Consider the following 162,875-nt stretch of genomic DNA (forward strand, 5'->3'; position numbering starts at 1 on the left):
CCTGCGACGAACAAGGCCGTGGCTTTTGGGATCTTTTCCATGATTTCTCCTTTGCCGCGAATGAGCGGCGCCATGAGGAACGAACATGTCCCCCCGCGCCCGTCGAACTGATGTGGCGGCCGGCATTCAGGTAGCGCGGAGCATGGATGAGTGTAGGCTTGTTTCAAGTGGCCGAGAGGCATNCCCACGCGGCAGCGAACGGCGATCGGGTTGGTTCTAGTGTGTTGCATCGACCGGTTGAATCCACAAGCTGGAACGGCCATTCGCGCGGTCTCCCCGCTGGCAAGTTGTCGGCCATAGCTGACTTTCAGGCGTTGCGGTTGTTAAGGCAGCTATGAGTTGCGTTTCTGTCGTTCGCACCAATCCCAGCGATTCCAAATCGAGTTCGTCTACGTATGCGTCGACTATCCTGACCGGAGGCACTCAGGCCATCGCGGTCTATACCTTCGACGAATCGCCCCATCTTTGCCTCGCACACCAACGGGCTGATCCAGTCTAAGCGACCGGGACGTAGGTAACCAGGGCGTTTTTACACAGCCTAGGCCGAAAATCGCCCGATGCTCACCGCGCGCTTGTCGTAGCCAGCGATCATCATCCTTATTCCGCTCCATAATAAATCTCTGGTCGTGGATCTGATGCAAGGTCTTTTCTCGACTATTTTCCATCTTCATCTGTGAGCGGCTTTTTTGAGCGTGACAGGCCGGGAGATATAGTCTGCGGCCCACGCCTGGTTCTCGCCAAGCAAAATATTTTCAACATCGTTAATGAAAGCCTTATCCAACGTGATGTCTTGACTTGATTGCATCGCGCTGCGCCATGCGGCGAGACGCATCTGCAATCGGTCTGCAACGAGCCGATAGGTAGCAGCAAGCCGCTGATAGCGCTTCGCAAGTGCATGCGCACCGACGGCAGCAGAGACGGTGCTTAACGTTGCGACCCATGCCCCAACGCTAATGCCCGGAAAATATGCACCCAATGCAGCGAGGATTGCGGCGCATCCACTGAGCAATTGAACCAGCCGTGTGCAGCGCAGCGCGCTGCGTTCGTTGATTGCCGATTTCGGTTCAAAAAAACTTGTCAGTTGCTTCTCGACACGAATCGCAATGTATTCTTGAACTAAGAGCGGGTGGGATGGTTGGTCAAGACCAGGCTTTACGTCCTGGATGCTTAGAGCTGGCACGTCCTCGCCTTCGGCGGTCAACTCATTGAGTTTATCGAGCAGCTTCTGTTCTGGTTTGTCGTCATCGTATGGGGTAGTGCGTGTAGCATAGCGATAACCTTCAGATTTGGCGCGCTCTGCTAGCGCGCGAGCGCGGATCCAATTTTTCTCGCGCGTCGGATCGATCATCGTATTCGCACTCCATGAGGCAAGTGCCATCGACACAGCACTTATGGCACTGAGTATTCGGGCGATCGACCCCGTGTTCGCCATCCATCCGGGGAGTTGTGAGGCTAGCGTCGCAAGCACCGCGCCGGCTACAGTCAGCAAGAGAGTGATGAATCGCCAGCGGTCGAGTTCGGCACGTAACGTCGATGCGCACATCGCCCAGCTTCGATATTTCTCCCACATCAGGTCAAGAGCGGAATCCATCGCCGGTCCTCCTATTGCTCTGCAAACGCAGCCAGCGTTTGGCGAAACATCGATGTTAGATATCGCTTGTAAAGGGCCGGTATGATCAAGGAAGGTATCTGTGGCGTTCGTCGTCTGTAAGCGTTCGACCCAGTTCTGTCATACGTTTCCTTGAGGTTACTATGAGATCTGATGGCGCGATGCATGCCCCACAGTGATAGTTTCTGATTGTGCCTTCGCTTCCAACCGAGATGATGGAGTGTGGATCCTTTCCAAAGGCGACGGCAATTACGGGCTCGGTGTGACCATAGAACTCGCTGACAGCTCGGCCGGTCATTGCGTCCCAAACACGAACCGAATCGTCGTTACTCCCGGTTACGATCCATCTACCGTCGGGACTGAAGGCAATGGCGGAAATCTGATCAGTGTGACCGCGCATCTCCGTCAGCGAAATCTGTTTTCCTGTATCTGCAGCGAACAGCCGGACGGTATTTGAACTGTCGATTGTGGCCACGCGCTTGTCATCGGCACTCATCATTGCAGCCTTAACCGTTGAGTCGTGTCCTTTGAGTCGGGACACTTCCCGCCAGGTTCCGACCTCCCAAACGATGGCTGTTTTATCGAAGCCCGCAGATATTGCATATTTTCCGTCGCGACTGAAAAACACATCCACGACATTACCTGCGTGGCCGACTAGGCGCCGAGGCGACTCGTCGGGCGCTAGCAGGTCAAACACATCGACGGCGGGACTGACACCTCTTTGGACCTGGGCTTCCGGCACGCTATCCTGACAGATTGCGAGCCAACGCCCATCGGGACTTGCCGTGGCACACCGCGCCGTTTCATGAAGCTTGATCTTCACCGGGAGATTCGCATCCGGCTGACCGGAGTCCAAATTCCACACGCTTACCGTTCTCTTAGGTAAGTCCCACAAAAACACATGATTGTTGTCAGCGAAGTCTGCCATGGTGGCTTCACTTTCGTTTGCACCGACCTGCGCAATCTCGGTCCCGGTCTGGCTATCCCAGACTCTGCCTTTTCGATCGTCGTCGAATGTAATAACGCGCTTTCCATCAAGGCTAAACGATGCGCGGCCCGTCTTATGTGCGCCGTTACCGAGCCATACCTTCAGTCTTCCCGTTGAAATATCCCAGATCCGTGGTGTTTTATCTGCGCCAATTGCGAGTACGGTTTTGCCGTCGGGGGAAATGGCGGATTCGTAGTCGGTGTTGGGGAGGGTGATCCGTGCATCCCCCGAATCTCTCCCTTCAGGCAATCCCGAAAGAGCAATTTCTTGCCCCATATCGAAGGTATCCCAGATCCGCACAACACTATCGCTGCTCCATGTCAGGAACTGCCGTGAGTCTTCGCTGATCACGGATAACCAGACGGTTGACTCAGAGGCGAAACTTGCGACCGGTTGGAACGTGGAGGCATTCCATAGTCGAGCTCGGCCATCCTGTCCGATCGTTGCTATCCACCGACCATCCTTGCTGAACCATGCGCTGCGAACTGGCACTTCATCGCCAGTGAGTTTTCTAGATTCCTTGATTGCATCTTCCGACGGATGCTCGAGCGGGTTCTTCCAGATACGTGCGACTCCCGCCTCAATCGTCAGAATCTCTCTACTATCAGGACTGAAAATGGCGGAGCACAGTGGTGTCTCATCTGCAGGAAGATTTAATTGAATGACATGTTTCGGGTCGTCTACTAACAGAACCTGGGCGCTATTGAGTTGAGGCGCCTTATCCGGCTGCTTCTTGCCGAGAGAGCAATATAGAATTTTTGCAACACCAGCCGCACCAATGCCTACGATCTGTTTGCTATCCGGGCTGAATTCAACTTCTTGGACGGGGTGCTTATGATCGCCAATTTCGGCAAGCGGTGTTTCTGATGGGAGATAACGAAGCGCGGCCATGTCCGAACCGTGGGTCGTGACGATATATCGACCATCGGGGCTGAATCGGGCGACCGAGTTTTTTCCCCCTTCATCTTTGAATGACACGATCTCCTCACCCGTTAAGGTATCCCAGACATGCCAACGTGCGTCTCGATCCTCTGCAGCCAGCTTGCTAGAGTCAGGCGCGTATGCTGGACCGGGTACGTTTTGATCGATGGTTTCGTGAATTTCGAGAGGATTCCACAGGGCTGTCTGCCAGACGCGTAAATCTCCGTTTTTAGCGACGGCCATGAGAGTTTTTCCGTCGGGACTGAACGAAGCGTAAGCGGCCGATGCATCCAGTGTTTGAACGACTTTCCCGCTTGTATCCACGATGCGTAGAGTCCCGACGTCGTCAGTGAAGACAAAAAGCGTTGCGTCAGGATTCGAGAACGGATCGCGCTCGTCTGTCCTATGCGTATCGAAGATAGTGGGCTTGACCGCGGGATCAATGCTGCGAATTTCCACGATCCAATCGTTCGGACCGTTTGTTCCAGTCGGGGCCGATCGCTCATAGAGCACCAGTTTCCCGTTCGGTAGCGGCGTTATGCTGTGCACCGACTTCGGAGCAGTCTGCAAACGCAGCTTACTTCGATGCGCTGCCTCTTCAAGTGCGCCATCTGCCTGATGCGTTGGGGAAATGCGCTCGGCCTCCATTGCGAGCAGGAGTCCAAGCTCCGGGTCAACTCCTTGTGCGGCGACAATTGCGTTGGTCGCGACCTCACGTGATCGGGCTTCTTTTCCTAGCGATTCCGCACGAGCGCGCTGGGTGTCGGCTTCCCCTTTTGCGCTCAGCGCGAGTCGCGCCTGATAGTGTGCCTCAGACGCCGCTGCTTGTGCTGCATCTCTTGCTCGCTGAGCCTTCCGTCGCTCCTGTTCGGCAACGTGCTTAGCATCGGTCGCGGTCCGCTCGTTTCGCTGAGCAACAAGCTTTTGGCGTTCGGACTCGGCTTTGGCCAGATCGGCCACCCGTCGACTGTGTTCGGCTTTTGCACTTTGTCGCTCCGCTTCAGCCTGCTGTGCCCTTGCCCAGAAGGCGAGGCTAGTCGTCCCGATTGCCACAACGAGCGCCAAGAGACTTCCAAACTTGATCCACTTATATAGCCGGCGCTGCGTCTCGGCTCGCCTTTCCCGCTCTTCTTCCTCAAACTGCTTCTCGCGCAACCGAATCGCATGCTGTTCGCTTGCTTCGATGAATTCCATCGCAGTACGGAAATCCTCACCGCTGCCATAGCGAGAAGCCCACGCCTCGTCAGGCTCACGGTCGTTCCGCCACTTCAACGCTTCGTCGAGATCGGGACTGCCCCACAAGGCGGACTGGCCTTTTTTCCACGCGGCACTCGTTATCAGTATCCGGCGATACATCGCCGCCGACGCGGCTTCCTCGTCTGCCCATTGGTAAAGCTTGCCCCATCGTCGGATAAGGCTCTCGTGTCCGATATCCAGGACCGTATCTGGCTCAAGCGGCGCGGGTGGCGGTGGCGTGAGGAAACTCCGGTCCGGTTGGCGCAATTGTTCTGCGACAGTGATGACCTCTTGTAGAGTCGCGCCAGCAACTTTCGCGATGTTACACACGCGGGCGGGATGACGTATGTCGCGCTTGCCAATGCCACGCTCCGTTAATCTTGACATCATTACCCGGGCGATTTCCTGTTGCCGAGGGGTCATGCTATCGACGACCTGATCAGCGTGGCTGGATAACGCATTCGATAACGTGCCAACTGCTTCATAGTCGTGCATCGTCACGAGCCGGGGAACGCGCGACGTAGCAGATTTTTTCTGTTGAAGCTCCGCGTCGGTGACTTGTGCCCACATCCTCATCAACACGTGTTGGAGGAGCGGCAACTGGTCCGGATCCGGTCCGACCTCATTTACGAGGTGATTGACGAGTACGGGATCAATTTCGCCTGAGAGCACTCTTGCCGGCCCGGCAATGGCGGCCCGGATCTGCTCCCTCGTCAGACGTGGTGTCAGGTACTGACTTTCGTTAATGACTTCCGGTAAGCCGAGGAAAAGCGCACACTCGCCAAGGAAATCAGACCGCATTGTGATAATCACATATATTGGCACGTCCCTCTGGGCGGCACTTTCGAGAAGAAGCGCGACGAATGCGTCCGCATCGTCCTCATAGCCATTGTCCCGGAAGCGGAAAATCTCCTCGAACTGGTCGACGACAATAAGCAGGTTCTCGGATTCAGGAGTGCGCGCTTCTTGAACGATTTCGACGAGGCCCAATGGTCCTCTGCGCAGCATCGCCCGTATCAGAGCAGTCTCGCTTGCATCAGCTTCGCCACCACTTCCGAGCGCGGACGGGGTTAGAAGGGCTTCTGCGAGCCGCTCGAACGGTCTGTCGCCCGGTCTCATTTCGGCAAATCGCCAGCGTGCTCCGGCATCCGCGAGAAAGCCGGCTTCAAGTGCTGCGACTAGTCCTGCTCGGACCAGTGAAGATTTGCCGCATCCCGATGGTCCAACGACGGCAATGAAACGGGAACGCTGAAGCTTTTCAAGCAACTGATCTGTCTGTTTCTCCCGACCAAAGAAAATTTCGGCTTCATCGTGCCGGAACGGTCGCAGCCCGGGATAAGGTACCGAAACCTGAACCACGCTGCGGCAGACAATCGTTTCCATGGTGGTGCTAGCCTTGAAGCGTGGCCACAAGTTCGCTTACGATTTCCCGTCGAACACCCTCGTGACAGTTGAGGCTGCGCATGTTTGGCAAGAGAAAATCGGGAGGTTGTTTGTCGGGTGGAGGCCCCTCGACGAGCCAAACAGCAGGACGTGGTTCATTGCGTTGGCTCAATATCTTGTGACCTTCAGCAAGCTGACGTCGCACCCAGGTGACGGGCGTGCTGCCGTACACGACGATTAATCCGTCGCACGTCGACAGATTAAGTTCCAAATCTTCGCGGTATTCGGTTGGCTTCATTGATGCATTCATTAGTGGCATCGAATAGCCAATGCCTTCGTCCGCTAAGAGCTGACACACCTGTGCAGCGAACGGACGGTCTTGCAAATCAGAGTTCACAAAAACGAGGATTCCTTGGGAAGCAGGTCGCTTGGGTTCCGGCTGTCGCGTTGCGCCTTCGACTACTGCCCGCTTGAATTCTTCGATAGCACATGCTTGTACATCTTCACCAATCAGAAGATTGAAGTGTTCGGGTGCCGAGGATTTCACCTTTTCAAGGTCCACACCGCGACTGCGCCATTGAAGAATGGGGCATTTTGCCTTACGCGCCAGTTCGAGTTGAACGGCCGCCAAACGTGACGGCCAGCCTAGTGGCTTCTTGCCCGGCCATTCGCTGAGCAGTTGGACGAAGCTTTTACTTTGCGCCAGATCGACTGCCATTCGTCGTGCGTACTCGGCAGGATCGTCACGTGGATAGCATTTCTCGGGCAGAACTCTCAGGTTGTACTGCTTAGCGTAGGTGTCGATTTCCTCCCGGTACTCTTCCAAGTCGTCGGTAACCTCGGCGAGGAAGATCGCCGGTTGTGAGCGCGCGGATGTTCTGCTTTCCGATTGCGTTTGCCGCAATCGCTTTAACTCTGAGCCAAGCTCTGTTCGTAGCTTGTTTAGCGCCGTAAAGTACTCCGGCTCTCCTTTGGGATCCACTATCGGATGTCCCAGGGTTCTCGGATTGCCTCCTGCGTCAAGCGCCCAGAACGTGTACCCAAGCAGCTCGCCGAATTCGGTCGGTAGCTCAGCATATTTTAACTTGTCGATGTCCACTCGGAATATGCGCGAGCCGGCCCGAGATTTCTCGCGGACTGAGTCGAGAAATGCATTGCGTTCACGCGCACACCACTTGGAACTCACGTAGCTCGGCGAAGCTATGACCAGTAGAGTGGCACTTTCGCGCAGTGCTTCTTCGATCTTCGTGGAAAACACTTCATTTCCGGTGAGCTCATGATCCATCCAAATGGATGCATCCTTGCAACCCAAGCCTTTATCGAGAAATTTTTTCAGATGACTTGCGAATATCGAAATCCATCCGTCTCCCGCACCGATCGGTTCATTGTCGATGTGGGCATAGCTGATGAACACGTCATGGTTGTATCCGGTCACGTATGCCATGATTTTTGCAATCCTCGAAATTTCGCGAACCACTGTCGTAAAGAAAAACGTGAAAATGTCTTGAGCGTGTTAGGCACTTCCGGCCAGACCTGGTATCCATCGCTGGATGGCAAAACGCAAACCCTACCCGACCGGTGTGTCGGAGAAGAATGGAGCTTCGCAGTGCCATATCCGACTTGGATGAGCAAAGATGCACCGCAACGCCGATATGAGCTGCGCGAGATGTTCGACGCGTTGCGCTGGGTCGTGCGCGCGGGTGCGCCGTGGCGAATGTTGCCAAATGACTTTCCGCCTTGGGAACTGGTTTATCAACAGGCGCAGCGCTGGATTCAGGCGGGTTGTTTCGAGGCGATGGTGAGCGACTTGCGTTCGATCATCCGCGTCGCGCAGGGCCGCAAGGGCCAACCCAGCGCAGCCATCTTCGATGGACGCACGCTGCAATCGACGTGCGAGAGCACGCCTCGCGCCGGTTACGACGGATACAAACGTAAGCGCGGCAGCAAGGTCCATATAGCCGTCGACACCCTGGGGCAGTTGCTTGCGGTGCATGTGACGCCGGCCAATGAACAGGAGCGCGCACAGGTCAGTGAACTTGCGCGACGTGTGCAGCAGGCTACGGGCCAGATGGTCAAGGTGGCGTTTGCGGAGCAGGAATATACAGGTGAAGAGCCGGCGCAGACGGCGCTCGACGAAGGGATGGAGCTTCAGGTGATCAAGCTTGCAGAGGCGAAAAAGGGGTTTGTGCTGCTGCCACGCCGCTGGGTGGTCGAGCGTAGCTTCGGGTGGCTCAACCGCTTCCGGCGACTGGCCACAGACTACGAGCGATTGCCCGAAACCTTGGCCGGGCTGCACTTCGTCATTTTCGCCGTGCTTATGCTTGTCCACTTTGCAGCCCTTAACAATAGTTCCTAACACGCTCTAGTTTCGTCTCGGATCATCTGTTTCTCTCAGGAGAACGGCTGATCCTTTCTCCGCTTTAATATTCCTCGACGAGAGTCCCATCTGTGCGCTTTCGCGCAGAAGAAGGCGCTTTGTTCGGTTGTTGCGAGTTGCGTGAAAGGGGGCGATCCGTTCGCGAACGGGCGTATGGACGAGCGCGAGATGGAACGTGGTCAGTTTTTTGAGCGAAGATTCATTGCCCGATCTAGTCAGGAATGTACGGACTACTTCTTGAATGTCTGAAGTAATTGACGAAAAATCGGCATCTTCTCGCCAAGTCTGTGGGCGATGAATTTTTAACTTAACGCATGAATCACGTCATTCATCAAGCATAGACGCTTTTTTTTGTGATTAAAGAAGAATAATGGCGGCGATATTTGAACCAGCAGAATCTTGCGAGGATTGCTTACACTCTGGAAAGAAAGTCATGAGGAAGAGTCGGTTGACGGAGGAACAGATGATGACGATCCTGCGCAAGGCAGACAAGACTTCGGTCGTGGAGGTAGCGAAAAGGATTGGGTAAGCGAGCAGACGATCTACCGTTGATTCCTCTGCATTAGGATGATCGTTTCAAGGTGGCGCGCCCCAGGAAGATCAGTGAATCTGGCGGTTCGCGTGAGGGAGGTTTCCGATCGTCGGAAATATTGTCATGTCTCTCACGTCGATGATTTACTCGGGCGTGCCGAAACCAAGGGACTCTTGATGTTCGAGGGCGAACGAACAATCGTGAGGCACGTGCCGTGCACGAGCACTACAAGTCCAGTATGACAGATCCCACCACCGTGGGACGACGCAAAGTCGGCCGATGGGCGTCTGTGGACCTCGCGTCACAAACGCCCTCTCCACTTCAGGACGAGTCATTGATGTTTCCAGACGTCGACAGTCCGCCCGGGATCGAGACCGTGCATCCGCGAGAAGTGATAGCTGACATTCGTGACTATCAACGATCGAATGTCGGGAAAGATACCCTCAGGCGTCCTATTGACATCGAAATCAAAATGTCGGCAATGGCAGAGATGTACCCGTAGGTCATCAGGCAGCAATCGGATGCGGACCAGCCAGTTGCGCTGGCAGTTTTCGCAGGTTCGGTGAACAGCAAGAATCGGCCGATTTCGCTCGAACGAAGTTGTGACAGAGCCGAGCCACACGAAAACAAACGTCGCATCATTTTCGCGCGAAGCGGAGATGAACTCGCCCGACTGTTGGTATCCACGCAGAATTGACCACCTGAGGCCGTACCAACATGGCAGCTTTCGTACGCGGTTTCTCCTATCCGTCTGTATGGTCGCGACCACCCGAAAGTCTGAGCGTCGCGCCAGCAAGTCAGACGCTGTAAAGCTGGCAGAAGGAAACGACCGTATCGTCGCAATAGGTCGGCACGTTAAACGTGGACCCTCCCGTCGTTTATCTGTCGGAAAGGATCGAAATGGCGGTTTGGACCATCAAGCTGTACTCGTAGTTGACACTCGTATGGCCCGGCTCTGATGATTCAAGATGCAGCATCGAGCCCCAGTATGCCTTTTGCATAAAACTCACTGTTGGCGAGATGGCGGCATCAGATCGTGAAGCATCGCGTAGCCGAAAGGCGCCCCGTCCGTTCTTCGCCAAGGACACTCCGAGAGTTGGCTTTCGTACGTGATTCCAACGCCTTTGATCAACCGCCCGATATAGAAAGCAAATTCTCGAGAACGATGGTTCTCGTGATCCCTAGCGTAGAACCGTCGACGCCAGAGGGGAACCTGCTTTGTTATGCGTCCACCCTGGACGCGTTGGAGCGGTTCTTCAACCGTGTGCTGGCTCATTTGGAGCAGGAGGGCGCGTTCGAGGCGAACATGCCGCGCTTTACGCCCGCGAAGCTCGACATCCTGTGCCACCCTGCACTGGAAGGTTTCGAGGTGACACGGGTGGATTGCCTCATCCTCTATGACCAATCGGCTCGCGGCTAAGCTAAAGCTTTGTGAAAAATGTCCGAAAATAAGGATGTATGCACCCAATGACGACGCCTATGGACATTGATCTCTTCTATAAACCCGCAACCGTACTAATAGGCGCTTACGGCGCTGGCAAAGTCTATTTCGACATGTCATCAGGCAAGCTTTCGCGCATGCGTGAGCAGTATCGGTTTGCAAAAGAGTACTTCACCGACAAAGCCAGCGGAGAGGCCGACCACCCATTTCTGAGGGAGAAGGGACTGCAGGGGATCATCGGCGACGATAGCCTCGTTGCTGACGACATTGAGTATTTGCTTCGACTTAAAGAGCCAGCGAAGGCAATCAAATACTACGGGTTAGGGCGACAATATCTTCAACTGTCCTTGACGAACTCGGGGGGCGCCATTGAGTTTCGTCCACGCTATAAGAATGCATGGCCTCGCTTTTGGCGAAAATGGACCTATTTCGGTCTGTATGGTCTTTGTGCATTTTTGGGATATGCGCCAATTGCATTTTCGAAGCAATTGTTCCCTAGCCCACATGGCGTCCTGGCCGCGAGCGCATTAACAATCCCTGTCGGTTCGATCTACGCTTGGATGGCGTTGAAGGCCGCTACCCGAGTGAGTCGCGCTGAAGCCCTGTGTCGATCACAGGCTCTTGCTGAGCCCGTTTCCACTGTCCAGACGCTGATCACTGACCTTTAATGGCAAAGTCGACGCAGAAGAACCGCCGAACTGGGGACCTGCTGGAGCGATATTGAGCAACCGGCTGGGGCGGAGCGCGGTCAGGTAGCCGAGTCCGAGACCTCACACGTATACTGTACCGGCAATAGACAAAGACACGTACGCTAATTGAAAATCATCTAGCGGGCCTCCTGCCGCCAACCGCTGGAAGCCATTCGCGTTCGGTTGTGTCGGTTAGGCCGCGTCCTCGTTGAGCCGCGCTACGATCACGGCGGTTGCATCATCCATGCTTTCCCGAGCAGATGCCCATAGTCCCCATTTCTAAGGGAACGTCAAAATGAACAGAAAAAGCAGCAGGCACCGAGCTTTCAAATTCATTTCCCACACATCGAGTGGAAGTCCCGGACAATGCAATATCACCAATGTGCATGTAGTTCGTGCTGCGGGCTTGGCGATTTTCGGTATGTTCCTTCTGAGTCTCGGGCCTTTATGCGCATTGGCTCGCATTACGTCCGATACGCGCCACACGTCTACGTATGCGCAGCACGTGGTTTCTGCGAACGTCGAAGGTGCAAGTCAGGTGGGAACCGAGGCTGACCCGCTCGAGCCCACGATAAAGTCTCCGGCCGAGGTAGTTAACGATGCCAAGGACCGGGCAGACAAGCTAGCGAAGGATCAACAAAACGTTGACATAAATCGGCAGCTCGTGTGGGTTGGTATCTTGCAGTTCGTAGTCTTTGTTCTTCAATTGGCAGTGTTTGGCTTCCAAGCGTACAAGCTACAGCAAACAGTCAAAGCGTCCGCGGAACAAGCCAGCGATATGAAGGCCTCCGTCCGCGAGTCGGCGAGAGCAGCAGACGCTATGGAGAAGGTCGCAACAAATTCCATGCGGGCCGCACAACACGCGTCGGAAAGCGTAACGGCGTTGAGAGAGCGAACCGCCCAGCAAATGCGTGCCTACCTATCGATTGACATAGGGTCAGCCGTTTATCAGGAGCAAGGCAAGAATCTTCGTTTTGAAGGGAAAGTGCTATTGCGTAACGCAGGACATACGCCTGCCTACCGCGTTTCGCACGCCTGCCGTGCGGGGATCCTACCTATGCCACTTCCCGACAATTTCGATCTTCCTCAACCGACTCAGCCCGCGCGTGGTGGGGGTGTAATCGGCCCCGGTCAAAGTCGCATACTGAGCGCGATGATCGAAGAATTCCTTCCCGATGACGAAGTAGATGCCATCAAAGTCGGAACGGGCCGAGCCTTGTATATTTGGGGTCATGTTACGTATGAGGATGCGTTCGGCGAACCGCGGTACACGAATTTTTGCCAGGCCCTCACCTGGCAACCAAACAACGCTGTTATGGGCTACTTCATTGACAGACACGACGAAGCAAACTGATACCGAAACCCTCCCTCGTCCGCTGCGAGCGGGCACGCGATGACAGTGCTATGCGCGGTTACGGATTAGACGATCTGTTTGCGATGTTGGTACGTCGAAATCCGACATGTATCAGCGTTGAACACTTATCGAAACGTGGCGAACGAAACAAATATCAAAAGAGTTGACCTCGAGTGATCGTTGTCCCGCGCTGATTGGCGAGTACTCGAACGACCGCTTACAAGCGCCGCACGGCTGAGCGTATGGGCAGACATCGAATAACCCATTCTTAACGGGAGTGTGAGTTCGCGATACAGGAAGCTGTCGACCTGCTGCTCGACGCCACCACCGTCGGCAATCCGCCACATTGCTGACGTAGAACTCAGCACGCTGCTATGTCGGTTAAGGCCGACAAGCGCGCGTCGCGCATCGGGCGGGTTTCGAAGTGGACCGGCCGTTCGAGTGACGACTGCATGGCTCAGGCGAGCGGCAGGTCCTGGCCGACCAGACCCGGACGATCGAGCGCAAGGATGATCTCCCGTGCGCGTTTGATGCAAAAGGCACAACCCGTTACCGTCATTCGAGCCTGCGCGACAGTAACGACGGTTTTCGGACGTTCACCGGCCACTCGCACCTCCCTGGCTCGCGAAACCATGAATCGAGTCGAAAAGCCGTGCTTGCCCGCTATCGCGTCATGCGACCGGGTGGCTAGCGGAATTTTTTGCGTCGAGCGGGAATATTTGAAGTGCAGCGGTCGTTTAGCCTGCGGCGATTTCTCGCCAGTCAGACGTGGAGGGAAGTTATGTCTCAGATCTCGTGGGGTCTCAAAGCGGCGGCGGTGATCGTCCTCGCCGCCGGTTTCACAATCGGACATGCTGCTGCCGATGAAGCTTACGTCGTCACACCACTTGTATCCAACCTGGCAGGCTCTGCTCCGAAGGTCGACGGGGTACTGCAGAACGCCTGGGGTATTGCCTTTAGTCCGGCAGGAAGTCCATTCTGGATCAACGACAACGCCACAGGCTGCTCCACGCTTTATGACGGCGCGGGCGCCAAGGTAGCACTGCAGGTTTCCATCCCGCTTCCAGGCAACGTGATACCGGCCAGCGACTGTCATCCCGTCTTTGCCAGCAGGCCACCGAATCCCGCACCTGCGGCGCCGACCGGCATCGTTTGGAATCCTTCGGCGGCATTTCTCGTGCCAGCTACCCAGATCCCGGCCGTATTCATCTTCGCGACCGAAGACGGGACGATTTCCGCTTGGGCCGGTGGGTTGAATCCGGCCAACAACGCCGTGATCGCGGTCGATAACTCGTCCAATCCCACCGCTGCCAACGGGGCCGTCTACAAGGGTCTCGTCTTCGGTGTGAACGCGCGAGGCGCATTCCTGTTTGCGACAAACTTCCGATCGGGCCGGATCGACGTATTCGGGCCGAACGGCACGAATGGTTTGTTTACGCCCGCGATGACGGACGGAGGCTTCGCCGACCCGAACATCCCAGCCGGCTACGCCCCATTTGGTATTGCGAACATCGATGGTGACCTTTTCGTCACCTATGCGCAGCAGAACGGTCAGAAGCATGACGACGTTGCAGGCCGCGGTCATGGATTCGTCGATGTATTCGATACCGACGGCCACCTGCTGCGCCGCTTTGCGAGCCAGGGACCGCTCGACTCGCCGTGGGGCATTACGCGCGCATCGTTTGCGTTCGGCCGCTTCAGCGGCAAGATCCTCATCGGCAACTTCGGCAATGGCCGTATCAATGTCTTCGACAATGACGGCACGTTCGTCGATCAGCTGGAGAACGAGTTCGGCAATCCACTGGCGATTGACGGCCTGTGGACTCTGACACTCGGAGGCGGGCGCAATTCAAGCCCGGACACGCTGTACTTCTCGGCAGGTCCTAACAAGGAGTCAAATGGACTCTTCGGTATCATTGCTCCAGCAAATGGCTCCCAAACACGAACGTCCGCTCAGAACGGGCAATAGCCCGCAGCATGGCTCCCCGGCCAACTCCTGAAGCGCGACAGCGCTAACCATTGACGACGTTGATTCGAGTCGAGCCGGAGGACCCCACCTCAGCCGGTCGCGGAACTCGCCAGACGCGACCGGCTCTTCCCGGCAAGACCGGGAACTGCGTGTTCTCGCGTAGGCAAACTGGCGGCCAGGACGCCCGATCCAGTCGCTCCCGAGTGCGACGATAGTCTTCACTGCACCTTTCACGCAAAAGGCATAAGACGAACCCTTCTGAGACATACGCCGGAATTCGGCAGAGCGACAGCTTCCAGGAGCGTGCCGGACATGGGCGACGGGGGGCACCAGCCCGGCCTCGGCGTGCCGTCACACGAACGGAAGAGGCGCACCGGAAGTGCGCTCCTTTTTTGTCTCTGGACTCAGCGCCCGGCTTGCTGCTGCGTGAGGTACTTGTCGAGCGCGTCCATTGTTCCGCCCCAACCTTGAGACATGCTGGCGTGCGACGCGTCGAAGATGGCTTCCTCGGCCTCACTGGCGTCCAGAGCGCGCCACTCAAGGTGCATTAACGCGCCACCCTCGACTTCGCTGAGTGTCGTCGTCGACAGCGTATAAAGCGGCCATTGCGCGGACATCGGATGTCGCGTCACTCCGCCTCCGGCATCGCTAAACTGCACGACGACGACAATGCGCGCAGGGGGCGTCAATTCGCGGAACGTCCACTTGCCCCACATCGCGGGAGCGTCGGGCACGCCGCGCGGCTTCATCGCGTAGTGAAAGACGCCACCGACACGCGCATCCACTGTGCAGTGGGACATTTCCATCCCGGGTGGGCTCATCCACGTACTCAAATGCTCAGCTTTAGTCAACGCGGCGTATACGAGTTCGCGCGGCGCTGCGAAGCGGCGCTCGATGACGAAGGGAGCGGAAAGTTTGTCAGTCATTGCGGCGAGTCTTCCTGGTTCGGGTTGAGGAAACTTTGGACGTGGTTTTCGGCGCAGCCTTTCCGTGGGAGTCCTTCACAGGCTTCTGTTGCAGTTGCTGCAGGTAGCTGTCGAGCTGGTCGAGACGCTGTTCCCACAGGTCACGATACTGCAGTGCCCAGTCAGCGGCCTGCTTGAGCGGCGCAGGCGCGATGCGGCACGGGCGAAACTGGCGGTCGCGCCCCTGAGTGATGAGGCCGGCCCTTGCGAGAACACGTAGGTGCTTGCTGATGGCAGGCGCACTCATATCGAAAGGGCCCGCCAAATCGCCAACCGTCGCTTCGCCGTGCGCCAGCCTGGCGAGGATGGCGCGCCGCGTCGGCTCAGCCAGCGCGGCAAATGTGACGCTGAGATGGTCCGCTTCCAATGATGCACCGCGAACTGCCTGGACGTGAAGTCGAGCAGCAGCGCACGCCCTAATTGGAGAGGCGAAGACGATGATCGATGGGCTAAGGGCACGCGAGCGTAACACGCAATTGCCGGGGGATGAATCAAGCAAACACGACATTCCAGTCTTGCTTCATGCTCACGATCGTAATGCCATATTCGGCCGCCTTTTCGAGTGCCTCGGAAAGCGGGCTCAACTTGAACTCGCGGTCATAAGCGTATTCACGCTCACCGTCGTCGTGGCGAAGCAGAAGCGCGAGGCGAGGCCCCGCACCTGCCTTCGTGTAGCGCATCATCGCCAGATCGCCGTCGGAATTGCCGAAGGCGAGAAGGGGGCGCCGACCGATGTGCAGGCCGATGTTGGCGGGCTTTGCCTCGCGATCATCGAAGCTGTTGAGTTCGCCAACCTTCATGAGATCCGCTCGTCCCTCGTTGATCTCGAACCGCAGTTTCATGCTCGACCCAATGACATTCTCGCGAGCAATCCCATAGGCCTCTTCAGCGTACGCGCGCATCATGTCGACACCGCCGCCCGAGACGATGTAGGTCTTGAACCCGTGATCGCGCAGGTAACTGAGTAATTCCACCTGGGGCCAGTATGTGCAGTGCTTGAACAGACGCCCGAATTTCGGATGCTCTGCGGATGCGAACCATGAGCATGCCATGGCATCGAACTCTTCATCGCTCATCCCGGCGTGTGTCGCGGCAAACAGCTCGATGGCGGCCTGCTTGCCCAGCCCGAGCAATTCCGAAAAATTTTGTTCGAGAAGCGCTTTGAAGGGCTGACGTTCCTTCATCGCTGGATCTTTCTCCGCAAGCTCCTTCACGCGGTCGATCAAGAAAAAGATTTGCACCTGGATCGGTTGCTCGCACCACAGCGTGCCGTCGTTATCGAACACCGCGACCCGTTCGGCCGCCGGGACATAATCTGCCCCGCCTTCGTTCGTGACACGCGAAACGAAGTCGAGGATCGAAGACTTCGCCACCGAGTCGTTCCAGCTTTCGAGCGCCATCAGGTTGCCTCCATCAGGGATCGTATGGACAGCTTCGCCATGTCATCGCGTCAAGCCGCAAGCTCCCAACTCCTGAGCCTCGTGCGCGCCGTTCCCATATTGCCAAGGTGATAGACAGCGGCCTCGACCGCTGAAAAGGTGAATGCCTCGAATCTCTCGTCGAGCATTTTCTCGAGATAGTCCTGGGTAGCGATACCAATGCTTACGTGCGGATTGAACTTGCTCCCGGTGCTGTTTGGCACGTAGGTCGCCACGTAGTCGATGGTCGGCTGGTTGATGTCGGGCTCCCCGGTCGTGGTGACGAACGCCGCGGATGTTCCCGTGCTCTCAGTGAAAGGGGCGACGGCGTCGATCAGCTTCCGCTGGAACCCGACAAGGACATCGCTCGGCTCGATGACGATCCCGGCGAGGCCGATTTCCTGCCAGGGCAAATAGTAGTATTTGTGAGCCTTCAGTTTCCAGAGGGCCGCCTTCTCTCCCGCGAGGACTCTCCCTACGGCCTCGTAGACCTTGTCGAGGTCCGCCGTCCTCGCGTACCGCTGTAAGCAGGAGATGTGCGGTTGATGGGTCTCGTCCAGGGCAAAGCCGTTGGGAAAGTTCTCGCGCAACCGCGCGTTGCCAACTTGCGCCTGACGGACCATCGTTTCGTCAGGTTCGAGCAGAATATCGATGGCCGTGACCGCGTTTATTTGGGAATCCAATATTTGATTCATGGTCTTCAAATGTTCGAAGGCATGAGCGCGGTTTGCGCGTGCCCCCGGTTGCGTTATCTAACTCGCAATGTAGTCGTGGACTACCGTACCGAGACCCAGCGTCAAATCTGTGAGGATGTGCACGCCCGAAATCACCTCGAGCACCGGCAAAGCAGCGACCGGCGCGAGCGCGTGATGAAACAACTCAAGTCCGGCAGGGCCTTCCCACGCTCCCTTTATCGTGATGTCCTCGCAGAAGTAGCGGACCAGTTCGCAGATTCGTGCGGTCCCGTCCACATGCGGGATGATCTTGAGCAGGTAGTTCGGCGAGGACAGGGACTCGAGCATCCTGTCATGCGGCAGTGAACGATGCTTGTATCCCATCGTGGCGACTGCCACCGGAATCTGTCCGTAACGCAACACCCCGTGGATCGTGTCCTTTTCGATACAAAGTTGCGGCGATGCAAGCTTTTTCGGGAATCCCCAGATTTCCCGGCCGCCGGCAATGGGCGACATGTCGTCCAGATACATCGCATGAACGTAGCTTCCAGGTTTGCCCTGGAACCGGACAGGAATCACCTGCCCGCTTTCCGTATAATCGCCGAAGCCGGTCGAGTCGGGCATCCGGATGAATTCGAACTTGACGATCGGTTCGGTCATTTCGAGTGGCGCAGGAATGACTTTATCGAGCATCTCCGGATCCGTTCGGTAGGTGATCACGAGGAACTCGCGATCGACAAACCGATAGGGGCCGCGGGGGAACGCAGGACTGGTGAGCGGCATTGCGAAGGCACGCTCCTTCACATCGGATTCGGTCATGGTGTGGGCTCCTGATACGGGGAAGCGACCGGGGTGAGATCAACAACGTTGATGTCGTGGGCAAATTCTTCAGCCTGAAGCCATGCCTCACGCTCGATCGCGTGGCGCACATCACCGAGGCCTCCTTCCCAGAGTTCCGTCACGGTGGAGCGCGAAAAGTCATAGTCCTTGAAGTCAGAGGACTGGGTATCGTGGTGATTGGTCAGGTGAGCGAGGACGACCTTTCCCCGCGTACTGATCGCAGTGAGGCGCTGCACATCGGGATCAGTCCGCACTCCCTCTGGAAGCATGGCCAGCACGCGGCGCAAGCTCTCACGCAACTCCTCCTGTTCGCGCAAGCGGCCTCGGCCAAAACGCATCTTGCTTGCGTACTGAAGGTCCTTCATGCGCTGCTGGACCTGATGCAAGTTTCCCGGCAGCGCGCCAGTCCCGCTGAATACGTCGACCTGGACGACGATCCCGCCCTCCAGGTAAGCCTCGTCCACCACATACCAAAGCGGCGTATTGGATGAGATGCCGCCGTCCCAGTACCATTGGCCGTCGACGCTCACCGGCGGGAAACCCGGCGGGAGCGCACCGCTCGCCATGACGTGCTCGGGACCGATCCGCGTTTTTGTGTTGTCGAAATACACGGACTCGCTGGTGCACACGTTGACCGCACCCAATGAAAGGCGTACGGCCTTGCTGTTGATCAGATCGAAGTCGGCCAGTTCTTCAAGGGTGGCTTTCAGCGGTTGGGTGTCGTAAAAGCTCAATGCGCCCAGGCTCCCGTCGGGTGCCATGAAGGGCGGTGGTACGCGCGGCACGAAAAATCCCGCAACTCCGACCATGACTGCTGATGCCGCACCCATGGCATTGAAATATGACCGCATCGGATCGGGTGGCGCCAAAGGAACGAACGACGCGAGCGCGGATACACGTTCCCAGAATTCCCGAAGCCGTTGAACCCTGCGTTCCGGCCGATTGCCTGCAATCAGGGTTGCGTTGATCGCGCCGATCGATACGCCCGAGATCCAGTCGGGTTTGAATCCGGCTTGCACCAGGCCCTCGTAAACACCGGCCTGATACGCCCCGAGCGCGCCTCCGCCCTGCAATACGAGGATGTTGTGATCGAATTTTCCCCAGTCGACTGGAGCCTTCGTGGAAGGCGCCCTCGCCCGGCTCTTCATGATGGTTCACCTGTTGTGCGTGGGGCTGACGGGAACATCCGCGCAACGAGCGTCACGGAAATCGCTCCTTCTGGTGGTCCGCACTGGCGCCAGTTCCACGCAGTAGGCGACTCGCAATTCGGTTCACGAGTCCGCGCAAGACAAGGTAGGGCAAAATGGCAAGGACGAATGCCACAAAGACTACGCCGCCCGGGTAGACCTTGTGGATGACGATGATCTGGAATACCACATCGAGAATCATTGCCAGGACGAAGACCCTCCAGACACTTCTCCATCCGTCGCGGGCGAGCGCTACCCTATGCGCTGGATCCGCCATGAGCGCCCAGAAGTACGGTGGCTTGCCGAGCTTTGCGTCCCTCAATCCTGAAAGGACTGCAAGCACCGTCGCCATGAGCGGCTGCACGACAAGCCGGAACCTGAACGGCCCATCTACCCTCAGGGTCATGTCGACGAGTGTGCGCGTCCAGAAGTCATGCATGTCATCCTCCATTCCTCGTCACATTCAACTGATCCGGGATTGAGTGGTACATCCGCCCGTTTGGTTCCGCGTTCTAGTTGAAAAAAACAGCAACTCGATCGCAAATATTCAGTGCTTGTCGCGAGTTGTTTTCTGGGGAAATTTTCATGCCCTATTTTCAGGACATCAATTAATCTGAATTAAACGTTTCAGAGAAATCGGTTGACGATGCTGACGAAAGCAACCAGTCCGGTCGCAGCTATGATGATGGAGATGACAAATGTAGGACGCCAGATACTAAATGTTTGATATCGGTTTAACTCAACCAGTGTTCGCCAGTATTCGATCGTCCCCATGACCATCGACGCTGTTCCCATACCCGTGAGAAACAGTCCCACGCGTGCGGGGGTGTTTGGATGGGCCAGATGAACGCCAGCATCCTTGAAGCTCTCGAGAACCTTGTAGATCGTAAAGCCGAAGCTCGTCATGGACAGCGAGGTTCGAATCCACGCCATCAACGAACGATCGGCGGCCATCAGCGTGCGCCTTGCGGCGAGATCGGTGCGGTCTAGCGCGAGTTCATTTGCCGTGCGAGCATGCTCCGTTTCCACGTTGCCCCCTGCTGGCTGCGTCAAACTGACTTGCGTTAGTGGAAGGTCGCGACTTCCGTATCGGCCTGCACTTCGAGTCATTGAGCATGTTCGCAGACCTTTCGCGAGACGCGTTTACCGCCTCGTCATATCTTTCATTTTCGGCATGAATTGCGACTTGACCGTTGTTCAGTCTAGTGCAGCCAACTCACTATTGCGAGGCGGAACACGAAGCGAAATCGTGGGAAATCAGGTAAATTAAATCTGGAAAACTGATGGGCCAATAGATTGCGGATTCATCCCCGAATATTTGATTGAATCGGGTTTCAGGAATTGAAAAATGGGAAGGCGTAAGACTGAATAAGTTACAGATGTGTTGTCGCGATGTGCTATAACAGGCAGCAGGGCGAACGTTGGTTATGCTAGGTTCTGCCAATGCCCCGATCGCTGTCGTCGAATTTGATGAAGCAAGTTTTTGTGCTGACGTAAGATTCAACGCCTGCGGAGGGAGATCGCTGTGATCGAACCCATGCTGTCGTCCAAAGCGGAGTCGTCAGGGGCTCGCGATCGGGCATCCGGCGCTTTCCCGTCGAACGAAGCACCACCGTGCTTTCACCTGTTGGCCAAGCCGAGCGGCTCCACCTGCAACATCGACTGCCAATACTGTTTTTTTCTTTCCAAAGATGCGCTATATCCGGATGAACAACACCGGATGTCCGAATCGACACTTGAAGCGTATATCCACCAGTTGCTCAGCGCACATCGAACGCCTGACGTGACGGTCGCATGGCAAGGCGGCGAGCCCACGCTGATGAGGCTCGACTTCTTTCGCAAGGCTGTCGGGTTCGTTGAAAAATACCGCAAGCCCGGGCAGCGCGTGAAGCACACGTTCCAGACCAATGGCATCCTCCTCGACGACGAATGGTGCAGCTTCTTCCACGAGCACGATTTTCTCGTCGGGTTGAGCGTTGACGGTCCACGCGATCTGCACGATACCTACCGCGTCGACCGGCACGGAAAAGGCACGTTCGACCTGGTCATGCGTGGCTGGGAGAAGCTTCGGCGCCATCAGGTCGAGTTCAATATCCTGTGCACGGTGAACGCTGCGAACGAGCATCACGGGCGTTCGGTTTATCGCTTCTTTCGTGACGATCTGGGAGCAAGGTGGGTGCAGTTCATCCCGATCCTGGAGCGCGCGACCGAGCAGACGATCGACCTGGCGAACCTGGGCTGGAGAGCGCAGCCCGGTCGCCAACGCGTGCTTTACACGCAAACCGGCGACCGGGTGACCAATCGTTCAGTCGGAGCGCGACAGTACGGCCAGTTCCTTGTGGATATTTTCGAGGAATGGATTCGTCACGATGTGGGGCAGGTCTATGTCCAGCTATTCGATGTGACGCTGGAGGCCCTTTTGGGCCGTCATTTGTTGTGCATTCATGCGCCGACCTGCGGCTTCGGCCCCGCGCTTGAATACAACGGCGATCTGTATTCCTGCGATCACTTCGTCGAGCCCGGATACCGGCTGGGTAATATTCACGATACCCCGATGCTCGAAATGCTCGCGTCTCCCGAACAGCGCAGGTTCGGGCTCAACAAGCGCGAGTCCCTTACGGCGCAGTGCCGCCAATGTGACGTCAGGGATGTTTGCAATGGCGGCTGCCCGAAGGACCGCTTCGCGCTTTCGCGTGACGGGGAGCCGGGCCAGAACTATCTTTGCCCCGGACTCGAACGGTTCTTCAAGCACACGCGCCCCGCCATGCGGACGATGGCGAGGCTCCTTCAGCATGGACATGCGCCCGCGGAGGTGATGGCGCTGACCATCGCGGAGGACAAACGTCGCGGGGTCTATGCGCCGTGTCCGTGCGGAAGTGGCCGGAAGTTCCGATTTTGCCATGGCGAGAAGGAATCCCGCGATCATGTCGACACTGGGGTGACGCCAGGCCATCGGCCCCGTAACGGGCCAAGTCGCACCTGTGCAAGTTGACTGCAATCGCACGTAGCCCGCGCCGCATACCAATGCGTGCAGATGGGCGAATGGGTGAATGATCTCCGCAGTCGATGCCGTCTCCCGGCCAGGGTTGTGCATGGGTGACCTGGCTACACCTGAATGGAAGGAAGCGTTATGGCCACAAAGCAACCCAACATCCTTATCCTCTGGGGCGATGACATCGGCTGGTGGAACATCAGCTTCAATAGCCGTGGACAGATGGGCTATCGAACGCCGAATATCGACCGGATTGCCAACGAGGGTGCGGCCTTCACTGACTACTACGGCCAGCAGAGCTGCACCGCGGGACGGGCCGCCTTCATTACCGGCCAGAATCCGATCCGCACCGGCCTGACCAAAGTCGGCATGCCGGGTGCGGACATCGGTCTTTCGGAAGAAGATCCCACGATTGCAGAATTACTGAAACCGCTGGGCTATGCGACCGGGCAGTTTGGCAAGAACCACTTGGGCGACAAAGACAAATTCCTGCCGACGATGCATGGTTTCGACGAGTTCTTCGGCAATCTCTATCACCTGAATGCGGAGGAAGAGCCTGAGGATCCGGACTATCCAAAGATGCCGGAGTTCAAGCAGCGCTTTGGTCCCAGAGGCGTGCTCCACTGTTTCGCCGACGGCAAGGGGGGGCAGACGATCGAGGACACCGGTGCGCTCACGAAAAAGCGCATGGAGACCATAGACGACGAGACCACCGACCACGCCCTGGCGTTCATCGACAAGGTGCACAAGGAAGGCAAGCCGTTCTTTCTCTGGTACAACACCACCGCCATGCATTTCAGGACTCACTGCGCGGAGAAGCACAAGGGTAAGAGCGGACAGGGCGACTACAACGACGTCATGGTTGCCCACGACGAAAACATCGGCAGGATGCTCGACAAGCTCGACGAACTGGGCATAGCGGACGACACCATCGTCATGTACTCCACCGACAATGGCCCGCACTACAACAGTTGGCCGGATGCCGGCATCACGCCCTTCCGGTCGGAGAAAAACACCAATTGGGAAGGCGGCTGGCGCGTTCCGGCTTTCGTGCGATGGCCCGGGAAGATTCCTGCGGGCACGGTGCTCAACGGGATCGTCGCGCACCAGGACTGGATGGTCACGCTGCTGGCCGCGGCGGGTGCGCCAGACATCAAGGAGAAGCTGCTCAAGGGGCACGAGGCGGGAGACAAGACCTACAAGGTGCACCTGGATGGCTACAACATGCTGCCGTATCTGCTCGGCGACGCGAAGGAATGCCCTCGCCAGTTCTTTTTCTACATCAGCGACGACGGGGATATCCTTGCTGTTCGCATGAAGGACTGGAAGATGGTGCTCCAGGAGCAGCGCGCCACACGCCTGCAATGCTGGGCGGAGCCATTCGTTGCCTTGCGCATACCCAAGATGTTCAATCTCCGGCGTGACCCGTTCGAGAGGGCCGACGAAAGTTCGAACACGTACTGGGACTGGGTCATTTCGCATGCCTATCTGTTGTATGCAATGCAGGCGGTAGTCGCGGGCGAAATCGAGGAGTTCAAGGCGTTTCCACCTCGGCAGAAGCCGGCTGCGTTCAATCTCGATGCGGTTTTGCGGCAACTGGAAGAATCCGGAGGCAGCAAGGGCCGGTGATTTCCGGACGATGCCGATGCCGGTGCGCCGGTCGACGTCGCGAACGAGGCGACGCCGGCGCACCACCGCAGACCGCTCTCCTATGCGGATAGTGCGGCGCTTGGCCGGACGCGGCGGGGTGATCACATGCGACCAGGTTGGCGTAAGCGGGATACAGTGTCGGCAATCAGTCTGGCATTGCTCGCGTGGGCTTCTTCGAGCCAGGCTCAGGAACAGTCCGTCGCTCAGGCTCAGGCGCAGGACGGGTGGCAGTTTTCCGTGACGCCCTATCTCTGGCTGGCCGGACAAAGCGGCTCGGTGCGGGTCGGACGGATTATTCCCGACCAGAACGTGGACGCGCATTTTTCCAACATCTGGCAAAACCTCAACTTCGGCGTGATGGGCACCTTCGAGGCGCGAAAAGGTCGCTGGGGGATCATCGTCGACGGGTTTTATGTCAGCGTGGCAAAGACCTCCGATCCGATAGCGGGAGGCAGGCTTGGTACGGCAAGGGGTCAACTCGACAACGGTGTGCTTGAAGTCGCGGGCGCGTACCGGGTTTATCAGAGCGACCTGATTCCCGTGGATGTTCTGGCCGGGCTGAGATACACCAACGTCAACGCCACGCTGTCGCTTTCGCCCAGCGAGCTGTTGCCGTCAGGCGCGCAGCGAGGCAAAGGCGAGAGCTGGGTGGATGGCCTGGTGGGCGTGCGCGCCACCTGGCACTTTGCGGACAGATGGTCGCTCATGGGCTATGCCGATGTCGGTGCGGGCGGCACCAACTATTCCTGGCAGTTTGCAGGTGTGCTCTTCTGGAACATCATGAAAACCATCGACCTGACCGCGGGGTACCGTATCCTCGCGCAGGACTACAACAGTACTTCGTTTTACTACAACATAAGGACTGCCGGCCCGTTTGTCGGCGCGCGCATCCGTTTCTGACAAAGCCTCACCCGGAGGCCGTCCATCAGGAATTCATGTAACGGTATATTGCGAGTCCTCATGGATGATGAGCCGTGCGCCGAGCTGCCGTGCTTTCATGTGATCGGGTAGGTCTTTGCGTTCGCACGAGAGGGTGTGCGAGTGCGTACGGATCAACTCGTTGAAAGTCTGAACGCTGTTGAATGTGACTGGTTGGAGTGCGCCAGGCTCATAAAGGCGTCGCGTGTGATTGACCGGCACGAGAGCGAGCATTCTTTTCCCGAAGCGCGATTCAGATTTGCACAAACTCTTCAGTTTGCGGGCTGGGTGGCTGCTGGACTATTGGTCGCCGGTGGTCCAGCGTATTCACACACTCTGCTCTGCATATCTGAGCCAGAAGGCGTTAATGCGGGAAGACTGGCGGAAAGGTGCAAGAGCGCGAAAACTGTCGGAATCGCTTTCGTTGGGCAAGGGGACATCACATGCTCATTTCTCGACGATCGGTCGTCGTAGGCGGCCTGGGGCTTCTTTGCGCAGGTTTCGCCCAACGGAGTTATGCGCAGGCCATGCCGACCGACTTCCGTGTCGGTTATCAGAAGGCCGGCCTGCTCAGCGTTGCAAAGAAGGAAGCCGTCTTCGAGCGGCGATTGAAGCCGCTGGGCATCGAAGCCGTGAAATGGTCGGAATTCGAACTCGGCCCGCCCATGATGGATGCTATCAGTGCGGGTGCCATCGACTTCGGTTGGGTTGGCGACGTGCCCGCTATCGTTGCGCAGTCAGTCGGCGCGAAATTCTTCTATACAGCATGCATGCCTGCATCGGAGCATGGGATGCTGGTGCCAGAAGGATCCGCCATCAGCTCTCTCGCAGAGATCAAGGGCAAGAAGGTAGCCTTTGCCCGCGGCACCAGCGCACAAAGCGTTCTGTTGAAATTGCTCGCCAGGGCGGGCCTCGCCTACGGCGACATCGTACCCGTGTTTCTGTCGCCCACAGATGCCTCCGCGGCGCTCTCGCGCGGCGACGTCGATGTCTGGGTCGTCCACGACCCCTACTTTGCCTTAGCGGAACGCGTCCAGAGGGCGCACGCGATCGCCACCACGATGGACATTGTCAACGGCAATTCCGTCTACGTAGCCAATCCGGAGTTCGCCAGGAAATATCCCAAAACTCTCGCGGCGGCTATAGATGAGGTGATAAACGTCACGGCATGGGCGGCGCAAAATCGCGACAAGTTTGCCGAGGCGACTTCGGCCGCCATCGGCATGGACGTTGATGCGGTGCGTGTCGCGATCGGTCGCAGCGACTTGACCGCGGGGCCTGTCACGCGTGCGATTGTCGACCAGTTGCAGGAAACCGCCGATGCCTTCCTGAAGGTCGGTTTCATTCCCCAGCCGATCGTGGTCCGTGACGCCGTCTGGCCACTCGCCGGCTGACCCGAGCGGTTAGTCTGACGCACACGGCCGGTTCCTCCCGGACGAGTTTAAGCAACAATGACGGACATACTGTCTTAGCCTGCGCCGAGGCTACGCCCGCAAGCGCCGCGAGAGACAATATCTGTTTGTGCTCCGTCGGCAGTAGTCGACCCGAAGCGGTCTTCCGACTCAAGGTGAGCTCGACGACCGCTTCCGATGCCGAGCGGTCATCCACATAACTTAAGCGGTGCCTGGTGATGATGTGGCCGAGTTCCGGGCGGCCTGCTGCTTTTGCTTATCCGCCCGATTTGAGCTGCGCCCAAAGCCGGCTCTCAAGCCGCTTGATATCGGCCGGCAACGGCTTCATGAGGTACAGCGTCTTCAACACGTTCGACGGTGGGTACACCGCAGGGTTGTTCAAAATTTCCGGGCGGACGAATTTGCGTGCCGCGGCATCGGCATTCGGATAGAACACCTCGTTCGTTATTGCCGCATGCACTTCCGGGCGCTCGATGTAGTTGATCCACTCGAGCGCTGCCTGCGTGTGCGGTGCGTCCCTGGGAATCGCCATCATGTCGAACCACACCGGCGCACCGCCTTTGGGTATGAGGTACTTGATCTCGAAGTGTCTGTTCGCCTCCGCTGCGCGATGACTCGCCATCGACACGTCGCCTGACCAACCGAGCGCAAAGCAGATGTCGTCGCCAGCCAGATCGTTGATGTAGCTCGTCGCGTTGAATTGCGTGATGTAGGGGCGAATGTTCTTCAGCGTGTCGTAAGCGGCCTGGTAGTCGGCCGGCACGGTGCTGTTCGGATCCTTGCCGAGATAGTGCAGCGTCACGGCGAATACATCGGCTGGCGCGTCGAGCACCGATACTCCGCAGCTCTTGAGCTTGCTCACATATTCCGGCTTGAACAGCATGTCCCAGTTGTCGAGTGGCACGTCGTCGCCCAGTATCTTCTGCACCCGCGTCACGTTGTAGCCAAGCCCGGTCGTCCCCCATGCCCACGGCACCGCATACTGATTGCCGGGGTCGGCATCCGCAACGAGCTTCAACAAGTCCTTGTCGAGATTTGCGAGGTTCGGTAGCTTCGACTTGTCGAGTTTCTGATAGATGCCCGCCTCGATTTGCCGGGCAAGGAAGTTGGAGGTGGGCACAACGACGTCGTAACCCGTCGAGCCGGTCAGCAGCTTGGCCTGCAACGTCTCGTCGCCATCGTAGACGTCATATCGGACGTGGATGCCAGATTCCTTTTCGAAATTCGGCACGGTGTCTTTCGCGATGTAGTCGGCCCAGTTGTACAGGTTGAGCTGCCGGTCGTCGGCGGCCTTCGCAGATCCGAGCGCGCAAAGGAGCGTCGCGGCAAGAAGCGGTTTCGTCACAGGGTTCAGCATTGTGGTTTCCGGAGAGTCGTGTCGAGTCGTCGGGTAGGACATCAGGCGAAGCGGTGGCGCTCGAGCTTTCTATGGCGCATCAGGCACAAAATGTCGGCAGCGATGTGCGCCGCGGCGAGCGCGGTGACGTCACTGTGGTCATAGGCCGGCGCGACCTCGACCACGTCGGCGCCGATCAGATTGACGTCGACCAGCGCACGCACGATGGCGAGCGCCTGCGCCGAGCTCAGTCCGCCGGCGACAGGAGTGCCGGTACCCGGCGCGAAGGCGGGATCGAGGCAGTCGATATCGAACGTCAGATAGGCAGGCGAGTTGCCGACGATGGACCGCACCTCGTCGATCACCGCCTGCGTGCCGTGGCGATGGACCCACGGTGCGTCGAGAATGCGCACGCCCATGAAGTCCTCGTTCCAGGTGCGGATACCGATCTGAACCGAGCGCGCAGGGTCGATCAGTCCTTCGCGGATCGCCTTGTAGAACATCGAGCCGTGATTCAGCGAATCGCGGTTGTCGTCGGGCCACGTGTCGCAGTGCGCGTCGAAATGAATCAGGCTCAACGGCTTGCCATATTTCTCCGCGTGCGCGATCAAAAGCGGCCAGGTGATGTAGTGATCGCCCCCAAACGTCAACATCTGCGTGTTCGCCGCGAGAATCTTGCGCGCATGTGCGACGATCGCGTCGCGGATGCTGAGCGGATTGTGCGCGTCGAACCAGCAGTCGCCGTAGTCGACCACATTCAGGTGATCGAAGGGATTGACGCCCCACGGGTAAGCGCCGAGTTCGGCGAGCTGCACGGAGGCGGCACGCATTCCGGCCGGACCGAAGCGTGCGCCTGGGCGAAATGTGGTGGCGAGATCGAGCGGCACGCCGGATACGGCAACGTCGACACCAGTGAGATCGCGTGTGTAAGGTCGACGCATGAACGACAGCACGCCGGCATAGGTCGGGGGCGCGTGCTCGCCGTCGGCCGTCGCGCGGGAGTCGAGGGAGGGAGCTTCGATCGAGGTCATCAGGGTCGTTCCGGTTGATTGAGGGGACGCCGCCACACAAATATTTTTCATGCATCCATGGTCGGTCAGGACGTTGGGACTATGATTACGGGCAAATGAACCGGTGAAAAGCGAAGAATCTTGTTGGAAGTATCGAAATTTCTAATACCTTGCCCTCACTGAACGATGCGTAGACTTCCCCCGTTGCAGGCGCTGCTGGCTTTCGACGCAGCGGCGCGCCTTGGCAGCTTTACGCGCGCCGCGCAGGAATTGGCGCTGACGCAGTCCGCGATCAGTCATCAGATTCAGCAACTCGAGGAATGGACTGGCCAGGCGCTCTTTCGCCGCATCGGGCGCGGCGTTGCATTGACCGCGGCGGGCACGCTTTACGCGCAGACAGTCACCACTGCGCTAGCGACGCTTGCAGACGGTCGCGATCGCATCGAGCCGTATGGCAATCCCGATTCGGCTATCGTGTTCTGTCCGCCGCAGTTCGTTGCGGGCTGGTTGATGCCGCGTATGAAGGCGTTCTCGGCGGCGCTGCCGGACATTGAGCTATGGCTCCTGACGGCTGAAGAGGTCACGGAGATCGACCGTGTGGATGTGGACCTGGTCGTATCGAACAAACAGCTTCGCTCGCCGGAGGTAATTTGCGAGCCATTGATTTGCGAGCAGACGGTCGCGATTTGCGGCCCGCTGACCGCGCGGCGACTGTCGAAAGCGCCGTTTCCGGATGTGCTCGCGTTAGCGCCGTTGCTGGTTCACGAGGCGTTTCCAGACTGGGCGCCCTGGCTACCCGATCTACGGCGTTCGGGCTTGCGCACGCAACGCGCGATGACGATTGACGATCCGCGCTTTCTCGTTGCGGCTGCCGAGCAGGAGGCGGGCATTGCGATGGTGTCGGAGCTGTTCGCGGACGACGCGTTGCGCGGCGGCCGCGTAAAGGCATTGCCGCAGGTGCCGAAGTTCGAGCTCCCGCAACTCTGGCTGATGCGTTCCGCGCAGCCCGCACGATCCGCCGCTGTCGATGCCGTGCATGAGTGGATCATACGCACGGCGCAAACCTGCCGACGGACTGTCGCTTAACCGGTTGAAGTGGACCATCAAACGTCGGACCGTCTTGCTTATCGAACGGACAAGATTGGCCGGCTACCGCCTGATTTGGCGGCCGTAGTCGACCCGTTTCCGTCGGTTAGCTCAATGGGCTAGTGGTGGCCGTTGTCGAATGACCAACTGTCACTCGCCGGAGGTGCACAGCGGCAGATAACTCTCTTCAAGAGCGTCGACAGCCTTGTGCGCAACTACGCGGCGGACCTTCTGAGCGCGCGGCATCCGCGTAAACGCCGTCGTGCCCGGCGTGGCGCAGACCGACATGTCGGGCTTCACGCGCACCGACGAAGGCCGCGACATGACGCCTGGCCTGCAGGCCATCAAACGGCCCGCTGAACCCGAGGATATCGCCGCTGCGATCACCTTTCTCGCCTCCGATTACGCCAGATGGACAACGGGCGCGACGCTCCATGTGAACGGCGGCTCGAAGCTCCGGGCTAGCTGGATTAAGGTGGTTTGCTTGTTGATGTATTCCGCCGTTTTCGTCGTATTGTGTTGCCAAAATGTGGCGGCGCCGCTGTCAAAGTGCTTCCGCACCCGAGCGGCCCGCATCGGGCTGGCCGCGGCGCGCGTCGCCGTTCCGGAGGACGTGCCCGTTCCCGATATCAAAGCCGACGAAATACTCGTTCAGGTGAAGGCCTGCGGCATGTGCCGTTCCGATGTGCAGCTCGTGGATGGTTATTTCCGAAAATGCGCCGATATTCCGACTCCGATTACGCTCGGCCACGAGATCACCGGCGTCGTGCACGCGATCGGCAATATCGTGCCCAAAGCGGCCGGCTTTGAGGAAGGTGATCACGTCGTGGTGGCGCCGGGATGGGGCGACGGCATTTGCCGTCATTGCCAGATCGGTAACACACATATTTGCCCGAACGTGCGTTGGCCCGGTTTTGGGCCGGTCGGAGGATTCGCCGAGTTTCTTCCGGTTCCGGCGCGCTATCTGATCACGGTCGACAAGCAGCTGCCGTTCGAAACGCTCGCGCCGTTGACCGATGCAGGGCTGACGCCTTATCGCGGCATCAAGAAACTTCGCGACTCGGGCGCAATGGGTCCGGACCGCGTGGTCGGCGTTTTCGGTATCGGCGGGTTGGGCGGCTATGCCGTTCAGTACGCCAAGATTCTCGGCGGCGGTGCGCGTGTCGTTGCATTGGCGCGTAACCCCGAGAAGCTCGCGATTGCGAAGGAATACGGCGCCGACTATATCGTCAATATCAAGGGCAAGACGTCGTCGGATATCAGCAAGGAACTCGTGCAACTTGTGGGACAGAAAGACCTCGATGCGATGATCGACTGCGCGGGCGCGCCCGAGATGGTGCAACTCGCCATGAGCCTGCTATCGATCAGCGGTCACTATGTCGATGTCGGGCTGGTGGGCGATCGCATCGATATCCCGCTCTTTCCGCGTGTATCGCGCGAGCAGACGCTGCACGGTTCGTTCTGGGGTAACAATATCGATCTGATGGAAGTCATGGCGCTCGCGGCGGAAGACAAAATCCGCCATACGGTCTCGACATTCTCATTCGATCAACTCAACGAGTATATCGACCGCCTGAGAGTCGGTGAGATCGTGGGCCGTGCCGTGATGAAATGGTGATTTTGAACGGCCTGCGGTCGGTCTTGAGCGACCACAGACCGAATGGCTTTCTTGAAGACACGTCAGATCACGCCGGGGATTCAACAAGATAACGCACCCATACACTGCCGCCCTCGAGTGTCTCGACCGATTTGAATGCGAGCGATCGACCGTAACCGGGATTCCCCTCTTCGGGGCCTTCGAAGATCGTCTGGACGCCTCGCACGCCGTCGATTCCCGGGCAGAGCAACACACTCACTTCGTCGATCAGACCGGCTTTTAGAAAAGCCGCGTTGATAGCGCCGCCGCCTTCGAGAAGCAGCGTCTTGATACCCAGCGTTTCACCCAGTGCTTTGACGCCGGCCTTCAGGTCGTGTCCATCTTTACCCGCAAACACGTAAGACACGCCGCTTTGCCGCAACTCGGCGAGATAGTCGTCCGATACATGCTCGCCGAGTATTGCGGCGATTTGATCGTCACCCACGGTCGGGCGCGCGTAATGAAGCTTGCCGCTTGGGTCGAGCCCGATCGCGAAAGTGGGTTTGCGATCGGGATTGAGCCATGCGTCCCGCGCACCGACGCTACCCGTCGCGATCGACGCGTCGCGCTCGTCCTTTACGATTTCGGCCATCGTCACGCGGCCGACGAGCCAGCCGTCGCCACCTAGACCCGCGGCTAAGTTTTCATATTGCGTCACGAAATGACGCCGGTCGAAACCGTGCGGCATCGAATAGCGGCTCGGATGCAGTTTGCCGTCGATCGAGGACATCATGTGGCAGATGATTCGGGGGCGCATGTTGACTCCTGGAATCTTTTGAAACGGTTACCGGGGAATTAAACAGAGTCGCGCAGGCCGCAATTCCCGTACCTGGCGGGGACATCGTCATTCAGCCCGGCATGTCGGTGAAGGGGTACCGTCGAGGTGTTTTGTCCATGTGAGGCGGCGCTTTGTGAACATCCCGATAACGGGGCAGTGAAAAGACGTGCGCCGCATTCCTGACAACAATTTCTGTCGAGGCCGTCGCCCGACTGCGAATTTCACCGCTCCGCATGTGCATTGCCCCGTGTGCTTTTTTCCCATGATCCAATAGCTCGTTCGTCAAGAGGCAGTATTGGGAATACGGTCAGGAGCCGGTGGAGCCTCGGACAACGATCCCGGCCGCATTGTCGCGCGACCTTACAAAATGAGGCACGCGACCGTGCGATATCGGAAGACTCGGTGTTAATCGAACATCGGGGTTGGCAAGAGAGATCAGGCAGGTGCGCCGCGGCCTGGCGCGCCTGAGCGCGGAACCGTTCGCGCGCTGCTGCATCGGTTTCCGTGCCGTTCATCCTTTGTAATTCCATCGCTGCGCTGGTAGATAACTGGAGCGCCGCAAGTCGCCTACCGTTAGGGATTGGTCAGTTAGCGTTGGCGGTGGTCGCAAGAAGTTGGTTAGGGGCACACCTTGTCGGCAGACCTCGATTGATAACGACAGAACATCAATCGTTCCGAAATTTGCACTTATCGTTTTGCCGGCTCCGGGCGAACATTGCCAAAGCCACAATCGACCGGAACGCCGCGTATGTTCTGGAATTCAGGAGACACCTCGATGCACCCGTCGTCTAACCTTTCGACCAGACATTCAAAGGCCGTCGCGGTTTTCCGCGTAACGGCCGGGAATTTCCTGGAGCAGTTCGACTTCTTCCTGTTCGGCTTCTACGCCACGCAGATCGCCAACGTTTTCTTTCCCGCCAGGAGCGAGTTCGCCTCGTTGATGATGACGTTCGCGGTCTTCGGTGCCGGCTTCCTGATGCGGCCGCTGGGCGCGATCGTGCTTGGCGCCTACATCGACGACGTCGGCCGCCGCAAGGGCCTCATCGTCACGCTTTCCATCATGGCGAGCGGCACCATCCTGATCGCGTTCGTACCGGGCTATGCGACGATCGGACTTCTCGCTCCCGCGCTCGTGCTGCTCGGGCGGCTGCTACAGGGCTTCTCGGCGGGCGCCGAGCTGGGCGGCGTGTCGGTGTATCTCGCCGAGATGGCCACGCCCGGCCGCAAAGGTTTCTTCACGAGCTGGCAGTCCGCGAGCCAGCAGGTAGCGATTGTCGTCGCTGCGGGCCTCGGCTTCGCGCTCAACCAATGGCTGAGCGCACCGGCCATCGCCGCATGGGGCTGGCGCGTACCGTTCTTCGTCGGCTGCATGATCGTGCCGTTTATCTTCATGCTGCGTCGCAATCTGGAGGAAACGCAGGAGTTCAAGGCGCGCCAGCATCGTCCGGGCATGAAGGAAGTATTCGGCACGCTGGTCCAGAACTGGGCTGTCGTCGTCGCCGGCATGATGCTGGTGGCGATGACCACCACGAGCTTCTATCTCATCACGGTCTACGCGCCGACTTTCGGCAAGACGGTCCTGCACCTGAGCACCGCCGACAGTCTGCTCGTGACGCTGTGTGTCGGCGTGTCGAACTTCGTGTGGCTACCGATCGGCGGGGCGCTCTCCGACAAGATCGGCCGCCGGCCTCTCCTTGTCGGCATGACGGTGCTCGCCATCGCGACTGCTTACCCGGCACTGTCGCTGCTCGCTCACGCGCCGAGCTTCGTCAACATGCTGCTCGTCCTCCTTTGGCTCTCGTTCATGTACGGAATCTATAATGGCGCGATGGTCGCCGCGCTCACGGAAGTGATGCCGGTGCAGGTACGCGTTGCTGGCTTCTCGCTCGCCTACAGCCTCGCTACGGCCGTGTTCGGAGGCTTCACGCCGGCGATCTCGACGGCGCTCATTCATATGACCGGCGACAAGGCCGCACCCGGCTACTGGATGAGCCTCGCCGCAGCGTGCGCCCTTTTGGCGACGTTCGCGCTCTATCGCCGCCGCGCAGTGACACTGACGCCGGCGCACTGATGCGCTTCCCCCGCACCCATCGCAACCCTGCACGACCACAACCATGAGAAATCTGCTTCTGAAACTTTGCGCGGCAGCGCTCGTCGCAACCTCGGCCGCTGCGGCGAACGTGCAGGCTGCCGACCTGCACGTCATGAGCTCGGGCGGCTTCACCGCCGCGTACAAGGTGCTCGGCCCAAGGTTCGCTTCCCAGACGGGCAACACGCTCGACACCGCGCTCGGCCCGTCGATGGGCAAATCGCCCGAAGCGATCCCCAACAGGCTCGAGCGTGGCGAGCCTGCGGACGTCGTCATCATGGTCGGCTACGCACTTGACGATCTGATCAAGCAAGGCAAGGTCATCCCCGGATCGCGGGTCGAGCTGGCCGATTCGCGCATCGGCATGGTCGTGCGTGAAGGTGCGGCGAAGCCCGACATCGGCTCTGCCGAAGGCCTCAGGCAGACCTTGCTGCATGCAAAGTCGATTGCCTACTCGGACAGCGCGAGCGGCGTCTATATCGAGCGAGAGTTGTTCAGGAAGCTCGGCGTCGTGGATCAGGTCAGGTCGAAGGCGAAGATGATTCCGCGCATTCCAGTGGCGTCGGTGGTGGCGAACGGTGATTACGAAATCGGCTTCCAGCAGGTGAGCGAACTGCTGCCCGTCCAGGGCGCCACGTTCGTTGGCAAGATTCCCGAGTCTCTGCAGTCCGTCACGCGTTTCGCCGGCGGCATCCCCGTGGGCGCGCAGCATCCGAAGGAAGCGAAGGCGCTCCTCGACTATCTCGCATCGCCCGATGTGCAACCCGAAGTGAGATCGACCGGGCTCGATTCCGTCTCCGCCCATTGAGGCAGAGCCATGGGAAGGCTTGTCCCAGCCAACCTCACGATGCGGTCTTCCTTCTTGTTTTCGGCGGCGTCGTCGCGCTGTTGCCCACGGCATCACTGCGTGCGACGCTGACGCGCTTCGACTCGATGATCGTCCGGTGAAACTCCTGTGCGGCCGGTGTGAGCGGCCGTCCGCGCCGTCTTACGATTCCCACGCGTCGTTTCACCACCGGTTCGACGAGCGGCACGCTCGTGAGGATTGGGTGGTCACGTCCGGGCATGGCCATCGACGGCACCGCGGCGACACCGAGCCCCGCTTCAACCAGCCCGAGCATCGTCGTGACGTGCCGCGTTTCGCAAACGCTCGGCGCTCGCGGCGCCACGGCAGTGAGCGCCTGGTCGAGCAACAGGCGGTTACCGGAAGTCTTGTCGACCGAGACGTAGTCGTGTTCGTAGAGTTCGTCCCAGGTCACGCGCTTCTTGCGTGCGAGGGGATGGTCGCGTCGGCAGGCAGCAACAAACCGCTCCTGCAGCAGGACTTTGAACTCGATCTCGGACTCTTGACTGCCCATGAAGCTCACGCCGAAATCAGCCTCGCCGCTGATGACGGCGCCAAGCACCTCGTTAGCGCTCGAATCGAGGAGCTTGACCCGGATGCGTGGAAAGCGGCGATGATAGCTCGCGATAACGCTCGGCAGAAAGTAATACGCCACCGAAGGCACGCACGCGATAGTCACATGACCCAGGCGGCTCGATGAAACATCGCGAATGCCGAGCAGCGCGACGTCAAGATCATCGAGCAGTTGTTCTGCGCTTTGGGCGAACACGCGGCCGACGGTGGTGAGCGTGACGCTGCGCGTGGTGCGCTCGAAGAGACGCACGCCGAGTGCTTCCTCGAGCTTGTCGATCCGACGACTCAAGGCTGGCTGGGATATGCTCACCGCCTCAGCGGCCTTTCGGAAGCTTCCCAGCTCCACCACCGCGCGAAACGCCTGCAAGTCATTCAAGTCAAAGTTCACGCCCACGACCGGCCTCCGCATCTCAGATGCCGACTATTTTGCATGATTAAGCAGAGATCCCCTCCACCCAAATGATGCTTGTATCCGCAGCCTTTGACGGGGTGTCACTGCCACGAGTGTGACGGACTGGTTTCGCACAATCAGCCGACATTCGTGTCCGGGACGCAGTTGTCTTTTTATGACCGACCACCGTCTCATGCCGTTTCACAGTGCGATCGACGGAAAGCGAGCCGGAGGGTCCACCAGGCAGGCGCTCGGCGGTCGGCGACTCTCCGGGAGCAACGGCCGCTTATCCGTCGGGCGGGGCGCAGATTGGCTGTGAAAACGGCGTATCAGGAGGTAACCGCTCGTTCATCACGGAGCGTCGCCGTGAGTATCATCGCCACGCATGCAAGCGCGGACGCGGTGATAAAAACGTCCTTGAGCGAACCAAACCAGGCTACGAAGTTGCCCCCCATCACATTGCCCAATGTCGTTCCAAGACCGAGAAAGACGTTGGCAACACCAAACACCGTGGTTGCCGAGCAAGGCTCCATAGTCTTGCTGATATACGCGGGAATCAGTCCGTAAATCGCATAGAACGAGAGACCGAAACACACGGCGGCCGCTCGCAATTGCCACGCTTCGGAATGGAAAGCGATCAGGAGACCGGAGCCGGCGAGTGCAGTGAAGGAGAATGCGAGCGCAATCCGTACCCCTGCCTTGTCGGCAGCCATCCCCGCCGCAAATCCGCTGAACAGTCCCACCACGCCAATCGTCGACCAGACTTGCCCAATAGTTGCCAGGGAATGCCCCTCATCGGCCAGAAAGCTTGACAGGTAGTTTTGCCACGGCCCGCAAGCCATTCCGCTCAACGCGAGCAGTATCCAGACCGTCAGGTTGGCGCGAGTCACCAATCGCCACCGGTCGCCGGACGGGTGGCGATTTTCAGCGCGCTTTGGCGCCTTGCGGCTGAAAACCTGTGGAGCGAAGCGGCGAAGCGCAAGCAGTCCCACAAGCGCGATGACGAGCGAGACCGACCCCGCCACAATCCATATCGAGTGCCAGCTGTATCCTGGTAGCACCCGCGACACCAGAACGCCATTCGCAAATTGCCCATAGGCCGTGCCGCTCGAAACCAGACCATTGACGCGGGACCGGTACCCGAAAGGGACTGTCCGGGAGATTGCACCGACGCTCGGGACCATCATGAAAGCCGCCGTCGCGCCAAGTCCGGCGAGAACGAGTCCGACCGACATTACGCTCTGGACTCTCGCGAACAGCAGCAAAAGCAGGGCTGCGGCAGTGACAGCGCCCACAATGACCTGCCCCTCGCCGAAGCGGGTTGTGAGGCGCGGACAAACTAGCGCCGCAACGAGATACGCCGTCTGGGCTCCGCCAGTTACGATGCCAATCGCCGTATAGTCGAACCCGAGACCCTGCCGCATCACTGGCACGACCAGCGCAAAAAGATAGAGCCCGAAACCGAACACGACCGCCACGAACAGCGTGAAGACGACGGCAACGCTGATCGTGCGCACGATCGACTGAGTGCTTGTGGAAGTCATTGCGTTCGTCGCCATACTCTACCTATATCGGTAAATGACTATATAGAAAGAGTACAATATAGATTGGTCCCGTCAAGGAAAATCTGAGCAATGCCGAAAATGGACAATCTCGATGAGAGCCAGCTGCAGGACGCGCTGCATGCACTCTCAAATCGCCACCGGCTGACGATACTCATCTGGCTTACCGAGCCGGAAAAGCACTTTCCACCGCAGCGGGACGCGGACCTTGTGAGGGACGGAGTGTGTGTCAGTTTCATCACCGAGAAGGCGGGCCTCAGTCAGCCCACTGTCACCACGCATATGCAGGCGCTGGCAGCGGCAGACCTGGTGACTTCGAAGAAAATCAAAAACTGGGTGTACTACAAGCCCAATAGCGTGGCGATCGAACGCTTGCTCGACGACCTGGACCGCGCGCTCCGTCCCACTTGACCGATTCGCTTTCGACAACTGAAGTGGGGCCCCGCATGAGTCATCGCGCACGTGCCGGGAGGGTCTCTTATTGGGGGCGGAACCGACGCGCTGGTGACCCAATGCAACGGTTGCTACTGACTGTCCGTGGCTCGACCTCTGCCCCCGATGCGGTCGGCCTTAGCCGACCTCAACGTCCTGGACCAATATCGCCATGGAACTCCGGCATCTTCGCTATTTCATCGCTGTCGCCGAATTGCGCAGCGTACGTGCGGCGTCTGAACAACTGCACGTAACCCAGCCGGCGATATCCCGGCAAATCCAGGATCTCGAGCACGCCATCGGCGCAACGCTGTTCGAGCGCACACCGCGCGGCCTGATACTCACGGCTGCAGGCAAAGCCTACCTTGCCGAAGCGCGAGAGATTCTGGCCCGCGTCGACGCCGCCAATCGCCGCGCCCGCCAGATCGCTTCCGGCTTGCAGGGTCATTTGCGTATCGGTTTCGTCGAAAACGCGGCATGGAGTGGCATTGTCTCCAGCGCATTGAGCGAATTCGAACAGGCCGTGCCGCAAGTGTCACTCGAACTGCAGCCAATGAATACGCCAGAACAACTCGAAGCGATTGCGGCGGGACGGCTCGACGGCGGATTTTGCTATCGCGTCGGCGTGCTACCCGAAGACATCGCCAGCGTGCCCGTGCTCGAACAGAATGTTGTGCTGGCCGTACCAGCAGCGTGGCCGCTCGGCAAAGGGGGAGCGGTTGCGACAACGGAACTCCGGAGCACGCCATTTATCGCGTTTCCTCGACACGTCTACCCGGCGTACTACGATCGCCTGCTGTCCGCTTGCGCCGAGCGCGGGCTCACGCTCGACATTCGACAGGAGGCTAGCACCGAAACGGCAATCCTTTCGCTCGTGTCCGCGGGTATGGGCGCTGCAATCGTGAACGCCGCGAATCGTGATCGTCCACCGGCACGCGTGCGTTTCGTCGGTCTGCAAGATTTGTCGGTGCCATTACCTCTCGAATTCTGCTACGCAGTAAGCGGAGCAAACCTGGCGCTGAGTCGATTCGTCGACCAGTTGAGGTAGGTGACGCCTTGCACTGGCGCATCGATGGAAGAACGAGTTGCCGGTGATGCCTTCAAGGCATCGGCCGCCGCAGAAAACGGCATTGGTCAGGCGCTTTATCCTCGGCGATAGTAAGACAACCGGGGCGCCGCCTCGCCGTCTACTGATCGCACCATGTCCCATCCTCCTTCGCTTATTGCCACTGACGTGGATTTTGAGCGCACCGGTTTCCAGACCGGCACGCTCCGGCTGCCCTGGTCGCACGACCGCTCGGCGTACGGGCACATTCCGATCCCGCTCGCCGTACTCAATGCCGGAGCCGGGACAGGCCCGACGATTCTACTCACGGGCGGCAACCATGGCGACGAATACGAAGGCCCCGTCGCACTGATCAAGCTATTGCAGCGGATGCCGTCGATGACGATCCGCGGCCGCCTCATCGTGATCCCTGCGCTGAACTTCCCGGCCTTCATCAACGGCTCCCGCACCTCCCCCATCGACCGCGGCAACCTGAACCGGCTTTTCCCCGGCGCCCGCAACGGGCAGCCGACCGAGATGATCGCGCACTACGTCGAAACGGAACTGCTCCCACGCGCCGATATCGTGATCGATCTTCACGCCGGCGGCGCATCGTTCGAACATGCTCCGACGCTTCTCGCGTCGCCGCCCGCCGGGGTCGAGCGGCGTGAACTCTATCTCGACCTCGTACGTGCGTTCGGTGCGCCGAACACGATGATCATGGATCTACTCGGCGAAGATCGCACTTTCGCGGCGGCGGCCGAACGCCACGGAAAGCTCTTTCTGTGTGGCGAATTCGGCGGCCACGCAGGGTGCGACGCGGCCAACCTGGCGATCGTCGAGAGCGGCCTCTCTCGTATCCTGCACCGGCTCGGCATGACGCGGGAAGCCCATCTTTCGCCTGCGCGCGAGACCCGCTTCCTGCGTGTGGAAGGCGAACGCCACTATGTGTATTCGCCCATTGCGGGCGTGTTCGAACCCACCTTCGCGCTCGGCGAACGCGTTCGCGAAGGTCAGATCGCGGGGCGTCTCTTCGATCCACACCGGCCCTGGCAGGCGCCGCTGGAGATTCGCTTTCGCGCAGACGCAACGGTGATGTGCGTCCGCACTTTCGCACGCGTGGATCCCGGCGACTGTATCGCGTTGCTGGCCGCGGATACCGTTGCCGATTGAGCACAGAACAAAAAGAACGTCTGCGACTGACGACTCCCCGACTCATCCCTTCGGAGACAGTGTATGAGCGCCAATCCGCTTTTGACTCAGCCGGCCGGGCACGGCGCGCGACCGACCTGCAGCGATGTGCGACATCCGGTCTACATCGTGCTGCTGTTTTTCACCTGCTTCGCGTTCTCGTATCTGGATCGGCAGATCGTCAGCATTCTCGTGCAGCCGATCAAGCAGTCGCTCGCGCTCACCGATACGCAAATCGGCCTGTTACAGGGTCTTTCGTTCACGATGTGTTATGCAACGGCCGGTGTTTTCGTCGCGCGGCTCGTCGATCACGCCAACCGGACAAAGCTGATTGCCGCCTGCATTGCAATCTGGGCGATCTCGACGATGGCATGCGGATTCGCTTCAAACTTTTCCGAACTGCTCATCGCCCGCGCGGGGACCGCAATTGCCGAAGCAGCGCTGAGCCCCGCCGCATTGTCGATCTTCAGTGACATCTTCACGCCGCGCCGCGTGGCGCGCGCGAGCAGTGTTTTCATGCTCGGGCCGTATGTCGGCGGCGGCGTCGCGCTATTCGGCGGCGGCATGCTGTTGTCCGCCGCGCATGGGGACAGCGGTGCCTGGCTCGCGACACATGGCGTTGAACCGTGGCAAGCCGTGTTCGTCGCGGTCGGATTGCCCGGGCTCGTCCTGGCCGCGCTGGTGGCATTCACAGTTCGTGAACCTGTCCGCCTGGAGACGCTCGCTCACGCAACGCCGATAGAGGATGTCATGCCGTCCCTGCGGGACGTCATGATCGAACTGTTCGTGCGCAATCGCTTCTGTCTGCCGTACTTCGCGGCCTACGTGGCGTTGATCACGCTGTTCTACTCGCACGCCGCGTGGTTTCCGACCTTGCTGATGCGGCATTTTCATCTCGCGCCCAAAGTAGTGGGCCAGATGGCTGCACCTGCTTACATGATCGGCGGGACACTCGGTGTCGCGTGCGCGGGCATGCTCGCAACACGCGTCACTGACGAAAGCACCTTGCGCAAGGTGCTGGGCTTCTCCGCCGGCGCGGTTGCTACGCTGGTGCCGGCTGCGATTGCGATGCCGCTCGTCGGTGACAGCACCGTTGCGATCGTGCTATACGGCACCTGTGCGTTCACCGCGAGCATTGCGATGGGCCTTGCACCCGTGCCGTTGCAGATCGCCGTGCCGAACCGCATGCGTGGCCGTTCGCTCGCCTTGCTCGTGTTCATGACCAACGCGATCAGCGGAGGCGTGGGTCCGCTGGCTGTCGGCTACCTGAACGAGCACCTCGGGCACACGGACAACAGCCTGGGTGTGGCGCTGGCGTTGACCGGCGGGTTGTCCGCGCTGATCGGCGCCGCGCTCTACGCACTGGCCATGCGGCGCGTGCCGGTTGTGCAAGCGTCGGCCGGAGCAAGTGATTCTACGACTTCCGACAAGCGAATATCGCCATGAAAGACACTTCCAATACCCATCTCGTGGGCGAAGCCACCATCACCCGGGTCGATGAAACCGCCTTCGCACTGGCTCCCGACGTCTTGTTCCCCGACTGGGATGCCGCTAGCGGCCGTGCCCTGGAGGAACACTGTTCGACTGCCAGCCTCGACCTCACGAATCGACGCGTTTCGCTGAAAACGCATTTGTGGGTCGTTGAAATCAGCGGCCTGACGATCGTCGTCGATACGGGGATCGGCAACGGGAAGACGCGGCCGTTCAGCGCGCTGTTCGACAGACTCGACAACCCCGTGCTCGAGCGTTTCGAAGCGGCAGGCTTCCCGCGCGAGCGAGTTGATTATGTGTTGCTCACGCATTTGCACGTCGATCACGTCGGATGGAACACGCATTGGCAAAACGACCGCTGGACGCCCGTCTTTCCGAACGCCACCTATGTATTCGGCCAGCGCGAACGCGATTATTTCGCGACGCCGGAAGGAGAGCCGCGGCGTATGGTATTCGACGACAGCGTACTGCCCATCATCGAAGCCCAACAGGCTCGCGTCGTGCCAGACGAAGGGGCGGAAATTGTCGACGGTATTCGCTTTCTGCCGACGCCGGGCCACAGCATCGGGCATATGGCCATCGAAATTCGCTCGCGCGGAGAGACAGCGTTGTTTTCCGGGGACGTCATGCATAGTCCGCTGCAGGTCTACCGTCCTCAGTGGAATTCGACGTTCTGCCTTGATCAGCCACAGGCGCGAGCATCGAGACAATCGCTGCTCGAACATGCGGCGAGAACGGGTGCGACTGTATTCCCCGCGCACTTTCCAGAAACATCGGCCGGCACGGTGCACGAGGGTCCATACGGCTTCGAATGGCACTACCTGAAAAGCGCGAAATGAAACGACGCCAGAGCAACGAGACGTTGCGATCCGGGCGCGCTCCGCTCGTGCGGAGGCTCCGATTTTTCAGAACAACCTGCAGGCGCCTCGCGGTAACGGCAAGTCTCGAGACCTCTCCGGACCTTCATCCAGGCGCAACCTCTGCAACTGCCCTGTCGCCATGGCACGACCTCGAAAATGTCAGCCAACCGGTCCGTCGCGATTGACATGTATCGCGTCATGAGCGGCGGCGTCGTTGTCTAAAACGAAAATGTACTCAGGCCGGAGCGATGTTCTGATTCATGTGGAAGAAGTTGTCGGGATCGTACTGGCGTTTGATGGAAGCCAGCCGCGAATAATTGTCGCCATAGGCTTCCTTCACGCGTTCGTCGCCTTCCTCTCCGAGGTTGTTTGCATAGACGCCTCCGGATGAATACAGCCTTAGCGCGTCCCATACGCTGCGCGCCCATTGGACGTTCACGGCGTCTTCGGCTGCGTCGTCCCAGATGGCGACTGGAAAGCAGTCAAAGCTGGCGTCGCGATGCGGGTAGGCAGTCGCGGACCCGGCGACGCGGGCAATGGCTCCCCCTACATGCTGAAACACCAGCAGCGATGACACCGAAGGCGAACGTTCATAGGCGCCCAATACCGCGTCGATCGCGCCATCGTCGATCTCTTTCAGGAACTGTGCCTTCCAGTAATACCTCCGGCCCCGCGGAAACACACCGTCGCCGTTTGATTGAATCTGGAGATAGGGCAAGCGTTCGAGGCGGCGGTCGACGGGTGAACCGGACTCCATCAGTGTCTCGAGAACCCGTCGACCGGACTCTGGCGCGCCGACATAGCAAGCCGATATGCTGAAGAATCGCTCGCCGGAAGGATGGGTGACGAATGCAGCATCTGCGCTCACCTCATCCGGCGCATTGCGCGCAAACTGATCATAAAAGCGCAATGCGGCGCGTGCCTGCTCGAACGGGTAGCGCACAGAGCCGACGAGCAACTCGGAATCCAGCGGGTGAAGCCGTAAATAGAAAGCTGTCGCGATGCCGAAGTTGCCTCCACCGCCCCGCACGGCCCAGAACAGGTCGGGATGTTTGCTGTCGTTCACTAACCGTTTTTGCCCGTCCGCAGTGACCATTTCGACGGCGACCAGGTTATCGCAAGTCAGCCCGTATTTACGGCCGAGCTTGCCGAACCCGCCGCCCAATGTCAGGCCGGCAAGGCCCGTGTCGCTGATAACACCCGTTGTCGTCGCGAGGCCGTGGGCCATTGTGGCCCGATCGAACTCACCGAGGTTGAGGCCAGCCTCCGCGCGCACCAGCCGCCGATCAGCGTCGACGTCAATCTGCTTCATCCGGGAGAGGTCGATAACCATACCGCCATCGCACACCGAAAGGCCCGCCACGTTGTGACCGCCGCTGCGCACGGCAACCCGCGAATCAATCGACCTGGCAAAGCGCACGGCTGCGACCACGTCGTCGGCGTCAGCACAATAGATGATCATTGCCGGCCGCTTGTCGACTGTCCCGTTCCACACCCGGCGCGCCTCGTCGTAATCCGGATCGCGTGGCATGACCAGCGTGCCGTGAAGCGTGCCACGCAATTGCTCGAGCTGACGCGAGGCAGCGTGGCTTTCGCCCCTAAAGTTATGTGACGACGCTGTTTCGGTGCTCATCTTGCCTCCCTCGTGCTCGCTAGCGCTGAAGAGCCGAAATTCAAGGTTCGGTCGCTTGATCGTTGCACTTCCCACGCATCGAAGCAAAATGAAAGAATTCAGCTTTCAGATGAGAAAACTTCATCTAGACTGAACAGATGCGAAAGTTGCCTCCTCTGCGTTCGCTGCAGGCGTTCGAGGCGGTTGCGCGGCATCGCAGTTTCAAGGATGCCGCGGAAGAGCTCAACGTCACGCCAACAGCCCTGAGTCACCAGATCCGCACGCTGGAAGAAGCGTGTGGCCGGCAACTCTTTGCGCGTCGGCCGCGACCCATTCGACTCACCGCTGCCGGACAACTTTTGTATCCGGCGCTGCGGAGAGGATTCGATTCATTCGCGGATGCACTCTCCACGGTCGCGGAAATGGGCGGCACGATCGCGCTACGGATCACCAGTCCGAACGCCTTCGCGAGTCGCTGGCTGGTTCCGCGGCTGTCGCAATGGCACGAGTCTCACCCCGATATTCCGCTGCAGATTATCGGTACCGATGCGGTCCTCGACCTGGACGCGGGCGAAGCAGACGTCGCGATACGCTACGCACACGCGGCGCCAAAAGGGCTGGTATGTAAAGAGATCGCGCGAGATGCGTTCTACCCCGTGGCTAGCCCCGGCCTCCTTGGGGCAGAAAATACACGCCCAATTGCGGCGATGGACCTGCTTCGATTTCCTCTGATCCATTACGAGTGGACGAACGGAGATCCCGAGGCACCTTCCTGGCCGCGCTGGTTTTCGGCTTCCGGTGTTCTGGCATCCGCATTCATGCCTCTTCGCAGCAAGCGTGATTTGAGCTTTCGGGAAGAACTCCATGCGATTGACGCTGTGCTTGCCGGCCAGGGAATCGCTCTGTGCAGTGACATCGTACTGGAGCGGGCATTGCTGAGCGGAGCGCTCGTGAAAGTGCTTCCCCTTGCGTTGCCTGGCTACGGCTTCTATGTTGCCCATCTCGCGGAGCATGCGACGTCCAGTGCAGTTCGCACCTTTGTACAGTGGGTCGCCTCCGCGCGTTGCGCTTAGGAGCGGCCGGCCTCTCGCGCAAGTCAACGTCCATCCGGTTGCACATCGACATACCGCCGATCAGGCTTCGATGCGCCCTGGCCAATTTCGCGAAACACCGACAAGATCCCGTGCAATCCGCCTGTGGTCCAAATGGAGAACGGATTGAGTGAGACTGTACGTCGGCATTCGTACTTTCAGCGGATAACCCTTATCCGAAAGCGATTCTAGAACGCCGTCGAGCTGACTATGCACGATAAGCAATGGTCTTTCACACGTCGACCCAAAATAGTGAAGATAAAGTAGACGCCGGTGTCGGCGTTTTCGTACGTGATGGTCGCGTGATCGAACTGTTTTGACAGTGGAGGTTGCAGATGGGATCTGATGAACGAGCTATACGTGAGGTCCACACAACGTGGATTGATGCAGTCAACGCGGGCGATCTTGTCCGCTTGCTCACCTTGATGGCGGACGATGTCGTGTTTTTGTATCCGGGTCGAGCGCCGCTCGGCCGGGAGGGATTCCCCGCCGGCTTCCTGGCCGCCCACCAACAATCCCGGATCCGTTGCATCAGCGAGTTGGAAGAGGTCGTGATCGTCGGCGAAGTCGCCTACACGCTGTGCCGGGACTCGTTATCTGTGACACCGCGCGCAGGGGGAGAAGCAACGGAGCTGGCCGGTCATCGGATCACCCTATACCGCAAACAGCCCGACGGCCGCTGGCTTCTGGCCCGCGACGCCAACACGCTCGCCCCAGTGGCAAGCTGAGGTCGTGAGAATCGTCTCACTCGACCTGGCCATTCATTCGAGCGTACGTCGAAATGGTCGCTGAGCGCCTTTGGGCCGCCGCTCATGTCGAGCGTTGACGTCCACCCGCGGAGTCTGCACCTGAGCCGCCCAACGACCGCTCCGGCTCGATATGACTCATTCGCGCTCTGAAAAGGCAACATCTGTCCGATCAGCGGCGGACCGAACACTCCCTCGTTCGCCGCAGAGCGCAGGTACAGCAACGTCCGCGGATGTTCGCTCATCTTGCCATGCCCCCATGGATAAGGGGCCGATGACTTGATGTCCAGGTTATGCAGGCGACGCTCAGTTGGACAGGAAGTCCAACACCATGCGATTGAACTTGTCCACGTGCTCCCACTGCACCCAGTGACCGCAGCGGTTGAACATGTGGAATTCGGCATTGGGGAGACCCGCCATCAGACGAAGACCCATGTCGTAGGGAAGGAAGCGATCCTCTCGCCCCCAGACGATCAGTGCAGGAGCCTTGATCTCGTGGAGTTGCGTTTGATAGTCCGAGAATTGCTTCGGATTCGCAGCCATGCTCTTCACCCAGTTATCCAGGTGGAGCTTGCTGGCCTGCATGTTGTCCACCCTCTGTTGCAGCAGATCGTCGGTCAGCGCCGAGGCATCGTAGACAAACACATTCATCATGCGCTTGACGTTCTCGAGCGTGGGTTCCCTGTACACGAAGTTCAGGAGCTTGATTCCTTCAGCCGGCTGCGGAACGAACATCGAGGGCCCTGCGGTACCGCCGCCCATATAGACCAGACGGTTGACCCGCTCCGGGTTCTTCAAAGCAAACGCCGTAGCGGAGTGGGCACCCATCGAATTGCCGACCACGCTTACCTTATCGACCTGAATTTGATCCAAAACCGCGCGAACGACCTGACCGTTGAATTCGGAGCGGGAGCCTCGGTCGATGACGACCGGGTCGCTCTTGCCGAAGCCCGGCATATTGATCAGCAAAAGGCGGTATCCAGCACCAGCAAACGCGTCAATGTTTCGATAGTAGTTCGCCCAGCCGGTGGCACCGGGGCCCGAACCGTGGAGCATGACCACCACGCGATCCTTGCTGTCCCCAATGTCGTTGTAGTGCACCTTGTACCTGGTGCCCTCGACCTCGACCGCCACCTCATGGCTGGTCTGCGCTTCATTAAAAAGCAAACTCATATGCGTTCTCAAACGTTGTGAATCGCAGACGATTCAGCGCTGTGTTCATTAAATCGATACGCTGAATGGAAACCAGTCTCGCTTCGTAGACTTCGTGTAGCGAATCGTTGACTCTACTTATGCTCCAGAGCCCCATCAGGCCCCCCGCTAGCAGCAGCACACTCAATGCAGTCATAACGGCGATCAGTCGCGCCTTGAGCGTGAGGCTCTTCAAAGTTCAATTCCCCGATTAATACAATAGACGCAAGCGTATTTTCGCCGTCTTCAAAATCCAGTCCTGCAACGTCAGATCGTCATGCCGCCGTCAACGCTCAGGGTCGTCCCCGTCACGTATCGGGATTGATCCGACAGTAGCCATATCACAGCACTCGCAACCTCATCGGGCTGGCCGATTCGATGCATCGGAATCATTGCATCCAGCAGATGGACGTCACCACTAGTGCTGCGCATGTAATTCGGCGTCTCGGTGGCTCCCGGACACACAGCATTCACGCGAATGTTCCGAACCGCGTATTCCTTGGCGACTGCACGGGTCAGCCCCACCACCGCGTGTTTGGCCGCCACGTAGTGGGCAATGCCGTCCATACCGCGCAATCCAAAGATCGAGGCGTTATTGACGATGGCGCCCCCACCCGAACGCAGCATCGCTTCGACCTGATACTTGACACCGTAATACACGCCCTTGAAGTTCAGATCGATCACCCATTCCGCTTCATCGATTGGCGTTTCGTGAATGGGTTTGAAGTCCCCGTGCCCGCCGGCGTTGTTGAATGCGAAATCGAGACGACTGAACGTTTTTTCCACGAATTCAACCAGCGCCTGATTGTCTTCTCGCTTCGAAACATCCGCCTGGAAGATCGCCGCCAGACCGCCCAGGGCTTCGATTTCTTTCTGGACCGAAATCAGCTTGTCTTCGTCACGACCGGCCAGAACGACCGTGGCCCCTTCCGTGGCGAGTGCCAGCGCAGCGGCCCGACCCATTCCAGAACCGCCGCCGGTCACGAGACCAATCTTCCCTTTCATCAACATCTTCGTCCCCTTTTTGTCACAGCGAGTTACGCGGCCTCTGCCTGCGATTCGTCAGGCACCCGATCCTCGTGCACCAGATTGCGCCGCAATACCACGGCCTGACCGCCATGCGTTTTACCGTTGATCCACGCGGACAAGGACGAGTCCATATAGTCCGCGTGACCCGGAAACCAATCCATCAGCGATTGTGCAAGTCTATGCACGGCGCCCAACCCAATCTGACCGATAGCTGCCAGTTGATGCACCTGAAACACTGAACCAAGAACTTCGTCGTGTTGATCTCGATGGCACCTGGAATAAACCTCGGGAAAAGCCGTTTTGTCCATCCACGCGTGTTCAAGATCGAAGTGGGCAATCAAATGTTTTTCCACTGCATCGAGAGCAGCCAAAGCGGTGTGCGCCGTACTATTGCGCAATGCAGTGACAACCTGAACAAACTCACGATGTTCATCATCCATAGGGCCATGTCCGAGTAGCAGAGCATCGTTCCATTCCAGCTTTTCGACGCTGTTGGTCTTCCGCTGTGCGTGGTGTGCATGATGGACATTGTGATTGATCTGTTGAGCGTTCATTTTTCATTCCCCCACTTCGGTTCCAGGTTAGGCCTTCCGTTCGGCTCCAATCAGAATCGAAGCCATCACGGCAGGTGCGTTGCTTTTGTTACGCCACGCGTGACGTGTACCGTTCTGAACCACGATATCGCCGGTTTTCAGAACACGCGTTTCCCCGTCATCGAGTTCCAGACAGAGTTCGCCGCTAAGGACGATGTCGTAGTCAACCGAGTCGGTGATATGAAAGCCCGAGCCATCGGGTTCGAAGCATTCAGCCAGACCCGGCAGGATGGCTGCATACTCGGCGCCGGCGGCAGCGCCGTCGAACGCAGGATCCGCCATCACAGCATCCGGCGGGAACTGCACGATCATCAGACGCGTGCCATTCAGCGCCGGCATCACCGTGGCTGCGCTGGCAACGGGGTCCCCAGCCGAATGCGGGAGTACGGTTTCGGGACTCGTTGCCCAAATCTGCGTGGTCCTGAAACCGGGAACGGCTGCGAAAGCATGGCCCGGTTCTTCGGAATCGCTCAAGATTACGGACTTGCCATTGTTTTGGCCGGTCACAACGCGACGTACCATTTCGTATCTCTCCTAGTCCTGAATAACCACGACGTTGACGAAGCCCGTGACGCGCTTTGCTGCGTCTTCCAGCGCTTCATTTGCTTGATCGAGCGTGTAGGTGTGGTTCTTGAACGACGACACATCGAGCGTACCTGCCTCGATCATCGCGACCAGATCCTGGCCTTCGCCAACCGTGAACCAGAGCGAGCCGATCACCGACAGCGCCGAGCACATCATTTCGTGCATGTTTACCGGCACTTCGTTGATCTGGGCGCCGATTTCCACGAGCTTGCCGCCGCGACGCAGAGCACCGAATGCGTCTTTGGTGACTTGCATGTTCGGGCCCGGAGCGATAGCGTCCACCACCGAATCGACGCCCACGCCGTCCGTCTGCTCTTTGGCCCATGCAGCCAGGCCCGACGACCCGTTGGCGACCGAGTACGTCAGGATACGAGCCGGGTCGATTGCCTTGACCTGCGCCAGCGTTTCCTCGTTGCGAGCCACGACCAGGATCTTCGTCGCGCCCATGGCACGTGCGATCAGCGTGGCGCACAGGCCCAGCGTGCCCGTTCCGCCGATGATCATCACCGACTTGCCGGCCGCGACTTGTGCTTTGCGCAGACCCGAATAGGCCGTGCCGAGATAGCCCATGCGCGCGCCGATTTCGAACGAAACCTTGTCGCCGAGTTTCACCAGACCGTCTGCAGGCGCCGTAGCGTACTCGCTGAGGCCCCCGTACGGGTACTCTTCATACAGGAACTGCGACTTCGGTCCGAAGCCGAAGTAGCCCTGGAATGCGTAGGCTTCGCAGTTGATGGGCTCGCCCACGCGACAGGCGTGGCACGAACCGCATGAACGGCCCGGATTGATGTACACGCGGTCGCCGACTTTGAGGCCCGTCACTGCCGGGCCGACTTCAGCCACCACACCCGCCGCGTCCAGACCGTAGATGGCGGGCAGTGCCGCATGCGCCAGATACGGTTTTTCCGATCGGTAGTTGGTGATCACATTGCCCAGATTCGGAACGATGCCAGAAGCCTTGAGCTTGATCACGACGTCGGTCGGCCGCTTGAGCGTCGGATACGGAATCGTATCAATGCTGAACGTGCCCGACGTGTTGTCGTGGAGGCGCGCAGCGCGCATGTATCGGCCTTCGTTGCTCATTCGTACGTCTCCTTAAAATGCTCCTGACGCACAGTGCGCCAGGAACCGTCACTACGTGTCCGCTCTGGATCAGAAAGAATGAATCAGACCGAGGCTGAATGCCGTTTGACGGCCACCCGAAGCCGGACCCGCAGCCATCAGGATCCATGCCGGACCACCCGACGCTTGCTGGAACGCCAGCGTGGAATACAGGCTCGTGCGCTTCGACAGCAGATAGATCAGCGAAAGCGTTTCCTGATTCACGTGCTGCTCGTTCAGCACGTCGTTGCCCTTTTGGTACTGATACGAGAAGTGCGCGTGCAGCGGAGTGGACAGTTCATACGTCAAATCGGCTTCGTAGACACCGACGCGTGCACTATTTTGCGTGTTCTCCGTATTCGTATACAGCGCAGCGAATTCAGCCGCGCCCAGGATGTACGAAGCGCCAACGCCGAAGTTGCGAATACCGTCATTACCGTCGTTCAACGACGGATACTTGATATACGTGTATGCGCCATTCAGCGAAAAACCACCATTGCGGTAGTTCACACCGAAGCTCTGTGCCGAGTTTGAACCGAAGTTGCCTGCGACGCCGCCGAAGCTGTACAGACCACCGAAGGAGAGGCCGTTGTACGTCGGGCTCGTGTACTTGATGGCGTTCGGGATCGCCGAACCCAGGAGACGGTCGAAGTCGAATGAGCCGTTGCCGGGACCGCCGCGCGGGCTATCGAGGCCCTGGAACGAGCTTTGGCGCAAGTTCATTGCGTTGACAACGGGAAATGCGGGACCCCAGCGCTCTGCAACCAGCGAATCGAACATAAAGTCGATTTGATTACCGGCGGTCAGCGTACCCCACTTTTCGTCCTTAAGACCAACGTATGCCGTATGGCCGAACAGACCGTTGATCATCGCGCCGTTGTTCATGTTGAACTGGCCTTCCAGCTTGAAGATCGCCTTGGTGCCGCCACCAAGATCTTCACTACCCACGAAACCGAACAGATCAGGTGCTTGAGTATCCGGGTCGATGGACACCAATTTCTTGCCACCGACGTTCGACGTGTACATGACACCTGAGTCTATAAGGCCGTAGATCTGAACGGATTGTGCGTTGGCGCTGACTGCCACCACCGACCCGATCAGTAGTGCAAATTGTTTGATCTTCACTTCTGGTTCTCCTCACCTGTCAGCACCCACCTGATTTACGGGCACTGTGTTTAGCGCTGTGTCCTTGGGACCGCGATATATGACTCCCTCTGCAATCGAGGGAGTCACCTCCGTGAGTGACGGCTAACCGTCACCAATTTTATTTTTGAGCTTTGAGCAGATCCAACGCCACGTCAACGATCATGTCTTCCTGGCCACCGACCATACGGCGCTTGCCCAGTTCGACCAGAATGTCCACGGTGTTCAGACCGTACTTCCTGGCCGCGACTTCTGAGTGACGCAGGAACGACGAATACACGCCTGCGTAGCCAAGGGCGAGCGTTTCACGGTCCACACGAACCGGGCGATCCTGGAGCGGGCGCACGATGTCATCGGCCGCATCCATCAACGTCATCAGATCCGTGCCGTGATTCCAGCCCATGCGTTCTGCTGCGGCAATGAATACCTCCAACGGCGCATTGCCGGCGCCGGCGCCCATACCGGCGAGCGATGCGTCGATACGATCACAGCCTTCTTCCACGGCAACGACAGAGTTTGCGACACCCAGCGACAGGTTGTGGTGGGCATGCATGCCCGTCTGCGTTGCGGGATCGAGGACAGCCTTCAAAGCACGGAAACGATCACGGACGTCTTGCATCGACAGCGCACCGCCGGAGTCCACGACATAGATCGTGGTGGCGCCGTAGCTTTCCATGAGCTTCGCCTGCCCAGCCAGTGCTTCCGGCGTGGTCATGTGGCTCATCATCAAAAAGCCCACGGTATCCATGCCGAGTTCACGTGCGTATTCGATATGCTGCTTCGATACGTCGGCTTCCGTGCAGTGGGTAGCAACACGAACCACGCGCGCACCCGCCTGGTAGGCAGCCTTCAGATCGTGAATCGTGCCGATGCCGGGCAGCAGCAGGGTCGCGATCTTCGAATGCGTCACCACGTCAGCAACCGCCTCGATCCACTCCAGGTCCGAGTGTGCGCCGAAGCCGTAGTTGAAGCTCGAACCCTGCAGACCGTCACCGTGCGCGACTTCGATAGAATCGACGTTCGCCTTATCCAGCGCGCGTGCGATGTCCTGCACGTTCTGGATCGAGTACTGATGGCGAATCGCGTGCGAGCCGTCGCGCAGCGTAACGTCCGAGATGTAGAGTTTCTTTCCCTGAGTCATTTGCAGTCCCCTTATGCGCCGATCATGGATTGAGCCATGCGCTCTGCGGTACGCATGCCGGCGCTGGTCATGATGTCGAGGTTGCCTGCATATGCGGGCAGGTAGTGTGCGGCCCCTTCCACTTCGAGGAAGATCGAGGTCTTCAGACCGCTCAACTTGCCGAGTCCGGGAATGTTCAGGTTCTGAACTTCATCGAACTGGACCTTCTGCTTCAGACGATAGCCCGGAACGTAGGCGTTCACGTCCCTGGCCATCTCTTCAATCGAGGCCTCGACTGCATCACGATCTGCGAGTTCCGACAGGGTGTAAACCGTGTCACGCATGATGACCGGAGGTTCTGCCGGATTCAGAACAATGATGGCCTTGCCCTTCGATGCACCACCCACGGCTTCGATTGCCTTCGAGGTGGTTTCCGTGAACTCGTCAATGTTGGCCCGGGTACCTGGACCTGCCGACTTGCTGGAGATCGAGGCGATGATTTCGCCGTAGTGGACCTTGGCCACGCGCGAGACCGCCGCAACCATCGGAATCGTGGCCTGACCACCGCACGTCACCATATTGACGTTCAGTGCATCGACGTTCGCTTGGCCGTTCACAACAGGAATGCAGTACGGTCCGATTGCAGCGGGTGTCAGATCGATCATGCGGATGCCGGGCTTCAGCGTGCGAAGGAATGCGTCGTTCTTCACGTGAGCGCCAGCCGACGTGGCATCGAACACGAAATCGATGTCCTTGAACACGGGCAACCGGGTCAGGCCTTCAACGCCCTCATGGGTGACCGCAACACCCAGACGATCCGCACGGGCCAGACCATCCGATTTCGGATCAATGCCGACCATTGCGCCCATTTCCAGAGCCTGGCTATTGCGCATGATCTTGATCATCAGGTCGGTGCCGATATTGCCCGACCCGATGATTGCTACTTTGAGTTTCTTCGCCATATTCGTTACTCGATGAAAGTTGCGCGGACCGAGCCCAGCCCTTCGATTACCGCCGTGTAAGTGCCGGGCGTGGTCACGGCAACCATGGGTCCCAGCGCACCGGTGAGAACCACATCTCCCGCACGCAGCGGCGCACCCAGTGCTGCCATACGATCTGCGAGCCATACCGCGGCATTGAGCGGATTACCCAGACACGCAGCGCCGTTGCCTGTGGAGAGCACTTCCCCCTCTGATTCAAGCCTCATCGCGCACGCGGTGAGATCGAGTTGCGAGAGTGGGACCGGACGCGCACCCAAAACGAACGCGGCACTCGAAGCGTTGTCGGCAACCGTATCCACGAACTTGATGTCCCAGTTGCGGATTCGACTGTCCACGACTTCGATGGCCGCCACCGCGTAGTCCGTCGCACCGATCAGATCGGCAAACGTATGACGCTCGTGCGTCAGATCGCGCTTCAGCACCAATGCGATTTCGGCCTCGACCTTCGGCTGGATCAGTTTCGAAAGCGAGATCGGCTGACTATCGCCGTACGCCATGGACGCGAACAGCGCACCGAAGTCCGGTTGATCGACGCCCAACTGTTTCTGTACCGCCAGCGAAGTCAGACCGATCTTGCGACCCACAATGCGCTCGCCGCGAGCGACACGCGCCTCGACATTGATCTGCTGCACCGCGTAGGCCGTTGCCATATCGTCGAGCGCGATGTCCGGATGAACCGCTGGGACCGTGACTCCCGCGCGTACCGGAGCGATAGCTTGACGGGTCGTTTCTGCGATCCGCAGTCGTTCCGCGATAACCTGCTTGCTCATCTGTTTTCTCCTTAGGCCTTGGGTGCCGCATGCATGTAGGCGAACCCGGCGATCCATTCAGGTATGGCCTGATAGAAGTCGATTTCAGCCTCGTACTCGCCAAACGCGGAAAGTGCGGCAAACGCTGCGACCCATGCCCGGATCTCGTGCGCGCTCTTGCCCGCGTCACGCGAAACGTCCTCATTGCTCAGACGATCCACGGCAAGTAAATCGCTTTGCATCATCTTCAGGAATGCCATATCCCATTCAGGGTTCAGCGCACGCATGCCCGGCGCCTCACCTGCTGTGAACGCCTTGGCCGCATTGATAACGCGTTCCTGACGCGCATTCCGATCTTCCGGGCTGAGATTGCGACCCGTGTGGATCAGACGCTCCGAGATCTCGTGCGTCGCATTCTTCAGCTCGGGAATCGGCGGCTCATGGGAGATTCCGCCCGACCCGAGAATCAACACACGCTTGCCCGTCGATTTCAGGTACTCGCCAATCACCTGGCCCATCATGCGCGAGCGACGCAGCGGCGACATCGGCGACGCAACCGAGTTGATGAAAACAGGAATGACCGGGTAGTTTTCGAGGCCGCCCGTCACTTCTTCGAGAGCTTGTGCCGCACCGTGGTCCACGGACATGCGATACGAGATCGCCATATCGATATCACGATTGAGCGAGTACTCGACCATCGCCCGCGCATCTTCAATCGGAACCGGCAGATCCCCGGCCAGGCTCTTATAGTCGCCAATAGCATGGGCTTTGGCTCCGACACAGAAGCTGGGCATCAATTCATAGAAGAACCCGTTGTAGTGATCGGGAGCGAACACGACCACGAGTTCAGGATCGAACTGGCGAACGCGTTCCCGTGCGGCGGCACTCATTCTGGCCACTTCGGCAACGACTTCGGGCTTCGGATCGAAATATCCGTGCAGCGGCGTATGGGAAAGGCATTCGAGAATAACTGACATGCACAGACCTTAAGCGCGTTTGAATGTGAGACGAGCGACCCGGGCTTCCGACGTACCCGCTTCCAGCTTATGCGTGGTCAGCGACAACAGATCTCCCTTCAACTCCGCATAGCGTTTCTGTTCGCCACCTACCCAGTTCGGGAACAGGCAGTGCTTGACCGCGTGCGTGACCACGTTACCTTCGATGCTCCAATCGCCGGCGTAGGTCAGGTACGTGTTGTATGCCAAGGCCTTCTCTGCGTCCGATGCATTCCACTGACCACCGGTCGTGAACTGTGCGCGATCTTTTTTGGCGATGGCGCAGAACATGCCATTCGGCCCGTATTCCATGAACCCTTCGAGCTGCGTACCCATCGGGTTGGTGACTCGACCGTCATCAAAAATTTGTTCCCAGGCCCGAATTTGCCAACGACCTTTGATATCGAGATTTTCCATCTTTGTCCCGTTAATTAATTGAGCAGGAACTCCGAAACCGCGAGCGTGAACGTCGCAGCCTTCTCGATCTGCACCCAGTGTCCGCACTGATCGAACTCTTGCAGCGTCGAGTTCGGTAGTAACGTCTTCATACGTCGCGACCACTCGACCGGGATCACCTGGTCGTTCAGGCCATGGATGAGCAACGTCTCGTGCGTGATCGCCGCCAGATCCGATTCAGCAAGGGCCAGCATTTCCACGCCCTGCTGACGCGGCGCCGGGAACAGGCGGGAAAATCGTTCTTGCACGTCTGCACGGATCGATGCCTCGTAACGCATACGAACCAGATCGTCGGTGATGATCGAGTGATCGTGGGCGAACACCTCCATTAGCCCCTTCATGGCTTCCAGGCTGGGCATGTAACCCCATACCTTGTCAAGACCCTCGCTGATCGGCGCATTGATGCCTGCCGCGCCCATCAATACCAGACGATTCACACGCTCGGGATATGCCTTGGCCAGTGCCAGTGCGATGGCACCACCAAAGGAGTTGCCGACCACCGACACCTTCTCGATCTCCAGCGCGTCGAGCAACGCGATCAACGATTCCACCCAGACAGCGGGAGTCAGCTTGAACTGCTCGGGGCACTGGGTATATCCAAATCCCAGCATGTCCGGTGCGATAACTCGAGCCTTCTGGCTCAGTACCGGAATAATGCCCCGCCAGTTAGCCCAGGCCGTGACACCGGGGCCCGAACCGTGAATCAGCAGGATCGGATCGCCCGCGCCCTCACCAACGTCGTGATAGTTCAGCGTGAAGTCACCCAGCGTGAGTGAATTTGCGATTTCGGGACTTGCGTTGCTCATCACTTTGCCTTCTGTGTATCAGGGATAACAACCGGCGCACGCATGCCTTCGGCCGCCAGTTGTTTAAGAATTTGTCGCGCTTCCTCGCGCTTGTGATCCGGAAGCCATGTCCGGTCATGACCCCAGAGGCTCATACCTTTCAGTTCCTCGACTTCCCAGTCAGGTCCGATCGTGCGCGTAGCCCAACCGAGTTCGAACATCCATCCATCCGGGTTCTTGAGATAGAACGAGGTGGCGTGGTCGTTGATGTGACGACCCAGCGTCACGCCAATCGAATCCGGATTCAGGAGCGCGGTATCGTACGCACGACCGACGTCATCGAAGTCGTTGTATTCGAGCATCAGGTGATAGATACCGGCCTTGCCACCCGTATGCGCGATGCCAATCGTATGGTGGCGTGGGTTGCAGTGCAGGAATTCGACCTTGAACGGCTTATAGGTGTAGTCCGTGAGATGCATGCCCAGCACGTTGCGATACAGGTTCGAAAGTTCTTCGAAGTGCTCGGTAATGAGCGCCACGTGACCCAGGCCCATGTTGCCGGTACGGAAACCGCCAATCGGACGGCCGGGCACGAATTGCGTATCCGCATCGGCCAGACCATAGGCGATTTCCAGGCGCACACCATCATCGTCACAGAAGTGCACCATGTTCTTGACGCCCCGGAATTCGATTTCCTGAGCCGTGCCGGGCGTCGTTTTATAGCCAGCGGCCTCCAATGCCATCGTGCATGCCACCAAGGTCGGGGCGTCGGGAACTTCGAAGCCCATACCCATCGTGGACCCGCCATCGGTAGCCGTGACGACAAACCGCTGAATCTTTTCGTCCGCGCGAATGCGCATGGTCTTTCCGGCTTCGGTCACTTCGATCTGCATACCGATGTGATTCGTCACCTGGTCGATCCATTCCTGCATACAGGGAGTCTCGACCACGATGTAGCTCAGCGCATTAATCATCTCTGTTCAATCCTTGCAGAAACAACGTATAGGCCCGTCGCGGGCCGGGAGGCGCCGACGCGCCTCACACCAGCCCCGATCGATAGAGATGCGTCAGGGGCGCGCAATGCCGCCCAAAACACCTTCCAGCAAAATGCCAATAGCGAGCAGCCGTCGATCCGAACCTTGTGGACCGTCGAACTCCATGCCGACCGGGAGCCCCGTTCGGGAACCCAGTCCTGCCGGAAGACTCAGGCCCGGAAGCCCGGCACTCGCCATCGGCTCGGTGTTCTGGATCAGACGCCGGAAGTTCTCTTCCTCATAAATGCTGTCGTCAGCATCGGGCGCCACGCACGCGGTAGTCGGGAACATCAGCGCATCCAACTGATGCCGGGCAAACAGTTCCGTATACCTGGCCCGCAACTGATCACGTCCGCCACCGGCCTTTTGTGCCTGTTCGTACAGGGGTGTCACATCTACGAGTTCACCTGCGGCATTCGGGAACTTGTTGGGCAGCACCCAGTTTTCATAAATCCACTTCACGTCCGGACTGTCGATCTTCCTGGCCAGTTTCTCCACCGTCATCTGATGACCGTTGTCCTTCAGGTACTGCTCCATACTGGATCGGGACTCGCCAACCACCGCCTGGAAGCCAACTGCATCATTCAGTTCCATCAATCCGGTTTTGCCCAGATCGATGATGGTCACGCCCAACTGTGTGAGACGCGTAACCACAGAGCCCGCGACCTCGCGCGTGTCGGGATCGAGATTCGCCCAAAACTCGGCGGGAAGGCCTAGCCGTAGCTTCCTGAGTTGCACGTGGGGCAACGCGTACTCGTCAGAAATCACACTGTCAAGGAGCGCCACATCGTGCATGTTCAATGCCATGGGGCCCACGGTATCCCGCGTCCTCGCAATGGGGATCACGCCCAGGCCCGAGTAGCGACCCCACGTCGGACGCAGCGAAGCCACGCCATTGAGTGCGGGGGGAATGCGCATCGAGCCGCCTGTATCGGTTCCCAATGCGCCTAGCGCCATCCGTGCACCCAGAGCAGCGGCCGAGCCCGAGGACGAACCGCCGGCAATTCTGGTCTGGTCGTATGCGTTACGAACCCCACGGCCTGCACCCGTATTGAAGGCACCGTTGTAGCCCGTCGCCCCATAGGCCAGTTCATGCATGTTGGTCTTGCCCAGCACGATAGCTCCTGCATCCCGGAGCTTGCGCAAGGTCGGTGCATCCGTGACCGGCACGAAGTCTGCAAATGCGGGACTACCTGCGGTGCAGCGGATGCCCGCGCTATGAATGTTGTCCTTGACCACGATAGGGATGCCTGCCAAAGGCCCCAACGGAATCCCTGTCTGCCGTGCCTGATCAATCGCCGCTGCAGCCTTCAGAGCGCCCTCTGCATCAACGGTAACGAATGCGTTCAGGGCTTTGCCTGCGTTGATACGTTCCAGACAGGCCAATACCAACTGGGTACTCGTCACCGATCCGTCGTGAAATGCCTGAGCGGCATCGGCCATCGTGAAATCGATGAACGGTTGATGTTTATCGTGGGTCATATCTAATCCTTAACGCAGGCATCCTTGACAGCTTTAGAAGCCGAACGCTGCATCCTTGTTCGTTTCCGGGCTCGGGAATGCGGTCTTGCTGTGGCACAGACCGAGATCGAGCAGCATTTCGCAATACTTGTATGCGATCACACCCGGATTCAAAACCGGTACGTTCAGGTGCCTGGCCAGGTATTCGTGCGACTGATGCATCGTGGTGGAACCCAGGACCAGCACGTCCGCACCATCTTTTTCGACTGCCTTCCTGCCCGCCTCGACCAAGGCAGCGAATACGATGTCTTCCTTGCCCTGAAGCAGGTCCTGCGTATCGGGACGAACGCCGATGTCACGGATCGAGGCGAGACGATGCTCCAGGCCGTATTCCTTCGTCGTCTTCGTGTACAGCGCGTGCCACTGCGGCCACATCGTCAGGACGCTGAACTTGTGACCTAGCGAGCACGCGAGATGGAACGACGTGATAGCCGGGGCCATCACCGGAATCGACAGACGCGAGCGGAGCGCGTAGAGGCCCGAATCCGAAACCGTGTTGATACACACGGCATCGAAGCCCTGCTCTTCAGCCTTGATGCCCGCCTGAATCACAGCCATTTCCATGACTGCCATGTCGAGGTACGAATCTGCGAGCGTCATGACCTGACCGGCGCCGACGAATTCGACTTCGATGTCCGCGCGCTGCATCGAAGGCGGCAGTTGCGATTCCACCAGCGGACGAGTCGCCTCGCTCATCGGAACCGGGAAAATCATCTTGATGCGCTTCTTGCTCATGTCTGTCTCCTTCCTTGCTTTCTGGTTATGGAGCTACAACCACAGGAACTTAAAGGCCAAGCTCGCTCCGGTCGCGGGTAAGCGTGTCGATCACCGCGTACAGGATTTTTTCGGCGCAGGGCATCAGGTCGGGAACGTAGGTGGCGCCCATGCCGCCCAGTCCCTCGGCAACTGGCACCGGCGCGCCCTGAGCCGGCCACGGCCAACCGATGCGAGCAGTCGGCACACCGTAACGACGCAGCGCCGCACCGTCCGTTTGACCGGCCAGCATGTCGGGTACGCCATGCGGACGGCCCTCGATGTGCTCCCAACCGCGCCTGGCCGACTGAATAATCCAGTTTTCTGGGTCAGTGGCGCCGCCCGGGACCGAGCCGTACATCTCCCAGTCCATCGTGATTTCCGGATGACGAGTCTTCACGTCCTCGATGAAGTTCGCGAACTGCGCCTTGACATCAGCGGGGCTCGTCCGGGGATTCACACGAACGTCGAAGAAAATCTCTGTGACTGCGGACGGGAATGCAGGTCTTTCGATCTGACCGCCACGAACGCCGGCAATCCAGCCATGGGGCTCGATAACACCCGACGTATTGCGTTTCGTGTATTCGGGAAGCCATGCTTGCAGCTCCTGAATCACCGTGGCAGCGGGAACCACCGACGAACGAAAACCCGGCACGTCGTGCGGGATACCCGCGTAGCCCATCGTGCCCTTGACCGTGATCTTGAACCACGCCATACCCGGCTCTTCGTGGTAGACCCAGTTCCACGGCTTCATGATGATTGCGAAATCGGGGTACATGCCACGATTCAGCAGATTGATCACGCCATTCGACATGCCCGAATGACGCTCCTTGATGTCAACGGGCATACCGCCGTCGGCCATACCGACAAGCAGATTGCCCTTCAGCGAAATACCCGTTTCCAGCACTGCCGTTGCCACTTCAACGTGCGTGGCAATCATGCCCTTCGGATTCGAAGCGCCGAGGCCGAATACCCAGTCGTCGATCTGCCTGGCGTGCGGCTGCAAATCGGCTTCTTGACCGGGGCCGGAAAGAATCTCTTCTTCCTTGGTGCGATCCAGGTGAGTGTCAATGGGCGCATAAAGCAGCAACGACGCGCCGCCACCGGTGCCCCGGTGCTCACCCATAACCGATCGGCTGATGGCCGAGTTGTCGTGCGTTTTCGTTTGCAGCCCGATCATCTCCATGTGCCGCTGCATATAGTCAGCAGCATCACGCGTCGAACCCGTAGGGCTGTGAATGTCCGTCAGCTCGAACAGCAGCTTTTGAAGACGTTTCGAACTCAGGTTGGCCTTGGCCTTTTCGAACCATTCGGTTTGCTGAGCCGAAAACGGGATTTGCTTCGTAGGATTGAATTCCATGTGCCCATTCCTCAATTCGATGCAACAAACTGCTCTGCGAAAATCAAGTCCGGCTTCATGCCCAACTCGATCAGACGCCTGGTTGCCGCGTCGATCATCGGCTGCGGGCCGCACAGATAAGCCACCGTGTTCGGATCCGTCACATCCTCTTCCTTGAGGGCCGAGACCGGTGAACCTTCGTGCATGTCTTCCGTAGCGTTGCGATCCACGCAGATGCGGGTCTTCAACGTCGGCAACCAGTGCTGACGCAGTTCCATGTCATCCAGCGCAAACAGCGCTTCAGGGACCGCGCAACCAAACGAGAGCAGCATCGGCGGCTTCTTGCCCGAGGCCTGCCTGAGGCCATCGATCATCGACAGGATAGGAGCCAGACCCGTCCCACCGGCAACGAAGATGTGCGGTGCGCGACGATGCTCTTCACGCAGGAAGAACGCGCCATAGGGACCCTTCATCGTCAGAACCTGGTCCACCTGCGCCTCGTTTTCGAGGAACGTGGACATCGCCCCATTGGGCAGCAGCCGGACCAGAAATTCCATCTTCGGCAGGGTCAGCGAGGTAGACGACGGGCTGTAGCTGCGGAGAACACCCAAACCCGGTACCGTGATCTGCATGAACTGCCCGGGCCTGAATTCGAGCCAGTTGCCTTCGGCCAGCTCGACAGTCAGACGCATGACATTGGGCGCGATACGCTCCACGGAGTCGATGAATACCTTCACCTCCTGTGCGACGGACGAGCCGACTTCCGAACCGTATGCGACGTTGAACGAACAATCCGATTCAGCCTTCGTCACACAGAGCAGCCGGTTTCCTTCTGCGTATTCCGAAGCCAGGAGCGTCGAACTGGCGCCAGGGATAGTCACGGCCTCACCTTCCGCGAGCTGGCACGTGCAGGACGCGCAGGCCCCGGCCTTGCACTGATACAGCACAGGCACTTCGGCATTGATTGCGGCTTCGAGAATGTTTTCACCCGACCCGGCGGCAAATGTACGGCTCACGCCGTCTGCGAAGTTAATGGTTACCTGATGAGCGTGGGTCATGACTTAATCCGCAAAATAAACACTTTCAATATCAATCAAGCCAACCCAGGCGGGACCTGACGATGCCATTCACTGTGGCGCTGCAATACCATGCCGACCATACACAGCAGGTCGTCTTGATATTTGCGGCCAACCAGTTGCCCACCGATGGGCAATCCTTGCTCGGTAAATCCAATGGGTACCGACAATGCGGGGTGTCCCGAGGCGTTGAACGGCGACGTGAACTGAATCAGACGCCGGTTAGCCTCAGGATCCGAAGCCAAACCTGCCAACTGTTCATACGTCGGTGCCGCATAGGGCTGCACCGGAGCCAATACGACATCCACTTCGGTTAATACCGCATCCATCTCGCGGGTGAACTGCTGAGCATCACGAATGATTCGCTCGTAATCCACAGCCTTGAGTTCCCGTCCCTGATCAATCAAACGGGCCAGTGCGGGACCGTATTCAGCGGCCTTGTCGGGATACGTCGCTCCATGAGCAACAGCTGTTTGAACCCCGCAGTGATGCTCCCAGTTGGAACTGGTCGCCCGTGTATCCGGAACCTTGATGCTCTTGATTTCGCCGCCGGCCTCAGCAAGGATGACCTTGACCTGCTGAATCGCGCGCTGAATCACGGGATCGACGCCATCCGAAATCCACGATTCGTCCAAGCCGATTCGCAATCCCTTGAAGCCTTTCAGGAAATTGTCGAATCGTTGCTCGTCGATGGTAGCGAGCAGTCGTTGCGTATCGTGACCACCAATGATTGCGAGAAGGAGCAGCACATCACGGGCCGAGCGAGCCATGGGGCCCACGTGATCCAGCGATGCAGCCAGCTCCATCGTGCCCTTACGGCTGATCGTGCCGTACGTCGTTTTCAATCCAGTCAGATTGTTAGCTGCACTGGGAAAACGCACGGAGCCACCCGTATCCGAACCGAGCGTGCCATAGCACAGACGAGCCGCCGTAGCGACACCGCACCCCGAGGAACTCGCGCCACACCAGTGCGCGGCGCCCCATGGATTAACAGGATCAGGGATCGTCGGATGGTGGATGGCAAATGCGCCTTCCGTCATTTGGAGTTTGCCCAGCATCACCGAACCCGCATCTTGCAGGCGTTGCACGACCGTCGCGTTTTCCGTGGGTACGCGCTGTGCATGGATCGGCATACCACCGGCAGTCACTATGCCCTTGGTATCGAACAAATCTTTAACTGCGAGTGGAATACCGTGCAGGGGACTCCTTACGTCCCCGGCTCGAATCTCTTTCTCCGCTTGTGCTGCCTGCTCCAATGCCAGCTCGGGAGTGACACGCGCATAGCTATGCAAATTCGCGTCCAGTGCTTCCACGCGGGCCAGAATCGTCTTGGTGACTTCTACCGGACTGATCTTGCCGCTGCGAATCTGCAACGACAGGTCGTAGATTTCGAAATTAGTCAGGTCGCGTGGAAGGCTGCTCATGACGGATACGGATGATAAGTTTAGTTAGGTCGAGGCCTGATGGCACACAGAAACGAGAATGGAGACCGAGAGGAATACGAACCGATCCCTCTCCTCGTAACTGGGCATCAGGGTGCTGCAATGTGCCAAGGAGAACTGAAAGGCACCCTGACGAGTGCCGACCAATCCTTAGAACCAGACTTGTTCTACAAAGTACGCCGGGCGCTTGCCATCAGCGAGTTCCTTGAAGCGCGTGCTATGCGTCTTCACTGCACCGTAGACGCCCTTGCCAGGCTTCGCGATGCCGCGGTTGTGGCGCGAAGCGAGCTTGCGCCACGTGACCGGCGAGATGTCGGTCGAGACCAGTTGCTCGTCATCCCAGCCCGTTCCGTCCGCGTAGAAGTGCTGCATACCTTCGCGGGCGTAGAGGTCGCAGTCGTTGAAGCCGTGCAGGCACAGCTCCTTGTACACGCGGTCAAAGCGGTACTTGAACTTCTTGCGATCCTCTTCGGTCGGGCAGATGCGGACCAGCACTTCCCAGTACTCGTGCAGATCGTCCGTGATCGGAACGTACCACTCGTACTGAACGACGTGCTCTTCCGGCCAGTTTTCGACCATGAGGACGCCCGGGAGGACCACCGACGTGCGATAGAAGCGACCGTTCAGGTTGTCGATCTTGAGGCCCAGCTGCTTGTTTTCCAGCACCGGCTGCCACTTGTCCGTGAACAGCCATTGCATCATGCCCTTCGGACCATTTTCGTCTTCGACGACCTGAATGCAGTCGTCCGAGACCGGCAGAATGCCCAGCGGGAGCACCCAGTCGTTCACGTGAACGATGGAGTTGTCCTTGTGAACCAGGATGTGCGCGTTGTCGAAGCCGTTTTCGCACGCGATTCGCCAGTTGCCGAAGCCCGTGCGGTGCATGCCGTGAGCGACTGCGTTTTCGTCCAGGATCGATGGCGTGTCCGGCCACAGCGGGTGCGGGAAGCGCTCGTTGTTTTCCGGGAAACGGAACGGCAGGTCATCGGACAGCGGGGGAACGTCTTCGAGCGGGAAGTCGTCTTCACGAACGAACACGAAGATCATGCCCGCGACTTCCTGAACCGGGTACGTCGTGATACCGGTCGTGCCGATCAGCTTGTCGTCTGGATTGGCAACGATGGTCGAGAGCTTGCCGTCGTCCAGGTTGAACGTGAAGCCGTGGTACCAGCACGTGATCGTTTCCTTGTTGAAGCACATCGGCTTCTCGGAGAGACGAATGCCACGGTGGACGCACTGGTCCTTGACTGCGTAGACCTTGCCATCGACGCGTCGCAGCACGATGGGCACGCCGGCGATCATGATGCCCTTAATGCCCGTCTGGAGTTCTTCTTCGTTCTCGGTCGTGGTTTCCACCAGTTCCTTGCTGAACATCGCCGGATACCAATGGTTGATGAAGCCCCAAGCTGCGTCCTTGTAGGGCTGGTATTGCGATTGCGACTTTGCATCGTTGTAGCGCGAATCGCTGATCGAATGCTGCGCTACGCGACGGCGAACAACAGTTTGGTCCGACATCTGTATGTCTCCTCGGAGGGGGTTAGCCCTTGTAAAGGGGGTAATTTTTTGCGCACCAGGTAAGGCAGTGACCGCAAGGCAAATCGTATTGCCCGACCGCGCAGTCGACACTCCAATGACTACGAGCCCTATCCCATCTGTGCATTCAATATGCGTTTCGAGGGTTTATCCCTACAAACGAAAACGGGGCTCCTGAGAGCCCCGTTCGGGTTAGCGCTTGACCTGATCAGCCATTTCGTTCGTAGTACTGCGAGTTTCGAGCGTGGCGTAGTTGTCCGCTCAAGCCCTTCGCATCATCGAAAGCATTTGGCGAAGCGGCGCGCGATTTCCGAATGCTGGCCGCACGTGGAGGGGATCTTCAGTTGACGCTTAGCCGGGGGCGTCAGGTGCGAGTTCGTGACACTCCCCTGTTAGCCCGCTCAACGAGCTAGTGTTTCGCTAGGGGTCTCGCCAAACCAACGTTTGTAATAAGTGGTGAAGTGCCCTAGATGGGCAAAACCCCACTGATACGCTACCGCTGTCACCGTGGTATTTTTTGGGTCAGAGTTCAACAACTGCTCGCGCACCCGATTGAGTCTGATGCTCTTCAGCAGGTGCATGGGTGATGTATTCCGGTACTTTCTGAATCCTGTGTATAGCGAACTGGTGCTGACCCCAACGTGCTCCGCAATGGTCCCCACCGTAATAGGCTCGTGCGCCCGCTCCTCGATGAAAATCTCGGCTTTCCTGATAAACGCCGGAGTCACGGAACGTGACCGATCTTCGTTGAGTGCCAGACTATGATTGCTTGCTTGACTGATGAGCAGCAGTGAGCCAATCATCTGTTCGATTTGCGCTGCCAACAGCGGCGATGACGAAGGCGTACCGCCCAGGTAATCGAAAAGCCACTGCATGGTGGAAGCCCACCGTCTGCCGGCTGCGGAATCGAGCGGCATCGCAGTTTCGAATTCCACCCGGGTATGCGCTTCCTTGCCGAGATGCTGTCCACACAGGCGCTCCACCAAACCGCGATCAATACGGAGAATCAGCTTTTCGGTGCCCGTCGCATGAACGATTTCATGTTGTTGTCCGGCATTAAGAATCGAACCTACCGTAGGCGATGAACTGACGGACTGATTGCCATTGGTGATGTGCTCACCGCCACTGAGTGGCACCTGTACTAAATAGAAATCATCAAATGTAGTCGGTCGAATCCTGAGTTCGCCGCCATAGCTCATTCGTCCAATACCGATTGATCCGTACTTTCGATACATTAGACGCGCATCGAGTTTACCGCGCACATCAATATTTCGAAGTTCGTTTTCGCAGAATGTACGCGTCCCCCAATCTCTGGCCTGCTCTATATCCCGGGTCCGAAATAGCTCGGCCTCATTTGAGGGACTGGCGTCATCGTCAGCCTCAGAATGAAACTCCTCTTTCTGTTTCATTAATTAATAACTCGGAAGGTATTCAGCTATTGGGGATCGGGACCGGATTTTAAATAATTATACATTCCTTAAAACAACTCACCCATACGTGTCTCCCCTACAAGGCGAACTGGCCCTGATCAATCGCGGAGGTCGATTTCAGCTGCTTACGCAATGCCCTCGACAGGAAGAAATTCAATAATTTTGGGCAGTTCACGGAAGTGGACCGCCTTCGGAACCTTGAACGAAGCGAGGAGCGAGCAACAGTCAACGATGATTTCCTCGGGCGTGCATTCCATACGGGGTCGGAGTTCAATAAACGCACAAGGAACCCCACCCCACTTCGGACCCGGCTGTGCCTCATAGCGCGCACCGATACCGCAGGATGCTTGTAGATCGCGTTTTCAATCTCGATGCTGGAAATATTTTCCCGCCCGAGATAATGATGTCCGCATTGCGATCCTTGAGCTTCACATATCCAGCGGCAGTCAGAACACTCAGGTCACCCGTGTGGAGCCATCCGCCAGCGAATGCCTCTTCTGTCGCCTTTTTATTCTTGTCGCCATAGACTTCGGATGCGCCAACCAGGGAGTCCACCGGGGTCAGCGGGGTGTAATTGGCATTGCAACGTTGCAAACCATCTTCATACATATGCATTCGCACCGTCTCCGTCTATTTTTGACTGCTCTCTTGAATGCTTTGATCGCGCTCAAGAGCGTTGCTCGCAGACTATGCCAACCCCAGTTGGTGAACTATCCAATTCGTGCACGGACTATCCCGATACTGCAAGAACCGTAGCCCCGACAGGGTCAACGCTGAGCAGGAAGGTAAGCGTGGCAGAGCGGGCACGAAGCCGGTAAGCCCGGATCGGATGGAGTTGTCGAGACTTAGCGCCGAAGTGGCGCGACTGAATCAAGGCGATTCACGCGGAGGTCAAGGGCGAAGACCTGAATTCACCACTCGGCCTATGTCGTTCGACTCGCCGGCGCGTTAGCGGTTCGACCGCCGGCGCCCAAGGCGGTGGGCCGGCAATACAAACATGAAGTACACCGCCATGCTACCGACTCCCCACATTACTCGCGATTCCTGCCTGATCGGGGTGCTCTGATGCGACCAGGCTCGGACAGCTGTTTGACACTGGAAGCAGTCGTTGGACCGAGATTGCGCTGCTTGACCGCTTCGGGTCGAGAGTACGCACCAACTGCAGAGAAAGCTGACACTCGTAGCCGCGCGGGTGTGAATGGCTGAAGAGCGACCTGAAGCTGCCGAACGGACGGTGACATCTGAAGGTCCGCAATGGCCGATGACGCGACGCACATCATCAATGGTCGAACGACCGTTGATGAAGTAAACCACGCGCACGAATGTCGAAATGGCCACCGCGATGAGTGACGCTTCCATATATGACTTCCTCGCGGGCTGGTGTTGTTCGACAGTGCGCGCGGTGGCGCTATGTCTATGTCAGCGGACAATTCCACCCATTTGCGATGACCATACCGTTGAAAGTCGTAGCAAACAAGCGGTCTGTCCGCCGATCAGCCATAGTCTGGTCTACTACCGGTACGATAGGCAGGTTGTACCTGGGAGAGCAGGTTCTGACCGCGTTGATCACGTCGTCGCCTTGGTAGAAGCCAAGGCCTGGGATGTCGTAAAGATCTGGACCAATGGCGTCGACCAGGTACTGCTGCCCCATGTGCGTGCAGACTTTCACAAAGATCCCCGTTACCGTGGCAGTCGTATTGAAGAGCTTGGACGTGCCAAGAACAACCACCTCATTGTATTGAGACTCTCCACCGGTGCCTTGGGTCTGCGCAATTACGGGTGCGAGCGTGGTGTAGCTGCCGTAGGCGTGGGTCAACGCCATGTTGTTCCGCGCCTTGCTGATCCCTTTGGCCTGCTCGATCGCGCTCATTGTCCGGGCGGTATCGTTGGGAAACTGGAGGTCGCGTGGAGCGAAGCCAAAGATGTTCCATACTGGCGCGTTCAATATCCATCCGATTGGCGAAGCCGTCGAGCACTTGACGTTGGATAACAAGCTGCAGCTCAGCACAAGGTTGGAGATTACCCGAGGATCTTGCAGCGAACGGCGCACCGGGCTCGCGATGGACTTACCTGCGGCAGATCCAGGACTGGTGATGAAGGGCGCCCAACCAGGATCGGCAGTATCTACCTCCTTTTGCACACCAAATCCGTGCACGAGCATGGGTAGCGTTTGGCTGTGCGCGACGCCAGGATTGTAAGTGCAACGATATCCCCAACCACTGACAGAAACGTTGCTGAAATCAGGGCAAAGCATGCGCAGCTTATTGCGGACATCTCTGTCAGAGATCCTCATCGTGGGCCAGAGTGTGCGCGTGTAGGTCGTGCTTGCCAGCACCTCGATGATAAGGTAGGCCCGATTGATATCGGTATCAACGCCCGCCAGTACCTGGTTCAGCAGATTTCGCCTGGCGACATTGGCGCGTCGCAGGTGTTCCGCGACGATCTTTCGAGCAGCCAGGCCGCAGGTACTTTCGACAGCCGCTAGCGCCCACCGGGACTGGGCGTTTTCGGCCAACTCCTGTTCGAACATGACTTCCTCCTGGATTCATGTAGGACCTGCCGCACCTCGAGTTACGTGAATTAGGCCTGCGGCCGGTTACACCGTAATGGCATTCACCTTCAACGAAGAAAAATGGAACCGTTCCATCTGGGCTCCGCAAACGAGCGCGATTCTTCGCGCATCTGGGTGATCCAATATTCAATGATCGCTTCGGCCATCGCAAGAGAATGGACCCCATCCGTGTGCATCCTCTGACAGGTAGTTGTTTGTTGCGATTTCATCGTCCATGCAGCGCGTATCGGGATCATCAGGCGTGCTACCCGAGAATATTACCTCGTTGGAATCGTCAGTCTTCTTGAAGAATGCTGAGGGGCAGTAACGCGCTGTCGTGCGCTGTCATGATGGGGTACGAGTGGGCCCGGCCAAAGTGCGTCAGGCTGCGCCCCGTCTTACTGGCGGCCTTGCTGCGGAACGCGTTCGCCCGGTCGGTGTAGAACGCGACCGGCTGACCGTATCGCTCCCGATACTCACGCGTCGCCTCGAAATAGCTGAAAGTCGGTTCGGTGACCGTGAAATGCAACTGCATCAGCCGGCTGGTCGCGTCATCGATATTTCCAGCAGCGTGCACCCGGGCGCGCGGTCCTCGAACCCGTGATGATCGCTGCAGTCGATCGCGCCAGCTTGCCCAGACAGGCGCGCCGCGCACGGGGCTGGTAGATCGTGCGATTGAAGCTGCACCCCAGGTCGGGTTTCCAGTCGTGCAATCGCACGACTGGCCCCGGGTGGTGACATCCCGATCGCGTCGGCGGCCGCCGCAACTGATCAGGCGTCGACGACCGCCGCGAACACGCTGACCCCGCTGGACAGATTTTCGATCTTCGATTTCATGGCTCAAAGAGAGTGTTGAACGAAGCAGATCCGCCTGCTCCACACCGAGTCCAGCCCGAACGATTGATGACTGTATGTCATTTGACTAGTTCAACCAGCGTCATTTTGTTTTTTCTCGCACTTCTCCAGAATGCGCTTCATCGGGACGGACGAGATTCCGTCAGCGCGTCGCACGGTATTCGGGCTGCGACGCTTCCGGCCGATGGATATACAGAGGAACCACGAATGACCACACGACTCAATCGACGCAAGTTGCTGAAAAGCGCCTCTGGGCTGGTTGCCTCAGCAGCGCTCGGCTCATTTGCGACCCGGCATGCGGCCGCGGCTTCGTCACCCGCTTCACGAAGTCCGGCGATAGTCCGCCTCCCGGACTCCGAATCGATCGACCAACGCCTTCGGCACGCGGTTGCAGATGGCACAGTCGCCTCTGTCGTCGCGATGGGGGCGACGCGCCACGGAGTCGTCTATGAGGGCGCCTGCGGTCCGGCCAATGCCACCACCGGAGGAGTCATCGGCCCCGATACGATCTTCTGGCTGCTCTCGATGACGAAGGCGATCACCGCGACCGCCTGCATGCAACTGCTCGAGCGGGGCAAGCTGAAACTGGATCAGCCTGCAGGCGAGATCCTGCCGCAACTCAAGTCGCCGCAGATTCTCGACGGATTCGATGCGTCGGGTCGGCCGAAACTGCGCCCGGCGCGCAATGCGATCACGGTGCGGCATCTCTTGACGCACACGTCGGGATACACGTACAGCATCTGGAGCGACCGGATCAGCCAGTACGAGAAGGTCACCGGTATGCCGGATATCGGCTATTCGCTAAACGGCGCCTTTTCCGCTCCGCTCGAATTCGAGCCTGGCGAGCGCTGGCAATACGGCATCAGCATGGACTGGGTCGGCAAGCTGGTTGAAGCCGTGACAGACCAGTCGCTCGAAGTGTATTTCAGCGAACACATTTTCGAGCCGCTGGGGATGGGAAATACGGGCTTCCTGATCAGCAGTCAGCAGAAAAAACGTGTCGCGACCATGCACAGGCGGCAGGCTGATGGCTCCCTGGCACCCGAACCGTTCGAAACCAACCAGCGCCCCGAATTCTTCATGGGTGGCGGCGGGCTGTTCAGCACGCCGCGCGACTACATGACGTTCCTGACGATGCTGCTCAATGAAGGGACATACCGGGGAGAGCGAATCCTGGACCCCGATACGGTCAAGACGATGTTCCGCAATCACATCGGCGACCTGCAGGTTCACGAAATGAAAACGGCACAGCCTTCCTGGTCGAGCAGCTTCGATCAGTTTCCCGGCGCCGTGCACAAATGGGGACTGTCGTTCGACATCAATACCGAACCCGGTCCGCACGGTCGCAGTGCTGGCAGTGCTAGCTGGGCGGGTCTGCTGAACACGTATTTCTGGATCGATCCGGTCCGGCGCGTGGCCGGCTCCCTGTTCACCCAGATGCTGCCGTTCTATGACGCGCGTGTCGTAGATCTCTATGCCCAGTTCGAACAGGCGTTTTACGCCCGGCTGCCGCGCGCCTGAGCACACCGCCGCCCACTCAAACCAACAAGGAGCTTGAATCATGTATGCAATCACGGGAATCACCGGCAAGGTAGGCGGCGCACTGGCCCGGGAACTCTTTGTCGCGGGACAACCGGTGCGCGGCGTCGTGCGCGATACGGCGCGCGGGAGTTCGTGGGCGCAGATCGGATGCCAGTTGGCGACGGCACAGATGGACGACGCTGCGGCGCTCGCGGCAGCGTTCGAGGGTACGGAAGGTGTATTCATCCTCCCGCCCTCGGAGTTCGATCCGACGCCCGGCTTTTCCGAGGCCCGTGCCGTCATCGATGCCGTGTCTAAAGCGATTCGTAAAGCCCGCCCGAAAAAGGTGGTCTGTTTGTCGACCATCGGCGCACAGGCCAGCGAGAGCAATCTGCTGACGCAACGCACGTTGATGGAGCGCGCGCTCAGCGACTTGCCGATGCCCGTGGCCTTCCTGCGGCCCGGCTGGTTCATGGAAAACGCCGCCTGGGACGTTGCATCCGCACGCGCCGATGGCGTGATCCAAAGCTATCTGCAACCGCTCGACAAGCCGGTGCCGATGGTAGCGACGGTCGACGTGGGGCGGGTTGCAGCCAGGATGCTTCAGGAAACATGGAGCGGTGTGCGGGTCGTGGAACTTGAAGGCCCGACACGGATCAGCCCCGACGACCTCGCACACACCTTCGCACGCGTGCTGGGTCGCCCGGTGCGCGCTGAAGTCGTTGATCGCCTGAGCTGGGAACCGCTCTTCCGTTCGCAAGGCATGCAACACCCGGTACCGCGCATCCGCATGCTCGACGGTTTCAACGAGGGCTGGATCACGTTCGAAGGAAAGCCAGAAGAGGTTGTCCGCGGCCGCACGGAGCTGCAAAGCGTGCTCGAGGCGCTAGTCGCCCGCACCGCCCACTGACGAATCGCAAAACGCGTGGCGGACGCCACCTTGTCTGTTGACCAGGAGTATCGAAAATGAAATACAGCACACTCGGCCGGTCCGGCCTGCGCATCTCGCGATTGAGTCTCGGCGCCATGACGTTTGGCTCGGGCTCAGGCATCTGGGGGGCCATTGCCGGCGTGGACCTCGAACAGGCCACCCAGCTCGTAGAACTGGCCGTCGAGCAAGGTGTCAACCTGATCGATACGGCCGACGCCTACTCGCAGGGACGCTCCGAAGAAGTCGTCGGCCAGGTACTCAACACACTGGGTCTTGACGAGAGCCGGATGCTTGTCGCGACCAAGGTGCGCTTGCGCACCGGGCCCGGTCAGAACGACGTCGGCCTTGGCCGCTCTCACATCATGCGCACGGTCGAAACCAGCCTGAAGCGCCTTGGCCGGAGTCACATCGACCTGCTTCAGTTGCATGACCGCGATGCGCTCGTCCCGATCGACGAGACGCTGCGCGCCATGGACGACCTCGTTACGCAGGGCAAGGTTCGGCACATTGGCGCGTGCAATTTCAGTGCAGCCGACCTCGAACGCGCTCATGCATTCAGCGACCGCACAGACCGGGCGCACCTCGTCAGCAACCAGGTGCACTACGCGCTGACGAGTCGGGACATTGAGTACGAAATCATGCCGGTTGCCCAAAGCCACGCGACTGGCCTGCTCGTATGGAGCCCACTGGCCGGTGGCTACCTGAGCGGTAAATACGCCAAAAATGGACAGGACAGCGGCCGCAGAACGAATCTGGATTTCCCGCCAGTCGACCAGACAGCGGGCGCAGCAATCCTCGACGTTTTGCGTGAAATCGCCCTCGAACTCGACAGCACGCCCGCGCAGGTTGCGCTTGCCTGGACACTGGCACGCAAGCAGATTGCGTCCGTCATCGTCGGGGCTCGAACGCTAGAGCAACTGGCAGCGAATCTCGATGCACGGACCTTGCCGCTCGATGCCGGGCAGTTCGATCGACTGGACCAGGTTTCCGAGCCTCGCCTGCCCTTTCCGCACTGGATGCAGCGGTTCCACGACCGGGACCGCACTCTCTAAACCAAAGGAGTCCATAATATGTATGTCGTCACCGGCATCACTGGCCAGGTAGGTGGAGTGGTCGCCCAGACGCTGCTTTCAGCTGGGCATGAGGTGCGCGCGGTTGTCCGCGACGCGGCAAAGGGGGACGCCTGGGCCAGGCTGGGATGCGACGTCGCCGTGGCGGACATGAACGACGCCAACTCACTGGCCCAGGCCTTCAGCCACGCAGAAGCGGTGTTCGTGCTGATTCCCCCGACCTTCGATCCGCAGCCGGGCTTCCCCGAAGTCCAGAAAATCGCGGATGCGCTGAGCACCGCGCTGCGTGAAGCCCGCCCTGGCCGGATTGTCGTCCTCTCGACGATCGGCGCGCAGGCGACGCAGGAGAACCTGCTGAGCCAGCTTGGCATGATCGAGCACGCACTCGGTTCGTTACCGCTGCCGGTGACGTTCCTTCGGGCAGGATGGTTCATGGAAAATACGCTGTGGGATATCGCTTCGGCGAAGGAACACGGCGTGATCCAGAGCTTCCTGCAACCGCTTGACGACCTGTATCCGATGGTTGCCACCGCGGATGTGGGGCACCTGGCCGCACAGCTGCTGACCGAGCGCTGGAGCGGAACGCGCGTCGTGGAGCTAGTCGGACCGGAGTGGGAGTCGCCCGATACGATCGCCCTGACACTTTCCCGCCAGCTAGGCCGGAATGTGCGCGCGCAAGCCGTGCCGCGCGAGCAGTGGGAGTCGCTGTTCCGAGGCCAGGGGATGAATAATCCGGTTCCACGCATGCGCATGCTGGATGGCTTCAACGAAGGCTGGATCTGCTTCGAGGGGACCCCGCGTCGTGGCTCCACCACGCTCGACGAAGTCCTGTCTGGCCTGATCGAGCGGGCGGGCTGAGTCATGAGCACGCAGGAGCGGACAACCGCTCGTCCCGCACCGGCGCTGGCGAACGGGCTGGTTTTCCGGCTGGCCGGGGCGTGTGGTGTCGTCGCAGCGGGAAGCTATCTGGCGCAGCCGCTCACCTCCCAGATTGCCGGTGATTTGCATCTCGCACCGTATCAGGCTGGGCTCATCGTGACGCTGACCCAGCTCGGTTACTGCTCCGGTTTGCTGTTCGTCTCGCCCCTTGCTGACCGGTTGGAGAGTCGGCGCCTATTGAGCAGGGTGCTTGCCGCTTCGGCAGCAAGCCTGTTGCTGGCGGCGTTTGCACCGGCAGGCCTATGGTTTCTCGTGGCGGCTGCCGGCATTGGCATCTGCTCTGTCGCGGTCCAGCTCATCGTGGCCCAGGCCGCCCGGCTCTGTGACGCGAGCTCGCGCGGCCGCGCGGTCGGCGGCGTAACCAGTGGCCTGCTGTGGGGCATCCTGGCCGCGTGGCCGGTCGCGAATCTGCTAGGTGCTGCGCTGGGCTGGCGAGCGCTGTTTCTTCTGGAAGCCGCCACTGTCCTCGCCCTGGTTCCGTGGTTACGCAGCGTCCTTCCGGCCTATCAGCCGCAAACGCGCAGCAGCTACCTGCAGACCGTCGCCTCGCTGCCCGGATACTGGCGGCAATATCGAGAGTTGCGCAGACGCACCTACGTGCAGGCACTGCTGTTCGGTGTCTTCAGCCTCACGTGGACGGCGCTGCCGATCTGGCTTCGACAGCGCTACGATTTCCATGCGACGGGTATCGCGTGCTTTGGCCTGGCGGGCGCGGCTGGGGCCCTCGTGGCGCCCCTGACTGGCCGCCTCGCCGACCGCGGTCGAACGTCAGCCACATCCCTGGCTGCGATCGTTGCCGTAGCGGCTGCGGGCCTCGCGATGTGTTTCGATCCACCATGGTGGATGTTGCTGATGGCGGTGGTCGCTATCAGTGGCGGAGTCCAGGGCAGCCACGTCGTTTCCCAGCGACGTGTGCTGGCGCTGGAGCCACACGCGGCCAATCGGCTGAACAGCCTGTACGTCGGCGGATTCTTCCTTGGCGGCGCGCTCGGCTCGGCATTTGCCGTGCCGCTGGTGCAAGGCCATCCTCCGTGGATTGGAATCGCGGGCGCGTTCGCGGCCGCCGTTGCCCTCCTCCCGGCCGCGTTGCTGCGGCATTTGTAATCACTTAATCGAGACCACCATGAATATCAAGGGTTGCACAGCACTTGTCACCGGGGCAAATCGAGGCCTCGGGAAGGCTATCGTCGAACAGTTGGCGCAGGGCGGCGCGGCAAGAGTCTACGCAGGCATGCGCAATCCCACGGCTGTAGCGCACGCTGCGATTTCGCCAGTGCGCCTCGATGTGACAGATACAGACTCAGTGGCGCGCGCAGTCGAAAAGTGCAGCGACGTCGATCTGGTCATCAACAATGCTGGCATCCTGCTGGCCACGCCGATGCTTGCCCATGATTCGGAGGAGGCGCTGCGCCGTGAACTGGAGGTGAATACGTTCGGCCCGCTGCGTGTCGTCAGGGCATTTGCTCCCATCCTGGCACGCAATGGCGGCGGTGCAATCATCAACATGCTCTCGGTGGTGAGCTGGTATGTCTATCCGTTCAACGCCACCTATTGCGCCTCAAAGTTCGCTGCACTGGCGATGACCGATGCCATGCGCATCGAGTTGAAGGCGCAGGGAACGCATGTGATGGGCGTCTACGCTGGTTTTATCGACACCGATATGGCCGTTCACTTCACAGGCGAAAAAACCTCACCGATCCAGGTTGCCGAACGGATGCTGGCAGGTCTCGAGGCCGGACAGGAGCACGTTCTTGCCGACACCGCCGCTGAAGAGCTTGGGCGCGCGGTCAGGTTCGAGCCCAAGCGTCTTGCCGCCTGGGCCCAGTCGCTTTGGGACGATGGTCGCAGGTCGTAACGACACAAACGCCAACCGGCAGTTCCGATCGCTTTTTCACCACGTCAATGCCGAATTGCTGTAAGCCCCATCCATCAAGCGGGCGTATGCCTGCTGGCTTCGCCAACCGACCGCTGCCTCTCGTGTCGAATGTTGATTGGCCTCCTTTGAACAACCTTAACGCCCGTCTGAATCGGGAGCACGCATTCGCTCAAATCGAGACGTTATATGGCGAGCCATAGACTTGCGAACGGCAGCAATGTGGCCTGGATCTGCCGTACCCACGTCGTTGGCCGACCGTCGGCTTTGGCCGATGGCACCCGTCGGCAGACGTGCCCGCGCGAGTGAACGTTGTAGCCCCAGGTAGCTGCCATCAAAGCGTCACAGGGTCGAATGACGGTTGTGGGTCGATTTATGCCTGGTGCATGAAAAACTGCGCCCGAGGCAATCGCCTCGCTCGGGCGTGGGGCGGTGGTCGGCCAAGGGCCGTCATTCATCGCTATGTTCGCTGGCCCCGCAGCCGGTACGCCCGGTGCGCCAGCGCCTGCCTTGTTTTGTGGACGGTGGGCGCCGCAAAGCGCACGCGGCTCAGAAATGAACCGCCCTGCACGTCCAGTCGGCTATCATGCCTGTCCTCTCCGAAGTAGCTCCTTATGATTTCCGTCCGTAATCTCACGCTGCGTCGCGGCGTTAATGTCGTACTCGACCGCGCGTCCATCACCTTCACCCCCGGCGAAAAGATTGGTCTTGTCGGCCGCAATGGCGCCGGCAAGTCGTCCTTCTTCGGCCTGCTCAACGGCACGCTGCACGAAGATAGCGGCGAGTTCTCGATTCCCGCCGCATACAGGATGGGCCAGGTCGCGCAGGACATGCCGGAAACCACGCAGAACGCGACCGACTTTGTCGTCGAGGGTGACACCGTGCTGCTGGCCGCGCAGGCCGAAGTAGCCGCCGCCGAGGCCTGCGACGACGGCATGCGCATGGCGCACGCCTACATGGATCTGCACGACGCCGGTGCGCACGATGCCCCCGCACGTGCCCAGGCGCTGATCCTGGGCCTTGGCTTCAGTGCTGCGCAGCTTGGCCAGCCGGTCAACAGTTTCTCCGGCGGCTGGCGCATGCGACTGCAGCTGGCGCGCGCGCTCATGTGCCCGTCCGATCTGCTCCTGCTCGACGAGCCGACCAATCACCTCGACCTCGACGCGCTGGTCTGGCTGGAAGCCTGGCTCAAGCGCTATCAAGGAACCTTGGTAGTGATCAGCCACGACCGCGAATTCCTGGACGCGGTGACGCAGGTGACGGTGCACGTCGACAACGCCAAGCTCGTGCGTTATGGCGGCAACTACAGCAAGTTCGAAGAAATGCGCGCTGAGCAGCTCGTGTTGCAGCAGGCCGCGATGGCCAGGCAGGCGGACAAGATTGCTCACCTGCAGAAATTCATCGACCGTTTCAAGGCCAAGGCCTCGAAGGCGAAACAGGCGCAGAGCCGGGTCAAGGCGCTCGAACGCATGGAGAAGATCGCACCGGTGCTTGCCGATGCGGAGTTCAACTTCGAGTTCAAGGAGCCCCTCAACGTCCCGAACCCGCTGTTGTCGATGCTGGACGCGAGCTTCGGCTACCCCGCGCCGACCGGCGCACTGCCGGGCACGCCGCCCACCGTCATCGTGCGGGGCATCAGCCGTTCCGTGCTGGCCGGGCAGCGCATCGGCATTCTCGGTGCCAACGGCCAGGGCAAGTCCACGCTGGTGAAGACGGTGGCGCACTCGCTGGTGCCGATTGCCGGTGAAATCAGCGAAGGCAAAGGCCTGAACATCGGTTACTTCGCCCAGCAGGAACTCGATGTGCTGCGCCCGCTCGACACGCCGATGGAACACATGATCCGCCTTGCCAAGGACACGCCGGCGCACATGCGCGCCCCCGGCCAGAGTGGCACCGAACAATCGCTTCGCACCTTCCTCGGCACGTTCAACTTCAGTGGCGACATGGTCCATCAGGCGGTTAGCACGATGAGCGGCGGCGAAAAGGCGCGGCTCGTGTTGTGCATGATCGTGTGGCAGCGCCCCAACCTGCTGTTGCTCGACGAGCCTACCAACCACCTCGACCTGGCCACACGTGAAGCGCTCGCCATGGCGCTCAACGAATTCGAAGGCACGGTGATGCTGGTCAGTCACGACCGGGCCCTGCTGCGCGCCGTATGTGATGAGTTCTGGCTGGTCACCAAGGGTGGCGTCGAGCCCTTTGACGGCGATCTGGACGATTATCAGGAGTTCCTGCGCGACGAAGCCCGTCGCACGCGCGAGCAGGCTGCCGCGGAGTAGAAGGGCGCCTGAGATATCCCCGGGCGGGCGGCGGGCGTCGCAGCCGCGCGTAATTGTTGCCATAGGCCTCCTTCACGCGTTCGTCGCCTTCCTCTCCGAGGTTGTTTGCATAGACGCCTCCGGATGAATACGGCCTTAGCGCTTCCCATACGCTGCGCGCCCATTGGACGTTCACCGCATCTTCGGCTGACTGATCATAAAAACGCAATGCGGCGCGTGCCTGCTCGAACGGGTAGCGCACAGAGCCGACGAGCAACTCGGGATCCAGCGGGTGAAGCCGCAAGTAAAAAGCTGTCGCGATGCCGAAGTTGCCTCCACCGCCCCGCACGGCCCAGAACAGATTGAAAAAAACGTCCGCAGTGACCATTTCGACGGCGACCAGGTTATCGCAAGTCAGCCCGTATTTACGGCCGAGCTTGCCACGGCTGCGACCACGTCGTCGGCGTCAGCACAATAGATGATCATTGCCGGCCGCTTGTCGACTGTCCCGTTCCACACCCGGCGCGCCTCGTCGTAGTCCGGATCGTGTGGCATGACCAGCGTGCCGTGAAGCGTGCCACGCAATTGCTCGAGCTGACGCGAGGCAGCGTGGCTTTCGCCCCTAAAGATATGTGACGACGCTGTTTCGGTGCTCATCTTGCCTCCCTCGTGCTCGCTAGCGCTGAAGAGCCGAAATTCAAGGTTCGGTCTAATCAGTTAGCAGACCTTTGTACGTCAACAATCCACGTCGCGTTCGTGCTACCAGGTAAAGAATCCCGAACCTACTGGGCGAGGAACGCGATCGACATGCCCCCGAAATCAGGCCGTTCGCCAAGCGCACGCCGGGTTTGCTGACCGCCTGGTTGCAGACTTGGCTACAGCATATTCGGGAAAGCGGCGTAACTGCCGTGCCGCTTCGGGATAGAATCCTCCGAGGAGGTTCCAGTTATGTCAGCGATAAAGCACATCCATCCGGGCCATCCCGCCTATCAGGCTGCGCAGCACAGGACAACCCGCTACCCTGCGGAGCAGGTTTCGTTGACAGTTGGCTCCAGGAAGAGGCTGCGCCCCAGTGTGCCTCATCTCAAGGTCGGGCGCGGCAAGGTCGGCGTCGGCGGCAAGAACAGCGATAAGTAGACGTCTGCAACCCCGATCCGGCGTCGGGCTAAACGGATCGTCGTTTTCGACGGGTCAACTCTGCACGGCATCGAGCCGGCTCTCGGTCGCAAGGGATCGAACTGCGGCAAGCGTGAACAGGGAAACGATGCGCGCGAGTTCTATACAACCGTCAAGACGGCCTACGCCGCGCCCGGTATGGCCTGGTCCATCATATCGTCCAGTCCGCGAATGACGCATAGCCGCGGTAGTTTGCGTCTACATTGGCGTAGCCCGAAATGAAATCGGTCGCTCGCCCGGTCTCCGGCGCAAAGACATGGCGAACGATCCGCCCGATATTTCCACCGTAGACATGGATGCTGACCGCGACTTCGCCATCCGTACCGTTCGCGACCCGATGGATATCGCCTGATGCAGGCGAGACGACATCGGTCTCACCCTCGCGCAGAAGATCGGCCGCGGTGAGTCTCATTGGCGCACCAGGTTCAAATCGCTGGCAATACTCAGCTCCCCGAAGCATTGCAATGACACCCCATGTCGTGTGGTCATGGACAGGTGTTCTTTGACCCGGCCCCCACACGAAACTCGTCACTGTGAAGCGCTCCTGCGGATCACAATAGAGCAGATACTGCTGGTAATGGTCTGAATGCGGTTCCGCCGCCGCAATCGGCAACCAGTCATCGACAGACACAAGCGCTTTCGCCGCCTCACTCACTTGCGTCAGCCAGTCTTCCTCCGCCTTTTCGCCCACCCGGCCGCTTGCCTTCGCGTCGGCTAACCGCGTGACCTGTTCGACAAATAATCGAAAACGGGGTTGGGTTTCGAGACTCTCTTTGCGGCCCTCATTTGACCCGTCTTGCCTGATCGCGTCTGTACTCACCCTGCCTCCTCAAGAAACGTCTCGCTCACGGCGCTCCGGTCTCGCTGCGACGGAACCCGCCTCCGTGGCCTCGCGACGCAAACTCTCCTGGGGAATTCCCTTGAAGTGCTCCCTCCTTCTTGACCGCCATTTTCTGCGGTGAGAGCATGAGTCGTCAATATTTGATTCACTCATCCTAACTTATAGGACGCACGACAAACCAGCATCAAATCTGGAGACGTGATGGAGACGCAATCGAAGGGACAAGCCACGGCCGGAACCGTTGTGCGCGTAGTCAGCGGTAACTTTCTTGAGATGTACGACTTCATGGTCTACGGCTTCTATGCGTCGGCGATCGCGAAGGCAATGTTTCCAGGCAACAACGAGTACGTATCGCTCATGCTTTCACTCGCGACCTTCGGCATGGGCTTCCTGATGCGTCCGCTTGGCGCGATCGTGCTCGGCTCCTACATGGACAGGCATGGAAGACGCGCTGGCCTGCTGCTCACACTTACGTTGATGTCGATCGGCGTGCTGCTGATTGCCGTCACACCGAACTACGCCAGCATTGGTCTGCTCGCGCCAACGCTCGTCATCTTTGGGCGTTTGCTGCAGGGTTTTTCTGCCGGCGCGGAGTCGGGCGGCGTGTCGGTCTATTTATCGGAAATCGCCCCACCGGGGCGCCGAGGCTTCTACGTGTCGTGGCAGTCCGCAAGCCAGCAGATTTCGGTATTGCTCGCGGCGGTCCTTGGCGTTGCATTGCGCTTCATGCTCACGGGCGAGCAGATGAACGCATGGGGCTGGCGTATCCCTTTCCTGCTCGGCTGCTCGATCGTTCCCGTGCTTTTCTGGATTCGCCGTTCGGTGCAGGAGTCACACTTGTTCGAGGCGCGCAGACGCCAGAGCGTTGGCGAAATCTTTTCGTCGCTCGCGCAAAGCTGGCGTATCATTTTTTGGGCCATGATGCTCGTAAGCCTTACCAGCATCATGTTCTATCTCATCACGGCCTATACACCTACGTTCGGCCGCGTCGAACTCGGGTTGAAGCCCATCGACACGTTTTATGTGACCACTTGCGTCGCGCTCGTCACCTTTACGATGATCCCGGTGATGGCGGCCATATCGGACCGCATAGGCCGCCGTCCACTGCTGATCGGCTCCTCGTTGACGATCGCTGTGGTGAGCTACCCGGCAATGATATGGCTGGTAGCGGCACCGTCGTTCACCAGTCTTTTACTCGTCGAGACGGGTTTCGCGTTCCTGTATGCCGCATATCAAGCGGCGCTCGTGGTCACCCTCACCGAAATCATTCCGGCCAATGTACGCGGTACCGGCTTTTCGCTTGCCTACAGTCTCTCGCAGGCCGCGTTCGGCGGATTTACGCCTGCGATATGCACAGTCCTGATTCATGTCACCGCGAACAAGGCGATGCCTGGCGTCTGGCTTGCCATCGGGGCGCTGTTTGCCCTGCTCTCGACTCTCATGATCGTGCGCGGGAACGACCGGCAGGTTGAAAGCATGTCTGCGGGAGCGGCTTCATAAGTTCAAGCGATCGCCACGGCGAAACCCGGATTACTGACGAAACCCCATCGCCCGCGAAATCTTCAGTGCAACCTCCTGAACCGCGGGCGCGAGCTCTTTCATGCGCTTCACGCTCAGGCGCTCCAGTGGTCCGGAAATGCCGATCGCCGCGGTCACCGAATTGAAGGCGTCGAAAATCGGCGCAGCCACGCCACCCACGCTCTCGCGCCATTCGCCACGGTTAATCGCATAGCCATTGGCCTTCGCGCGGGAAAGCTCCAGCTTCAGCGCTGGCAGGTCCGCAATGGTCGCCTTGGTGTGCGGCACGAGTTCGGTCAGATGCCGCGCTATGAACTGATCGCTCTGGTGAGCAAGAAGAATCTTGCCCGTTGCGACGCAGTACGCGGGCGCGTGCCCACCCAGCACCGAATACGCCCGCACGGGCTGCAAACTCTCGACCTTGTCCACATACACGACCGAACCGCCGTCGAGAATGGACAGGTGCACGGTCTCCTGCGTCAGCTCCATGAGCGCTCGCATGTGCGCGGCCGCGAACTGGCGCACGTCGACTTGCGCCATCTGTTTCGCGCCAAGCTCGAAAAGCTTGAACGTGCTGCGATAGTTGCCGGTGGCCTCGTCGCGTGTGGCGTAGCCCGCGTACGCCAGTGTCTGCAAGGTCCGGTGCGTATTGCTTTTTGTCAGCCCCACCTTTTCCGCCAGAACCGGGATGGTCACCGGCTTGCCGCTCTGATCGGCAAGCATTTCCAGCAACATCAAGCCCTTCAGCAGCGTCTTGTCCATGGTCCTAAATGCTGGGATAAAGAACTCATTCTACATCGGCTGATCGGCAAACAGCGCTTCGGTGGCGCCAATGCCAACTCCCCGGATCGCATTAAAGGCGGCGGTATCGGCGCTTTACGTATTGGTATTTCCCCCAACCTTGAAATCCTATTCCTTGGGACGTAAGTATCATTTTTTGGTTTACATTGGATTTCGCCGCATTCAGAATAGGTTTCAGGCGCAGTACCACCCGGCGGCACGCCGCTTCCAGCGCCGGGACAATCCGAACAGACAGCACGAGGACACGAATGGATCAGCCACTCAAGGGAGTCAGGGTCATCGAGTTTTGCAATGTGGCAGCGGGCCCCTATTGCGGCATGCTCCTCGCAGATATGGGCGCAGACGTCATCAAGGTCGAGCATCCGCAAGGCGGCGACACGCTGCGAGCCTGGCCACCGATTTCCGAAGGCTACAGCGAAAACTTCGCCTCGCTGAACCGGAACAAGCGCTCGGTCACGCTGGATCTCAAGAATCCGGAAGACATCGAGCAGGCCAAGGCGCTGATCCACACGGCGGATGTCGTCATCGAAAATAATCGACCTGGCGTGATGAACCGCCTTGGCCTTGGCTACGAGGATGTTCGCGCGACAAAGCCTGGTATCGTCTATTGCTCGATTTCCGCGTATGGCCAGACGGGACCGCGCGCGCAGGAAGGCGGCTTCGACCTGACCGTGCAGGCCATGAGCGGCATCATGAGCATCACGGGCGAGCCTGGCGGCGCGCCGGTCAAGTGCGGCGTGCCGCTTGCGGATTTTTCTGCCGGCCTCTATGCCGCGTTTTCGGTGGCGTCGGCCTTGCGCGGGGTCGCGGCTACGGGCGAAGGCACCCACATTGACGTGCCTATGCTGGGCGCCACGCTCGCTATCGCCGCGCTGCAGACGTCCGAATACTTTGGAACGGGTCGCGACCCCCAGAAACTCGGCTCGGCGCATCCGCGCAATGCGCCCTATCAGGCGTTCAAGGCGCGCGACACTTACTTCGGCATGGCGGCAGGCAACAACGCGCTGTGGAAGTCGGTTTGCGCGGTTGTCGGGCGCCCCGATCTGGATGCCGACCCGCGCTATGCCAGCCCCACTTCGCGCGCGCAGCACCAGGTCGCGCTGCGCGATACCCTCGAGGCGATATTTGCCGCGGACGACGCCGCGCACTGGATCGAGCGCTTTCGCGCAGCAGGCGTACCCTGTGCGCCAATCAATACATACTCCGAGGTATTGAAGGACGTACAGGTGGAGCATATGGAATGGGTGCAGCCGCTCGAACTGCCGAACGGCGTTCAGACGAAGACATTCGCGTCGCCCGTGCGCTTCTCCGGTAAGGCGCCGGAAATCCGCATGCGTCCGCCCGGCCTCGGCGAGCACAACGCTGATTTACTCAGGAAGTCGGAGGTCGCGGCATGAGCACGATCGTCGTATCGAAATCGCCCACGCATTGGACGATCACACTCAATCGCCCGGACAAGCTGAATGCGCTATGCGCGAGTCTCGTGGAGGAATTGATCCAGGCGTTCGATGAAGCGCAAGCCGCCGGGACACCGCTCCTCGTACTGCAAGGCGAGGGCCGCTGCTTCAGTGCAGGATTCGACATGAGTGACGTGCAGTCACAAAGCGAAGGCGATCTGCTGCTGCGCTTCGTGCGCATCGAGGTACTCCTGAACAAGATCGCGAGTTCACCGTGTTTCACGGTCGCGCTCGCACACGGCAGGAACTTCGGCGCCGGCGTCGACCTGATCGCTGCCTGCAATCTGCGCGCCGCGGCCCCGGGCTCGACGTTCCGCATGCCTGGCCTGAAGTTCGGGCTGGCGCTGGGCTCGGCGCGCTTCGCGCGCATCGTCGGCACGCGGGAAGCGCAGCGTATTCTGGAAATGGCCGCCACGTTCGATGTCGAACGCGCGATCGCAAACGGCTTTATCGAACGCGTTGTGGGTCCTGAGCAGCACGCGGATTTGATCGCGGAAGCGCTGGAGCGAGTGAACGCGTTGCCCGCGGAGAGCCGCGCGTTGTTGCGGCGCGCCCTCGACACTGAACAGGCCGACACCGACCTTGCCGCGCTCGTGCGTTCAGCGTGCGTGCCGGGTATCCACACGCGGATCGAAGCCTATCTCGCCGCCTCGAAAAAGGCGCAGGAGAAAATCGTATGAGTTCCGGATTTGCCAGCAAGGACAAGGAAGTATCGCTTGCAGAACTGGTTGCGCTCGTGCCCAACGGGGCTTCGCTCGGCCTGGGCGGAAGCTTCCTGCATCGTGGCCCGTTCGCATTCGTGCGTGAACTGATCCGCCAGGAGAAGCGCGACATCGAGATCATCAAACAGTCGCCCGGTTACGACATCGACATTCTGTGCCGCGCAGGCGTTGCTTCGCGCGCGCGCTGCGGCATCGTCGCGATGGAGGGCAATTTCGGGCTCGCGCCGTGGTATCGGCGTGCGGTCGAAAAAGGCGACCTGAAGCTCGAAGAACACGCCTGCGCAAGTCTCACCGCCGGTTTGCGGGCGGCGGCATTCGGCGTGCCGTTCATGCCGTGCGGTGGGCTGCATGGAAGCGAACTCGTACGAATCAACGACTGGAAGTGCCTGGACGACCCGTATGGCAGCGACCAGAAAACGTACGTCATCCCCGCGATCTCGCCGGACTTGGCCGTGATTCACGCGTCGAGCGTGGACAAGCTCGGCAATGTGCGCATCGCGGGCACGTATCACTGGGACCGCATCATGAGCCGGGCCGCGAAGAGCGTGCTCGTGGTTGCCGAAGCAATATCGGACGAAAACTTCGCGGATCAGCCTGAACTCACCGTCGTGCCTTATTTCATGGTGCAGAACTTCGCGATCGTCAAAAACGGCGCATGGCCAGGCTCGTGCTGGCCGTCGTATGCAATCGACTATCCGGCCGTCGAAGCGTACCTCGAGGACGGACCGCACGCGCTCGCCCGCCATATGGATGCAGCGCCAGAAATGGAGGCGCGTCAGCATGGCTGAGCAATGGAGCGGTTTCTCCTACATCGTCACCAATCTCGCGCGCTTCATCCGCCCGAACGAGATCACGTTCAGCGGTGTGAACTCCACGCCACCGATGCTCGCGTGTCTGCTCGCGAAGCTCGCGTATGACTGGGACTTCATCTATATCAACGTCGCGGGCGGCGTCGATCCGTCGCCCTCCTGCGTTCCGGTCTCCAGCTCCGATCCCGTGCTCGCCGAAGGCTCGGCGTCGATTTTTGCCAACGAGGACTTCTACGACCTGTGCACGCGCGGCCGCATGGACCTCACGTTCCTCGGTGCGGCCCAGCTCGATGGCGCGGGCTGCGCGAACAATTCATGCATCGGCGAATGGGCGCATCCGAAGGTGCGCTTGCCAGGCGGAGGCGGCGGCGCGGTGATGTTGCCAACGGCAAAACGCGCGTGCACGTGGCGCACAGAGCATTCGAAGCGCACGCTGGTCGAGAAACTCGACTTCGTCACGTCGTGGGGCGGCATGCATGGCGTGGTCACGCCGATCGCCGTGTTCGTGAAGCGCGACGGCAGGCTCGCGTTGCATTCGTGGCACCCGGAATCGAGTCTCGAAGAAGTGCGCGAGCGCACCGGCTTCACGTTCGATGCCACCGGCGCCGAACCCACTGCCCCGCCCACGGCACGAGAGCGCGAGGCACTCCAGTCGCTCGACCCCGCTGGGCAATTCGAACGCGATGCAGTTATTCGACTCAGGTAACCAACGTGAAGCCATCGACTGCCCTGAATCTGGAACATAGACCGACGAGTCTCGCGCAGGCCTTTCAGCAGTATTGGCAACTGCCCGACGTACAGCAACGCCCCGCGCTCACCGATGGAGCGCGAACGATTTCGTACGCCGATCTCGCACGCAATACGGACACGGTCGCGGCGAATCTTTTGCGGCACGACGCACGTCCCGGCGACGCCGTTGCGATCGTGATGACCCGTTCGCTCGATGCAGTGATCGTCCTGCTGGCGGCGATTCGCGCTGGCTTGTGTCCGTGTGTGTTCGAACCAAAGCTGCCTGCTGAAGAAGTCAGCGCGCGACTCATCGAAACGAGCGCACGCCTTGTCGTGCACGATACCGACAATCTGCCGCTCGTCAGCGAACTGGCCATTCCGGATACGGCCAGGGCCGTTCGGTTTGCGAGTTTGACCGAAGCATCGCATTGCCAGCGTGTCGATGTCCCCATGACAAATGCCGCGCTGCTGCTCTTCACGTCGGGCAGCACGGGACGGCCCAAGGTCGTGCAACTCACGCAGGCGGCGCTGCTGAACAATGCGCTCGGTGTCCTCGCACAAAGCGGGCTTTCTGGCGATGACCGTCTGCTGCACGTGATGCCGATCTATCACACCAATGGCGTGAACAACCAGCTCTTTGCACCGCTGCTCGCGGGCGCGACCGTCGTGTTCTGTCCGCGCTTTCGGGCCGAGGACATGCCCGAACTGATGAAGCGCTACAAACCGACCATCATCACCGGCGTGCCGACGATGTACTCACGCATGCTTGCGCAACAGTTCGACGCCGAAGCGCTCACGGCACTGCGCATGGCGCGTTGCGGCTCGGCGCCCATTACCGGGGCGCTGCATCGTGAAGTCGAAGCGAAGCTCGGCTGCCCCCTCGTCATCTCGTATGGTTTGTCCGAGGCCACCTGCACGAGCACGCTCAATCCGCCAGCGGCACGCCGCATGGGCTCGGTTGGCAAGGTGTTGCCCGGACAGACCGTCAAGCTCCAGTTGGGCGATAGCACCATGACCGATGTGCCGGGAATCGAAGGGGAAATCTGTATTGCGGGGCCGAACCTCATGACCGGTTACCTCAGTGCAGCGGACGCAACCGCGCGTACAGTCACCGGCGGCTGGCTCCACACGGGCGACCTCGGCCGCTTCGACACCGATGGCTACCTCTACGTCACGGGCCGCATCAAGGACGTCATTATTCGCGGCGGCGAAAACCTTTCACCGTTGCTGATCGAAAGCGTGATCGTCGCTGAAAACGACATCGCCGCGTGCTGCGTGGTTGGGCGCGCGGACCACGATCTCGGCGAAGTGCCCGTGGCCTTCGTTGTGGCGAAAGACCGCGCATTGGTCGATGCTGAACGAGTGAAAGAGGCTGTAAAAACGCGCCTTTCGCGCATTTATGTGCCACACGACGTGGTATTTGTGGACGCGCTGCCCGAAACGGCGGTCGGGAAAGTAGACAGAAAAGTATTGGCGGCGCAACTGTCCGCGGGCGAGTACAAAAGCATGGTCTAGCCTTCGTCGAGAAAGCGTCGTGAAGGCGTCTGGTCAGAACGCAAGGAATGAGTAGCCAACGAAGCATTGAATCAATCACTGCGCCCTCAACCCACGCAGTCACGGGGTGTCGTGCCGCTCAATAGCGTTGCCCGACAAAGGGAGTTTCGACGTCCGTCGGGTATCCTCCACATGGCGTGGCCACGACTGCTAGACGAACGCAGGTCCGAAGCGAGTTGCGATACGTTCGGTCGACTCGAACAGCTCACGCAGAACGGTACTCGTGCAGGTCGGCTGCACGTACAGGTAGAACGCGACGTCAGGTAGACGCGGCAGACCGTCTCCCTCGGTCAGCACCCGCATATTCGCGTCGAGTAGTTCAGTGGTCCGCGCAGTGACCCCAAGGCCTGCACTGATCGCGGCCTTGATGCCCGTTAGCGTCGGGGAAATGAAGCTCGTCCGCCACGAAATTCCGTGCGCGTCGAGTTGGGCGATCGAGAGCTTGCGAAAGAGGCTCAACTCGTCGGCCATGACGAGGGGCACCGGCTCCCCCGGGTTGAACGTGAAATCTTCCGCGCAGATCCACACCATCGGCGACGTCCGCAACTTCACGCCCGGAAAGGCTTCGTCGTAGCGCGTCGAAATCACGAGATCGAGTTCGCCCTCGCGCAACGCGTCCATCAGGAAGGGGCTGCGTCCAACGTTGATTTCCATCTGCAGCTCGGTCGAGAGCTTGGATAGACGTCTCAGCATGTTCGGCAGAATTGAATCCGCCACGTCGTGCGGCGAACCGATCCGGACTTTCTCGCCCGCGCCTCTCGAACGCGCGAGCTGCACCGCCTGGTCGTTGAGTGCGAGGATCCTGTGCGCGTAAGCGAGCAACCTCGATCCATCCGTCGTCATCGTCTTCTGCCGGCCGCGCTTTTCGAACAGTACGCAGCCCACTTCCTGTTCGAGCCGCTGCATCTGCTGCGTGATCGCGGACTGGGTACGCCCGACCTGTTCGGCCGCTGAGGCGAACGTTTCGCGCTGCGCAATGGCGACGAAAGTGCGCAGCAGATCAATATCGAGGTTTTGCATTCCGGGATCCAATAGTTCAGCGACGCTAATGCTTTCCGGCAAAGAATTAAATTGTTAGCCAAAATTTTGACCGATAAGCTTGCTGTTACTCAAGCAGAATTTATGCAACCGGAAGCATGCGAGCGCGTCGGCACAGATCGGTGGCGCACGAACGGCACGGCTCCAGGCAGCGCCGGTCATCGCAGAGACTTCCCTTCTGGAGGAGACCCCGCTCTATGTGGCAACGAAAACTCGCCTTCCTGACGATCACCATCCTCGCCAGCGTAAGCAGCGTGCATGCGGATGAGCTTGCCGACATCAAGGCTCGCGGCACGCTGGTGTGCGGCACGCAGAACGCCAGCGAACCGTATGCCTTTCCGGATGCCAGCACGCGCCAGATCGTCGGCTTCGATGTCGACGTATGTCGCGCGCTTGCCCAGGGGCTTGGCGTCAAGCTCGAGCATCGAACGCTGTCGACCGATGCGCGCATCCCCGAGCTGAAGACGCATCGCGTCGACGTGCTGGCTGCCGCCATGGCCTGGTTGCCCGCCCGCGCCGCGCAGGTCGACTACAGCGACCAGTACTACGTCGCGCCTATTCGTGTGCTCGTGCGCGCCGATTCCTCTATCCAGAACCTCGATCAGTTGAGTGGCAAGAAAATCGCGGCGTCCGAAGGGTCGAGTTCGGCGGCGGTGTCCGTCACGCGTCTGCCGAACTCGAATCTGCTGACCTTCCACGATATTCCGTCGGCCTTCCTCGCGCTCCAGCAAGGCAAGGTGGACGGGCTGGTCGCCGGCCAGAACATCCTCGCGCGCTTTGCGAATGAAGCCGCGCAAAAGGGCGGCCCGCAATACCGCTTGCTGGCTGCGCCGGTATATGAGGAGCGCTGGGGCGTGGTGATGAACAAGAACGAGCCGGCGTTGATGGCTGCGATCAACAAGGTCCTGCACGACTATGACAAGTCGAGCGGGCTGCAGCAGAGCTTCGACAAATGGCTCGGAGCGAATTCGCCGTACAAGTTCACGCGCGACTACAAGGTCGAGCCGATCCGGATGCAGTAAGCGCACGCGCTTCACGCGAAGCACGCGGCTTCGCACAGAAGTCGCCGAGGCGGCGCAAGCTCGTGATCTTCGCGCTGCCCCGGTGATGCTATTCACCGCTTCTGACGACCTGCCCCAGCATGTTCGACTTTTCCTTTCTGCTCGATGACGGCTATCTGCCGCTCTTGCGCCACGGCGTGCTCGTCACTCTACAGCTCTTCATCGTATCGGGCCTGCTCGCGATCGTCGTGGCCGTCGTGCTCGCTACACTGCGCGCGCTGCCAGTCAAAGCGTGCAAGGCCTTTGTGATCGCCGTCGTCGAATATCACCGCAACGTGCCGATGCTCGTGCAGATCCTCGTGTGGTATTTCGGCGTGCCGCAACTGCTGCCCGCGCCGCTCTTTCACTGGGTCAACGCCGGGAACACGGAGTTCTTCTTCGCCACGATCGCGCTGGCGCTCAACTACGGCGCGTTCATGTCGGAAGACCTGCGCTCCGGCCTGCGCACGATTCCATACACCCAGCACGAGGCGGCGTGCTCGATCGGCCTCACGTACCTGCAGGCGTTTCGCTACGTGGTCCTGCCGCAAGGTATGCGTGTGGCGCTGCCGGGACTGCTGAATCAGGCGCTGCGGCTCTTCAAGGACAGCTCGCTCGCCATGGCGATCGGCGTGCATGAACTGCTGTACAACACCCGCCAGATCGACAACCTGACGTTTCGCACCTTCGACGTATTCCTCGTCGCAACGGTCCTCTATCTGATCGGCACGCTCGCGCTCATGGCGCTGGCGGATCACTTTGCGAAGCGTCGCGCGACGCCGCTTGGGACCTGAGCCATGCTCGACATCCTGCACAACTATCTCGCGCTCTTTCTGGTCGGCAACTGGCCGCATGGGCCACTCGGCGGCGTGGCGATCACGCTCGTCATCTCGGCGCTCGGGCTCGTGGTGTCGTTTCCGATTGCTGTCGCGATCGGTCTCGCCCTTGTCTCCCCGTTGCGCGGATTGCGGCGCGCCGCCACGATCTGGACGCGTCTTATCCGCGGCATTCCGCTGTTGATGCTGATTTTCTGGGCCTATTTCGCGGTGCCGCTGCTGGTCGGCGCGGAAGTGTCGGCGGTCACGACGGCGGTGTGCGCGATCATCGTCTACGAAAGCGCGTTTCTCGCGCAGATCGTGCGCGCCGGGCTCGAAGGGCTGCCGCGGGGCCAGATGGAAGCCGCGCGCTCGAATGGTCTCTCGTGGCTGCAGAGCATGCGCTACGTGCAGTTGCCTCAGGCGCTCGCCAACATGCTGCCGTCGATCGTCAACCAGTTCGTCTCGATCATCAAGGCGACCTCGCTCGCTTACGTGATCGGCGTGCCGGAACTCACGTATTCGGCGGCGCAGGTCAACACAATCACGCTGACGAGCCCGCTGCAGACCTTCCTCGTGCTCGCTGGTTTCTATTTCATTCTCTGCTTCGCCATCTCGCGCTTCGCGGGACGGCTGGAGCGCCGCATCGCCCGCCAGCGTGCGGGCCTCGCCTAACTTCGCAGGAGAGAAGCGACCATGACCATGCTCGCCTTCGAGAAGGTACACAAACACTACGGTCAGCACCATGTGCTCAAGGGTATCGACGCCGTGATCAAACGTGGCGAAGTCGTCGTCGTATGCGGTCCGTCCGGCTCCGGCAAGTCGACGCTGATCCGGACCGTCACGCGGCTCGAGGCCATCGAACAGGGACGCATCCTGTTCGAGGAGCACGACATCCATGCGCGCGACGTGAAGCTCAACCGGCTGCGCGCCCGCATCGGCTTCGTGTTCCAGAGCTTCAACCTGTTCCAGAACCTGTCGGTCCGGCAGAACCTCATTCTCGGCCCGACAAAAGTGCTCGGCATGTCTCGCGACGAAGCCGTGGCGCAGGCCGAAAAGCTGCTCGCGAAGGTCGGGCTCGCGCACAAGATCGACGCGATGCCCGCCAATCTCTCGGGAGGACAGCAACAACGCGTGGCGATTGCGCGCGCGCTCGCCATGAAGCCGCCGCTGATGCTGTTCGACGAGCCCACGAGTGCGCTCGACCCGGAAATGGTCCAGGAAGTACTGCAGGTGATGCGAAGCCTCGCCGATGAAGGCCTGACGATGATGATCGTCACCCACGAAATGAACTTCGCGCGTGAAGTCTCGAGCCGCGTGTGGTTCATGGACCAGGGCCAGTTGCTCGAAGATGCCCCGCCTGCCCGATTTTTTAGTCAACCAGAGCATGAACGGGCGCAACGCTTCCTGCATGACGTGCATCGTTCGGCGCCGCGCGAGCTCGTCGCGCAAGGTGCTGGCTGATCCGCGCGAGCGTTCATCGTATCTACCTCATCCCCTAACGATTTCGAACCGGAGACCCATTCATCATGTCCACGCCATCCCTGTCCGCACAACGCGAAGCCGTCGTGGCCGAAGCGATTGCCGCAATGAAGGCCGAACTCGCACCCGCGGGCGAGACCCGCCCCGTGCTGGCCGCCGTGCTGGAGCAGGTCAAGTCGCTCGCCGCGCGCCGCGAGCTGTGGCAGGAAGCCGATTTCCCGCCGCCCACCGACGGCGAGTTGCAGGCTCGCTACCTCATTCACGAGGATGGCGACCAGACCTACGCGCTGTACCTGAACGTCATGCGCCCCGGCAAAAAGATCACGCCGCACAACCACACGACCTGGGCCTGCATCGCGGCGGTCGACGGCGTCGAGCACAACTACGTTTATCGCCGCACCGACGACGGCACGACGCCCGGCGTGGGCTCGGTCGAGGTCACGCAGACCGTCGTGGTCGAACCCGGTCACGGCATCGCGCTCGCCTCGGACGACATTCACGCCGTCGAGATCAAGGGCGAAATGCCGATCCGTCATCTGCACATGTACGGCCGCGCGCTCGAAACGCTCACCGAGCGCATCACGTTCGACGTACAAAACGGCACATATCAGGTGATGGGTATCGGCGTGAAGACGCGCCGCTAACACCACCCGCTTATCCGGTCCTGCACGGCGCTCTCACGGCGCCGTGTCCAGCACAGGTCCGCGCCCGCCGCGACGGACCGAGGCGCCGTATTGCCCGCGCAATCGGTGTGGATCCGTTCAACCCTACGCAACGGCAACGCTTTCGACATGACCACTTCGCTCCCTTCGTTTATCGACGCCGCCACGCTCAAAGGCTGGTTGCGGGACGGCGCCGAGATCGCGCTTCTCGACGTGCGCGAGCACGGCCAGTACGGCGAAGCGCACCTCTTCCACGGCGTGCCGCTGCCCTACAGCCGCCTCGAACTGGAGATTGGACGTCTCGTTCCGCGCCGCGCCGCGCGCGTCGTGCTCTATGACACCGATGCGACCATCGCGCTCGATGCGGCCGCGCGCCTCGCCGAACTCGGCTACACCGACGTGCACGTGCTCAAGGACGGCGCCGAGGGATGGCAGCGCGCCGGCTATACGCTATTCGCGGGCGTCAACGTGCCGTCGAAGACGTTTGGCGAACTGGTCGAGCATGCGTATCACACGCCGCACGTCACCGCGCTCGAACTCGCCGAGAAGCGCGAACGCGGCGAGCCGGTCGTGATCCTCGATGGCCGCACGCTCGGCGAATACCAGAAGATGACGATCCCCTCGTCGATCTGTTGCCCCAACGGCGAACTCGGTTATCGCATCCGCGAACTGGTGCCCGACGCGAGCACGCCGATCGTGATCAACTGTGCGGGCCGCACGCGCAGCATCATCGGCGCGCAAACACTGATCAACCTTGGCATTCCCAACCCGGTGATGGCGCTCGCCAATGGCACGCAAGGCTGGTACCTCGAAGACCTGCCGCTCGAGCACGGCAGCACGCGCCGCTATCCGGACGCGGTAACAGAAGACACGCTCGCGCCCATGGTCGAAGCGAGCCGCACGCTGGCCAACCGCTTCGCGGTGCCCGAAGCCGACGCCGCCACGTTCGCCGAGTGGACCGTTGATGCGACACGCACGCTGTATCTGTGCGATGTGCGCACGCCCGAGGAATTTGCAGCCGGATCGTTGCCCGGGGCGCAGCACACGCCGGGCGGTCAGCTCATTCAGGCCACGGATCAGTACATTGGCGTGCGCCATGCACGCATCGTGCTGTTCGATAGCGACGGCGTGCGCGCCCCGATTGTCGCGAGCTGGCTGCGGCAGTTGGGGCATGAAGCGTACGTCCTGCCCGATGCGTTTGCAAGCGGCGTCTCGCTGCCGATGCAACCTCCGGCCGTGGAAACGACGCTCGCGCCAATCGACGTGCCCACGCTCGTCGAGGCGCTGGCACAGGAACGCGTGCAGGTGATCGACTTGCGCCCGAGCCAGAGCTACCGCAAGGCGCACCTGCCCGGGTCGCAGTGGGCTATCCGTCCCTGCCTCTCCGATCTGCGCGATATGCACGCGGACCGCGACATCGTGCTCGTCGCGGACGAGAGCGGCGTGGCCGAACTGTTCGTCGCGGATTGGCGGCGACGCCAGCCTCACGACACGCGCCGCTTCATGCTGCTCACCGGCGGCTTGAGCGCGTGGACGTCGACGGGACAGGCCGTGAGCAACACGCCCGACATGCCGCCCGACGAAGCCTGTATCGACTACCTGTTCTTCGTGCATGATCGGCACGACGGCAACAAGGCGGCGGCGCGCCAGTATCTTGCCTGGGAAACCGGCCTGCTCGCCCAGCTCGACACCGACGAACGCAATGCCTTTCGTCTGGACGAAGCCGCCGCGACGAAGTGAACAACTGGTGTGCGGGCAGCACTAGCACACCAAGGCAAACAAGAACCCGCCGACACCGGCACTCGTTTCCAGGTACATAAGCTCATGGCCCGCGATCCGCACTCCCCGCGCCTAGCCACCCGTCTCGTCAAAGGCGGCACGTCCACGGTCGTCAACGGCGGCCGCGCGGTCAATCCGCCCGTCGTGCGCGCCTCGACGGCGCTGTTCGACAGCATGGCCGATCTAAACGATGCCCGCCGCCGGCGCAGCAGCGAGCGCCTGTTCACCTACGGCGCGCGCGGCAACCCAACCGGGTTCGCGCTCGAGGATGTCGTGTCCGGTCTCGAGGGAGGCTATCGCACAAAACTCTTCCCGACGGGTCTGGCGGCGATGACGATGGTGTTCCTCGCCTACCTTCACCCCGGCGACCACGTGCTGATCTCTGATTGTGTCTATCAGCCGCTACGCCACTTCGTCCGAACATTCCTCGAGCCATGGGGGGTCAACGTGACGTATTTTCGTGCTGACGGCACCGATGCTGCCAGCCGCATGACGCCCCGCACCAGGCTCATATACGCCGAATGCCCTGGCTCGCTGGTCTACGAGCTATGCGATCTTCCAGCCCTCGCCGAGCTGGCGCATCGTCACGGCGCGCTACTGGCTGCCGACAACACATGGGGATCTGGCGTGCAGTATCGACCATTGACGCTGGGTGCGGACATTTCCATCATGGCGGCCACCAAATACCTGAGCGGCCATTCTGACGTGATGATGGGAACCGTAACAACGACCGAAGCCGCCTGGCAGCCGCTCTCGACGATGAGCGACGCGCAAGGCGTTGCAGTCAGCCCCGACGACGCATACCTCGTGCTGCGCGGCACGCGCACGCTAGGTGCCCGGCTGGCGTTGCACGAAAAGCATGCGATCGAGGTCGCGCACTGGCTCGCGGCGCAGCCCATTGTTGCCCGCGTGTTCTGTCCTGCACTACCGGAACATCCGGGCCACAAGCTATGGCAGCGCGACTGTAGTGGCACCAACGGGCTGATTTCGTTCGAACTATCGGATGTGTCGCCAGAAGCGGCTGCGCGCTTCGTCGACGGCCTGGCGCTATTCGGTATCGGAGCATCGTGGGGCGGATTCGAAAGCCTCGCGACTGTCGTCAACGTCGTTGACACGAGAACCTGCGAGGACTGGCGAACCGCTGGGCCGATCGTGCGACTGCACATCGGACTGGAACACCCGCAGGACCTCATCGACGATCTCGCGCAAAGCCTTAATGCGGTGACCAGAGGCCGGGCGTAGCCAGTGCCACCCGGGCGCTACATTGCCAAACGAGTTCAATCTCGGCCGGCGCCGGTTCGCGCCCGCGCGGCAGTCTCCAAAAGAATGCGCGCTGGCCTGGGTGCGCGCGATCGTACGGCCAATTCCGGAATGATCATCGATCCCGTTGCCTCTGACCATGTCTCGTCCATCTATGCCAGGCCCGCCGCGTAACCAAGCGGATGCATCCTCGAACGTCATCCAGATATCTCACCGGTAAGACACGCCGGCTTTGGGTCCGGTTTCGGGCGTCAGCGTCGGGCGGTAGACGGCCAGGAAGCGACGTTCGGTGTGTATTGTGTACTGTCCAAGGAACGACTCCCACTCGCCTGAGAAGAGTCATTCACCTGCCTGTTATCGGCTACGTAACGTGTTACTCAGACAGTATTTCCCATAGACGAGACAGTGGGCCGTCCTCCCATTCGGCGATCCGTTTGCAGAAAAAGCATCCGCAGCGGCCCGCGCTACGTTCGCTGTGGTCATCGAGCAATTTTGATCGACAGCCAGGAAAGTCGCGACCAGCACCAGGGCCGAAACCACGAACATCTCGAGAATGTGCTTTTTCATCATCCACTCCTGATGCAGTAACCCGAAGCCGCACCACGTCCGGCGACCGCGCGACGCGCTCTTCAAACCGCCTTGGCCGCGGTCCCCTGCGCGAACGGACAGCTCTCAGATGTGGCTCACGACCGCTCCAATCGCCATTCCCCCGAACTGCTGTCCGATGGCTTGGTGGACATGCGCGGCCGCGAGCCAAATGACGGACGGTGCCCGGATCTGCCAGCTATTTAAGAAACATCAGTTGCGCGACTTTCACGATCACGAGCGCTACCGCGATCAACAGATAGCCGCGCAATACCCCCATCCAGATCTGCTTGGCGAGGGTGAGTCTGGGCGGTGGCAGTTCGTCGAGCGGCGGCATGCGCCACCAACGGCGTGCGTCTTCCGGATATGCCTGTGGCTCACCACCACCGGCCGCATCGGCGGGTTCACGATGCAGTCTTCGGATCCCAACCGCGACCAGATAGCCCACGACCGCCAACACCGTGCCGCCCGCAAGCACCTCGACTATGGTTTCTCCGCTCATATCGGGATACATCACAGATGCGGTCAGGATGACTGACAGCATCACCAGCACCCAGATCACCGCGCCCGTGAAAAGGTTCACCTTCTGCGAGTTAGCCCACGGACCCAGTACCTCCCGGTCATTGCACAGGAGTAACAGGAACACAGTCGCGCTTGGCAGCAACACGCCCGCGAGGGTCTGCACGGCCAGCGTCAGCAGACCAAGTGGGCTGCCCGGAATCAGGACCAGCCCCGCCGAACCCGAGACAATGCCGAAATACACGAGATAAAAGCCCTTTGCGGCAAACACTCCGCGATGCAGCGAATGTCGAATCCTGAACACGTCGCCGATGGCGTACGCCGTCGACAGCGACACGGACGCCGCGCCGATGATCGCGGCGTCGAACAGGGCGACGGCAAACAGGGCCGCAATCGTCCAGCCGGCGTACTTCTCCAGACCGGCGATAACGCCACCCGCATCCGTAAAATTGCCGAATTCAGGCTTGCCAGTGAACAGCTCCGCGCAAAAGGACATCATCGCGACCGCGCCAACCATCACGAACACGATGCCGATCCACAGATCAGCCCGTTCATACCGGATGAAGCGCGGCGTAATGCGTTTATCGACCACGTAGCTCTGCTGGAAAAACAATTGCCACGGTGCGACCGTCGTCCCGACGATGCCGATCACGAGCAGCATGACGTCGGAGAGCTTCGAGTGAGCGGGCCAACCCGGAACAAGGAAGTCACGCGTCATCTGGCCGACCGGAGGGTGGATCGACACCAGTACCGGCACCAGCAGCAGACTCAGCACGCACAGCACCATCGCGAAGCGTTCGAAACGCCGGAAGCTTCCCGTGCTGACCGCTGCCATTGTCAGCGCCGCGGCAATGCATACGCCGGCGAGCCTCGAAAAGCCGAAGAAGTCGAGCACGAACGTGATGCCGATGAACTCGGTAACGATCGTCAGTGCGTTCAGCAGAAACAGATCAATGATGCTGAACGCGCCCCAGAACCGCCCAAAGCGCTCGAAAATCAGGCGCGCGTGCCCCACGCCGCTCACGGCGCCCAGTCGCAGCACCATTTCCTGATTCACGTAGAGTACCGGCACGAGCAGCAGGAGTGTCCACAGCAGCGTGGTGCCGTAGTTCTGTCCGGCCTGCGTATACGTGGCAAATGCGCCTGCATCGTTGTCGCCCACCATCACGATGAGGCCCGGGCCGAGAATGGCAAGGAGCGTACGCAGACGCGCCCACCAATGGGTACGGGGCGCGACGTCGTGGCGCGCGATGGTGCCCAACGCACCGGTTATATCGCCAAGATGTGCTTCGTCGAGGACCGCGCTGCGCTCCAGCACGCCGCCGGCCGACGATGAGCTTTCCGTCTGGATTGACATGCTGTTTCTCCCCGCTGTTTCGGGTTACCGAAACGCAAATGCCCGCCTCCGGCGCACGCGAGCGAGCGAATCGCGACGCAAACGCATCGCCCGCTTCTGTCGAAGGCGAGTGCCTGCATTTACGAAACAGGCTACGAAATAAGCGCCTTCAAACGGTTCCAGAAGGCAGCTAGCCGGTGCGACTCCCCGAACTGCAGCGACAGCATCGCGTCGTACTGCGCGCGCGCCTCGTCAATGTGTGGGAGTTTCGAAAGAAGCAGGCCGAATATCATGATGTTTCTCCGTGCGTCTGGCGTTGACGCATCCGTGCGGATAGCTGACAGACACGAAGAAGGCGCGCCTCATGGGCGCCGTAACCGTCTGCTAACCGCTATCTCCAGGGGTGGATGAGGCGGCGGCATAAGGAACAACTGTCACTTGCTGGCATTGAGACTCCTCCTCGTTGCCGGGCACGCCCGGCGCTATGTGCCTGCCTGCGTGTGCGCCCGCGTGGGAATATGACATTCCCGCGCGGACGAGCGCATGCTGCGAGCGCAATACTCGCAACATGTTGCCAGGCGAAACGCACGCAAACGCGGCACCTGCATGGCGCTAATAATCAGGGTGCACGGGAGGGATTACCAGGACGCGCACCGCCTGCCAGACGGCAGGACGGTGGCCAAAAAGCGGGCGCAGACGTCCTGCGGACTCAGGCAGGAAGACCGTTCGAAGATCGACAACTACTGGTGTCCAAGGCATCAGCCCCTTTAGTGAAGACTTTTATAGTCTAGATTCGTGGATGCAGGTCGTCAACGTGATTCGTTCAGCACCACGAACCTGATTCCGCAAACTCTTTGTGCGGTGCACATCACCGAAAACGGCGGCCAGAAGTTTGCGAGCCGTTCGGCTAAAGGCTGATCGCTCGTTCGTCGTGGCCTCATTTCCCGTCACTTCACTCCGCCACGGGTTCAGCTTCCCTAGCGGACCAGCTGATGCTGGACACGCCCTTCTCCATTGTCGCGCATGATGACGCCGCCGCCGAGAAACCCCACACCGGACACCACATACGCTGCGATCCGCGTCACACCAGATGCCCCGTTTCCGGCCAGCATCCCGAGCGTAACGAAAAGGCATGCACCGCTTGTCACCAGCGTAATGGTTCGCAGACCGGCCGTGCGCTGGCGCATTTGCCGCTCCAGACCGATGGCTATACCACACGCAAAAGCGGCGAAGAGGCGCCAGATGAATTCTGCAATCATGTCGTGGACTCCTGATGGAGCAGCCCGGAGCCCGCCCTTAAGCGAAAATGCGCAGCGCGCCTTCGTAAAATCGGGCAGGCACACGCCTGCCCGATCCGCCTTAGTGAATCGCCATCTGCACGACCTTCACGATGACGAGACCCACTGCGACGACGAGGTAGGTGCGCAGCACGCCCATCCACACGCGTGTCGACAACGTCAGGTGCTGCGGCGCCGGCAGGTCTTCGAGCGGTGGCATGCGCCACGTGTTGCGCAACTCCTTGAGGGCCGGCTTGTTGAGCGGCAACGCACCATGGGTGACAGCCGCGCCGCGCGCCTTGCGCGAGAGTTCCACCGCGGCGTACACGGCCACGGCAAGCCCGCATCCGCCCACGAGAATCTTGACGATCGCCGCGCCGCTGATGTCCGGAAACACGGTGGCCGCCGTCAGGATGATCGACAGCACGACGAGCACGGCAATCACTGCACCCGTGAACACGTTCAGCTTCTTCGAATTCACCCACGGGCCAAGCACCGCCTTGTCATTGCACAACAGCAGCAGGAACACGGTTGCGCTCGGCAACAGCACGCCAGCGAGCGTCTGCACGGCCTCGGTCAGGAGGCCAAGGGGGCTGCCCGGCATCAGCACGAGGGCGGCAGCGAGCGCGATGATGCCGAAGTAGACGAGATAGAAGCCCTTCGCGTCGAGCACGCTGCGGTGCAGCGAGTGCTTGACCTTGAAGACGTCGCCAACCGCGTACGCCGTCGAGAGCGAAACAGCGGCGGCGCCGATGATCGACGCGTCGAGCAGCGCGACGGCGAAGATCGTGGCCGACGTCTGGCCGACGTATTTGTGCAGACCCGCAATCACGCCACCCGCGTCGGTGAAGTTGCCGAACTCGGGCCTGCCGTCAAAGAGCGCGGCCGTGAAGGCCATCATCGCCACAGCGCCGACGATCACGAACGCGATGCCGATCCAGAGGTCCGCCTTTTCGTACTTCATGAAGCGCGGCGTGATGCGCTTGTCAATCACATAGCTCTGCTGGAAGAACAGCTGCCACGGCGCGACGGTCGTGCCGACAATGCCGATCACGAGCAGCATCACGTCGGAGAGCTTCGAATTCGCCGGCCAGGTCGGCACGAGGAAATCACGCGCGATGACGCCCACAGGCGGGTGGATCGAGACGAGCACCGGAATCAGCAGCAGACTCAACAGGCAGAGCACGATCGCGAAGCGTTCGAAGCGCCGGAAGTCGCCCGTACTGACCGCCGCCATGGTGAGAACCGCGGCGATGCAGACACCGAGCACCTTCGAGACGCCGAGAAAGTCGAGTGCGAACGTAATGCCGATGAACTCGGTGACGATCGTGAGCGCATTGAGCAGGAAAAGATCGACGACGCTGAAGGCGCCCCAGAACTTGCCGAAGCGCTCGAAGATGAGACGAGCGTGACCGACGCCGGTCACGGCGCCCAGGCGCAGGACCATTTCCTGGTTCACGTAGAGAACCGGGATCAGCAGCGCGAGCGTCCAGAGCAACGACGTGCCGTAGTTCTGCCCGGCCTGCGTATAGGTGCCGAACGCGCCGGCGTCGTTATCGCCAACCATGACGATGAGGCCGGGGCCGAGGATGGCGAGCAGCGTGCGCAGGCGCGCCATCCAGTTGCTGCGCGGGGCGGTATCGTGGTGCGCGATCGTGCCGAGGGCGCCTCTGATATCGCCCACGTGCGCGTCGTCGAGCACGGCACTGCGGCGCTGCGCGATATTTGCGGGAGTGGTGGACATTTTTTACTTATTCCTTAGCAGTGCTTTTTTAAATCGATGATAGAGGCGTGGCACTGCCCTGCCGCCTGCCGGTGTTGAAGCAGTGGGCAGACAGTCGGCCACGCCGGGCCGTGTCAGCGCGCGAGTTTTTTAAGCGCCGTCCAGATGGCGGCGGCCACGCGGGCTGACGCATGCGAACGGGAGTCGAGCGCAAGCATGTCGTTGTAGTGCGTGCGAGCTTCTTCGACGCGCGGGAGTTGCGAAACGAGGAGTGCGAAGTGCATGGTGATTCCTCCAATAGCTTGAAACGTGGCGCCTTCGACCGGGCCTTCGTTTCAGTTCACACGGACCGAAGTGCTCGGGCGTGTGGGAGGAACGTGTGCGGCCAGGATGTCAGGCGGAGAGCGCGGCGTTCAGCGAGAACGCGCGGCGAGTCATACAGGAACAAGGCTCAGGGTCGGGCATCGTGAGCTCCTCTATCGGTTGTGTCCGATTCAAGCTTTACGGACGTGTTTAACCGCACGGTGGATCCGGCACGGCGTTGCGTGCGCGAAAACAGCGTGAACAAGCGGCGCCACGAGCCAATGGCTCGGCGCGCCGAATCGTCTGGACGAATGCGCGTTACAACGCACGCGTCAAAGACGGCGGCCAATCGAATGGATGCGCGGGAAGAAACTGCGGAAGCTACTGCGGCGCGCACCGTCTGCCTGCTGGCAGGACGGCGGCTAGGGAAGAATCCAGGCGGGCGTCGTGCCGGTCAGGCAGAAAAACTTTTCGAAGGTCGACTACTGCAACTGTCCAAGGCATATGCCCCTTTCGTGGAAACAGGCGAATTCTAGTGACGGTGCTCGCGCAGAGTCAACGATTTTCTTGAAGATTTTTCTTTCGATTCTGTTACTTGCAGTGGATGCAAATCATTTTCCTCACGTCTTCGTATTGCATCTGCGCAGCGACTACTGCTGCGGTTGCAGTTGGCATACGAGCAACGCACGGAGCGGCGCACGCATCGGCAACGAGGCCGTCGCCGGACTGGACGCCCGCGCAGTGCGCTGGAATGCTTTGGCTCGGCATGGTCAGTGCGCTCGATGCTGCATGCGGGCCGGTCGCGACGTTCTGATGGCGTGATGCTCTGCGGTGTCCGGGCCTGCCAACCATTTAGCGAACAGGCCCGGATATAGGGTCACTCGATCAACGCGTTCGCTCCAAAATAGAGCAGTTGTCCGATTCGCTTCCCCCTCCCTGCCAAGCAGCGGTCTGGCCTTGGCGTCGAACCGACAACGTTCCCTGGCAACGCTTTCTACATCGACGTATACCCCCGTACCCTATCCAGGGTAATATAGCCCCCTACCGTATTAAGGGGGGCCAGCCGTGAGCCATACGATTCGCGAAAAACAGAAGCTACTCAACCGGGTTCGCCGCATCAAGGGACAGGTTGAAGCCATCGAGCGCGCACTTGAAGAAGAGCGCGGCTGCATGGACGTGCTACAGCTCATCACCAGTAGCCGCGGCGCGATGAACGGGTTGCTTGCCGTGGTTCTCGAAGACCACATCCGAACGCATCTTGTCGACGCGGAGCCGGACGACGAGCACGGCAGCGGCACCGAGCAGCTGATTGAGGTAGTGCACAGCTACTTCAAGTAAGAGGGAACCATGAGCAACTTCGAAAATTCCGCTTTTGGAGCGGGGCATGACCACATTTTCCTGGGTGCGGCCCACGAAGACAACGAGCGCAGGACCTGGATGGTGATCGCGCTATGCAGCGCGATGATGGTGGCTGAAATTGTCGGCGGCAGTCTTTTTGGCTCGCTGGCGCTCGTCGCCGACGGTCTTCATATGTCGACACACGCCGGGGCGATGCTCATCGCCGCTTTGGCGTACACCTACGCGCGCAGGCACGCGGCCGACAACCGCTTCGTATTCGGTACGGGCAAGCTGGGCGATCTCGCGGGCTTTACCAGCGCCATCGTGCTCGCCATGATCGCGCTGCTGATCGGATACGAAGCCGTCTCGCGCTTTCTCTCACCCGTACCCATCCATTTCGGCCAGGCGATTCCCATCGCGATACTGGGTCTGCTGGTCAATCTCGCGAGCGTCTGGCTGCTGAGTGGCAACCACCACGGCCACAGTCATGGGCATAGCCATGGTCATGGTCACGGCCATGAAGACGAACACGGTCACGAGGGCGAGGTGCATCGCATCTTCGGCAGCGCTGGCGTATTTGCCTTGTCGGTCTTCGAAGACGATGTACCGCCCGTTTTCCGCATTACGCCCGAAACGGCTTCTTCGAGGCTGCCTGCCGACTCTGTTTCGGTCACGACGGTTCGCGCCGACGGCACGCACCAGACCTTCGCGTTTGCCGATCGCGGTGACTACCTGGAGTCGAAGGACGACATTCCCGAGCCACATGCATTCTGGGCCACCGTTAGTTTGCCCGATGGCGAACACTCAATTGAATTCGAGGAACACGATCATAGTCACGGCGACGCGCATGCTGCGGCGAATCGCGATCACAACATCCGCTCGGCGTACATCCATGTGATTGCGGACGCCGCGGTTTCCGTGCTGGCGATCATCGGCCTCCTGCTGGCCCGTGCGTTCGGCTGGGTCTGGATGGACCCGCTCGCAGGCGTAATCGGCGCCCTGGTCATTGCAAACTGGTCGTGGGGCCTGATGCGCGATACGGGAGGCATTCTGCTCGACATGAATCTGGATAAGCGCATGGCCGAAAACGTTCGTCACGTCATTGAAGACAACGGTGACGCCGTGCTTGACCTCCATGTCTGGCGCGTCGGTCCCGGGCACATGAGCGCAGTAGTGTCGGTCGTCACCAGTGAAGCACAACGCAGCCCGAGCTTCTATCACGCGGCCCTCAAACGCTTTAAGGGGCTGTCACACGTGACGGTAGAAGTGAACCCGCCGCGTGCCGCCGCCTCAGCCTGAACATGTCGCGCCAAACGCAGTAAGCGCAGGCCGCGACGCGGCACGTTCGCGTGCTTGGAGCGGACAGGACAAATCAGGCAGTAGCCGGCCAGGAAGGGCCGTTCGACGCCGGTGGCTAGATCGTCGACAATGCGGCTCGGACGGACATCCTGACGACCACGGCAATCCGAAAATAGCCTCCAGTCGATTTCTCAAGTTTCAGGCGATGTTGCCGTAGAGCCGGTGTGAACGCTCTATGTTCGGTACGGACGGGGTGTCCAACGTATCCGGGGAAAGCTGCAATTTTAGAAGCGAAGGGCCTCACGATCATGCCGATTGATGATCTGGACGTCTACTATTGCCAAAGAATGCGCGGCTACACCACGTTAAGCCTGCATGTCGATGGTGCAACGGTCTATACGCTTGACGTGCGTGGTGTTGTCAAACCCCTTTCGGGAAAATACACGGTTGGAGCGTTTACAAGCTCCGACAAAAGCTCTCTGGTTGCATGGATTGATCCAGTGTCCGGCGAGTTTATTTCGACCGATTCAACCGTTTCTGATTCGCTTTTTTCGATTCCAGTCTTCATCGGGCTTGGGGTGGTCCTCAGCGCCGTGCTTCATTTGAATAAGTGGATTGTTGCACCGATCATCGCCTTGGTAGCTGTGGCGGCATGTCGTCGCCTCTTGCACGGGAAGAAGAACGATTCCGAACTGGAGGCGATTCTGCGGAATCGGCGAAGTTGAGCTTCGGAGCTCGGCCATACGCGGTCAGTCGACGCAGTATGCGCTACCGTTCAACTGATTCTTCTCGCAGCCATTCCACATGCGTTTTGCAGCCGCATTCTCTCCACGCGACTGAGCAAGATACGCCTTGCGCAGGGTCTCGTCTGAAGCATTCCAGCCTTCCGCATCCGCGACCTTTACCGCAAGCTGAATCTGATACTGTCCCATTCATCAGCAGCCCATAGTTGTCCACACGTGGGGCAGCACAAAAGCGCCCTCCAAAGTGCAGCGTCCACATGTTTGAAGCCGGGAAATAACGTCTGCAAATTCCCATCAACCCTGTGTATCGCAGGCTGGTCGTGGCAATCGCAATTCATGTTCTTGGCGTAGTCGGTCATCGCCGAAGAACGATGGCGGCGATGGCACTGATCAGGTCGTCAACCCTTGCCAATTCCGCCTCGGCAATCTCTGTTCGACAGTCGGCTCGCAGTGCCCGTAGGCGTTGACTGGATGCTACGACATCGCAACAGAAACGGCCCCACTTCATCCCTTTGCGTAACGGTCACGACCCTGTTACGCGCTGCTTCGAGCGAACCGGCAGCTCACGGAGCGTTTTTTTGCATTCGCCACAATATTCGCGTTCCTGAAACGTCTTCAGGTGCATGGAACCGCCACCCACCTCGCATCCGATGACCGACCGGGACAGCGACATCGCGGCGACCGTGGTGCGTGAGCGCACCAGGCTCGTCAATTTTATCCGGCGCCGCATAGGCGATCCGGACGATGCCGAGGACATCCTGCAGGATGTGTTCTCCGAATTTGTGCAGGCCTACCGGCTCCCGGCTCCGATCGAACAGGCGAGCGCGTGGCTATTTCGTGCAGCGCGTAACCGCATCATCGATCGCTTTCGCAAGAAGAAAGAACAGCCGCTGCCGGATCTGCCGGGGGACGACGACGAGGCCGGCGGCGAATATCGCCTCGATCTGGCGCTACCGGCGCACGATGCGGGTCCCGAGGCCCTTTACGCTCGCGCGCTGCTGCTCAAGGCATTGCAGAACGCGCTCGATGAATTGCCGCCGAATCAACGTGAAGTGTTTATCGCGCACGAACTGGAGGGGCGATCCTTCAAGGATATGGCGGCGGAAAGCGGCGCCACGCTCAATACGCTGCTCGCGCGCAAACGCTACGCCGTCTTGCATCTGCGCGGCCGGCTGCAGGCCATGTATGACGAACTGGATATTTAGAGGAGTTATCGAATGAAATTTCGAATCAGATGCGCGGGGAAAGCGCTGCTTGTGGTGGTCGCCATAGGCGTGCTCGGCTGGGTGGTCATGACCCTCTGGAATTGGGTGATTCCGGCGCTATTCGTGGGCGCCAGTGCGATCGACTTCGCGCATGCCTTGGGCTTGCTCGTACTAAGCCGCATCCTGTTCGGCGGATTCCGCGGGCACGGTGGCTGGCGCGAAAGGCGTCGCTGGCACAAATGGGAAGCGATGACGCCTGAAGAACGCGAGCATTTCCAGGCGGCATGGCGATCGGGGCGCAATCGGCGCGAGGGAGATTGAACATGCGCGAGAAATCAGCCGGCGACTGCAAGCAGCAACCGGGCGTGATTGCGCCGGTTGTCGACCTGAAACGTTGCGAAGGCAAGGGCGATTGCCTGGAGGTCTGCCCCGAGAATGTGTTTGAGATCCGGCGCATCGATGAGGCCGATTACCGCAGCCTCGATTTGATGCATCGCTTCAAGCTGCGCGTGCATGGCATGAAAGTCGCCTATACACCGAACGCGCACGCTTGCCGCTCGTGCGGGCTTTGCGTGACGGCATGCCCCGAGCACGCGATCAAGCTCGCCAGAACGGCATAGCGTTACACGGCTTTGCTGGTGGCGGGTATACGCGTCAGCAGAACTATCGATTTCGTCAGGGAGCGCACATGGCTTCATCAACCACAGTCCTTCTGCGGCAGCTTCACGAACAGAGCCAGAGAGAAGTGATAGCCCGCGCACGCGCGCAGTTCCATGGATCGAGTGAGGAGTTTCTGACGCTCGCGGATGAATACGAAGCGCTCGCGCCGCGACTGCGCGGAAGGTTTCTCGAAACGCTAGGACTATCCAGCGAAGATTTCGAATCCTCGCAAGGCACACCGCTATCGTTGGCTGTCTCGGAGGAAACGGGAAGGTTTCTACACAACATGGTGCTTGCGCACAAACCCGCTCGAATCCTCGAGCTCGGCAGCTCGTGCGGCGTGTCCACGCTGTATTTCGCCGAAGCGCTTCGGACGTTAGACAGCGGCATGGTCGTGGCGACTGAACTCGATGCTGTCAAATGCGCGCATCTTCGGTCCCACGTCAGAATGGCGGGCGTAGACGCTTATGTCGACCTGCGGGAAGGCGATGTATTCCAGACCATTTCTGAGCTGGACGGCACTTTCGACATGGTGTTGATCGACGTATGGGCCAACACCTATCTGAATCTATTCAAGCAAACTGAGCGCTTGCTACGCGCGGGATCTATTGTTCTCGCGGACAACATGTACACAGCCGAGGACGCTGTTCGGCCGTATAAGCACTACCTCGACAACGATCCACGCTTTTCGACCACGACGCTGGACTTTGAATCAGGGGTCGAGTTTACGGTCGTCGTTTCGTGAGCGCAGCGTGTCAGTTGCGTCGCCGCGCGGCACGCAAGACTTTGCTGGCTACAGCAAATGTGCATCTGGCCTCCATCTTCCCTCCGATAGATACACGCTGAACTGTCGATAAATCAAGTATTCGCAAATTCACGGAAATCCGCGCAAATCGGTAATCTGCGAGGTATCAGTGAACGAAAAGGCCTCGATGCCTGAATGCAACCATTCGGATCCTCCATGACTGAGCCTCGTCTGACATTCCTTGACCAGAATGAATGGGAAAACTGGTTGATGCAAAACGGCGGTACCTCGACCGGGATATGGCTGCGCCTTGCCAAAAAAAAGGGCGCCGGGCAGCCAACCTTGACTTACGAACAGGCGCTGGAAAGTGCCCTTTGTCATGGCTGGATCGACGGTCAAAAACAGACTGAAAGTGAGGAATACTGGTTGCAACGCTTCACTCGACGCTCCGCAAAAAGTATCTGGTCCAGGCTCAACAAAGACCGGGCCGAAGCGCTGATCGCCGCAGGCAGAATGGTTCCTTCGGGCATGCGAGAAATCGAGAAAGCCAAAGAGGACGGCCGCTGGGAAGCTGCCTATACGTCCGCCAGCAACTCGGTCGTACCGGACGACCTGCAGGCCGCACTAGATGCCAATCCCAAGGCCAGCGCGTTCTTTGCAACGCTGAACAGCCGAAACCGCTACGCCATCCTGTTTCGGATACAGAATGCCAAAAAACCCGCAACCCGGGTGCGCAAGATCGAGGAGTTCATCGGCATGCTGAATCGCGGCGAAACCATTTATCCCTAGACCAGAAAGTTCGACAGACGACGAGAGTCGCCGGACGATGTCGCACTCAAGGCGGCCAAGCCGGGGCAAGGGTGGATTGTCAGACGCCTGCGCCTATGGGCAAACTAGCATTCGAGATGCTCTCGCCGACCTGGATGGCGAGCGATGCCGACCGACGCCCTGATTGTCGTGTGATCAAACTGCTTTTTGCAGTGGAGGTTGCAGATGGGATCCGATGAACGAGCTATACGTGAGGTGCACACAACGTGGATTGATGCAGTCAACGCGGGCGATCTTGTCCGCCTGCTCACGTTGATGGCGGACGATGTCGTGTTTTTGTATCCGGGTCGAGCGCCGCTCGGCCGGGAGGGATTCCCCGCCGGCTTCCTGGCCGCCCACCAACAATCCCGGATCCGTTGCATCAGCGAGCTGGAAGAGGTCGTGATCGTCGGCGAAGTTGCCTACACATTGTGCCGGGACTCGTTATCTGTGACACCGCGCGCTGGCGGAGAAGCAACGGAGCTGGCCGGTCATCGGATCACGATATACCGCAAACAGCCCGACGGCCGCTGGCTTCTGGCCCGAGACGCCAACACGCTGTCCCGGGTGGCAAGCTGAGGTCGCAGGAATCGGCTCACTCCATGCAGAAGGCATAGCCCCTTGCAGGCAGATCGCGATCGCCGGCAACACGGCAAGATCGGTGCGCGGAGTCAGGTCGGTGACGAATCAGTTGGCCTTGCGGAACAGCCGTTAGCGAGCGACTCGAGAAAATGAAGTGAGTACATCACGGGTAGGCCACGCGATGACCGCTCCTGGCCGGCCGCCCTCCGCCGATCCCCGCCCTTCTCCCCCAAACTCCGCAAAGCAATCAAAAAGCCCCTCTCCATTCGGAAGAGGGGCTTTCGCGTAACGTGTGATGCATTAGTGCGACGCGCTGCGAGACCACGCAAGACAGTCCGTCAACGCAATGCCTTACTGACCGAAGTAAACTGGCTTCAAGCCGGTAATAGCCGCGGGTGCGCCAGACGCTGACGATCCGCTGACCATTCCGCCGTAACTGCTCCCGCCGTTCTGCGCGGCCACGCGCGCTTCGGCAGCCTGGATATCGGCTGGATAGCTTGCATTGTCGCCGTCCCCGACATGATAGCCAGCCTGTTCGAGCTGGACGAGCTCGGCGCGAACTTGTTCAGTCGTCACGGCCCCGTTCGTCTGCGCGAACGAGAGAACCGGAGCAGCCGCGATAGTCAGGACAACGACGGTTTGAGCAAGGTACTTCATGATGAGTTACCTCCAACGATTGCCACGTACGGTTCGACAAGTCTTCTTGTATGCAACCGGCGTCAACGACCCATCGATGCAGTGAAGCAGGGTGCGTTCAAGCGAGCTGGCCGCACATCCGACTGACCTCGGCGCCAGGGGAGCCGCCCAGTCACGCGAGCGCGAGCGGCGCCATAACTAGCCGTTTTACTTCGCTGATTTCCTCCTGTAACGAACGAAATCCTGCTCAAAGCGCCTCTTTGCGTTGAGCACGACGGTCTTGAACATATGCAAACGATCCGCGCTTGAGGGCAGCTACAGCGAGCATCGAGCAGGCTCGCATCGCCATGCGCTTGCCCGTCGCACGGTTCCGGCAGAGGCACCGGCGGCAGAGCGCTCGGTGTTGGCCAGTTACGACTGTATGCGCCGACCCCACGTGCATGAACCAGGCGCCCGTCCTAAAAGAGGCTAGGGGATTGCCTTATTCAGTGGGCAGACTCAGCCCTATTGGCTCTCGATCCACTGAATTGCGAACCGCGTCAGCTCCTTGCCGCTACGGATGTTCAGCTTTTCCTTGATATTGGCCTGGTGCGCTTCGATGGTCTTCACGCTCCGGTTCAGCTTCTCTGCGATATCGCGGCTGCTGAAGCCGAGCCCGATCAGGTGCAGAACTTCGAATTCCCTTTCCGAAAGGTTCGCAATTTGGCCCTCGGGCTTTTTGTGTGGGACGGCAAGCGCCCGCGCGAGCTTTTCATGCATGGCGGCGCTCATGTAGATGTTGCCTGCCAGCACTTCGCGGATGGCACTCACGACATGCTCCGTGGCCTCGAGTTTCATCAGATACCCGTTTGCCCCGGACCGGAGTGCGCGTTCGGCAAACAAGCTTTCGTCATGCATGCTGAGGACAAGGATCGCGAGATCCGGATAACGGTGCCGCAGCGTCTTGACCAGCTCGAGGCCGGAGTCCGTCTGCAGACTAATGTCCACAATGGCCATGTCGGGCAGGCATTCCATCGCCGCGAGCGCTTCTTCGGCGCTGCCCGCCGCACAGCAGACGTGCAGATCCTCTTGCAGATTGAGCAAGAGTGTCATCCCGTCCCGGATGATGGGGTGGTCATCCACGATAAGGATTTGAGTCGCACGGCCTGGGCTAGCGCATTTCCTCTGCATGTCCAGTACCCTCCGGTAGCGGATAGCTAATGGCGACGGTGGTGCCGCCCAAGCCGTTGCGGGTCACGGTGCAGGAGCCGCCCAGAAGGCTTGCCCGGTGACGCAGGTTGTGCAGTCCAAGACCCGCGGCACGCTCCATTTCTTCCGGGCCGATGCCTACCCCGTCGTCACTGATCGAAAGCGTCTGGAGACCGCCCGCCCGCTCGAGGTCGATCCAGATGCGGTGGCCATGACAGTATTTCAGCGCGTTGTTGACGGCTTCCTGTGCTGCCCGGTACAGGTTGATCTGCAGCAGCGGGTCCAGCAAGTCCACATCCGGCGCGATCCGCAGCTTGCAATCTACGCCGTTGAGCGCGCCAGCCGTCTCCGCCAGCGCATGCAATGCGTCCGCAAGTCCGCCGTATTCCATCGCGACCGGATCCAGGCCATGGGCAATCCTGCGGGTCATCAAGGACGCCTGCTTCACCAGGCCCACGACGATAGCGGCGTCGTCGGCGGCCGGGTGACCCTGCGTCTGCAGTTTCTGGTTCAAGGCGGCGCAGTACAGGCCCAGACTGGTCAGGTGTTGCCCAAGTCCGTCGTGCAGTTCCTGGCCGATGAGCTTCTGTTGCTGATCGCCGATCTGGATCAGTTCCCCTTCCAGCAGACGGCGTCGCTCCATCTCCTCTTTTAGCTCGTTGTTCGCCTTCTCCAGGTCTTCGGTGCGCTCCTCGACGCGTCGCTCCAGTTCGATGCGGGCCGCCTGCAGCAGGTCATGGGCGCCCCGTTCCTGAGCGCGTGCCGCCGCCAGCAACAGTCCCGTTACCGCCACGACGTTCGCGAAGGCGCACCACCTCACGAGGCTGTCCACAGGAGAATCGGCAGCAAAGGGCCCCGTGCCGTGGGTAGTGCCCCAGATGGCCACGACTGAGACCATCAGCGTCACGATGCTGGCGCCCAGGCGATCGAAGCGCAGCGCCGCCCAGATAATGAATGGAAAGACCGCCAGAGCGGCAGGATAGTAGCCGTGCCCCGCAAATTGCGGGGCACCGAAGATGAGGTAGCTCACCCAAAAGGTCGCCGCAATGAGTCCGCACGCTTCCATGATCCGCTGTGCGGATCGGAGAGGGTTCGAATACGTGAGGAAGCTGAACAGGGCCGGCGCCACGACGAGGACCCCCATCATGTCGCCGAGCCACCATTTCAGAAAAGCTGCGGCATACCCGGCGACCGGCACGAGTCCCCCTCCCAGCAGAGCGGTCGTGCCGACCAGTGCACTGACTGCCGTACTCGTCACCGCAGCGAGGGCGATGAAGGCCAACACATCGTTGATACGCTCGAGGGTGATCTGGAATCGTGTCGCGCGGGTCAGCAACAGCGCTGCCGTCAACGGTCCAGCCATCGAGCCGATGCCTATCGCCGCGGCCACGGTTGCAGGCACGCCTCCCGACACGTTGGCGAGAAAGGAACCAACGGCAATACCCGGGGCGACTCCGACGCCCAGAGCGAGCAGCGCAACGAGAGCGATGCCGCTTGAAGGCCATACAAGAGAGATTGCGCCGCCCACTACCGCATAGGAAAGGCCTAGCTTTGCACCCGCGAAATACGCCAATGCAACCATTCCGGTGTGCAGGAAGAGGCTGAATCTGGAAGTGTCCCGAATGGTAGCCATTTTCGCTTCCAATCCAGAAGCCGGGGTGCGAATACGCTACGTGCTCCCTGTGGGTGAACTCGGAGGGAGCCCCGTCAGTCAGTGAGTCACTCGGCGCTTGTTCCCGACCTGACCTCTTGATTGTGGGGGCACCCACCGCGTTAATCAAACACTACACAGCGCTCTTTGTGCGTGAAGTACTTCACGTTACGGCTGCACTCCGATGACGGTCGCCAACGCCGCAACCGTCGAATCGCTTACGTCCTCATGTCGAAGCGCCTTTCAACAACGTCAGGTTCTCCGCTCGTTGGTGCGGGCATGACGACCGTCACTCGAGCCTGGCTTCGCCGTCGCGTCAGCGTTGCGCGAATGGAGGCACTTGAACGGCGCTTGTCAGATCGATCTGGATCCCCAAAAAAAACGCCGGGCTAAAAAGCCCGGCGCGGAGTTCGCAGGAGAGGCAACAGGGCCCGGCACTCCCACGACGTGTCGGGCGCCATTGTCGATGCGATTCTCCCGGCACACCGTGATCAAACTCGAAGACCGTGGCGTCCGCCGCGCGCCGCCTCGCACGCCAGCGAACCCACGCTTGAACTCAGCCGTCGCGGAAGATAAAGCTATATGCGCTCAAAGCCGGCACGCCGCCCAGATGCGCGTACAGCACCTTCGACCCCGGCTCGAATTCGCCGCGGCGCACTTTGTCGATCATGCCGTGCATCGACTTGCCCTCGTACACGGGATCGGTCAGCACGCCCTCCAACCGCGCGCACAGGCGAATCGCCTCCAGCGTCCCCTCGTTCGGCAATCCGTACTCTGGGCCACCGTAACGCGTGTCGAGAATCACGTCCTTTTCGCTGATATCGCGGTTGAGATCGACGAGCCCGGCGGTATGACGCGCAATGCGCGTGATCTGCGCGTGGGTCTTCTCCGGCGTAGCCGAAGCGTCGATGCCAATCACGCGGTCCGCACGGCCATCCGCTGCAAAGCCAACCACCATGCCCGCCTGCGTGCTGCCCGTCACCGAGCACACGACGATGTAGTCGAACTTGAAGCCCAACTGCGCCTCCTGCGCCCGCACCTCCTCGGCAAAGCCCACGAAACCGAGGCCGCCGAGCGGATGCTCCGAGCAACCCGCCGGTATCGCATACGGTTTGCCGCCCGCCGCGCGCACGCTTTCGAGCGCATCCTCCCAACTCGGTCGAATGCCGATGTCGAAGCCGTCCGGTACGAGCCGCACGTCCGCGCCCATCATGCGCGACATCTGGATGTTGCCGACGCGGTCGTAGACGGCATCGGAATAGTTGACCCAGTTCTCCTGGACCAGCACGCACTTCATGCCGAGATGTGCGGCGACGGCTGCGACCTGACGCGTCTGGTTCGACTGGATGCCGCCAATCGAGACCAGTGTGTCGCAACCTTGAGCTAGCGCGTCGGGAATCTGGTATTCGAGCTTGCGCGTCTTGTTGCCGCCGAACGCGAGTCCGCTGTTGCAGTCCTCGCGCTTTGCGTAGAGCTCGACCTTGCCGCCGAGATGCTGGCTCAGGCGCTTGAGCGGCTGGATGGGCGTGGGTCCGAACGTGAGTGGATAACGGGGGAAACGCTGGAGGTTCATCGAATATCTCCGGGGGATCGGCTCATGCGGGGCGTGGTCAACGGTCGGTGCGCGCCTGGAACGCGCAATCCGATGGAGAAATGTTAGGCGCGTTGCCGCGAAATGAGCTTGCTAAAAAAATATCAACGGCCTACGTTTAAAGCATTCGCTTTGACTCCAGAGCACTTTTAATTTGAGAAACGACTAAAGGACACAATGAAATTAATCAGACGCTCTCCCGCTACGCCGAATGAGCCGCTCGCATTGGATCGCATCGATCGCGCGATCCTCAGGCATTTGCAGCAGGACGCATCGATTTCCAACGTCAGCCTCGCGGCCAAAGTGAAGCTCAGCGCGCCCGCGTGCCTGCGGCGTGTGGAACGGCTCAAGGAGTCGGGGCTGATACGCGGGATCGTAGCGTTGCTCGATCCGAAGGCGCTCGGCGCAGGCATGCTGGTCGTGATCGGCTTCGTGCTCGACCGCTCGACGCCCGAGGCGTTCGCCGCATTCGAGAAAGCGGCACAGAAAGTTTCAGGCTGTGTGGAATGCCACGTCGTCACCGGCGAATTCGATTACTTCATGCTGGTGCGCACGCGCGACAACGAAAGCTTCAACCAGCTGCATGCGGAGCAGTTGTTGTACTTGCCGGGCGTGCGGCAGGTCCGCAGCTTCATGGTGCTCAAGGAGATTCTGTCGACGCACGCGTTGCCGCTGTGACGGTGCGCGCGCGAATGCGATCCATTGAATTGGATGCGTGATATTCGATGCGGCGCGGGGAAGTGAATCAGGATGATGAAGCAACGTGCCCGAAGGCCACGCGTTCTGTTGGTGGAGGTAAGCGGGATCGAACCGCTGACCTCTTGCATGCCATGCAAGCGCTCTCCCAGCTGAGCTATACCCCCATGCAGAACGGCTTCGGCGCCAGTGGGATGACGCAGAATCGAGCAATGTCAGCTAATGGACCTGCTCGAAGAGCGGCGATTATATACGTCGCGCACGCAACCTCGCAAGCACTCTCGCGTGCTTGTCAGGAACTATGCTGGAGTCCTTACGATTGCCCGCAAAAGCAAAAAGCCGGCTTATGAGCCGGCTCTCTTGCGCCATTCGCAGCAGAAGCGCGAATGCAGTTCATTCCAGTATCACCGCGCAGTTCCTGCGCACGAGACTCGATTCAATTTTGGTGCCGACGGCGAGACTCGAACTCGCACAGCTTTCGCCACTACCCCCTCAAGATAGCGTGTCTACCAATTTCACCACGTCGGCAATCCAATACAACCCGGGACTCGTTAGATCCCGTCCATTCTCGCCTCGTGGGCTCGAAGGGTCGCCATTGTATCGACTCGTCGCGCATTTTTGAAGGCCCCGTGCGAAGATTTTTTGAAGCCCCGCGTCAACGCTTAAAACTCCAGCGTTGAAGTCAATTCCAGCGTGCGTCCGAGTCCCACGCCCAGCTGATTCGACCCCGCCGCACTCCAGTAGCGCCGGTTGGCCGCGTTCTCCAGATTCGCCTGCACGGAAACGCGTTTGCCGTACACACGCGTTGCGTAGCGCACGCCTGCGGTCAATAGCGTATAGCCGCCAATCTGCGCCTGGTTTGCGTTGTTCACCTGGCGCGGCCCCACGTAATAGATGCCGCCATTCACCGAAAGACCCGCGAGCACCGGCACGCGATATTCGGCAAACAGGCTCGCTGTGACGTGGGGCGTATTCTCCGGCGTCTTGCCGACGAGCGTCGGGTCGGAAGAATCGATCTGCTTCGCGTCGAGATAAACGGCCGATGCAGTGAGTGAAACGTCCTTCGTCACATCGCCCTGCACCGAAAACTCCACGCCGCGATAGCGCGCGTTGCCGTCGATCACATAGACGTTGTCGGCATTCGTTTCGGCGCTGGCCTGTTTGAGGTTGAAGAGCGCAAGCGATACGAGCGTATTGCCGGCGAGGCGCGTGCGCACGCCCACTTCCTCCTGCCGGCTCACTGCCGCGGGCAGGATCTGGTTCGCGTTGACGGCCGTCGCCGGCGCGCTGCCCGCCGATTCGAGCGCTTCAACGTAGCTCGCGTAGACGCTCGTCTGCGGCGTGATGCGGTAGGTGACACTGCCCGAGGCCGACGTGTGGTTGATATCGGAGTTCGGCGTACCGGCCTGCGAGGTCATGTACTCCGAGCGGCGCACGCCGGCCACGACCTGCAAACGCGGCGTGATGTCGATCTGGTCGAACAAATAAACGCCGCTGTTGCGCACGTGCTGCGCGTAGAACTGCCGCGCGCTGCCGCTTTGCTTGAGCGTCGTGATGTCGATGGGATCGTAGAGGTTTTGCGCCGCCGTATACGTGTACGTCGTGAAGTCCGGCTGAAACAGCCAGTTCTGCACGACACCCGTCGTGACCGTATGCGTGAACGGTCCGGTCTTGAAGTCTCCGTTCACTTCGAGGCGCACGTTCTTGTTCTCGTACATCTGCCCGTATTGCTGGCTGCCTTGCAGCGTGCCCGCGCCGGTCGCGACGTTGTACTTCTGGAACACCCAGGCCCAGCGGTCGCGCCGCGTGATCGACTGGCCGAGCGAGAGCATCGCGCTCCAGTGGTCGTTGAACGCATAGTCGGCGCGCACGAGCTGCGACGTGGCGCTCGCCGTGGTCGGCCTGTCGTTCGGCACGAGCAGCTTCGAGGGGTCCGGCATGGCAGGCAGCGTGATCTTGCCGTTCACGGCGGCCAGCGGCGCGATGCCGGCCTGCTCGACGACGCGCGTTTCGATGTGCTCGAGATCGTATTGCAGCTTGAGCTTGTCATTGACGCGCCAGTCGAGCGCGGCGCTCACGAACTTGCGGTAGCCGCGATTGCCTTCAATCGGCGTTTCGACGTGCTCGTCCATCGCGTTCACGCGGATGCCGAACTGGTCGCTCGGGCCGAAGCGGCGCGCAATGTCGGCGGCGGCGCCGATCGATCCGTTCGAGTCGCCGAGCACCGAAATACTCGTGACAGGCTCGCTGCCCGCGCGCTTCATCACCATGTTGACGATGCCCGCCGGCGCGCCGAAACCGTAGTACAGCGCGGACGCCCCCTTGAGCACTTCCACGCGCTCCTTGTTTTCCATCGGCATCCAGATGTTGTTGTCGATGGGAAGCAGGCCGTCGAGATAGAAGCTCGAGCGATTGTCGAGCGGGATGCCGCGCACCGAGAGGTTGTCGTACGCGAGTCCGTTGAGCTGCTGGCGCGTCACGCCCGCGACGTTGCGCAGCGCGTCGTAAAGGCCGGTGTCGCCCTGGGCGTCCATGACCGAGCGCGTGACGACGTTCACCGTGGCCGGCACGTCGAGCGCATCCATGCCGCGGTATTGACCCGTCTCGACGGTTTGCGGCGCGTAGCCCTGGGTCTTGCTGCCCGTGATCTTGACGGGCGCGAGCTGGGTGGCTTCGTCGGCCGGTGCGGTTGGGTTTGCAGTTGCGCTCGCCGCGTCGGCGTCGGCTGCGTGCGCCGCGTGTGCGATGCCGGCGATGCCCGCTGCCAGCGTGGAGATGATGATCGCGTGTGCGCAGATCCTGCGCCATTGTTGCGTGCGCGTGTGCGACATGCGCGTGTGCGACGCGCGCTTCCCCGAAACCATGCTTTCCCTTCTTCTTTGCGTTCAACGAGCGCTGTCCGGGCCGCGCTGCCATCCGGCCCTGATCAGCGAAAGAGCGAGATGATAATGCGACTTATTCTTATTTAAAAGATAAGCTCACTAACTGTCGGGGAAATGCAACAACGATGTATGGCTCGTGTAATGATCCGAGAACCATCAGACTTTAACTTCGGAGTTAACTGCTTTTTGCAGCCCCAGCGCCTTCCTCGTCCGGAATCGCACCCACGCGGAAACTCTGACACCCCCGGACTACCTCTCCGAGTAGTCCAGGTTTTCGTCCGCACCCCACTTGGTCAATCGGCGTAGACAGCTCTGCGCCGCAGCGTGTCAAGGTGCAGCCACATGAAAGCCAAAATAGCCATGAACTCCTTCCGAATCGCCGGCCGCGAAAATACACCGAGCCTCGATTGAGTTCAGCGTATCAACACTCTTTCGCTGATTGGAAACGAAAGTCCACTCGCTTGCGCCAATTCCGTCAGCCTCACGATTCCGCGATTTTTCCAACGCATACAAAGCGATCTCCCTATCCACCTTGAACACCGAGAATCCTTCGTTAGCCAGCGCACAGTGCCTCAGTCCCAATGTGGAACATATGTCGTCTTTTCTAAAAGCGTCCACAATGTCTGCCTGTCGCGCTTGCTTTATTAGCTCGACAGTAACCACGTCCATCAATCGTCCTCCGGACACGTACACCGGCTTTTCGTTGGTCCAAGCTTCTGGTGGGCAAGACTTCGTCGAAGGAACCAACTCGAGAGATGGATTTACCTCGGCCGGGTAAATGCGACAAACTCCAGGCCGTTTCTCGTACGCACCGCATCGCATGTCATCGAGGAGATTCGGGCAAGGCCCATTGAACGAGGCCACGAGAGTCGCGATTACGCGAATAGGCAGATCGCCGCACTTAGCGGGAAACGATCGTCCCCTTCTGTGCGCTGCCTGCAAATTGTCATTTGGAGGTTCGCTTGGCCACGGGATTGCTTCTACAAATATCTCAATCCCACCGTTGTCCTTCAACCAGATTTCAGCCTCGTCCAGGCTCAGTGGGAGCCGCAGATCGTGACAACATTTCCCGCACTGTGTGCATGAGAAGTGAATCGACTTGGAATCCATACTGGGAAAACCTCGACTGAGCGAATTTGCTTGAGCTTTGCACGCTTGCCGGTGGCAAGGCGCCTGCTCCGTCGACAGTAAGTTCGACGCAGACAGAGTTCTGGTTACAGCTAGCTCAACAATTTGCTCGCCGAAATCCTTCCGCGGGTCGACGACGTAGATCCGCGTCTTCAGGTGCGTCCAACTCGATTTTCTCCGCACTGCGGAGAAAATTGCCTCGTCGGGAAAGATTTACGCCGCGCGTAGGCAGTGACGCAACTGCTGTTCGCTGCACCCGCGCCCGTGCTCGGCCGTCAGCCTGCGGGCCAGCGCGCCGACCAGCTGCTGCCCGTACCCGGCACGCGCCCCTCCCAGAACGCCTCCCGAACGCGCCGCCCGACCTGCCAGTACAGCAGCGTCAGCCGCGCGCGGTCGAGTAGTGCGCGCGGCTCATGCCCGGCCAGCAGGCTGGCGATGATCCTGCCCAAGTTAGAGTTTATGGTTGCCTGACGATGGCGTAAGCGGGTCATAGCCTGTGCCACGGGCCTCTTCACGGCGTAACATGCACCTCTTACCGCCCTGGGCCAGCCCTCGAGAGCAGACCATGGAACTCCGCCATCTCAAGACCTTCCTCGCCGTGGCGCGGACCTTGAACTTCACGCGGGCCGCCGAGCAGGTTCACCTCGCGCAATCGAGCGTCACCGAGCAGATTCAGGCGCTCGAAGCGGACCTCGGCGTGGCGTTGTTCGACCGCTCGCGGCGCAGGCTATCGTTGACCGAAGCGGGCAAACGCCTGCACGACTACGCGGGCGATCTGCTCAGCCTCGCCGAAGAGGCGCGCGCCTCGGTTACGGAAGCAGCCGGCGTGACGGCAGGCGCGTTGAGCGTCGGCGCGCTTGAAACGCTCAGCGTTTCGCGATTGCCGCCCTTGCTCGCAGCCTTCCGGGAAGCGCATCCGGCCACGGAACTCCAGTTGAAGGTGGCGGGCAGCGAAGCGCTGCGCAGCGGCGTGAAGAGCGGCACGCTCGATGTCTGCTTCGCGTTCGGCGAGCCGGTGCCCATGCCTGGCGTCGAATACGAAGTGATCGGGCGCGAGCCGCTCGTCGTCATTGCGCCGCCCCGGCATCGGTTTGCGGGGCGCGCGGCCGTCACGCCCGCCGATCTCGCGGACGAAGCGTTCCTCGTGACGGAACCAGGCTGCGTCTACCGCCAGATGTTCGAGGCCGCGTTTACCGATCGCCCGGAAGGCGCGCCGCCACGGCCACGCCTCGCCGGCGAGTTCGGCAGCATCGCGGCGATCGTGCGCCTCGTCGAAAGCGGGCTGGGCTGCGCGATCGTGCCCGCGCTCGTCGCCGCGGACGCGCGCGAGCCGCTCACGGTGCTCGCGTGGGCCGGCGAGGCGGCGAGCGTGCCTGTCGTGATGAGCTGGCGCGCACGTCGTACCCAGCCTGCGGTTCTACGCGAGTTTCTCGCCGCCTCGCGCCAATCCTCCGGCATCGTCACGACAGCCGGTGACCGCCTTCGACATGCAGCACTGTCCCCGTAACGAAGCCGTTCTCCATGAGAAAGCGGATGGCGTGAGCGACGTCCTCGGGCTGCCCCACACGGCCGACGGGCAAGCGCGCGGCCATCGCGTCGAGCGTGTCCTGCTTCGCGTCGCCGGCGACGAACGTCCAGATCGGCGTATCCACCCAGCCAGGCGAGACCACGTTCACGCGCTTCGGCCCTAGCTCGACGGCCAGCGCACCGGCGAGCGAGGCGAGCGCTCCGTTGATGGCCGCGACGACCGAGCCGCGCGGCGCGGGTCGATACGCGGCGATACCCGACGTGAACGTAATCGAGCCTTTGGGCGCGAGCACGTGCGCGCCGTGCTTCGCGAGCAGCAACGGGCCGATGAACTTCGAGTCGATCACGCGCCGCGCGGCTTCGAGTTCGAGCGACGGCAAGAGCTGATACGCGCCTTCGATGTCGGCGGCGGTCGTCACGATGTGATCGAGCGGCCCCGTGAGCGCGAACAGCTCGGCCACCTGCTCCTCCCTCGCGATATCGACGGCGAACGTGCGCACGTTGTCCGGGTGCGGCAGGCGCTGCTTAGCCTCCGCGAGCTTTGTATGCGAACGCCCGGCGATGACGACTTGCGCGCCGTCTTCCAGCAGGCTTTTCGCCAGCGTGAAGCCCATGCCGGAGCTGCCGCCGACGATCAGAACGCGCTGGTTCGCGCGCGCGGTTCGATTGGTAATGTCCGTTTCCATGCGTCTCTCCATTGTGGAGAGGTCAGTATTGCGTTCGGACAGTGCGCAACGGAAACGGGAATCCACGATAGTCGCGATCGGAACCGGCGATGATCGCGTACACCATGATCAGCGCCTGGCGGCAGCCCCGCGCCGGCTCCTTTTCGCGGGAGCGGGCGCGCGCTCGCGCGCAGAGTCGGCGTGTTCGCGAATCGTCTCGATCAGCGCGCGCAATCCCGCCGGCGCGTGCCGCCGCCCGGGGTAATAGAGGCAGAGCCCGTCGAGCGGCGGCGTCCAGTCCTCCAGCACGCGAACGAGCGTGCCCGCCGCCAGGTCAGCGTTCACGTTCCATTCGGTCAAATACGCAAGGCCGAGTCCGTCGCGCGCGGCCGCCAGCATGAGACCGGGCTCGTCGAGCGTCAACGCGCCCTCCACGTCCACGCGCACGGCCTGCCCGCGCCGCTCGAACTCCCACTGGTAGATTTGCCCGCTCGGCATGCGGCTGCGGATGCAGCCGTGCGACTTCAGATCGGCGGGCGTGCGCGGCGGCTTGTGCCGCGCAAAGTAGTCTGGACTGCCAACCACGGCGAAGCGCTGACGGTCGCCGAAAGGCACGGCAATCATGTCCTGCGGCACCGTTTCGGCCAGACGTATGCCCGCATCGTAGCCTTCGACCACGATGTCGATGAGCCGCCCTTCCGTAACGAGATCGAGCTTCATCTCGGGATAGCGCTGCAGATAAGCGATAAAAACGGGCATGACCTGTTTCGCCGCGCCCACCGAAGCATTGATGCGCAACGTGCCGGAGGGCGTGTCGCGAAAGCTCCCCGCCTGGTCGAGCGCCTCGCGGATGGTGGACAACGCCGGCGCGACGCTGCCCACGAACTGCGCGCCCGCTTCCGTCAACGCCACGCTGCGCGTAGTGCGGTTGAAGAGCCGCACGCCGATGCGCGCTTCGAGCGCCGCCACCGCGTGGCTGAGCGCCGAGGTCGACACGCTCAGTTCATCCGCTGCCGCACGAAAGCTGCGATGGCGCGCCACGGCCAGCACGGCTTCGAGTTCCACCAGGCCCGATGTTTTCATTGTCCGAAATCGTTCAACAGGTCATGCAGCATTGTACGGCTAGTCAACGCAATACCAGGCGTCTATCTTGCCCTCATCGACTCACGTTTTCTGGAGCAACCATGCAGATCATCGACAAGATCTATATCGACGGCGCGTTCGTCATGCCGCACGGCGAGGAGTCCTTCGACCTCTTCAACCCCGCGACCGAGGCCGTGATCGGCCGCGTCCGCCTCGCCGACGCGGCGGACGCGGACGCGGCCATTGCCGCCGCGAAGCGTGCGTTCCCGGCGTTTTCGCGCACCTCGAAAGCGCAGCGCATCGAGATGCTCATGGCGCTGCACGAGGCGGTCGTCGCGAGCGAGGACGCGCTCTTCGAAGCGATCGTGCAAGAGTACGGCGCGCCGGTCTCGCGCGGCCGCTGGATGGCGCAGCACGCCTCCAACGTGCTGCGCGACGCCGCGAAGACGCTGGAAGACTACGCGTTCACGCGGCGCGCAGGCACGGCCGAGGTCACCATGCAGCCGCTCGGCGTGGCGGGGCTGATCACGCCCTGGAACAGCGACGCGGGCTTCATCTGCGGCAAGCTCGCGGCCGCGCTCGCGGCGGGCTGCACGGCCGTCATCAAGCCGAGCGAGATGAGCGCGATCCAGACGCGCATCGTGACCGAGGCGCTGCATTCGGCGGGCTTGCCTGCGGGCCTCTTCAACATCGTCACGGGCCGCGGCGACGTCGTGGGCGCACGCATCGCCGAACACCCCGACGTCGCCAAGATCTCGTTCACGGGTTCGACCGCAGTCGGCAAGACGATCCTGCGCACGGCGGCGGAATCGCTCAAGCGCGTGACGCTCGAACTGGGCGGCAAGTCGCCAGTCATCGTGCTCGACGACGCGAATTTCGACGAAGCCGTGCCGCTCGCACTGCAGGCAGGCTTCATGAACAGCGGGCAGGCGTGCATTGCGGGCACGCGCATTCTGGTGCCGCAGTCGCGGCTCGTCGAATTCGAAGCGCGCGTCGGACAGGCCGTGGCGCAGATTCAGGCGGGCGATCCGCGCGACACGCGCACGAGCGTCGGCCCGATGGTGAGCCAGAAGCAATGGGAGCGCGTGCAGCGCTATATCGGCATCGGCATCCACGAAGGCGCACGCCTGATTGCGGGCGGCGCGGGGCGGCCCGAGGGTATCGAGTCGGGCTGGTTCGTGCGTCCCACCGTGTTCAGCGGCGTGACGAACGATATGACCATCGCGCGCGAGGAGATTTTCGGGCCGGTGCTTTCGATCATCGCGTATCGCGACACGGAGCACGCCATCGAGATCGCCAACGACACGCCCTACGGCCTGCAAGCCTACGTGCTCTCGCCCGATATCGCGCGTGCACGCCGCGTGGCCGCGCAGATCGAAGCAGGCCGCGTGCTCGTCAACACGCTCGCGCATGAGCCGGCTGCGCCGTTCGGCGGCTTCAAGCAATCGGGCATCGGGCGCGAATACGGCACCTTCGGGATCGAAGCGTTTCTGGAACCGAAGTCCACGCTCGGCGTGCTTTGACGCGCCGCTAAGCGCATCAAAATACAAACGCCCCGGTTGTGCTGCTGACCGGGGCGTTTGAACTGCGCTTTAGCGCGCGACATCAGAAGACCATCAGAAGGTCTGCCAGTCGTCATCGGACGTGGCCGTTGCCGGTTCACGGCGTTCCGCCTTCGGCGCGGGCGCAGCGGGAGCGCGCACGGGCGCGGGCCTCGAAGGTGCGGGACGCCTGGCCGTTGCGCTCGCAACGACCCTCGCCACCGGCGCGATGCTCGTCGTTGCCGCACGCCCCGCCGAACCGATGTTGAACACCGAGACCAGCTCGCGCAACGCCGCTGCCTGCGAGGACATCGACTGCGCCGCCGCCGACGCTTCCTCGACGAGCGCCGCGTTCTGCTGCGTAACCTCGTCCATCTGCGTGACGGCCTGGTTGACCTGCTCGATGCCGGTGCGCTGCTCGCCCGAGGCCGCCGAAATCTCGTTCATCAGGTCGGCAACGCGCTTGACCGATTGCACGATCTCACCCATCGTGCGGCCCGCGTCGTCCACGAGCGCCGTGCCGTTGTTCACGCGCTCGACCGATACGCCGATGAGCTCCTTGATTTCGCGCGCCGCCGTCGCGCTGCGCTGCGCGAGCGTGCGCACTTCGCCGGCCACCACCGCGAAGCCGCGGCCCTGTTCGCCTGCACGCGCCGCTTCCACGGCTGCGTTGAGCGCCAGGATGTTGGTCTGGAATGCGATGCCCTCGATCACCGAGATGATCTGCGCGACCTGCTCGGAGCTGTTCGCGATGTCGCGCATCGTCTCGACCACGCGGCCCACCACTTCGCCGCCGCGCGTGGCCGTTTGCGAAGCCTGGCCCGCCAGCGTGTTGCCCTGGGTCGCGTTGTCGGCGTTCTGCTTGACGGTCGCCGTCAGCTCTTCCATGCTCGCCGCCGTTTCTTCGAGCGAAGCGGCCTGCTCTTCGGTGCGCTGGCTCAGATCGGTGTTGCCCGCCGCGATCTGCGCAGAGGCCGTGGCAATGCCTTCACTGCCCGTGCGCACGCGGCCCACCAGGTCGACGAGCCGCTCGTTCATGTGACGCAGCGCGCCGAGCAACTGGGCCGCCTCGTCGGTGCCGTCCACGTCGATGCGTGCGGTCAGATCGCCGCGCGCCACCGTTTCGGCCACGTCCACGGCCCGGGCGATCGGGCCCGTGATCGAACGCGTGATGAAGAGCGCAATCGTCGCGCCGAAGCCAATGGCGATCACGATCAACGCGATGGTCCAGGCGACCGCGCTGTGGTACGCCGCCTTCGCCGTGGCGACTTCGGCGGTCGAGCCATTGTGATTGAGGGTCACGTCCTGGTTGATGAGATCCATGACCGATTGAAACGATTGCGCGGACGCAGTCGAAACGGCGGCGCGCGCTTCGGCCGAGCCTCCGTCAGCCGAATTGGCGAGCGCCTCGACCTTCTTGTCGTCGTCCACATAGTGCGACCAGGCCGTGCCGATCGACTCGAACAAGCGGCGTTCTTCGGGCGAGGAGACCAGCTTCTGATAGCCGTCCAGCATGGTGCCGAACTGGCTGATCATCTGGGCATGACGGTCGTGCAGCGAGGCCTTCTCGCTGGCGTCGCTGGCGATCAGCATGCGCAGCGACGTGCGACGCACGTCCTGCGCCTGATTGCGCATATTGCCGAGCGTCTCGACGCTGGGCAGCCAGTCCGTGGCGATTTCCTGCGTGCCGTCGAAGATGCGCGACGCCTGCAGCAGCCCGATCCCGCCCACTGCGCCGAGCAGGAGCAACACAATGGCAAAGCCCGCGCCGAGACGCGGGCCGATTTTGATTCTGGTAAGGAATGACATGGGGACGCCGTAGTGAGAGGTCATCCCTATTGACGACATCGACGCCAAAAAATTAAGTCAATGTTGCAAATATAACAATGCGTAAGGAAGGCGCACCGAGCGAACGATCGGTCTCTTTTCATATGATTAGGAACCCGTATCAATTGCTTCAGAGACTCGCCACCCATACTCCGACCCGCGCGATCGCCGCATCGCGCTGCGCAGAACTCGCGTGCGTCGCGCCCGTCAGATAGGTCGTGACGAGGATGGGCGCGCGCCCGGTGGGCCAAACAATGGCCACATCGTTCGCCGTGCCCCGGTCGCCCGTGCCGGTCTTGTCGCCCACGCGCCAGTCCTTCGGCAGGCCCGCGCGCAAACGCGCGTCACCGGTCTTGTTGGCGACGAGCCATGCAATGAGCTGCTCGCGCGATGCCGCAGAAAGACGCTCGCCCAGCAGCAGTTCGCGCAGGTTCGCGACCATGGCGGCGGGCGTGGTCGTATCGCGCGGATCGCCTGGGATCGCTTCGTTGAGCGTGGTCTCGTTGCGGTCGAGGCGCGTTACGGGGTCGCCAATGCTGCGCGCGAAAGTGGTGATCGCCGAAGGGCCGCCAATGCTCTCCAGCAGCAGGTTGGCCGCCGTGTTGTCGCTGCGCGTGAGCGCGGCTTCGCACAGTTCGGCGACCGTCATGCCTTCGCCACCCGCGCGCGGTCCGCTCACCGGCGAATACGACACGACTTGCGCAGGCGTATACACGACCTTGCGCGCGAGGTCTTCCTTGCCGTGATCCTTGCGCGTCAGCACGGCCGATGCGAGCAACACCTTGAACGTGCTGCACATCGGAAAGCGCTCGTGCATGCGCCACCCGCGCACGTGTCCGTTCGCCGTATCGAGCATCGCCACGCCGAGACGCCCGCCTGCCTGCGCCTCGATGGCGGCGAGCTGCTTTTCCAGCGTGCCCGCGGGCGCAGCGCCCGCTTCCGCCGCCTGCCCCACCGTTGCGCCGAATGCCTGAGATGCAACGCCAGCTATCGCGCTGCCTAACATCGTCATCGTGAATCTACGTCGCGTAATCATGACCTCTCCCAGAAGAGCCGCCACTATCGCGTGTTCTCCGCGAGGTGACAAACGATGATAAATTGCGCCTTGCCCCAGAAAAACTTATGGCTCAATCATGCGAACGTATCTGCCCCTCAATGCCTTGCGCGCCTTCGAAACGTCGGCGCGGCACCTGAGCTTCACACGCGCGGCGAGCGAGCTGAACGTCACTCAGGCGGCCGTGAGCCAGCAGGTCCGCACGCTCGAGGAGCGGCTTGGCGCGACCCTCTTCAAGCGTCTGCCGCGCGGCCTTGCGATCACCGACGAAGGTCTCGCGCTGCGCCCTGTGCTCACCGACGCGTTCGACCGCATCGAAGCCGTGTTGCGGCAGTTCGAGGGCGGCCACTTTCACGAGGGGCTGACCGTGGGGGCCGTGGGGACCTTCGCGGTGGGCTGGTTGATGCCGCGCCTGAAATCGTTTCACGACGCGCATCCGTTCGTCGAGTTGCGCATCATGACGAACAACAATCTCGTCGATCTCGCAGGCGAAGGGCTCGACTTCGCCATTCGGTTCGGCGACGGCACGTGGCCGGGTTCGCGCGCCGCGAAGCTGTTCGACGCGCCGCTCGCCGCGCTCTGCACGCCCGATATCGCACACCGTCTGCAGCACCCCGCCGACCTCGCCAACGAAAAACTGCTGCGCTCGTATCGCGCCGACGACTGGACGCTCTGGTTCGAAGCCGCCGGGCTCGCGCCGCGCCCCGTGCGCGGGCCCGTGTTCGATTCGTCGCGCCTCATGGTGGAAGCGGCGATGCAAGGCGCGGGCATCGCGCTCGCCCCGGTTTCGATGTTCGAGCGCGATCTCGCGGCGGGCAGGCTCGTGCGGCCCTTCGATATCGAGGTGCAGGCCGGCAGCTACTGGCTCACGTCGCAAAAGGGGAAAACGGCGACGCCCGCCATGCGCGCGTTCAAACAATGGATCGTGAAAGAATCCGGCAGCGGCGAGGATGCGTGATTGCGTGGTTATCGTGCTACGCGTTTGCCTGCGTGAGGCGCGCGTGAAGCGCTTCGATTTCCGTTTCCGCGAAGACCTCGATGCCGTGCTGGCGCAGCAATGCAGTCGTCACACCTGCGCCCGCGTGCTTGCGGCCCGCGAAACTGCCATCGTAAATGGCCCGGCTGCCGCACGAGGGGCTGCCATCGGTCAGCAACGCATAGCGGCAGTCGTGCGCGAGCGCCAGTTCTAGCGCGACGCGTGCGCCTTCGACGAAAAACGCGGAGACGTCCTCGCCGCGCGCGTCGATCACGTGTGCGAGCCCTGCCAGCACAGCGGCGCCCGACGCGGCGTTTGCGATTTCCGCAGGCAACCTCGGCACGCCGAACCCGCCTGCAACTTCCGGGCAAACGGGCACGAGCCGCCCCTCACACTGCCACTGCTCGATCAGTGCATGCGCAACGGTTTTCGCCGAGCCGTCGTATCGAACAGGGCGGCCAAGCAGGCAAGCGCTAACGAGTATTCGGGGGAGCATGCGCGATGAGAGTCTGTTGCACGAATGCCCCGCATTTTACGCGCCGAAGTCGAGCAACACCTTGCAGGTTTCGCGAGGATTGTGCTCCGCCAGCTCGAACGCGCTGCTCACCTCGCGAAAATCCACCTTATGCGTGATGATCGATTCCGGCGTGACGAGCCCACGCTCGAGCCAGTCGATCACAGTCGGGAACATCGCGCAGTTCAAGCGCGAGGCGCACAACGTGAGCTCCTTTTTCGTCAGCTCCTGCTGCGCGATGGCCGAAGGCGTCGACGAAAACCCGAGCAGCCCGATACGCCCCGCGGGCGCCGCGAGCCGCACCGCTTCTTCGAGGATCGACGGATGGCCCACCGCATCGAAAATCAGCGTTGGGCCGTCTTCCACGCCGCGCGCGCGCAGCGCGTCGGCAAGCGGCTCGTTGCGCGTGTTGATCGTTTCGTCGGCTTGCGCCCCGCAGCTGCGTGCGAGTTCGAGCCGCTCGTCGAGCTGATCCGTAATGAACGCACGCACGCCGTACACGCGCTTGAGCACCTGCAGGATCGTGAGCCCTACGGTGCCCGCGCCGTAAATCAGCGCAACGTCGCTGTCCAGCACGCCGGTACGCGCCGTGACGTTCGCCGCCACGGCAAACGGCTCCACGATTGCCGCGCACGATTGCGCAATACGCTCGGGAATGCGGTACGCGTTGCGCGCGGGCGCGCACACATACTCGCTGAAACCGCCGTCGCGATGCACGCCCAGCACGACGAGATTACGGCACACGTTCTGCCGCCCGATCTGGCATGCGTGGCAACGCCCACAGCTAATGACGGGATCGACGGCCACGAGTTCGCCCACGCGCGCGGCATCGACACCCTCGCCCACGGACTCGATGCGGCCCACGAACTCGTGGCCGATGATTCGTGGATACGACACGAACGGATTGTGCCCGCGATAGATGTGCAGGTCCGAGCCACAGATGCCCGCATAACGCACCCGTACACGCACCTCTCCCGCTGCGGGCGTGGGCGTGGGCATCTCGCGCACGGCGAGGCTGTTCGGTCGATCGACGACGACGCTCAACATAGTGGACGCTTCCATGGATATTTGCTCAGGTATGCCTACCAGTTCCACATCGACCCGTCGCGCAGACGGGCGACCGGCAGATAGGCGCGTTCATAGGGATATTTCGCGGCCAGCGTCTCGTCGATGTCCACGCCGAGCCCCGGCGCGTCGTCCATCACGAGGAAGCCGTTCTCGAAGCGGTACTGATGCGGGAACACGGCATTCGTGAGCGCGTTGTGCGGCATCAGTTCCTGAATGCCGAAGTTCGGGGCCCACAGGCCGAAGTTCACGGCGGCCGCCATGCAGACCGGCGAAAGATCGGTGGCGCCATGAAAGCCCGTGCGCACCTGGTACATGGCCGCGTAATCGGCAATGCGGCGCATATGCGTAATGCCGCCCGCATGCACGATGGTCGCGCGGATATAGTCGATCAGCTGTTCGCGTATCAGGTCCTTGCAATCCCAGATCGAGTTGAACACCTCGCCCACCGCGAGCGGCGTGCTGGTATGGCTGCGGATCAGGCGGAAACTCTCCTGGTTCTCGGCCGGTGTCGCGTCCTCCAGCCAGAAGAGGCGATACGGCTCCAGGTCGCGGCCGAGCCGCGCGGCCTCGATCGGCGTAAGGCGGTGGTGCGCATCGTGCAGCAGATGCGGGCCGAAGCCCACGGCCTCGCGCACCTTGCGAAAGAGTTCGGGCGTATGGCGCAGATAGAGCGCCGTGTCCCACGGCTCCTCGGGCGGCAGCCCCTTCTGGGCGGGCTCGTACTCGCCCTTGACCTTGCCCACGCCATACACCTTGTCGAGACCGGGCACGCCCGACTGCACGCGTATCGCCTGGTAGCCCTCCTCCACATGCTGGCGCACCGCGTCGATGGCCTCTTCGTGGTCGCGCCCGTTTGCGTGGCCGTAGACCATCAGCCCTTCGCGGCTCTTGCCGCCCAGCAGCTGATACACGGGCATGTTCGCGAGCTTGCCCTTGATATCCCAGAGCGCCATGTCGATCGCGGCGATCGCCGTCATCGTGACCGGGCCGCGCCGCCAGTACGCGCCGCGATAGAGGTATTGCCAGATGTCCTCGATATTGCGCGGGTCGCGGCCCACGAGGCACGGAAACACGTGATCTTCGAGGTACGCGCGCACGGCCAGTTCGCGGCCATTGAGCGTCGCGTCGCCGAGACCGTACACGCCTTCGTCGGTCACGATCTTCACGGTCACGAAATTTCGGCCGGGGGAGGTGACGATCGTCTGCAGCCGTTCAATCTTCAATTGCTGTCTCCACTCTCTTTCATTCGACGAAATAGTCGGGCACGCGCGCCTGCACTTCCGGCAGATGCGAGCCCACGCGGTCGATATGGCTCGCCACCGTCGCGCCCAGTTGCGCGAAGTTGCGCGAAGCGATATGCGCGAGGATCAGCTCGTGTTCGCGCAGCGCGCGCTGCGCATGGTCCGCCACACGGTCGAGCAGCAGCCAGCGCACGCGGTCGAACTGGCGCTTCATTGGCTGCAGCATTTCCCACACGTGCGAGCGGCCCGCGAATTCGAACAGGCGCCGGTGCATCAGCTCGTCGAGATCGAAAAAGCGGTCCACGTCGCCGCGCGCGACGGCGTCGCGCTGGTCGTCGACGATCCGGCCGAACTCCGTGAGCTGGTCGGGCGTGATGGTCTGGGCCAGCTGCACGTGGTTCGCGCATTCGAGCGTGCTGCGCGCGAAGCGCCCCTCTTCGAGCTGCGAAATGGAGATCGGCGCGACGATCGTGCCGACCTTGCGGTAGATGTTCACGAGATGTTCGTCGGCGAGTTGCGCAAGCGCTTCGCGCACCGGCGTGCGGCTCACCTGCAGCGCTTCGGCAATCGCGGCCTCGGAAAGGCTGGCGTGCGGCGGCAGCGCGCCGCGCACGATGGCGTCGCGCAGAAAGGCGTGCACCTGTGGGCGATAAGAAGCGTCGGGGTTGGCGACGAACCCGCTCAGTGCGGCGAGGACGGTGTCCTCTTGCGGTTCGATGACGGTCTGGCTCATGGCGGGTAACGGGTGACTTGTTTGTACCATGGTAGCAAATACGCTTTACGGTCACTGCATAGTGTTAACCCCGATAAAACGAGATAAAACATCGGACTAAGCTTCAGTCATTCGCATACGTACCATGGTACAAAGCAATGACAGCACCTTTACTGTGTGAGCGCTCACTAACCAAAGCGGCGACAGCCGTGCGCCAACCGACGTACGACCGCCAGCGGGTGCGCCCCGGCATCGTCCATCTCGGGCTGGGTGCGTTTCATCGCGCACACCAGGCGCTCTATACGGAAACGCTGCTCGAGCGCGGCGACACGCGCTGGGGCATCGTCGGCGTGAGCCTGCGCGAGCGGCGCGTGCCGCTGGCGCTGGCCGCCCAGGACCACCTCTATTCGGTCACCGAGCGCAGCGGCGAGACGACGGCGAGCCGCGTGGTCGGCGCGCTGCGCGGCGCGCTTTACGCGCCCGAGGCGATGGACCGGGTGCTCGGCGCGATTGCGGACCCCGGCGTGGCCATCGTGAGCCTGACCGTGACCGAGAAGGGCTACAGCATCGCGCCCGCCGGCGCCGAGCTGGACGCCGGCGACCCGGGCATCCGCCACGACCTCATGACACCCGATGCGCCGCGTACCACGCTTGGCGTGCTCGCCGCGGGCATCCGCAGCCGCTCCACCAGCGCGCCGCTCACGGTGGTCTGCTGCGACAACATGCAGGCCAACGGCGACACGCTGCGCAAGCTGCTGATCCAGTATGCGGAGCAGTTCGACCCGGCGCTCGCGCGCCGCATCGGCGAGACGATCGCGTTTCCCAACACGATGGTCGATCGCATCGTGCCGGCCGCCACGCCCGCGTCGCTCGACGCGGCTGCCACGCAACTCGGCCTGCGCGATGAAGCCGCGATCGTATGCGAGCCGTTCACCCAGTGGGTCATCGAAGACCGCTTCAGCGGCCCGCGCCCCGCGTGGGAAGACGCGGGCGCGCTGCTCACGCGCGATGTGCATCCGTACGAGGCCATGAAGCTGCGCCTCCTGAACGGCACGCATTCGGCGATTGCTTACATGGGCCAGTTGCGCGGGCGCGAAACCGTTTCCGATGCGATGGCCGATCCCGCCATGGCCGCCTTCGTGCGCGCGCTGATGACCGAGGACCTGCTCGCCACCGTGACGGTCCCGCCCGGCTTCGACGTTCATTCGTACTGCCAGGATCTGCTGGCGCGCTTTGCCAACCCGACGCTTGCGCACCGTACCAGCCAGATCGCGACGGACGGTACCCAGAAAGTGCCGGTGCGCTGGCTACCCGCGCTGCGCGAGAGCCTCGCGCGCGGTATCGAGCGTCCTCATCTCGAACGCGCGCTCGCCGCCTGGCTGCACTACCTCGCGACCGAACGCAGCGACGCGGGCACGTCGCTCGTGGTGAGCGACCCTGGCGCCCCTGCGCTCGCCGCGAAGCTGCGCGGCGCGAGCACGGCGCTCGACACCGTGCAAGCCGCCCTCTCGCACACGAGCGTCTTTGGCGCAACGCCCTGGCCGCAGGCGTTCGCCGAGCGGCTCGCCCGGCATCTGCAATCGCTGCGCCGGCACGGCACGAACGCGCTGCTGGCCTGCCCCGCGCCGGCCTGAAGCCGCACGCGCGCCCAACTAGATAAAGACTGGAGACAGAACATGAAGCAACGCACGATGGGATGGATAACCGTATTCCTGTTATTCCTCGTCTACGGCATCAACTACCTCGACCGGGTGGCGCTCTCGATCACCGCACCGCTCGTTCAAAAGGACCTCGGCATCGATGCGGCGCAGATGGGCATCGTGTTCAGCAGCTTCTTCGTAGGCTATGCGCTGTTCAATTTCGTGGGCGGCCTCGCGAGCGACAAGCTCGGGCCGAAGATCGTGTATGTCCTCGCGGTCGGGCTGTGGTCGATCTTCTGCGGGCTCACCGCCGTGGCCGTGGGCTTCGCGAGCCTGCTCGTGCTGCGCGTGCTGTTCGGCATGGCCGAAGGGCCGCTCTGCGCAGGCGCGAACAAGATGGTCAACAACTGGATGCCGCGCGACATCGCCGCGACTTCCATGGGACTCCTGAGCGCCGGCTCGCCGCTCGGCGGCGCAATTGCCGGCCCGGTGATCGGGCTGCTCGCGATCAGCTTCGGCTGGCGCCCCGCGTTCTGGATCATCTGCGCGATTGGCCTCGTATGGTGCGTCGCGTGGATGCTGCTCACCGCCAACCGTCCTTCGGAAAGCCGCTTTGTCAGCACGCTCGACGAAGCCGAGCCCGCGCGGCGGGGACCGAGCGTCGCGCACACGATCCACGCGGTGCCCGACAGCGCCGCTTCTTTGCCGCTCTCGGCATGGCTGCGCCAGCCGCTCGTGATCGCAACGGCCGTGGCGTTCTTCGCCTACAACTACGTGCTGTTCTTCTTTCTGAGCTGGTTCCCCAGCTACCTCGTGCAGGCGCATCACCTCAACATCCGCGAGATGAGTCTCGCCACCGTCGTGCCCTGGCTCGTGGGCACCGTTGGCCTCGCGGCGGGCGGCGCGATCTCCGATGCGATCTTCCGCTGGACCGGCAAGCTCATGCTCTCGCGCAAGATTGTCCTTTCCACTTGCCTCGCGGCGACGGGCGTGTGCGTGGGCGTCGCCGGCCTGGTGCATACGGCTGTCGCGGCCATCGCGCTGATGTCCATTGCGCTCTTCCTGCTCTATGTGACGGGCGCGCTCTACTGGGCGATCGTGCAGGACGTCGTGCATTCCGCCAGGGTGGGCAGCGTGAGCGGCTGCATGCACTGCGTGGGCAGCCTTTCGGGCGTGATCGGGCCGGCAGTGACAGGCTTTCTGGTGGAGCGCAGCGGTTCGTTCGCCACGGCGTTCGCGCTGGCCGGTGTGGTTGCAGTCACTGGCGCGGCGCTCTCGGCAGTTTTCATTCGTGACGCCCGCAAGAGCGCGCCGCTCACGGACAAGGCGTATTCGTAACCAGCGTGTGAGCCGGCGCGTACGCCGGCGGCGACGTCACATCGTCATCGCGAGCCGCGTGGCCTGATCGATAGCGCGCAACGCATCGAGTTCGGTGGCGACGTCGGCACCGCCTATCACCTTCGGTTTCGCTGCGCGCGCGACGAGTTCATCGTAAAGCGTACGGTTCGAATTCTGCCCCGCGCACAGCACGACATGATCGACGGCGAGCACATGCGGCTTGTCATCGATGCGATAGTGCAGGCCTTCGTCGTCGATCGCATCGTAGGTCACGCCCGACGTCATCATCACACGCGCCTTGCGCAAGCGGGCCTTCAAGATCCAGCCCGTCGATTTACCGAGGCCCCTGCCGAGCGGTTCCTCCTTGCGTTGAAACATGTGCACGCTACGGCGCGGCGCGCCATGAGCGTCGCTACGCGTTAAGCCGCCCGCATCCGCATTCGCGGCATCGACGCCCCACGCGCGGAAAAACACGCCACGGTCCAGCGATTCCTGCGCATCGCCCAGCAGATACTCGGCCACGTCGAAACCGATGCCGCCCGCGCCGACGATCGCCACGCGCTCGCCCACTTCGACCTTGCCCGCGAGCACGTCGATGTATGACACTGCCTTCGGATGATCGACACCCACGATATCGGGCACGCGCGGCGTGACGCCGGTAGCGATGACGATCTCGTCGAACGCCTCGCTGGCGAGTTCATCGGCCGTTGCAGCTTGCCCGAGCCGCAATGTCACGCCGAGCCGCTTTAGCCGTACCTCGAAATAGCGCAGCATCTCGTGAAACTCGGCTTTGCCGGGCACGACCTTCGCCAGATTCAGCTGGCCGCCCAGTCGCGCATGCGCTTCGAACAGCGTGAGCGTGTGGCCACGTTCGGCGGCGTTGATCGCGAACGCCATGCCGGCCGGGCCGCCGCCCACCACCGCGATACGTTTGGGCTGCAAGGCGTTGCCCGCCGCGAATTCGATCTCGCGCCCGGCGCGCGGATTGACGAGGCATGTCGCAGTGCGTTCCGTGAAGATGCGGTCGAGGCAGGCCTGATTGCAGCCGATGCATGTGTTGATTTCGTCGGCCATGCCAAGCCGCGCCTTCTTTGCGAAGTCGGGGTCGGCGAGCAGCGGGCGCGCCATCGAAACGAGATCGGCCACACCCGAGGCGATCAGTTCCTCGGCGACCTCGGGCGTGTTGATGCGGTTCGACGCCATCACCGGAATCGACACCGCCCGTTTGACGTTGCGAATCGCGTCGCGCCAGGCCGCGCGCGGCACGCACGCCGCGATGGTCGGCACCGCCGATTCGTGCCAGCCGACGCCCGTGTTGATGAGATCCGCGCCGGCCGCTTCGATCTCCTTCGCGAACGCCGCGATCTCGGCGCCGTTCATGCCGCCTTCCACGAGGTCGATGGAAGAGATGCGGTAGATCAGCATGGGCTCGCGGCCCATTTCCGCGCGCACGGCACGCACGATGTCGAGCGCGAAGCGGATGCGGCCTGCGAAGCTGCCGCCGAATTCGTCGTCGCGCGCGTTGGTGACGGCGGCCGTGAACTCGTTGATGAGATAGCCTTCCGAGCCCATGATCTCCACGCCGTCGTAGCCGGCCTGGACCGCCAGCGACGCCGTGCGGGCGAAGTCGTCGATGGTGGCGCGCACTTCCTGAGTGCTGAGGGCGCGCGGCGCGTACGCATTGATTCTCGCCTTGGCGGCCGTGGGCCCCACGCACTCCGGCACCTTCGCATAACGGCCCGCGTGCAGGATCTGCAGCACGATCTTGCCGCCCGCCTCGTGAACCGCGCACGTCACGGCGCGATGCTCGTCGATCTGCTCCGCGCGATTGAAGAGCGGGCCTCCCGCCTCCATCACCCCTTCGGCGTTCGGCGAGAACCCGCCGCTCAGAATCAGGCCGATTTCGCCGGCCGCGCGCGCCGCATAGAACGCCGCGAGGCGCTCATGCGGACGGTCGAGCGTTTCGAGCCGCGTGTGCATCGCGCCCATCACCATGCGGTTGGGGAGCAGCGTCGCGCCAACGCGAAGCGGGGTCAAAAGCCGGTCGTAGGTCGCCATGGGGATGTCTCTTGATATTCTCGTGCGTCGTTTTCACACTCTAGGCGAGCCCCCTAATTACGTCAACATCATGATATATATTGAGGGCACGAGGAGGGGTATTGCCCAAATGGACGGCGCGCCCACTTCCCTTCACTATTTTCGTATCAGCTATTTGTCTCATTGCCCGCCGCACTCGCGCGGCGACCGAAAGGCGCCCATGACCCAGAACGACCCTTCGTACGATCAATCCGTCTCGTCGATTCACAACCGCTTGTTCTTCCGGCTGTTCCAGGCGGGCAACACGCTCGACCGGCAGACGACCAAGGCGCTCGGCATCACGACCGTGCAGTGGTCGGTGCTCGGCGCGCTGTCGCGACCGCAGGTTGCGGAGGGCATGTCGTTTTCCGAACTGGCCGACTATCTCGTGGTGAGCCGCCAGAGTCTCGACGGCGTGCTCAAGCGCCTGGAGCGCGACGAGCATGTGCTGCGCGTGGCCGACACCCTGGACCGGCGCGCGAAAAAAGTCGTGCTCACGGACCAGGGCAAGGTGTTCTGGGAGAGCCTGCAGCCGAAGATCTACGAGTTCTATCGCCAGGCGCTCGCGAGCTTTCGCTTCGACGACAAGGTTTCGCTCGTGCACTTCCTGAATCAGCTGAACAAGGGCATGGACGAGATCGATCTAGGCGAACCGGCGCAACGCGAGCAGGAGTGAATGCACGCTCGCGCTTTCATATCGTGCAACGCGCGCCCGGTGTGTGCAAATTCCGCATTTCCGGATACGGGCGAGCAATTGCACATGGAAGGACACCTTCTCTTATCGTGAAAGACATCACGTAAGCCATTGAACAACAAGGAAATTGCAGCGCCGCAAAGCTGCAGGGAAGTCGTCTTTCACTGCGATAGACTGAATCCAACGACGCTTCTTATTCGCTTGTTAATCAATGGAGACTGATGATGGACGTGTATATCGAACCGTTACCGAGAGGCCAATGGGGGCCAATCGATGGTTACGCCCTGGAGTTCGAGGACGGCAGCAAATTCGCCGAGAACATCTTTCGCTCTGAGCTTCTCGCGATCAGCGAGATCGTCCTGAGAGGCTATAAGCCGCTGCTGGCGAAGGTCCGCATTACGGACAAGCACGCCAACGCGCATTGGAAACGCCCCGAAACTTCGCGTTGACGTGTTTAAGCTCGACGGCATGGTTTGCCGTCGAGCTGCGTACCCGCCCTATCGCTTATCAAGCGCCGAAGGTGAAGCGTGTGCCGGTAGACGACCACAGCACCTTACCCGGCATGGCCTGAGTCACCATCGAGTAGAACACTTCGCCGGAACAATGCATCGGAACGATGTAGTCCGGGTCGATTTCCTTGAGCACGTTCACGGTGGCCTGCTGATACTCCGGCGGCTGCGGCGCAAGATGAAAGCCGCCGAGGATCGCGTGCACGTGATCGACGCCCGACACCTTCATCGCCGTTTTGACGGTATTGAGCACGCCCCGGTGCGCGCACGAAGTCAACACCACGAGACCTCTGCCCTTCACCATATACGCGGTGCCCTGCTCATGCTGAAAATCGTCGGGAATCGTCGTGGCGTTTTGCTTGGCCGCCGGTAGTTTGTCCGCGGCACAGCCCACGCCATTGTGGATGCCGACGGTCATGTTGCTGGGATTGAGCGGCTTCTCAAACGTGGTCTGGGGAATCCAGCCCGTGGTGAACGCATGACCCGCCACGACGGCGGGGTGCTCGGCAAACACGATGTTCAGATTGGCGTCGCGCATGGCCTGCCGGTCGAGCGAGCCGAACTGACGCACGCCGATCTCGCGTGTGCAGAAACATTCCTCGCCCCCTAGGTAAATGGGCAGCTTCGCTTTCAGCTTGCCCTGGTTTGCCTGGAGAAAGCCGACCATGCCGCCAAAGTGGTCGTAGTGGCCGTGTGTCAGCAACAATGCATCGAGCCGCGCCGGGTCGATCTTCAAGAGTGCTACGTTATTGTTCAAGGTCTCGGGCGTGTAGCCGAAGTCGATCAGGATTTGCCTGATCTGGTCCGCCTGCGCGGACTCGACATGCATGGAGAGCCCCCATTCGTTCTCGATGGCAAGGCGAGGCGGCTGATCTTGTCCGAGCGCGAGGCCAAAGCGCTGCACGTCGACGTTGCCGATGCGGCGGCTACTCTCCAGCGCGGAATACGACGAGTCGGTGACCACGCGAACCGATACGCGATCGACAACGGGTACCGGTCCGCTCAGCGGCTCGGCGAACGCGACCCGCGATTCGCCGAACATTGCCCCCGCAAGCACCCCTAGCGCGCTGAATCCACCCGCCCGCAGTATTCTGCGGCGCGACCAGCTACCCAGATATCGATCGTCCATTTTCTGATCTCCGTCGCTCGCGACTCACCGCATGGTAGGCGACAGCACCTTACGCCCAATGCGAAGGGTCGACGCGAACGTGCGCTACCGCACATTCGCGCGGCGCACCCCCGAGTCGAAAGGTCGTTGTCATGCTGATCGCACGGGCTCGTAAGCGTGCCGGCGAAACGCACACGTATCGATGTGCAGGCAACGAGAACAACACCGTTGACGCCTCAGGCCGCCTCCTGCATGATCGTCCTCATGAACGCGCACATCCTCACCACGACCACTACCACGACCGCTTCCGGCGGGTCGTGAGTTCGGTGCGCACACGTTAGATTTCGTATCGATCACAAGGCCCCGCCAGCAATGGACGGGGCCTTGTCGTTTCTCCGTGCGTTGCGGGCGCAACTACCGGAGAACCACCATGCCCAGCCTCGCTCGCGAACGCCGCGCCCTTCTCGTCATCGATATGCAGAAAGGCTTGTTCAACGGCCCCAATACGCCGTTCGAGGGTCAGCGCGTGCTCGCCAATATCAGGCAGCTGATTGCCGAGGCGCGCAAGGCTCGCGCGCCGGTCTTCGCCGCGCGTCACGTCGGGCCGCCGGGCTCGCCCATCGAGCCGGGCAGTCCGCTCACGCAATTGCTGCCGGCGCTCGCCATCGACCCGGACATCGACGGTGTGTTCGAGAAGCGCCGCCCCAGTTGCTTTACCGGCACCGATCTCGCGCAACGGCTCGCGCGCGCGAACGTGGGCGAACTCGTCATCGCGGGCATGCAGACGGAGTACTGCGTGGACTCGACCTGCCGCGCCGCGGGCGACCTGGGCTTTCAGGCGCTGCTCGTCGCGGACGCTCACACGACCATGGATACGCCCGTGCTGAGCGCCGCGTCGATTATCGAGCACCATAACCGCACCTTGAGCGGCCCGTTCGTCAGGCTCGTGAGCACGGCCGAGTGTGCGTTCGACCGCGCGTTTGAGTGACGCACGGCGCGATTCAAAACCCTTCGAGCACGAGCTTGCCGCGCGAGCGGTTGGTTTCCACGAGCTCGTGCGCCCGGCGCAGGTTCGCCGCGTTGATGGTCCCAAAGCTCTCGTTCAGGGTCGTGCGCAACACGCCTTCGTCGATCAGCGAAGCCATGCGCTCGAGCAGATCGTGCTGGCGAATCTGGTCTTTCGTCCCGAACATCGAACGCGTAAACATGAACTCCCAATGCAGGGCCACGCTCTTCGTCTTGAGCTTGCGGAAGTCGACCAGCTCCGGGTCGTCGATCAGCGCGAGATGCCCCTGCGGGTTGATCGAGGCGACGATCTCGTCGAAGTGACGGTCGGTCTGATTCAGGCTCGCGATATAGTCCACGCCTTCCATGCCGATACGCTTGAGCTCCTGCGAAAGCGGCTTCGCATGATCGATCACGTGATGCGCGCCCAGTTCGCTCACCCACGTCGACGTTTCGGGCCGCGAGGCCGTGCCGATCACCGTGAGGCCCGTGAGCCTGCGCGCCAACTGCACGAGAATCGAGCCCACGCCGCCGGCCGCGCCGATCACGAGCAGCGAGTCGCCGGACGGCACCTTGCCTTCGGGCACCTTGAGGCGGTCGAACAGCAACTCCCACGCCGTAATGGAGGTGAGCGGCAACGCGGCCGCCTCGGCGAAGTTCAGGCTTTGCGGCATGCGGCCCACGATGCGCTCGTCCACCACGTGGAGTTCGCTGTTGGTGCCCGCGCGCAGCAGCGAGCCCGCATACCACACCCGGTCGCCCGGCTTGAAGAGCGTCACGTCCCGGCCCACGGCGCGCACCACGCCGCTTGCGTCCCAGCCGATCACTTTCGGCTCGCCGTTCTCGGGCGCCATGCGCGCGCGCACCTTCACGTCGACCGGGTTGACCGACACCGCGTGCACTTCAACGAGCAGATCGCGCGGGCCCGGCTGCGGGTCGGGGAGTTCGAGATCGATCAGCGATTCGGGGTCGCTGATGGGGAGATTGCGGTAATAACCAATCGCTTTCATCGTGAATACCTCCAGACAGTCAAATTGCGGGAACCCGGCTTGGTTGAACAAGCGGCTCGAAGTGATAGAGGTCGGGGTCGGCCGAGAAGTACGGCCACAGCGTGTGCAGGAAGGTCTGGAAATCGCCGTGCATCATGAACGCGCTCTGTGCGTCGAGGCAGTCCCATTCCACTTCCAGCACGTAGCAGCCTTCGTCTTCGCACTGCGGACCGAGACGGTGCCCGCGATAACCCGGCTTGTTCGTGAGCAGCGGGCATACGCGCAGCCAGGCCGCCTCGAAATGCGAAATCTTGTCGGCCCGCAGATAAAAGCGGCCTATCGCGACGATCATGCAAGCCTCCGTGCCGTTCGTGTTGGTATGAATAATCGGCCAGTGCGCTCGGCGCGCATAGCGGCAAACGGCGAATTCAGCTTCAAATCTGCTTTGAAGATCGAGGGGGCGATCGAGCGGCGGGGGCTTGCGAAAGACGAATGCAGGCCGGCCCTGATAGCGGTCGAGCCGGGTATCGGACCAGCGAGCGGACTGACTGCGCGATTACACCTCAGGCAAGCAACGCGGCAATGCGATCGCGCAGCAAATCGCGCAGTGCGTTGACGGTCGGCGAGAGCATCGTGCGGTGCGCACAGACGAGATGCAGCGGCGCGCCTTCGCCCTGAAACGCGTCGAGCGCGGTTTCGAGGCGGCCCGCCTGGATATCGGCGAGCACGTCCAGGCGCGACTTGTACGCAAGGCCATGTCCCGCCACGGCCCAGCGGCGCACGAGTTCGCCGTCGTCGCTGCTGCGGTTGCCGTGCACGTTCACGACGCTCGCTTCGTCGCCGCGGTAGAAGGTCCAGCGGTCGTGCAGCGTGTCGCTCAGCGCGAAGCGCAGGCAGTTGTGGCGCGAGAGATCGGCGGGCGTCGCGGGTTTGCCGTGACGCGCGAAATAGCCGGGCGCGGCGCACAGCACGCGGCGGTTGTCGGGCGCGAGCGGCAGCGCCACGAGCGAGGAATCTTCGGGCACGCCGTAGCGAACCGCCACGGCAACCGGCGACCGGAACATGTCGGTCACGTGGTCGCCAATGTGCACCTGGAACGAGACCGCAGGATGCTGCGCCTGAAAGTCGTCGAGCCAGGGCGCGAGCACGTTGCGCCCGAGGTCGGAGGGAATCGACAGCGACACCGTGCCGCCGATCATCTTGCGCCCATGCGCCACGGCGTTCTGGCCGGCCTCGACCTGCTCCATGACGCCGCGCGCGTATCCGAGGTAGCGCTCGCCGTCCGGCGTGAGGCGCAGGCTGCGTGTGGAGCGTGCGAGCAGGCGCGTGCCGAGTTCGGTTTCGAGGCGCTTGAGGCCCGCGCTCGCCACCGCGGGCGTGAGATCGAGCTGGCGCGCGGCGGCCGAGAGGCTCCCGCTGTCCGCTGCATTGATAAAGATGACGAGGTCTTCCAGTCTGATCATGTACCGTCGCGTCTCGTTGGGCTGCGCGCGCCTCGGAAGCAGGCGCCGCGGTCATGGAACAAGCGAACTGTACACGAAGGCACCGCGTGCGCGGGCAGGCCCGAACAGGCAAAAAAAGCCCGCGAATCTCCAGCCTTCCGGTTGTTGAACAAACTTTGGCTTACCGTCGCGCGATTCCTATACTCCCCAGCAGACATCCCGCGAAGGCTGTGCCGTGCGCCATCGGCATCGCGAACGCGGGCACCGGTCGTTCATACAGGAGTACGAGGCAATGCTGAATTATCCCGCCGCCTACCAGTCGACCAAGGGCTCCGCGCTCGACGTGAACAAGCCCTTTTACCGCCGCATCGCCGAAGAGCAGGACCAGCGCGAGCTAATTGAATCGATCGTCGTGCCGATACGCTCGGGGCAAGCCTGGAGCGTGCCCGCGGGACACGTGTTCCGCATCGTGACGATCGAAGGCCCGCAGGTGGCCGACCTCAACTTGTGGAACCGGCACGATCCGCGCGAACGCATGTGGGCTTCGCGTACGCGCCAGCTCCAGCAGGCACACGTGAGCACCTTCGACCGCCTGTGGTCGACGCTGCCCTTCCTGCGCCCGCTCGTCACGATCACCGACGATAGCCTGGCCGACTACGGCGTCGACGAGCATGGCGGGCGCGTTCACGACCTGCTCGGCACGCGCTGCGACCCCTACGTGAACCGCATGCTGACCGGCGAGGACTTTCATTTCCACTGTCACTCGAACCTCACGCGCGCCATCGCGCCGTATGGGCTCACCGAATACGACGTGCACGACGTGCTCAACGTGTTCCAGTGCACCGGCCTGAATCTGGAGGACAAGTACTTCATGAAGGCCTGCCCGGCGAAGAAGGGCGACTATCTCGAGTTTTTCGCCGAGATCGACCTGCTGTGCGCGCTTTCGACCTGCCCCGGCGGGGATCTTTCGCTGCCGATGTGGGGACCCGATGCACGCGACCCGCTCGAAGTCTGCCGGCCGCTCGGCATCGAGATCTACCGGCTCGCGCCCGCGCTGCTGGAAGGCTGGTCTTCGCCGCCTGTCGCCGAATATCGCGGCCTGCACGGCATGGCGTTGCAGCAGCCGGACTGGAAGTGCGGCTGCTGAATCGCTGCGGCTCTAGCTTACTGCTGCTTTTCGACCTTCTTCGGCTTCGGCGGCGATTCGACCTTCGCGTACTGGAATGCGGGCGTGGCCTTCAGCGCTTCCTTGGTTGCGCCGGGCAGATAGAGATTGCCCTGGCGCACGTCGAGCGAGGCGATGGGCACGGCCACGTCGTGCGAGCCGACGCCGAGGAAACCGCCCGCCGAAACGATGGCCGCGGAAACCGAGCCGTCCGGCGCCACGATAAGGTCGCGCACGGTGCCGATCTTCGCGTTGTCGTCGTTATAAACGGGCTTGCCGAGTACGCTCTTCTTCACGCTCCAGCCTTCGAGCAGCGCCTGCGACTGCTCGACCGAAACGCTCAAGGGCTGCGCGCCCGCGATCTGGGCATTCGCGCTGGCACTGGCCAGCACGGCGCTGAATGCGGCTACGGCTAACATCGTCTTGCGGAATTGCATTTTCTTTCGCTCCTGTATTCCGGTTATTTCGCCGCGCAGGTCGTTGCGGTTCAGCGCGAGACTGCAGGCGGGATGTCATGTTAGCCGGTATGGGGCGGCGCTGCGCTCAAGCTGCTTACGCGAGCAATCACGCGGCAGGTGGGCGCAAAGACGCTGCCAAGCCTTCGGAAGGCCTCGGCGAACCGTCACTAGAGAAAATCGGGCAGCGCGCGCATCCTCGCTTAGTAAGGAAGACGGTCGGAGTTCGGCTCGGACATCGCACCACCCGCAAAAAGCTGACGCGCTCGCGCGAGTCCGTGCAATATAAGCGAACGCGCGCGTCGCCTTTATATGGCTCCTGGAGAACGACATGTCCGCCCTGCCTGCCCGCCACAATCGCGCCAAGGCCAAACTCGCGGCCGGCGAGAACCTGACGGCTTTCATGGTCGAGCTGCCGAGCGTGGGGCTCGTGCAGGTACTCGCCGCGAGCGGCGTGGACGTGCTGATCTTCGACATGGAGCACGGCCCGATCGACATGCAAAGCCTCCACGCCATGGTGGCCGCCACGCGCGGCACGCCGGTCACGCCCATCGTGCGGATTGCGTGGACCGAGCCCTGGCTCGTCAAGACCGCGCTGGAAACGGGCGCCATGGGCATCAACTTCCCGATGATTTCCACGCCCGAACTCGCGCGCAAGGCGAGCGAGTCGCTGCGCTATCCGCCCAACGGCTCGCGCGGCTTCGCGCCTTCGCTCGCCGCCGCGCGCTGGGGCGTGAGCGGGCCCGATTACATTCGTGTCGCGGATTCGGAACTGCTCAACATCATCACGATCGAGGACGCACAATCCATCGAGCAGCTCGATGAGATTCTCGCGGTGCCAGGCATCGACGTGGCGGCGATCGCCTCGTTCGATCTTTCGATGAGTCTTGGCGTGCCGGGCCAGTTCGATCACCCGGAGTTGCAGGCGCTCGTGCGCAGGGCCGAGGAGAAGGTGCTGCGCGCGGGCACGCCGCTGGGCGGCGTGGCGCTTGATGCGCAAACGGCGCAGAGGAAGCGCGCCGCCGGCTATCGCATGTTGCTGCTCGCGTTCGACGTGATGATGATCGAGCAGGCGGCGCGCGGCATCGTCGAGGCGGCGACGGCGCCCGCGGATAAAAGCTAGGGCGACTCGCGCTTTCTCACTCCATCATCGCCGGCAACGCTCCACTAGCGAAGAAGACGTGGCCGCACGGCTCGCTGACATCACGGGAAACGAAGGGGCGCGCATCGTGCTCGACGCAATCGGCGGTTCACTGTTCGAGCCGCTCACGGCTTCGATGTCGCGCGGCGGCATACTGATCGAATATGGCGGCCTGAGCCGCGAGCCCACGCCGTTTCCCTTGCCCGCAGTTCTGGGCAAAACGCTGACGTTGCGCGGCTACCTCGTTCATGAGGTAATTGGCAATCCTGATTGGCTGGAGCGGGCGAAAGCCTTCATTCTGGACGGCCTGAAAGTGGGCGCACTACGGCCCGTCATAGCCAGGACGTTCTCTTTTGAGCAGATCGTCGAGGCGCACCGTTATCTGGAGTCGAACGAGCAGTTCGGAAAGGTAGTCGTCACGCTCTGAACCTCGCGCCGACAATGCGCCAATTCACGACGAAGCCGCGGCACACTGGGCGCAAAGCCCGAAAACGACGAGACTCGAATGCGTATAGCGAAAGCGCTTCGCCGCCGCGATGGCGGCGTGCTGTTCCTGCAGCATCGGCTCGTCGATGTCCACCACGGTCTTGCAGCTCTCGCACACGAGGTGCGCGTGCGGCGCGCCACGCCCAAGCTCGTACACCACGCGCGTTTCGCCAACCCATGTGCTGTCGAGCAGCGACGATTCCATCAGCTGCGCAAGCGCGCGATACACGCTCGCCAGGCTGCATTGCTCCACATCTTTCGCAATGCGGCGAAAGACCTGGTCGGCAGTCAGATGCTCGTGCGGCGCATCATGAAATACCTTCAGCACGGCCACGCGGCTGGATGTAGGGCGCAGGCGCGCGCTCTTCAGTTCGGAGTAGACCGTTCTCATACGCAGGGAAAAACACGTCGGCAAGGCCGACAGTTTCCCCGAGAATGCTTAAGGTTTCCTTATGTCAGTATGTTGAGTGTCAGGCGGCCCCACTTTATGCTGCGTCGCCGTATGGATCGAGAAAGTATTGGACTGGCGGATCCTGAACAGAAGCACGACCTGAGGCCCGCATGGCTTCCAAGCCCACGGTGATCTTCGGCGCGTTCGACCGGCACAACTTTGGCGACCTGCTGATCGCGCGGGTGGCGGCGCGCATGCTGCAACGCCGCGAACTGCTGTTCGCCGGGCTCGCCGCGCGCGATCCGCATGGCGATGGCGGGCCCGCCACCGTCGCACTCGCGCGCATCGCCGCGTTCGCACGCGGCCGCTCGGTGAACGTGATCCACGCAGGCGGCGAGTTGCTGACCTGCAATGCGTGGGAGGCCGCCGTGATGCTCGCACCGCCGCGGCGCGTGCCGGCGCTCATTGCCGACGAGGATACATGGCTGCGCGACGGGCGCGCGTGGGCACACCAGCATGTTGGCGTGGCGTCGCTCGCGCCGTATGTGCTTTCGAAGTCCGCGTTGCCCGGCGTGCGCGTGAAGCATCTCTCGTTCAACGCGGTGGGGGGCGTCGATCTCGATGCGCGCAATGCGCAGTTGGGCGCTGACGTGCTCGCCGCACTGCAATCCGCGGATGCGGTGAGCGTGCGCGACCGTCAAACCCAGACGTTGCTCGCGCAACGGGGCATCGCAGCCCGCCTGATACCGGACCCCGCCACGATGACGGCAACCCTGTTCGGCACGGCAATATGCCGGCACGCCAGCCACCTCGCGCTGCGCGACGTGCGGCAGGCGTTCCCGCACGGTTATGCAGCCGTGCAATTCAGCGCTGACTTCGGCGACGATGCAACGCTCGATACGCTAGCCGCCCAGCTCGAACTTGCAGCGCGGGGGCATGGCCTGGGTATTGTGCTGTTTCGCGCGGGCGCCGCTCCCTGGCATGACGACCTGGCGGTGTACGAGCGGCTCGCGGCGCGACTGCGCGCGGCTCGCGTTCGCGTGTTTGCTTCGCTGAACGTCTGGGACATCTGTGCGCTGATCGCCGGGAGCCGCATCTATTGCGGCAGCAGCCTGCACGGTCGCATCGTTGCAATGGCGTACGCGCTTCCTCGCATGAATATCAGTCATCCTGATCATTCTTTCTCGGGAAGCAAGCATGCGGCCTATGTGCGCACATGGGAAGCAGCGGGCCTCACCGGCGTTGTGAATCTGGACAATCTTGCCGATGCGGTCGCCAATGCACTGGCGACCGATCGCGAATCACTGCGCGAAACCGCATCCGCACTCGCACGGCGGTATCGGATGGAATTCGAAACGGTGATAGCTGAGAATCGACTATAGGCCGTGCGAATGATCTATGAGATGGCGACGACACTGCCCTCGGTCAGATAGGCGAGTCATTTTTCGCACAACCATTCGCAAATTTTTTTCATGCATACGCCGTCCCGTGAACTGCGCCGCCCGTGCGCGATTCGCCGGATCGATACTGGTTTACCCGGTCCGGTTGAAAGTCAAAAAATACCATTCAATCTACGTTTTATACATGGACCCACCGCCTTCCGCGCAATTAACCTTGTCGAAGGTTATTCGATGCGTCTATCGCCGGAATCCACATCGATCACGCAAAGAACCATGCAATCAACGGAGATCAGATTGAGCAGCGAAACCACGTATGGCCATTAGCTTGCCCCGCCATCACCGGCCTTCGATTCGACAGACAGCAACTCGACGGGCCGCCCCGAAACCTACCCTCCATCTGTAAGACCGTCGCGTAGTCGAGCATATCGGTATGCTCGACTGATCACGGTACGACGCTTACACATTAGCAGTACGAACTAGACAAATATTTATAAGAGCGTCGGCATACCGATGCAATGGAGATTCCGCATGAAGAGGTTTATCGCTCTCGCATCCGGCGCAGTCTTGTCCTGCGCGTCTGCCCCTTCCGCGTTCGCGCAGTCTTCGGTCACGCTCTATGGCGTGCTCGACAACGGCTTCGTCTATCAAAGTTCGAGCGGCGGCAATTCGGCGGTCCGCGCGGTGCCCGGCGGACTCTTCTCGACACGCTACGGCTTCAAGGGCAGTGAGGATATCGGCGACGGCCTGCACGTCAATTTCCAGTTGGAGCAAGCCTTCTCCGGACAGACAGGTGCAGCGACAGACTCGACCAAGGCCTTCAATCGTCTGGCGTATGTCGGCATGTCCGGTGGATTCGGGGAGGTGCGCTTCGGCCTGCAAAACTCCCCGCAATACGACGTGCTCCAGGCGGCAATGGATCCGACCTGGGTTAAAAGCATTGCTTCGCCCATGAACAATTTCAACGGCCTGATCATCCGCGCGAACAATGCAATCTCCTGGTACACGCCCACGTTTGGCGGGTTGAATGCCAAATTTATGGTGGCGTTGCGCGATCCGGCGACGTCGGGCAACGGCATTGGGTTCTACAACGCGGTCGTCCAGTACATCGATGGGCCGTTGAATGTGGCGGCCGGCTATGAACGCGGAGACGAGCCTGCCGTCGGAGCGGGCGGGAGCTATACGCTTGCGGGCGGCGCTGCCGCGGGTCCTGGCGCGGTATTTACCGTGTTCAACGCGGGCGCGTCGTATGCGATCGGCGCCAACCGCATCTGGCTTGCGTACCACACGGAGAATCTGACGAATACGCCGAAATACATGCAGCACGAGGTCTACCAGATATCGGACTCGTATCAGGTCTCGCCTTTTACTCTGGTTTCGCTGATGTACGGTTACCTGCACGATCGCACCGGCAAGGGCAACAACGCGCAGCAGTTAGGCCTGCTGTTCGAATACTCCCTGTCCAAAGCGACCGAACTCTATACAGCGGCCGGCTTTCTTCAGAACCGGAATCAGGCGCAATACACGCTCTCCGGCACCGCATATTCGGGCCTCACGGTCGCTCCCGGCAGCGACACGCGCGGCATTGGGGTCGGCCTGGTACACAAGTTCTGAGAACGGCGGCGCACCCATTACCCGCCTTTCATTGCGGCGCGCAAGTACGCAACAAAGCGCGCCGTAACCGGATCTTCCCGCATGGAAGGCCATGCGAGTCCCACGCGCCACTTCGCGTTTTTTCCATGAAGCGGCAGTACCGTAGCATCCCGCAGCAGGTGTCGTGCGCGAGAAGGAATGAACGCAATGCCCACTCCCGCGGCGACCGAGGTCAGGACCGACTGGATGTCTTCGGCCTGCTGCGTCACCTTCGGCACGAAGCGGTGCTCGAGGCACCATCGGTCGATCTGTGCAGTGAGCCCCGGCCCGCGTGCACGCACTAGCGAGATGAAGCCGATTTCATTGAGCACGTCGAGATTCGCTGGAAGGCGTGAGTACCGAAGGTGCGGCGGCAATGCGAGCGCAAGTCCCTCGTCTACGACTTTGAACGATGAAAGACCCTCCGCGGCGGGCAAGCGGAGGAAACCGGCATCCAGCTTGCCCGCCAGAAGACGGCGCGTTTGCTCTGCGGAAGAGAGGTCGCTCAGGGTGACGGTGACAGCAGGATGCTGCTCCCGAAAATCCGCGATGAGCTTCGGCACAATCGTCAGTACGGACAGGCAGATCCCGAGGCGCAGATGGCCTTGCTGGCCGCTGCTTGCTTCTCGCGCACGCAACAGGATTTCATCCGCGTCGCGTACGAGCGCCTGCGCATCGGACAGGAACGTCTCGCCAAATGGCGTGAGCTGCGCACCGTGCCGACCGCGTTCGAACAGCCTGCCACCGAGGCTCGCCTCCAATGCGCCGATCTGCTTGCTGAGTGCCGGCTGACTCATGTGCAGCGCATCCGCCGCGCGGCTGAAATGGCGCAGCTCGGTAACTGTGAGAAACGTCCTCAGTAATTTCAGTTCCATTCGGAAAAGTAATCATACTGGTAAGAACATTCATTTTACTGATCGATCGGCGAAGAGTTCAATACGTGCATGCCCCTCTCGAGAATCATCCGCAATGCCAATTCGAACCTTGCCGACTAACGCCCCCCAGACGGCCCTTGAATCTGACGCCATCGGTAAAACGGCGGTCGACAGCGAATCCGACACGACCCCGGTCAGCGACTCCGATGCGCGTAAAGGGCGCAGTCGCCGTTCTCGCTTCGGCGACGTGACGCACGAGGCCCATCATCGCGCGGCGACAGGTGCGATCGCCGTAAGCTTCGCTGTCGTCTCTCGCAGGCATTGGCCGCGTTGAGCGCGGTCGCGCTGCCGCCGCCGCCAAAGCGCGCCGGTGGCCAGCCTGTTCCAGGACTGGCGTTCCTCATCCCAAGGATCAGGGTTGGCGTTTGCCGCGGCCACCAGCAGGTTTGCCAGCCGGCGTACGCGAACCCGCAGCTGGCCTGGTGGCGGGTTTGCTGCGCGGCTTTTGCACGCTGAATGGGCTACCGCTCGTGAAACTTGTGCCCTTACCCGCGGCCACAACGTGTTGCGCCGCAGGCTTGCGCTTGTTTTCGCCACTTTGCGGGAGCGGTTTTTTGCTGGGCCCCTGCATGGCACCCGGCGCAGCTTGCGGCACTTTAGGCTTCTTGGGCTTTTTGGGTTTCTTGATGAGTTCGCCCGTCGCGCTGGTTTCCGGTACGCGGTGTTCGGCTTCAAAACCCGGCTCTTCCTCACGGGGCAGCGTTTGCCGGATCAGCGCTTCAATCGCGGCCAGTTGCGGGGCTTCATCGGCACACACGAGCGACACCGCCACGCCGCTGGCGCCCGCGCGGCCGGTACGGCCAATACGGTGCACATAGTCTTGCGCCACGATCGGCAGATCAACGTTGATCACCAGCGGCAGGTCGTCGATATCCAGCCCACGCGCAGCCACATCGGTAGCTACCAGCATATTGACTTCGCGCGTCTTGAAGCGCTCCAGCGCACGCAGTCGCGCGGGTTGCGGTTTGTCGCCGTGGATGGTGTCGACCGCATAGCCCGCTTCATCCAGCATCGCCGCCAGGTAATCCACGCCACTGCGGGTTTTGACGAACACCAGCGCGTGCTCCCAGTTGTTCTCGGCCACAAGGTGCATGAAGAGATCAGGCTTGTTCCTCTTATCCACCGGGACCACCCACTGCTTGATCTTGCTGGCCGTCGCATTGGGCGGGCTGACGCTGATATTGACCGGGCTGCGCAGAATGCCCGCCGCCATGGCGCGGATATCATCGGTAAACGTGGCGGAGAACAGCAGGGTCTGACGCTGGGCGGGCAAGGCAGCAAAGACGGCGTTGAGTTCGCGCGCAAAGCCCAGATCCAGCATGCGGTCGGCTTCATCCAGCACCAGCGTTTGGACTTGATCGAACTGCACTGCGTTCTGGCGATTGAGATCCAGCAAACGGCCCGGCGTGGCAACGAGCACATCCACGCCTTTGCGCAACTTCATCATCTGCGGGTTGATACTCACGCCGCCGTAGGCAGCCAGCAATCGCAAGTCGAGGCCTTTGCCGTAAGCGATAAAGCTTTGCAACACTTGCTCAGCCAGTTCACGCGTGGGCACCAGCACCAGCACACGCGCGCGGTTGCTGGACACCGCCGGGCCGTGTTGCACCAGCCGTTGCAACAGCGGCAGCGCAAAACCCGCCGTTTTGCCAGTGCCGGTCTGTGCCCCGGCCATGACGTCCTTGCCACTGAGCACGGCAGGAATCGCCTTGGCCTGCACCGGCGTAGGTGCGTGGTAATTGAGGTCTTGCACATTACGCAGCAAGGGATCGATCAGGCCAAGCGAGGCAAAAGACATTGGCGTATTCCGGGCTAAAACCGTAATTCTAGCGGTTACCGCGCTGCCTTCGCCGCGCAGAACCGACAGTCAAGAAGATCGATTTGAACGCCGCTGAATAACGTAGCGGTGCCGTGCGCCGCGCCGGCATCATCGCTGGACATGAAAGGTTTCGTTTTTGTGTGTCATCGTACAGAACCACTTCATGTGCTACTGTAGGTACCCAGAGCCAGCAGGACGTTTCAGTCGAACACCAGAAGGATCCTCATGGAATTCAACAATGGCGCTGTACTAGAAGCTCTTCGACTTGCTTTGCATCGACAAATACCGTGGCACAAGCGACCGGCAATCTTCACGTTGCTCCGCTCGCACGGTTTGATCCAGACCGTAGACCAGCCACCTCCCCCCAGCACGAAGTTTCTCCCCACATTACAGATTGCCGTCCTGACGGATAAAGGACAGAGCGAAATCCGGCGCATCGAGGCGTCAAAGCATGTTTCAGGATGGCTGGACGACGACTACTTTGCAACGTTCCTTGCAGGGGTAGTGCTTGCCTGACCACGCATCATTGCGTGTCTGCGATCGCGATATTCACGAATCGGGCCAGATCGCCTCGGGGGCTCTCATGGGGCATTCAGGGAGGTTACTCGCCTACGCTGCTGGCGTTCGGACCGCGCGGCTCGACTAGCCGGCGGTCTTCGAGAGCCGGTTTTCCAGAAGCAGCTTGCCAACTGCCGCATAATTTCGTTGCTGGGCTACGACGTGCTGGGCCCCGGCGTGAAGGTCACGCAATCGCCGCTGCAACGGCGAGGCGTTGTAGAGGGCGCCCCCGCCACCCAGCGCGAAGCACGCGTCGGCAATACGCACACAGGTTGAAGCGATCCACACGGAATTTTGCGTGCTTTGCATGCGCAGCGCTGTGTCGTTGATCGTTCCCGCCAGCGCATGGCCCCAATGGCTCGTGGCTTGTACCTCCATGAACGCCTGCGCCGCTCTCAGGTCGGCTCCGACTCGGCCGAGTTCCGCCTGGAACAGCTCCGAATCACGCATGGCAGTCACCGCGCGAAGCTGCGTGCGGCCGGTATTCGCAAATGCGACGAGTTCCTCCAGCGCCCCTTTGGCCACACCTACGGAGAAGGCGCTGTGCATCACGGGAATGATTTCCAGCACGCTCTGATAGAGCGGCCCTGGAAGACAAGGCACGCCGCCCTCGATATCGAAGAAGTTGCTTTCCGGCACGATCTTGTCGGCGATCGCGATGTGATGACTACCGGAGCCCTTGAGCCCTGCCACGTGCCACGTATCCTCGATCTGCCATTCGGACGCTGGGAGAATGAAGCCGCGCAACAGTGGCGGCCCGTCTTCGCCGGCGTGACCGGGAAGCGGCTTTCCGTCTTTCGTCATCTTGCAGAACCCCACCATCCATTCGGCCTGCTGACAACCGCTAGCGAACGGCCAGCGCCCGCTCACGCGCCAGCCGCCCGGCACCGGCTGTGCGGTGCCCACAGGCTGGGATGACCCGGCGAGTATGACGTCCGGGCCTGATTCGTACACCTGATCATAGGTCCGAATGTTCAGCAGGGAGGCAATCAGCGCGCTTCCGCTGGCAATCATCGCGGTCCAGCCCAACGACCCATCGATCTTTGCGAGTTCGACGATCACCCTGAGCCCCTCCGGAAGATCCAGCTCCATTCCGCCGTGACTCCTGGGTACGAACATGCGATAAATGCCCATCGCTTTAAGCGTCTCCACCAGGTCTGAAGGCATTCGGCGTGCCGCCTCGATTTCGGCTGTGCGCGATCGAATGCTCGGCGCCAGTTTGCGGATTTCATCAAGCATACGGTCGACTTCATGGGTCATGGCGTGGGTCCTCTGATGTGAGTATCGTGGAGCGACTTTTTCAGAACGCCTTTGATCCACGAGTTATTCCACGCGATGGTAAGCGTCACGCCTAGAACGCGCTCCTGATGACCCCTCCATCGGCTCGCAGCGCAGCGCCCGTCGTGGCCGACGAAAGCGGACTGGCGATATAGGCCACGAGCGACGCAACTTCCTGCGGCGAACCAAATCGCTTGATGAGCGATGTGGGTCGGACCTTCTCGAAGAACTCTTTTTCGAACGCTTCAAACGATTTGCCATCGGCCTTCGCAAGTGTTTCCACGAATTCGCCAACGCCGCGCGACTTTGTCGGCCCTGGCAGGACGCTGTTGACGGTAATGCCCGTGCCGGCAACGGCTTCGGCCAGCCCGCGCGAGACCGCAAGCTGCGCGGTTTTCGTCATCCCGTAATGGATCATTTCGGTGGGAATCTGCACACCGCTTTCGCTCGAAATGAAAATAATGCGCCCCCAGTCAGCCTGCCTCATCGCGGGCAAAAACAGGCGAGCGAGGCGCACGCCGCTCAGGACGTTGACGTCGAAGAAGCGTTGCCAGTCCGCGTCGGGGATCTCTTCAAACGGCTTGGGCTCGAAGATGCCCAGGTTATTGACCAGAATTTCCACATCCGGATAGCGTTGCGCGAGTTCGTCGGCTGCGGCGGCCGTGCTCAGATCGCCCGCAAATCCGTAAACGTCGTTGCCCGTGTTGGCTTTCAGCTGCGCGACCACGTCATCGACAGATGACTGGGAGCGTCCGTTCACGATCACACGAGCGCCCTCCTGGGCCAGGGTGCTAGCGATGGCAAGGCCGATGCCGGCTGTGCTGCCGCTCACCAGTGCGAGTTTGCCTTTCAGTTTCAGATCCATGACTGACTTCCTTTCAAAAGAAAAGATAGAAAAGGGCGGCATCAGGTCTCGATCGCAGGATGCCGCCTTGAAGGTCAGGTACGCGTAATCGAAGCGCCGCCATCGACGAGCGATGCGGTACCGGTTACGAACGACGAATCGTCCGACGCGAGGTAGAGGACCGAACGTGCGAGTTCCTCCGGCTTCGCGACGCGCTTGAGCGCATGCAGTCCGGTCACGAACGCCTGCGACTCGTCGGTGTCGTTCATGCCGCGATACATGTCCGTGTCCACCGCGCCCGGCAACACCGCGTTGACGCGCACGCCTTGCGCGCCATACTCTGCGGCGAGCGCCTGGGTCAAGCCGATCAGCCCGGCCTTGCTCGCCGCGTAGGCCGCAGTGCCCGGAAACGCGAACGAATAGCCGACGAACGTCGACGTGAAGATGATCGATCCGCCGCCGCGCTTCAGCATTTCGGGAATCTGGTGCTTCGCACCGAGGAAGGCACTGGTCAGGTTGGTCGCCAGCGCAGCGTTCCAGCCAGCCTCCGAAATGCCGGTGCTCGGGCCCATTTCGCCCAGCGTGCCGGCGTTGTTGTAGGCAATGTCCAACCGGCCGAAGCGGTCCACTGCGAGCGCGACGAGCGCCTTCGCGAAGTCCTCCGACTGAACGTCGCCCGCTAGATACACGGCTTCGCCGCCTTCGCTGACGATCTCCGCAGCGAGCGTTTCAAGTTCCGCCGCGCGCCGCGCAGCAACAACCACCTTGGCGCCTTCCTTCGCAAACAGCTTGGCCGTTGCACGGCCAATCCCTGAACTGGCGCCGGTCACGATGGCGACTTTTCCTGTCAAGCGTTGCATTTCCAATCTCCTGAAGTCCTGCGTTGGCCAGTGCCCTGTGCCCCGGTCCGTGAGCGAAATATAGGCTTCAGTTCTGCTTGCAGAAAGGCATAAAACATGGTCCTATCATTCAGCTTTTGTGAATGTTCGGAGAGGGTATGGACCGCCTGCGCGCCTTTGAAGTTTTCGTGACGGTGGTGAGCCGCGGCGGCTTCGCGCGCGCAGCCGATGCGCTCGGCACGTCGCCCGCCAACGTCACCCGCTATGTGAATGAACTGGAAGCGCATCTGGGCACGCGCCTGCTCAATCGCACGTCACGGACGCTATCTCTGACCGAGGGCGGCGAGACGCTTTACGCCCGCTGCAAGGCCATTCTCGACGATGTCGCGGAGACAGAAGGGCTTGTGGCATCCGGGTCGGTCGAACCGCGTGGAAGACTGCGCATCAATGCGCCCGTGAGCTTTGGGATTCGGTATCTGGCACCGCTGTGGCCCGGGTTCATGCGCAAATATCCCGGCATCGAGCTCGACGTCGCGCTGATTGACCGCGTCGTTGATATCGTCGACGAAGGCTACGATCTCGCGATTCGCATCTCTCGCGCCGGCTCCACCAGCCACGCAGCCCGCAAGCTGGCGACATCGCAAAACATCCTGTGCGCGTCGCCGGCGTATCTGGCCCACTTCGGACATCCGACCTTGCCGGCGGACCTGATGCAGCATCGCTGCGTCGGGTACACCTATGCGGCCACCGGCGACGAGTGGCAACTCATCGACCGTGGCGGCAAGACCCACGCTGTGAGCGTCGACTGCCACATGCATACCAACAACGGCGACACGGCACGCGCAGCCGCGCTCGCAGGGCAAGGCGTGATCTGGCAACCGACGTTCCTCATCGGCGACGATCTACGTGCCGGCAAACTCGTTCACGTGCTACCAGAGTATCGCCTGCCGGAGATCGACATACTCGCCATGTACCCGAGCCGTCGACATCTGAGCGCCAGAGTGCGCGTAATGATCGACTTCCTGGTCGAAGCGTTCAGCGGAGTGCCTCCATGGGATCGGGCCAGTCAGAGCAGGTAGATGCCAATGCGGCTCCGGTGCGCGTTATTTGCGATCGGCGCATGAAACGCCACTTGGCTATTCTCGCCCGGGTGGTGGATTTTCAGCGATACCGGACCAAAATTCCAGACACGCCGTTGCCATCCGCACACCCAGATTCAATGGCGCCATCCGGCGAGTGGCCGATTCTCGTCCTTCGTTGTGCTCAATAATGGCCTGGTAGACCGCCAGACGCTCCTTGTAGAGGCGTACTTGATCTTCCGCCAGTTTTACAAGCTCGGCGGTACTGGTGAACTCACTGAAAAAGAGTTGCAACACCGCCATATCCCGCATCTCGAACACTTCGCCCGGCGGGGTTTTCAACCAGTTCTCCAGCGCTTCCTGGCCGCTGGAGGTCAATGAATAGACCCGGCGACGGCGCCCGCCTTCTTCCACTTCCTGGTCCAGCAGGCCCTCGCGCGACAGTCGCTCCGGCTCGCCGTAAAGTTGCGAGTGCGGAAAAGGCCAGAAGTACCTGACCGAGCGCTCTATAGCCTGCTTCAGTTGATAAGGGGTTGACGGGCCCCGCAACCCGATGACCCCTAAGACGACATACGAAATCGGACTCAGCCGAACGGGTGCTTCTGCGCGTGAGGTGTTTGGGTTCGTTGACATAGTCCGTTTCAGACGGTACATTTAGAACTATGTTACTGGAAGGAGTCTTCCATGGCAACAAAGATTGCAGGCTGTTCGCAAGCTGAGTTATCGCATTGTCAAGGTGACACTTCGGAGCCTGGCACAGAGCTTTCGATTGGAGATGCCCTGCGCCTTGCGGCAGACAATTGGGGCAATCGAATTGCGCTTGTAGAGGGCGCACAGCTCGCCGACGCTCGCCGTCAATGGTCCTTCGAGCAACTGTATGAGGACGCATGCCTCGTCGCCCGCGCTCTGCTGGCGCGCTTTTCTCCTGGAGAGCACGTCGCCATCTGGAGCGCCAACCGCCCCGAATGGGTTCTGCTCGAGTTCGGCGCAGCGTTGGCTGGAATCACGCTGGTCACCGCCAATCCCGCGTACCTCGCCAAAGAACTCGCCTATGTCCTCAGGCGGTCCAACGCCGCCGGCATCGTCCTGTCTCCCGAGTACCGCGGGCGTGACTTACTAGCAGTACTGAATGAAATCAAGGCGGATATCCCAGCTGTGCGCGAAGTGATCTCGCTCGCGGATTGGCCTGCTTTTCTTGATTCGGGCAAAAGCACACGCTCGTTACCCAACGTGTCCCCAGACGATGTCGCGCAGATTCAATACACGTCAGGCACGACTGGATTTCCCAAGGGTGCGGAGCTGACGCACCGAGGACTCGTGAACAATGGCCGGTTCTATGCCAACGCTATTGGCGCGAATGCCAAAGACGTCTGGATCAATCCGATGCCCATGTTCCATACGGCGGGCTGCGGCCTCGCCACCCTGGGCGCATTGCAGACGGGCGGTATGCACGTACTGCCGGGTGGATTCGACCCCACGCTCATGCTCGATCTGATTGAGGCTTATCGCGGCACGCTGGTGCTAAGTGTGCCTACGATGTTGATCCGGATGCTGGATCAACCTGGCGCTAAAGATCGTGACCTTTCGTCATGGCGACTCGCCACGTTAGGGGGTGCCCCTGTGCCCCCGGAACTCGTGCACCGCGCGGTCACCGAGTTCAATATCGATGTCGCAATTGGGTTCGGTCAGACAGAGTCGTCGCCGTATATCACCCACACGCTGCCGCACGACCCCAACCCGCAATGGATCGATACCGTGGGGCGGCCCCTACCTCAGACCGAAGTCAAGATCGTCGAACCGGCTACCGGAGAGACTGTTCCCATTGGTGTGATCGGAGAAGTCTGCGCAAAGAGCATCTGCGTGATGAAGGGGTATTTGGGCGACCTCAAAGCAACAGCGGAAGCCATCGACGCGCAAGGATGGTTGCATACCGGCGACCTCGGTTGCCTCGATGCACAGGGTTATTTGCGCATCCAGGGTCGCATCAAGGACATGATTATTCGCGGTGGAGAGAACATCTACCCACGAGAAATCGAGGACGTGCTGTGTACACACCCAGGTGTCTCCCTTGCGTCGATCGTAGGCGTTCCTGACGCGCAATGGGGTGAAGTCGTCGTCGCTTTCGTACAGCCACGACAGGGCTGCAATTTGAGCAGCGACGAACTCTCGGAGTTCTGTCGCGCACGCCTTGCTTCATATAAGACGCCACGGGTCTGGCGCTTTGTCGATCACTTCCCGCAGACGGCTTCCGGAAAAATCCAGAAATTCGTGCTGCGGGACGAATTCATGGCGTCGATCGGACACAGGCAGTCCTGACAGGCGGGGACGCTGACCAGCAAACTCTTCTTCGACGTCGATGCCTGGATTGTGAGCCATTACGCGGCTTGTACCGGTCACCGATTGTTGTCGGCTGATCGACCGGAACCTGGCCAACTGTTTGCCTGATGCGGCTGGCCGTAGCCGACCCACTGCGGTCCTTGGGACCGAAGCGAAGTAAGTTTCCGGTGTAGAACGTCTTTCGGTCGTTGAGTGCATCTAGCCCAACTCATCGTCGTCGAGACGCTGTTGAACATCGCGGAGCGTGCGTCACCCCTGATCGAGGGCAGCGAAGCCGGAAGCTAACGCCAGACTTGGACCGCCCAACCCAGGCGCTTCACTGAATGTGACGGACCTGACGGGACGGTGATCTGAAAGCCGGGCAATATTTTCAAGAGCGACGATAGGCATTCCCCGACCTAACCGCTGGTGTGATCCGCCCCGCCCACCTCCTTGATGAAGGCGAGCAGGATCTCGCTGAGCCGAACCGGCTGCTCCTGTTGGATCCAGTGACCGGCGCCGTCGATCAGCTCGATGCCACCCATTCTCGTCGCCGCCTTCGTCCTCATAAGATCGAGCGCGCCCGGCGCCGAATAGGTGCCCCAATCGCTTTTCCCGCCAATGAAGAGCGACGGGACATCGATCGTCTTGCCCGAATACAGGCGCAACTCAGCGCTCAGGTCAGGATCGGAAAAGACGCGATAAGCCTGCAGAGCGCCTTGGAACCCGGTGCGGCCATACTCCTCCGTATACACCCCAAGTTCCGGCTCGGTGAGCCATTTGGTGGCCAGGACCTCGGCGGAGGAAGGTTGGAATGGAGCGACGGTCTCGGGCATTGTCTTGCCGAGATCCATGACGTAATAGGTGGGCATTTGTGCAAGTTCTGCGGCGGTTAGCGCGTTCAACGGATGCGGCTTATTCCCCGGCCAGTCGGCGCTCTTGACGTAGAAAAATGCACGAAGAAACGCGTGTAAGCCTTGAGGGGGGTGCCACATGTCGTGGTTCGCCTTCCGTGTGCTCAAGTATTGCTGGTAATACTCTCTCGGCGGGTTGAGCGCCGCCAGCGCGGCCGCTAAGTTTTGATTGCCAGTGTTCGGTTGAACCGACGATACCTCGCTTTCCGCGATGTTAAAAGGAAGCGTCGGCGGACCGGGGAACGGTGCGCTCATCAGCACCACCGAGGGAAAGACGTCAGGTCGGGCCAGCGCACAATAGGCCGCCACGGGCGAGCCGAGGTCGTGCCCGACAAGCATTGCCGTACGCCGATACCCCAACGCCAAAACCAATCCGAGGGCATCACGCGTCATATTCAAGAGGCTGAAGGGCGCTAGCTGGGCGTCATAGTCGTTCACCCAACCGGTGGTGCGGCCAAAACCCCGCTGGTCGGGCGCCACGACATGGTAGCCGGCGTCAGCCAGAAGCGGGATCAGGTGTCGCCAGCCGTAAGCCAAATCGGGAAAGCCGTGCAGAAGCAATGCGAGCGGCCGGCCGGGGTTCTCGTAACCGGCCTCGAGAATATGGACATCAAGGCCGTTGACCCCATGGATCATGCGCGAGCGGACCCCCTTGGGAAGCGTTCCCTCGCCATATGTTGATGTGGTCAAATCAATTCCTCCTATGGGGTTTGCGCGGGCGGGTCGAATTAAAGCCGCAACGAGGCTGACCGCGCCCATCGCTAAGACGGCTCGTCGGGACGCCGATGGCTTGGAGCTAAGTGGATGACTCATGACGGAACGCACCATCCGCGTGTAAGCGCTGTCTTCAGCTTCAGCGAAAACCCACGCGGCGAACAATTCGCGCGGCGGCCGGGCAATCGAGGACGATCAGCCCCGACACGAAGACGCTCGGCATGGGGTGAACGAGGAAACCCAGGCGTTTCGTCTTGAGTTATTCCTGCCGCAATCTGGGCAGGCTGCGCATCACTGAACGAACCTTCTTGGCTTGCGATTGTGTCGAGGGGCATCGCCGGACTCCTTCTATGGTGATCACCATAGTATGTCGATCACCATAGAATAATCAAGCGAAACGTGCTATGTTCACGGCATGCCACGTAAGACTGACGCCCGCGCTCGCGCGATTGCCACGGCCGAACGACTGTTTCGCATCCAAGGCTACACTGCGACGGGATTGATCCAGATCCTTGAAGAAAGCGGTGCGCCTAAAGGATCGTTTTACTTTCACTTTCCACGCGGCAAGGCACAACTCGCAGAAGAAGCAATCGATAATTACGTTGCGAATCGAATTGCTGTATTGCGGAACATCTCGGCGAATACGACGGGTGATGCTCTGAATTTCGTTCATCAGATTTTCAGCACATTCGCGGGCGAAATGGTCGCCTCTGATTTCCAGTATGGATGTCTAATGCAAAATCTGGCGAATGAGCTGCCCGCGCTCGACGCTGAGTTGACCAAACGGGTAGCGCGCGGATTTGTTGAGTCGACCGAGATTATTGCGGAGCATTTTAGGGGGTGCGGTTTCGCTCCCGCGCGCGCGTCCTCTACCGCAGCCGCATTGGTAGCCGCCCTCGAAGGCGCGCGGACGATCGCCCGCCTAGAACGCACGCCGGCTATATTCGAGGCGCTGGCAGATGTTAGTGTCCAACGGTGGGCTGCCTCCGAGGGGTGATCCGGTCCAATGTTCGCGGTCGAACGAAATTGGCACTGATCATCCTACGAAGAGCGTCCCGTCTTTCGCGAATGTCCGTTCGCAGACACCCAGCCGCCGCCTGAATGTCTTAGCGACGCACTGAGTAAACGTCCGTTTTTGGCCGATGCCGGAAGTCCGACCTCCGACTTGTGGAAGTGTCCGAGTTCACCCGAGCAGGCAGCTAGGCACAGCGGGGAGAAAGTTGGGGCGACGCGGCTGTATCTTTTTTAATAGGAATACTATCGCGACGGTATCATACCCGGTACCGAGCCGTTGACGACGGCACGTGTCACCGCGCAGGTCGTATTCTAAGCCTATGCGCGTCAGAGTCTCCGACTATGTATCAGAGGGGGCAGCGCTCTAGGCGACTAGGATCGTTGGCGCGAGCCCCATTTATGGCGTGCATTCTGGAGTCACTTGCGAGCGATGCAATATGGGCTCGATTTCCCATTTTTCCTCACTGACGACCGCGTTCTGTTCGAAGCTCTCTCGCCGCAATATGACGGATGCTTGGACGTCGGCGGAAATATCGTGGACTATCAATTTCGCCATCCTTACTATGAGGGAATTGGAGAGCCAACGTTCATCGGATGATCGGGATGTAAGAAGCCGCCACAGCGGACTCAACGATGGATATGGGGCGCCGTGTCTCTCCAGCAGACCGACATCGGGCGCGGCGGCTGGCTCAAGCGGATCGCGTCGAGGCGTGGTAAATAGCCTTACGGCTGCCACGACGAATTGGCTATTGCCCAGAACGCGGCCTTCGGTTTCAGGTTCGCGTCGAATAGCAGCGGCAGATTGGTCCGCGGCACCGGTATCGAGGTCAGCCACGTATGCTTGTCCGAATAGCCCCAGAAGGTGACGGCCTTGATGCTTGGCTCGTGCTCGAACAGATCGAACACCGCGCGATACCGCTGCGCCTGCGCACGCATCACGTCGTTCGGCACCGGCTGGCCGAGATCGGGCAAACACGCAGGCGGATGGCTCCAGCATTCGCCCGGGTCGCTGTAGAGACTGACATCGAGTTCCGTCACCTGGTTTTCGAGTCCGAGGGCGGCGACGTCGTCGAAAGCCTGCTTCATATTTTGCAGCGGCGGCCAGTTGAT

At 60.7% G+C, this 162,875-nt stretch carries 145 protein-coding genes, 2 tRNA genes and 6 pseudogenes; 67 read left to right on the forward strand and 86 right to left on the reverse strand.

All coding sequences use genetic code 11. The features are described from left to right. Positions 1-667 precede the first annotated feature (667 nt). The 3 genes from A3CW_RS0125920 to A3CW_RS51210 form a co-directional block, all read right to left on the reverse strand. Positions 668-1,591: a DUF4231 domain-containing protein gene (locus A3CW_RS0125920; RefSeq protein ID WP_035514012.1), complete on the reverse strand. Its 924-nt coding sequence runs from the start codon at positions 1,589-1,591 to the stop codon at positions 668-670. Between the two features lie 85 nt (positions 1,592-1,676). Continuing rightward, entirely contained in the window at positions 1,677-6,137 is a 4,461-nt protein-coding gene (locus A3CW_RS50325) for an nSTAND1 domain-containing NTPase (RefSeq protein WP_081771813.1), read from the reverse strand. 7 nt (positions 6,138-6,144) lie between these two features. Continuing rightward, positions 6,145-7,581 carry a toll/interleukin-1 receptor domain-containing protein gene (locus A3CW_RS51210; RefSeq protein ID WP_081771814.1) on the reverse strand — a complete coding sequence of 479 codons (1,437 nt, stop codon included), beginning with the start codon at positions 7,579-7,581 and terminating at the stop codon, positions 6,145-6,147. A 106-nt stretch (positions 7,582-7,687) separates the two neighbouring features. Here A3CW_RS51210 and A3CW_RS47665 point away from each other — a divergent pair. The 4 genes and pseudogenes from A3CW_RS47665 to A3CW_RS0125965 all read left to right on the forward strand — a co-directional run bounded on the left by A3CW_RS47665 (position 7,688) and on the right by A3CW_RS0125965 (position 12,530). Then, positions 7,688-8,493: pseudogene (locus A3CW_RS47665) on the forward strand (IS5 family transposase). A 1,718-nt stretch (positions 8,494-10,211) separates the two neighbouring features. After that, entirely contained in the window at positions 10,212-10,466 is a 255-nt protein-coding gene (locus A3CW_RS0125955; RefSeq protein ID WP_028206160.1) for a hypothetical protein, read from the forward strand. 59 nt (positions 10,467-10,525) lie between these two features. Next, the gene (locus A3CW_RS0125960; RefSeq protein ID WP_154678035.1) at positions 10,526-11,155 is read left to right on the forward strand and encodes a hypothetical protein; all 630 of its coding nucleotides are present in this window, start codon (positions 10,526-10,528) and stop codon (positions 11,153-11,155) included. A gap of 316 nt (positions 11,156-11,471) precedes the next feature. Further along, on the forward strand, positions 11,472-12,530 hold the full coding sequence (locus tag A3CW_RS0125965; RefSeq protein WP_154678036.1) for a hypothetical protein: 1,059 nt from the start codon (positions 11,472-11,474) through the stop codon (positions 12,528-12,530). Positions 12,531-12,987: 457 nt separating this feature from the next. Here the strand turns inward: A3CW_RS0125965 and A3CW_RS52505 are convergent, their stop codons facing one another. Then, the gene (locus tag A3CW_RS52505; RefSeq protein WP_154678037.1) at positions 12,988-13,137 is read right to left on the reverse strand and encodes a hypothetical protein; all 150 of its coding nucleotides are present in this window, start codon (positions 13,135-13,137) and stop codon (positions 12,988-12,990) included. Positions 13,138-13,311: 174 nt separating this feature from the next. On the opposite strand from A3CW_RS52505, the gene A3CW_RS0125970 reads away from it, so the two are divergent. Beyond that, the gene (locus A3CW_RS0125970) at positions 13,312-14,499 is read left to right on the forward strand and encodes a TIGR03118 family protein (protein ID WP_028206163.1); all 1,188 of its coding nucleotides are present in this window, start codon (positions 13,312-13,314) and stop codon (positions 14,497-14,499) included. 404 nt (positions 14,500-14,903) lie between these two features. On the opposite strand, the gene A3CW_RS0125975 is transcribed toward A3CW_RS0125970, so the two are convergent. The 8 genes from A3CW_RS0125975 to A3CW_RS47680 all read right to left on the reverse strand — a co-directional run bounded on the left by A3CW_RS0125975 (position 14,904) and on the right by A3CW_RS47680 (position 20,612). After that, on the reverse strand, positions 14,904-15,425 hold the full coding sequence (locus A3CW_RS0125975; protein ID WP_028206164.1) for an SRPBCC family protein: 522 nt from the start codon (positions 15,423-15,425) through the stop codon (positions 14,904-14,906). After that, complete coding sequence (locus A3CW_RS0125980; RefSeq protein WP_028206165.1) at positions 15,418-15,831, reverse strand: ArsR/SmtB family transcription factor; 414 nt, start codon at positions 15,829-15,831, stop codon at positions 15,418-15,420. Before A3CW_RS0125980 ends, A3CW_RS0125975 begins: the two co-directional genes overlap by 8 nt. 124 nt (positions 15,832-15,955) lie before the next feature. Beyond that, entirely contained in the window at positions 15,956-16,864 is a 909-nt protein-coding gene (locus A3CW_RS0125985; protein ID WP_028206166.1) for an HAD family hydrolase, read from the reverse strand. 50 nt (positions 16,865-16,914) lie between these two features. Beyond that, positions 16,915-17,577: a hypothetical protein gene (locus tag A3CW_RS0125990; protein WP_028206167.1), complete on the reverse strand. Its 663-nt coding sequence runs from the start codon at positions 17,575-17,577 to the stop codon at positions 16,915-16,917. A gap of 57 nt (positions 17,578-17,634) precedes the next feature. Then, a complete protein-coding gene (locus A3CW_RS0125995; RefSeq protein WP_028206168.1) occupies positions 17,635-18,375 on the reverse strand; it encodes an acetoacetate decarboxylase in 741 nt (246 codons plus the stop codon). Then, positions 18,372-19,544 carry a patatin-like phospholipase family protein gene (locus A3CW_RS47670; protein ID WP_154678038.1) on the reverse strand — a complete coding sequence of 391 codons (1,173 nt, stop codon included), beginning with the start codon at positions 19,542-19,544 and terminating at the stop codon, positions 18,372-18,374. Before A3CW_RS47670 ends, A3CW_RS0125995 begins: the two co-directional genes overlap by 4 nt. 52 nt (positions 19,545-19,596) lie before the next feature. Next, complete coding sequence (locus tag A3CW_RS47675; RefSeq protein WP_051481724.1) at positions 19,597-20,022, reverse strand: hypothetical protein; 426 nt, start codon at positions 20,020-20,022, stop codon at positions 19,597-19,599. A gap of 188 nt (positions 20,023-20,210) precedes the next feature. After that, positions 20,211-20,612, reverse strand: a complete 402-nt coding sequence (locus A3CW_RS47680; protein ID WP_211254085.1) for a YidH family protein — start codon at positions 20,610-20,612, stop codon at positions 20,211-20,213. Positions 20,613-21,108: 496 nt separating this feature from the next. Between A3CW_RS47680 and A3CW_RS47685 the strand changes: the two genes are divergently transcribed. The 4 genes from A3CW_RS47685 to A3CW_RS0126030 all read left to right on the forward strand — a co-directional run bounded on the left by A3CW_RS47685 (position 21,109) and on the right by A3CW_RS0126030 (position 26,537). Beyond that, the gene (locus tag A3CW_RS47685) at positions 21,109-22,575 is read left to right on the forward strand and encodes an anaerobic sulfatase maturase (RefSeq protein ID WP_245623746.1); all 1,467 of its coding nucleotides are present in this window, start codon (positions 21,109-21,111) and stop codon (positions 22,573-22,575) included. Between the two features lie 138 nt (positions 22,576-22,713). Further along, positions 22,714-24,204, forward strand: a complete 1,491-nt coding sequence (locus tag A3CW_RS0126020; RefSeq protein WP_028206169.1) for an arylsulfatase — start codon at positions 22,714-22,716, stop codon at positions 24,202-24,204. Between the two features lie 156 nt (positions 24,205-24,360). Then, a complete protein-coding gene (locus A3CW_RS0126025) occupies positions 24,361-25,125 on the forward strand; it encodes a hypothetical protein (RefSeq protein ID WP_154678039.1) in 765 nt (254 codons plus the stop codon). A gap of 461 nt (positions 25,126-25,586) precedes the next feature. Continuing rightward, positions 25,587-26,537: an aliphatic sulfonate ABC transporter substrate-binding protein gene (locus tag A3CW_RS0126030; RefSeq protein WP_028206171.1), complete on the forward strand. Its 951-nt coding sequence runs from the start codon at positions 25,587-25,589 to the stop codon at positions 26,535-26,537. A gap of 274 nt (positions 26,538-26,811) precedes the next feature. Here A3CW_RS0126030 and A3CW_RS0126035 read toward each other — a convergent pair whose 3' ends face one another. Continuing rightward, entirely contained in the window at positions 26,812-27,912 is a 1,101-nt protein-coding gene (locus tag A3CW_RS0126035) for a polyamine ABC transporter substrate-binding protein (protein WP_028206172.1), read from the reverse strand. Between the two features lie 41 nt (positions 27,913-27,953). Then, entirely contained in the window at positions 27,954-28,922 is a 969-nt protein-coding gene (speB, locus tag A3CW_RS0126040; RefSeq protein ID WP_028206173.1) for an agmatinase, read from the reverse strand. 165 nt (positions 28,923-29,087) lie between these two features. Between speB and A3CW_RS50330 the strand changes: the two genes are divergently transcribed. Next, a complete protein-coding gene (locus tag A3CW_RS50330; RefSeq protein ID WP_081771818.1) occupies positions 29,088-29,987 on the forward strand; it encodes a LysR substrate-binding domain-containing protein in 900 nt (299 codons plus the stop codon). Positions 29,988-30,231: 244 nt separating this feature from the next. Continuing rightward, complete coding sequence (locus A3CW_RS0126050; RefSeq protein WP_281175144.1) at positions 30,232-31,605, forward strand: SDR family oxidoreductase; 1,374 nt, start codon at positions 30,232-30,234, stop codon at positions 31,603-31,605. 67 nt (positions 31,606-31,672) lie between these two features. Here the strand turns inward: A3CW_RS0126050 and A3CW_RS0126055 are convergent, their stop codons facing one another. After that, the gene (locus A3CW_RS0126055) at positions 31,673-32,380 is read right to left on the reverse strand and encodes a dihydrofolate reductase family protein (protein WP_028206175.1); all 708 of its coding nucleotides are present in this window, start codon (positions 32,378-32,380) and stop codon (positions 31,673-31,675) included. Positions 32,381-33,176: 796 nt separating this feature from the next. Here A3CW_RS0126055 and tcuC (A3CW_RS0126060) point away from each other — a divergent pair. Continuing rightward, entirely contained in the window at positions 33,177-34,472 is a 1,296-nt protein-coding gene (tcuC, locus tag A3CW_RS0126060; protein ID WP_028206176.1) for an MFS transporter, read from the forward strand. Between the two features lie 43 nt (positions 34,473-34,515). Beyond that, positions 34,516-35,298, forward strand: coding sequence for a substrate-binding domain-containing protein (locus A3CW_RS0126065; protein ID WP_028206177.1), 783 nt, complete (start codon positions 34,516-34,518; stop codon positions 35,296-35,298). A gap of 34 nt (positions 35,299-35,332) precedes the next feature. Here the strand turns inward: A3CW_RS0126065 and A3CW_RS0126070 are convergent, their stop codons facing one another. Next, positions 35,333-36,301, reverse strand: coding sequence for a LysR family transcriptional regulator (locus A3CW_RS0126070; protein ID WP_028206178.1), 969 nt, complete (start codon positions 36,299-36,301; stop codon positions 35,333-35,335). Positions 36,302-36,627: 326 nt separating this feature from the next. After that, positions 36,628-37,842, reverse strand: a complete 1,215-nt coding sequence (locus tag A3CW_RS47695) for an MFS transporter (RefSeq protein WP_051481728.1) — start codon at positions 37,840-37,842, stop codon at positions 36,628-36,630. 90 nt (positions 37,843-37,932) lie between these two features. Here A3CW_RS47695 and A3CW_RS0126080 point away from each other — a divergent pair, with 90 nt between their 5' ends. The 5 genes from A3CW_RS0126080 (at position 37,933) to A3CW_RS0126100 (ending at position 42,858) form a co-directional block, all read left to right on the forward strand. Then, positions 37,933-38,271, forward strand: a complete 339-nt coding sequence (locus A3CW_RS0126080) for an ArsR/SmtB family transcription factor (RefSeq protein WP_081771821.1) — start codon at positions 37,933-37,935, stop codon at positions 38,269-38,271. 193 nt (positions 38,272-38,464) lie between these two features. Next, the gene (locus tag A3CW_RS0126085) at positions 38,465-39,340 is read left to right on the forward strand and encodes a LysR family transcriptional regulator (RefSeq protein ID WP_028206180.1); all 876 of its coding nucleotides are present in this window, start codon (positions 38,465-38,467) and stop codon (positions 39,338-39,340) included. Positions 39,341-39,493: 153 nt separating this feature from the next. Further along, positions 39,494-40,510 (forward strand): succinylglutamate desuccinylase/aspartoacylase family protein, encoded by a 1,017-nt coding sequence (locus A3CW_RS0126090; protein ID WP_028206181.1) that lies wholly within the window; start codon positions 39,494-39,496, stop codon positions 40,508-40,510. 63 nt (positions 40,511-40,573) lie between these two features. Then, entirely contained in the window at positions 40,574-41,974 is a 1,401-nt protein-coding gene (locus A3CW_RS47700) for an MFS transporter (protein ID WP_051481729.1), read from the forward strand. Next, positions 41,971-42,858 (forward strand): MBL fold metallo-hydrolase, encoded by an 888-nt coding sequence (locus A3CW_RS0126100; protein ID WP_028206182.1) that lies wholly within the window; start codon positions 41,971-41,973, stop codon positions 42,856-42,858. Before A3CW_RS47700 ends, A3CW_RS0126100 begins: the two co-directional genes overlap by 4 nt. A 256-nt stretch (positions 42,859-43,114) precedes the next feature. Here the strand turns inward: A3CW_RS0126100 and A3CW_RS0126105 are convergent, their stop codons facing one another. Then, positions 43,115-44,512 (reverse strand): FAD-binding oxidoreductase, encoded by a 1,398-nt coding sequence (locus A3CW_RS0126105; RefSeq protein ID WP_028206183.1) that lies wholly within the window; start codon positions 44,510-44,512, stop codon positions 43,115-43,117. A gap of 137 nt (positions 44,513-44,649) precedes the next feature. Here A3CW_RS0126105 and A3CW_RS0126110 point away from each other — a divergent pair, with 137 nt between their 5' ends. Further along, positions 44,650-45,564, forward strand: coding sequence for a LysR substrate-binding domain-containing protein (locus A3CW_RS0126110; protein ID WP_028206184.1), 915 nt, complete (start codon positions 44,650-44,652; stop codon positions 45,562-45,564). A gap of 353 nt (positions 45,565-45,917) precedes the next feature. Then, entirely contained in the window at positions 45,918-46,310 is a 393-nt protein-coding gene (locus A3CW_RS0126115; protein ID WP_028206185.1) for a YybH family protein, read from the forward strand. Between the two features lie 324 nt (positions 46,311-46,634). Here A3CW_RS0126115 and A3CW_RS0126120 read toward each other — a convergent pair whose 3' ends face one another. The 25 genes and pseudogenes from A3CW_RS0126120 to A3CW_RS52515 form a co-directional block, all read right to left on the reverse strand. Beyond that, positions 46,635-47,501 (reverse strand): alpha/beta fold hydrolase, encoded by an 867-nt coding sequence (locus A3CW_RS0126120; protein ID WP_028206186.1) that lies wholly within the window; start codon positions 47,499-47,501, stop codon positions 46,635-46,637. Continuing rightward, positions 47,485-47,715 (reverse strand): Tar ligand binding domain-containing protein, encoded by a 231-nt coding sequence (locus A3CW_RS54575; RefSeq protein WP_028206187.1) that lies wholly within the window; start codon positions 47,713-47,715, stop codon positions 47,485-47,487. The genes A3CW_RS0126120 and A3CW_RS54575 overlap by 17 nt, the downstream gene beginning before the upstream one ends. A gap of 71 nt (positions 47,716-47,786) precedes the next feature. Next, complete coding sequence (locus A3CW_RS0126130; RefSeq protein WP_245623747.1) at positions 47,787-48,524, reverse strand: SDR family NAD(P)-dependent oxidoreductase; 738 nt, start codon at positions 48,522-48,524, stop codon at positions 47,787-47,789. 32 nt (positions 48,525-48,556) lie between these two features. Continuing rightward, positions 48,557-49,102: a hemerythrin domain-containing protein gene (locus A3CW_RS47705; RefSeq protein WP_028206189.1), complete on the reverse strand. Its 546-nt coding sequence runs from the start codon at positions 49,100-49,102 to the stop codon at positions 48,557-48,559. Positions 49,103-49,129: 27 nt separating this feature from the next. Continuing rightward, positions 49,130-49,663: a cupin domain-containing protein gene (locus A3CW_RS0126140; protein ID WP_028206190.1), complete on the reverse strand. Its 534-nt coding sequence runs from the start codon at positions 49,661-49,663 to the stop codon at positions 49,130-49,132. 12 nt (positions 49,664-49,675) lie between these two features. Further along, entirely contained in the window at positions 49,676-50,809 is a 1,134-nt protein-coding gene (locus A3CW_RS0126145) for a zinc-dependent alcohol dehydrogenase (protein WP_081771822.1), read from the reverse strand. Between the two features lie 69 nt (positions 50,810-50,878). After that, the gene (locus A3CW_RS0126150) at positions 50,879-51,952 is read right to left on the reverse strand and encodes a porin (RefSeq protein WP_051481730.1); all 1,074 of its coding nucleotides are present in this window, start codon (positions 51,950-51,952) and stop codon (positions 50,879-50,881) included. A 139-nt stretch (positions 51,953-52,091) separates the two neighbouring features. After that, entirely contained in the window at positions 52,092-53,111 is a 1,020-nt protein-coding gene (gene dmpG / locus A3CW_RS0126155; RefSeq protein ID WP_028206193.1) for a 4-hydroxy-2-oxovalerate aldolase, read from the reverse strand. An 11-nt stretch (positions 53,112-53,122) separates the two neighbouring features. After that, positions 53,123-54,052, reverse strand: a complete 930-nt coding sequence (locus tag A3CW_RS0126160) for an acetaldehyde dehydrogenase (acetylating) (RefSeq protein WP_028206194.1) — start codon at positions 54,050-54,052, stop codon at positions 53,123-53,125. Between the two features lie 5 nt (positions 54,053-54,057). Continuing rightward, positions 54,058-54,861, reverse strand: a complete 804-nt coding sequence (locus A3CW_RS0126165; protein WP_028206195.1) for a 2-keto-4-pentenoate hydratase — start codon at positions 54,859-54,861, stop codon at positions 54,058-54,060. Positions 54,862-54,872: 11 nt separating this feature from the next. Then, positions 54,873-55,817: a 3-carboxyethylcatechol 2,3-dioxygenase gene (locus A3CW_RS0126170; RefSeq protein WP_028206196.1), complete on the reverse strand. Its 945-nt coding sequence runs from the start codon at positions 55,815-55,817 to the stop codon at positions 54,873-54,875. Between the two features lie 9 nt (positions 55,818-55,826). After that, positions 55,827-56,252, reverse strand: a complete 426-nt coding sequence (locus A3CW_RS0126175) for a lipocalin-like domain-containing protein (protein ID WP_028206197.1) — start codon at positions 56,250-56,252, stop codon at positions 55,827-55,829. Between the two features lie 14 nt (positions 56,253-56,266). Then, positions 56,267-57,097, reverse strand: a complete 831-nt coding sequence (locus A3CW_RS0126180) for an alpha/beta fold hydrolase (protein ID WP_028206198.1) — start codon at positions 57,095-57,097, stop codon at positions 56,267-56,269. After that, positions 57,097-58,050: a VOC family protein gene (locus tag A3CW_RS0126185; RefSeq protein ID WP_028206199.1), complete on the reverse strand. Its 954-nt coding sequence runs from the start codon at positions 58,048-58,050 to the stop codon at positions 57,097-57,099. Before A3CW_RS0126185 ends, A3CW_RS0126180 begins: the two co-directional genes overlap by 1 nt. A gap of 93 nt (positions 58,051-58,143) precedes the next feature. After that, positions 58,144-59,592: an indoleacetamide hydrolase gene (gene iaaH / locus A3CW_RS0126190; protein ID WP_051481731.1), complete on the reverse strand. Its 1,449-nt coding sequence runs from the start codon at positions 59,590-59,592 to the stop codon at positions 58,144-58,146. Positions 59,593-59,625: 33 nt separating this feature from the next. Then, on the reverse strand, positions 59,626-60,366 hold the full coding sequence (locus A3CW_RS0126195) for an aspartate/glutamate racemase family protein (protein ID WP_028206201.1): 741 nt from the start codon (positions 60,364-60,366) through the stop codon (positions 59,626-59,628). A 49-nt stretch (positions 60,367-60,415) separates the two neighbouring features. Further along, positions 60,416-61,744 carry a M20 family metallopeptidase gene (locus tag A3CW_RS0126200; RefSeq protein WP_028206202.1) on the reverse strand — a complete coding sequence of 443 codons (1,329 nt, stop codon included), beginning with the start codon at positions 61,742-61,744 and terminating at the stop codon, positions 60,416-60,418. Positions 61,745-61,755: 11 nt separating this feature from the next. Beyond that, entirely contained in the window at positions 61,756-62,781 is a 1,026-nt protein-coding gene (locus tag A3CW_RS0126205) for an FAD-binding oxidoreductase (protein ID WP_028206203.1), read from the reverse strand. Positions 62,782-62,816: 35 nt separating this feature from the next. Then, on the reverse strand, positions 62,817-64,223 hold the full coding sequence (locus tag A3CW_RS0126210) for an amidase (protein ID WP_028206204.1): 1,407 nt from the start codon (positions 64,221-64,223) through the stop codon (positions 62,817-62,819). A gap of 168 nt (positions 64,224-64,391) precedes the next feature. Further along, entirely contained in the window at positions 64,392-65,756 is a 1,365-nt protein-coding gene (locus A3CW_RS0126215) for a Rieske 2Fe-2S domain-containing protein (RefSeq protein WP_028206205.1), read from the reverse strand. A 419-nt stretch (positions 65,757-66,175) separates the two neighbouring features. Further along, positions 66,176-67,183: an AraC family transcriptional regulator gene (locus A3CW_RS0126220; RefSeq protein ID WP_028206206.1), complete on the reverse strand. Its 1,008-nt coding sequence runs from the start codon at positions 67,181-67,183 to the stop codon at positions 66,176-66,178. A 97-nt stretch (positions 67,184-67,280) separates the two neighbouring features. Continuing rightward, positions 67,281-67,720 (reverse strand): annotated as a pseudogene (locus tag A3CW_RS52510) (AMP-binding enzyme); the annotation flags it as partial. A gap of 898 nt (positions 67,721-68,618) precedes the next feature. Beyond that, positions 68,619-69,734 (reverse strand): hypothetical protein, encoded by a 1,116-nt coding sequence (locus tag A3CW_RS0126230; protein WP_028206207.1) that lies wholly within the window; start codon positions 69,732-69,734, stop codon positions 68,619-68,621. A 385-nt stretch (positions 69,735-70,119) separates the two neighbouring features. Further along, positions 70,120-70,423, reverse strand: a pseudogene (locus tag A3CW_RS51220) (ISNCY family transposase); the annotation flags it as partial. Positions 70,424-70,433: 10 nt separating this feature from the next. Continuing rightward, positions 70,434-70,592, reverse strand: a pseudogene (locus A3CW_RS52515) (helix-turn-helix domain-containing protein); the annotation flags it as partial. Positions 70,593-70,817: 225 nt separating this feature from the next. Here A3CW_RS52515 and A3CW_RS0126245 point away from each other — a divergent pair. From A3CW_RS0126245 to A3CW_RS0126275, 7 genes are all read left to right on the forward strand, one after another. Then, positions 70,818-72,131 carry a serine hydrolase domain-containing protein gene (locus A3CW_RS0126245; RefSeq protein WP_028206209.1) on the forward strand — a complete coding sequence of 438 codons (1,314 nt, stop codon included), beginning with the start codon at positions 70,818-70,820 and terminating at the stop codon, positions 72,129-72,131. Positions 72,132-72,171: 40 nt separating this feature from the next. After that, positions 72,172-73,041, forward strand: a complete 870-nt coding sequence (locus A3CW_RS0126250) for an NmrA family NAD(P)-binding protein (RefSeq protein ID WP_028206210.1) — start codon at positions 72,172-72,174, stop codon at positions 73,039-73,041. A gap of 56 nt (positions 73,042-73,097) precedes the next feature. After that, positions 73,098-74,114, forward strand: coding sequence for an aldo/keto reductase (locus A3CW_RS0126255; protein ID WP_028206211.1), 1,017 nt, complete (start codon positions 73,098-73,100; stop codon positions 74,112-74,114). A gap of 18 nt (positions 74,115-74,132) precedes the next feature. Beyond that, on the forward strand, positions 74,133-74,990 hold the full coding sequence (locus A3CW_RS0126260; protein WP_028206212.1) for an NmrA family NAD(P)-binding protein: 858 nt from the start codon (positions 74,133-74,135) through the stop codon (positions 74,988-74,990). Positions 74,991-74,993: 3 nt separating this feature from the next. Next, entirely contained in the window at positions 74,994-76,175 is a 1,182-nt protein-coding gene (locus tag A3CW_RS0126265) for an MFS transporter (RefSeq protein ID WP_028206213.1), read from the forward strand. 19 nt (positions 76,176-76,194) lie between these two features. Next, complete coding sequence (locus A3CW_RS47710) at positions 76,195-76,926, forward strand: SDR family oxidoreductase (RefSeq protein WP_035514017.1); 732 nt, start codon at positions 76,195-76,197, stop codon at positions 76,924-76,926. 632 nt (positions 76,927-77,558) lie between these two features. Next, the gene (locus tag A3CW_RS0126275; protein ID WP_028206214.1) at positions 77,559-79,223 is read left to right on the forward strand and encodes an ABC-F family ATP-binding cassette domain-containing protein; all 1,665 of its coding nucleotides are present in this window, start codon (positions 77,559-77,561) and stop codon (positions 79,221-79,223) included. Positions 79,224-79,616: 393 nt separating this feature from the next. Here A3CW_RS0126275 and A3CW_RS53640 read toward each other — a convergent pair whose 3' ends face one another. Both A3CW_RS53640 and A3CW_RS47715 read right to left on the reverse strand, forming a co-directional pair. Then, positions 79,617-79,859 carry a hypothetical protein gene (locus tag A3CW_RS53640; RefSeq protein WP_028206215.1) on the reverse strand — a complete coding sequence of 81 codons (243 nt, stop codon included), beginning with the start codon at positions 79,857-79,859 and terminating at the stop codon, positions 79,617-79,619. Between the two features lie 670 nt (positions 79,860-80,529). Continuing rightward, the gene (locus tag A3CW_RS47715) at positions 80,530-81,198 is read right to left on the reverse strand and encodes a cysteine dioxygenase family protein (protein WP_081771823.1); all 669 of its coding nucleotides are present in this window, start codon (positions 81,196-81,198) and stop codon (positions 80,530-80,532) included. A gap of 222 nt (positions 81,199-81,420) precedes the next feature. Here A3CW_RS47715 and tcuC (A3CW_RS0126295) point away from each other — a divergent pair, with 222 nt between their 5' ends. Next, positions 81,421-82,719, forward strand: coding sequence for an MFS transporter (gene tcuC, locus A3CW_RS0126295; protein ID WP_028206217.1), 1,299 nt, complete (start codon positions 81,421-81,423; stop codon positions 82,717-82,719). Positions 82,720-82,749: 30 nt separating this feature from the next. Here the strand turns inward: tcuC (A3CW_RS0126295) and A3CW_RS0126300 are convergent, their stop codons facing one another. Next, positions 82,750-83,499 (reverse strand): IclR family transcriptional regulator, encoded by a 750-nt coding sequence (locus A3CW_RS0126300; protein WP_028206218.1) that lies wholly within the window; start codon positions 83,497-83,499, stop codon positions 82,750-82,752. Positions 83,500-83,786: 287 nt separating this feature from the next. On the opposite strand from A3CW_RS0126300, the gene A3CW_RS0126305 reads away from it, so the two are divergent. Genes A3CW_RS0126305 through A3CW_RS0126325 form a run of 5 tightly spaced genes read left to right on the forward strand, consistent with a single transcriptional unit; the run spans position 83,787 to position 88,770 of the window. Further along, positions 83,787-84,935: a CaiB/BaiF CoA transferase family protein gene (locus A3CW_RS0126305; RefSeq protein WP_028206219.1), complete on the forward strand. Its 1,149-nt coding sequence runs from the start codon at positions 83,787-83,789 to the stop codon at positions 84,933-84,935. Then, positions 84,932-85,675: an enoyl-CoA hydratase/isomerase family protein gene (locus A3CW_RS0126310; RefSeq protein WP_028206220.1), complete on the forward strand. Its 744-nt coding sequence runs from the start codon at positions 84,932-84,934 to the stop codon at positions 85,673-85,675. The genes A3CW_RS0126305 and A3CW_RS0126310 overlap by 4 nt, the downstream gene beginning before the upstream one ends. Then, entirely contained in the window at positions 85,672-86,505 is an 834-nt protein-coding gene (locus tag A3CW_RS0126315) for a CoA transferase subunit A (protein WP_028206221.1), read from the forward strand. Before A3CW_RS0126310 ends, A3CW_RS0126315 begins: the two co-directional genes overlap by 4 nt. After that, complete coding sequence (locus tag A3CW_RS0126320) at positions 86,498-87,232, forward strand: CoA-transferase subunit beta (protein WP_028206222.1); 735 nt, start codon at positions 86,498-86,500, stop codon at positions 87,230-87,232. The genes A3CW_RS0126315 and A3CW_RS0126320 overlap by 8 nt, the downstream gene beginning before the upstream one ends. 5 nt (positions 87,233-87,237) lie before the next feature. Continuing rightward, on the forward strand, positions 87,238-88,770 hold the full coding sequence (locus A3CW_RS0126325; RefSeq protein WP_245623748.1) for a class I adenylate-forming enzyme family protein: 1,533 nt from the start codon (positions 87,238-87,240) through the stop codon (positions 88,768-88,770). A gap of 189 nt (positions 88,771-88,959) precedes the next feature. Here A3CW_RS0126325 and A3CW_RS0126330 read toward each other — a convergent pair whose 3' ends face one another. Continuing rightward, the gene (locus tag A3CW_RS0126330) at positions 88,960-89,829 is read right to left on the reverse strand and encodes a LysR substrate-binding domain-containing protein (RefSeq protein ID WP_028206224.1); all 870 of its coding nucleotides are present in this window, start codon (positions 89,827-89,829) and stop codon (positions 88,960-88,962) included. A gap of 215 nt (positions 89,830-90,044) precedes the next feature. Between A3CW_RS0126330 and A3CW_RS0126335 the strand changes: the two genes are divergently transcribed. From A3CW_RS0126335 to metC, 7 genes are all read left to right on the forward strand, one after another. Further along, on the forward strand, positions 90,045-90,869 hold the full coding sequence (locus A3CW_RS0126335; RefSeq protein ID WP_028206225.1) for a transporter substrate-binding domain-containing protein: 825 nt from the start codon (positions 90,045-90,047) through the stop codon (positions 90,867-90,869). 119 nt (positions 90,870-90,988) lie between these two features. Further along, the gene (locus A3CW_RS0126340; RefSeq protein ID WP_035514020.1) at positions 90,989-91,681 is read left to right on the forward strand and encodes an amino acid ABC transporter permease; all 693 of its coding nucleotides are present in this window, start codon (positions 90,989-90,991) and stop codon (positions 91,679-91,681) included. 3 nt (positions 91,682-91,684) lie between these two features. Beyond that, entirely contained in the window at positions 91,685-92,377 is a 693-nt protein-coding gene (locus A3CW_RS0126345) for an amino acid ABC transporter permease (RefSeq protein WP_028206227.1), read from the forward strand. 27 nt (positions 92,378-92,404) lie between these two features. After that, on the forward strand, positions 92,405-93,166 hold the full coding sequence (locus tag A3CW_RS0126350; RefSeq protein WP_154678049.1) for an amino acid ABC transporter ATP-binding protein: 762 nt from the start codon (positions 92,405-92,407) through the stop codon (positions 93,164-93,166). A gap of 65 nt (positions 93,167-93,231) precedes the next feature. Further along, positions 93,232-93,828 carry a cysteine dioxygenase family protein gene (locus A3CW_RS0126355; RefSeq protein WP_028206229.1) on the forward strand — a complete coding sequence of 199 codons (597 nt, stop codon included), beginning with the start codon at positions 93,232-93,234 and terminating at the stop codon, positions 93,826-93,828. Positions 93,829-93,975: 147 nt separating this feature from the next. After that, a complete protein-coding gene (locus A3CW_RS0126360) occupies positions 93,976-95,586 on the forward strand; it encodes a rhodanese-like domain-containing protein (protein WP_028206230.1) in 1,611 nt (536 codons plus the stop codon). Positions 95,587-95,670: 84 nt separating this feature from the next. Beyond that, positions 95,671-96,867: a cystathionine beta-lyase gene (metC, locus tag A3CW_RS0126365; protein WP_028206231.1), complete on the forward strand. Its 1,197-nt coding sequence runs from the start codon at positions 95,671-95,673 to the stop codon at positions 96,865-96,867. Between the two features lie 802 nt (positions 96,868-97,669). Here the strand turns inward: metC and A3CW_RS0126375 are convergent. From A3CW_RS0126375 to A3CW_RS53420, 5 genes and pseudogenes are all read right to left on the reverse strand, one after another. Further along, positions 97,670-99,346, reverse strand: a complete 1,677-nt coding sequence (locus A3CW_RS0126375) for an NRAMP family divalent metal transporter (protein WP_035514024.1) — start codon at positions 99,344-99,346, stop codon at positions 97,670-97,672. A gap of 131 nt (positions 99,347-99,477) precedes the next feature. Continuing rightward, entirely contained in the window at positions 99,478-99,618 is a 141-nt protein-coding gene (locus A3CW_RS53415) for a hypothetical protein (RefSeq protein ID WP_169739121.1), read from the reverse strand. 717 nt (positions 99,619-100,335) lie between these two features. Then, positions 100,336-100,584 (reverse strand): annotated as a pseudogene (locus tag A3CW_RS0126390) (MgtC/SapB family protein); the annotation flags it as partial. Between the two features lie 100 nt (positions 100,585-100,684). Then, complete coding sequence (locus A3CW_RS0126395) at positions 100,685-102,346, reverse strand: NRAMP family divalent metal transporter (protein ID WP_028206234.1); 1,662 nt, start codon at positions 102,344-102,346, stop codon at positions 100,685-100,687. Positions 102,347-102,459: 113 nt separating this feature from the next. Beyond that, positions 102,460-102,609 (reverse strand): hypothetical protein, encoded by a 150-nt coding sequence (locus tag A3CW_RS53420; RefSeq protein ID WP_169739122.1) that lies wholly within the window; start codon positions 102,607-102,609, stop codon positions 102,460-102,462. Between the two features lie 1,084 nt (positions 102,610-103,693). Here A3CW_RS53420 and A3CW_RS0126405 point away from each other — a divergent pair. The 3 genes from A3CW_RS0126405 (at position 103,694) to A3CW_RS52520 (ending at position 105,990) form a co-directional block, all read left to right on the forward strand. Next, the gene (locus A3CW_RS0126405; RefSeq protein WP_028206235.1) at positions 103,694-103,966 is read left to right on the forward strand and encodes a metal/formaldehyde-sensitive transcriptional repressor; all 273 of its coding nucleotides are present in this window, start codon (positions 103,694-103,696) and stop codon (positions 103,964-103,966) included. A 9-nt stretch (positions 103,967-103,975) separates the two neighbouring features. Continuing rightward, positions 103,976-105,265, forward strand: coding sequence for a CDF family Co(II)/Ni(II) efflux transporter DmeF (gene dmeF, locus A3CW_RS0126410; protein ID WP_028206236.1), 1,290 nt, complete (start codon positions 103,976-103,978; stop codon positions 105,263-105,265). A 308-nt stretch (positions 105,266-105,573) separates the two neighbouring features. Next, positions 105,574-105,990: a hypothetical protein gene (locus A3CW_RS52520; protein ID WP_154678043.1), complete on the forward strand. Its 417-nt coding sequence runs from the start codon at positions 105,574-105,576 to the stop codon at positions 105,988-105,990. A 24-nt stretch (positions 105,991-106,014) separates the two neighbouring features. On the opposite strand, the gene A3CW_RS52525 is transcribed toward A3CW_RS52520, so the two are convergent. Next, positions 106,015-106,197: a hypothetical protein gene (locus A3CW_RS52525; protein ID WP_154678044.1), complete on the reverse strand. Its 183-nt coding sequence runs from the start codon at positions 106,195-106,197 to the stop codon at positions 106,015-106,017. A gap of 434 nt (positions 106,198-106,631) precedes the next feature. On the opposite strand from A3CW_RS52525, the gene A3CW_RS0126415 reads away from it, so the two are divergent. The 6 genes from A3CW_RS0126415 to A3CW_RS0126440 all read left to right on the forward strand — a co-directional run bounded on the left by A3CW_RS0126415 (position 106,632) and on the right by A3CW_RS0126440 (position 110,004). Continuing rightward, positions 106,632-107,213 (forward strand): RNA polymerase sigma factor, encoded by a 582-nt coding sequence (locus tag A3CW_RS0126415; RefSeq protein ID WP_028206237.1) that lies wholly within the window; start codon positions 106,632-106,634, stop codon positions 107,211-107,213. Between the two features lie 12 nt (positions 107,214-107,225). After that, positions 107,226-107,534 carry a hypothetical protein gene (locus A3CW_RS0126420; protein WP_028206238.1) on the forward strand — a complete coding sequence of 103 codons (309 nt, stop codon included), beginning with the start codon at positions 107,226-107,228 and terminating at the stop codon, positions 107,532-107,534. Between the two features lie 2 nt (positions 107,535-107,536). Beyond that, a complete protein-coding gene (locus A3CW_RS0126425; RefSeq protein WP_028206239.1) occupies positions 107,537-107,833 on the forward strand; it encodes a 4Fe-4S dicluster domain-containing protein in 297 nt (98 codons plus the stop codon). A 68-nt stretch (positions 107,834-107,901) separates the two neighbouring features. Continuing rightward, the gene (locus A3CW_RS0126430; protein ID WP_028206240.1) at positions 107,902-108,618 is read left to right on the forward strand and encodes an O-methyltransferase; all 717 of its coding nucleotides are present in this window, start codon (positions 107,902-107,904) and stop codon (positions 108,616-108,618) included. Positions 108,619-108,834: 216 nt separating this feature from the next. Continuing rightward, positions 108,835-109,407 carry a YdeI/OmpD-associated family protein gene (locus A3CW_RS0126435; protein ID WP_028206241.1) on the forward strand — a complete coding sequence of 191 codons (573 nt, stop codon included), beginning with the start codon at positions 108,835-108,837 and terminating at the stop codon, positions 109,405-109,407. A gap of 204 nt (positions 109,408-109,611) precedes the next feature. Next, complete coding sequence (locus tag A3CW_RS0126440; protein ID WP_028206242.1) at positions 109,612-110,004, forward strand: YybH family protein; 393 nt, start codon at positions 109,612-109,614, stop codon at positions 110,002-110,004. Between the two features lie 354 nt (positions 110,005-110,358). Here A3CW_RS0126440 and A3CW_RS0126445 read toward each other — a convergent pair whose 3' ends face one another. The 4 genes from A3CW_RS0126445 to A3CW_RS0126460 all read right to left on the reverse strand — a co-directional run bounded on the left by A3CW_RS0126445 (position 110,359) and on the right by A3CW_RS0126460 (position 115,055). Continuing rightward, positions 110,359-110,664 carry a DUF4148 domain-containing protein gene (locus A3CW_RS0126445; protein ID WP_028206243.1) on the reverse strand — a complete coding sequence of 102 codons (306 nt, stop codon included), beginning with the start codon at positions 110,662-110,664 and terminating at the stop codon, positions 110,359-110,361. Positions 110,665-111,147: 483 nt separating this feature from the next. Further along, a complete protein-coding gene (locus tag A3CW_RS0126450) occupies positions 111,148-111,813 on the reverse strand; it encodes a response regulator (protein WP_028206244.1) in 666 nt (221 codons plus the stop codon). Further along, positions 111,794-113,464, reverse strand: coding sequence for an MASE1 domain-containing protein (locus A3CW_RS0126455; RefSeq protein WP_028206245.1), 1,671 nt, complete (start codon positions 113,462-113,464; stop codon positions 111,794-111,796). Before A3CW_RS0126455 ends, A3CW_RS0126450 begins: the two co-directional genes overlap by 20 nt. A 574-nt stretch (positions 113,465-114,038) precedes the next feature. Then, on the reverse strand, positions 114,039-115,055 hold the full coding sequence (locus A3CW_RS0126460; RefSeq protein WP_028206246.1) for a 1-aminocyclopropane-1-carboxylate deaminase: 1,017 nt from the start codon (positions 115,053-115,055) through the stop codon (positions 114,039-114,041). Positions 115,056-115,250: 195 nt separating this feature from the next. Between A3CW_RS0126460 and A3CW_RS0126465 the strand changes: the two genes are divergently transcribed. Then, on the forward strand, positions 115,251-115,751 hold the full coding sequence (locus A3CW_RS0126465; RefSeq protein ID WP_028206247.1) for an Lrp/AsnC family transcriptional regulator: 501 nt from the start codon (positions 115,251-115,253) through the stop codon (positions 115,749-115,751). 109 nt (positions 115,752-115,860) lie between these two features. Here the strand turns inward: A3CW_RS0126465 and A3CW_RS0126470 are convergent. The 6 genes and pseudogenes from A3CW_RS0126470 to A3CW_RS54460 form a co-directional block, all read right to left on the reverse strand. After that, positions 115,861-115,936: transfer RNA gene (locus A3CW_RS0126470), tRNA-Ala, on the reverse strand. A gap of 276 nt (positions 115,937-116,212) precedes the next feature. After that, positions 116,213-116,297: transfer RNA gene (locus A3CW_RS0126475), tRNA-Leu, on the reverse strand. A gap of 134 nt (positions 116,298-116,431) precedes the next feature. Further along, positions 116,432-118,633 (reverse strand): TonB-dependent siderophore receptor, encoded by a 2,202-nt coding sequence (locus A3CW_RS0126480; protein ID WP_081771824.1) that lies wholly within the window; start codon positions 118,631-118,633, stop codon positions 116,432-116,434. Between the two features lie 345 nt (positions 118,634-118,978). Continuing rightward, positions 118,979-119,320 carry a hypothetical protein gene (locus A3CW_RS53935; RefSeq protein WP_051481732.1) on the reverse strand — a complete coding sequence of 114 codons (342 nt, stop codon included), beginning with the start codon at positions 119,318-119,320 and terminating at the stop codon, positions 118,979-118,981. A gap of 108 nt (positions 119,321-119,428) precedes the next feature. After that, positions 119,429-119,761 (reverse strand): annotated as a pseudogene (locus A3CW_RS54580) (YkgJ family cysteine cluster protein); the annotation flags it as partial. A 293-nt stretch (positions 119,762-120,054) separates the two neighbouring features. After that, the gene (locus tag A3CW_RS54460) at positions 120,055-120,228 is read right to left on the reverse strand and encodes a hypothetical protein (protein ID WP_322787970.1); all 174 of its coding nucleotides are present in this window, start codon (positions 120,226-120,228) and stop codon (positions 120,055-120,057) included. Positions 120,229-120,344: 116 nt separating this feature from the next. Here A3CW_RS54460 and A3CW_RS47720 point away from each other — a divergent pair, with 116 nt between their 5' ends. Further along, complete coding sequence (locus tag A3CW_RS47720; protein ID WP_035514028.1) at positions 120,345-121,286, forward strand: LysR family transcriptional regulator; 942 nt, start codon at positions 120,345-120,347, stop codon at positions 121,284-121,286. Here A3CW_RS47720 and A3CW_RS0126500 read toward each other — a convergent pair. Next, entirely contained in the window at positions 121,240-121,992 is a 753-nt protein-coding gene (locus A3CW_RS0126500) for an SDR family oxidoreductase (protein ID WP_081771825.1), read from the reverse strand. The two genes, A3CW_RS47720 and A3CW_RS0126500, sit on opposite strands and share 47 nt — an antisense overlap. Positions 121,993-122,100: 108 nt before the next feature. Further along, a complete protein-coding gene (locus A3CW_RS0126505; protein ID WP_028206251.1) occupies positions 122,101-123,054 on the reverse strand; it encodes a LysR family transcriptional regulator in 954 nt (317 codons plus the stop codon). Positions 123,055-123,155: 101 nt separating this feature from the next. Here A3CW_RS0126505 and A3CW_RS0126510 point away from each other — a divergent pair, with 101 nt between their 5' ends. Next, positions 123,156-124,577 (forward strand): aldehyde dehydrogenase family protein, encoded by a 1,422-nt coding sequence (locus tag A3CW_RS0126510; RefSeq protein ID WP_028206252.1) that lies wholly within the window; start codon positions 123,156-123,158, stop codon positions 124,575-124,577. 93 nt (positions 124,578-124,670) lie between these two features. Here the strand turns inward: A3CW_RS0126510 and A3CW_RS0126515 are convergent, their stop codons facing one another. Then, complete coding sequence (locus tag A3CW_RS0126515) at positions 124,671-126,404, reverse strand: methyl-accepting chemotaxis protein (RefSeq protein WP_028206253.1); 1,734 nt, start codon at positions 126,402-126,404, stop codon at positions 124,671-124,673. Between the two features lie 148 nt (positions 126,405-126,552). Continuing rightward, positions 126,553-127,434, reverse strand: coding sequence for a class A beta-lactamase (bla, locus tag A3CW_RS0126520; protein WP_407669769.1), 882 nt, complete (start codon positions 127,432-127,434; stop codon positions 126,553-126,555). A gap of 121 nt (positions 127,435-127,555) precedes the next feature. Here bla and A3CW_RS0126525 point away from each other — a divergent pair, with 121 nt between their 5' ends. Then, positions 127,556-128,434 carry a LysR family transcriptional regulator gene (locus A3CW_RS0126525; protein WP_028206255.1) on the forward strand — a complete coding sequence of 293 codons (879 nt, stop codon included), beginning with the start codon at positions 127,556-127,558 and terminating at the stop codon, positions 128,432-128,434. Positions 128,435-128,450: 16 nt separating this feature from the next. On the opposite strand, the gene A3CW_RS0126530 is transcribed toward A3CW_RS0126525, so the two are convergent. From A3CW_RS0126530 to A3CW_RS0126545, 4 genes are read right to left on the reverse strand one after another with little or no spacing between them, the layout of a single operon-like run. Then, entirely contained in the window at positions 128,451-128,948 is a 498-nt protein-coding gene (locus A3CW_RS0126530; protein ID WP_028206256.1) for a DUF523 domain-containing protein, read from the reverse strand. 36 nt (positions 128,949-128,984) lie between these two features. Beyond that, positions 128,985-130,013: a Zn-dependent oxidoreductase gene (locus A3CW_RS0126535; RefSeq protein WP_028206257.1), complete on the reverse strand. Its 1,029-nt coding sequence runs from the start codon at positions 130,011-130,013 to the stop codon at positions 128,985-128,987. A gap of 35 nt (positions 130,014-130,048) precedes the next feature. Further along, a complete protein-coding gene (gene manD / locus A3CW_RS0126540; protein ID WP_028206258.1) occupies positions 130,049-131,257 on the reverse strand; it encodes a D-mannonate dehydratase ManD in 1,209 nt (402 codons plus the stop codon). A gap of 19 nt (positions 131,258-131,276) precedes the next feature. Further along, a complete protein-coding gene (locus A3CW_RS0126545) occupies positions 131,277-132,008 on the reverse strand; it encodes a GntR family transcriptional regulator (protein WP_028206259.1) in 732 nt (243 codons plus the stop codon). A 137-nt stretch (positions 132,009-132,145) separates the two neighbouring features. On the opposite strand from A3CW_RS0126545, the gene A3CW_RS0126550 reads away from it, so the two are divergent. After that, positions 132,146-133,621 carry a mannitol dehydrogenase family protein gene (locus tag A3CW_RS0126550; protein ID WP_028206260.1) on the forward strand — a complete coding sequence of 492 codons (1,476 nt, stop codon included), beginning with the start codon at positions 132,146-132,148 and terminating at the stop codon, positions 133,619-133,621. 42 nt (positions 133,622-133,663) lie between these two features. Continuing rightward, entirely contained in the window at positions 133,664-134,965 is a 1,302-nt protein-coding gene (locus tag A3CW_RS0126555; RefSeq protein WP_028206261.1) for an MFS transporter, read from the forward strand. A 36-nt stretch (positions 134,966-135,001) separates the two neighbouring features. Here the strand turns inward: A3CW_RS0126555 and A3CW_RS0126560 are convergent, their stop codons facing one another. Beyond that, entirely contained in the window at positions 135,002-137,023 is a 2,022-nt protein-coding gene (locus A3CW_RS0126560) for an oxidoreductase (protein ID WP_028206262.1), read from the reverse strand. Positions 137,024-137,222: 199 nt separating this feature from the next. Here A3CW_RS0126560 and A3CW_RS0126565 point away from each other — a divergent pair, with 199 nt between their 5' ends. Together A3CW_RS0126565 and A3CW_RS0126570 are read left to right on the forward strand one after the other, a co-directional pair. Further along, a complete protein-coding gene (locus A3CW_RS0126565) occupies positions 137,223-137,717 on the forward strand; it encodes a MarR family winged helix-turn-helix transcriptional regulator (protein WP_028206263.1) in 495 nt (164 codons plus the stop codon). Positions 137,718-137,959: 242 nt separating this feature from the next. Continuing rightward, positions 137,960-138,184, forward strand: a complete 225-nt coding sequence (locus tag A3CW_RS0126570) for a hypothetical protein (RefSeq protein ID WP_245623750.1) — start codon at positions 137,960-137,962, stop codon at positions 138,182-138,184. 58 nt (positions 138,185-138,242) lie between these two features. Here the strand turns inward: A3CW_RS0126570 and A3CW_RS0126575 are convergent, their stop codons facing one another. Continuing rightward, the gene (locus A3CW_RS0126575; protein ID WP_028206265.1) at positions 138,243-139,373 is read right to left on the reverse strand and encodes an MBL fold metallo-hydrolase; all 1,131 of its coding nucleotides are present in this window, start codon (positions 139,371-139,373) and stop codon (positions 138,243-138,245) included. Positions 139,374-139,782: 409 nt separating this feature from the next. On the opposite strand from A3CW_RS0126575, the gene A3CW_RS0126580 reads away from it, so the two are divergent. After that, positions 139,783-140,340 (forward strand): cysteine hydrolase family protein, encoded by a 558-nt coding sequence (locus tag A3CW_RS0126580; RefSeq protein WP_028206266.1) that lies wholly within the window; start codon positions 139,783-139,785, stop codon positions 140,338-140,340. A gap of 13 nt (positions 140,341-140,353) precedes the next feature. On the opposite strand, the gene A3CW_RS0126585 is transcribed toward A3CW_RS0126580, so the two are convergent. From A3CW_RS0126585 to A3CW_RS0126595, 3 genes are all read right to left on the reverse strand, one after another. Next, the gene (locus A3CW_RS0126585) at positions 140,354-141,367 is read right to left on the reverse strand and encodes a zinc-binding alcohol dehydrogenase family protein (protein WP_028206267.1); all 1,014 of its coding nucleotides are present in this window, start codon (positions 141,365-141,367) and stop codon (positions 140,354-140,356) included. Positions 141,368-141,386: 19 nt separating this feature from the next. After that, positions 141,387-141,698: an antibiotic biosynthesis monooxygenase family protein gene (locus tag A3CW_RS50340; RefSeq protein WP_051481734.1), complete on the reverse strand. Its 312-nt coding sequence runs from the start codon at positions 141,696-141,698 to the stop codon at positions 141,387-141,389. Between the two features lie 211 nt (positions 141,699-141,909). After that, positions 141,910-142,809, reverse strand: a complete 900-nt coding sequence (locus A3CW_RS0126595) for a LysR family transcriptional regulator (protein WP_028206268.1) — start codon at positions 142,807-142,809, stop codon at positions 141,910-141,912. Between the two features lie 271 nt (positions 142,810-143,080). Between A3CW_RS0126595 and A3CW_RS0126600 the strand changes: the two genes are divergently transcribed. Next, complete coding sequence (locus A3CW_RS0126600; protein WP_028206269.1) at positions 143,081-143,935, forward strand: urea carboxylase-associated family protein; 855 nt, start codon at positions 143,081-143,083, stop codon at positions 143,933-143,935. A gap of 17 nt (positions 143,936-143,952) precedes the next feature. Here A3CW_RS0126600 and A3CW_RS0126605 read toward each other — a convergent pair whose 3' ends face one another. Next, the gene (locus A3CW_RS0126605; RefSeq protein ID WP_028206270.1) at positions 143,953-144,390 is read right to left on the reverse strand and encodes a PRC-barrel domain-containing protein; all 438 of its coding nucleotides are present in this window, start codon (positions 144,388-144,390) and stop codon (positions 143,953-143,955) included. A 349-nt stretch (positions 144,391-144,739) separates the two neighbouring features. Here A3CW_RS0126605 and A3CW_RS47730 point away from each other — a divergent pair, with 349 nt between their 5' ends. Next, complete coding sequence (locus tag A3CW_RS47730; RefSeq protein WP_051481735.1) at positions 144,740-145,531, forward strand: HpcH/HpaI aldolase family protein; 792 nt, start codon at positions 144,740-144,742, stop codon at positions 145,529-145,531. Positions 145,532-145,589: 58 nt separating this feature from the next. Further along, complete coding sequence (locus tag A3CW_RS47735) at positions 145,590-145,976, forward strand: zinc-binding dehydrogenase (protein ID WP_245623751.1); 387 nt, start codon at positions 145,590-145,592, stop codon at positions 145,974-145,976. A gap of 24 nt (positions 145,977-146,000) precedes the next feature. On the opposite strand, the gene A3CW_RS0126620 is transcribed toward A3CW_RS47735, so the two are convergent. Further along, positions 146,001-146,426 carry a Fur family transcriptional regulator gene (locus tag A3CW_RS0126620; protein WP_028206271.1) on the reverse strand — a complete coding sequence of 142 codons (426 nt, stop codon included), beginning with the start codon at positions 146,424-146,426 and terminating at the stop codon, positions 146,001-146,003. Between the two features lie 170 nt (positions 146,427-146,596). Between A3CW_RS0126620 and A3CW_RS0126625 the strand changes: the two genes are divergently transcribed. After that, the gene (locus A3CW_RS0126625; RefSeq protein WP_028206272.1) at positions 146,597-147,808 is read left to right on the forward strand and encodes a polysaccharide pyruvyl transferase family protein; all 1,212 of its coding nucleotides are present in this window, start codon (positions 146,597-146,599) and stop codon (positions 147,806-147,808) included. A gap of 546 nt (positions 147,809-148,354) precedes the next feature. After that, positions 148,355-149,437: a porin gene (locus A3CW_RS0126630; RefSeq protein ID WP_028206273.1), complete on the forward strand. Its 1,083-nt coding sequence runs from the start codon at positions 148,355-148,357 to the stop codon at positions 149,435-149,437. 17 nt (positions 149,438-149,454) lie between these two features. Here A3CW_RS0126630 and A3CW_RS0126635 read toward each other — a convergent pair whose 3' ends face one another. Then, positions 149,455-150,330, reverse strand: coding sequence for a LysR family transcriptional regulator (locus tag A3CW_RS0126635; RefSeq protein ID WP_028206274.1), 876 nt, complete (start codon positions 150,328-150,330; stop codon positions 149,455-149,457). Between the two features lie 412 nt (positions 150,331-150,742). Next, positions 150,743-152,188 carry a DEAD/DEAH box helicase gene (locus tag A3CW_RS0126640; protein ID WP_028206275.1) on the reverse strand — a complete coding sequence of 482 codons (1,446 nt, stop codon included), beginning with the start codon at positions 152,186-152,188 and terminating at the stop codon, positions 150,743-150,745. 246 nt (positions 152,189-152,434) lie between these two features. Between A3CW_RS0126640 and A3CW_RS47740 the strand changes: the two genes are divergently transcribed. After that, positions 152,435-152,725 carry a hypothetical protein gene (locus tag A3CW_RS47740; RefSeq protein WP_051481736.1) on the forward strand — a complete coding sequence of 97 codons (291 nt, stop codon included), beginning with the start codon at positions 152,435-152,437 and terminating at the stop codon, positions 152,723-152,725. Positions 152,726-152,851: 126 nt separating this feature from the next. On the opposite strand, the gene A3CW_RS47745 is transcribed toward A3CW_RS47740, so the two are convergent. From A3CW_RS47745 to A3CW_RS0126665, 3 genes are all read right to left on the reverse strand, one after another. Continuing rightward, complete coding sequence (locus tag A3CW_RS47745) at positions 152,852-154,027, reverse strand: acyl-CoA dehydrogenase family protein (RefSeq protein WP_035514029.1); 1,176 nt, start codon at positions 154,025-154,027, stop codon at positions 152,852-152,854. A 91-nt stretch (positions 154,028-154,118) separates the two neighbouring features. Then, positions 154,119-154,910, reverse strand: coding sequence for an SDR family NAD(P)-dependent oxidoreductase (locus A3CW_RS0126660; protein ID WP_028206276.1), 792 nt, complete (start codon positions 154,908-154,910; stop codon positions 154,119-154,121). Between the two features lie 74 nt (positions 154,911-154,984). Next, a complete protein-coding gene (locus A3CW_RS0126665) occupies positions 154,985-155,749 on the reverse strand; it encodes an SDR family oxidoreductase (RefSeq protein ID WP_028206277.1) in 765 nt (254 codons plus the stop codon). 137 nt (positions 155,750-155,886) lie between these two features. Here A3CW_RS0126665 and A3CW_RS0126670 point away from each other — a divergent pair, with 137 nt between their 5' ends. Further along, on the forward strand, positions 155,887-156,807 hold the full coding sequence (locus tag A3CW_RS0126670) for a LysR family transcriptional regulator (RefSeq protein WP_028206278.1): 921 nt from the start codon (positions 155,887-155,889) through the stop codon (positions 156,805-156,807). Between the two features lie 57 nt (positions 156,808-156,864). Here the strand turns inward: A3CW_RS0126670 and A3CW_RS0126675 are convergent, their stop codons facing one another. After that, on the reverse strand, positions 156,865-157,440 hold the full coding sequence (locus A3CW_RS0126675; RefSeq protein WP_028206279.1) for a PadR family transcriptional regulator: 576 nt from the start codon (positions 157,438-157,440) through the stop codon (positions 156,865-156,867). A gap of 51 nt (positions 157,441-157,491) precedes the next feature. Between A3CW_RS0126675 and A3CW_RS47750 the strand changes: the two genes are divergently transcribed. After that, positions 157,492-159,123: an AMP-binding protein gene (locus A3CW_RS47750; RefSeq protein ID WP_051481737.1), complete on the forward strand. Its 1,632-nt coding sequence runs from the start codon at positions 157,492-157,494 to the stop codon at positions 159,121-159,123. A gap of 419 nt (positions 159,124-159,542) precedes the next feature. Here A3CW_RS47750 and A3CW_RS0126685 read toward each other — a convergent pair whose 3' ends face one another. After that, a complete protein-coding gene (locus tag A3CW_RS0126685) occupies positions 159,543-160,673 on the reverse strand; it encodes an alpha/beta hydrolase (protein ID WP_028206280.1) in 1,131 nt (376 codons plus the stop codon). Positions 160,674-161,166: 493 nt separating this feature from the next. On the opposite strand from A3CW_RS0126685, the gene A3CW_RS0126690 reads away from it, so the two are divergent. Continuing rightward, on the forward strand, positions 161,167-161,748 hold the full coding sequence (locus tag A3CW_RS0126690; RefSeq protein ID WP_028206281.1) for a TetR/AcrR family transcriptional regulator: 582 nt from the start codon (positions 161,167-161,169) through the stop codon (positions 161,746-161,748). A gap of 740 nt (positions 161,749-162,488) precedes the next feature. Here A3CW_RS0126690 and A3CW_RS0126700 read toward each other — a convergent pair. Beyond that, positions 162,489-162,875, reverse strand: a 387-nt coding sequence (locus A3CW_RS0126700; RefSeq protein ID WP_028206282.1) for an endo-1,4-beta-xylanase, incomplete at its 5' end; no start/stop codon positions are given.

This window comes from Paraburkholderia nodosa DSM 21604 (assembly GCF_000519185.1).
Taxonomy (GTDB): Bacteria; Pseudomonadota; Gammaproteobacteria; order Burkholderiales; family Burkholderiaceae; genus Paraburkholderia; species Paraburkholderia nodosa.

Coding starts and splice junctions, on each gene's coding strand:
- A3CW_RS0125920 (WP_035514012.1), bottom strand. CDS start 1,591: ATGGATTCCGCTCTTGACCTGATGTGGGAGAAATATCGAAGCTGGGCG.
- A3CW_RS50325 (WP_081771813.1), bottom strand. CDS start 6,137: ATGGAAACGATTGTCTGCCGCAGCGTGGTTCAGGTTTCGGTACCTTAT.
- A3CW_RS51210 (WP_081771814.1), bottom strand. CDS start 7,581: ATGGCATACGTGACCGGATACAACCATGACGTGTTCATCAGCTATGCC.
- A3CW_RS0125955 (WP_028206160.1), top strand. CDS start 10,212: ATGGTTCTCGTGATCCCTAGCGTAGAACCGTCGACGCCAGAGGGGAAC.
- A3CW_RS0125960 (WP_154678035.1), top strand. CDS start 10,526: ATGGACATTGATCTCTTCTATAAACCCGCAACCGTACTAATAGGCGCT.
- A3CW_RS0125965 (WP_154678036.1), top strand. CDS start 11,472: ATGAACAGAAAAAGCAGCAGGCACCGAGCTTTCAAATTCATTTCCCAC.
- A3CW_RS0125970 (WP_028206163.1), top strand. CDS start 13,312: ATGTCTCAGATCTCGTGGGGTCTCAAAGCGGCGGCGGTGATCGTCCTC.
- A3CW_RS0125975 (WP_028206164.1), bottom strand. CDS start 15,425: ATGACTGACAAACTTTCCGCTCCCTTCGTCATCGAGCGCCGCTTCGCA.
- A3CW_RS0125985 (WP_028206166.1), bottom strand. CDS start 16,864: ATGGCGCTCGAAAGCTGGAACGACTCGGTGGCGAAGTCTTCGATCCTC.
- A3CW_RS0125990 (WP_028206167.1), bottom strand. CDS start 17,577: ATGAATCAAATATTGGATTCCCAAATAAACGCGGTCACGGCCATCGAT.
- A3CW_RS0125995 (WP_028206168.1), bottom strand. CDS start 18,375: ATGACCGAATCCGATGTGAAGGAGCGTGCCTTCGCAATGCCGCTCACC.
- A3CW_RS47670 (WP_154678038.1), bottom strand. CDS start 19,544: ATGAAGAGCCGGGCGAGGGCGCCTTCCACGAAGGCTCCAGTCGACTGG.
- A3CW_RS47675 (WP_051481724.1), bottom strand. CDS start 20,022: ATGCATGACTTCTGGACGCGCACACTCGTCGACATGACCCTGAGGGTA.
- A3CW_RS0126020 (WP_028206169.1), top strand. CDS start 22,714: ATGGCCACAAAGCAACCCAACATCCTTATCCTCTGGGGCGATGACATC.
- A3CW_RS0126030 (WP_028206171.1), top strand. CDS start 25,587: ATGCTCATTTCTCGACGATCGGTCGTCGTAGGCGGCCTGGGGCTTCTT.
- A3CW_RS0126035 (WP_028206172.1), bottom strand. CDS start 27,912: ATGCTGAACCCTGTGACGAAACCGCTTCTTGCCGCGACGCTCCTTTGC.
- speB (WP_028206173.1), bottom strand. CDS start 28,922: ATGACCTCGATCGAAGCTCCCTCCCTCGACTCCCGCGCGACGGCCGAC.
- A3CW_RS50330 (WP_081771818.1), top strand. CDS start 29,088: ATGCGTAGACTTCCCCCGTTGCAGGCGCTGCTGGCTTTCGACGCAGCG.
- A3CW_RS0126055 (WP_028206175.1), bottom strand. CDS start 32,380: ATGCGCCCCCGAATCATCTGCCACATGATGTCCTCGATCGACGGCAAA.
- tcuC (WP_028206176.1), top strand. CDS start 33,177: ATGCACCCGTCGTCTAACCTTTCGACCAGACATTCAAAGGCCGTCGCG.
- A3CW_RS0126065 (WP_028206177.1), top strand. CDS start 34,516: ATGAGAAATCTGCTTCTGAAACTTTGCGCGGCAGCGCTCGTCGCAACC.
- A3CW_RS47695 (WP_051481728.1), bottom strand. CDS start 37,842: ATGACTTCCACAAGCACTCAGTCGATCGTGCGCACGATCAGCGTTGCC.
- A3CW_RS0126080 (WP_081771821.1), top strand. CDS start 37,933: ATGCCGAAAATGGACAATCTCGATGAGAGCCAGCTGCAGGACGCGCTG.
- A3CW_RS0126085 (WP_028206180.1), top strand. CDS start 38,465: ATGGAACTCCGGCATCTTCGCTATTTCATCGCTGTCGCCGAATTGCGC.
- A3CW_RS0126090 (WP_028206181.1), top strand. CDS start 39,494: ATGTCCCATCCTCCTTCGCTTATTGCCACTGACGTGGATTTTGAGCGC.
- A3CW_RS47700 (WP_051481729.1), top strand. CDS start 40,574: ATGAGCGCCAATCCGCTTTTGACTCAGCCGGCCGGGCACGGCGCGCGA.
- A3CW_RS0126100 (WP_028206182.1), top strand. CDS start 41,971: ATGAAAGACACTTCCAATACCCATCTCGTGGGCGAAGCCACCATCACC.
- A3CW_RS0126105 (WP_028206183.1), bottom strand. CDS start 44,512: ATGAGCACCGAAACAGCGTCGTCACATAACTTTAGGGGCGAAAGCCAC.
- A3CW_RS0126110 (WP_028206184.1), top strand. CDS start 44,650: ATGCGAAAGTTGCCTCCTCTGCGTTCGCTGCAGGCGTTCGAGGCGGTT.
- A3CW_RS0126115 (WP_028206185.1), top strand. CDS start 45,918: ATGGGATCTGATGAACGAGCTATACGTGAGGTCCACACAACGTGGATT.
- A3CW_RS0126120 (WP_028206186.1), bottom strand. CDS start 47,501: ATGAGTTTGCTTTTTAATGAAGCGCAGACCAGCCATGAGGTGGCGGTC.
- A3CW_RS0126130 (WP_245623747.1), bottom strand. CDS start 48,524: ATGAAAGGGAAGATTGGTCTCGTGACCGGCGGCGGTTCTGGAATGGGT.
- A3CW_RS47705 (WP_028206189.1), bottom strand. CDS start 49,102: ATGAACGCTCAACAGATCAATCACAATGTCCATCATGCACACCACGCA.
- A3CW_RS0126140 (WP_028206190.1), bottom strand. CDS start 49,663: ATGGTACGTCGCGTTGTGACCGGCCAAAACAATGGCAAGTCCGTAATC.
- A3CW_RS0126145 (WP_081771822.1), bottom strand. CDS start 50,809: ATGAGCAACGAAGGCCGATACATGCGCGCTGCGCGCCTCCACGACAAC.
- dmpG (WP_028206193.1), bottom strand. CDS start 53,111: ATGACTCAGGGAAAGAAACTCTACATCTCGGACGTTACGCTGCGCGAC.
- A3CW_RS0126160 (WP_028206194.1), bottom strand. CDS start 54,052: ATGGCGAAGAAACTCAAAGTAGCAATCATCGGGTCGGGCAATATCGGC.
- A3CW_RS0126165 (WP_028206195.1), bottom strand. CDS start 54,861: ATGAGCAAGCAGGTTATCGCGGAACGACTGCGGATCGCAGAAACGACC.
- A3CW_RS0126170 (WP_028206196.1), bottom strand. CDS start 55,817: ATGTCAGTTATTCTCGAATGCCTTTCCCATACGCCGCTGCACGGATAT.
- A3CW_RS0126175 (WP_028206197.1), bottom strand. CDS start 56,252: ATGGAAAATCTCGATATCAAAGGTCGTTGGCAAATTCGGGCCTGGGAA.
- A3CW_RS0126180 (WP_028206198.1), bottom strand. CDS start 57,097: ATGAGCAACGCAAGTCCCGAAATCGCAAATTCACTCACGCTGGGTGAC.
- A3CW_RS0126185 (WP_028206199.1), bottom strand. CDS start 58,050: ATGATTAATGCGCTGAGCTACATCGTGGTCGAGACTCCCTGTATGCAG.
- iaaH (WP_051481731.1), bottom strand. CDS start 59,592: ATGACCCACGATAAACATCAACCGTTCATCGATTTCACGATGGCCGAT.
- A3CW_RS0126195 (WP_028206201.1), bottom strand. CDS start 60,366: ATGAGCAAGAAGCGCATCAAGATGATTTTCCCGGTTCCGATGAGCGAG.
- A3CW_RS0126200 (WP_028206202.1), bottom strand. CDS start 61,744: ATGGAATTCAATCCTACGAAGCAAATCCCGTTTTCGGCTCAGCAAACC.
- A3CW_RS0126205 (WP_028206203.1), bottom strand. CDS start 62,781: ATGACCCACGCTCATCAGGTAACCATTAACTTCGCAGACGGCGTGAGC.
- A3CW_RS0126210 (WP_028206204.1), bottom strand. CDS start 64,223: ATGAGCAGCCTTCCACGCGACCTGACTAATTTCGAAATCTACGACCTG.
- A3CW_RS0126215 (WP_028206205.1), bottom strand. CDS start 65,756: ATGTCGGACCAAACTGTTGTTCGCCGTCGCGTAGCGCAGCATTCGATC.
- A3CW_RS0126220 (WP_028206206.1), bottom strand. CDS start 67,183: ATGAAACAGAAAGAGGAGTTTCATTCTGAGGCTGACGATGACGCCAGT.
- A3CW_RS0126230 (WP_028206207.1), bottom strand. CDS start 69,734: ATGTTCGAACAGGAGTTGGCCGAAAACGCCCAGTCCCGGTGGGCGCTA.
- A3CW_RS0126245 (WP_028206209.1), top strand. CDS start 70,818: ATGACCACACGACTCAATCGACGCAAGTTGCTGAAAAGCGCCTCTGGG.
- A3CW_RS0126250 (WP_028206210.1), top strand. CDS start 72,172: ATGTATGCAATCACGGGAATCACCGGCAAGGTAGGCGGCGCACTGGCC.
- A3CW_RS0126255 (WP_028206211.1), top strand. CDS start 73,098: ATGAAATACAGCACACTCGGCCGGTCCGGCCTGCGCATCTCGCGATTG.
- A3CW_RS0126260 (WP_028206212.1), top strand. CDS start 74,133: ATGTATGTCGTCACCGGCATCACTGGCCAGGTAGGTGGAGTGGTCGCC.
- A3CW_RS0126265 (WP_028206213.1), top strand. CDS start 74,994: ATGAGCACGCAGGAGCGGACAACCGCTCGTCCCGCACCGGCGCTGGCG.
- A3CW_RS47710 (WP_035514017.1), top strand. CDS start 76,195: ATGAATATCAAGGGTTGCACAGCACTTGTCACCGGGGCAAATCGAGGC.
- A3CW_RS0126275 (WP_028206214.1), top strand. CDS start 77,559: ATGATTTCCGTCCGTAATCTCACGCTGCGTCGCGGCGTTAATGTCGTA.
- A3CW_RS53640 (WP_028206215.1), bottom strand. CDS start 79,859: ATGAGCACCGAAACAGCGTCGTCACATATCTTTAGGGGCGAAAGCCAC.
- tcuC (WP_028206217.1), top strand. CDS start 81,421: ATGGAGACGCAATCGAAGGGACAAGCCACGGCCGGAACCGTTGTGCGC.
- A3CW_RS0126300 (WP_028206218.1), bottom strand. CDS start 83,499: ATGGACAAGACGCTGCTGAAGGGCTTGATGTTGCTGGAAATGCTTGCC.
- A3CW_RS0126305 (WP_028206219.1), top strand. CDS start 83,787: ATGGATCAGCCACTCAAGGGAGTCAGGGTCATCGAGTTTTGCAATGTG.
- A3CW_RS0126310 (WP_028206220.1), top strand. CDS start 84,932: ATGAGCACGATCGTCGTATCGAAATCGCCCACGCATTGGACGATCACA.
- A3CW_RS0126315 (WP_028206221.1), top strand. CDS start 85,672: ATGAGTTCCGGATTTGCCAGCAAGGACAAGGAAGTATCGCTTGCAGAA.
- A3CW_RS0126320 (WP_028206222.1), top strand. CDS start 86,498: ATGGCTGAGCAATGGAGCGGTTTCTCCTACATCGTCACCAATCTCGCG.
- A3CW_RS0126330 (WP_028206224.1), bottom strand. CDS start 89,829: ATGCAAAACCTCGATATTGATCTGCTGCGCACTTTCGTCGCCATTGCG.
- A3CW_RS0126335 (WP_028206225.1), top strand. CDS start 90,045: ATGTGGCAACGAAAACTCGCCTTCCTGACGATCACCATCCTCGCCAGC.
- A3CW_RS0126340 (WP_035514020.1), top strand. CDS start 90,989: ATGTTCGACTTTTCCTTTCTGCTCGATGACGGCTATCTGCCGCTCTTG.
- A3CW_RS0126345 (WP_028206227.1), top strand. CDS start 91,685: ATGCTCGACATCCTGCACAACTATCTCGCGCTCTTTCTGGTCGGCAAC.
- A3CW_RS0126350 (WP_154678049.1), top strand. CDS start 92,405: ATGCTCGCCTTCGAGAAGGTACACAAACACTACGGTCAGCACCATGTG.
- A3CW_RS0126355 (WP_028206229.1), top strand. CDS start 93,232: ATGTCCACGCCATCCCTGTCCGCACAACGCGAAGCCGTCGTGGCCGAA.
- A3CW_RS0126360 (WP_028206230.1), top strand. CDS start 93,976: ATGACCACTTCGCTCCCTTCGTTTATCGACGCCGCCACGCTCAAAGGC.
- metC (WP_028206231.1), top strand. CDS start 95,671: ATGGCCCGCGATCCGCACTCCCCGCGCCTAGCCACCCGTCTCGTCAAA.
- A3CW_RS0126375 (WP_035514024.1), bottom strand. CDS start 99,346: ATGTCAATCCAGACGGAAAGCTCATCGTCGGCCGGCGGCGTGCTGGAG.
- A3CW_RS53415 (WP_169739121.1), bottom strand. CDS start 99,618: ATGATATTCGGCCTGCTTCTTTCGAAACTCCCACACATTGACGAGGCG.
- A3CW_RS0126395 (WP_028206234.1), bottom strand. CDS start 102,346: ATGTCCACCACTCCCGCAAATATCGCGCAGCGCCGCAGTGCCGTGCTC.
- A3CW_RS53420 (WP_169739122.1), bottom strand. CDS start 102,609: ATGCACTTCGCACTCCTCGTTTCGCAACTCCCGCGCGTCGAAGAAGCT.
- dmeF (WP_028206236.1), top strand. CDS start 103,976: ATGAGCAACTTCGAAAATTCCGCTTTTGGAGCGGGGCATGACCACATT.
- A3CW_RS52520 (WP_154678043.1), top strand. CDS start 105,574: ATGCCGATTGATGATCTGGACGTCTACTATTGCCAAAGAATGCGCGGC.
- A3CW_RS52525 (WP_154678044.1), bottom strand. CDS start 106,197: ATGGGACAGTATCAGATTCAGCTTGCGGTAAAGGTCGCGGATGCGGAA.
- A3CW_RS0126415 (WP_028206237.1), top strand. CDS start 106,632: ATGGAACCGCCACCCACCTCGCATCCGATGACCGACCGGGACAGCGAC.
- A3CW_RS0126420 (WP_028206238.1), top strand. CDS start 107,226: ATGAAATTTCGAATCAGATGCGCGGGGAAAGCGCTGCTTGTGGTGGTC.
- A3CW_RS0126425 (WP_028206239.1), top strand. CDS start 107,537: ATGCGCGAGAAATCAGCCGGCGACTGCAAGCAGCAACCGGGCGTGATT.
- A3CW_RS0126430 (WP_028206240.1), top strand. CDS start 107,902: ATGGCTTCATCAACCACAGTCCTTCTGCGGCAGCTTCACGAACAGAGC.
- A3CW_RS0126435 (WP_028206241.1), top strand. CDS start 108,835: ATGACTGAGCCTCGTCTGACATTCCTTGACCAGAATGAATGGGAAAAC.
- A3CW_RS0126440 (WP_028206242.1), top strand. CDS start 109,612: ATGGGATCCGATGAACGAGCTATACGTGAGGTGCACACAACGTGGATT.
- A3CW_RS0126445 (WP_028206243.1), bottom strand. CDS start 110,664: ATGAAGTACCTTGCTCAAACCGTCGTTGTCCTGACTATCGCGGCTGCT.
- A3CW_RS0126450 (WP_028206244.1), bottom strand. CDS start 111,813: ATGCAGAGGAAATGCGCTAGCCCAGGCCGTGCGACTCAAATCCTTATC.
- A3CW_RS0126455 (WP_028206245.1), bottom strand. CDS start 113,464: ATGGCTACCATTCGGGACACTTCCAGATTCAGCCTCTTCCTGCACACC.
- A3CW_RS0126460 (WP_028206246.1), bottom strand. CDS start 115,055: ATGAACCTCCAGCGTTTCCCCCGTTATCCACTCACGTTCGGACCCACG.
- A3CW_RS0126465 (WP_028206247.1), top strand. CDS start 115,251: ATGAAATTAATCAGACGCTCTCCCGCTACGCCGAATGAGCCGCTCGCA.
- A3CW_RS0126480 (WP_081771824.1), bottom strand. CDS start 118,633: ATGGTTTCGGGGAAGCGCGCGTCGCACACGCGCATGTCGCACACGCGC.
- A3CW_RS53935 (WP_051481732.1), bottom strand. CDS start 119,320: ATGGACGTGGTTACTGTCGAGCTAATAAAGCAAGCGCGACAGGCAGAC.
- A3CW_RS47720 (WP_035514028.1), top strand. CDS start 120,345: ATGGAACTCCGCCATCTCAAGACCTTCCTCGCCGTGGCGCGGACCTTG.
- A3CW_RS0126500 (WP_081771825.1), bottom strand. CDS start 121,992: ATGGAAACGGACATTACCAATCGAACCGCGCGCGCGAACCAGCGCGTT.
- A3CW_RS0126505 (WP_028206251.1), bottom strand. CDS start 123,054: ATGAAAACATCGGGCCTGGTGGAACTCGAAGCCGTGCTGGCCGTGGCG.
- A3CW_RS0126510 (WP_028206252.1), top strand. CDS start 123,156: ATGCAGATCATCGACAAGATCTATATCGACGGCGCGTTCGTCATGCCG.
- A3CW_RS0126515 (WP_028206253.1), bottom strand. CDS start 126,404: ATGTCATTCCTTACCAGAATCAAAATCGGCCCGCGTCTCGGCGCGGGC.
- bla (WP_407669769.1), bottom strand. CDS start 127,434: ATGACGATGTTAGGCAGCGCGATAGCTGGCGTTGCATCTCAGGCATTC.
- A3CW_RS0126525 (WP_028206255.1), top strand. CDS start 127,556: ATGCGAACGTATCTGCCCCTCAATGCCTTGCGCGCCTTCGAAACGTCG.
- A3CW_RS0126530 (WP_028206256.1), bottom strand. CDS start 128,948: ATGCTCCCCCGAATACTCGTTAGCGCTTGCCTGCTTGGCCGCCCTGTT.
- A3CW_RS0126535 (WP_028206257.1), bottom strand. CDS start 130,013: ATGTTGAGCGTCGTCGTCGATCGACCGAACAGCCTCGCCGTGCGCGAG.
- A3CW_RS0126545 (WP_028206259.1), bottom strand. CDS start 132,008: ATGAGCCAGACCGTCATCGAACCGCAAGAGGACACCGTCCTCGCCGCA.
- A3CW_RS0126550 (WP_028206260.1), top strand. CDS start 132,146: ATGACAGCACCTTTACTGTGTGAGCGCTCACTAACCAAAGCGGCGACA.
- A3CW_RS0126555 (WP_028206261.1), top strand. CDS start 133,664: ATGAAGCAACGCACGATGGGATGGATAACCGTATTCCTGTTATTCCTC.
- A3CW_RS0126560 (WP_028206262.1), bottom strand. CDS start 137,023: ATGGCGACCTACGACCGGCTTTTGACCCCGCTTCGCGTTGGCGCGACG.
- A3CW_RS0126565 (WP_028206263.1), top strand. CDS start 137,223: ATGACCCAGAACGACCCTTCGTACGATCAATCCGTCTCGTCGATTCAC.
- A3CW_RS0126570 (WP_245623750.1), top strand. CDS start 137,960: ATGGACGTGTATATCGAACCGTTACCGAGAGGCCAATGGGGGCCAATC.
- A3CW_RS0126575 (WP_028206265.1), bottom strand. CDS start 139,373: ATGGACGATCGATATCTGGGTAGCTGGTCGCGCCGCAGAATACTGCGG.
- A3CW_RS0126580 (WP_028206266.1), top strand. CDS start 139,783: ATGCCCAGCCTCGCTCGCGAACGCCGCGCCCTTCTCGTCATCGATATG.
- A3CW_RS0126585 (WP_028206267.1), bottom strand. CDS start 141,367: ATGAAAGCGATTGGTTATTACCGCAATCTCCCCATCAGCGACCCCGAA.
- A3CW_RS50340 (WP_051481734.1), bottom strand. CDS start 141,698: ATGATCGTCGCGATAGGCCGCTTTTATCTGCGGGCCGACAAGATTTCG.
- A3CW_RS0126595 (WP_028206268.1), bottom strand. CDS start 142,809: ATGATCAGACTGGAAGACCTCGTCATCTTTATCAATGCAGCGGACAGC.
- A3CW_RS0126600 (WP_028206269.1), top strand. CDS start 143,081: ATGCTGAATTATCCCGCCGCCTACCAGTCGACCAAGGGCTCCGCGCTC.
- A3CW_RS0126605 (WP_028206270.1), bottom strand. CDS start 144,390: ATGCAATTCCGCAAGACGATGTTAGCCGTAGCCGCATTCAGCGCCGTG.
- A3CW_RS47730 (WP_051481735.1), top strand. CDS start 144,740: ATGTCCGCCCTGCCTGCCCGCCACAATCGCGCCAAGGCCAAACTCGCG.
- A3CW_RS0126620 (WP_028206271.1), bottom strand. CDS start 146,426: ATGAGAACGGTCTACTCCGAACTGAAGAGCGCGCGCCTGCGCCCTACA.
- A3CW_RS0126625 (WP_028206272.1), top strand. CDS start 146,597: ATGGCTTCCAAGCCCACGGTGATCTTCGGCGCGTTCGACCGGCACAAC.
- A3CW_RS0126630 (WP_028206273.1), top strand. CDS start 148,355: ATGAAGAGGTTTATCGCTCTCGCATCCGGCGCAGTCTTGTCCTGCGCG.
- A3CW_RS0126635 (WP_028206274.1), bottom strand. CDS start 150,330: ATGGAACTGAAATTACTGAGGACGTTTCTCACAGTTACCGAGCTGCGC.
- A3CW_RS0126640 (WP_028206275.1), bottom strand. CDS start 152,188: ATGTCTTTTGCCTCGCTTGGCCTGATCGATCCCTTGCTGCGTAATGTG.
- A3CW_RS47740 (WP_051481736.1), top strand. CDS start 152,435: ATGGAATTCAACAATGGCGCTGTACTAGAAGCTCTTCGACTTGCTTTG.
- A3CW_RS47745 (WP_035514029.1), bottom strand. CDS start 154,027: ATGACCCATGAAGTCGACCGTATGCTTGATGAAATCCGCAAACTGGCG.
- A3CW_RS0126660 (WP_028206276.1), bottom strand. CDS start 154,910: ATGGATCTGAAACTGAAAGGCAAACTCGCACTGGTGAGCGGCAGCACA.
- A3CW_RS0126665 (WP_028206277.1), bottom strand. CDS start 155,749: ATGCAACGCTTGACAGGAAAAGTCGCCATCGTGACCGGCGCCAGTTCA.
- A3CW_RS0126670 (WP_028206278.1), top strand. CDS start 155,887: ATGGACCGCCTGCGCGCCTTTGAAGTTTTCGTGACGGTGGTGAGCCGC.
- A3CW_RS0126675 (WP_028206279.1), bottom strand. CDS start 157,440: ATGTCAACGAACCCAAACACCTCACGCGCAGAAGCACCCGTTCGGCTG.
- A3CW_RS47750 (WP_051481737.1), top strand. CDS start 157,492: ATGGCAACAAAGATTGCAGGCTGTTCGCAAGCTGAGTTATCGCATTGT.
- A3CW_RS0126685 (WP_028206280.1), bottom strand. CDS start 160,673: ATGATCCATGGGGTCAACGGCCTTGATGTCCATATTCTCGAGGCCGGT.
- A3CW_RS0126690 (WP_028206281.1), top strand. CDS start 161,167: ATGCCACGTAAGACTGACGCCCGCGCTCGCGCGATTGCCACGGCCGAA.